202 protein-coding genes, 3 pseudogenes, 1 riboswitch and 3 other annotated features (2 of these 209 only partly in view) are annotated in these 230,686 nt (G+C 29.6%); of the genes and pseudogenes, 162 read left to right on the top strand and 43 right to left on the bottom strand.

Annotated features, from left to right (window positions below):
• The 13 genes from DQN46_RS06925 to DQN46_RS06860 form a co-directional block, all read left to right on the top strand.
• On the top strand, positions 1-3,919 hold the 3' portion of the coding sequence (locus tag DQN46_RS06925; RefSeq protein WP_111743501.1) for a PolC-type DNA polymerase III. It extends 422 nt beyond the left edge of the window; the window shows 3,919 of its 4,341 coding nt (coding positions 423-4,341); its start codon lies beyond the left edge, outside the window; its stop codon occupies positions 3,917-3,919.
• A 208-nt stretch (positions 3,920-4,127) separates the two neighbouring features.
• The gene (murA, locus tag DQN46_RS06920; RefSeq protein WP_111743500.1) at positions 4,128-5,399 is read left to right on the top strand and encodes a UDP-N-acetylglucosamine 1-carboxyvinyltransferase; all 1,272 of its coding nucleotides are present in this window, start codon (positions 4,128-4,130) and stop codon (positions 5,397-5,399) included.
• 188 nt (positions 5,400-5,587) lie between these two features.
• Positions 5,588-6,568, top strand: a complete 981-nt coding sequence (gene pta, locus DQN46_RS06910; RefSeq protein WP_004632792.1) for a phosphate acetyltransferase — start codon at positions 5,588-5,590, stop codon at positions 6,566-6,568.
• 208 nt (positions 6,569-6,776) lie between these two features.
• Positions 6,777-7,424 (top strand): O-methyltransferase, encoded by a 648-nt coding sequence (locus DQN46_RS06905; protein ID WP_111743499.1) that lies wholly within the window; start codon positions 6,777-6,779, stop codon positions 7,422-7,424.
• 14 nt (positions 7,425-7,438) lie between these two features.
• Positions 7,439-7,873: a hypothetical protein gene (locus tag DQN46_RS06900; RefSeq protein WP_111743498.1), complete on the top strand. Its 435-nt coding sequence runs from the start codon at positions 7,439-7,441 to the stop codon at positions 7,871-7,873.
• A gap of 18 nt (positions 7,874-7,891) precedes the next feature.
• Entirely contained in the window at positions 7,892-8,818 is a 927-nt protein-coding gene (locus tag DQN46_RS06895) for a peptidase U32 family protein (protein ID WP_111743497.1), read from the top strand.
• A 77-nt stretch (positions 8,819-8,895) separates the two neighbouring features.
• Complete coding sequence (locus DQN46_RS06890; protein WP_111743496.1) at positions 8,896-10,167, top strand: peptidase U32 family protein; 1,272 nt, start codon at positions 8,896-8,898, stop codon at positions 10,165-10,167.
• Positions 10,167-10,793, top strand: a complete 627-nt coding sequence (gene udk, locus DQN46_RS06885) for a uridine kinase (protein ID WP_111743495.1) — start codon at positions 10,167-10,169, stop codon at positions 10,791-10,793. The genes DQN46_RS06890 and udk overlap by 1 nt, the downstream gene beginning before the upstream one ends.
• Positions 10,794-10,841: 48 nt before the next feature.
• A complete protein-coding gene (greA, locus tag DQN46_RS06880) occupies positions 10,842-11,330 on the top strand; it encodes a transcription elongation factor GreA (protein ID WP_111743494.1) in 489 nt (162 codons plus the stop codon).
• Positions 11,331-11,334: 4 nt separating this feature from the next.
• Positions 11,335-12,018 carry a 5'-methylthioadenosine/S-adenosylhomocysteine nucleosidase gene (gene mtnN, locus DQN46_RS06875; RefSeq protein WP_111743493.1) on the top strand — a complete coding sequence of 228 codons (684 nt, stop codon included), beginning with the start codon at positions 11,335-11,337 and terminating at the stop codon, positions 12,016-12,018.
• A gap of 94 nt (positions 12,019-12,112) precedes the next feature.
• Positions 12,113-12,493 carry a hypothetical protein gene (locus tag DQN46_RS06870; RefSeq protein WP_224207411.1) on the top strand — a complete coding sequence of 127 codons (381 nt, stop codon included), beginning with the start codon at positions 12,113-12,115 and terminating at the stop codon, positions 12,491-12,493.
• Positions 12,494-12,595: 102 nt separating this feature from the next.
• Entirely contained in the window at positions 12,596-13,561 is a 966-nt protein-coding gene (locus DQN46_RS06865) for a lysylphosphatidylglycerol synthase domain-containing protein (RefSeq protein ID WP_004632782.1), read from the top strand.
• Positions 13,558-14,157, top strand: coding sequence for a glycerol-3-phosphate acyltransferase (locus DQN46_RS06860; RefSeq protein WP_111743491.1), 600 nt, complete (start codon positions 13,558-13,560; stop codon positions 14,155-14,157). The genes DQN46_RS06865 and DQN46_RS06860 overlap by 4 nt, the downstream gene beginning before the upstream one ends.
• Here the strand turns inward: DQN46_RS06860 and DQN46_RS06855 are convergent.
• Positions 14,154-14,549, bottom strand: a complete 396-nt coding sequence (locus DQN46_RS06855; protein WP_111743490.1) for a hypothetical protein — start codon at positions 14,547-14,549, stop codon at positions 14,154-14,156. The genes DQN46_RS06860 and DQN46_RS06855 overlap by 4 nt on opposite strands.
• Before the next feature lie 328 nt (positions 14,550-14,877).
• Between DQN46_RS06855 and DQN46_RS06850 the strand changes: the two genes are divergently transcribed.
• From DQN46_RS06850 to DQN46_RS06835, 4 genes are all read left to right on the top strand, one after another.
• A complete protein-coding gene (locus tag DQN46_RS06850; RefSeq protein WP_111743489.1) occupies positions 14,878-16,311 on the top strand; it encodes a PTS mannitol transporter subunit IIBC in 1,434 nt (477 codons plus the stop codon).
• 151 nt (positions 16,312-16,462) lie between these two features.
• Positions 16,463-18,445 (top strand): BglG family transcription antiterminator, encoded by a 1,983-nt coding sequence (locus DQN46_RS06845; RefSeq protein ID WP_111743488.1) that lies wholly within the window; start codon positions 16,463-16,465, stop codon positions 18,443-18,445.
• Positions 18,446-18,608: 163 nt separating this feature from the next.
• Complete coding sequence (locus DQN46_RS06840; RefSeq protein ID WP_111743487.1) at positions 18,609-19,052, top strand: PTS mannitol transporter subunit IIA; 444 nt, start codon at positions 18,609-18,611, stop codon at positions 19,050-19,052.
• A 33-nt stretch (positions 19,053-19,085) separates the two neighbouring features.
• Positions 19,086-20,234 carry a mannitol-1-phosphate 5-dehydrogenase gene (locus DQN46_RS06835; protein WP_111743486.1) on the top strand — a complete coding sequence of 383 codons (1,149 nt, stop codon included), beginning with the start codon at positions 19,086-19,088 and terminating at the stop codon, positions 20,232-20,234.
• Between the two features lie 387 nt (positions 20,235-20,621).
• Here the strand turns inward: DQN46_RS06835 and DQN46_RS06825 are convergent, their stop codons facing one another.
• Complete coding sequence (locus DQN46_RS06825; RefSeq protein WP_004632774.1) at positions 20,622-22,268, bottom strand: L-lactate permease; 1,647 nt, start codon at positions 22,266-22,268, stop codon at positions 20,622-20,624.
• 551 nt (positions 22,269-22,819) lie between these two features.
• On the opposite strand from DQN46_RS06825, the gene DQN46_RS06820 reads away from it, so the two are divergent.
• Genes DQN46_RS06820 through lpdA form a run of 4 tightly spaced genes read left to right on the top strand, consistent with a single transcriptional unit; the run spans position 22,820 to position 28,073 of the window.
• The gene (locus DQN46_RS06820) at positions 22,820-23,800 is read left to right on the top strand and encodes a thiamine pyrophosphate-dependent dehydrogenase E1 component subunit alpha (RefSeq protein WP_004632773.1); all 981 of its coding nucleotides are present in this window, start codon (positions 22,820-22,822) and stop codon (positions 23,798-23,800) included.
• Between the two features lie 55 nt (positions 23,801-23,855).
• On the top strand, positions 23,856-24,848 hold the full coding sequence (locus DQN46_RS06815; RefSeq protein ID WP_004632772.1) for an alpha-ketoacid dehydrogenase subunit beta: 993 nt from the start codon (positions 23,856-23,858) through the stop codon (positions 24,846-24,848).
• A gap of 31 nt (positions 24,849-24,879) precedes the next feature.
• Positions 24,880-26,268, top strand: coding sequence for a dihydrolipoamide acetyltransferase (locus tag DQN46_RS06810; protein ID WP_111743484.1), 1,389 nt, complete (start codon positions 24,880-24,882; stop codon positions 26,266-26,268).
• A 56-nt stretch (positions 26,269-26,324) separates the two neighbouring features.
• On the top strand, positions 26,325-28,073 hold the full coding sequence (gene lpdA, locus DQN46_RS06805; protein ID WP_111743483.1) for a dihydrolipoyl dehydrogenase: 1,749 nt from the start codon (positions 26,325-26,327) through the stop codon (positions 28,071-28,073).
• A 67-nt stretch (positions 28,074-28,140) separates the two neighbouring features.
• On the opposite strand, the gene DQN46_RS06800 is transcribed toward lpdA, so the two are convergent.
• On the bottom strand, positions 28,141-28,698 hold the full coding sequence (locus DQN46_RS06800) for a GNAT family N-acetyltransferase (RefSeq protein WP_004632769.1): 558 nt from the start codon (positions 28,696-28,698) through the stop codon (positions 28,141-28,143).
• A 147-nt stretch (positions 28,699-28,845) separates the two neighbouring features.
• Between DQN46_RS06800 and psiE the strand changes: the two genes are divergently transcribed.
• A complete protein-coding gene (gene psiE / locus DQN46_RS06795) occupies positions 28,846-29,247 on the top strand; it encodes a phosphate-starvation-inducible protein PsiE (RefSeq protein ID WP_111743482.1) in 402 nt (133 codons plus the stop codon).
• Positions 29,248-29,292: 45 nt separating this feature from the next.
• Here psiE and DQN46_RS06790 read toward each other — a convergent pair whose 3' ends face one another.
• Complete coding sequence (locus tag DQN46_RS06790) at positions 29,293-30,027, bottom strand: DNA/RNA non-specific endonuclease (protein WP_111743481.1); 735 nt, start codon at positions 30,025-30,027, stop codon at positions 29,293-29,295.
• Positions 30,028-30,113: 86 nt separating this feature from the next.
• On the bottom strand, positions 30,114-31,130 hold the full coding sequence (gene trpS, locus DQN46_RS06785) for a tryptophan--tRNA ligase (RefSeq protein ID WP_111743480.1): 1,017 nt from the start codon (positions 31,128-31,130) through the stop codon (positions 30,114-30,116).
• A 183-nt stretch (positions 31,131-31,313) separates the two neighbouring features.
• Between trpS and lplA the strand changes: the two genes are divergently transcribed.
• From lplA to srtB, 3 genes are all read left to right on the top strand, one after another.
• The gene (lplA, locus tag DQN46_RS06780) at positions 31,314-32,303 is read left to right on the top strand and encodes a lipoate--protein ligase (protein ID WP_111743479.1); all 990 of its coding nucleotides are present in this window, start codon (positions 31,314-31,316) and stop codon (positions 32,301-32,303) included.
• Between the two features lie 38 nt (positions 32,304-32,341).
• On the top strand, positions 32,342-32,665 hold the full coding sequence (locus DQN46_RS06775) for a heavy metal-binding domain-containing protein (protein WP_040461496.1): 324 nt from the start codon (positions 32,342-32,344) through the stop codon (positions 32,663-32,665).
• Positions 32,666-32,758: 93 nt separating this feature from the next.
• Positions 32,759-33,556, top strand: a complete 798-nt coding sequence (srtB, locus tag DQN46_RS06770; protein WP_111743478.1) for a class B sortase, LPKTxAVK-specific — start codon at positions 32,759-32,761, stop codon at positions 33,554-33,556.
• A gap of 48 nt (positions 33,557-33,604) precedes the next feature.
• Here the strand turns inward: srtB and DQN46_RS06765 are convergent, their stop codons facing one another.
• Positions 33,605-34,966 (bottom strand): MATE family efflux transporter, encoded by a 1,362-nt coding sequence (locus DQN46_RS06765; RefSeq protein WP_111743477.1) that lies wholly within the window; start codon positions 34,964-34,966, stop codon positions 33,605-33,607.
• Between the two features lie 45 nt (positions 34,967-35,011).
• A complete protein-coding gene (gene pcp / locus DQN46_RS06760) occupies positions 35,012-35,659 on the bottom strand; it encodes a pyroglutamyl-peptidase I (RefSeq protein WP_004632761.1) in 648 nt (215 codons plus the stop codon).
• A gap of 142 nt (positions 35,660-35,801) precedes the next feature.
• Here pcp and nrdG point away from each other — a divergent pair, with 142 nt between their 5' ends.
• The 5 genes from nrdG (at position 35,802) to DQN46_RS06735 (ending at position 42,397) form a co-directional block, all read left to right on the top strand.
• Complete coding sequence (gene nrdG / locus DQN46_RS06755; RefSeq protein ID WP_111743476.1) at positions 35,802-36,452, top strand: anaerobic ribonucleoside-triphosphate reductase activating protein; 651 nt, start codon at positions 35,802-35,804, stop codon at positions 36,450-36,452.
• 121 nt (positions 36,453-36,573) lie between these two features.
• Positions 36,574-38,724, top strand: a complete 2,151-nt coding sequence (locus DQN46_RS06750; RefSeq protein WP_111743475.1) for a YhgE/Pip domain-containing protein — start codon at positions 36,574-36,576, stop codon at positions 38,722-38,724.
• A 191-nt stretch (positions 38,725-38,915) separates the two neighbouring features.
• Entirely contained in the window at positions 38,916-39,917 is a 1,002-nt protein-coding gene (locus DQN46_RS06745) for a glycosyltransferase family 2 protein (RefSeq protein ID WP_004632758.1), read from the top strand.
• 1 nt (position 39,918) lies between these two features.
• Positions 39,919-41,943, top strand: a complete 2,025-nt coding sequence (locus DQN46_RS06740) for a glycosyltransferase family 39 protein (protein ID WP_111743474.1) — start codon at positions 39,919-39,921, stop codon at positions 41,941-41,943.
• Between the two features lie 100 nt (positions 41,944-42,043).
• Complete coding sequence (locus DQN46_RS06735; RefSeq protein ID WP_111743473.1) at positions 42,044-42,397, top strand: YlbF family regulator; 354 nt, start codon at positions 42,044-42,046, stop codon at positions 42,395-42,397.
• A 58-nt stretch (positions 42,398-42,455) separates the two neighbouring features.
• On the opposite strand, the gene DQN46_RS06730 is transcribed toward DQN46_RS06735, so the two are convergent.
• Together DQN46_RS06730 and metE are read right to left on the bottom strand one after the other, a co-directional pair.
• A complete protein-coding gene (locus DQN46_RS06730; protein ID WP_111743472.1) occupies positions 42,456-44,297 on the bottom strand; it encodes a bifunctional homocysteine S-methyltransferase/methylenetetrahydrofolate reductase in 1,842 nt (613 codons plus the stop codon).
• A 10-nt stretch (positions 44,298-44,307) separates the two neighbouring features.
• Positions 44,308-46,548 (bottom strand): 5-methyltetrahydropteroyltriglutamate--homocysteine S-methyltransferase, encoded by a 2,241-nt coding sequence (metE, locus tag DQN46_RS06725; RefSeq protein ID WP_111743471.1) that lies wholly within the window; start codon positions 46,546-46,548, stop codon positions 44,308-44,310.
• Between the two features lie 86 nt (positions 46,549-46,634).
• Positions 46,635-46,868: a binding site (T-box leader), on the bottom strand.
• Between the two features lie 57 nt (positions 46,869-46,925).
• Positions 46,926-47,143, bottom strand: a binding site (T-box leader).
• 257 nt (positions 47,144-47,400) lie between these two features.
• Here metE and DQN46_RS06720 point away from each other — a divergent pair.
• The 4 genes from DQN46_RS06720 (at position 47,401) to DQN46_RS06705 (ending at position 51,179) form a co-directional block, all read left to right on the top strand.
• A complete protein-coding gene (locus tag DQN46_RS06720; RefSeq protein WP_111743470.1) occupies positions 47,401-48,957 on the top strand; it encodes an SSURE domain-containing protein in 1,557 nt (518 codons plus the stop codon).
• An 82-nt stretch (positions 48,958-49,039) separates the two neighbouring features.
• Positions 49,040-49,729, top strand: a complete 690-nt coding sequence (locus tag DQN46_RS06715; protein WP_004632751.1) for a response regulator transcription factor — start codon at positions 49,040-49,042, stop codon at positions 49,727-49,729.
• 20 nt (positions 49,730-49,749) lie between these two features.
• Complete coding sequence (locus DQN46_RS06710) at positions 49,750-50,778, top strand: HAMP domain-containing sensor histidine kinase (protein ID WP_040461492.1); 1,029 nt, start codon at positions 49,750-49,752, stop codon at positions 50,776-50,778.
• 143 nt (positions 50,779-50,921) lie between these two features.
• On the top strand, positions 50,922-51,179 hold the full coding sequence (locus DQN46_RS06705; RefSeq protein ID WP_004632749.1) for a metal-sensitive transcriptional regulator: 258 nt from the start codon (positions 50,922-50,924) through the stop codon (positions 51,177-51,179).
• A 129-nt stretch (positions 51,180-51,308) separates the two neighbouring features.
• On the opposite strand, the gene DQN46_RS06700 is transcribed toward DQN46_RS06705, so the two are convergent.
• Together DQN46_RS06700 and DQN46_RS06695 are read right to left on the bottom strand one after the other, a co-directional pair.
• Entirely contained in the window at positions 51,309-51,605 is a 297-nt protein-coding gene (locus DQN46_RS06700; protein ID WP_004632748.1) for a rhodanese-like domain-containing protein, read from the bottom strand.
• Positions 51,606-51,699: 94 nt separating this feature from the next.
• The gene (locus DQN46_RS06695) at positions 51,700-52,005 is read right to left on the bottom strand and encodes a rhodanese-like domain-containing protein (protein ID WP_111743469.1); all 306 of its coding nucleotides are present in this window, start codon (positions 52,003-52,005) and stop codon (positions 51,700-51,702) included.
• A gap of 823 nt (positions 52,006-52,828) precedes the next feature.
• On the opposite strand from DQN46_RS06695, the gene DQN46_RS06685 reads away from it, so the two are divergent.
• Together DQN46_RS06685 and cadX are read left to right on the top strand one after the other, a co-directional pair.
• Entirely contained in the window at positions 52,829-53,443 is a 615-nt protein-coding gene (locus DQN46_RS06685; protein ID WP_197712499.1) for a CadD family cadmium resistance transporter, read from the top strand.
• Positions 53,444-53,454: 11 nt separating this feature from the next.
• The gene (cadX, locus tag DQN46_RS06680) at positions 53,455-53,793 is read left to right on the top strand and encodes a Cd(II)/Zn(II)-sensing metalloregulatory transcriptional regulator CadX (protein ID WP_004632745.1); all 339 of its coding nucleotides are present in this window, start codon (positions 53,455-53,457) and stop codon (positions 53,791-53,793) included.
• A gap of 146 nt (positions 53,794-53,939) precedes the next feature.
• On the opposite strand, the pseudogene DQN46_RS06675 reads toward cadX, so the two are convergent.
• The 7 genes and pseudogenes from DQN46_RS06675 to DQN46_RS06640 form a co-directional block, all read right to left on the bottom strand.
• Positions 53,940-54,167, bottom strand: a pseudogene (locus DQN46_RS06675) (transposase); the annotation flags it as partial.
• Positions 54,168-54,636: 469 nt separating this feature from the next.
• Positions 54,637-55,401 carry an ABC transporter ATP-binding protein gene (locus DQN46_RS06665; RefSeq protein WP_111743467.1) on the bottom strand — a complete coding sequence of 255 codons (765 nt, stop codon included), beginning with the start codon at positions 55,399-55,401 and terminating at the stop codon, positions 54,637-54,639.
• Entirely contained in the window at positions 55,401-56,375 is a 975-nt protein-coding gene (locus tag DQN46_RS06660; RefSeq protein WP_111743466.1) for a FecCD family ABC transporter permease, read from the bottom strand. Before DQN46_RS06660 ends, DQN46_RS06665 begins: the two co-directional genes overlap by 1 nt.
• A 106-nt stretch (positions 56,376-56,481) precedes the next feature.
• Positions 56,482-57,441, bottom strand: coding sequence for a heme ABC transporter substrate-binding protein IsdE (isdE, locus tag DQN46_RS06655; protein WP_111743465.1), 960 nt, complete (start codon positions 57,439-57,441; stop codon positions 56,482-56,484).
• Between the two features lie 10 nt (positions 57,442-57,451).
• On the bottom strand, positions 57,452-58,768 hold the full coding sequence (locus DQN46_RS06650) for a heme-binding Shp domain-containing protein (RefSeq protein WP_111743464.1): 1,317 nt from the start codon (positions 58,766-58,768) through the stop codon (positions 57,452-57,454).
• A 110-nt stretch (positions 58,769-58,878) separates the two neighbouring features.
• Entirely contained in the window at positions 58,879-60,288 is a 1,410-nt protein-coding gene (locus tag DQN46_RS06645) for a hypothetical protein (protein WP_111743463.1), read from the bottom strand.
• An 86-nt stretch (positions 60,289-60,374) separates the two neighbouring features.
• Positions 60,375-64,436 (bottom strand): NEAT domain-containing protein, encoded by a 4,062-nt coding sequence (locus tag DQN46_RS06640; protein ID WP_111743462.1) that lies wholly within the window; start codon positions 64,434-64,436, stop codon positions 60,375-60,377.
• Positions 64,437-64,763: 327 nt separating this feature from the next.
• A riboswitch (TPP riboswitch) is annotated at positions 64,764-64,861 on the top strand.
• Positions 64,862-64,998: 137 nt separating this feature from the next.
• Here DQN46_RS06640 and tenA point away from each other — a divergent pair.
• The 37 genes from tenA (at position 64,999) to DQN46_RS06440 (ending at position 101,197) form a co-directional block, all read left to right on the top strand.
• The gene (tenA, locus tag DQN46_RS06635) at positions 64,999-65,679 is read left to right on the top strand and encodes a thiaminase II (RefSeq protein ID WP_111743461.1); all 681 of its coding nucleotides are present in this window, start codon (positions 64,999-65,001) and stop codon (positions 65,677-65,679) included.
• Positions 65,680-65,682: 3 nt separating this feature from the next.
• Entirely contained in the window at positions 65,683-66,480 is a 798-nt protein-coding gene (gene thiD / locus DQN46_RS06630) for a bifunctional hydroxymethylpyrimidine kinase/phosphomethylpyrimidine kinase (RefSeq protein WP_004632737.1), read from the top strand.
• 2 nt (positions 66,481-66,482) lie between these two features.
• The gene (gene thiM / locus DQN46_RS06625) at positions 66,483-67,265 is read left to right on the top strand and encodes a hydroxyethylthiazole kinase (protein WP_111743460.1); all 783 of its coding nucleotides are present in this window, start codon (positions 66,483-66,485) and stop codon (positions 67,263-67,265) included.
• 1 nt (position 67,266) lies between these two features.
• Positions 67,267-67,914, top strand: coding sequence for a thiamine phosphate synthase (gene thiE, locus DQN46_RS06620; RefSeq protein WP_111743459.1), 648 nt, complete (start codon positions 67,267-67,269; stop codon positions 67,912-67,914).
• A 96-nt stretch (positions 67,915-68,010) separates the two neighbouring features.
• Entirely contained in the window at positions 68,011-68,778 is a 768-nt protein-coding gene (locus DQN46_RS06615; protein WP_111743458.1) for an alpha/beta fold hydrolase, read from the top strand.
• A gap of 575 nt (positions 68,779-69,353) precedes the next feature.
• Entirely contained in the window at positions 69,354-70,211 is an 858-nt protein-coding gene (locus DQN46_RS06610; RefSeq protein ID WP_004632733.1) for a MetQ/NlpA family ABC transporter substrate-binding protein, read from the top strand.
• 268 nt (positions 70,212-70,479) lie between these two features.
• Positions 70,480-71,208 carry a prepilin peptidase gene (locus tag DQN46_RS06605; protein ID WP_170120640.1) on the top strand — a complete coding sequence of 243 codons (729 nt, stop codon included), beginning with the start codon at positions 70,480-70,482 and terminating at the stop codon, positions 71,206-71,208.
• On the top strand, positions 71,202-71,978 hold the full coding sequence (gene radC, locus DQN46_RS06600) for a RadC family protein (RefSeq protein ID WP_111743457.1): 777 nt from the start codon (positions 71,202-71,204) through the stop codon (positions 71,976-71,978). Before DQN46_RS06605 ends, radC begins: the two co-directional genes overlap by 7 nt.
• 407 nt (positions 71,979-72,385) lie before the next feature.
• Complete coding sequence (locus DQN46_RS06595) at positions 72,386-72,715, top strand: hypothetical protein (RefSeq protein ID WP_111743456.1); 330 nt, start codon at positions 72,386-72,388, stop codon at positions 72,713-72,715.
• Between the two features lie 268 nt (positions 72,716-72,983).
• Positions 72,984-73,214: a hypothetical protein gene (locus DQN46_RS08575; protein ID WP_111743455.1), complete on the top strand. Its 231-nt coding sequence runs from the start codon at positions 72,984-72,986 to the stop codon at positions 73,212-73,214.
• Between the two features lie 694 nt (positions 73,215-73,908).
• Positions 73,909-74,247, top strand: a complete 339-nt coding sequence (locus tag DQN46_RS06585; RefSeq protein WP_111743454.1) for a DUF961 family protein — start codon at positions 73,909-73,911, stop codon at positions 74,245-74,247.
• Between the two features lie 302 nt (positions 74,248-74,549).
• The gene (locus DQN46_RS06580) at positions 74,550-75,803 is read left to right on the top strand and encodes a replication initiation factor domain-containing protein (RefSeq protein WP_111743453.1); all 1,254 of its coding nucleotides are present in this window, start codon (positions 74,550-74,552) and stop codon (positions 75,801-75,803) included.
• A 77-nt stretch (positions 75,804-75,880) separates the two neighbouring features.
• Positions 75,881-76,558, top strand: a complete 678-nt coding sequence (locus DQN46_RS06575; protein WP_111743452.1) for an LPXTG cell wall anchor domain-containing protein — start codon at positions 75,881-75,883, stop codon at positions 76,556-76,558.
• Positions 76,559-76,602: 44 nt separating this feature from the next.
• Entirely contained in the window at positions 76,603-79,014 is a 2,412-nt protein-coding gene (locus tag DQN46_RS06570) for an SEC10/PgrA surface exclusion domain-containing protein (protein ID WP_111743743.1), read from the top strand.
• 89 nt (positions 79,015-79,103) lie between these two features.
• Positions 79,104-82,088: an SspB-related isopeptide-forming adhesin gene (locus DQN46_RS06565; RefSeq protein ID WP_111743451.1), complete on the top strand. Its 2,985-nt coding sequence runs from the start codon at positions 79,104-79,106 to the stop codon at positions 82,086-82,088.
• Between the two features lie 112 nt (positions 82,089-82,200).
• Positions 82,201-82,476 (top strand): hypothetical protein, encoded by a 276-nt coding sequence (locus tag DQN46_RS06560; RefSeq protein ID WP_145961395.1) that lies wholly within the window; start codon positions 82,201-82,203, stop codon positions 82,474-82,476.
• A gap of 12 nt (positions 82,477-82,488) precedes the next feature.
• Positions 82,489-82,713, top strand: a complete 225-nt coding sequence (locus DQN46_RS06555; protein ID WP_111743449.1) for a hypothetical protein — start codon at positions 82,489-82,491, stop codon at positions 82,711-82,713.
• Between the two features lie 205 nt (positions 82,714-82,918).
• The gene (locus tag DQN46_RS06550) at positions 82,919-83,284 is read left to right on the top strand and encodes a single-stranded DNA-binding protein (protein ID WP_111743448.1); all 366 of its coding nucleotides are present in this window, start codon (positions 82,919-82,921) and stop codon (positions 83,282-83,284) included.
• Positions 83,284-84,369 carry a conjugal transfer protein gene (locus tag DQN46_RS06545; protein WP_111743447.1) on the top strand — a complete coding sequence of 362 codons (1,086 nt, stop codon included), beginning with the start codon at positions 83,284-83,286 and terminating at the stop codon, positions 84,367-84,369. The genes DQN46_RS06550 and DQN46_RS06545 overlap by 1 nt, the downstream gene beginning before the upstream one ends.
• Before the next feature lie 18 nt (positions 84,370-84,387).
• Positions 84,388-84,627, top strand: coding sequence for a hypothetical protein (locus tag DQN46_RS06540; protein WP_111743446.1), 240 nt, complete (start codon positions 84,388-84,390; stop codon positions 84,625-84,627).
• Between the two features lie 3 nt (positions 84,628-84,630).
• A complete protein-coding gene (locus DQN46_RS06535) occupies positions 84,631-84,993 on the top strand; it encodes a TcpE family conjugal transfer membrane protein (RefSeq protein WP_111743445.1) in 363 nt (120 codons plus the stop codon).
• Positions 84,994-85,115: 122 nt separating this feature from the next.
• Positions 85,116-87,605: an ATP-binding protein gene (locus DQN46_RS06530; RefSeq protein WP_111743444.1), complete on the top strand. Its 2,490-nt coding sequence runs from the start codon at positions 85,116-85,118 to the stop codon at positions 87,603-87,605.
• Between the two features lie 2 nt (positions 87,606-87,607).
• A complete protein-coding gene (locus DQN46_RS06525) occupies positions 87,608-88,996 on the top strand; it encodes an FtsK/SpoIIIE domain-containing protein (RefSeq protein WP_111743443.1) in 1,389 nt (462 codons plus the stop codon).
• A 1-nt stretch (position 88,997) separates the two neighbouring features.
• Complete coding sequence (locus DQN46_RS06520; protein ID WP_111743442.1) at positions 88,998-89,213, top strand: hypothetical protein; 216 nt, start codon at positions 88,998-89,000, stop codon at positions 89,211-89,213.
• A 256-nt stretch (positions 89,214-89,469) separates the two neighbouring features.
• Positions 89,470-89,841, top strand: a complete 372-nt coding sequence (locus tag DQN46_RS06510; protein ID WP_111743440.1) for a hypothetical protein — start codon at positions 89,470-89,472, stop codon at positions 89,839-89,841.
• Between the two features lie 59 nt (positions 89,842-89,900).
• Complete coding sequence (locus DQN46_RS06505) at positions 89,901-91,901, top strand: CD3337/EF1877 family mobilome membrane protein (RefSeq protein ID WP_111743439.1); 2,001 nt, start codon at positions 89,901-89,903, stop codon at positions 91,899-91,901.
• Between the two features lie 36 nt (positions 91,902-91,937).
• Positions 91,938-92,282, top strand: a complete 345-nt coding sequence (locus tag DQN46_RS06500) for a helix-turn-helix domain-containing protein (protein WP_111743438.1) — start codon at positions 91,938-91,940, stop codon at positions 92,280-92,282.
• 14 nt (positions 92,283-92,296) lie between these two features.
• Positions 92,297-92,656, top strand: coding sequence for a helix-turn-helix transcriptional regulator (locus tag DQN46_RS06495; RefSeq protein WP_111743437.1), 360 nt, complete (start codon positions 92,297-92,299; stop codon positions 92,654-92,656).
• A gap of 817 nt (positions 92,657-93,473) precedes the next feature.
• Positions 93,474-94,592 (top strand): phage tail tip lysozyme, encoded by a 1,119-nt coding sequence (locus tag DQN46_RS06480; protein WP_111743434.1) that lies wholly within the window; start codon positions 93,474-93,476, stop codon positions 94,590-94,592.
• A 12-nt stretch (positions 94,593-94,604) separates the two neighbouring features.
• A complete protein-coding gene (locus tag DQN46_RS06475) occupies positions 94,605-95,396 on the top strand; it encodes a hypothetical protein (protein ID WP_111743433.1) in 792 nt (263 codons plus the stop codon).
• 81 nt (positions 95,397-95,477) lie between these two features.
• Positions 95,478-97,331, top strand: a complete 1,854-nt coding sequence (locus DQN46_RS06470; protein WP_111743432.1) for an ATP-dependent helicase — start codon at positions 95,478-95,480, stop codon at positions 97,329-97,331.
• 376 nt (positions 97,332-97,707) lie between these two features.
• Positions 97,708-98,205 (top strand): hypothetical protein, encoded by a 498-nt coding sequence (locus tag DQN46_RS06465; RefSeq protein WP_111743431.1) that lies wholly within the window; start codon positions 97,708-97,710, stop codon positions 98,203-98,205.
• A gap of 13 nt (positions 98,206-98,218) precedes the next feature.
• Positions 98,219-98,515, top strand: coding sequence for a hypothetical protein (locus tag DQN46_RS06460; protein WP_111743430.1), 297 nt, complete (start codon positions 98,219-98,221; stop codon positions 98,513-98,515).
• Between the two features lie 102 nt (positions 98,516-98,617).
• Positions 98,618-99,205, top strand: coding sequence for a helix-turn-helix domain-containing protein (locus DQN46_RS06455; RefSeq protein ID WP_170120637.1), 588 nt, complete (start codon positions 98,618-98,620; stop codon positions 99,203-99,205).
• Positions 99,205-99,393, top strand: a complete 189-nt coding sequence (locus tag DQN46_RS06450) for a hypothetical protein (RefSeq protein ID WP_111743428.1) — start codon at positions 99,205-99,207, stop codon at positions 99,391-99,393. The genes DQN46_RS06455 and DQN46_RS06450 overlap by 1 nt, the downstream gene beginning before the upstream one ends.
• A gap of 116 nt (positions 99,394-99,509) precedes the next feature.
• Positions 99,510-99,815: a hypothetical protein gene (locus tag DQN46_RS06445; RefSeq protein WP_111743427.1), complete on the top strand. Its 306-nt coding sequence runs from the start codon at positions 99,510-99,512 to the stop codon at positions 99,813-99,815.
• 104 nt (positions 99,816-99,919) lie between these two features.
• Positions 99,920-101,197: an ISL3 family transposase gene (locus DQN46_RS06440; protein ID WP_111743426.1), complete on the top strand. Its 1,278-nt coding sequence runs from the start codon at positions 99,920-99,922 to the stop codon at positions 101,195-101,197.
• A gap of 1,116 nt (positions 101,198-102,313) precedes the next feature.
• Here DQN46_RS06440 and yidC read toward each other — a convergent pair.
• Positions 102,314-103,225 (bottom strand): membrane protein insertase YidC, encoded by a 912-nt coding sequence (gene yidC / locus DQN46_RS06430; RefSeq protein ID WP_111743424.1) that lies wholly within the window; start codon positions 103,223-103,225, stop codon positions 102,314-102,316.
• Positions 103,226-103,486: 261 nt separating this feature from the next.
• Here yidC and DQN46_RS06425 point away from each other — a divergent pair, with 261 nt between their 5' ends.
• The 3 genes from DQN46_RS06425 to DQN46_RS06415 are packed head-to-tail and all read left to right on the top strand — an operon-like array spanning position 103,487 to position 107,544.
• Positions 103,487-103,657, top strand: coding sequence for a lichenicidin A2 family type 2 lantibiotic (locus DQN46_RS06425; RefSeq protein WP_111743423.1), 171 nt, complete (start codon positions 103,487-103,489; stop codon positions 103,655-103,657).
• 53 nt (positions 103,658-103,710) lie between these two features.
• Entirely contained in the window at positions 103,711-106,617 is a 2,907-nt protein-coding gene (gene lanM / locus DQN46_RS06420; protein ID WP_111743422.1) for a type 2 lanthipeptide synthetase LanM, read from the top strand.
• Positions 106,618-106,629: 12 nt separating this feature from the next.
• Positions 106,630-107,544 (top strand): S8 family peptidase, encoded by a 915-nt coding sequence (locus tag DQN46_RS06415; RefSeq protein WP_111743421.1) that lies wholly within the window; start codon positions 106,630-106,632, stop codon positions 107,542-107,544.
• A 554-nt stretch (positions 107,545-108,098) separates the two neighbouring features.
• Here the strand turns inward: DQN46_RS06415 and DQN46_RS06410 are convergent.
• From DQN46_RS06410 to DQN46_RS06400, 3 genes and pseudogenes are all read right to left on the bottom strand, one after another.
• Positions 108,099-108,891: pseudogene (locus tag DQN46_RS06410) on the bottom strand (transposase family protein).
• A gap of 108 nt (positions 108,892-108,999) precedes the next feature.
• On the bottom strand, positions 109,000-109,389 hold the full coding sequence (locus tag DQN46_RS06405; RefSeq protein WP_111743420.1) for a hypothetical protein: 390 nt from the start codon (positions 109,387-109,389) through the stop codon (positions 109,000-109,002).
• A 145-nt stretch (positions 109,390-109,534) separates the two neighbouring features.
• Complete coding sequence (locus tag DQN46_RS06400) at positions 109,535-110,773, bottom strand: hypothetical protein (protein ID WP_111743419.1); 1,239 nt, start codon at positions 110,771-110,773, stop codon at positions 109,535-109,537.
• Between the two features lie 437 nt (positions 110,774-111,210).
• Between DQN46_RS06400 and DQN46_RS06395 the strand changes: the two genes are divergently transcribed.
• The 37 genes from DQN46_RS06395 to DQN46_RS06220 all read left to right on the top strand — a co-directional run bounded on the left by DQN46_RS06395 (position 111,211) and on the right by DQN46_RS06220 (position 143,604).
• A complete protein-coding gene (locus DQN46_RS06395) occupies positions 111,211-111,822 on the top strand; it encodes a sigma factor-like helix-turn-helix DNA-binding protein (protein WP_111743418.1) in 612 nt (203 codons plus the stop codon).
• A gap of 94 nt (positions 111,823-111,916) precedes the next feature.
• Positions 111,917-112,138: a hypothetical protein gene (locus DQN46_RS06390; protein ID WP_180960514.1), complete on the top strand. Its 222-nt coding sequence runs from the start codon at positions 111,917-111,919 to the stop codon at positions 112,136-112,138.
• Complete coding sequence (locus tag DQN46_RS06385) at positions 112,113-112,457, top strand: rRNA biogenesis protein rrp5 (protein ID WP_111743417.1); 345 nt, start codon at positions 112,113-112,115, stop codon at positions 112,455-112,457. The genes DQN46_RS06390 and DQN46_RS06385 overlap by 26 nt, the downstream gene beginning before the upstream one ends.
• Before the next feature lies 1 nt (position 112,458).
• On the top strand, positions 112,459-113,595 hold the full coding sequence (locus DQN46_RS06380; protein WP_111743416.1) for a DUF2800 domain-containing protein: 1,137 nt from the start codon (positions 112,459-112,461) through the stop codon (positions 113,593-113,595).
• A gap of 2 nt (positions 113,596-113,597) precedes the next feature.
• A complete protein-coding gene (locus DQN46_RS06375; protein WP_111743415.1) occupies positions 113,598-114,143 on the top strand; it encodes a DUF2815 family protein in 546 nt (181 codons plus the stop codon).
• A 12-nt stretch (positions 114,144-114,155) separates the two neighbouring features.
• Complete coding sequence (locus DQN46_RS08845) at positions 114,156-114,278, top strand: hypothetical protein (protein ID WP_263433186.1); 123 nt, start codon at positions 114,156-114,158, stop codon at positions 114,276-114,278.
• Positions 114,275-116,215, top strand: coding sequence for a DNA polymerase (locus DQN46_RS06370; RefSeq protein ID WP_111743414.1), 1,941 nt, complete (start codon positions 114,275-114,277; stop codon positions 116,213-116,215). Before DQN46_RS08845 ends, DQN46_RS06370 begins: the two co-directional genes overlap by 4 nt.
• A gap of 101 nt (positions 116,216-116,316) precedes the next feature.
• Complete coding sequence (locus tag DQN46_RS06365) at positions 116,317-116,988, top strand: Rha family transcriptional regulator (protein WP_111743413.1); 672 nt, start codon at positions 116,317-116,319, stop codon at positions 116,986-116,988.
• Complete coding sequence (locus DQN46_RS06360; protein WP_111743412.1) at positions 116,981-117,337, top strand: DUF7768 domain-containing protein; 357 nt, start codon at positions 116,981-116,983, stop codon at positions 117,335-117,337. Before DQN46_RS06365 ends, DQN46_RS06360 begins: the two co-directional genes overlap by 8 nt.
• A 1-nt stretch (position 117,338) precedes the next feature.
• Positions 117,339-119,588 (top strand): phage/plasmid primase, P4 family, encoded by a 2,250-nt coding sequence (locus DQN46_RS06355; protein WP_111743411.1) that lies wholly within the window; start codon positions 117,339-117,341, stop codon positions 119,586-119,588.
• Positions 119,589-119,817: 229 nt separating this feature from the next.
• Positions 119,818-120,099, top strand: a complete 282-nt coding sequence (locus DQN46_RS06350; RefSeq protein WP_065378388.1) for a VRR-NUC domain-containing protein — start codon at positions 119,818-119,820, stop codon at positions 120,097-120,099.
• Positions 120,080-121,426 carry a DEAD/DEAH box helicase gene (locus DQN46_RS06345; protein WP_111743410.1) on the top strand — a complete coding sequence of 449 codons (1,347 nt, stop codon included), beginning with the start codon at positions 120,080-120,082 and terminating at the stop codon, positions 121,424-121,426. The genes DQN46_RS06350 and DQN46_RS06345 overlap by 20 nt, the downstream gene beginning before the upstream one ends.
• A 3-nt stretch (positions 121,427-121,429) precedes the next feature.
• A complete protein-coding gene (locus tag DQN46_RS06340; RefSeq protein ID WP_111743409.1) occupies positions 121,430-121,855 on the top strand; it encodes a DUF1492 domain-containing protein in 426 nt (141 codons plus the stop codon).
• A 106-nt stretch (positions 121,856-121,961) separates the two neighbouring features.
• A complete protein-coding gene (locus DQN46_RS06335; protein ID WP_111743408.1) occupies positions 121,962-122,333 on the top strand; it encodes an HNH endonuclease in 372 nt (123 codons plus the stop codon).
• A gap of 171 nt (positions 122,334-122,504) precedes the next feature.
• Positions 122,505-123,056 (top strand): terminase, encoded by a 552-nt coding sequence (locus DQN46_RS06330; RefSeq protein ID WP_111743407.1) that lies wholly within the window; start codon positions 122,505-122,507, stop codon positions 123,054-123,056.
• A gap of 15 nt (positions 123,057-123,071) precedes the next feature.
• Complete coding sequence (locus DQN46_RS06325) at positions 123,072-123,854, top strand: S-adenosylmethionine synthetase N-terminal domain-containing protein (protein ID WP_111743406.1); 783 nt, start codon at positions 123,072-123,074, stop codon at positions 123,852-123,854.
• Between the two features lie 12 nt (positions 123,855-123,866).
• Positions 123,867-125,132, top strand: coding sequence for a site-specific DNA-methyltransferase (locus DQN46_RS06320; RefSeq protein ID WP_111743405.1), 1,266 nt, complete (start codon positions 123,867-123,869; stop codon positions 125,130-125,132).
• Complete coding sequence (locus tag DQN46_RS06315) at positions 125,110-126,570, top strand: DNA cytosine methyltransferase (RefSeq protein WP_111743404.1); 1,461 nt, start codon at positions 125,110-125,112, stop codon at positions 126,568-126,570. Before DQN46_RS06320 ends, DQN46_RS06315 begins: the two co-directional genes overlap by 23 nt.
• A gap of 374 nt (positions 126,571-126,944) precedes the next feature.
• The gene (locus DQN46_RS06310) at positions 126,945-127,166 is read left to right on the top strand and encodes a DUF4314 domain-containing protein (protein WP_111743403.1); all 222 of its coding nucleotides are present in this window, start codon (positions 126,945-126,947) and stop codon (positions 127,164-127,166) included.
• 71 nt (positions 127,167-127,237) lie between these two features.
• Positions 127,238-127,534 carry an Nmad4 family putative nucleotide modification protein gene (locus DQN46_RS06305; protein WP_111743402.1) on the top strand — a complete coding sequence of 99 codons (297 nt, stop codon included), beginning with the start codon at positions 127,238-127,240 and terminating at the stop codon, positions 127,532-127,534.
• Positions 127,535-127,591: 57 nt separating this feature from the next.
• Positions 127,592-129,193 (top strand): terminase large subunit, encoded by a 1,602-nt coding sequence (locus tag DQN46_RS06300; RefSeq protein ID WP_111743401.1) that lies wholly within the window; start codon positions 127,592-127,594, stop codon positions 129,191-129,193.
• Between the two features lie 49 nt (positions 129,194-129,242).
• On the top strand, positions 129,243-130,340 hold the full coding sequence (locus DQN46_RS06295; protein ID WP_111743400.1) for a hypothetical protein: 1,098 nt from the start codon (positions 129,243-129,245) through the stop codon (positions 130,338-130,340).
• 73 nt (positions 130,341-130,413) lie between these two features.
• Entirely contained in the window at positions 130,414-131,703 is a 1,290-nt protein-coding gene (locus DQN46_RS06290; RefSeq protein WP_111743399.1) for a phage portal protein, read from the top strand.
• Positions 131,666-132,388, top strand: a complete 723-nt coding sequence (locus tag DQN46_RS06285) for a head maturation protease, ClpP-related (RefSeq protein ID WP_111743398.1) — start codon at positions 131,666-131,668, stop codon at positions 132,386-132,388. The genes DQN46_RS06290 and DQN46_RS06285 overlap by 38 nt, the downstream gene beginning before the upstream one ends.
• 5 nt (positions 132,389-132,393) lie before the next feature.
• Positions 132,394-133,560: a phage major capsid protein gene (locus DQN46_RS06280; RefSeq protein WP_111743397.1), complete on the top strand. Its 1,167-nt coding sequence runs from the start codon at positions 132,394-132,396 to the stop codon at positions 133,558-133,560.
• An 8-nt stretch (positions 133,561-133,568) separates the two neighbouring features.
• Positions 133,569-133,853, top strand: a complete 285-nt coding sequence (locus DQN46_RS06275) for a head-tail connector protein (RefSeq protein WP_111743396.1) — start codon at positions 133,569-133,571, stop codon at positions 133,851-133,853.
• A 1-nt stretch (position 133,854) separates the two neighbouring features.
• Complete coding sequence (locus DQN46_RS06270; protein ID WP_111743395.1) at positions 133,855-134,187, top strand: phage head closure protein; 333 nt, start codon at positions 133,855-133,857, stop codon at positions 134,185-134,187.
• Positions 134,180-134,557, top strand: a complete 378-nt coding sequence (locus DQN46_RS06265; RefSeq protein WP_111743394.1) for an HK97 gp10 family phage protein — start codon at positions 134,180-134,182, stop codon at positions 134,555-134,557. The genes DQN46_RS06270 and DQN46_RS06265 overlap by 8 nt, the downstream gene beginning before the upstream one ends.
• Positions 134,554-134,871, top strand: coding sequence for a hypothetical protein (locus DQN46_RS06260; RefSeq protein ID WP_065378405.1), 318 nt, complete (start codon positions 134,554-134,556; stop codon positions 134,869-134,871). The genes DQN46_RS06265 and DQN46_RS06260 overlap by 4 nt, the downstream gene beginning before the upstream one ends.
• Before the next feature lie 2 nt (positions 134,872-134,873).
• The gene (locus DQN46_RS06255) at positions 134,874-135,437 is read left to right on the top strand and encodes a major tail protein (protein ID WP_065378406.1); all 564 of its coding nucleotides are present in this window, start codon (positions 134,874-134,876) and stop codon (positions 135,435-135,437) included.
• The gene (locus DQN46_RS06250; RefSeq protein WP_111743393.1) at positions 135,437-135,802 is read left to right on the top strand and encodes a hypothetical protein; all 366 of its coding nucleotides are present in this window, start codon (positions 135,437-135,439) and stop codon (positions 135,800-135,802) included. Before DQN46_RS06255 ends, DQN46_RS06250 begins: the two co-directional genes overlap by 1 nt.
• A 172-nt stretch (positions 135,803-135,974) precedes the next feature.
• The gene (locus DQN46_RS06245) at positions 135,975-138,845 is read left to right on the top strand and encodes a phage tail tape measure protein (protein ID WP_111743392.1); all 2,871 of its coding nucleotides are present in this window, start codon (positions 135,975-135,977) and stop codon (positions 138,843-138,845) included.
• A 1-nt stretch (position 138,846) separates the two neighbouring features.
• Entirely contained in the window at positions 138,847-139,206 is a 360-nt protein-coding gene (locus DQN46_RS06240; protein ID WP_111743391.1) for a hypothetical protein, read from the top strand.
• Positions 139,207-141,003 (top strand): hypothetical protein, encoded by a 1,797-nt coding sequence (locus DQN46_RS06235; protein WP_111743390.1) that lies wholly within the window; start codon positions 139,207-139,209, stop codon positions 141,001-141,003.
• Positions 140,993-142,351, top strand: a complete 1,359-nt coding sequence (locus DQN46_RS06230; protein WP_111743389.1) for a hypothetical protein — start codon at positions 140,993-140,995, stop codon at positions 142,349-142,351. Before DQN46_RS06235 ends, DQN46_RS06230 begins: the two co-directional genes overlap by 11 nt.
• A 1-nt stretch (position 142,352) precedes the next feature.
• The gene (locus tag DQN46_RS06225) at positions 142,353-142,751 is read left to right on the top strand and encodes a phage holin family protein (RefSeq protein ID WP_111743388.1); all 399 of its coding nucleotides are present in this window, start codon (positions 142,353-142,355) and stop codon (positions 142,749-142,751) included.
• Between the two features lies 1 nt (position 142,752).
• Entirely contained in the window at positions 142,753-143,604 is an 852-nt protein-coding gene (locus DQN46_RS06220) for an N-acetylmuramoyl-L-alanine amidase (RefSeq protein WP_111743387.1), read from the top strand.
• 37 nt (positions 143,605-143,641) lie between these two features.
• Here DQN46_RS06220 and DQN46_RS06215 read toward each other — a convergent pair whose 3' ends face one another.
• Positions 143,642-144,346, bottom strand: a complete 705-nt coding sequence (locus DQN46_RS06215) for a DNA/RNA non-specific endonuclease (RefSeq protein ID WP_111743386.1) — start codon at positions 144,344-144,346, stop codon at positions 143,642-143,644.
• 223 nt (positions 144,347-144,569) lie between these two features.
• Between DQN46_RS06215 and DQN46_RS06210 the strand changes: the two genes are divergently transcribed.
• From DQN46_RS06210 to DQN46_RS06150, 14 genes and pseudogenes are all read left to right on the top strand, one after another.
• Positions 144,570-144,962 carry a helix-turn-helix domain-containing protein gene (locus DQN46_RS06210; RefSeq protein WP_111743385.1) on the top strand — a complete coding sequence of 131 codons (393 nt, stop codon included), beginning with the start codon at positions 144,570-144,572 and terminating at the stop codon, positions 144,960-144,962.
• Positions 144,952-145,119, top strand: a complete 168-nt coding sequence (locus DQN46_RS08570; RefSeq protein WP_170120636.1) for an SHOCT domain-containing protein — start codon at positions 144,952-144,954, stop codon at positions 145,117-145,119. The genes DQN46_RS06210 and DQN46_RS08570 overlap by 11 nt, the downstream gene beginning before the upstream one ends.
• Positions 145,120-145,165: 46 nt before the next feature.
• Positions 145,166-146,062, top strand: a complete 897-nt coding sequence (locus DQN46_RS06205; RefSeq protein WP_111743384.1) for a recombinase family protein — start codon at positions 145,166-145,168, stop codon at positions 146,060-146,062.
• 3 nt (positions 146,063-146,065) lie between these two features.
• Positions 146,066-147,631: a recombinase family protein gene (locus DQN46_RS06200; protein WP_111743383.1), complete on the top strand. Its 1,566-nt coding sequence runs from the start codon at positions 146,066-146,068 to the stop codon at positions 147,629-147,631.
• Positions 147,632-147,746: 115 nt separating this feature from the next.
• Positions 147,747-148,607: pseudogene (locus DQN46_RS08770) on the top strand (ABC transporter transmembrane domain-containing protein); the annotation flags it as partial.
• Between the two features lie 48 nt (positions 148,608-148,655).
• Positions 148,656-149,405 (top strand): ATP-binding cassette domain-containing protein, encoded by a 750-nt coding sequence (locus DQN46_RS06190; protein WP_317988052.1) that lies wholly within the window; start codon positions 148,656-148,658, stop codon positions 149,403-149,405.
• A 2-nt stretch (positions 149,406-149,407) separates the two neighbouring features.
• Positions 149,408-150,439 carry a radical SAM protein gene (locus DQN46_RS06185; protein ID WP_111743380.1) on the top strand — a complete coding sequence of 344 codons (1,032 nt, stop codon included), beginning with the start codon at positions 149,408-149,410 and terminating at the stop codon, positions 150,437-150,439.
• Positions 150,440-150,452: 13 nt separating this feature from the next.
• Complete coding sequence (locus DQN46_RS06180) at positions 150,453-151,190, top strand: hypothetical protein (protein ID WP_111743379.1); 738 nt, start codon at positions 150,453-150,455, stop codon at positions 151,188-151,190.
• 10 nt (positions 151,191-151,200) lie between these two features.
• Complete coding sequence (locus DQN46_RS06175) at positions 151,201-151,524, top strand: hypothetical protein (protein ID WP_111743378.1); 324 nt, start codon at positions 151,201-151,203, stop codon at positions 151,522-151,524.
• A gap of 440 nt (positions 151,525-151,964) precedes the next feature.
• A complete protein-coding gene (locus tag DQN46_RS06170) occupies positions 151,965-152,777 on the top strand; it encodes a Cof-type HAD-IIB family hydrolase (protein ID WP_111743377.1) in 813 nt (270 codons plus the stop codon).
• A gap of 50 nt (positions 152,778-152,827) precedes the next feature.
• Positions 152,828-153,304: a 23S rRNA (pseudouridine(1915)-N(3))-methyltransferase RlmH gene (rlmH, locus tag DQN46_RS06165; protein ID WP_111743376.1), complete on the top strand. Its 477-nt coding sequence runs from the start codon at positions 152,828-152,830 to the stop codon at positions 153,302-153,304.
• A 122-nt stretch (positions 153,305-153,426) separates the two neighbouring features.
• Positions 153,427-154,059 (top strand): hypothetical protein, encoded by a 633-nt coding sequence (locus DQN46_RS06160; RefSeq protein WP_111743375.1) that lies wholly within the window; start codon positions 153,427-153,429, stop codon positions 154,057-154,059.
• Between the two features lie 320 nt (positions 154,060-154,379).
• Entirely contained in the window at positions 154,380-155,807 is a 1,428-nt protein-coding gene (locus DQN46_RS06155; protein WP_425250630.1) for an alanine/glycine:cation symporter family protein, read from the top strand.
• A gap of 131 nt (positions 155,808-155,938) precedes the next feature.
• Positions 155,939-156,156: a binding site (T-box leader), on the top strand.
• 107 nt (positions 156,157-156,263) lie between these two features.
• Positions 156,264-158,906, top strand: a complete 2,643-nt coding sequence (locus DQN46_RS06150) for a valine--tRNA ligase (RefSeq protein WP_111743373.1) — start codon at positions 156,264-156,266, stop codon at positions 158,904-158,906.
• A gap of 61 nt (positions 158,907-158,967) precedes the next feature.
• Here the strand turns inward: DQN46_RS06150 and DQN46_RS06145 are convergent, their stop codons facing one another.
• Positions 158,968-159,105 (bottom strand): LPXTG cell wall anchor domain-containing protein, encoded by a 138-nt coding sequence (locus DQN46_RS06145; RefSeq protein ID WP_111743372.1) that lies wholly within the window; start codon positions 159,103-159,105, stop codon positions 158,968-158,970.
• A gap of 12 nt (positions 159,106-159,117) precedes the next feature.
• The gene (locus DQN46_RS06140; protein WP_111743371.1) at positions 159,118-159,720 is read right to left on the bottom strand and encodes a hypothetical protein; all 603 of its coding nucleotides are present in this window, start codon (positions 159,718-159,720) and stop codon (positions 159,118-159,120) included.
• Between the two features lie 237 nt (positions 159,721-159,957).
• On the opposite strand from DQN46_RS06140, the gene DQN46_RS06135 reads away from it, so the two are divergent.
• The 7 genes from DQN46_RS06135 to DQN46_RS06105 all read left to right on the top strand — a co-directional run bounded on the left by DQN46_RS06135 (position 159,958) and on the right by DQN46_RS06105 (position 170,338).
• A complete protein-coding gene (locus DQN46_RS06135) occupies positions 159,958-160,575 on the top strand; it encodes a CBS domain-containing protein (protein WP_111743370.1) in 618 nt (205 codons plus the stop codon).
• Position 160,576: 1 nt separating this feature from the next.
• Positions 160,577-161,386 carry a pyruvate, water dikinase regulatory protein gene (locus DQN46_RS06130; protein WP_111743369.1) on the top strand — a complete coding sequence of 270 codons (810 nt, stop codon included), beginning with the start codon at positions 160,577-160,579 and terminating at the stop codon, positions 161,384-161,386.
• A gap of 149 nt (positions 161,387-161,535) precedes the next feature.
• Positions 161,536-164,172, top strand: a complete 2,637-nt coding sequence (ppdK, locus tag DQN46_RS06125) for a pyruvate, phosphate dikinase (RefSeq protein WP_111743368.1) — start codon at positions 161,536-161,538, stop codon at positions 164,170-164,172.
• A 337-nt stretch (positions 164,173-164,509) separates the two neighbouring features.
• Positions 164,510-166,939: a transglycosylase domain-containing protein gene (locus DQN46_RS06120; protein ID WP_111743367.1), complete on the top strand. Its 2,430-nt coding sequence runs from the start codon at positions 164,510-164,512 to the stop codon at positions 166,937-166,939.
• Positions 166,940-167,118: 179 nt separating this feature from the next.
• The gene (gene rapZ / locus DQN46_RS06115) at positions 167,119-167,979 is read left to right on the top strand and encodes an RNase adapter RapZ (RefSeq protein ID WP_004632718.1); all 861 of its coding nucleotides are present in this window, start codon (positions 167,119-167,121) and stop codon (positions 167,977-167,979) included.
• A 3-nt stretch (positions 167,980-167,982) separates the two neighbouring features.
• Positions 167,983-168,966 carry a gluconeogenesis factor YvcK family protein gene (locus tag DQN46_RS06110; RefSeq protein WP_004632717.1) on the top strand — a complete coding sequence of 328 codons (984 nt, stop codon included), beginning with the start codon at positions 167,983-167,985 and terminating at the stop codon, positions 168,964-168,966.
• A 22-nt stretch (positions 168,967-168,988) separates the two neighbouring features.
• Positions 168,989-170,338, top strand: coding sequence for a glucose-6-phosphate isomerase (locus tag DQN46_RS06105; RefSeq protein ID WP_004632716.1), 1,350 nt, complete (start codon positions 168,989-168,991; stop codon positions 170,336-170,338).
• Between the two features lie 87 nt (positions 170,339-170,425).
• On the opposite strand, the gene DQN46_RS06100 is transcribed toward DQN46_RS06105, so the two are convergent.
• Positions 170,426-171,133 (bottom strand): UTRA domain-containing protein, encoded by a 708-nt coding sequence (locus DQN46_RS06100; protein ID WP_111743366.1) that lies wholly within the window; start codon positions 171,131-171,133, stop codon positions 170,426-170,428.
• A gap of 230 nt (positions 171,134-171,363) precedes the next feature.
• Between DQN46_RS06100 and malQ the strand changes: the two genes are divergently transcribed.
• Genes malQ through DQN46_RS06080 form a run of 4 tightly spaced genes read left to right on the top strand, consistent with a single transcriptional unit; the run spans position 171,364 to position 177,531 of the window.
• A complete protein-coding gene (gene malQ / locus DQN46_RS06095) occupies positions 171,364-172,854 on the top strand; it encodes a 4-alpha-glucanotransferase (protein WP_111743365.1) in 1,491 nt (496 codons plus the stop codon).
• A 1-nt stretch (position 172,855) separates the two neighbouring features.
• Positions 172,856-175,111: a glycogen/starch/alpha-glucan family phosphorylase gene (gene glgP / locus DQN46_RS06090; protein WP_111743364.1), complete on the top strand. Its 2,256-nt coding sequence runs from the start codon at positions 172,856-172,858 to the stop codon at positions 175,109-175,111.
• Between the two features lie 22 nt (positions 175,112-175,133).
• Positions 175,134-175,928, top strand: coding sequence for an endonuclease/exonuclease/phosphatase family protein (locus DQN46_RS06085; protein ID WP_111743742.1), 795 nt, complete (start codon positions 175,134-175,136; stop codon positions 175,926-175,928).
• 19 nt (positions 175,929-175,947) lie between these two features.
• Positions 175,948-177,531 (top strand): alpha-glucoside-specific PTS transporter subunit IIBC, encoded by a 1,584-nt coding sequence (locus DQN46_RS06080; protein ID WP_111743363.1) that lies wholly within the window; start codon positions 175,948-175,950, stop codon positions 177,529-177,531.
• 136 nt (positions 177,532-177,667) lie between these two features.
• Here the strand turns inward: DQN46_RS06080 and DQN46_RS06075 are convergent, their stop codons facing one another.
• The 3 genes from DQN46_RS06075 to DQN46_RS06065 all read right to left on the bottom strand — a co-directional run bounded on the left by DQN46_RS06075 (position 177,668) and on the right by DQN46_RS06065 (position 179,966).
• Positions 177,668-178,480 carry a MetQ/NlpA family ABC transporter substrate-binding protein gene (locus DQN46_RS06075; protein ID WP_004632706.1) on the bottom strand — a complete coding sequence of 271 codons (813 nt, stop codon included), beginning with the start codon at positions 178,478-178,480 and terminating at the stop codon, positions 177,668-177,670.
• Between the two features lie 87 nt (positions 178,481-178,567).
• The gene (locus DQN46_RS06070; RefSeq protein WP_111743362.1) at positions 178,568-179,239 is read right to left on the bottom strand and encodes a methionine ABC transporter permease; all 672 of its coding nucleotides are present in this window, start codon (positions 179,237-179,239) and stop codon (positions 178,568-178,570) included.
• On the bottom strand, positions 179,232-179,966 hold the full coding sequence (locus DQN46_RS06065; protein WP_111743361.1) for an ATP-binding cassette domain-containing protein: 735 nt from the start codon (positions 179,964-179,966) through the stop codon (positions 179,232-179,234). The genes DQN46_RS06070 and DQN46_RS06065 overlap by 8 nt, the downstream gene beginning before the upstream one ends.
• Positions 179,967-180,295: 329 nt before the next feature.
• Here DQN46_RS06065 and DQN46_RS06060 point away from each other — a divergent pair, with 329 nt between their 5' ends.
• A complete protein-coding gene (locus DQN46_RS06060) occupies positions 180,296-181,294 on the top strand; it encodes a LacI family DNA-binding transcriptional regulator (protein WP_111743360.1) in 999 nt (332 codons plus the stop codon).
• 15 nt (positions 181,295-181,309) lie between these two features.
• Positions 181,310-182,107 carry a Cof-type HAD-IIB family hydrolase gene (locus DQN46_RS06055; protein ID WP_111743359.1) on the top strand — a complete coding sequence of 266 codons (798 nt, stop codon included), beginning with the start codon at positions 181,310-181,312 and terminating at the stop codon, positions 182,105-182,107.
• A 55-nt stretch (positions 182,108-182,162) separates the two neighbouring features.
• Here DQN46_RS06055 and DQN46_RS06050 read toward each other — a convergent pair whose 3' ends face one another.
• Positions 182,163-183,689: a ClC family H(+)/Cl(-) exchange transporter gene (locus DQN46_RS06050; protein ID WP_111743358.1), complete on the bottom strand. Its 1,527-nt coding sequence runs from the start codon at positions 183,687-183,689 to the stop codon at positions 182,163-182,165.
• A 154-nt stretch (positions 183,690-183,843) separates the two neighbouring features.
• On the opposite strand from DQN46_RS06050, the gene DQN46_RS06045 reads away from it, so the two are divergent.
• The 5 genes from DQN46_RS06045 to DQN46_RS06025 all read left to right on the top strand — a co-directional run bounded on the left by DQN46_RS06045 (position 183,844) and on the right by DQN46_RS06025 (position 191,696).
• Positions 183,844-184,569, top strand: coding sequence for a rhodanese-like domain-containing protein (locus tag DQN46_RS06045; RefSeq protein ID WP_040461474.1), 726 nt, complete (start codon positions 183,844-183,846; stop codon positions 184,567-184,569).
• Between the two features lie 164 nt (positions 184,570-184,733).
• The gene (locus DQN46_RS06040; RefSeq protein ID WP_111743357.1) at positions 184,734-185,936 is read left to right on the top strand and encodes a glycosyltransferase family 4 protein; all 1,203 of its coding nucleotides are present in this window, start codon (positions 184,734-184,736) and stop codon (positions 185,934-185,936) included.
• Positions 185,937-186,020: 84 nt separating this feature from the next.
• Positions 186,021-188,642 (top strand): DNA polymerase I, encoded by a 2,622-nt coding sequence (gene polA / locus DQN46_RS06035; protein ID WP_111743356.1) that lies wholly within the window; start codon positions 186,021-186,023, stop codon positions 188,640-188,642.
• Between the two features lie 243 nt (positions 188,643-188,885).
• Entirely contained in the window at positions 188,886-190,145 is a 1,260-nt protein-coding gene (locus tag DQN46_RS06030; protein ID WP_111743355.1) for a Glu/Leu/Phe/Val family dehydrogenase, read from the top strand.
• A 312-nt stretch (positions 190,146-190,457) separates the two neighbouring features.
• Entirely contained in the window at positions 190,458-191,696 is a 1,239-nt protein-coding gene (locus DQN46_RS06025; RefSeq protein WP_231120312.1) for a hemolysin family protein, read from the top strand.
• A gap of 31 nt (positions 191,697-191,727) precedes the next feature.
• On the opposite strand, the gene DQN46_RS06020 is transcribed toward DQN46_RS06025, so the two are convergent.
• The 7 genes from DQN46_RS06020 to mbhE are packed head-to-tail and all read right to left on the bottom strand — an operon-like array spanning position 191,728 to position 197,483.
• Complete coding sequence (locus DQN46_RS06020) at positions 191,728-192,099, bottom strand: cation:proton antiporter (protein WP_004632684.1); 372 nt, start codon at positions 192,097-192,099, stop codon at positions 191,728-191,730.
• Positions 192,086-192,376 carry an MrpF/PhaF family protein gene (locus DQN46_RS06015; RefSeq protein ID WP_004632682.1) on the bottom strand — a complete coding sequence of 97 codons (291 nt, stop codon included), beginning with the start codon at positions 192,374-192,376 and terminating at the stop codon, positions 192,086-192,088. The genes DQN46_RS06020 and DQN46_RS06015 overlap by 14 nt, the downstream gene beginning before the upstream one ends.
• The gene (locus tag DQN46_RS06010) at positions 192,369-192,866 is read right to left on the bottom strand and encodes a Na+/H+ antiporter subunit E (protein ID WP_111743354.1); all 498 of its coding nucleotides are present in this window, start codon (positions 192,864-192,866) and stop codon (positions 192,369-192,371) included. Before DQN46_RS06010 ends, DQN46_RS06015 begins: the two co-directional genes overlap by 8 nt.
• Before the next feature lie 2 nt (positions 192,867-192,868).
• On the bottom strand, positions 192,869-194,350 hold the full coding sequence (locus DQN46_RS06005; protein ID WP_111743353.1) for a proton-conducting transporter transmembrane domain-containing protein: 1,482 nt from the start codon (positions 194,348-194,350) through the stop codon (positions 192,869-192,871).
• Positions 194,343-194,702 (bottom strand): Na(+)/H(+) antiporter subunit C, encoded by a 360-nt coding sequence (locus DQN46_RS06000; protein WP_004632675.1) that lies wholly within the window; start codon positions 194,700-194,702, stop codon positions 194,343-194,345. Before DQN46_RS06000 ends, DQN46_RS06005 begins: the two co-directional genes overlap by 8 nt.
• A complete protein-coding gene (locus tag DQN46_RS05995; RefSeq protein WP_004632672.1) occupies positions 194,702-195,127 on the bottom strand; it encodes a Na(+)/H(+) antiporter subunit B in 426 nt (141 codons plus the stop codon). Before DQN46_RS05995 ends, DQN46_RS06000 begins: the two co-directional genes overlap by 1 nt.
• The gene (mbhE, locus tag DQN46_RS05990) at positions 195,117-197,483 is read right to left on the bottom strand and encodes a hydrogen gas-evolving membrane-bound hydrogenase subunit E (RefSeq protein ID WP_111743352.1); all 2,367 of its coding nucleotides are present in this window, start codon (positions 197,481-197,483) and stop codon (positions 195,117-195,119) included. The genes DQN46_RS05995 and mbhE overlap by 11 nt, the downstream gene beginning before the upstream one ends.
• Before the next feature lie 368 nt (positions 197,484-197,851).
• Between mbhE and deoD the strand changes: the two genes are divergently transcribed.
• Positions 197,852-198,562: a purine-nucleoside phosphorylase gene (deoD, locus tag DQN46_RS05985; RefSeq protein WP_111743351.1), complete on the top strand. Its 711-nt coding sequence runs from the start codon at positions 197,852-197,854 to the stop codon at positions 198,560-198,562.
• A gap of 24 nt (positions 198,563-198,586) precedes the next feature.
• Positions 198,587-200,308, top strand: a complete 1,722-nt coding sequence (locus tag DQN46_RS05980) for a phospho-sugar mutase (RefSeq protein ID WP_111743350.1) — start codon at positions 198,587-198,589, stop codon at positions 200,306-200,308.
• 53 nt (positions 200,309-200,361) lie between these two features.
• Here the strand turns inward: DQN46_RS05980 and DQN46_RS05975 are convergent, their stop codons facing one another.
• Complete coding sequence (locus DQN46_RS05975; protein WP_004632665.1) at positions 200,362-200,862, bottom strand: acyl-CoA thioesterase; 501 nt, start codon at positions 200,860-200,862, stop codon at positions 200,362-200,364.
• A 241-nt stretch (positions 200,863-201,103) separates the two neighbouring features.
• Between DQN46_RS05975 and pepT the strand changes: the two genes are divergently transcribed.
• Positions 201,104-202,330: a peptidase T gene (gene pepT / locus DQN46_RS05970; RefSeq protein WP_111743349.1), complete on the top strand. Its 1,227-nt coding sequence runs from the start codon at positions 201,104-201,106 to the stop codon at positions 202,328-202,330.
• Positions 202,331-202,507: 177 nt separating this feature from the next.
• Here the strand turns inward: pepT and adhE are convergent, their stop codons facing one another.
• Positions 202,508-205,153: a bifunctional acetaldehyde-CoA/alcohol dehydrogenase gene (adhE, locus tag DQN46_RS05965; RefSeq protein WP_425250634.1), complete on the bottom strand. Its 2,646-nt coding sequence runs from the start codon at positions 205,151-205,153 to the stop codon at positions 202,508-202,510.
• Between the two features lie 822 nt (positions 205,154-205,975).
• On the opposite strand from adhE, the gene metG reads away from it, so the two are divergent.
• Complete coding sequence (gene metG, locus DQN46_RS05960; protein WP_111743347.1) at positions 205,976-207,973, top strand: methionine--tRNA ligase; 1,998 nt, start codon at positions 205,976-205,978, stop codon at positions 207,971-207,973.
• 94 nt (positions 207,974-208,067) lie between these two features.
• Here metG and DQN46_RS05955 read toward each other — a convergent pair whose 3' ends face one another.
• Complete coding sequence (locus DQN46_RS05955) at positions 208,068-210,146, bottom strand: coiled-coil domain-containing protein (RefSeq protein ID WP_111743346.1); 2,079 nt, start codon at positions 210,144-210,146, stop codon at positions 208,068-208,070.
• Positions 210,147-210,325: 179 nt separating this feature from the next.
• Here DQN46_RS05955 and tpx point away from each other — a divergent pair, with 179 nt between their 5' ends.
• From tpx to gltS, 7 genes are all read left to right on the top strand, one after another.
• Positions 210,326-210,832, top strand: a complete 507-nt coding sequence (gene tpx / locus DQN46_RS05950) for a thiol peroxidase (protein ID WP_111743345.1) — start codon at positions 210,326-210,328, stop codon at positions 210,830-210,832.
• Positions 210,833-210,835: 3 nt separating this feature from the next.
• The gene (locus tag DQN46_RS05945) at positions 210,836-211,456 is read left to right on the top strand and encodes an MptD family putative ECF transporter S component (protein ID WP_111743344.1); all 621 of its coding nucleotides are present in this window, start codon (positions 210,836-210,838) and stop codon (positions 211,454-211,456) included.
• A gap of 2 nt (positions 211,457-211,458) precedes the next feature.
• The gene (locus DQN46_RS05940; RefSeq protein WP_111743343.1) at positions 211,459-212,148 is read left to right on the top strand and encodes an energy-coupling factor transporter transmembrane component T family protein; all 690 of its coding nucleotides are present in this window, start codon (positions 211,459-211,461) and stop codon (positions 212,146-212,148) included.
• Between the two features lie 4 nt (positions 212,149-212,152).
• Positions 212,153-213,583 (top strand): ABC transporter ATP-binding protein, encoded by a 1,431-nt coding sequence (locus tag DQN46_RS05935; RefSeq protein ID WP_111743342.1) that lies wholly within the window; start codon positions 212,153-212,155, stop codon positions 213,581-213,583.
• 224 nt (positions 213,584-213,807) lie between these two features.
• The gene (whiA, locus tag DQN46_RS05930) at positions 213,808-214,758 is read left to right on the top strand and encodes a DNA-binding protein WhiA (RefSeq protein WP_111743341.1); all 951 of its coding nucleotides are present in this window, start codon (positions 213,808-213,810) and stop codon (positions 214,756-214,758) included.
• A gap of 12 nt (positions 214,759-214,770) precedes the next feature.
• Positions 214,771-215,382: an NUDIX domain-containing protein gene (locus tag DQN46_RS05925; protein WP_111743340.1), complete on the top strand. Its 612-nt coding sequence runs from the start codon at positions 214,771-214,773 to the stop codon at positions 215,380-215,382.
• A gap of 197 nt (positions 215,383-215,579) precedes the next feature.
• Positions 215,580-216,785, top strand: coding sequence for a sodium/glutamate symporter (gene gltS, locus DQN46_RS05920; RefSeq protein WP_004632643.1), 1,206 nt, complete (start codon positions 215,580-215,582; stop codon positions 216,783-216,785).
• A 52-nt stretch (positions 216,786-216,837) separates the two neighbouring features.
• Here gltS and serS read toward each other — a convergent pair whose 3' ends face one another.
• A complete protein-coding gene (gene serS, locus DQN46_RS05915) occupies positions 216,838-218,118 on the bottom strand; it encodes a serine--tRNA ligase (protein ID WP_004632642.1) in 1,281 nt (426 codons plus the stop codon).
• A 304-nt stretch (positions 218,119-218,422) separates the two neighbouring features.
• Positions 218,423-220,972, bottom strand: a complete 2,550-nt coding sequence (locus tag DQN46_RS05910; protein ID WP_111743339.1) for a pneumococcal-type histidine triad protein — start codon at positions 220,970-220,972, stop codon at positions 218,423-218,425.
• A gap of 291 nt (positions 220,973-221,263) precedes the next feature.
• On the opposite strand from DQN46_RS05910, the gene DQN46_RS05905 reads away from it, so the two are divergent.
• From DQN46_RS05905 to pepF, 5 genes are all read left to right on the top strand, one after another.
• Complete coding sequence (locus DQN46_RS05905) at positions 221,264-222,103, top strand: sulfurtransferase (protein ID WP_111743338.1); 840 nt, start codon at positions 221,264-221,266, stop codon at positions 222,101-222,103.
• Between the two features lie 33 nt (positions 222,104-222,136).
• The gene (locus DQN46_RS05900; RefSeq protein ID WP_111743337.1) at positions 222,137-223,507 is read left to right on the top strand and encodes an SLC5/6 family protein; all 1,371 of its coding nucleotides are present in this window, start codon (positions 222,137-222,139) and stop codon (positions 223,505-223,507) included.
• Between the two features lie 2 nt (positions 223,508-223,509).
• A complete protein-coding gene (locus DQN46_RS05895; RefSeq protein WP_111743336.1) occupies positions 223,510-224,415 on the top strand; it encodes a calcineurin phosphoesterase in 906 nt (301 codons plus the stop codon).
• 72 nt (positions 224,416-224,487) lie between these two features.
• Positions 224,488-225,039 carry a GNAT family N-acetyltransferase gene (locus DQN46_RS05890; protein WP_111743335.1) on the top strand — a complete coding sequence of 184 codons (552 nt, stop codon included), beginning with the start codon at positions 224,488-224,490 and terminating at the stop codon, positions 225,037-225,039.
• Positions 225,040-225,172: 133 nt separating this feature from the next.
• On the top strand, positions 225,173-226,981 hold the full coding sequence (gene pepF / locus DQN46_RS05885; RefSeq protein ID WP_111743334.1) for an oligoendopeptidase F: 1,809 nt from the start codon (positions 225,173-225,175) through the stop codon (positions 226,979-226,981).
• Positions 226,982-227,013: 32 nt separating this feature from the next.
• Here the strand turns inward: pepF and DQN46_RS05880 are convergent, their stop codons facing one another.
• Complete coding sequence (locus tag DQN46_RS05880) at positions 227,014-227,853, bottom strand: metallophosphoesterase (RefSeq protein ID WP_111743333.1); 840 nt, start codon at positions 227,851-227,853, stop codon at positions 227,014-227,016.
• Between the two features lie 109 nt (positions 227,854-227,962).
• Here DQN46_RS05880 and DQN46_RS05875 point away from each other — a divergent pair, with 109 nt between their 5' ends.
• Positions 227,963-230,686, top strand: partial view of a UvrD-helicase domain-containing protein gene (locus DQN46_RS05875; RefSeq protein ID WP_111743332.1) — the 5' portion only. Its footprint extends 921 nt past the window's final position; only the first 2,724 of its 3,645 coding nucleotides appear in the window; the start codon lies at positions 227,963-227,965; the stop codon falls past the right edge of the window.

Raw genomic sequence — 230,686 nt, 5'->3', positions numbered from 1 at the left:
ATCACAGATTCTAGGTAGTTATGCTAATTTAGGAATTACTTTAAAAGATATTAGACCAATTTTTTCAAAGACAGATGTAGATGCTGTTCTTGAAAATCAGGAAGAGAAAATAAACAAAGAAATAACAAAATTAGAAGAAGCAGAAAAAGAAATTAAAAAAAATATTAAAGAAACAGAAAAAAATGTATTTAAGAATGGCGGCGGCAATCGTTATGGAAAAGAAATACAAGATGAAGATATAGTGGAAATAAAAGATGTAGTAGGATATGCTGGCGATGCTGTAATAATGGCACAAGTATTTGGAACAGAAGAAATAGTTCATAGAAACGGTTCTACTCAATATCGATTAAAACTTACAGATTATAGTGATTCTATCCTTCTTAGATTATTTGGAAATAATCCAAATCCTAAATTTCAAAATAAACGCCGTAATGAATTAATAGAACTTGTTAAAGGCCTTAAAAAAGGTCAATGGATAAAAGTTCATGGAACAGTTAGCAATGATCCGTATCTTCGTGATACAATTATTGAACCAAAAGCTATCGAGGTTGTAGCTAAAGAGGAGAAAAAGGATAATTATTCTGGAAAGAAAAGAATAGAGCTAAATACTCATACAAAAATGAGTCAATTGGAAGGGATATCTACGGCGAAAGATTATTTAGCTCGTGCTCTAGCTTGGGGGCATGAGGCGATTGCTTTTACAGATACTTATGGTGTTCAAGCATATCCAGAGATTTGTTTAGGTTCGAAAGGAAAAGATATAAAACCTATTTATGGACTTAATGCATTCATAATGGATGATAGTATTACAGCAACAACTAATCCTAAAAAATTAAAACTAAGAGAGGCTACTTATGTAGTGTTTGACGTTGAGACAACAGGATTATCAGCTGAACGCGATAGACTAATAGAGATTGCTGCTGTAAAAGTAAAAAATGGAGCAGAAATTGATAGTTTTGAAAGTTATATTAATCCCGAACGACCAATTTCAGAATTAATTACACGACTTACGAGCATCACAGATGATGATGTACGAGATGCTCCTGTTGAAAAAGAAGTAATGACCGATTTTTATAATTGGTTGGACGAAGATGATATTCTTGTTGCCCACAATGCAAAATTTGACTTAGGATTTATAGACAAGAGTTTTGAACGCTTAGGTTTAGAAAATAAAAATAATGCTAGTATTGATACGCTATTTATTTCAAGAGCGGAAAATAAAGAAGCTAAACGACATGGACTTAGTAATTTGGCAAAAATGTATAAAGTACGCTTAGTTCAACACCACAGAGCGATTTACGATACTAAAGCAACAGCTGAAATTTTTATAAAAATGCTGAATCAACTTTATGCATTAGGTATTGAACATCATAACGAGATTGATAACAAAATAGATTTGAAATTTGCACATAAAAGATCACGAACATTCCCTTGTTCTATTTTGGTGAAAAATGCCAAAGGGTTAAAAGATTTATTTAGGTTAGTTTCGTATAGTTGTACAGAATATTTATCATCAGGAAAGCCGACAATTCCGCGCAGTCTTCTTGAACAGTATCGTCAAGATTTACTAATCGGGAGTGGTAATAGCGAAAATGAAGTTTTCGAAGAATTATTAAATTCAAAAGAAGACAAGGTGGAAAGTATTATAGACTTCTACGATTATATAGAAATCCAGCCTATGAATCACTATGAAAGTTTTATTACGAATGAAAGAATAGCTGATAAGACTGAATTAGAAATTATTTTGAAGAAACTAATAAGTCTTTCAAAGAAAAAAGGTAAAATAGTAGTGGCAACAGGTGATTGTTATTATTTAGATGAATATCAACATGTTTATCGTCAAATTTTACGCCTTTCTGTTAAGAATAATCCAGGTGCGCGTGATATTAAACCGATGGCGACATTTTTAACAACAGAAGAAATGTTAGAAGAATTTTCATTTTTAGATAAAGAACTTCGTGAAGAGATTGTAATAGAAAATACTCATAAAATATCTGATAAAATAGAATTGGTTGTGCCACTTAAAGATAAACTTTATACTCCAAATATAGAAGGAGCTGCTGATGAAGTTAGAAATCTAAGTTATAGTATGGCACACAAAATATATGGAGAAGAGTTACCGGAAATCGTTGAAAAACGTCTAGAAAAAGAGTTAACTTCAATAATAGGTAATGGATTTTCGGTTGTTTATCTTATTTCACATAAACTTGTAAAAAAATCTCTTGATGATGGATATTTAGTAGGATCAAGGGGATCTGTTGGTTCTTCATTAGTAGCAACAATGATGGAAATTACGGAAGTGAATCCATTAGCCCCACACTACGTTTGTCCTAAGTGTAAACATAGCGAATTTTTCTTAAATGCAGAATACGCTTCGGGGTTTGACCTGCCTAATAAAAATTGTCCGCATTGTGATGTTAAAATGACAAAAGATGGACAAGATATTCCATTTGAAACTTTCTTAGGATTTAATGGGGACAAAGTTCCAGATATTGATCTTAACTTCTCTGGAGAATATCAAGCAACAGCACATAATTTTACAAAAGAGATTTTTGGTGAAGATTATGTATATCGTGCGGGAACAATTGCTACTGTTGCTGAAAAAACTGCATATTCATTTACGCGTGACTATTATGAAAAGAATGAGATAGAAAAAAGGAATATTGACTTGGAGCGTATTGCAGCAGGATGTGAGGGAGCTAAGAGAACTACTGGTCAGCACCCAGGGGGAATCTTAGTTGTGCCTAATGATATGGATATTTTTGATTTCACACCTTATCAATATCCTGCAGATGATGAAACAAGTTCGTGGAGAACTACTCACTTTGACTTCCATTCGATTCATGATAACATTTTGAAGTTTGATATACTTGGTCACGATGATCCGACGATGATTAGAAAGCTTCAAGATTTATCAGGTATAAACCCAAAAACAATTGACGTATCAGATCCAGAAGTTATGGGAATATTTTCTGGAGTAGAAGCGTTGGGTGTTACAAGAGAACAAGTTAACTCAGCGAGTGGAACTTTTGGTATTCCAGAATTTGGAACAAACTTTGTAATTCAAATGTTAGATGATACAAAGCCAACAACGTACTCAGAGCTAGTCCAAATTTCAGGATTATCTCATGGGACGGATGTTTGGTTAGGAAATGCCCAAGAATTAATTCGTAATGGAACATGCGAGTTAAAAGATGTTATAGGATGTCGTGATGATATTATGGTTTATTTGATTCATGCAGGCTTGGAAGAAGGACTAGCTTTTACGATAATGGAAAATGTTCGTAAAGGTAAGGGTCTTACAGAAGATTTTGAAGCGGCAATGAAGGAAAATGATGTGCCAGCCTGGTATATAGATTCTTGTAAAAAGATTAAATACATGTTCCCTAAAGCCCATGCCTGTGCTTATGTGCTTATGGCATTACGTATTGCATGGTTTAAAGTTCATCAACCACTAACTTATTATTGTGCGTACTATAGCGTAAGGGCAAGTGATTTTGATATTATCACGGTTGTAAAAGGTGAAAAGAGCTTAAAAGCTAAAATAGAAGAAATAAAAACAACAGATAAAAATGAATTAACAGCCAAAGATAAGGATGCTTTAGTCAGCTATGAGATAGCAAATGAAATGATGGAGAGAGGATTCACATTTTCTAAAGTTGATTTAGAAAAATCAGCAAGTCATGATTATATAATGGAAGGTAATACGTTGATTCCTCCATTCTCTATAGTACCAGGACTTGGTGACAACGTCGCGAAAAAAATAGTTCAAGCTCGTTTGGAAAAACCATTTTTATCTATTGAAGATTTTTCTAAACGAGGTAGTGTATCTTCAACAGTTGTTGAGTATTTAAGAGAAATGGGTACGCTAAAAGGATTACCAGAAAGAGCGCAATTATCATTTTTTGATGAATTATAATAAAAATATAGTTTTATAAATTTATAATTGCATAAGAGAGTTACCGAAAGCAAAGATTTATTTAGTAGAATTATAAATAATATTAATAAAGTATAAATATATTTTCTCTGTAACTCCACTATAAATATAAAGTAAAACTTTATTTATTTATTAATTTGTGGTACTATAATAAATGTAGAAATGTGAATAAAGATACGGAGGAAACAACTTGGAAAAGATTGTAGTTAAAGGCGGGAAACCTTTAATAGGAGAAGTACAGGTGTCTGGAGCAAAAAATGCTGCGTTGCCAATACTGGCAGCAGGATTATTAGCAACAGAAGGTACTAGTAAATTTTATAATGTTCCAAAGCTTTCTGATATAAAAACTATCAGTATGTTATTTGAGTCATTAGGAGTAAAAGTAGATTATAAACCAGAAGAAAATACATTAGAGATGGATGCAACAAAACCGTTGTTAACAGAGGCATCATTCGAATTTGTTAGCAAAATGAGAGCTTCATTTTTAGTGTTAGGACCAATGTTAGCACGCGAAGGAAGCGCTAAAGTTGCTATGCCAGGTGGTTGTTCAATAGGAAGTAGACCGATAGACCAACACTTGAAAGGTTTTGAAGCTTTAGGAGCGACAATTATTCAAGATGCTGGATTCGTTGAAGCGCGCGCTGAAAAAGAATTAGAAGGTTCAACAATATTCTTTGACTTCCCTAGTGTTGGGGGGACACAGAATGTTATAATGGCAAGCTGTTTAGCAAAAGGAAAAACAACTATAGTGAATGCAGCACAAGAACCTGAAATAGAAGATATGATTAATTTCCTAATAAAAATGGGAGCTAAAATTTTTGGGAAAGGAACATCTATTTTAGAAATAGAAGGTGTTGAAAAATTAGTAGGTGCTGAATACACAATTATGTCAGATAGAGTAGAAGCGGCTACTTACATGATTGCAGCAGCAGCAACTAAAGGAGACGTTTTGATAAAAGGAGCACCTTACAAAGATAATGTTGCTTTAGTGAGCAAAATGCGCGAAATGGGTGTAAATATCAAAATAGTAGATGAAGACACTATGCGCGTAAGTAATAAATTGGATATGTTAAAACCAGTTGATGTTAAAACATTACCACATCCAGGATTTTTAACAGATATGCAATCTATCATGAGTGTACTTACTTTACTTGCTAAAGGGACAAGTACTATTACAGAAACAGTTTTTGAAAATAGATTTATGCATGTAGAAGAATTAAGAAGAATGAATGCGAAGATAAGAATAGAAGGACGAAGTGCTTTATTAGAGGGACCAGCTCACCTTGAAGGAGCACCTGTAAGAGCAACGGATCTTCGCTCTGGAGCAGCTCTAATTATCGCAGGTTTGATGGCTACTGGAACTACTAAGGTTATCGATATTTATCATATTGATAGAGGTTATGTAGACATTGAAGAAAAAATGAGAAACTTAGGTGCAGATATTCAAAGAATAGATGAGTAGGTATTCGTATGAGGATAGAAAATAAATTTTTACGATATTTGCGTAATATAGGAATAATTATATTTGTTTTTTATATAGGAACAATATTAGGCTATGTTATTTTGGGAAAAGGAAGTTTAATTGATGCTATTAGTTTAAAGTCAATAAAACATATTAAAGATATTATATACAATTAGGAGGATATGAAGATGACAAGCAATTTATTTGTTGAACTTCAAGAAAAATTAGAAGGGAAAAAGGTTCGTATAGTATTTCCAGAAGCATACGATGAGCGTATTTTAGAAGCAGCGGTAAAACTTAGTGCTACTAGCTACGTGCAACCAGTACTTATCGGAAAAAAAGAAGAAGTTGAAAAAATAGCTCAACCATTATTCTTAAATGTTTCAGGTATTGAATTTATCGATCATGAAAACTATGAGAAATACGATGAAATGTTAGCTAAATTTATCGAACGTCGTGCAGGAAAAGTAACAGAAGAAAAAGCTCACGTTCTATTAAAAGATGTTAACTATTTCGGAACAATGTTAGTATATATGGGAGAAGTTGCTGGGTTAGTATCAGGAGCTATTCACTCAACAGGAGATACTGTTCGTCCGGCTCTTCAAATTATCAAAACAAAACCAGGTGTAAGCCGTACAAGTGGAGCATTTATTATGTCTCGTAACGCATCAAGATTTATTTTTGCTGACTGTGCGATTAATACTTCATTAGATGCTCAAGCTCTTGCAGAAATCGCCGTAGAAAGTGCTAAAACAGCTAAAGCATTCAATATTAATCCAAAAGTTGCTATGTTAAGTTTCTCAACTATGGGTTCAGCTGTAACTCCGGAAACTGAAAAAGTTGCTGAAGCAACTAAATTGGTTCGCGAAAAAGCTCCGACACTTCCAGTAGGAGGAGAATTACAATTTGATGCTGCCTTTGTACCACCAGTAGCTAAACTAAAAGCTCCTAACTCAGAAATTCAAGGGGATGCAACAGTATTTATCTTCCCAAGTCTAGAAGCAGGAAATATTGGGTACAAAATTGCTCAACGTTTAGGTGGATTTGAAGCAGTAGGACCAATCTTACAAGGATTGAACGCACCAGTTAACGATTTATCTCGTGGATGTTCAACAGAAGATGTTCTAAAACTTGCGTTAATTACAGCTACTCAATCATTAGCTGAATAAAATATAAAAAATTTATTAAAAAATCATCAAAATTTCGCACTGAAATCTTGGTGATTTTTTGTTATTTTAGATAATGGTATAAAATAATTTTATTCTTATTTTATATGATAAACTATATTGTGTGAAAGACTTTGTTTTTAGTCTTTATAATTGCATTTACAAGTTGTTATATGTTATTATATAATGATGTATAAATATGGAGGTAAACATGGTTGCGATAGAATCAAAAGACGATTTATATGTAATAGATTTATTAGAAGACTTTGATGAATTTTATTTAGAACTAGAACATTTTGCAGAAGAAAATAGAGTGCCAATAATTGACAAAATTGGAATTAGATTTTTAATTCAAATGTTGAAAATCAAAAAAGCAAAAAATTTATTAGAAATAGGGACTGCTATCGGTTATACATCAATAAAACTTGCAGAAAAAATTGGATGTAATGTTACAACTATAGAACGTGATGATAAGATGTATAATGAAGCGAAAAAAAATATAGAAAAAAGAAATCTAAATGATAAAATAACATTACTTCACGCAGATGCACTAGAACTCCAAGATGAAGTAATAAAAAATGCACCGTATGATATAGTCTTTATTGATGGCGCAAAGAGTCAAAGTAGGAAGTTTTTTGAATTATATGAACCATATTTTTCTGATGATGTTGTTGTTATTACAGATAATGTTCTTTTTAAAGGAATGGTAGCTGATCCTAGTATTATTAGACACAGTAGAGATTTAAAACAACTTTCGAGAAAAATAAATAATTATAATACATGGTTATTAAGTCATGAAAATTATGAAAGTGTAATTTTACCTTTTGGTGATGGAATAGCAATAACAACAAGAAAATAAAGGAGTATTAATATATGAGGAAGTTCAATATTTTTTTAATTATATATTTTATTATACTATTTATATTAATTGTTGTAGAGGCAATAATAGAAAGTACTACAGAATATAGTCTAATAATACTATATTTTCCATACATTTATTATTTGACGGTAGGATTAATAATTGTCAAAGGATGGGAAATACTTTTAAGGGGAATACATGTTTTTTCTAGTAATTCTTTAGCTTCAATATTTATTAAGTTTATTATTTTGGTAATTAGCACGGGTGTCACCCTTTTTATAAGTGTATTTATGTTGTTTTTTGGGGGAGATGCATCATCTGAAAAAATAGGTAACAAAGAGTATATAGTAGTTGAACATGGGATTTTGGCAGCAACTACAAAATATTATTATGAAAGATATAATTTATTTTTAATGAAGAAAAAAGAGAGTTATTCTCATAAAATTTAATTAACGAGAGGATTTAAAATGACAGTAGAGTTAGTAGTAACTCCAAAAAGTATAGAGCATATTTATGAACTTATTAATGTTGGAGCAGATAGCTTTGTAATAGGTGAAGAAAAATATGGCTTACGTCTTGCTGGAGAATTTAAAAGAGAAGAATTAAAAAAAGCAATAGAAGTTATTCATCAAGCAGGGAAAAAAGCGTACGTTAGCGTAAATGCAATTTTCCATAATGAGCATCTTGATGATTTAGTAGATTATCTTCGTTACTTAGCAACACTAGAGGTGGATGCTTTAATTTTTGGAGAACCTACTATTATTACAATATTAAGAGAAGAAGGATTAGATTTCAAACTTCAATGGGATCCACACACATTAGCGACAAACTCATTTTCATGTAACTATTGGGGAGAACGTGGCGCTTACAGAACATGTCTTTCAAAAGAACTTACAATCGATGAGATTTTAGAAATTACTGGTAAAAGTAATTACGAGATTGAGGTTCAAGTACAAGGAATGTTGTGCATGTTCCAATCTGTGAGAAAATTAGTTGATAATTACTTCATGTATAGTAATAAAGAAAATTATATAGAAGAATATAGTAATTCAAAAAAATTATTTTTATACAGTCAAGATAGAAATGAACGTTATCCGATTTTTGAAGACTCAAATGGGACACATATTATGAGTGCAAATGATATTTGTGCGATAGAAGAGTTAGATCGTCTTATAGAGGTAGGAGTAACTGCATTTAAAATCGAAGGTGTTTTAAAAGATGAAGAGTATATTACAGAAGTAACAACAATTTATCGTGATGCCATTGATCTGTATTATGAAGATAAAGAAGCATATGAAGATGAAAAGCAAGATTTTTATAATGATATAGAAAGAATTAAACCTAAATATCGTGAGGTAGATTTAGGGTTCTTCTATAAAAAAACTATGTATTAAAAAGGGTAGGTTACCTATAATAAGCCTAAATTTATATGACAAGGAGGATAGGTCATACTTGAATGTGACTTAAACTTATGGCGATACCAAATATATCAGAAATTATTGATGGGAAGAGAGTAATCACAAAAAAACCAGAATTACTTCTTCCAGCAGGAAATTTAGAAAAATTAAAAGTGGCAGTTCACTATGGAGCAGATGCAGTATTTTTAGGCGGACAGGAGTTCGGGCTTCGTAGCAATGCAGACAACTTCACAATAGAAGAAATAAAAGAAGGTTGCGAATTTGCAGCAAAATATGGTGCAGATATTTATGTGACGGCAAATATTATAGCTCATGATGAGAATTTTGAGGGTTTAGATGAATTTTTAATAGCACTACAAGACGCAGGAGTTCGTGGGATTATCGTTGCCGATCCATTTATTATCGAAAGATGTAAAACGGTTGCTCCAAATGTTGAAGTACATATTAGTACTCAGCAATCAATATCAAACTACAAAGAGGTTCGTTATTGGGAAAGTGAAGGAGTTCATCGTGTTGTTCTCGCACGTGAAACTGGATATGAAGAGATTAAAGAAATCCGTGAAAAAACTAATGTTGAAATTGAAATGTTTGTTCATGGTGCGATGTGTATAGCATATTCTGGACGTTGCACATTAAGTAACTACATGACAGCAAGGGATAGTAACCGTGGTGGTTGTTGTCAATCATGTCGTTGGAATTACGACCTTTATGAAGAAGGTGTTGAAGAAGATACAAAACTATTTGATGAGAACGCTAATCCTTATGCAATGAGTCCTAAAGACTTGACTCTTATTGAAGCTGTTCCAGAAATTATTGAACTTGGAATTGATTCGTTAAAGGTAGAAGGTCGTATGAAATCAATTCATTATGTAGCAACTGTTGCAAGTGTTTATAGAAAATTAATCGATGATTATTGTGCTGATCCAGATAACTTTAAAATGACACCAGAATATAAATTAGAACTTTATAAATGTGCTAACCGTGATACAGCAATGTCATTTTTCTACGAAATACCAAAATATTCTGAACAAATGTTTGGTAATGAAGGTGGTAAGAAAACGAATTACGACTTTGTTGGTCAAGTATTGCACTATGATGAAGAAACGCAAATTGCAACTATCCAACAACGTAACTTTTTCAAAACTGGGCAAGAAGTGGAATTCTTTGGACCAGAGATTGATACATTTAGACAGGTTATAGGAGAGATTTATGATGAAGATGGGGAACTGCTAGATGCAGCAAGGCACCCGCTTCAAATTATTAGAACAAAAATAGATTCTAGAGTATTTAAGAGTAACATGATGAGAAAGGAAATGGGACGTTAATGACAGCTAAAAGACCTAAAATTATTGGTATTGTCGGTGGTAGTGGTAGCGGAAAAACTACTGTTACAAAAAGAATTATCGATGAATTAACTATTGATAAAGTAGCGTTAATCGAACAAGATTACTATTATAAAGATCAAAGTCATATGACTATGGATGAAAGAGTTAAAACAAACTATGATCATCCGAATGCATTTGATAATGAATTGTTATATAATCATTTGTTAGAACTTATCGAAGGTAAAGCGGTAGAACTTCCAGTTTATGACTATGTCAACCACACGCGTAGCGATGAAAAAAAACATCAAGAGCCACGTGATGTAATTATTATAGAAGGTATGTTTGGTCTATACTCTGAAAAACTTAGAGAACTTATGGATATTAAAATTTTTGTTGATACACCAAGTGATTTGCGTATTTTACGAAGATTATTGCGTGACATTAATGAACGTGGAAGAACTGTTGAATCGGTTATTAATCAATATCTGATTTCTGTTAGACCGATGCATGAAAAGTATATAAAACCAACAAAGCAATACGCAGATATTATTATTCCTGATGGAGGATATAACGATATTGCGGTAGATATTTTGATAACAAAAATTAAATCCCTACTAGCAAAATAATTAAAAAAACGATATAATAAAGAGTAGACTAAAAAAAGGAGTACAGTTATGGCTTTAGAAGAAAAATTAGAATATCAAATGACCCAAGAAGGTTATGATAAACTTGTAGAAGAATTAGAACACTATAAAAAAGTAAAACGTCCAGAAGTAATTGAAAAAATTAAAGTAGCACGTAGTTTTGGGGACTTATCTGAGAACTCAGAGTACGATGCAGCAAAAGATGAGCAAGGATTTATAGAACAAAGAATTCTTGAAATGGAACAAATGATTCGTTATGCGGTAATCATTGAATTAGATGAAAAATCTAGTGCAATTCGTCTAGGAAATACAGTTACTTATCAAGAATTGCCAAATGGAGCGACAGAAACTTATAAAATTGTTGGTAGTGCAGAAGCTAATCCATTTGAATTCAAAATCTCTAATGACTCTCCAGTAGCGCAAGCACTATTAGGAAAAGAAGTAGGAGATGTGGTAAAAGTATCTCTTCCGACTGGTCCAGAGGATTCAATGGATATTAAAATCTTAGAGGTTGAATAGTTCTATGATAGCTTTGATAGGTGCAATGCCAGAAGAAGTGGCAATCATAAAAGAAAAGATAGAAAACTTGCAAGAGAAGAAGATTGCTCATGTAAGCTTTTATGAAGGTAGATATGAAGGTCGTGATATTGTTCTTATGTTGAGTCTACCTGGAAAGGTTAATGCTGCAATTGCGACTACATTATTATTAGATCATTATAAACCTGAATATGTAATTAATATAGGTACTTGTGGAGCATTGCAAGGCGATATGGAAATAGGAGATATGATTGTTGCTACAGAAGTTCGTCATTTTGATGTAGATGCAACAGAATTTGGTTATGAATTAGGCCAAGTACCTCAAATGCCTGCGGTATACAAAAGTGATGAATATTTGCAAAAATTGGCAGCCGAAATCAACTTGCCGAATCACAAAATTCATTTTGGTTTGGTTGGAACGTCAGATTCTTTTATTTCTAATAAAGAATTAAAAGAGAATATTTTATCTAACTTTCCGACTATGCAAGTAGTGGAGATGGAAGCAGCAGCAATTGCTCAAACTTGTTATCAGTTCGGAACGAAATTTATTGTTTGCCGTAGTGTAAGTGATAAAGCAGAAGAAGGAACACGTGTAACCTTTGATGAATTTCTACGAATTGCTGCAGTAAACTCGTCTATATTAACGACAGAGTTGATAAAAAAACTTTAATACAATTAATCAGCAAAGGAAAGTAGGTGCTTTTCTTTGCTGAAATATTTATTAAATGTAGGAGGATAAGTATGTCATCGCATTTTTTTTAGTTTTGAGTTCTTATACTCTTCCTAGAGGTACTTTAAAAGCTATCAGTAAAGGTCTATATAGTATAGAAGAATTGGACGAAATTTTTGAATTTGTCAAAAGTGAATATAGAAGATATAGAAAAAATTTAAGAGTTGCTATGGGAATAGTATTATTGTGTATGGCTTTTGTTTTAAGTCTAGGAGTGTTTACTGGTCATCATATGAAGATGGAGGTCTTTTTGGGAATAGTTTTAATGTATGTAATAATATTGATATTAATATTTCTTGTTATATATGTTCAAAAAGTCAATAAAATTAGGAAAACATTTTTGGTAGCGGTAGAAAAAGGTTATCCAGAACTATATAATACCTACCAAAGGGAATTATATGAATATGTTGATTAGTGTAAATAGTAATTGCTATATGGCTAAATAACTAATTGTATTGAAAAAAATATTATAAAATGTTATGATTAGTAAGAAAAATATTATTTAAGGAAAAGTAAAATGCAAAATATGAAAGATAAAAAATCTTTTAATTATTTAAAAAATATAGTTCAAATAGTTTTAGGATTGTTAATATTTTATTTGATTTTTTCTTATTTTAAAAAAGAAATTATAAGTCTTGATTTCAAAAAAATACATTATTTAACTTTACAGATAGGTAATGTAAGATTCTTGTTTATCCTGTTATTAGGTCTTTTAGGTATAAGTATTTTATGTTTATACGACTACTTTGTTTTGAAAGCGATTAATCTTACGAAGAATATGTCCTCATTGCGAATTTTTAAAATAAGTTTCATGACTAATACGCTGAACATGGTATTAGGTTTTGGAGGATTTATTGGAGCAGGCTTAAGGTATTATATGTATAAGCCGTATACAAAAAATGGAAAAACACTTGTAACTGCAATTGGAATGATTTTAGTTTCAATGCTGTCTGGAATAAGTTTACTATCAATCTTTGTAGTACTAAATGTTTTTCCCGGGCAGGCATTATATGAAGGTAATGAAATTTTCTATTATTCATTATTATTAATGTCATTGTTTTTACCGTTATATTTATTTTTTAATTTAAGAAAACCTAGAATACGTACAGATAGATATTTGAGTGTAAAACTTACAATTATTTCTTTTTTAGAATGGGTTTTTGCCGCAATAATTATTTTAGTTATTCTTTACTTTTATACAGGAGATGTAGTAGCAGATAAAGAACTTCAAGTTATGGGTGTAATTATAGTCGCCTCAATAGTAGGGTTACTCACGATGATACCTGGAGGACTTGGAACTTTTGATACATTAGTATTAATCGGTTTAAAAAATCTAGGCATTAATCCTGAAATTATCGGTGCAACAATTATCATATATCGCTTAGCATATTATGTAGTACCATTTTCAATAGGATGTTTAATGTTCCTAAGTGAAGGACTTAAAATATTAAAAGATAAACTAAAGAGAGGAGAAAAATTATGATTACAAATATTATTTATATTATTGTTGCTTATTTTCTTGGGAATATAATGGGTGGCAAGTTATTAGAAAAAATTTATAAAGAAGAATTTACAAATAAAGGCTCAGGAAATGTTGGTGCAAGAAATGCTGGACGAGTACTAGGAGCAAGATCATTTGTTTTTGTATTAGTAGTAGATTTCTTCAAAGGTTTTTTAGTAGTTATTATGCTTAAGATTTTAAATGCTAATGATTGGGTCATTTATAGTGCGATAGTTTTAGTAGTGTTAGGACATATTAAACCGATAATTTTCCGCTTCAAAGGTGGAAAAGGAGTAGCAACATTTTTTGGTTGCATGACTGCATTGTCACTTAACTTAGTTTTAGTGTTAATTTTATGCACATTAGTAATAGGAATTATTGTTAAAAGTTTAACTATAGGTTTTTATTCAAGTTTACCACTTATTACGTATTTGAATTATGTAGAAAATCCTAAATTTTTAATACTAGGATTATTTATAATAACAGTTGTATTATTAAGTGTAGTAGCGATAAAAGATATAGAAGAATCATTTGATAAGTACTTTAGTGTAAAGAAAATAAAAAAATCAGTTCGTTAATGAACTGATTTTTTTGTTTTGATTTCTTGACGTACTAAACTTGAGCGTTTATAGCGTATTGTAATATAGAGTATCAATAAGATAGCCACAATAAGATAAAGAAGAGGATAATATGGAATTCCAATAGATAGCTTAGAATTATAAACAAATAACAATAAAACGAAAATTAAAATAAAAGGCCAATAGGTAGTGCATTCAAACTTAAGTAATGTTAAAATTCTAGTTGTTTTTATTTCCAATTTCTCTTTTTCTCGAAAATAAAACCAAAAACCACCTCCAATATAAGGTGGAAGCGATAAATAATAAAATAAAGGTGTTGAGGTATAAGCATAAATCCCTAACATTGTAATAAATACAATATAAAAACCAAATAAATAGTTACTTTTTTTCATAGATAAGCGCACCTCCTATAATAAATAAAACAATAGCCAAGAAATTGAACAAAATGTCTAAAATAATTTTTTCAGTAGGTATTTTATTTTTATCAACAATTATCTAATAATAAAATTAATGATATATTAATTAATGGATTTTTCCCCTTATATTTTTCTTTATTTTATTATACCATAGTTTTTTTTTCAATTTTTTGTTGCATCAAGTAATTTTGACAAAATTTCAATTTGGCAAAATTTACTTTGCCTACTTTGATATTGTATGTACAAAAATCAAAAGGTATAATGAATTTATAAGTTAAAGAAAAAACAAAGGAGATTTATATTTATGAACGAAAATAAAAACGGGCTAAAAGTCTTAGTTCAAAAAGTTGGTACTGCACTTTCAGGTATGGTAATGCCAAATATTGGTGCTTTTATCGCTTGGGGTCTTATTACAGCTTTATTTATTCCAACAGGATGGGCGCCAAATGCTCAACTTGCAGCATTAGTTTCACCAATGATCTTTTTCTTATTACCACTATTAATTTCTTATTCAGCTGGTAAAAATGTTCATGATGAACGTGGAGGAGTGGTTGCAGCGATTGCAACTATGGGTGTAATAGTAGGGACAGTAACTATTACAGAAAAAGGCTTAGGTGGGACACCAATGTTCCTTGGAGCAATGGTTATGGGACCAATAGCGGCTTACTTGATGAAAAAATTTGACAAGGCTGTTCAACCAAAAATAAAAACTGGATTAGAGATGTTAGTTAATAACTTCTCTGCTGGTATATTAGGTTTCATTTTAGCAATTTTAGGTTATTTTGGAATTGGGCCGGTTGTTAAGGTTATTACAAATGCACTAAGTGCTGGAGTTGATGTTATAATTAACGCACACTTATTACCACTTGCTAATATCTTTATTGAACCAGCAAAAATCTTGTTCTTAAATAATGCAATTAACCATGGAATTTTAACTCCAATAGCAACAGAACAAGCATTAAATACAGGTAAATCTGTATTATACTTATTAGAAGCCAACCCAGGTGTTGGATTTGGTATTTTACTTGCATATATGTTCTTTGGAAAAGGTTCAGCAAAAGCATCAGCACCAGGAGCAGCAGTTATTCATTTTATTGGTGGAATTCACGAAATCTATTTCCCATATATTTTAATGAAACCTTCATTAATCATTGCAGCAATGGCAGGGGGAGTTAGTGGTACAGCAACCTTCCAATTACTAGATGCAGGACTTCGTGCCCCGGCGTCACCAGGTAGTATTTTAGCAGTATTTGCTCAAACAGCACAAGGAAGTTATTTTGCAGTTGCAACAGGTGTGATTGTTTCTACTCTAGTAACATTTGTTATCGCAAGTATTATTTTAAAACGTGATAAAGGTGAAGGTGATTTAGAAGCTGCACAAAGCCAAGTTAGCAGTATGAAAGCCGAAGCAAAAGGACAAGAAGTTTCAGTGGGAACTGATGGAGAAACATCTTATGCAGATGTTAAGAGAATTATCTTTGCATGTGATGCAGGAATGGGAAGCTCAGCAATGGGAGCATCTATTCTACGTAATAAAGTGAAAAAAGCAGGACTTGATTATGAAGTAACAAATGTAGCAATCAGAAACTTAACTGAAGAAAGTGGATTATTAATTGTAACTCAAAATGAATTAACTCCACGAGCAAAACAAATGAATGGAAAAGCTCTACATATTTCAGTAGATAATTTCCTAAATAGTCCAAAATATGATGAAATCGTTGAGAATTTGCAAAAATAGGTAAAAAACTATATAATATTTTGTGAATAGAAACGGTAGTGTTTATGACTTCTTCTTAGGCAAAGCAATCTGCATTACTAAGAGGGAGTCATAAATTTTATAATTATAAAGAAGATAATTTTTGGTATTTTTTAACGAACTTGGAGGCTGTATGTTTAACGAACGCGAAAAATTTATACTACAAATTTTATTGAAAAATATTGGTGAAGCATTAAGTATAAAAGAAATAGCCAAAGCAACAAAAATAAAAGAGAGAACACTATATAGAGAAATAAAAAATTTAGAAGATTCACTTCAACGATTAGGAATAGAGCTGGTTAAGGAAAAGTCTAGGTATATACTAAAGGGAAATGTATCTTCATTAGATTCATCATTATTTGAGACGAATTTTGAAGATTATGCATATTCAACAGAAACAAGATTAACTTTAATATTGTGCTTTTTAATCTTAAATGAAGACACTTCAATAAAAGATATTTCTGAAAAATTAATGCTTAGCTACAATACAGTAGCATCAACAATAACTACAATAGAAAAAATATTATTTGACTATAAATTAACTTTAATTAGAAAAAAAGGTCAAGGGATAGAAATAGAAGGTAAGGAAGTAGACCGTAGAGTATTGCTGATTTCACTATTATGCAATGAAATAAGTGATGAAGAGTTCTTCACTAGATTAAATAATCGTGATATTTTATCAAGTAATCCTTTTATAAAATTCTTGAATTTTGACCTTATAAAAAAAGTATTTTATGAAAATAAACATCTTGATGTCTTTAATTTATACACAGATTCAAGTATAAAGAAAATACTTATAAGTTTAAATGTAGTATTTCTTAGAATATCTTATACAACTGAGATTAAAGAAAACTTTACAGCTCAAGAATATAATAGTATTATATCGTTATTAAATGCCTCTAAAGAGATTGTTGATTTTGATATTACAGAAGATATTATCCAATTTCTTATTAAAATATTGAAAACTTGTCGTTTAATAGAACAACTTTCATATTTTAACGATAAGTACTCATATACATTAGTGTATAAAATAAATTTATTGATAAAATATGTATCAGAAAAAATGAATATTGATTTTACACAAGATACCAATCTTTCAAGTGGTCTTATTGCTCATGTAGAATCAGCTATCAAAAGACACCAAATGAATTTAACAGAAGAAAATGATGAATTGCTTGAGTTTGTATTGAAAAACTATAATGAACTATATTTGATAATAAAATCAGAACTACTTGTTGTTTTTGATGAAATAAATTTTAATTCAACAGAATTAAGTTACATAGTTATTCATTTTGCTTCTAGTTTTGAACAAATATATCGAAAAAACTTTATTAGAGCACTGGTAATATGTGCTAGTGGAATAGGAAGTTCCAAAATATTAGGTAGTCAAATACGAAAAAATATTCCAGAAATAAAAAATTTAGAATATACGATTCCAAGCAAAGTAACGAAGTCATTGGTGAACAATTATGATGTAGTTATCTCAACGATTGAGTTAGAGCAAGATATTGATTACTTACTAATTCCAACTATACTTAAAGAAAAAGATATAAGTTTGATACAGGAGAGAATACTAGCTAGTCGAAGTTTTAAAAGAAATGATTTTGTTAAGAGCGAGGATTCATTTAATATAGATAAGTTAGGTAGCGCATGCCAAATAATTTTAAAAAATACAGAGTATATTGTAGCTGATAATACAAAAAATAATGAAGAGATATTGGATAATATATTTGAAAACTCTGCATTAGTAATAAATAATAAAGAGGAAATAGTTGATAGTTTATTAGATAGACATAACAAAAGTTCGGTTGTAATTCCTAATACCGATATAGCTCTTTTCCATACATTAGATAAAGAGCTAGCAGAACCGTTTATAATAATATGTTCACTTAACAATGTTCTGGCTATGAAAGATGCAATGGGAGAGGAACAAAGGGTTGAATATTTTATAATTATGGTAAGTCCAAATGAACAAGAGTATACAGAACTACTTAGTCAAATAAGTATAGCTATATTGGATGATAAGATTTTTGGAGAAGCTCTAACTAGTAAGAACAAGAATTTTATATTAACAAAAGTAGAGTTAATTTTAAAAAATTATATACTCCAATTATAAGAATAGTGGTTATCGGTAAAAAATTACTGATAGCCATCATTTTTATATAACTCTATTTTGGCAAAGATTATTTTGCCGACTTTGATATTGTTTAGATAATTATGACAAGGTATAATAAATTTATAAAGATTAAGAAAGCATAAAACTAGAAGGAGAATCTAAGATGAATTTAAAAAAACAAGATATTAGGTTAGGGCAAGAAATTAGTAATAAAGAAGAAGCAATAAGAAAAGCTGGAGAAATCTTAGTAGAAAATGGATATGTTGATGCTGACTATATTCCAGCAATGTTAGAAAGGGAGGAAATAGTATCGACATATATGGGGAATTTTATCGCTATTCCGCACGGGACAGATGAGGCTAAAAAATCGATAAAAAGCACAGGAATTTCAATAATACAAATACCAGGAGGAGTTTCATTTTCTAAGCCAGAAGATACTGAAGATAAAATGGTGTTTATCGTATTTGGTATTGCTGGAAAAGATGGAGAGCACTTGGAACTTTTATCAAAAATTGCAATTTTCTGTTCTGAACAAGAAAATGTTATTAAACTAGTGAATGCAGCTACGGAAGAAGAAGTAATAACTTTATTGTCAGAAGTAGAATAATAAAATCTAAATATAAGTTAAGAAGGTATTATAATGAAAAATTTACATTTTGGAGCAGGGAATATAGGACGTGGTTTTATAGGGGAACTACTTAATAAATCGGGATATCATATAACATTTGTAGATATTAATAAAGATGTAGTCAATGGTTTAAAATGCCGTGACACATATACTATAAAAATATTAGATGAGAATATAGAAGAAATAGAGCTAAATAATTTTGATGCTTTAAATATAGCGGAGGAAAAAGAAGAACTTTACAAAGCTATAGGAGAGGTCGAACTCGTTACTACATCTATAGGACCAAATGTGCTACCTATAATAGCAAAAGATATTGCAGAAGGTTTGAAATTAAAAGTTGCAAATAATAACACAAAATTATTAGATATTATTGCTTGTGAAAATATGATAGCAGGATCAGATTTTCTAAAACAAGAAATTTATAAGCAGCTTACAGAAGAAGAACAAAAATTTGTAGAGGCATGTGTAGGTTTTCCGAATTCAGCGGTAGATAGAATAGTTCCAGCCCAAAAGCATGAGGATGTACTATTAGTAGAAGTAGAGAAGTTTTGTGAATGGGTTATAGAAGAAGATAAGATAAAAGTAGAAAAAAATAAAAATATAGAAAATGTACACTACGTAAAAGATTTAAATCCGTTTATTGAAAGAAAATTATTCACAGTAAATACGGGGCATGCCGCTCTTAGTTACATAGCTAACTATTTAGGTATAGAGTTGGTATCTGATGGAGCCAAGCATACAGAAGTTAGAAAAGACTTTATTGCTGTCTTAGAAGAAACTAGTGCATTGCTTGAGAAAAAATGGGGATTTTCTAAAGAGGAGATGACAGCGTATAGAAATAAAACTATTAAACGTTTTGAGAATCCTCGTATAGTAGACAATGTTTCTAGAATTTGTCGCACACCTATTAGAAAATTAGGTTATAATGAAAGATTTATTAAACCTATTAGGGAAACTGAGGAGTTAGGATTGCCTAATTCAGCTTTATTAAAAGCATGTTCATATATACTGACATTTAAATCAATTGAAGATGAACAATCTCTAAAGCTTGCGGAGTTAATCGTAGAAAAAGGTGTAGTTGAAACACTACGTGAAGTAACAGAATTAACTGATGAAGTATTGTTAAATAAAATAAAAGATAGTTACGAGAAGTTAATATAAAAATGGGAATCTTGAAGAAATAATTTTCTTTAAGATTCTTTACTTTACTAGTGTTTTTTGTTTATAAATCGAAATGTTTCCTTTAGACGAAAATCTATTGACTTTACTGTTATAACCGGTATAAAATTAAAATATATGAAACCGAAGGGGGATATTAAAATGAATAAATGTGAATGTGAACATCACTGCCATTGTCATGATGCTGTAGAAAATTGCGAATGCGGCAATTGCAAAGAAGGTACTTGTAAATGTCAAGATGGCTGCGAGTGCGGTTGTCATAATGCAAAAGAAGACTGCGAGTGCGGTAACTGTAAAACAGGAGATTGCCATTGTAATGAGCATGTAGCATAGAAAAAGGAGTTGACTTATTTGTCAACTCTTCTTTTTTTAATGTGTAAGTATTAAATTCAGTATACCTGCAAAAATAAGTAAGATAATACTCCATTTAATGGTTTCTTTGAAAATCTCACTATCCTTATTTACTAAACCTACAGCAGCAGCAGCAACAGCAATTGACTGAGGTGAAATCATTTTTGCGATAGCTCCTCCTGTGATATTCGCAGCTACTAATAATGTAGGATCTACACCAATCTGAGAAGCGGTAATAGATTGTAAACCTGCAAATAGTGAACCACTATTAACAACAGATCCAGTAAGAAATACTCCAATCCAACCTAGAATAGGAGAAAGTAATGGGAATATTTTTCCGGTATTTGCTAATGCTAATCCTAAAGTAGAAGACATTCCTGAGTATGTAGAAATATAAGCAAATGCTAAAACTGAACATATAGTAAGAATAGGTGACCAAAGTTCAAGGAAAGTTTCTTTTAAAACTAGTTTAATTATGCGACCACGTACTCTAAAAATTATTATAGTAAGAATAGCAGCAAGAGCTATAGCTGTAGTAGTTGACGTAAAAGGTGCAAAACTAAATATAGCTTTTATAGGTGTAGGATCCTTAGTAATAGGAGCAACTTTAGCTACAGTACCATCTATATAATAAGGAAAATTAAAGATTAAAGAATTTAAAACTCCAGGTTTTTGACCAATTTTGGGGTTACCGTTTTGAATTAATTGTTTAAAGAAACTAGTATTCAAAATAGTAACAAATAAAGTTAATAAAATAAATGGTAACCAAGCTGTAGTTACTTTTTTTAGAGAGAGTTCTTGTTTTTCTTCCAGTATATTTTGTTCTATTGATAAAATATTTTTTGGACTCCAGAATCTTAAGAATATAACTAATGAAAGTAAACTAATAATTGCAGAAACTACATCAACTAATTCTGGACCAACAAAATTTAAGAAAATAAACTGTGTGATAGCGAAAGATCCACCTGAAACTAAAATTGCAGGAAGAGTTTCTTTTATTCCTTTAAGCCCATCTACCATAAATACCAATAAGAAAGTTACGATAAGTGTTACTAGGCATAAAATAATCGAAGTAGCTTTCCCTAGAGATACTGCATCTAACTCAGTAAGACTTGCTGGAATTGTCACGGGAATACCCATTGCACCATAAGCACCACCAGCAATATTTGCAACTAAACAGATAGCAGCAGCTTGTAAAGGTTTAAAACCTAGACCGACTAAAATAGCAGCAGTAATAGCAACAGGTGCTCCAAAACCGGCTGCACCTTCTAAAAACGCATTAAAAGAAAATGCAATAAGAAGAACTTGAATTCTTTTATCAGATGATATTGATGAAATACTTTGTTTTATAATGTCAAAACATCCAATTTTGACAGTTAGTTTATATAAAAATATTGCAGATAGAACAATGCTAGCAACAGGCCATAAACCTGAGACTACTCCTTGTTCAGCTGCACCAGCAATTTTGTCGACTGGCATTTTATAAAAGGTATAAGCTATAATAGCTGAGCTCAGAATACTTAAAGCCCCTGCTGTATAACCTTTTAATTTAAAGATAACTAATGAAATAAGAAAAATAATAATAGGAAGCACAGCGATGGCGGCAGATACCCAAATATTGCCGCTTGGATTGTATTGCTGACTCCAAACAGTATTTAAAAACATTTTAATACTCCTTCTAAGTTTTTTAGTACATAGGATTATACACCCAAAAAATATATTTATGCAATAGCTTTGCTTGAATTCTGCAATATAAAGTTTACATATTTTTAAGAAAATTACTAATTAAGTGCAATTTTTATAAAATACTAAAAAATATAAATTAAGGTTGGAAAAGCTGTAAAATACAAAAATATTGTTCTTAATAATAAAAATTAAAAAAAGATATATATTATTAAAAAAAATAATTTAAAGATTAATAGAATTTATATTTATTATTCTGTATTCATAAAAAAGACGATAAATACTCATAAAAATTTATGATTTAAAAAATGATATTATATAGTAAATAAGCAAAAATTTATAATCCTGTATCATCACAGAGGTATTTTATATTGATACAAATCGCCAAATTTTATCTAGATAAATATTATTATTTTATTGAGATTGGAAATTTGACTTTTAAAAAGAAACGTTGTATATTATAAACGTAATATATGATTAAAACATAATTTATATACATTTAATAAATATATACACAAACTTTGGAGGTTATTATGGTAAAAACATCAAAAGATTTAACTAAACAAGAGCATTTAGAAATGTATGAACTAATGCACCTTATTAGAGATTTTGATATGGAGTTAAGTAAACTATACTCTCGTGGTTTAGTTCACGGTATGACTCACTATTCAGTAGGAGAGGAAGCGGCTAACGTTGGAGCTATTTATCCGTTAAGAAAAGAAGACCTAATGTTTTCTAATCACCGTGGTCACGGTCAAACTATTGCTAAAGGTATAGAAATTGATCGTATGATGGCTGAAATCCTAGGTAAAGAAACGGGTCAATGTAAAGGACGTGGTGGAAGTATGCACGTTTATGACCTTGAACAAGGAAACATGGGATGTAATGGTATCGTAGGTGGTGGACACGGATTAAGTACTGGTGCCGCTCTAGCTCAAAAAATGAAAAAAACAGGAAATATTGTTATTTGCTGTATGGGTGATGGTGCTACTAACGAAGGAAGCTTCCATGAGTGCTTAAACATGGCATCTAACTGGGATTTACCACTTATTTTCTACGTAATCAATAATAAATATGGTATCTCAATGGCGCAAGAAAGATGTATGCGTGTTGAAAAGATTACTGAGCGTGCAGCTTCATATAGAATCAAAGGAATCCATGTAGAAGATGGTAATGACGTATTAGCAGTATATGATGCAATGCAAGAAGCTATCGAACACGCTAGAAGTGGTAAAGGACCTGTTTTAGTAGAAGCAGTATCTTACAGATGGTTTGGACACTCAGCTTCTGATGCTGGTAAATATCGTAGCCGTGAAGAAGTTGCTGAATGGAAACTTAAAGATCCTAACGTAAAATATAAAAATTACTTATTAGAAAATGGAATTGCTACAGAAGCAGAATTAAAAGAAATTGAAGATAGATCAATAGCAACTATCAACGAAGCAGTAGAATTTGCTAAAGAATCACCATTTGCTGATGGTTCAATTGCGTTCCAAGATAACTACGCTGACTAATATTTTAGTTTAAAATAATTTAAATAATATTTTATATAATAGGAGATAAATAGTTATGACTAAAGAAACAAAAATTATGACAATTCGTGAAGCCATAAAAGAAGCTATGACTCACGAAATGCGTGAAGATGAAAATGTATTTTTAATGGGTGAAGATGTAGGTATTTTCGGAGGGGACTTCGGTACAACAGTAGGTATGTTGGAAGAATTTGGTTCTGAACGTGTTATCGACACACCTATTAGTGAAGCTGCAATTTGTGGAGCTGCGGCTGGAGCAGCATCAGTAGGTATGCGTCCAATCGTAGACGTAACATTTATGGACTTCGTAACAATTGGTATGGATGCTATCGTTAACCAAGCAGCACCAATGCGTTATATGTTAGGTGGAGAAGTTCAAGTGCCAGTTACTTATCGTTGTGCATCTGGTTCTGGAACTGGAGCGGCTGCTCAACACTGTAAAGCTTTAGAAGCATGGTTCTGTCACATTCCAGGTCTTAAAGTAGTAGCACCAGGTACTGCAGGAGATGTTTACTCAATCTTAAGAGCTGCAATCAGAGATAACAACCCAGTTATCTACATCGAGCCTAAAGCGTTATTTGGACGTAAAGGTGAGGTGGAATTAGGTAAAGTTGGTGTAATTGGAAAAGGTGATATCAAAGCTGAGGGTACTGACGTAACATTAGTATCTTGGGGAAGAATGTTAGAACGTAGTTTACAAGCTGCAGAAGAATTAAAACAAGAAGGAATCTCAGTAGAAGTAGTAGACCCAATTACATTAGTACCATTAGATACAGACTTAATAGTTAAATCTGTACAAAAAACAGGAAAATTAGTAGTATGTCACGACTCATTCAAAACTGGTGGATTTGGAGGAGAAATCGTTGCACGTATCGCAGAAAGTGATGCATTTGATTTCTTAGATAGCCCAATTTACCGTGTTGCAGGAGCCGACACTAACATTCCATCAGCTAAAAACTTAGAAAAATTAGTTGTACCTGATGTTGAAGACATCAAAGCAACAATTAAAAAAGCTGTAAATAAAAAATAAAAATATAGTTAGCGAAGGATGTGAATAAAACATGGCAGTAGAGGTTATAATGCCAAAAGCCGGTAGTGAAATGGAAGAGGGCGAAATCGTACAATGGTTTAAAAATGAAGGAGACCATGTCGAAGCAGGAGAAGTCCTTTTAGAGATTGTAACAGACAAAGTAAATATGGAAGTTGAAGCTGATGCTAGCGGAACATTATTAAAAATTTTAGCTCAAGCAGGAGATGTTGTACCAGTTGTTAAAACAATTGCTTGGATAGGTGAACCAGGTGAAGCTATTCCAGGTGCTAGCGAAACAGGAGAAGTTGCGCCAGCTGAAACAATAGTTGAGAAAAAAGTTGACTACACACCTGTAAAAGAAGTTGAAGTGGTAGACTATTCTGGTATTCGTGCAACACCAGCTGCAAGAGCATATGCGCGTAAAAAAGGAATTGATTTATCTAAAGTTCAAGGAACAGGATCTAAAGGTCGTATCCATAAAGATGATGTATTAGAATATAAACTTAACTCTAAAGTTAAAATTTCACCACTTGCAGCACGTATAGCGCAAATGGAAGGAATTAATGCTGAGAGTATAGTAGGAACAGGACCTAATGGTAAGGTTATGAAAGCTGATATTCTTTCAGTACTTAATGGAGCTCCAAAAGCAGCTCCAGCTAAGAAAGAAGAAATTGCAGCTCCTAGCAAAAAATCTGTTAAAGAGCCAAACGAAAATCAATGGGGTGTTGTTGAAACAGTACCAATGTCACCAATGCGTAAAGTTATTTCTAAACGTATGAGTGAATCTTACTTTAGTGCACCAACGTTTGTTGTTAATGTAGAAGTTGATATGACTGAACTATTAGCATTACGTAAAAAAGTTGTTGATGCAATTATCGAAGAAACTGGTAAAAAAGCAACAGTTACAGACTTCATTTCATTAGCAGTAATTAAATCATTAATGAAACACCCATATGTGAATGCTTCATTATCAAGTGATGAAAAAGAAATGTATCTACACCACTACGTTAACTTATCAATTGCAGTAGGTATGGATAGTGGGTTAGTAGTACCAGTAATTAAAGGTGCTGATAAGATGAGTCTAAAAGAGCTTGTAGTAGCTTCTAAAGAAATTACAACAAAAGCTCTTGCTGGTAAATTAAAACCAGATGAAATGGCAGATTCAACATTTACAATCAGTAACTTAGGTATGTATGGAGTTAAGAGCTTCGTGCCGATTATCAACCAACCTAACACAGCAATTTTAGGAGTAAGTGCTACAGTTCAAAAACCTGTAGTATTAAATGGTGAAATCACTGTAAGACCTATTATGACATTAACATTAACAGCAGATCACCGTGTAGTTGACGGATTAGAAGGAGCTAAATTCATGAAGACTCTGAAAGAAGCTATCGAAAATCCACTATCATTACTAATCTAATAATGATATAATAATAGAAGAAAACAAGATAAAGTGTATTAAGGAGTGATTATAATATGGCAGTAGAAGTTATTATGCCAAAAGCCGGAAGTGAAATGGAAGAAGGCGAAATCGTACAATGGTTTAAGCAAGAAGGTGACGAAGTAAAAGAAGGAGAAGTCCTACTAGAAATCGTAACTGACAAAGTTAATATGGAAGTTGAGGCTGAAGCTAGCGGAACTTTATTAAAAATTCTTTATCCAGCTGGGTCAACTGTACCTGTAGTTCAAACTATAGCATGGATTGGACAACCTGGAGAAGAAGTTTCTGGAGCAGATGGTGCAACTGCAGTAGCTCAAGAAGTAGTAAAAGAAGTAGCAGCAGACGTTAAAGTTCCTGAAACTAAAAAAGAAGATGTATTGCTAAAACGTGAACGTCGTGGTGAATATGACGTAGCTGTAATTGGTGGTGGACCTGCAGGATATGTAGCGGCGATTAAAGCAGCTCAATTAGGTGGAAAAGTAGCATTAGTAGAAAATCGTGAATTAGGTGGAACATGCTTAAATCGTGGATGTATTCCAACAAAAACATTCTTACACAATGCAGAAATTATTAACTACATTCGTTCTGCAAAAGACCGTGGTATTAAACTTGTAAATGATGCATTTACAGTTGACATGGAGAAAACTGTAGCAGTTAAAGATAAAGTATCTAAAACATTATCTGGTGGAGTAGCAGGATTACTTAAATCTTACGGAGTTAAAGTATTCAATGGTGTTGGACAACTTACAGCTGATAAAAAAGTTGTTGTTGACGAGCACACAACAATTGACGCTGATAGAGTAATTTTAGCTGGAGGTTCTAAAGTAAGTAGAATTAATATTCCAGGTATGGACAGTGAAAAAGTTCTTACAAGTGATGAATTCTTAGACATTAAAGAAGTACCATCAAGATTAGCTGTAATCGGTGGTGGAGTAATTGGTTCTGAATTAGGGCAAGCATTTGCTACATTTGGTTCTAAAGTTACTATCGTTGAAATGGCAGATAGACTAATCGCTAATATGGATAAAGATGCGTCTGTAGCATTAGAAAAACAATTTAGAAAACAAGGTATTAATGTACTTACTTCAACTAAATTATTAGAAATCATTGATAAAGGTCACGAAGTAGTAGTAAAAGTTGAAGGTAAAGAAGATGTAGTTGCTGATAAAGTATTACTATCTATCGGACGTGTTCCAGATAATACATGTCTAGGTGAATTAGCAGATAAATTTGAAATGGAACGTGGACGTGTTAAAGTTGACGAGTACATGGAAACATCTATTAAAGGAATCTATGCACCAGGAGATATCAATGGTACTAAGATGTTAGCTCATGCAGCATTCAAGATGGGAGAAGTTGCAGCTGAAAATGCAATGGGTCATTCTAAGAGAGTTGATCTTAAATCTACACCAGCAGCAATTTATACACACCCAGAGATTGCTATGGTTGGTTTAACTGAAGACCAAGCACGTGAAAAATATGATGTTAAAGTTGGTAGATTTAACTTTGCTGCTAACGGACGTTCATTGGCATCTAATCAAGGTGAAGGATTTGTAAAAGTAATTATGGATACTAAGTATAGAGAAATTTTAGGTATTCATATTGTAGGTCCAGTTGCTGCGGAAATCATCAACGAAGGTTCTACATTAATCCAAACTGAAATGACTATTGATGATGTAATGGATATAATTCATGGACACCCAACATACTCAGAAGCATTATACGAAGCTATGGCTGATTGCATCGATATGTGTATCCATGCACCTAAGAAAAAAACAAAATAGTATAAGTTTAAATATAAGAGAAAAGCGACTAACACAATGTTAGTCGCTTTTTGTAAGGTTAAAGTTATTATAATTTATTAGAATGCTCATTTTCAACTTGGATATTAAAAAACTCTTCACGCAGTATTCCGTATTTTACTGAATCATAATAAGTACCATTATAGTACCTAACTTTGCGAAGTCTTCCCTCAAGAATTAATCCCAATTTTTCAGCAAGACGCATCATTCCATGATTACCACTCCATGTCGTCAGACCTACTCGTTCAATCTCGGGGTATTTGATAAAACAATCTTTTATCCATTTTTTTAGGGCTTTTTGTCCAATTCCACGAGACCAGTAAGATTCATCATAAATAATAATACCGATTTCTAACCAACGTGTAGCAAAACATTCCCAATGACGTGTTACAATGCCAATTAATTTATTATTAACAAAAATTCCACAGCATCTATCGCTAAGATAAAATTCATGATGATTAGTTAAAAGAAAAACATCAAAATCTATAAATTTATATTCATTAAAATATGGTGCGTTATATTTACTCCACTCAGGATTTTCAGAGGTATAAATAACATTATATAATTCTTCTAAATTTTCTTTTTTTATATATTTTAGTTCTATCATAAAAATCTCCAATCTGTTACTATTTTACCATTAAAATAAATAAAAGATAAAAGATATGCCCAGAAAAAAAGAAGATATGAGCTGATAAAATGACATATAATTTAGTTTATGTTAAATTTATTACAGAAAATATTAAAGGAGAGTGTGATGGATAAATTTGCTAAAAACATATCAAATATATTTTTATGGGTAATGAACCTTGGATTGCTTATAATAGGGATTTTATTATCATTTGGTTTATTGATAGAAGCAAAAGAAATCTTTAATGAAGGGATGAAATTTTTAACTTCACAAGGAAGTTATCAAAACTTTATTGAAGAAATTGTAGTATTCTTTTTATATTTTGAGTTTGTAGCGTTGATAGTGAAATATTTCAAAAATAATTATCATTTTCCATTGAGGTATTTCATTTATATAGGTATAACAGCAATAGTAAGACTTATAATTGTTCAACATGATAATCCATATAGTGTCTTAATATGGTCAGGAGCAATTTTATTGCTAGTAATAAGTTTAGCTATAGCTGAAAAATTTATAAAGAAAAATTAATGAAAATAGACTTTGAAGTCATTTTTGACTCCAAAGTCTATTTTGTTATTTTGTAGTATATTTTCCAGTTTTATAATCAATTACTACCCCTTTTTGGAAGTTGTAGATAAAGACATTGTACTTTACACTTGCTCCGTTATCTTCTACAGACATAGCTTCCATAATAACGCCTTGAGCAACAAGATCGTTATCTTTAAATACAGGAGTAACACGATAACGAACATGTTTTTTTGTTTTTTTAACATAATCTGCAACTTCATTTTCAAAAGGAATCATGTTGAGATTCATAAATCTTGTTCCAGTCATTAAATTTCTATTATTATCATTTTCGCCAGCTAGTTGAAATGCAATAAGGTGACAACGATCATAGATATGACTACCTCTGTTACTTTGCCAACCACTAGGACGAATATGTGCTATTTCTCCACGACGATCAGTAGGCATAAGTTCTACACCAATAATGCCATTGGCTTGTCCGACACGTCCTAGACTATCTAGTGGACTGTAATTTTCAAAAGATGTTGTAGATAAATCCTCTTTACTAAAATATGGATTGTTATTGTTTAAAATCTTATATTTAGTATTATCATTTGCTTCATTTTCACTTGGAGCAGTTAGTGACTTAATAACATCTTGAGGAATAGTTGATGTTTCTTGGAATGACGTAGTAGAATTACCTTTATTAAAGGTATATCGACTTATGATAAGTGAGATAAGAATAATTATTAAAATTGAAATTATTGAGAATAGAGAAAACTGTTTTTTTCTTCTTTTAGCCATAGTATCTCCTTAATAATTTATTACATAAAATATTAAATAATTTACATCCTTTATTGGAGGTTGATTACCTTATAGTGTAATAAAATTTATTTTTTAAAATAATTAATTCCCATTGCATCTTTTACATCATCAAGTGTAGCAGCAGCAACTTTTTCTGCTTTTTCACTACCAGCTTTTAGCATATTATATACTTCAGCTTTATCTTTTGCGAATTCCTCGCGACGCTCTCTAATTGGGCGTAAGTACTCTTGCATAACTTCGTTAAGACGTCGTTTAAGTTTCATATCGCCAAGGCCACCACGTCTGTAGTGTTCTTTTAGTTCAGCTACTTCGTCAGTACGTGGATCAAAAATATCTAAGTATGTGAAGACAACATTTCCTTCAACTTGCCCAGGATCTTCAACACGAATGTGATTAGGATCAGTGTACATTTTCATGATTTTAGCTTTGATATTTTCTTCACTATCTCCTAGATAGATACCATTGTTAAGACTTTTGCTCATCTTACCTTGTCCGTCGATTCCTACAAGACGTGCGTGATTTTTTGGAGGAAGTACTATTTCCGGAAGGACAAGAACTTCTTTGTTATAAGTTCTATTGAAGTCTCTAACAATTTCACGTGTTTGTTCAAGCATAGGTTTTTGATCTTCTCCTACTGGCACGTGCGTAGCTTTAAATGCAGTTATGTCAGCTGCTTGACTAACTGGATAAGTGAAGAATCCAGCAGGTATGCTTTCTCCGAATTTTTTATCATTTATTTCTTGTTTAACAGTAGGGTTACGTTGAAGTCTTGATACTGTTACTAAGTTCATATAATACATATACAATTCAGCAAGCTGTGGAATTTGTGATTGAATAAAGACAGTAGACTTAGTTGGATCAATACCAACAGCTAAATAGTCTAAAGCAACTTCTGTAATGTTTTGAATAACTTTTTCAGGGTTATCAGCATTATCAGTAAGAGCTTGTTGATCGGCAATCATAATAAAAATATCGGTATCTTTTTCATTTTGTAAAGCAACTCTGTTTTTTAAAGAGCCAACATAGTGACCTAAATGAAGTTTTCCAGTTGGTCTATCACCAGTTAAAATAATTTTCGTCATAAATAGAGGAACTCCTTTAAAGTATTTTTCTAATTATCCTTTTATTATATCATAATATAAGCTAAGTTTGTTTGAAAAGTTCAATTCTTTTATGAAAAATAAAAGTATTTTTGTTTATGAAAAATGCTTTTTGTATTATAATAAATTATAAAGAAATAAGTTTTATAAACTAAGGAGAATAAAATGATATATATAGAATCAAAAAGTAATGATCCACGCTACAATACAGCGTTAGAGCTTTATGCATTTAATGAGCTTGCTAAGAAAGATGATGTTTTTATGTTATGGATAAATTCACCATGTATAGTAGTAGGTAAAAACCAAAATACAACAGAAGAAGTTAACCAAAGATTCTGTGAAGACAATGATATAAAAATAGTTCGTCGTGTAAGTGGTGGAGGAGCTGTCTATCATGATTTAAATAATTTGAATTATACTATTATTTCTAATGGACGCAGCGGAGAAGAGTTTGATTTTAAATCATTTTCACAACCAGTTATAGATGCATTGGCTTCATTAGGCGTAAAAGCTGAGTTTACAGGACGTAATGACCTTGAAATAGACGGACAAAAATTCTGTGGAAATGCACAATATGTTCGTTCAGGACGTATTATGCATCATGGATGTTTAATGTTTGATGTTGATACTTCAGTATTAGCAAATGCTTTAAAAGTATCAAAAGATAAAATTGAGTCAAAAGGTATCAAATCAGTTCGTTCAAGAGTTACAAACATTAAAAATCACTTACCTAATCAAGAAATGACAGTAGCAGATTTCGTAGTAGCACTTAAAAAATATATGAGTGAAAAATATGAAATGACTGACTTTGTTGCTACTGAAGAAGATGAAAAAGCTATTTTAGCAATACAAGAAGAAAAAAACAACTCTTGGGATTGGGTATATGGAAAAAATCCAGATTTCAATATTAAGCGTAATAGAAGGCTTAAAACAGGTAAAATTGAAGCTAACATTATGGTAGAGCAAGGTGCTATTACGAGTATTAAGTTCTTTGGAGATTTCTTTGGAGTGATGGATGTTGAAGATATTGCTAAGAAATTGGTAGGGGTAAAATACCAAAAAGAAGATATTCAGAAAGTACTAGAGCAAATAGATATCAATTCATACTTCTTAGGAGCAACACTAGAAGAGGTAATAGATATTCTAGTTGACTAATTATAAATATAAAAAATTATAAAATGGGAGGAATTAACATGATAATTACAACAACACAAGATGTTCCAGGTATGGAAATAGTGGAGTATAAAGGACTTGCTACTGGGGAAGTAGTAGCTGGAATTAACTTTATAAAAGATATTGGAGCAGGTCTTCGTAATTTTTTTGGAGGACGTTCTCAAGGATATGAAGATGAAATTATTCAAGCGCGACTTCTAGCATTAAAAGAATTAGAAGAGCGAGCAGAGGCTATGGGAGCGAATGCTGTTATTGGGATAAGAATTGATTTTGATGGTCTTGGAAATAACGGAAGTAACATGTTGCTTGTTACTGTAACAGGAACAGCAGTAGTTGTTAGATAAGAATTTAAAACTATATATACAAAATTAATAGAAAAAATAAAAAATATAGTGTATAATACAAAGAAGTAAACTAAAATATGAGGGGAAAATACAATGAAAAAAGTATTTAATTTTAAAAAGATTTTTTCTACCTTACTATTAGCAATTGCTTTGGTGGTTTCTGCTGTATCTGTATCAGGATGTAGTAAAGACGATAATTCTAATTCAAATTCATCACAAGCAACGTATAAAGTAAGCGCAGAAGAAAAAGAATATTTAACAAAACGTTTTGCTGATTTATCTAAGATTAATAATGAAGTAGTGGCGTACGTTTATGCTCCAGGAACAAAATTAGATGAGCCTGTTGTTCAAACTAATGATAACGAAACATATTTAGATAAAACTTTTGAAGGGAAAATGGTTCCTTACCTAGGTACAGTATTTATGGATGCTGATAATAATAAAAACTTTGGTGACAGATTAACTTGGTTATTTGGTCACGCGCGTGGAAGTAAGGTTGGAGACAATCGTATGTTTAATGACGTGAATTTTTATGATAAACAAGAGTTTATGGATCAGCACAAATATGTTGTGATTGAGACTCCAGAAAGAAAATATTATTATGAAGTAGCGTTCTTAACAATTGTTCCAGAAACAACATCATTTTACCGTTTAGATTTCGAAAATGATGAAGATTTCCTAAAACAATTAACAAATGTTAAGAAAGATGCTAGAACTAAAAATGATAATGTCCAATTAAAAGGAAATGATAAGTATCTTGTATTGTCAACTTGCCGTGAAGAAGATGAAACAATTCGTTCAAATCTATATCTTCGTCTAATCCCAGATAATGAAATGAATGATTTCTTGGCAAAACACAAAGATGATCTTAAATATGTAGCAACAAGATAATAAGAAAAATAGTCTATAGTTTTAAAAAACTATAGACTATTTTTGTGTTTATTTTGGCATGCGTCTGAATTCTCTAGTTAAGAAAAATAATGAAACACTAAATGCACAAATATCAGTTATAGGTGTGGCATATATTATACCATCAATCCCAAAGAAATGAGATAATGTTAATAACATAGGCAATAAAATAATCATTTGTTTAGTAAGTGCTACTGTAACACCAATTTTGGGTTTACCAATAGCAGAAAAAAATGTTGAACTAGAAATATGAATACCGTTGATAAAAGTAAATAATAAGAAAAATCTCATATATTTAACAGCGAATTCAAAATATAGTTCGTTACCATTACCAAAGGCAGCAACAATTTGTTTAGGAAATAGCTCAAATATTGAAAAGAATACTACAGAGATAATTATCGCGTATTTCATCATATAGTGCATAGTTTCACGTACACGATTGTAATCTTTTGCTCCATAGTTGAAACCAAAAATAGGTTGAGCTCCTTGGACGAGACCGATAATTATAGAAACAAATATTATATTAACTTTGGCTACAATTCCAGCTACTGCAATAGGTATATCATTACCGTAAATAGATTGTGAACCATAGGTATTAAGTAAGTTATTAGTTACAATTTGAATAATCATACTAGAACCTTGAAAAACAAATGATGTCATTCCTAAAGCTATAGATATTTTTAATAATGAAAACTTAGGTTTAAAATCTTCCTTATGGAATTTAACACTCTTAAATCTAGGAAAATAAAATAATAGTATTGCTGCTGATATAAATTGGCTAATAACAGTAGCCCAAGCAGAACCAGCAATTCCCCATCCAAATCCAAAAATAAAAATGGGATTTAGAATAATATTTAAAACGGCACCCCATACTATGGCGTACATAGAATACTTCGGACTATTATCAGAACGAACCATTGGGTTGGTACTAATTGACAGAAGTAAAAAAGGGATACCTAAAGAAGAAATACCAGCAAATGTTTTTGCATAGGGTAATATTTCATCAGTAGAACCAAAAGCGTACATAAGTGGTTCTAAAAATATATGAATTAAAATTGTTAAAATAACACCTATAATAAATAGTGATGTTACGGATGTTCCAACAACAGCTTTAGCTTTTTCTGGATTTCCTCGACCAAGTTCTAGGTTGAAATTAGCGGCTGCGCCAATACCAATCATAAGACCAAGAGCAAGGCATATAGTAGTTATAGGGAAAGCTATGTTAGTTGCTGCATTCCCCAAATAACCAACTCCTTGCCCGATAAAGATTTGATCAACAATGCTATATAATGCGTTTATTATATTTGCTGTTATTGCTGGCCAAGCAAAAGATATAAGTAATTTTTTTATTGGCTTAATACCAAGTGGATTTTCTATTGTAGAATTTTTCACAAAAGCCTCCTAGTTAGATTTCTATTTTTGGGATATATTAAAGAATTAATGTTCATATCCGCCAGTTATTTTTATATCATTTCTTTGATAAAATTCAGCAGAAGTTTCAATAATTATTTTTAGTGCATCTATTATCATTTCAAGTTCCATAAAAGGGGTATTTGGTTTATTTTTAACTTGTTCTCTAATATAGGGAATATGTATAAAACCAGCAGAAATATTATTGAATTTTGTTTTTGATAAGTAAAGAGTTTCATACATAATATGATTACAAACAAATGTGCCAGCAGTATTAGAAATAGCAGCTGGAATATTATTTTTTGTTAACTCAGCTACAAGAGCCTTAATAGGAAGAGTAGAAAAATAAGCAGTTTCCCCATCTTTACGGATAGGTTCATCTATAGGCGAATTATTTTTGTTATCTGCTATACGTGCATCATCGATATTTATAGCAACACGTTCAACTGTAATTTTATCACGTCCACCAGCCTGGCCAACACAAATAACAATATGTGGATTAAAGCTATATATATTCTCTTCAAGAATGGCTGAAGATTCTTTAAACACAGTAGGCAAAGTCACTTTTTTAATTTCTATATTTTTTAATTTATTAGGCAATTTATTAATTGCAAGATTAGAAGGATTGATATTTTCTCCACCGAAGCTATCGAATCCCGTAATAAGAATACGCATATTAAAATTCCTCGTTATTTTAGGTGATATACTTATTATAAAGCAGTTTTCTAAAATTTAAAATAGTGATTTTTAAAATACTTCATAAAAAATTGGTAATTGATTTTTAAAAGTGATATTATAATTAAACAGGGGTGATAAAATGTCAAGAGAAGAAAAATTAAGAACAATATTTAAGACAATAGATATGTCTGAATATAGTGATACTAAAAAAAATATAGATAAACCAACATGTCTTATTAAGACATATAAAGACCCTCAAGATTTTTGGATTGCGGCTAATTATTCAAAGAAAAAATATGCAGATTACAAACCGTTTCAGTTTGTAGATGGTGAAGGCATAAGGTGTTCAATATATTTAAGTGGTTGTTTGTTTGCATGCAAAGAATGTTTTAACGAAAGTATTCAAAATTTTAATGTAGGGCAAGAGTACACAAAAGAAGTGGAAGATAAAATAATAGATGACTTAAGACATACATATGTTCAAGGTTTAACTATTCTTGGAGGAGAACCCTTTTTAAATACACAAGTTGCAGTTTCTTTAGCCAAAAGAGTACGAGAAGAGTTTGGATATGAAAAAGATATCTGGGTTTATAGTGGTTATACTTATGAACAACTTTTAAACGGAAGTGAAGATAAAAAAGAATTGCTATCCTTATGTGATGTTTTGGTAGATGGACCATTTATGATTTTTTTAAAAGACTTAAGCTTGCGTTTTAGAGGTAGCAGTAATCAACGAATAATAGATTTAAAAAAATCAACTAGAGAAAATGTTGTTTTGTATTTAGAATAGCAACTTTAATTTAATTAGTGAAAGTATTTTGACAATAGATGTCTTTTTTGCTAAAATAGAGTATCACCATTTAGAGATATATAATATCTCTAATATTTTTGAATGAAAGGGGTCTTGTAGTTTGAAAAATATTATAGAAATTTTTCAAAATGATATAAGGGAGATTTTTCGAAAAACAAGGACGTGGATAGTTATAATTGGTCTAATTCTATTACCTTCAATGTATGCATGGCCAAATATACTTTCAGCATGGGATCCATATGGTCATACCAATAATATAAAAGTTGCAGTAGTTACAGAAGATAGTGGTGCTGAGGTGAGCGGACAAAAAGTCAATCTAGGAGAGAATTTGGTAGAAGGGCTAAAAAACAATAAAAACCTTGATTGGCAGTTTGTTAGCAATAAACAAGAAGCTGAAGAAGGTGTGAGAATAGGAGATTATTATGCAAGTATAGTGATTCCTAAAAATTTTAGTGAAGATTTAACATCCGTAAGTCGAGGATTTCCTAAGAAGGCTACTATTGAGTATACTGTTAATGAAAAAATAAATGCTATAAGTCCAAAAATAACAAATAGTGGAGCTTCAGCGATTGCGAATAATATCAGCAAATCTTTCGTAGAAATAGCTAATGGTGTTATTTTTGAGAAGTTACATGAGGCTGGAATTAAATTTGAACAAAATTTACCTTCAATAGAGAAGATGAAGGAAGAGATTTTTAAATTAAACGATAATTTCTCAAATTACGAAAATGTTGTATCTGAACTAATAGGTAAGACTGAACAGGGACAAAAGATTCTTAATACTATTCAACAGGCTTTGCCGGATATTGATAGATTTGCTACCAATAGTATTATGTTAGCAGATAAGGCTGATATAACAATTAATAATATACAAAGTTTTAATGAGAAATTGCTGCCTCTAATTAGCAATCATTTAAAAGTTGTAGAAGATGTTTCAGGAGAAGCAAATAGTCTTGCTCAAAAAATTCAAAGTAAACCAGATAATGTAGAAGAAATAAAAGAAAAACTGAAGTTGTTAAATACTCGACTAGAAGCGGCAGAAGAAAGACTACGTGTTGTAAAAAACATTTTTGAGTATTTAAATGAATTATCAGGAGAGAACATACTTCAAAATCAATTAAATAAGATCAATACATTGGAAAATGATTTAACTAAAGTTAAAGAAGTAAATAATAAAATTTATACTAATATAGATAACTATGATGAAATAGCAGATGATATTAAGAAAGATTTTGTTGATAGAACAAAACGTATTAACGAAATATCAACAAATATAGATAACAGGTTGAATGACGATATTGCTCCGCTAGTTGCTAAAGTGTTAACTAAAGCAGATATAAATATTAATGAAATCTCTAAGCTAATTATAGGAGCTCAAAATGAACTACCAGAAGTAGAAGCAAAGATATTAAGTACAGAGGTGAAAATTCAAAGAGCTCATGCTAAGTTAATAACTATACAAAAAGAATTACCAGAAGCAAAAGGAAAAATTAAAAAGCTAACCGAAGAGATTAAAAAGGCAGAAGCAGGAACAAATACAAATATGTTGTTTAATTTATTGAAAGTAGACTATAAACAACAAGCAGAATTTTTTGCAAATCCTGTTCAGCTTAGTGAGAATAAATTGTACCATATTAAAAATTATGGTTCTGCAATGACTCCATTTTATACAGTGTTATCAATATGGGTTGGAGCACTACTTATGTCATCGTTATTAACTACAAAAGTGGAAGATGAAGAAGGTAAATATAAACCATGTGAGAAGTATTTTGGACGTTGGATACTATTTTTAGTAATATCATTGTTTCAAACATTGGTAATTACACTAGGAGATATGTATGTCCTTGGGACACAAGCAGTGTCGCCATATAGATTTGTTTTTTATGGTTTATTAATATCGGCCTTATTTTCGTCTATCATATATACTATAGTACACCTTTTAGGAAATGTAGGAAAAGCTATTTGTATTATATTGTTGGTGCTTCAATTAGGAAGTTCAGGAGGAACCTTCCCAATTCAAATGACTTCGAGCTTTTTCCAAGCATTATATCCTAAAATACCATTTACTTATTCAATAGGATTGTTAAGAGAAGCGGTAGGTGGAGTATATATACCAGCAGCCCAACGAGATATGAAAATATTACTAATTGGTATAGTAATAACGTTGATAAGCGGTACTATTTTAGTTCATTTAAAATCTCGCTCTAAAAAATTAAGCGCTGAGCGAGAAAAATCAAAATTATTCTTGTAAAACAAAAAAACTTTTAAAGTATTATAACTATGTACTTTAAGAGTTTTTTTTATTATTAAAAATGGATTATATATTATAACTAATTAGATTTGGTCTATATAAGTATATGAACAACCAGTTAACAAATGAAAAAATATATTTTTTATGATATAATTATTAGAATATAAATCCTAATGTATAGAGGAAAAATTATGACAAAAACACTAGATAGAACTAAAGACATTTTTTTAGATACAATGCTTTTAGGAAAAGAAATATTAGTAAAAAAAATAAAAACAACCAATAAAACAAAAGTAACGGTGGTTATAGCTGCCTTTAGAAATATAACTAGATTAAAATCAATTTTGGAGAATATTCTTAAACAAAGTTTTCAAGAATTTGAAATTATTGTTGTAGATGATTCATCAAGTACAGAAGTAGAAGAATTCATTTCAACTTATGATAGCAGCAGACTAAATTATATAAAGAAACAACTTGGATCAAATTCATCAGCTAAAAATTGTGCTTTAGAATTTGCCAAAGGTGAATACGTTGTTTTTTTAGAAGAAAATATTAGACTAAAACCTGATTATATTGAAAATTTATATGGTCTTGTAATTGATAAAAGTTTAGATATAGCTATTTTGACGAGAGACAATTATAGTAATATTTTAGGTGAAGCAGTCGTAACAGGTAAAAAGTATTTAGAAGAAGAGATTAAACAATTTAAGAGTGATTTAGATTATAATTTGACATCATGTATGTTTAAGAAAAAGTTTCTTGATGTCTATAATTTAAGATTTCAAGAAGACATGTTATCTCTTGAGAATCTATATTTTAAATTAAAAACTTTTGATATAGCTGGGAAAGTATGTCAAAGTTCACGTGTAGGATATATAGAATTAAAAGAAGAAAAAACTGTTCGTAATCAAGCGATGATTGATGCTTCAACACGAAGAATAATGTTGGCAACAGAAAAAATAGAAGAATTTAAAGCAGGTAAAAGCTATGAGAATAGTTTAAACCTTTTATGTGGATATTTATTTTTTGATGTATTGCGAATGCACGATGATATGGCAGGAGAGGAAAAATTGCTTGAGCTTATAAAATCTAAAAAGAATTATTTTGAAAGCGATACTTTTATTAGTAAAGCTATGATAAATATGTCTCCAATATTATTTGCAAATTATTTAAATAGAAAGGATAGAGGATAATATGAGAAGAATATTACATAATGTATTTTCATATGCTTTTATCTCACTATTTGCGGTAGCATTAATTTGGGCATATGTAGCACCTTTTGTGTATGAACGTATATTAAATCCTTTAGCACTATTATTAGGTGTACCAGTATTTTTTATAATTTTTATTTATATTGTAAAAAAGATATTAGCAACAAATGAACAAGGATTAAAAAAATATAATAGGATTATAGTTTTAGTTTACTTGGTTTTTCAGGCAATTATATTATCGATGGATACATTGAATTTTTCTGATGGAGCAGAGATTGAAAATGAAGCACACTATATGCTGAATTATGGTAAATTTTCTGGAGAGAGATATTTTTTAGTTTATCCTAATAATATTAATCCTACTATAATTCTATATTGGCTTTATAGAATTGCTGGATACCTTCATATATCAGAAATATGGACATTACATATTTTCTGCTTTGCAATTACTTCTGCAACGATGTATTTAACATTTAAAACAGCAGGGAAACTATTGTCAAAACAAAAACAAACTATAATTTTAGGTTTAATGCTAGTATATATTCCATTCCAAATGTATAGTTTATTTTACTATTCTGATAGTTTGATGGTTATATTAGTAGCTCTTATTATTTATGTTTTGATTCCATCTGATGGAAGTTTTATTTTTAGAAGTAAACATATTATAGCTGTTGCGGTAATTGTAGCTTTTGGTTGGAACTTAAGATCAAACATAATAATTATTATCCCAGCACTGATAGTTTACTTATTATTTTTCAAATGGTATAAAAATTTGCTATTACTTATAGTTACATTTGGAATATCTTTTGTAGTTTTTGGCAAAGGTTTTGATATGTTATGGAATCATTATGGTTTCTTCCAAGATGCTGGATATAGATTCCCAATGCTTCACTGGGTTATGATGGGAATGAGTATTCAGGGAGGAAGTTATAACTGGCAAGATTTCCAATTTACGTATTTAAGTCAGAATAAAGCTGCGGATGACTTTGGTCTATTATTCAATCGACTGACGCATCGTCCTTTCTTCTTGAATTTATTAATGTTTGTTTTAAAAATTCGTGGTAATTGGAGTGATGGTACGATAAATTATACGAATGGTACGCGTGCATTACGAGATGGAGATGGATTTTTATGGCAGTTATTCTATGGTAGTAATAATAGCTTCTTCATTTATATCTCACAGATGATATATGTAGTTATTTTATTTGGGATGGTATATTATATTTATAAGAGAAGAAAAGAATATATAACATCGTGTTTCTTATTCCAAATTATTATTTTTGGAGTATTTATGTTCCATTTAATTTGGGAAGCTAAACCACGTTATGTTTATGCATGGATGCCAATTATTTTTATCTTAGGAGCAAAAGGTCTAATATTGTTTGCTGAAAGATATGAAACAACGATTTTTGATAAATATAAGAAAAAATTATATATAGCATTTGCTATAGTATTCTCACTACAAATAGGAAGTGATAGCTTCTTACGACCATCATATTCAATGAATTTAGACTATGATTCTCGTGTTATCAATGGAATAAGTATTTATGCAACAGATAATTATCTTCGAGATGGAATTGTTCGTGTGAATAGGGATACAGAAGTAGAGCAAACATTCAAAGCCACACGCAGTTTTAACTATGTTAGAGGATATATATCATCTTATGATGAAAAAAATAATTCAAAATACAAAGTTGAAATTATAGATAAAAAAGATAATAAAGTAGTGCGTGAGCATGAGTTTATATATAGAGAATTATATTGGGAAATCCCGCTTCAGACTTATACACTTCGTTGGTATTTTGATGACCTTCCAGCAGGAGATTATGGTGTGAGATTCTCGCAAATAGAAAGTGACAACAATGGAAGTATCGTAATATCAAGTGTTCCTAACGAAATGATAGATATGTATACCGCAGGGAAGCTCTATATCAATGGAGCAGATCAAAATAGAAAAGATTTATCTCTACAGATAGGCCATCGTTATCAAAAATTATGGTGGTATTAATATAAAGACAATAGGAAAAATGATAAAATCAAAATTTTAATTGTTAAAGGAGATAAAACTGTGATATAATAAATTCATACAGATAAGGAGGTATATAACTATGGTAAATATTTATGATAAAGCAAATGAATTTGAAAGAGCATTAAGGGAAAGTGACGAGTATAAAGCTTCAGTAGCGGCGTCAGAAGGATTATACGCAGATGAAGAAGCTAATTCATTGTATACAGAATTTGTAGGTAAACAAAAAGAATTAATGGAGAGTGCTCAAACAGGAGCACAACCAACAGAAGAAGAATTACAAGTATTTGAAGAAATTCAACAAAAATTAATGGAAAATGCTAAATTCTTAGAGTTTGTACATGCTCAACAAAAATTACAATTTTTAATTGAAGATTTAAACAAAATAATGTATAAACCATTAGATGAGCTTTTCGAAAAATATGGAAATAAATAATAGTAAAACCTAGATAGTGTAAAATCTATCTAGGTTTTATTTATATACATTTAATATTTTATTTAGTCTTATTTTTTTCTATATAATCTATTAATTCAATAGTAAGATCATATTTTGTAAATGGAGTTATTAAATAAATTCCATTGAAGTGTTTTAATGCGACATCAAGTAGTTTTTTACTTTCTTCTAAAGCTACTTTTTGACAAAGTGCTTTATCATCCTTTACCTTTTCTAGTTTGGCTAAAAAATCTTCTGACAATTTGATTCCTGGGACTTCATTATGTAGGAAAATAGCATTATTATAACTAGTAATAGGCATAATTCCTAAGAAGAACGGTGTATCAGGATAATCAGCGACAAACTCTGCTAATTGTACAATTTTATCTGATTCAAAAACAGGTTGAGTAATAAAGTAATCAGCACCGGACTTAATTTTTTTCTCAACTAATCGTTTTGTTTTTGATAAATCTCGAACATTTGGATTATATGCCGCAGCAACTGTAAAGTTGGTAACTTTCTTAAGTGATGCACCATTGTATCCAAGTCCATCATTAAGTTGTTTAATAAAGGGTATTAATTTAAGGCTAGTTACATCATATACGCTAGTAGCTCCAGGGAAATCTCCCAGCTTACTTGGATCACCTGTAATGGCAAGTATATTATTGATACCAAGAAGATCAAATCCCATAAGTCGAGACTGTAAGCCGATAAGGTTATGATCCCGACATGTCAAATGTAGCAAGGTAGGTGTAGTAATATGCTCTTTTAATAAAGCAGCTGTAGCTAAATTACAAATTCTAGTACTTGCTAAAGAATTATCTGCCAAAGTTATAGCTTCAATATTTTTCTTATCTATAGCTTTTGCCCCCTCAATAAACGTATCTATATTTAGATGTTTTGGTGGATCTAATTCGGCAATTATAGTGACCTGTTTTTTTGCTTTATCTACAATTGTAGGATTATTATTTGCTACTCGAATAAGCTCTTCTTCTGCAGGAAGAGGAGTGATTATTTTTCTTCTTATCGGTTTTAGATTTTTAATACCTCGTTTTATCGCACGGATATGCTCAGGGGTAGTACCACAACAACCACCAATTAATCTGACACCTTCTTCAACTAATAGCTTAGCACTTTGTTCAAAGTATGCAGAATTTTTTCTAAAACGATATTCGTTACCATGTGTGGTTTGAGTTAATTGTAATAAACTGGCGTTAGGATAAGCTGATAAATAACTTTGAGCAAACAAAGGAACTTGTTTTAGACTCTTTATCATATGATATGGACCCAAATGGCAATTTAGTCCAACAACATCAGCACCTAAATTAACAAGAGTACTTAAGGCATCTGTTACTTTTTCACCATTTTGAGTAATACCTGCTTCTAATAATGAAATATTAGTGATAATTGGTAGGTTAGTTAGCTTTCTTGCTTCAGTTAATACTGCACGAATTTCTTCTTGATCATAATATGTTTCAAACAATAATGCATCGATTTTATCGGTTGATAGAAGTACTTTTACTTGATCAAGTGTTTCCTTGACAATAGTTTCTAGCGTTAGCTCGCATTCGCGAAGACCACGAATTGCACCGATAGTACCGAAAACAATAGTGTCTTGCCCAGCAGCCTTACGTGCTATTTCAGCCGCTCTAATATTAATTTCTTCAAATTTATCTTCATAACCATAAGTTTTTAATTGACATTTTTTGGCAGCATAGGTATTTGTTTGAATAATATCAGCCCCTGCTTCAATATAAGCTCTATGGATTTTCTCTACAGAATCTGGATTAGAAATATTATTATATTCATGACAACTTTCTAAGCCGTTACCATAGAGAGCTGTACCCATAGCTCCGTCAGCTACGAGTACATCTTTTTCTAATCTCTCTAATAAATTTCTCATATAAACCCTCCTATTTAGCGGAAAGTTCATTTCTTATTTCTTTAGTTACCTCAACTAAAACTTCTAATGCTTCAATTGTTTCTTTTTCTGCACGAGTTTTTAATCCACAATCAGGGTTAATCCAGAATTGTTCTTTAGATAATTTTTGAAGAGGACGTAAGATATTAGTACGGATTTCTTCTTTAGTTGGCACGCGAGGTGAGTGGATATCATAAACTCCAAGACCGATACCTAAAGGATAAATTGCTGTTTCGAATGCAGAGATTAATTCCCCGTGGCTTCTACTAGTTTCGATAGAAATAACATCAGCATCTAAAGCTCGGATAGAATCAATTATTTCGTCGAAATTAGAATAACACATATGTGTATGAATTTGTGTCTCATCTTTTACTGATGAAGTAGCTAAACGGAATGAGAATACTGCTTCTTCAAGATATTGTTCTTTCTTATTATCTCTTAGAGGTAATCCTTCACGAATAGCAGGTTCATCAACTTGGATAATTGAAATTCCAGCTTTTTCTAGAAGATCAATTTCATTTTTAAGAGCAATAGCTATTTGATTGAAAATTTCTGCTTTAGAAATATCAGTTCTTTCAAATGACCAGTTTAGTATCGTAACTGGTCCAGTCAACATACCTTTTACAGGACGATTAGTTAGACTTTGAGCATAGGCAGTTTCTTTAACAGTTACAGCTTCAACATGTTTAACATCTCCATAAATGATTGGTGGTTTTACTCCACGAGAACCATACGATTGAACCCAACCAAATTTTGTAGAAGCAAATCCTGCAAAACGTTGACCAAAGAACTCAACCATATCTGTACGTTCAAATTCACCATGAACCAATACATCGATATCAAGATCTTCTTGAATTTTTATCCAACGTGCAATTTCATCCTCAATGAATTTTTCATACTCTTCATTAGATAATTCACCTTTTTTCCATAATGCACGTTGAAGACGTACTTGTTTAGATTGAGGGAATGATCCAATAGTAGTTGTTGGTAATAATGGTAAATTGAATTTTTTATTTTGAACTTCACGACGAACTTTATAATCAGATAGGCGAGTCGAACGAACGTTGTCGATTGATTCTAATTCAAGGTTTCTAAAATCAGCTGATTGTAACTTATTAAAATCATTAACATGTTTTTCATAGGCTGCATCTTCTTTACCGTCTAATTTATTCGCTAGCAAGTTAAGTTCTACTAGTTTTTGATCAGCAAAGGCTAAACCATTTAGTAAAGTTTCTTCTAATTCTGTTTCATTTTTTGTTGTAACTGGAACATGCAGAAGTGAACAAGAAGGTTGGATTACTAATTCAGCAACATTTGATTTAAGCTCTTCTAATAATGCAGAACTATCTACGAAGTCATTACTCCAAACATTACGTCCATCAACAACCCCAGCAAAAACTTCTTTATCTTTGAATAACCCAGCTTTTATATTAGCTAAATTTTCTTCTCTACCGTGAACAAAATCTAATCCAAATGCAACAGGTAAATCTACAAGTTCTTTAGCTTCAACTAGAGCTTCAAAATAAGTTTGGAAGATAAATTTAGCATTTACTTCATTATTGAAATGATTATAAACTTTATGAGCTAGCTCTATGTAGTTTTTTCCTTCATCAGTAACGAAAATTGGTTCATCTACTTGAATATAAGTAGCCCCAGCATCAACTAATTCTTTGAATACTTGTGTATAAAGTGGAACTAATTTATCTACAGCTTTTTCAAGTTCGCCTTCGTCTAATCCACTTGATAAAGCAACATATGTAATAGGTCCAGTAATAACCGGCTTTGCTTTATCTCCTATGATTTCTTTTGCTTCTTTATATAAGTCAAGAAGGCGAGTATTATTTAATTTAGGGTTAATATCTTTCCATTCTGGCACGATATAGTGATAATTTGTATTAAACCATTTTTTCAATGCAGATGCAACATTATCTTTGTTACCACGAGCGATATCAAAGAACAAGTCTACATCGACTTCTCTTTCTTCAAAACGTTTTGGAATAATGTTGAATTGAACTGATAAATCTAAAATATGATCATATAATGAAAAATCACCAACTGGAATTAAATCTAAGCCAGCATCAAATTGTTTTTTGATAAATTCACGACGTAACTTTCCAGCTTCCTCAAATAGTTCATTTTGGCGAACATTGCGAGCCCAATATCCTTCTATCAATTTTTTCCATTCTCTTTTTTCCCCTAAACGTGGGTAACCTAAACTTGAAATTCTTGTCATTAATCTTTCCTCCTGAAATTTAAAATTTTTGTATATGTTATAGAATTATAAAAATAAAAACGCCCTTAAACAATAATCTAATATTGTCTAAGGACGTGCGTTTTATACGTGGTACCACCTTATTTTATGGAACAGTCTAAAATTATTTAACTCTTTCCACCTCATTAAAATTTTAACGCTGTTTTGTGCGTAATTATCTAACTATCGCTCGATAATTAAAACTCAAAGACCATATTCAAAAAAATTCATTAATCTCTTTTCAGCAACTGAGACTCTCTGGTGTAAATCCTTTTTTCTACTCATCTTTTCATAGTTATTATATTAATTTGTATAAAATATTTTTTATTCAGTCTTAAATACGACAAAAGGGTAGTAACACAAGGGACGAAATGACCGTGTTACCACCCAATTTTATAATCTTAAATAAACTTTAATTTTACCTCTACGATTGTTAACGGTAATCAACCGAAACTAACTCATTACTACTCATTAGTTTAGCTCTGTGACCATTTACAATATACTCAAATCCTTTTTTTCACCAACCAAAAGGTCTCTAACAATTAAGTAATATTGCTCTTCACTTCATCGCTTTTAAAACTGTTAAAGGAATAGTAACATAAGATTTTTTTTTTGTCAATACTTTTTGGTAAAAAATTAAAACTTTTTTCGGAATTGTCAGAAATCTAAGGAAGATCATATATATTAATATATTTTAAAGATAATATTTTAATAATAACTATTTAAGAAATATTTTAACTTTTACTAATAGTTAGTTAATATCCATAAGGTATACTGTATTCATCAAACAAAAAGTTTTGATAATAAAGTATTAATAAGAGGAGAAAAATACAAATGAAAAATAACTTTATTAAATCAGAAAATTTTACAAAATGGGCAATCAGAAAAGTTAGTGTTGGTGTGGTGTCAGCTGCAATTGCTAGCGGAATTTTTATAGTTGTTGGCAGTGGAGAAGCTCATGCGAGTGATTTACAAGATAAAGCTCCTGTAGTTCAAAATGTAGAAAATAAACAAGTAGATGATGCAACTGAATCTAAAGTAATTGAAAACAAAGTAAATACTGTAGGAAAAGAAACAAAACAAGTTGAGAAAAGTACAGTTGAAGCAAAAAATGTTGTAAGTGCTGAGAAACAATCTGAAGTAAAATCAGAAAAAGAAGTAAGTATTGAATCAAAAGAAACTGATGTGAATAATTTAATAAAACAGGCAAAAGATGTAGCAGAATCACAAACAACTCCAGTTGAAGTTAAAAAAGCAGTAATGGAGAATACAAAAGATACAATCGATGTACCAGCTAAATACTTAGATAAAGCAAACTTCCCAGGACCATTCACAGCAGGAGTAAACCAAGTAATTCCTTATGAATTCTTCGGTGGAGATGGAATGTTAACTCGCTTAATCTTAAAATCATCTGATAAAGCACCATGGTCAGATAACGGATCAGCGAAAAATCCAGCATTATTACCATTAGAAAAACTAGGAAAAGGATTATACTTCTATGAAGTAGACCTAGAAGGAACAAAAGGAAAATCGGATAAAGAATTACTAGATTTATTAAAAGCTAATGGAACACAAAGCTACAAAGCAACAATCAAAGTATACGGTGAAAAAGACGGAAAAGCGGATCTAACAAACGTAGTAGCGACAAAAGATGTAAATGTAAATCTAAATGGTCTTACAAGTGTTAATGAAGTTAAAAAAGCAGTAATGGAGAATACAAAAGATACAGTAGATGTACCAGCTAAATACTTAGATAAAGCAAACTTCCCAGGACCATTCACAGCAGGAGTAAACCAAGTAATTCCTTATGAATTCTTCGGTGGAAATGGAATGTTAACAAGATTAATCTTAAAATCATCAGATAAGGCACCATGGTCAGATAATGGATCAGCGAAAAATCCAGCATTATTACCATTAGAAAAACTAGGAAAAGGATTATACTTCTATGAAGTAGACCTAGAAGGAACAAAAGGAAAATCAGATAAAGAATTACTAGATTTATTAAAAGCTAATGGAACACAAAGCTACAAAGCAACAATCAAAGTATACGGTGAAAAAGACGGAAAAGCGGATCTAACAAACGTAGTAGCAACAAAAGAAGTGACTATAAATCTACATAAAGAAACTAAGCAAATGGATATGAAACCAGGTGAAGATATGATGCCAGAAAATATGACTATGGATTCTCATATGAATAAAGATATTACGCAAGATAATATGACTATGAATACTCATATGAGTAATGGAATGATGAAAAAAGGTATGCTACCAAAAACAAGTGCGGCACCTGAAGGAACAATGAGTTCAACAAATTCATCAAATACTGGAATACTAGGATTAATCATTGCAAGCTTCTTAGGTCTATTAGGATTCAGAAGAAAAAATAATTAATAAATAAAATAAACTTGTAGATTTTATCGAAATAGTGCTATACTTTTATTGTATAGTACTATTTTGATAAGAGGAGTTAAATATGGTTAATAAAATTTTATTAGTAGATGATGAAATAGAAATAACGGAGATAAATAAACGATATTTAGAGCAAGATGGATATGATGTTGATATCGCTAATGATGGTAAAGAAGCTTTAGAGAAATACAAGAAAAATAAATATTCTTTAATAATTACAGATATAATGATGCCAAATATGGATGGCTATGATTTAATCAGCGAAGTACAGTATTTAGATGAGGAACAACCATTTTTATTCATAACAGCGAAAACAACAGAGCCAGATAAAATCTACGCTTTAAGTTTGGGAGCAGATGATTATATAGTAAAACCATTTAGTCCAAGAGAATTAGTTTTAAGAGTTAAAAATATACTACGTAGAATTGAAAAAAATAGTAGTGAAAATATTTCAACTCTAGGTGATTTAGAAATTAACTATAGTAGTAGAATTGCTATGGTAAATGATAGACAATTAGAACTAACCGTGAAATCTTTTGAATTATTATGGCTACTGGCTAATAATCCGGATCGTGTTTTTTCTAAAACAGAATTGTATGAAAAAATTTGGCAAGATGAATATGTAGAAGATGCAAACACGCTAAATGTGCATATACACTCTTTAAGAAGAATTTTAACGAAATATTCGACAAAAAAAACACCAAGTGTAAAAACTGTATGGGGTCTAGGATACAAAATGGAAAAACAAGTTTAAAAATGGAAAGGAAATATAGTATGAAATTAAGAGATTATATTATTGTTGGATATATTTTATCATTTTTAATAACTATTATGGCTGTTTTTTGGGCTTCAAATTTAATGTTAATTGAAAAAAAAGATACATATTTTATAGTTGTGATTACAATAATTGCGGGGCTAATTGGAGCTACAATTAGTATTATATTATTAAAAGGTGTATTTAAGTCATTACGTGTTCTAAAGAGACAAACGATTAGTATAAGTGAGAAAAATTTTGATATTAGTAATACTGTAGAAGGTCCTACTGAGTTTAGAGAATTATCGTTATCATTCAATGAAATGGCAAAACATTTAAAAGAAAGTTTTGAATCATTGGAAGAAAGTGAAAAAGAAAAATCCCTTATGATAGCCCAATTATCACATGATATTAAAACTCCTATAACTTCAATTCAATCAACGGCAGAAGGAATGTTAGACGGAATAATAAAAGGAGAAGAATATAAATATTATCTAGAAACAATTTGTCGTCAAACAACAAGATTGAATAAACTTGTTGAAGAATTAAATTATTTAACTTTAAGTGTAAAAGATACTAGTGAAGATGATAAAAATAAAACAATATTTTTAGACAAATTATTGATTGACTGTATGTCAGAGTTTAAGTTGCGAGCAGAAAAGGAAAATAGAGATATTTTTATTAAAGTTATTCCTGAGAATGCTAAAATAGTAAGTAATTACAATAAAATACAAAGAATTATCGTGAATTTGATAGGTAATGCATTTAAATATTCACCAAGTGGTACAAAAATAGAAATAGTTGCTGAAATACAAAATCAAGAATTATCTATTTCTATAATTGATGAAGGTTGTGGTATAAAAGAAGAAGAGATTGATAATATTTTTAAAAGATTATATCGTGTTGAAGCATCAAGAAATATGAAAACTGGTGGTTATGGATTAGGTTTGGCAATAGCGAAACAGTTAGCCTTACAAATAAATGGAGACATATTAGTAGAAAGTGAGTATGGAAAGGGTAGTAAATTTACTTTGAAAATTAATTGTTAATATACCGAGTATATAATAATGTATTTTAATTGATTTGATTTTTTGGAAATAACAAGAGAAATTAGATTTTCAGGATTTTCAAAGTTTTGACAAAATAAATTATTCAAGGTATAATTAAAAAAAATTTACTGAGGAAAATAAATATGGCAAATTCAAAGTATATTACACGTCTTAAGCGCTCAGAAGGGCAACTAAGAGGGATTCAAAAAATGATAGAAGAAGAGAGAGAGTGTATTGATATAATAACTCAATTAAGTGCAGTTCGTTCAAGCGTTGATCGTGTTATTGAGTTGCTAATAACAGAGAATCTTATGGAATGTATTAATAATCCTTTAGAAAATCCCTTTGAACAGAAAGAAAAAATAGAAAAAGCTATAAAATATATAGTAAAGAGTAAATAGTTTAAAGAAATAATAAAAAGCCTTGTTCCTAACTAATCTTAGGAACAAGTTTTTTTTGATGATGTATTAATTTTGTATTACAGAGAATTTCAATATAGTAAAATTTGGTTGTTTTTATTGTTTAATATTTTATTTTTTTTCTCCAGGCCAATTACTCATACCACCTTCGATATTTATTATATCGAATCCTTGAGCCTCTAGAAAATCATATGCCCTAGCTGAACGTCCACCTGCTTGACATATTACATAGTATTTTTGATTTTTATCTAATTTAGTGAATTCTATACCAAGACTACTTAAAGGAAAATTTTGAGCAGAAGGTATATAACCAGCTGCATATTCGTGATTTTCTCTTACATCAAGAATCGTAAGTTCCTCATTATTATACTTTTCATAAAAATCTTTCATTGAAATATTATTTTTCATAGTTGATTCCTTTCAATATTACTAAATTTAACTACTGTATTAGTCTGATAAATTGTTGTGTTTTTAACAGAGTTAAATTATTTATAGTCTGATTTTAAACTACTTTACCTCGCCATGCATGCATTCCACCTTGAACATTAATAACATCGAAACCTCTTTTTTTAAGTTTCTTTGCGGCAAGTTTACTTCTTGCTCCAGAGTGACAAATTACATATATTTTTTTGTCAGCTATTGGAGTGAAGTTGCTGATTTCATTTAGTGGAATATTTTTTGCGTTTTTTATATGGCCTCTTCTAAATTCACCAGGTGTTCTTACGTCAATTAATTGAATATTTTCCTTTAATTTATTTTCTAATTCAGTAGTAGAAATACTGTCAATTTTTGTGAATAAAAAAAACATTTTGTTTTCCTCCTATATACCCCTATAGGGTATATTAAAACATTAATTGAAATCTTTGTCAAGGATGATGATTTATTATAAAGTAATAAGATAATAATAGTCCTACAAAAAATTTTTAGAGAAAGTAAGAAGAGAATTAATTATACTTTGAAAAGATTTTGAAAAATATCATAAAAAAGATATAAATATAATTCTTTTATGTTTTATGGATAATTAGTTTTTTAAAAAATAAAACTTACCTCAGAGTTTTGATAATAATCTAAGTTGAGGTCAGCTTTTTTATATTTTATTCTTCTTCAGTCTCACGAGGGAAAATCATTGATTCACTAAAGTTCAAGTTGCGAAGAGCTGTGTAAGAATCTTCTAGAGAAATATAGTTTAATTTTCTCATAGTTAATACTCTATATTTTAAAAGTAGTGATGCTGCAGTAACTATAGACAGTACTCAACAAATTCTGAAGGAAGTTAATAATGAATATTGTAAAACATTAATTTTAATAGTTTTAGAAGAGGTGCTATTTGTTATTTTTTAGAGGTTAAGTAAGGGTTTCAGTACATGTCAATAGATGTCAAAATATTGATTTTAATTGATTTTTGATTTTTTGAAACTCATTACATCGCACTACAAATTAATAAAAACTTTACCTTTTTTAGATAAATATATCAGTTGGATATTGAAGTTAAGTCCTGCTATCATTTCGATGGCAGGACTTTTTAATATTTGGTACACTAACTCTTATCTATATTTTGGTGAAGTTGAAGTTGACATCTACAAAGTTCAATGTTATAATATATTCAAAAATATATTTGAATGAGGTGTTTTATGATTCAAAATGTTGTTACTTCAATAATCCTGTATTCTGGGACAGCCGTAGACTTACTTATTATCCTAATGTTATTTTTTGCCAAAAGAAAAAGCAGAAAAGACATCATTAACATCTATTTAGGACAATTTCTAGGCTCTGTTAGTCTAATATTGCTAAGTTTACTTTTTGCGTTTGTCTTACATTATATTCCTAGTAAAGAGATTTTAGGTTTGCTCGGTTTGATTCCAATTTTCTTAGGTCTCAAAGTTTTGCTTTTAGGAGATTCTGATGGAGAAGCTATTGCCAAAGAAGGGTTGCGCAAAGATAATAAAAACCTGATTTTTCTAGTCGCTATGATTACTTTTGCAAGTTGCGGTGCCGACAATATTGGTATCTTTGTCCCATATTTTATTACATTAAATTTAGTGGATTTGATAGTGGCTTTACTTACATTTCTAGTCATGATTTATCTCTTGGTTTTTTCTGCCCAAAAATTGGCACAAGTCCCATCTGTTGAAGAAACTTTGGAAAAATATAGCAGATGGTTTATTGCCGTTGTTTATTTAGGATTGGGGATATATATCCTGATTGAAAATAACAGTTTTGACATGCTATGGACTATGTTAGGCTAGGAGAAAATATTATGAAAAAAGATAGTATCTGCCAAGTGAATATTATAAATCAACAAAATGTTACAACCGCAATGAATTACCTTGAAAAGGAAAAAGTCCAAAAATCACTTCGCATTTTAACAAAGTTTACCGATAATAAACAGATAAATATCATCTTTTACCTCCTTGCTGTTGAAGAACTCTGTGTCTGTGATATAGCCTGTTTACTAGATCTCAGTATGGCATCTGCATCCCACCATCTTCGTAAACTAGCCAATGGAAACATCTTGGACACTAGAAGAGAGGGGAAAATTATATATTATTTTATAAAAGATGAGGAAATCAGAGATTTTTTTAATCAACTAGGATAACAACTATTTTTACTACTTTACTATGATTATATATACGACTTATCTATGAAATTTTTTGATGAAATTTACTCACAAGAAATACCTACTCGTATCATGTTGATACTGTCAATAAGTATGTGTAAACGCTCAAATAGAGTTACGGAGTATTAATCAAATAAGCTTTCGAGTGTGTCATAACGTTGGCCAAACCCTTTATGGATTCGTTGACTTTGCTTGAAATTATAATCTTCAAACAAAGTAACTAAGTAACGTTCCAGAGACTCCTCGTTAGGAAAAACCTTCTTTTTCGTTTGACGTTTGATTTCTTTATTAAGAGACTCAATGAGGTTTGTCGAATAAATGCTGTGCCAAATCTGGTAGTGAAACTGATAATATGCACTATTATAACCTATTTGTACATTTTTATTTTATCAAAACTGTACATTCTTATTTTATCATTTTCAATTAGTAAGTCTAGGATCACCAGATTATGGTTTCCATTTGTTCCGACACACTCATGATTCAATGTTGCTTAATGTAGGTACAAATTGGAAAGAACTCCAAGTCAGAATGGGGCATAAGTCAATGTTAACTACTACGGATACTTGCGCAGAGTTAGCACCTCAAAGAAAGCTAGAAGTAGTCAGCATTTATTTAGATTAGATTGCTGAATTAACTTATTAACTACTCTAGCTTTCGCTCTACCTTTTGAAGGATAAATTCTCATAAACGTTGATATAACAGTATTTAAAGATTGCTGAAATAACATTAACAACCTTTACAGATATAAAATCATCGCCATATCTAAATATTAATACTTAGACATAGCGATTGATTTAATTTTTTCATATATTGTTAGTAAAGTTACCAACTAATTACTTTTCCATCTTCTATTTTGATATCAGCATCATAAAGTTTGTTTAGAAGCTCTTCATCAAAGAAGTTCTCAGCTTTATCATTCTTTATAACTTTTCCATCAAGAAGAGCAATAATATTATCACTGTATGCCAATGCTTGATTTATATCATGTAGTACCATGATAATAGTAATTCCTAAAGATTTATTAAGATCTCTAACAAGTTGCATTATAGATTTTTGATATTTTATATCAAGGAAGGTCGTAGGTTCGTCTAATATAATAATATCAGTGCTTTGTGCTAACGCCATTGCGATGTAAACACGTTGAAGTTGACCACCAGACAATTCATCTACACGTTTATCTCTATAGGTTTTTAAATTAGTTTTTTCAAGAGCAAATTCAATTTTTTCAACATCACTAGCGTTAGGTTTATAAAAGAAAATATTTTGATAAGGAAGACGAGCGAAACTAACCATATCATAAACAGTAATTTCTCTTGGAGTTTCATTCTTTTGATAAACAATCGCAAGAATACTCGCAAGTTCTTTTAATGAATATGAATTTAATTCTTTACCTTCGATTTTCACGCTTCCAGAATTATAGTTTAAATTTTTTGCTAATATTTTTATAAGTGTACTCTTACCACATCCATTTTTACCAAGTAGGGTAGTAATTTTACCTTTTTCAATATCTACATTGAGTTTTTCGAAAAGAGTATTTTTATTATTATACTTAAATGTAAGGTTATTAATTTCTATTATGTTTTCCATTAACTTACTCCTTTCTTAACTAAAATAATAAATGCAGGTCCACCGATAATCATCATTATTAAATCAGCAGGTATTTCGATTGGCGCGAAAATAACACGACCGATTGTATCAAATAATAGTAGAATAAACGCTCCAAGTAAAGCACTAAATGGAATAGTATAGATATGATTTCTACCAATTATAATTTTAGCAATATGAGGTGTAATAAGAGCTAAAAAGACCATAACACCAGCAACAGCTGTAGATACAGAAGCAAGAGCTACCGCAATAAATGAGATTAGCAGGCGAATCATATTAATATTGATTCCTAGTGAACTAATAATATTATCATCTAAAGCGAAGATATTACATAGTTTTGCTAAGAAGAAACTGATAATTAGTAAAATAGGAATCCAACTTAATAATAATGAAACATCATCCCAGTTTTTAGTTCCTAAACCGACAGTTTTAAATGCTGATGAAGTAGTAGAGTTCGTTTGGTTCATGTATTGCATAGAATTTAATATTCCTGTGAAGAAATAGCTAATAGCAATACCTATTAAAATTATTTTAACATTGTTTTTTGTTCTACCAGCTAAGTAATAAATAATTAAGAAACCAATGACACCACCGATGATAGAAAACACTGATTTAAACAGCAAAAATTGAGGGAATAATCCTAATCCTAAGTATAAAAATAGGCTAGCTCCACTAGAAACGCCTATAATACTCGGATCAACAAGTGGGTTCTTCAATACAGTTTGTAGTAATAAACCACTTACACCAAGAGCAGCACCGACTAATATAGTTATAATAATTCTTGGGAAACGAACGTCGATAATTGCATTAACATTGGCGTATTCTCCAGTAAAGATACCAACAGCTAATTGTCCAACGCTAGCTTTTATACTACCACTATTCGCTGCAAAAAATACTGTACTTAATAAAAGTAGAATAAGAACAGAAAAAGTGATTGTTTTTTTGTTGTTAAACATCAAGAACCTCCTTATATAGTTATATGTTTAGTATAACATATGTAGTTTATAATTTAAATTATGTAAAAAACCAGAGGTAGCAATGTGCTACTTCTGGTTTTAAGTATTAGTTACTATAGAAAATACTGTATAGACTTTCTAATCCTTTTTGGTAATCGTATGTAGCTGTCATACCAAACATTGAGCTATCTAAGTCGATAACTTTATTATTTTTTACCGCATCAAAGTGTGACCAACTCTTATTGTTTTCAAATTCTTTCTTAAACATTTCAGTTACTGTCTCAGGCATAGCATGAGCAGTTCGTAATATAAAGTCTGGTTTATCGTTTAAAGCTGTTTCTAAGTTTAGGTTTTTAAACTCTTCATTACCTTTAATGATATTTTCACCACCAGCTAATTTTACTAGGTTACCCACATAAGATTTTTCAGTGGCAGCCATGTAACTTCCAGGTAATCCCATAAGAACTAAAACTTTTGGTTTCTTTTTATTTGCAATTTTTTCATTGAACTTAGTGAAAAATTCATCATGTTCTTTTTTTAATTTATTGAATTTTTCAACTTTACCAAATTCTTTTGCAAGATCTTCTGTAATAGCGTATAATCCGTTAACACTACGAATATCTACAAATTTATAAGGGATTTTATTTTTCTCGAATCCTTCTTTTATCCAGTCTTGCAAACTATCTGGAGCATATACAATAGAAGGATTAATTGACTTGATAACTTCCATATTTGGATTCATAGGAAGTCCGATTTGAACAGTGTTGTCATATCTTTTAGGCATACGACCTAATTTCGTAGTAGGCACCCCTGCTAATTTAATATCAAGCACATTTGCGACTTGAGCTAAAGCTACAGAGTCCATTATGACACGTTTACCATTTTCCTCTTCAGATTTTTTATCTTTATTTACACCTGTTAAATCTATCGTTTCATTAAAAGCTTTATCAGCTAGATTAGGATCAGTTCCAGTAGTGTTACCAGCTTTATTTTGTGATGAACAAGCAGTAAGAACTAGAATACTGGCTAATAGTAGTGTAAATAGTAGGGATAGTTTTCTTTTCATGAATTATCTCCTAATTATTTTTTCTTTTTTTAAGAGCAAAGAAAGCTCCGGCAGCTATTACAAGAACTCCGATACCTCCGCCAACATAGTAAGGTACGTAGTTTGTTTCTTTAATAACTTCCATATCTAAGCCATCATTTCCATTTTTAATAGTATCAGTATTAACTTCTACGAAATATCGAACTGGTCGATTCATAGGTTCTATATACATTTGTACCATAGCTAAGAAGTTTTCATTTGGCACTTCAAAACGATAATCAACATAGCTATCTTTATATTGTTCAATATGAACTTTAGTTTCAGTAGCAGTAACTTGTTTGAATTCTCCATCTTTTTGAAGAACTTTAATGAAAGGACCTTGTTCTTTACTACGTTGAACCCAATTCATTAGGTGAACACGTACAGTTGCGTATAATTTTCCATCTTTTGTACGTTGAAGCATAGCTTTAGACCAACGCTTTTCACCATTAGATTTTTGATTTTTAAGAGCTTCGTTTAAGTCACCACCTGCATTAATAGGAGAGATGACACCTTGAACCATACCTTCACCTATAGCAGTGTTTTTAGTCCCACCATCAGCAGTAACACCAGTAATAGGGTTTAGATATGAACCTGTAATGTCAAGGTTATAAAGACCAGGATTTTTTGTTTTTTGATCAGCTTTGAAATAGTCTTCTAATTTTTTAGCAACAAATCCTTCAGGTGCCTTATTCTCATCTTTTTTGTCTTTATTTTTTTCTTCTTTTTTCTTATCGTTTTCTTTTTTATCTTTATCTTTAGAATTATCCTCAGAACCTGATACTAAAGAAGCAGCTGACCAGTTAAATTTAATAATAGCATTTTGAGATGCATCACCACCCATAATTTGGTTCATGGCATCAACCGCAATTCTAACACCAACTTTATCAGGTTTAGCTTCTCCAAAGTTAAAGCTAAGAGTTCTTGGGTATGTACTAGTCCCTCCATTTAAATTAGTGTCATTATAAGAACTTGTTACTGAAGCAGCAGTTAGGCTTCCAGAAAAAAGTGGAGATGAATAAATACTTAGTGATAATAAGTGACCATGCATATTACTAAAATCCATCGGTGTGAATTGAACAGAAATAGTAGAGGTGTTATTATCATGAACGTTTACAGTAGCATGTGTAGCTAGTGCATTGTTCCCCATAGAAAGACGACCACTATTTTCAGCGTGCCATAGTTCCACAGGAACGCTATATACTCTGTCAGCAGCATGTACATTTTTAACGAAAGGAACATTACTAGATGTAACTATAAACGTTAATGTAGCAATAACTATCGTTAACAGTTTTAAAATTCGTTTCATTGTATAAACTCACTTTCTTTTGTATTATTTAATTTTTAATAAGAAAGACGGGAAGTTTTCCCGCCTTTTGGAGTAGATAATAGTATGCTTATTAGCGGGGTATTATCTTACTATTTTTCATTTTGTTTTCTTCTATAAACAATGAAGGCACTAATTAGAGTAAGAGCTCCTGCAAGAATTGATGATGATGTTTCTAATCCAGTATTAGATAGTCGTCCATTGTTTAGACGTCCACCTTTTGGAGTTAAAGGTCCAGCGCCATTACCAGCGGCACTTGGTCCAGGGTTACCATCTGTAACAAAAGCTTTTCCTTGTCTTTCTGTGGCGTTAGACCAGTTTAGTCTAAGAATTGCATCTTTTTTACCAGCACCCGGCATAATGCTTTCCATTGTTGGTACGAATACTGATACAGGAATATTAGTTAATTTCTCATTTGATGTGAAGTGGGTTTGAACTTGATTCATAGCGCCACCTGTGCTGGTAACAGGATATTCAGTTCCGTTAACCCAGAAGCGTTTAATACCGTCAGTTAGTGTTCCAATTTTAATATCGTGGAAACGCACGATGTAGTGATATGTGTCGCCATCTTTATAAACTGTAATACCATCTAATGCTGCATTCCCCATAGATGCACGACCTGCTTCATATGCATTTAGTAGTGAAGCAGTTACGTTATCGTAGAAAGTAACTGTACGTTCTTCACCTTGTTCTTGAGTAGCTGCAGGAGTTGTTTTTGGAGCAGGAGTAGTTACTACAGGTTTAGTTGTAGTAGAAGCGCTATTTGTAGGTTTAGTACCTTGATCTGCAGGTTTGTCAGAAGGTTGAGTATTTTTAGGTGTTTCTGCAGGCTTAGCTGGAGTTGGTTGACTATTCGTTACCGTATTTAATGCATTGCTTAAATCAAATTTTAGAATCATTCTTTGAGTTCCAAATCTTTCATCAATAGAAGCCATAACAGGAACAAACACTTCAGTATATGTTTCTAGTTTATTATTTGAATCGATTTTATTTTTATCTACATTATAGTTAACTGTTTTTGGATAAACAGTACGACCAGGGAATTCTTTTTTGTAGACATCTACGAAATTGTCAGTTTCACTGGCACTATAATTCTCAACTATAGTTGAATCTTTAAACTCGCTATCTTGAATTTCTTTACGATTTTTATGAGTTTTATCACCGTTATAGTATTTTAAATTTCCTAAGTAACCAGTAAGTCCACCAAATGTGATAGATTTGAATGAAACATTTACAGAGTATTGACCATTTTTCACGATTAATTTTGTTTTATCAATGTCGATTGCAGCAGCAGCCATAGAAGGTTTACCTTCTTCGTAGAATTTAAGAGCCTCAGCAGTGATATTATATTCTCCATCAGGAAGATTTTTTACATCTTTTGATGCAACAACATTATTTTCTATAGCAAATGTAGTATTGCCTTGTATAAAGTTTTCTACCACAGCAAAAGTAGAGATGATAGTTGCTGCGGACAGAACTTTTAATAATTTATTTGCTTTCATCTTATCTTGAATTCTCCTTATATTTCTTTATACATGACTTTATACAAAGGGATAAATTATCCCTTTGTATAAGAGTTTGTTTTATATTATTTGTTATTTTTTCTACGTAATACTAAAGCAGATAGTAGTGCTAATACACCTAATCCAGCAGTTGCTGTTGCATTTAGTCCAGTTTTAGCTAATTGTTTAAGTCCTTTAGTTACAGTTTGAGAAGTATTTTGAGAAACAGTTTTTTCTACTTCACCGAAGATATTTTGTGGAGTTGCTTCAGCTTCTTCTTTTACGTTTTGTTCTTTAGTTTCAGATTTTGTTTCTTTGTTTGTAACTTTATTATCTGGAGTATCAGGTTTTACAGGTACTGAAGTATCTTGATTAGATGCAACAGTTTTTACAATTGCATATAAACTGAAGTGGCTAGTGAAGAATGTAAGTTTTCCATCTTTATAAACACTAGGAACTTTTTCTAATTTGTCTCCATTTACGTAGTAAACTTCTAGTTTTTCACCTTCATTAGCTACCACAGCAACAGTAACTGTACGAGTTTCACCTTGTTTGTTAATTACAGCTCCATTATCATCAGTGAAGCGAAGATCGATTGTTTTAACAACGTTTAGATTTTCATCAGCTTTCTTAACTAGTTCTTCAACTTTTGCAACAGTTTTTTCATTAGCTTTTTCTACTACGAATTTAGTTGCTTTTACAGCAGTGTTATCGAATGAAACTTTAATTTCTTCAGTTGAACCATTTTCTACAACTTTGGCTACTAATGTATCTTTTAGAGATGCAGTTTTTACAATTGCTTCTAATTGTTTAGCTTCTTCTTTACTTAAAGACTTATCATTAGCAATGTCTTTTACTGCTTCATTTTTAACTTTTTCTAATTTTTCAATTTCTTTGACTTTATTTTCAAGTTTAACTGCTTTTTCAGTTTCAGTTTTTAATTCAGTTACTTTAGCTGTAAGTTCTCTTTCAGCTGCAGTTTTTTCTGTAGTTAATTTTTCTTTTTCAGATTCAGAAGTAGCTTTACTAATTGCTTCTTCTTTTTCTTTAACTAGTTTTTCTAATTGAGCTTTAGCAGCTTCTAATTTAGTTACTGTTTCTTTAGTAGTTTCAGCATCTTTTTTAGCTTGTTCTTCAATTTTTTTGTTTTCAGCTTGGATTTTTTCAACAGCTTCTTTTAGAGCTTTTTCTTTTTCAAGTCTTTCTTTTTCGGCTTTAGCGGCAGCTTCTTTTTCTAATCTTTCTTTTTCAAGACGATCAGCTTCAGCTTTTTGAGCTTTTTCTTTTTCAAGTCTTTCTTTTTCAGCTTGAGCTTTAGCAGCAGCTTCTTTTTCTAATCTTTCTTTTTCAAGACGATCAGCTTCAGCTTTTTGAGCTTTTTCTTTTTCAAGTCTTTCTTTTTCAGCTTGAACTCTAGCAGCTTCTTCTTTCTCTAATCTTTCTTTTTCAGCTTGGGCTTTAGCAGCTTCTTTTTCTAATCTTTCTTTTTCAGCTTGAGCTTTTGTAGTTTCATCTTTGTGTAATGATGTTACTTGATCAGCTGTTAGTGGAGTAGCATTACCCCAATTGAATTTAAGTGTTGCTGCAACATTTGAATGACCTCTTAATGGTTTGCCGTCTACTGATACTGAGAATGTAATAGTTTTTTCAGTTAATTTTTCAGGACTTGTGAAGTGGAATACTTTTTCATGGCTTTCACCACCAAGATCAGTTCTTTCAGCTGCAGTACCATCAACAGTTAAAGTATCTACAGTTCCTACAAGAGACCCGATATTTAAGTCTTTAAATGTTAGATAGTAGTTGTAAGTATCATTTACTTTTTCAACACGAGTTTTTTCATGTACTAATGCATCATTTGCCATTGAAGTTCTATTAGATTCATGGGCATTATTAATTATAGCTGGAACTAAGTTATTTGCAGCTTCTTCTTTTACTTTTTCTGCAGTAGGGAAGTCTAAAGAAATAGTGTTTTCTGCATTTCTTTCTTCGAATCTAGGGTTAGCTCCACCTCTAGTTTGAACACTGATTACAGTATCTACTTGAATTTTATCAAGAAGAGAATCAGTTAAGATTTTACCTTCTTTAAGTTTAGTTGCAGCATCAACTTCAGTAAAGTTAACTTCAGTTCCTTTATAAGTAAGTTTAGAAACTGTAAATGGTTTATTACGTAGTAAGTAAGTAGAAGATTTTCCTTCTTTTACTTGAATTGTGTATTGATATTTATCTCCAACTTTTTCAACTTTTACATCTTTAACAAACGCATCTTCGTAGATTGAACTTGAATCAGTTGTTCTACCATTTAATTCTCCTTTAACAGTAGCTGGGAATGTAGTAGGAACTTTATCAGCAACTACTTCACGATCAGGTACTGAAGGTTTAGCAGGTGTAACTTCTTTAGGTTTTTCAACTTTAGGGAAGTCTAAAGCTATTGTACTTTCAGCAGTTCTGTCTTCGAATCTAGGTTTAGCACCGCCTTTTGTTTGAACATTGAATACAGCATCTACTTGGATTTTGTCTAGAAGAGAATCAGTTAAGATTTTCCCTTCTTTTAGCTTAGTAGCAGCATCAACTTCAGTAAAGTTAATTTCAGTTCCTTTATAAGTAAGTTTAGAAACTGTGAATGGCTTATTACGTAATAAGAAGTTAGTAGATTTCCCTTCTTTAACTTGTATAGTATATTGATATTTATCTCCAACTTTTTCAACTTTTACATCTTTAACAAATGCATTTTCATAGATTGAAGCAGTACCAGTTGTTCTACCATTTAATTCAGCTTTAACTGTAGTAGGGAAAGTGTTAGGAACTTTATCAGCATCAACATTGTGATCAGCAGCTGTTGGTGTAGCTGGTTTTGGTTCTTCTTTTGGCGTAGTTGGTGCAGGATTAACTGGTTTAGGTTTAGCAGGTGCAACTACATCTTCTAATTTTACAGGTCTTTCCTTATAGGCGGTAGCTGTTTCATAGTATAGTTTTAATGTAACAAAGTGTGACATTAAAGCACCGTTAGGATATGGAGCAGTACCATCTAATTGAATTTTTTCTAATAGTTTATCGGTAGTGATTGATCCTTCTTTTACTGAAGTATTACCGTTTGATGCCAAAGTAGTTAATGGAATATCTTTACCTTGATATGCAACTTTGTGTAATTCGAATGGATAGAATTCTCCACCTACATCAGCAAGACCTTTTTTGAATCTTAGAGTATATTTGTATTTATCTCCAACTTTTTCAACTTTAACATAGCTATCTAATGCAGAACCGTATAATGACTCTTCATCGTTGTTGTTAGCATTTCTTAAATGTCCTTGAACGTGGATAGGGAAGTCTTTTTTAATAGTTCCTTTGTATTCAACGTCTTTGTTAGGATTTTCGTAAGTTGCAGCTTCATAGTTATTAGCTGTTACTTTTTTTCTAGCTAAAGATGATAAATCAAATTTTAAAGTCATTTTTTGAGTTCCGAAAGCTGGATTAATTGAAGCCATAACAGGAACAAACACTTCAGTATATGTTTCTAGTTTATTATTTGAATCGATTTTATTTTTATCTACATTATAGTTAACTGTTTTTGGATAAACAGTACGACCAGGAAATTCTTTTTTGTAGACATCTACGAAATTGTCAGTTTCACTGGCACTATAATTCTCAACTATAGTTGAATCTTTAAACTCGCTATCTTGAATTTCTTTACGATTTTCATGAGTTTTATCACCGTCATAGTATTTTAAATTTCCTAAGTAACCAGTAAGTCCACCAAATGTGATAGATTTGAATGAAACATTTACAGAGTATTGACCATTTTTTACAATTAATTTTGTTTTATCAATGTCGATTGCAGCTGCAGCCATAGAAGGGCGACCTTCTTCATAGAATTTTAAGGCTTCAGCAGTAATATTATATTCTCCATCTTTTAAAGCTTTAACATCTTGTGCTACAGTAGCAGGTTCTTCAGCGTTATGAGCTGGAGTAGTGCTTGTAGTAGTTGTTGCCGGCGTTGTAACTGTTGGAGCAGTTGCTGCAGCCGAATTGCTTGCAACAACAGGTGTTTCTGCTGCAAAAGTAAAGTTATCTTGATCATATGCTTCGATTGCCGCAATTGCTGAGAATATTGCAGTCGCAGACAAAACTTTTAATAATGTTGTATTTTTCATTTAAGTAAGGTTCTCCTTTATTATAAATAGATTGATTATTTTTTTAATCTACAACATTATTATATTACAAAAGATTAAAAAAATAAAGATAAAAATGATAATTAGTCTCATATAATGGCTAAAATAGGCAAAATTTACTACAAAATTTCACAGTTAGTTCACAATTTAGACACAATATTAGTGTTTTTTATTTTATAAAATATAAAAATATTATTATTAAAACTTTTTTTGTATTAAACCAATATCATTTATACTAAAGTTGTAAACCCTTAAACTAATTTGTTGACATTTATTTTTTTCTGTGCTACGATTTAAAAATAAATAGAATAAAATCACTGGGGGAGCCTGTAGGCTGAGATAACACAGTTAGACCCTTTGACCTGATCTAGATAATGCTAGCGGAGGAAATGTGAATGGATATAATTAGGATTATTCTAGAAAGAATAATCTCGTATTTGTAATATATTTTTCATAGTTCTCTTACGTTAGTAAGGGGCTTTTTTATGTATCTAAAGTGATATTATTTTATACAAAAATTAAATATACTGAGGGGGATACACCTATGAAACTTATTACTGAAATTATGGAAGAGAAGGCATTGCCGATTGTTGATAAAATATATAATGATGGTTTTATTCAAGGCTTAGTTCATGCTAATTTATCTAAGGAAGCAGTTGTGCATTACCTAAAAGCTGATGCTCTTTATTTGGATAACTTTAGTGATATTTATGCAATGCTTTTGGCAAAAAGTAATGATAAAGTTGAAAAAAACTTTTTCCTAGGTCAAATTAATTTTGTATTAAATGAAGAAATCGCAGCTCATAAAAATTTAGCTGATTATGTAGGAGAAGATTACCATGAAATTATAAAAGGAGGAGAATGGTATCCGTCTGCAGATCATTACATTAAGCATATGTACTATAATGCATTTGCATTCGGTATGGCAGAAACATTAAGTGCAATGGCACCGTGTCCTTGGATTTATAAGATGGTAGCTAGAAAAATTCTTGCAAATCATAACTTAGCTGAAGATCATCCTTTAAAATTCTGGGTAGAGTTTTATGCTGATGGTCTAGTAGATGAAGTATTAACAGAGTATTATAAAATTATTAATCGTGAAGCTGAATTTATGAGTGAAGAAGGGAAAGCCCGTCTTGTTAAAAATTTCCTAGAAAGTTGCGAACATGAACGTCGCTTCTTCAACATGGCTTATACACAAGAGCGTTGGGATTTAGAGGTGTAGATTATGACAAAACTAAATATTGCTTTAACTATCGCTGGGACTGATCCAACGGGTGGAGCTGGTATTATGGCTGATTTAAAAAGTTTTCAAGCTCGTGAAGTTTACGGTATGGCTGTAGTTACTAGTGTAGTTGCTCAAAACACTTTAGGTGTTCAAATGATAAGAAACTTAGAATTAGATGTATTAGAAGCACAATTAAAAAGTGTATTTGATGATATAATGCCTAATAGTATAAAAACTGGAATGATAGCAAATACTGATATGATGAAATTAATTAAGAGATATTTACCTAAAGATGTTCCTTATGTTGTTGATCCAGTAATGGTTGCGACAAGTGGAGATAAATTGATAGATGATGTCGCTAGAAAACATCTAAAAGAAGAGATACTACCACTTGCTACTATTATTACACCGAATGTACCAGAAGCAGAAGAAATAGTTGATTTTAAAATAGTAACTGAAGACGATGTAAATCGAGCAGGGAAGTTTATTATCGATGAAGTTGGATGTAAGTCTGTAGTTATAAAAGGTGGACATCTAACAGGTGAAGCGAAAGATTATTTGTTCTTGAATGATGGTACTAAGAAAGTATGGACTAGTGAAAGATTTAAAACTAATCATACACATGGAACAGGATGTACATTCTCAGCTGTTATTACCGCTGAATTAGCAAAGGGAAAAAGTATAGTTGAAGCTGTAGATATTGGGAAAAAATTTATTACTGCAGCGATTAAAAATACACCGGGAATAGGTCATGGTAATGGACCTGTAAATCATATTGTGTTTAAAGGAGATTTATAAATATGACCAGTTTAAAATTATTAAAAGAAAAAGCACCATTAGTGATTTGTATAACTAATGATGTAGTGAAAAATTTCACAGCAAATGGATTAGTAGCATTAGGTGCTTCACCAGCTATGAGTGAATATAAAAAAGATTTGGTAGATTTACTAAGATATGCAGGTGGACTTTTAATAAACATAGGGACGTTGACAGATGAAAATTGGAAGTTATATCAAGATGCATTAAAAATTGCAGAAGAGTATAATGTACCAGCTGTATTAGATCCAGTTGCTTGTGGAGCTGGAGAATATAGAAAAAAAGTAGCTCAAGATTTAATTACTAATTATAAATTATCAGCTATAAGAGGAAATGCAGGAGAGATTGCATCTTTAGTTGGCATAAATGTAGCCTCTAAGGGAGTAGACAGTGCTGGAGTCGATAATATTGATGAAATTGCGTTAGCAGCAAATGAGAAATTTAATATTCCTATAATAGTGACTGGAGAAGTTGATGCTATTGCTGTTAACGGTGAGGTAGTGACTATCCATAACGGAACTGCAATGATGCCGAAAGTTATTGGAACAGGGTGCTTATTAGGAGCAGTTCTAGCAAGTTTCATAGGATTAGAAAAAGGACAAGAATTAAAATCTTTAGAAACAGCAATGTTAGCATATAATATTGCCGGGGAAATGGCAGAAAAGCGTCCTAATGGACATCTACCAGGAACGTTTAAAGTTGAATTTATTAATGCGTTATATGAAGTTACTGATAAAGATATAGAAACATTTAAAAAGGTGAAATAAGATGTTTAATAAAGAACTATTAAAATTATATTTTATTTGTGGAACGACTACTTGCTTAGGTAAGGATTTATATACAGTTGTTGAAGATGCTTTAAAAGGTGGTATAACTTTATTTCAATTTCGAGAAAAAGGTAAAGGTGCTTTAGAAGGTAAAGAAAAAGTAGAACTAGCAGTAAAAATTCAGGATTTATGTAAAAAATACAATGTACCGTTTATCGTAAATGATGATATAGAGTTAGCATTAGAAATAGATGCTGATGGGGTTCACGTTGGTCAGGGAGATGGAAATATTGAAAAAATTAGAAAGTTACTTCCGGATAAAATAATAGGTTTATCAGTTGGAAATGAAGAGGAGCTAAGAGAATCTAAAATAGAATTTGTAGATTATATAGGAGTTGGGCCTGTTCATAGTACTATCTCAAAAAATGATGCGGGGGGAGATATAGGTTATAAAGGGTTAAAAAAAATGCGTAAATTAGCTCCTGAGATACCCATAGTCGCAATAGGGGGGATAAAAAAAGAAGATATTAAAAATATAGCAGCTATCGGAGTAGAAGGAGTATCTATTATTTCAGCAATTTCTTATTCAGAGAGTATAAAACAAACAGTAGAGCAGATGATTAATGAATATAAAAATTATGTGGAATAAGATAAGGTTATATAGTTTCTATTAGAATTTGCCAAACAAGGTGTTTTCAAGTATAATTAGTGTATAAATTATTTCGCTAAGTGAGGGCTAAACTTTATGAAGGATATAGTATTAATTCATGGCACATGGTGTGACGGAAATGTTTGGGGAGAGTTCAAAAATAAATTAGAAGAATTAGGACTGCGTGTTCATACACCCTCATTACGCTATCATGATTTGCCTTATGAAGAAGTAGAACAAAAAGTGGGACGTGTAAGTTTAGGAGAATACACAGATGACATTGTAAAATTAGTAGAGAGTTTAGAAGAACCGCCCTTAGTATTAGGTCATTCCTTAGGTGGATTAATAGCACAACTTGTTGCTGAAAAAACAAAGGTTTCCGGTCTTATCTTAATGGGAACAGCTCCTGCTGCGGGAATATTTGCTTTTTATCCTAGTATGGTAATTTGTTTTTATAAACATTTCTTACGATGGGGATTTTGGAAAAAACCTATGCCACCGTATAAACATGCATTTTGTGATTATTGCATGAATAATCAAGATTCAAAAGACAAGGAGCTAGAGTTTGCAAAACTAGTTCCAGAATCAGGATTCACATATTTCCAAATGGCTTTACCTTTTTTAGACAAACAAAAAGGAGCATATGTTGATTTTAATAAGATACATGAACCAGTGCTTGTAATCACAGGAACTGATGATCGCATGGTTAGTCCGAACATTGCTAAAGCAACTGCAAAAAGATATAAAAATTCTAAACTAGAAATCATACAAGGTTCAGATCATATGTACGAAGCACCGAAGTTTCGGGATGTCACAGTGAAAATTATAGATACTTGGTTAGAAGAAAATTCATTAAAAATCTAATATAAAAAAGAATACATAAAAATTAAAAGCTGTTACAAAAGAATAATTAATCATAAAAATAATTGAAATCTTTTTAACAGTTTTAATTTTATTTTCTTTTTTGTCCTCTCAGTCTACACAATTGTACTATGCAAACGATTTCCTTTGATAATAGTAAGCTAATATATTTAAAATTTTTTTTGAAAAAGTGTTGACATAAAAAAAAATAAATGTTATTATCTACTCAAGTTCAAAAATTACCAATATTCAAATAAGTATCATATACGAACTTTTACAGAGAGTGTGAGTAGGTGAAAGCACACAATGCAGATGATATGAGAAAATGGTTTGAATGGTAAAAAAAGTGAGTTTTAAAACACAAGCTTTTTTCGTAGGCGTTACGTTACAAACGCACATTATTCTGGATAATTCTAGACGTATCCATTGTAGTGAAATGAGTTCGTAATTTACGAAAAAGTAAGGTGGTACCGTGAAATTAGTTTCGCCCTTATTCTCTTAGGAGGATAAGGGCGTTTTTATTTTACTTAAGCTCGAACAATAAATTATAATCTAAACAATAAAAGGAGAAAATGATAATGAAAAAACTATTATTATTAGTAACAAGCTTTGTGCTTGGATTTGTATTAATCGGATGCTCTAGTGCATCAAAAGAAGAGAAAAAAGGAATTGATGTTGAGAAATTAGATCCGAAAAATCCTGTAACTATAAAAGTAGGAGCATCTAATGTTCCACACGCAGTATTATTAGAACATGTTGCACCGCAACTTGAAAAAGAAGGTATTAAATTAGATATCATTACATACCAAGACTACTATATTCCAAATAAAACTTTAAATGATAAAGAAATAGATATTAACTATTTCCAACACGTACCATTCTTGAAAAACGCTATAAAAGAAAATGGTTATAAAATTGAGGATGCTGGTGCAGTTCACTTAGAACCAATAGGTCTTTACTCTAAAAAAGTTAAAAATGTTAAAGATCTTAAAGATGGAGCAAAAGTATTAGTAAGTAATAACAAAGCTGAATGGGGAAGAGTTCTTAAACTTCTTTCAGCAGAAGGATTAGTAAAAATCAAAGATGGAGTAGACCCAGTTAATGCTACTTTTGATGATGTAGTAGAAAACCCTAAAAACTTAAAATTCAGTTATGAAAATGATCCAGCATTAATGACTCAATTCTATCAAAATGGAGAAGGTGATTTAGTATCAATCAATGCTAACTTTGCAGTTGATGCAGGACTAAATGCGGCAACAGAACCAATTTTAGTAGAAAAAGCTACAGATGATAATCCTTATGGAAATATTTTAGCAGTTCGCCAAGGTGATAAAGATAAACTAGTTGTTAAGAAAATTTTAGCAGCATTAAAATCAGAAGACACTCAAAAATTCATTAAAGAAAAATGGAATGGAGCAGTATTACCTGTTAAATAATGTTAGCTAGTAACACTATAAGTTCGTATAGAAAGCAAATTGCAAAAAATAAATATACCTATATTTAGATATAAGTATGTTAATATCTTAAATAAACTTTAACGAGTGACTCGGAAAAATTGATTTGAAATCATGATTTTCGAGTTGCTCTTTTTTGTTGTTTAAAAATAAGCATATAATATAGTAGAAAAAATAAAACGAGGTAGAATACTACCTAAGCATGTGATAAAATAAATATAGGGAGTTTTTTAAAATAGGGAGTGATATAATGGAAACTTATATTTATAATATTGCTATTTTGCTGATAGGTCTTATTTTTGCTAGTGCAACTAAATGTCTAGTTGATAGTGAAGAAAAAAGAAGTTTTTTAACCAGACGAAGTCAATGTTCAACTTGTAAAAAAGAATTAAATTTTCTAGATTTAATTCCAATAGTAAGCTATTTATTTAAACTTGGACGATGTAGTTACTGCAAAAGTAGGATACCTTTTGATATCTTTTTATATGAATTTTTCACGTTAATTGTTTTAATTTTTTATTTTATTTTTAATAAGTATTTTATTTTTCTAAATTTATTTTATATTAGCATTCTAATATATCTAATATTTATAGCGATAGAAGATGTTAGATGTCTAGAAGTAGTAGATGAGTTATTTTATATTTTTTTGTTATTGAATATAGGATTATTAATCTTTAATTTTCATTTTTTTGATATTTTTGAATGGTCACTATTAGTTGTAATCTATCATGTTTTATACTTTATTACACGAGGAAGTCTAGGTTATGGAGACATAAAAGTTTTTTGCGTTTTAGTACTTAATCTAAATTTTTTTGAAGGGATATATTTATTTGCTTTTACATTTTTGTATGCAGGATTTTTTGCATTAGGGATACTTGTTTTTAAGAAAGTAAAACGAGGGACGAAAATTTCATTAGTACCATTTATAGCATTGGGTTATTTTAGCGTACTTTTAATAAGGGAGGGAATACTATGGTAAAAGGATATATGATAAAAGAATTTTGTAAAGAAGATAGACCACGCGAAAAGTTGAAAAAATATGGCGCATTTTCTTTAAGTGATAAGGAAGTTTTAGCTATTTTACTTAGAACAGGAACAAAAAATAAAAATGTTATTGAGCTAGCTTCATCAATATTAGAAGATGTTGGTGGTATAACAAAATTACGAGAAACAACGTTTAATGAACTTGCAAAACACAAAGGAATAGGAGAGGAGAAGGCGATTCATATTTTGGCAAATATTGAGTTTGCACGTCGTATTTACTCAACTGATATACCGGATATAAAGTGTAATAGTCCAGAAGTTATCGCAAGGTTTTTGAAATCATCATTGGAAAATTTGACGCAAGAGTTTTTTATTGTTTTAGATATAGATACTAAGGGGAAAATCTTAGAAAAAAGAGAAGTGTTTAAAGGAAGCCTAGCAATGTCAGTAGTGCACCCTCGAGAAGTTTTTAAGAATGCAATAAAAAATAGCGCAGCCAGTATCGTTTGTGTACATAATCATCCAAGCGGCGATCCTACACCTTCAATAGAAGATTTGCTGACAACTATTAATTTAATAGAAGTTGGCGATGTAGTAGGAATAGAAATGCTAGATCATATTGTAGTGGCTAAAGAAGGTTATGTTAGTATAAGGAAGATTTTAAACTATTTTAACTTAGAGAATATTGATTATAAAAATAAAGAAGTTACGAGGGAACAACTTCAATTTATTTTGAAGAAATATAAGGTAGTCAATAACTTTTAAATATTAAGATAATTTATAAAGTGTATAGGTGTAGCAAAGAAAGATAAAAATGAATAAGAATCACCCAAAAAATAGTCAATCTGTGTAGTGTTACAATCTAATCTAAAGCAGTCAGGTGAGTTTCATAGCCGGCAAAAAGCCCTATTAATATACCTTGATGATGGTTTTTATCTGTGTTATAATACTAATAAATGTGGTGAGATAATTTAAAACTAGTTATAAAATATCTTTTAATAATCTAAGTATTTGAAATTAATAAAGAGGAAATAGAGAATATCAGTAAAAAGAGTTTTACGTATATAGGACTAGATTTACTAGTAGACTGCTTACTTATTCAATTTATTCTCATATAAATACTTTTGATTACTAGTATGTACAAAAAAATTATGAAATGAGAGGTGTAATATATGAGTAGAAAAAATTTTATTATACTTAATATAATAGAAAGTATATTGTGGATTGGGGCAATGGTTATAGGATCTATGTTGGATAGTAAATTATGGGTGACAATCAGTATGTTAATAATATTGATTAGTTTATTACATGCAGCTTATGTTACGATAGTAAAAAAAAGTATAAATCTTTTAGCTGGAATGACAGAAGAACAAGCTGTAGAAATACAAAGAGATCCAGAAAAATTAAAAAAATATGAGAGAATAACTCAAGTGATTGGAGTTACTATTTTAGTAGGTGCTTTATTTTTAATTTATCTTATTTATGAGTATAACGTGAAATAAACAAGACAAATTAATTTATTTCACTAAAACAAATGAAAAAGTAGACAATAAAGAAAAGATTAAACTTTTGGGATAATATAAAGATGTATTTTAAAGGGGCTAAATTAAAGCCATAATTAAAAGTATAATCTAAACTCTCTATATATTCTTAAGATATAATTAGTAGGTGATAACTAATGAATAAAAAAAATATATTTATTTAACAGCAACGGCAGGAGTGGTTAATTTTGTATCATATTTTTTTATAGGGGATATCAATATTTGGACGATGGTAACTTGTCTTTTATTAACTATATACTTTATATATACATCGTATCTTTTGCTATTTAAAAAAAGCTATAATTTATTAGCAGGAATGACTGAAGAGGAGTTGGAACGCATTCAAGAAAATATAGAAGTTAAGATGAAGTATGATAAAGGTTTAAAAATAATAGGATATTTAATTTTTATTGGAGGGATAGTAGTTTTATTTCTAGGTTTAAGTTATTTATTTAAGTAGAAAAGATAATAATTCATAAAGGAAAAAGTGTAGAAATTTAGGGTGTATAATAATTAGTGTGGAAAGATAAAAACCACGCTAATTATTTTTTTATTTTAATAAGAAAGTAATTAGAAACAAATAATTGTACATTTAATTATTGAAAAAAGCCTAATCAATAAAAGATTAGACTTTTAAATAAAGATTATCTGATTATTAAAATAAAATGTTTATCAGTTTAGCGATTGGATAAAAATTGATTTTAAGTTTAATAAATAGATAACTTATGTACTCTAGAATGAATACATATTATTAATATAACATTAGTAATGAGGAAAAGCAAGTATTCCTATATCAATCTTGCAGACGGAGAAAACGCTAGTTCTATAGTTTTAATTATTTGAATAGGTTGTATGACTTTAAAGTGCGTTAATCGGTCGAACGGTAGTTTATAATTAAGCGATAAAGTAATTCGCCATGATGTTAAACTAGCGACAAAAATTACTCGCAAAGATGTTATAAAATATCAAATATGTATTAATAAAAAACTCTTTTCTTTTTATCACTAATAAAATTAAGAATATCTTTTAAAATCCCTAAAATTAAAATTTTAGGCATTTTTTATTTGTGGTTAAAATAATGAAAAGAGAAATATTTTAAAAGATCAAGTTAGAAAAAATAAAATAAAATGAATAATAAAGGAGATTAAAAAATAATGAGATTTAATAAAATAGTAGTTGATGTAGAAAAGATGTTAGGTAATTTAAAATTTACAAAATCACGTTCAAAAGATAGATACGGATTTCCAGGTCAAAAAGAGTATATAGTAACTTTATATTCTGATAAAGTAGGGGAAACTTTTGACGTTGTTTTCTTAAAAGAAGTTAATTTTGAGCCTGATACACCAGTTGAATTAGTTGGTGAAGTAACATTAAAAGTATCAGCAGTAGAATTAAAACAAGGTGAATTAGAAAGAATCGACCTTTTACATAAAATTTCTGCTGAAGATATTAAGCGTAAAGGTTCAGCAGTAGTTGGAAATGATAAAAAGTAATTAATTTAAAATAAGAGGTTATATAGTTAAAACAACAATATAACTTCTTATTTAACAAATTATTATTAGTTGGTAAAAAATAAAAAAACTGCCGAAAAGTAGCTTGCGAGTAAGTACGTGAGTACGGGCGATAAGCCCGCACGCAACAAGGACGAAACAAGCAAAAGCTACTAGGCAGGCGTGCCTTTGGCACGCTTAACCCCCAACTAACTAATAAGGGGGGTTAAAATAAAAAAAGTATAAATGGTGAATGATTAAAACGTTGATATAAAGCGATTTTTACTTTAAAAGGATTATACTTTATGAAAAATTATATTACAATTTCTGAATGTGATGATTTTTGTAGTTTTATAGATTATAAAATTTCAAAAATCGGACTTAGAAAATTAATTGATAGGTCTAATCTATCAACTAAGAAAGAAAATAATATAATTTTTGTTGATAGATTAGAGTTTGTAGAATTAATACTAAAAAAAAGATATGAAAAAACTAAAAAAACAGTAAAATCTAAAGTAGTAGATATAACTGATAAAGTGAATGATAATCTTTTTATAGGTTTGGATTGGTTTCAATGTACATTTTATGCAATGAGAAAAAGTTATTTTGAAAAAAGAGATGTTATTAATATGTTTTCTACATTATTAAGAATAAGTGAAAATGACATAGTATATTCTGAAAAAAGATTTTATAATTATAAGTTTTGTTTAGAATATAAAGGAATTAATTTATTTTTTGGTGATGAAAGTTATAATCATTGTAATTTACAAATAACTGGTGAGGGTTGCAGGCTTTTAGATGAATTATTATTTGAAAAGGAAGAAGATTATTTTGATTTCTTTGATACAGTAATAGCTTATAAAGGTAAAATTACTCGGTTAGATATTGCTATTGATGATTTTTCACCTTTATTTGAACTAGAAGAGTTAGAAAAAAAAATACGTGAACATAATGAGTTAATTGTTACAAAATTTCAGAGTTTTAATTTTATGCATGAAACAAAAAATGGAGTTTCAAAAGGAATGACTATTTATTGTGGAAGTAAGAAAAGTAATTTGTTTTTACGTTTTTATAAAAAAGGAATACAATTACAACAAGAAAATGAAGAAATTGATTTAAACTTTAACAGGTTTGAAATAGTAATGAGAGATGATAAAGCAAATTCATTTTTTAAGCAAATTTCAAAGTCAAAACGATTAAAAGAAAAATCAGTATCGGTATTAAATAGTTATTTTTCAGTATTTGAAACAGAGGAAAAATTAAAATATTGGGATAAATGGGAACAGTTGATTCAAGGTTCAATGAAATTTAAGTTTGAAAATGTTAAGAAACAAAAAACAATAGAAAGAAAAAAATCATTTTTAATAACACAAGCCTCTACTTCTTTAGCGTTAGTTCTGCAAGCTGATCAAGAAGCTAAAGAAAAAGGATTGTTAAATAAAGATTATGATACGATAGGCGAAATAGTATCTTTCGCAAAAATTAATGAAAAGGAAAAGGAAAAGTTAATAGAAGATTACATAAACAAAAAACAAAAAGTTATAGAAAATTTATATTAAAAAAGCATTGGTACATTATATTAATGTTTTTTATTTTTGCAAAAATAAAAAAAAAAGAAAAAGTGAGGACAACAATTATGAATAAAACAACAAAAATTATTTTAACAACAGTTATCGCAAGTGCAGTGTTAGGTGGAACAGGAGTAGTTAAGGCTTCTGATGATGAAGTAGTAAATAAACCAGTAGAAGATGTACAACCACCAGTAGTTGATGATAAACCAGTAGTACCAGAACAACCAAAAGAAGAAGGTGAAAAGCCTAAAGATGAGGTTAAACCAACAGAACCAACTACACCAGAACAACCACCAGTAGTTGATGATAAACCAAAACCAGAAGAAAAAGACAAAGAAAAGGAAACTGAAAAACCAAAAGAAAAAGATGCAGTAGAAAAGGAAAAAGAGAAAGAAAAAGAAAATAAACCTGAATTAAAACCAGAAGAAGAAAAGAAAGCTGAAGAAGATAAGAAAGATATTCTTGAAAATAAGAAAGATAATACTAAAACATTAAAAGAATTTAATAATGTAGTAGATATTACTAAAGATAAAGATGAATTAAAAGGTGTTATTGAAAATACAGATAAATTGACACCAGAACAAAAACAAGTTTTAGGACAAAAATTGCAAAATGCTAATACATTAGCAGAAATTAAAGAAGTAAAAGAACTTGCTAAAACAGGAGAAGCAACAACAATTTTATCAAGTCTTTTAGGTGCATTAGGATTAGTATTAGCAGGATTATTAAAAAAAGTTAGATAATAAAAAATTTTATAGAAAAAAGATAGGAGTTAGAAAAGAATATTATGAGTACACAAAAATATACATTAAGAAAGAGCAAAAAATATAAAAACTTGGTATCGGTAGGATTAGGATTAGCAACAGCAGTAGCAATAGGACTAGCAACAGACAATGAAGCCTTTGCTAGTAATGAAGTAGTAAATAATTCTACAGTTGAGAGTATTAAACAAAATGTTGAAAAAACTGAATCTAAAGTAGTAACTAAAGAAGAAGTATCTACAGCAAAATCAAATTTAGATAATGTAAAAGGTCAAGTAAAAGAACAATCAGGTATAGTAGATAGTATTAATAAAGAATTATCAAAAGTAACGAAAGAAAAAACTGAATTAGAGAAACTTTCAAAAGAATCTACACCAGAAAATATCGAAAGAACAAATAAAGATATAAAAAATAAAAACGAAGAAATAGAATCAGAAAATGAAAAATTATCAGTTTTAAAAGGTCAAGAAGCAACAAAACAGCAGGAAAAACAAGAAGCATTATCGAAAGTAGAAAAAGCTAAAAAAATATTAGAACAATCTAAATTAAAAACACAAGAAGCAGAATCTAAATTACAAAATGCTAAAGATATATTATCTGGAACTAATGCAGATAAAGTAATTAAAGCATTAGAAGAAGCTAATAAAAAATTAGCTTTAGCAAAAGAAAATGTTGTAAATAAAGAAAAAGCATTAGAAGAAGCTAAAAAGCTTGATAAAGAAAGACAAGATAAAATTGATAATTTAACTTCTGAAAAAGATAAATTAGAAAATCAAGTATCAGAACAAAAACAAGATTTATTAGTAAAAACACAAGAGGCAGAAGCAACTCAAAAAGCATTAGAAGAAGCTAAAAAAGAGCTAGTTAAGGCTCAAAATGATGTAGATAGTATTAATAATATTGTTTTAAGTGATGAATATGTGCAGGCTTTAAAAACTTATATGGATTATAGTTTACCTGAATCTACAAGAGATAAAGCTAAAGAAGTATTAAAATCAGAAAATGAAAAATTATTAAAATTAAATACTTATAAGAAAAATAAAAATGATGATGATACATTGTTAGATGTAAATAATTTATCAGATGAAGTAAGAAAAGAATTATCATTATTTGCAAGTGATTTAGTTAATCAAATTAGAAAACAATTCGGTACTAAAAATACTGTAGTAACAAGTTCAGCTATAGATTTTGCTAAAAAAGTAGCTGATGAATATGTTAATAGTAATTTTGGTGTATATAAAGGTCATAATGAAGCTGGCATATCAAAAGTAGCTAGTGAGTATGGAATGAGTCAAGGTCAGTTTTATGAAAATCTTTATGGTATATCAAATACTGATAAAAAGCTTTCAAAAGGTGCATTAAAAGAGTTATTGTATAATGCTGTTTTAAAATTTATGTTAAATGGTACAGAATGGTTGCACGCTCAAAGTATTGCAGGGATTAATTATAATAATCCTCAAAAAGATTATTTAGGTGTTGATTTTTCTGTTTCACAAGGTACAGGAGTTCATTTTATTACTGTAAGTGAAGAAGAAGTTAGAAATTCAACTAAAAATAATTTTGATGTAAAAGAAATACCTCAAACTCGTACACCAGAACAATTAAGAGCAGTATTAGATACAGCAAAATCTGATTATGATATAAAAGATAATAATAATATTCAGAAACAACAAGCAAAAGAAAATGCAAAAAGTGTATTAAGTGTTACTCAAAATACTTTGAAAGAAGTTGCAAATAATTTAAATAATGTATTAGCAACAAAAGAATTAACTCAACAAGCAGAATTAAATTTAAAAGAATCACAAAAAGAATTAGAGAAAAATACTGAAATTCAGGAACAAGCACAAATAAATTATGATAATTTAAGTGCAGATATAAAAGTAAAACAACAAGCATTAGAAGTAGCAGAAAAAGAATTAAAAGAAATTAAAGAACAACAGCAGGAAAAACAAGTTGTTTATGATAATGTTGTTTTTGATTTTAATAGATTAGAAGCAGATATAAAAGTAAAACAACAAGAAATTAAAGAGCAACAGCAAGTAATAGGTAATTTAGAAAATAAATTAGAGGAAACAAAAGTTTATTTAAATAAATTACAAAATGCTCCTGCATTGTTAGAAGAAACAACAAAACAACAAGAAATGTTAGAAGCAAAATTATTAGTAGAGAAAACTAAATTAGAACAATTAAAAGTTCAAGAAAAAGAATTACAAGATAAATATACGTTGTTGTTATCAGAATATAATAAACAACAAAAATCATTAGAGTTAGAAAAATTAGCAAAAGAATTAAAAAATAAAGGTAATTTAGAAAATAATAATGTTTTAAGTTCAGGTTCTCTTGCTAAAACAGGAGAAGCAACAACAATTTTATCAAGTTTTTTAGGTGTTCTATTGTTGATTTTAATATTTGGACTATATAGAAGAAATAGAATTTAGTATTTTTTAGAACAAGGGTAAGAGAAAATTTTACCCTTTTTTTAAATTATTCACTAAAGTGATCAATTAAAAAAAAGAAAGGATATAGTATGATAAAACCAGAAGAAAAATATACATTAAGAAAGAGTAAAAAGTATAAAAATTTGGTATCAGTAGGATTAGGATTAGCAACAGCAGTAGCAATAGGATTAGCAACAGATAATGAAGCCTTTGCTAGTGATGTAGATAAAACAGATAATCCTGCAACAAATTCAGTTACTAAACAACCTGAATCTACCCCAGAAGCAAATAATTCACAAGGTAAGGTGAATCAAAGTCAAGGTTCTGTAGAAGTAAATTTAAAATCTCCAGAATTAGAAAAGGCAGTAGAAAAAGCTGTTAATGGTGGAGTAAAAGTAGAAAAATCAGAAATAGTAGATAAAGGTACAGTTAAATCTACTGAAGAATTATCAAAAGTAACAAAAGAAGTACAAGAAGAATATAAGAAGAAAGCCGAAGAAATAAGTAATAAAACTGAAACTTATTTAAAAGATAAACAAAAAAATCAAGAAGAAATTTCAAAAGTAACAAAAGAAAATGAAGATAAAAAAATAGCTTATGAAAAAGCTTTATCAGAATATAATAAAAAGTTAGAAGAAGTAAAAAATAAAAACGAAGAAATAAAATCAGAAAATGAAAAGAAAACAACTGATTATAATAATGAAGTTGATAGAATCACAAAAGAAAATTTAGATATAGTAAAACGCAATCAAGAGAAAAAAGAAAAATATGAACGTGATTTAGCAATTTATAAAAAAATGCGTGAAGAACAAGAAAAAGAAAAAGATACTTTAATTAAAGGTAAACCTTTATTATTTTCAAAAGATGGAATTTCAGTTTATGGTACATTTAATGAAGCAGGTAAAGGAAGTTTAGCATATTATAAAGATATATTAGTTGTAAATGATACAGAAAAGACTAATACAGTAACTTTAAAAAATGGTTTAGATTGGAATCCAGATACACAATTAGAGAAAATAACTGATAGTTTAGTATTGGATAAAGATTATGGTTTACCTAATACAGAATCAGGTAAATGGGTTAAATTTTCTAATGTAAAAACAGGAGATAAATTTAAAATAACTAATATGGGTGAAACTCTTGACGGAAGAAAAGTACATGCTATTGTAACTGTAGAGGTAGGTGAGCCAATGGGTACAGTTAAAAATGGTAAGCCTACAATTAATCAAGAGTTTAGTGTAAGTTATGCAACTGGTGGAGGTTTTTATTTTGATTATCAAAATATGAAAACTTTTAAATTAAAATTTGATTTTGTAGATGATAATGGAAATCCATTAAAAATAGGATATGGAACAGTAGTAGGTGATGTCGATTGGGGTCAAGGTTCAAGAGTTGATTTTGATAAAAATGTAGGAACTGTAGCACCTCATTCATCTAATTTAAGAGAAAAAAACGGTGTTATGTATTCTAATTTAAGTGCTTCATATAAGAATTTTGAATCTACCCCAGAGGGAACATTTTTAACAGTAGGAATGGGAAGTAGTCTGACTTATACACATTATTCTTATGATAAAGATAAGGAAAGTTTAGTAAGAGACCAATTAGGAAGAGATTATGATAATCAAGCTAGAAAATTTTATAACACTCATAAACAAGGTGATTTATATGCTATAGCTTTTAATTTATTTGGTAAGAGTTCAGAATTAAAAAGTTTTGTTTATAATCAACCACCTAAAGAACCAGTTTATGAAAATGAAAAACCATTACCAGATAAACCAACTTTAGAAGAATTAAAAGTAGAACCACCAAAACCAGATGACCCAGTTTATAAAGAAGTTCCAAAAACTTTAGATGTAGTTACTGTTAAATATAATTATTATAAAGTAAATGTAGTACCTAATATTGAAAAACAAGTAAAAAATGTTGAAAATCAAGATATCAATAATCAGTATGTATCAAAATTAAGCACTGTTAAATGGGAATTAAGAACAAAAGAATTACCTGCAGGAAGAAAAGAAATTGACAAGTATGTAATTAAAGATAGTTTACCTAAAGGCTATATTTTAGATGTTGAAAAAACAAAAGAAGAAAGTAAAGATTATGATTTATCTTATAATAAAGATACTCATACAGTTACTTTATCAGCGACAGCAAAATTATTAGAACAGTTGAATAAAGATTTAACAAAATCTATTTTAGCACCTATTCCAACATTGGTAGGTACAGTAATAAATGATGGTGCAACTTATAAAAATAATTTTAGTTTAACAATTAATAATGATTATGAAGTATATTCTAATATTGTTAAGGTAAGTACACCAGGTAAACCTAATGATGAAGATAATCCTAATAATAATTTGATCAAACCTGAAAAACATAATTATAATAAAGATGGAGTTTTAATTGATGGGAAACAAGTTGAAAGAGGTTCAATTAATTATTATAAATTATTATGGGATTTAGACCAATATAAAGGAATTAAAGCGACAAAAGAAGATATTAAAAAAGGATTTTATTATGTAGATGATTATCCAGAAGAAGCATTAGAATTATTAGAAAAAGATGTAAAAATTGTAGATTCTAATAATGATGAAGTAAAAGGAATTACAGTAAAATCTTATGAAAGTTTAGAAAAATCACCTAAAGAAGTACAAGAAATGCTTAAAAAAGCAGGGATAACTCCTAAAGGTGCTTATCAATTATTTACAGTTGATAATCCAGAAGAATTTTTTGAAAAATATGTAGTAAAAGGTAATAGTATTCATATAACATCACCTATGAAAGTAAAAGAAGATTTTAATTCTAATGGTGGTAAATATGAAAATAAAGCATATCAAATTGATTTTGGTAATGGTTATGAAAGTGAGGTAGTAGTTAATAATGTACCTAAAAAAGAACAGCCACCAAAACCAGAACAACCAAAAGAAAAAGAGAAGCCAAAAGAAAAAACATTACCTAAAACATCAGCAGTAAAAGAAAATTCACAAGGATATAATAATATGTTAGGTTATATTTTAATGACTTTACTAACTTTTGTATTAGGTTTCTTTGGAATAAAAAGAAAAGTGAAATAAAAATTAAATATAAATAAAGGTAGTTGGTTTAACTGACTATCTTTATTTTAGATATATTTAATTTGAGGAGTGATAAAAAGAAAAAGAAAAAGTATAAATGGAAGTGAACAATTTGAGAAAAAAAAGACCTACATTAAATGATTTTGAGCAATTTATAAAAGAATTTAAAGAATATAAAAATAAATGCAATGAAAAACATAAATATGAAGAAAGCAGTAAATATTATTTAGCAATATTAAACAATACAGTATCAATAGAAATAGAAAATAAACAAACAAATACATTTGTTTTATTAGGATATTTTAATAATTTGGGAGATTGTCAAAAAGCAAGAGAAAAGTATCAAAAGAAAATATTAGAATTAAATGAATATGGGTATTGGGACTAGGAGTTGAAAAGAATGAACATATTAGAACACGTAAAACAAATAAGTAAAAAGTTAAATTTAAAAAGTTCAGAAAAAGAATATAGATATTATATAGTAGTTCAAAGTAATAAAGTAGATATGATATTAGTAAAATCAAATAAAAATTTAGTTAGTGAGTTAGGATATTTTCATAATGAAGATGATTGTAAAATGGTAATAAATAAATATCAAAGAGAGTTATTAGAGTGTATAGGTTAGTAAATAAAATTATGATTTTTCAAGGTAATAAAAAAATACAGTTGATGATTTATTTTTTAATAATATTAAGTGTAATTTTATTAATTTATTATTTGAAAAAAAGTAATATAAGTAATATAGAACAATTTTTAAAGTTTTTAAAAACTGGTAAAAAACCATGAGTTTGATAAATATTCATTAGAAAATGAAAGGGGTAGGATAGAAGATGAATCAGGTAATTTTAATGGGAAGAGTTACAAAAGATTTAGAGTTGAATTTTACTTCTGCAGGTAAAGAGATGTTAAGATTTTCTTTAGCGGTAGAAGAAAATAAAGAAAAAACTAATTTTATAGATGTAGTTGTTTTTGGAAATAGTGCAAAGTATTTATTTAATTATTTAAAATCAAAAGGTAGAGTAATAATAACAGGTACATTACAAAATAATAACTATGAGAAAAATGGAATAAAAATATATAGTTATAATGTAGTGGCTGATAAAGTAAAAATAATTGATTTTAAAGAAAAACAAAATGAGCAGATTGAAAATCCGTTTAATCAACGATTTGCGGAAGATTATATAAGGTATGAATAATGGCAAGTTTAGAGAAGTTACAAAAGAAAATAGAAAAACAACAAGAAAAACAGCGAATAAAATTAGAAAAGCAAGCATTAAAGCAAGCTAAAAAACAAGAGAAGATTTTAGCAAAACAAAGAAAAAAACAAGAACCTAATAAAATAATGTCTACAGCAAAAGATGTAGTAATAGGTGAAAATAAAGAGTATATAAAACAAGAAGAATTTACAAGAAAATTAGAAGTAAATAAACGTAAAAATAAATTTATTGTTTTTACAGTTTGGTTTATAGTATTTTCTATATTATCTTCAAGTATTTTTCTTATAGCGACTAAGGGAATGGATAAAATAAAATTATCTAATAATATAAATGCTATAGAAAAAATTGAAAATCAGATACAGGGAATACCTATATATAATGCAAGAACAGATAATTTTGCTAAAAATTTTGCTACATTATATATAAATTATGATAGAGAAAAACAGCAAGAGAGAAAAAAAGCTTTAGAACTATTATCTTTAGAAAATTTAAAAGATAATATAGCTGATACATCAGATGTAGAGCGTTCTTTAAATTCTATAAGATTATATACAGTAGAAGATAAAGAAAAAGATGTACAGGTTTATAAATATATTGTTAGTTATACTTTAAAGAATAAAGATAATAAAAAAAATAAACAAGAAATATTAAATGTACCAGTTAAAATAATTGATAATAATTATTTAGTTTGTGATTTTCCTTATTTTTCTGATATTCCTAAAGATACAGCGACAGGATCATATCAAGAAAAAGAAGTAAAATTAGAAACAGAAAAAGATAAACGTCAGGAATTAGAAAGTTTTACAAAAGATTTCTTTAAAAAATATACAACTTATAAAAAAGAAGAAATGCAATATATAATGAAAAATCCTGAAAGTTTATCAGGAAAAGAATTTAATACTTTAGAAAATTTTGAAGTCTATAAAGATAATGATAAATATTTAGTAATAACTACAGTAGTTATTCAAGAAAAAGATTTTAAATTATCGACTAGAGAAAAATTTAAATTAACTATAATAGTAAAAGATGATAAGTATTTTGTGGAGAAATTAGAACATAATTAGAAAAGAGAGGTAAATAAAATGAATGATTTAATGTTAATGGCAATTAATGGAGATTCTGCACTATCAGAGTTTAGGAGAATTGCAGGCCCAATTTTAATAATGGTAATAATTGCATTAGCTATTGTTGCTATGTTTAAAATAGGCTTGAAAGGAATGATAGGAACAGTAGTTACTGGTGGCTTTGTATATTTAGTAGTAATAGAAACAGAATTAGTATTAAAAGGTATTTCTGGATTCTTTAAACTATTTTTCAATTAGATTATGAAAAGTTTATACAATTATACAAAGGCATTAAAAGAACCTATGAAAATTCGGCAAATAAAAGGATATACAATATCAAGGAATGGAATTAGGGTCGTAACAGTCGCTATTTTTTTTGTAATAGCTTTTCTTTTTTACATATTGGATAGAATAATTCCAATGGTAAAAGTAATGGGATATGCTTATTATGGTTTTCCTATTTTTATAACATGGGCAATAATTAATATAAATGTTGATGGTAAAAGCATGGTGATATATTTATATGATTATTTGAAATGGAAAATAGGAATTAATATGAAAAACAAAAAATATAGTTTTGATGAAGAAATTAAATATAGAAGCAAGCATATAAAATTTAATTAAATAGACCCTAGATATTTTATTTTAAATATAAGTTTAGAATAATATATCAGGGTCTTTTTTTTATGAAAATAAAATTTTTTTCGTGAGAAATATATTTTATTACAAAAGAGAGGAGAAAATAAATGTTTAAATTTCCTTTAAAAAGGACATATCAAAATATACTATTGACAAAGTCAGGTAGTATATATTCATATTATAAAATAAGTCCTGAAATAATTTCAAGGGCAAATACAAATGAAAAACAAGAATATAAAAGTAGATTTACAAGTTTGTTAGATGATGTAATAAAATTTAAGGATATTCATTTAAAAATGTTACCTAAAAATATGAATTTAGATGAAAGACTTAATATTTTGGCTAATGATTATGATGTTAGATATAAAGATGTAGCTGAATATTATGGAAAAGAAGCTATTAATCTTTTAGAAAGAGAATTAGGACAAATAACAAAATATGAATTTTATATCGGAGTAAGGATAGATAGAATATATTCAGAAATGGAAGATATAAAAGATACAGTTAAAAATGCTGTAAGTGGTGTTACTGATAAATTAGCAAGTTCATTAGGGTTTGAAATAGAAGTAACAGACGAGTATTTTTATAAATTTACACAAGCAGAAGCAAGTGTATTTAATAGTTTAAGGGTACTTGATATAAGAAGATGTACAGAAGATGAATTGAATTATTTAATAAGATATAACTTTTTAGGTAATGTGTATCATAATGTAGATGAAGAAAGTATTTTGAGAGGTAGTAATCAAATAGCAAATGCAGAATTAGATACTACAGAAAAAAGACTTATAAAAATTGATACAGAAGATACAACCATTTATAAAAGTTATTTAGTGTTAGAAAGTACAGATTATTTAATGAATAATTTACATATTTTTGAAAATTTACAATCGCAAGGTTACCCTGTAGAAGTTGATTTAAAATTTAAGCCTGTAGATAAAACTACTTTTGATATGAAATTATCACATAAAATACGTTCAAAGGCTCATGAAGTAAAAGAAGAATTTATGAGTAATGAAAAATTAAAAGATGAAAGTATGAGAAATAATTTTTTAATGGATAGGATAGATAATGAACATTCACAATCTAAAAATTTTGTTGAATGGTTATTAGTGATAACATTATCGAATACTAGAAAAGAAGAATTATTAAGACAAGTTCGACTTGTGAAAAAAGAATTAAAAAGACAAAAAATAAATGTAATAGCTCCAGTTGCGGATCAATTACAATTATTTTATCTTTTATTACAAGGTAGCGAACTTGGAATGTATAGAAATTGGATTCAAACAACTACAACAGAAGCACTATCGGAAGTATTATTTGGAGTAGGTCAAAGTTTAGGAATGGAAATAGGATTTTATCTTGGAAGAATTGATAGATTTACAAAATCGGCAAAATTATTAGAAGATAATATTCATGCTTCGAGGGATATAGTGTTATTTCACCCTATGATAGCAAATAAAGGTATTGCAGGAACAAAAACAGATTCACCACATATAGCAATTACAGGAAAAACAGGAAAAGGAAAATCATTTTTAGCGAAATTAATATATATTCAAAGTTTAATGTTAGATGTAAAAACATTGTATTTTGACCCAAAAAGTGAAATGCAAAAGTGGTTTAGTAGAATAACTGAAAGTGAAGAAAATAATAGATTATATCCGTTATTTGCAAAACTTTTAAGCAGTATAAAATATTTAACAATAGATTATACTAAAAAAGAAAATTGGGGAATTTTAGACCCAGTAACATTTTTAGATGGTGCAGAAGCAGTAGAATTAACAAAAGCAATGTTTGATGAAGTGGTAGACTTAACAAATGATAGAAAGATAGAAACAGCACTTTTAAAAGCAATTAGAAAAATAGTAGATTTAAAACAACAAGGTGAAACAGTTGGAAGTTTGCATATTATAAAAGAATTGCAAGAAAATGAAGATGTAGAAATAGTTGAAGCAGGAGACAATTTATACGAAAAAACACAAAATGGAATGTTAAAATTATTATTCTTTGATGGTAGTAATAATACATTATCATTAAATAATAAAAGTACAATATTACAAGTATATGGTTTAGATTTACCAGATGCTAAAGATAGTAAAGATACATATACGGATTCACAAGAAAAAAGTTTAGTAGTAATGCAAGTATTAGGAAAATTTATGTCTTTATTTGGAAGTAATCCAGATGAAGAAACAATAATTTATGTAGATGAGGCATGGGCATTTAATACAAGTAAAATAGGACGAGCAACTAAAAAATCGTTAGAACGTATAGGAAGAAGTATGAATAATGCTTTAGTATTTATTACTCAATCAGTATTTGATATTAAAGATGAAAATAATATAGCAGGTAACTATGGTAGTATATTTGCATTTGACGAAGAACAAGAAAGAGTACACATATTAGAACATTTAGGATTAGAAAATAACAGTGTAAATATGGATATTTTATCAAATATGGTAAAAGGTCAATGTTTATTTAAAGATATATACGGTCGAGTAGCAAAATTAAGCGTACATTCATTATTTAGTGAGTGGACACAAGCATTTAAAACTGTAGAAAAATCAGAAGTAGCTTATGCAGAAGAAAGGTATGCTTAGTTATGAATAAGAAAGAAAAATTATTTATAAAATATTTTAAAAGACCTTTAGCATATAAAATAGATAAAAATGATGAAAAGATATATCAAAGAACAGTAGGAGAATTAATAACAATAATTTTCCTGCTGGTATTATCTGTAGTGATTTATAATTACTATATAGATATATCTAATTTAAAAGAAGATTGGTTGAAAATATTGTTATTAACAATAGGAATATCAGTACCAGTAATATTAGTATCTTACATTTTGTTGAATAATTTATTAGAGCGAGTAAGAAATATTCAAAAGCTAGCTGAATTAATATTCACGTCAGGATATTTTATAAAACCTCAATTAGTGTCTAATACAAGTGTAAGCAAAGGATTAGAAGATATTTTTAATGTAAAAGGTTTGGTGAAAAGCAGGGAAAGTTACAAAGATTTATATTTTCCGAAGTTTTACATAAAGCAAAATAAAAATGAAATTCAAATATATATTAGATTAGATGGTTCAAAATTTCAAAAAGAATTTTTAGAGTTAGAAACAAAATTAGAATATACATTTAAAATAGAATTGAAAGATAAACAAGTAATAGATGAATTTATAATATATACATTATCTAAATTTTCATTAAAAGATAGATTAAATTTTAGTGATGATAATGTAGAAGATAATAAATTAAAATTAATGAAAAGTGTAATATGGGAGTTTAGAAAAAGTCCTCACGCTTTAATAGTTGGTGGAACAGGAACAGGGAAATCTTATTTAATATTTTATTTGATAAAAGAAATATTAAAAAAAGGTTATTATTTAAATATAATCGACCCTAAAATATCCGATTTAACAAAATTAGGTTATGTATCTAAAAAGAATTTAGTAGTATATGAAAAAGAAGATGTAATAAATTTATTAGATGATGTAACTTTAGAAATGGATAATAGATATAAAGAAATGTTATCTACAGGAGATAATTTTGGTGAGGATTATGTAGCTTATGGAATTAAACCATATTTTTTAATATTTGATGAATTATTAGCTTTTGTTTCTGTATTAGATAATAAAGAAAAAAAAGAAGTAATGTCAAAACTTACTAACATTGTTGTAAAAGGTCGACAAGCAGGAGTATTTGTAATTTTTGCAACACAAAGACCTGATACTGATGTTCTCGACGGAAAAGTAAGAGATCAATTAGGATTAAGGATAGCGTTAGGAAGTTTGTCAAATGACGGATATAAAATGATATTTGGCGAAACAAATACAGCATATAAAGAAATAGGATTAAAAGGAACGGGATATTATCAAATAAAAGAAATGGTTGATAGACCTAAAGTATTTTTATCACCATATATAGTAAATGGTGATTTAGTAGGTCAGGAAATAATGGAATTGATACAAGAAAGAGGGTTGTAAAGTGAGTAAAGATGGAAAAATAGCTTTGACAATAATAACTTTATTTTATATTTTATCAACAATGGTAGGAATATCAAGAATAAAAATAGTATATGATATTGCAGGAAATGGAATAGGATTATCATTATTATTTGTTTTATTATTAGTAATGTTTTTTATTTATATTTTATTAGTTTTTAGTATTTTTAAAAAATATCGAAAATATAAAGGTAGATAATATGAAAAATTTAAAATTGTATTTAGTAAGTATATGTTATTTTTTATTTTTAATATGTGCAGTATTAGAAATAAAAAGAATTAATAATATATATAATGTAGAATTAATAAATTTATTATTTTTATTAGTATTAGCTTTAACTTTAGTATTTTATATAATATGGATAAAGGAACATTTAAATAAAAATGTATAGACTTGAAAATATCATTAATAATTGATATAATGGCATTATAAAAAGATTAGGAGTGTTTTTATAATGAAAAAATTGTTAATGATATTAGCAACTATTATATTAAGTATTAGTATAGTAGGTTGTTCAAGTTCAAGTAAAAAATATGATAGTGATATAAATAAAGTTATAAGTTATGAAAATAAAGGTGTTGATGAATCTAAACAAATCAAAAGAGAAAATGTTAATATTAAGGTTTATGAAAATGTAGATGTAAATGCAGGTGCGGTTCAAGGAAAAAAGACATTATATGCTATTCAAGAAAAAAAAGGTGAGAATTATGAATTTTACTTTATAAGAGATACAGATGGTAAAGTTGATGAGTTTGGTTCTGGTTGGAATAAGCGAATTTCTGAAATTGTATCTAAACCTGTTTATGAAGAGATAAATATTAAATAAATTATTAAAGAAAGATAACAAAAAATGTTATCTTTTTTTATTTATGAAAGGAGTTAGAAATGACGAAAAAGAGGAAGATAATATATATAATGATAAGTTTATTATTATTTGTTTTTTCTACAATAAGTGTAGTATATGCTTCAAGTATTGATGATAAATATAATAGTTTAGAACAATATAAAAGTTATATGCATGATAGTAATTGGACTTGGGCAAATACTTCTGTAATGATGAATTATTTAGCTAATTTCTTTTTTAGTATAGCTAAAGTAGTTGCGAGTATTACAGATTTTTTCTTAAAAATGTTGTACGATAGTGATGCATTAAATAGTATTGTAAATTTATTAGGTGATACATCTTCAACTATATACAATAATGTATTTGGTAAATATGGAGTACTTTTATTTTTTATTGGTGCGGTAGTCGCAGGTATGCGTTATATGGTATCTGCACATCGAGGAGTAAAAGATATGTTTCAATTAGTACTTTTAATTGGGATATGTACTTTATGGATTACTAATGCAAGCAGTATAATTAATAGTGCTAATGAGTTTTCTAATGATGTTCAGTCGACTATAGCGACGAGTGGAGATAAATTATTAGGAAGTGATGAAAAATTAGATGGTAAAGATGTATTAAGGGAGAAGTTTTTTAAGCAAGCAGTAGAACAACCATTTTTACTTTTAAATTTTAATGAGTTAGATAAAGAAAAAGTAAATAGTAATCCTAATTTCAAAGGTGTAGATGGAAAAAGTAGGATTGATAGTTTGTTAGTAAAAAGAGATAATGAAAAGGAACAAGAGTATTTAGAAAAATATGAATTTGCTGATAAGAAAAAGTTAGATGATAAATTAAGTGATAAACAAAATTATTATATTTCAGATGAAGTAGTTACTCATAAACTTACAGTATCTTTTTTATCTGTAATTATGAATTTAATATTGATGTTACCTTTTAATGTAATAGCGTTTTTTAATTTTATAATTCAGATACAGATACTTTTTTATATATTAATAGTACCATTTACATTATTAGCTTCTTATTTACCATTTATGAGAATGAGTTATATAAGTGTATTTAAAAATTTATTTGGTTTATATGCAATAAAGGCAATGTTGGGGTTAGTAATATTATTGGTATCATTAGTGATGAATTTAACTAGAAAAATAATGGAGAGTTCAAATGCTTCGCCAGTAACTATATATACAACATCAACAATATTACTTGTAGTATCTTTAGTGGCAATGTGGAAGAATAGAAAACAGATTTTAGCAACTCTTTCAGCAGGTGGAGTAGGAAATATAGGAATGTCAACACTTAACGGAATGATGAAAAAACCTAGATTTAATGGTTCGATATTTAACAGCGGATCGAGTGGCGAAAATCAAGATATGAATAAACAAGGAAATTCATATCAAGAAAATAAAGCACCAGAAGAAAATCTAGATTCACTACAAGTTCGAGAACGTTATAATTATGAAGAAGTAGAACGTACACCACAAGAAGTTACAAGTAATAATCAGAATAATGTAAATGGTAATTCTTTAAATAATCAGCCTGTTTTAGATGAAGAACAAAGAATAATGAATAAAGAAGTTATAAACGATTCAGTTCGCACACCACAAACAGAATATAATCAAAGTTTAAATATGACAAGAGGAAATAATTATGATTATGATAATTATAGAACAAGTCAATCTGATTATTTAAGTAATAGTTCAAATAGTTTAGAGCGTTCAGAAAGTAATTTTATGAGAAATGATAATTTAGAAAGAAGTTCAGATAATTTTAGTCGTTATAATAATAGTTCTTTAGAAAGTAATATTAATAAAGAAAGATTTAATAATCAATTTGATTATTCAGGAAATGGTGATTTGTCTAATAGTCAAGTTGATGTAAGTAATAGACAAGTTAATAATTCATCTGAACAGATTAATCATAGAACAGAACAAAGAAATAGTATAAAAAATGAGGTTAATAATTCAGTTCGTACATCACAAGCTGAATTTAGTGAAAAATTATCAAGAGAAGCAACAGAAATAAAAAAACAGGATAGCTAGAAATAGTTATCCTGTTTTTAGAAAGTGGGTTTTAATATGGGAAAACAAGTATATAATTACACAGCTTTACTTAACAATTTTAGTGAAAATATGAAAAAAAGACGCGTAGAGTTAAGTTTATCTCAAAAAGAATTGGCTTCTATTGTTGGAGTTTCTGTCAGAACTATACAAAATTATGAAAATAAAAAAACTATACCTACCTCTGCAGTTATGGAATCAATTTCTATAGCTTTAAATATAAGTTTAAATAGAATGTTAGGTATAAATGAATTGAATAGTAGAAAAAAGTCAATAGATACATTAAATAAAATAGATTCTTTATTATTGCTTATAAATAATGCTGTAGAAGAAATAAAAGAAGAAATGAGAAGTTTAAGGTAGATAGGTGATGTATTATGTTTAAAGAAATTGATAGTCAAATGTCTCAAAATTTTAGAAGAAATTTGAGAAATAAAAGAAAAGAATTAGGCTTAACACAAAAAGAATTAGCAAAAAAAGTAGGTGTTTCATTTAGAACAATACAAAATTATGAGGGAGGTTTAACTCCACCTACTCTTAGTATAGTAGAAAAAATAACTTTAGTATTAGCTGTAGATTTTGAACAAATGTTTTTACCTATTAATGATAAATCAATAAATTATGTGAAAGATTTTGTAAAAATAGATGTTGAAAAGATAAATTATTTAGTGATGAATATAAATTGTTCTATTGAAGAATTAAATAAAGAATTAAGTAAATTGGATTTCTTAAAATAAAGCAAAATTAAAAGTGAGGTAGTATATATGTTTATTGTGATATTAATAGTGTTGTTTCCATTGTTGTATTTTTATTATATAAGGGTAAAGGATAAAGTGAATTTTAAGATAAAAGAATTAGAAAAGTTAGAAAATAAAACAATGATTAAAGTAAAAAAAGAAAGTATAATTATAAATTATTATTACTTTCCTTATTTTTTTTATGTGTTAATTGCGATAATTATATATAAGTTATTATTATTTTTTATTAGGTAAAAATATGCTGATTAGATATATACAAATATTAATTAATAAAATAGATAATCCTGTAAAAAGAAAGATACTTCCTAAATTAAAAGAAAGATTATTTAGTATTTGTATAATATCAAAATTAAAATTAAGTATTTTTACTTTATAAAGAGGATATGTAATAAAGAATATGTTTGAAGTTAAATTACTAAAGAAATAAATTAGTTCATCTATGGAATTATTGTTATGTAATGAACCTTTATAGAAAATATAGATTATAGGATATATCTTATATTTTAGTATATGAAATAAAAATAATATTCCTAGTAATTTGAGAGAAAAAAGGTAAAGTTCAATTATTTTATAATGATTTTCATTTATAAAATTTATAACATAATAATTTTTTAAATAACTTAAATCAATTTTTAGTAAATTAAAATAAAGAAATATTGAAAGTATAGCACTGAAATATATGTATTTATGAAAAATATTATTGGTTTTGGTGTTAAGAATTTCTTTTATAGTGGTTAACATAGTAATACCTCCTTGTAAGAGATATTATAACATAAATTGAAAAGGAGTTGATAAAATGGAAGATGAAAAAAAGAATAAAGCAGGAAGAAAGGTAGCGTTAGGTTGTTTACCTTTTTTTATTTTGTTCTTATTATTGCCTGTAGTTTTAATATTTGCAATAGGTGGAGCAATGACAAATAACAAAGATTGTAACGGAAGTTCAATAAATGCAGGTGGGCATATTTTCGCAGAGGATTATGTGGTATTGCAGGGATTCGGTTTGACAGCTTGGGCAAGACAAAATATAGGAACTTTATACGGAAGTATAGGGCATACAGGAATAGATGTACAGCCTACTAATTTTAGAGATTTTAGTTCTGAAAAAGTAGGTGTACATACAATATCAGATGGAACAGTAGAAGCAGTAGCCTATACTGGTATAGGTGGAAATTATGTACTAATAGATATGGGAAATGGTAAACATGCTTATTATGGACATTTAAGAGAAGCTACAGTAAAACAAGGTGATCAAGTAAAAAAAGGTGACCAGATAGGAATTTTAGGTAATACTGGAGCGACAACAGTATATCATGTTCATTTTGAGGTACAGGAAAATCCACCTAGTTTGGCTACAAAAGATAGTTCGCCATATTTAGGTAAGGAAGTATTAAATAATGGAGATATAATAAGAGTAAGTGATAAATTAGAAACTCATGTAGAAAGTTCAAGTAATAAAAATTGTAATGGAGTTAATGGAATTGATACAGAGTTAGTAGGTAGTGATAATGCAGAGAAAGTTTGGAATTTCTTTAAAAAGCAAGGTTTTAGTGCAGAAGCAACAGCTGGAATAATGGGTAATTTTCAACGTGAAAGTGGAATGAATCCTGCAATAACAGAAATAGGAAATGGAATAGGTTTTGGACTTGCACAATGGAGTTTTGAAAGAAGAACAAAATTAGAAAATTGGTCTAAAGAAAATAATTTAGACGTAGCAAGTTTAACAGCACAACTTAATTTTACTATAGAGGAAATGAAAAATATTCAGTTTGGCTCGAAGTCTTTTGAAGATTTTAAAAATATTCGTGATGTATCAGAAGCAACAGAATTATTTGAAAGATATTTTGAAAGAGCAGGAGTTGTAGCATTAGCTGAAAGGTTACGTTTTGCAGAAGCATTTTATAGACAATATAAATAGGAGTATAGAAAAATGAAAGATTTTATAAAGAAGAATAAAAAAACATTATTATTGTTGATATTATTTGTGGTATTATCAGTTTTTACTTTTTATAAATTTTATAACAAAGGAAAAGAAGAATCACAACAACAAAATAAAGTGCAATACACACCTGCACAAGAAAAATATGAAAAAGATAATAAAGGATTACAATTTTTACCATATAGGATAATTAATGATAGAGATAATAAGAAAATAATGTTAGTGTTCGCAAAAAGTGAAACAGATTATAGTAGTGATTTTAAATATTATATAATGTTTAAAAATGAAAAAAAAGAACTGAATCAATTTCAAAATGATGAACATATGTTAGTATTAGAAGCTGATTTATTAGTAGATGATAATTTCAAGGTAATAATGGAAAATAATCGAGATAGTAAAGATAAACGAGAAGTAGAATTAAATTTACAAGAAGCAAAAAAATATGATTTAACAAAAGCTACAAAAGATAAATTTAATGAACATGAAAAATTATCACATCATATTATATCTAATCAAGGTGCTATAAAATCAGCAGAAAAAACATTAAAAGAACAAGAAGAATTATTAAAATTTACAGATGAAAAAATAGAAGAATATAATAAACAAGGAAAAACTGAAAGTGTAGCGAGATATAAGAAAGCTAAAGAAGAAGTAATATCAGAAATTAGTAAACAAACAAAGATAAAAGAAGAAAAGAAAAAAGAATTAGATAAATTATTTAAAGAAAATGAACAATTAGAACAAATGTTTGATGTATTATTTGGTGGATTGCATAAACATTAAATTTTGAATATATATTAATTTAGAGTAGATTAATTCTACTCTATTTTTTATTAGTGATAAAAAGGATAAGAGGTAGGAAAAGTGTATAAATATTTGGAGAGTTTGAACAATGAGCAGTTAGAAGCAGTATTAAGTAATGATAATGAAATAATGCTTGTAGCAGGTGCAGGAACAGGTAAGACAAATACAATAGTTAAGAAAATAATATATTTGATAAAAGAACAAAGGGTAATACCATATAATATATTGGCAGTTACATTTACAAATAAAGCAGTAAGAGAAATAAGAGAACGTGTAAATAATTCATTATGTACTAATCATTCAGGAGTAGTAGTAAATACATTTCATCAGTTGGCAAAAAGTATATTAGATAAAGATGACAATTACCAATTATTAGGTTATAAAAGTTTAAAAATATTAGAAGATGAGGGCAGAGAAAAAATATTAGATAAAATAATAAAGTATAATGAAATGTATAATAGAGTTAATGAGTTTAATAAAACTATTAAAGGATTACTTATAGATTTTAATGCAAAGAAAAATAATAGATATATAGAAAGTTCAAATAAAGAATATGAAGAATTATTTAAAGAATTGTATCACGCTTATGTATTAGAAGTATTTGCCAATGGATATATAGAATTAGATGATTTAGTAAATTTAGTAATAGTATTATTAGAACGTTATCCAGAAATAAGAAAAGAAGTAAGTTCAGCATTTGATTATATATTTGTAGATGAATATCAAGATGTAAATAAAGAGCAATATAAACTAATTAAATTATTAAAAAATAAAAATAAAGTATTGATAGTAGGAGATGAAGACCAAGCAATATATGGTTGGCGAGGAAGTAACTCAAAATATTTTAGAGATTTTCAATCAGAATATCCTGATTGTAGAGTTATAAAATTAGAAAGAAATTATAGGTCGACACAACAAATATTAAATTTAGCAGATGGTTTTATTAAGCAAAATAAAAATAGGATTGATAAAACATTGAAATCTGATAAAATAGGTGTCTTGCCAGATATACAAGAAATAAGTTCTAAAGAAAATCAAATAGAATTTTTATTTGATCAAATACAAAAATTGGGTTCAAATAAAAATGATATAGCAATATTAATAAGAAATAGAGATTTTGATTATTTATCAGATTTAAAATTGAAATTTGTAAAAAATGATATAGGATATACAATGGTTGGAGAATTTCCATTATTAAAGAGAAAAATTATAAAAGATTTAATGGCAGTATTAAAATTTTTAATTACAGATACAGATAATATTTCTTTAAGTAGAATAATAAAAAATATGAAATTAGGATTAGGAGAACAGTTTTATAATAAAATTGAAGAAATTTCTGTAGAGGAAAATATAAAAAGTTATTATCATATAATGAAAAATCATGAGAAATATGCTGATTTAAAAAGGTATAGTTCTAAAATAGAAAGTTTTATAGAAAAGTTTAAAGATTATAATATGGAAAAATCATTTGTAATAATTATAGAAAAAGTTGTTGAAGAATTTTTTGACGAAGTAATATTATCAGAATATCATTACTTACAAGAATTTATAAGAGAAGCAAATAGATATTATGAAAAAAATGGTTATATGACTTTAAATGAATATTTAGATTATATTCAATATTTTAAAGATACAGGAAAAACAGATAAAGTACAAATAATGACAATGCACGCAAGCAAAGGATTAGAATATAAAAATGTATTTGTAGTGAATCTTCATGAAAAATACCCTATGTTAAATAAAGCTAATTATGAAAAATTAGATAAAAATGACCTTGCAGGAATACAAGTGATAGAAGAAGAACGAAGATTATTATATGTAGCAATGACAAGAGCGAAAGAAAGATTGTTTGTATTAGGAAGTGCAGATAATATTTTTATAAAGGAATTAAAAGAAATTCAGGAAAATGTTTAATATAATTGACAATTAAATATTTTAGTAGTAAAATAGAAAACAAATACGGTATTTTATTGTTTGATATTTATGTAAATTTTGAATCTATTACTTATAATATTATCAATAATTTATAAGGGTATTTAATAAAGAAACTTCATTTAAAAATGAGGTTTTTTTATTTTATATATAAAAAAATAGTTGACAAAACAACGTAATTACGTTATAATAGTATTAAGAGTTAAGATAAAATAAAAAGAAGAATCAGCTAAGCAACTACCAATTACAAGCTAATTCTTCTAGTTCAAAGGATTCAATTAAAAAATAATTGAATAACCTAATTTTAAATTATTTTTTCTAACTTGTCAATATTATAAAATAAATAAGGAGAAAAACAATGTTAGTATTAAAATTTAAACGTAGAGGTTATAAAAAAGAAGTAGAGATAGAGGGTGCAAATTTTAGAGGTATATATTATGATTTGAGTATGTTATTAAATCCTAGTTTATCTACATTTGAGGAAGAGCAATATATATTGTCAGATGAAGATTATGACGAAGATTTTTATATGTATTTGTTAGAAACAGCAGAAGATGAAGCATTAGATTATTACAATAGTTTTGTAGAAAAGATTACAGATAGTAAATATAAAGATTTTATAGATTCAGTTATGCAAGGTGCAAATTATAGAGATTCAGATTATGAATTTTATTATAAAGGTGTATGTTATTTTGATAGTATAATTGATTATAGTAATTTAAGTTATAAAGAACAAGAACAAATTAATCAAAACTTGTTAGCAACAGGAAAAGTAGAAATAGATTTTAATGATAGATTATATACAGAAGATTATAACTTATATAAACAATTAGAAATAGAATTAGAAGATGAATAGAGGTGTAAGTTTAATGAAATTATTTGATAAAATAAAAGATATTGATTTTATAGCGTTAGTTGTAGAAGATAAAGGAAATGTATTAGTGTTAAGTGATAGATACGGAAATTTACAGTTTGAGGGTCGATTAAAAAATACTCCATTTGATTATATTTTAGAAATAAACGATAATTATTATAAAGAAAATAAAGTGTTGAGTGTTTCAAAAGTAGATGGTGAAATAATTTATCAAGAAATTTTATATATTGAGAATAGTTTAAATAAAGTAAGAGAAGCAATAAGAGATTATAGACTTTCATTTTATGAATAAAATAATAGATATAGTAGGCTTATAAGGGATAAGGTATAAAAGCCTTATCCTTTTTTTTAATTTAAACACGAAAGTGATCAAGTGAAAAAAAGGAGAAGAATTTTGAGGAAAAAAAATATTTTATTTGAATTATACCCTAGTTTAAGTTTTAATATTAGAGAACGAAGAAAACAGTTAGGATTAACACAAAAAGAATTAGGGAAGTTGGCTAATGTATCTTTTAGGACTATACAAAATTATGAGAATGGAATAACTCCACCAAGTTCGTATATAATAGAGAAAATAGCTTTAGCTTTAGAAGTTTCTGTAGAAACACTTATTAGTCAGTATAAATTTGATAATAATTTTTCTGCACAACAAATTTTAGAGAAAGTTACTCAAGATAAGGAATATAAATCAAGAGTTGATAATTTAATTTTAACAGATATAATTTTCGATATAGCTGATTTGGAAATAAGGTATCAAAATAATAAATTAGATGAAATTGTGCTTGATAAAAGTTTAGGTGGAAGAAATAAATTTAATTATGAAAGAAAGTATTATTTATTAAAATTAATGTTAGAACAAAAATTACAAAGTATGATTGAACAAATTAAAAGTGATATGATTGAAAATTATTCAGAAGTAAAGAAACTTTATAGAGAAACAGAAAAAGATGTTTATTATATTTATAAAGAGGGGTTAAAGTAATGCAGGAAAAATATATAAGAAATTATAGAGATAGAGAGTTATATAATAATAATGAAGAAACTAAGAAAAAAAGAATATATACAAATTTAAAAAGTGGTTCAAAACGATTTTTAAAAATAGCGACAAATGAACATTTATTGGAGTTAGAAAAATTATTAAACCAGGAAAAAAAGTCGAGAAAATTATAAAATATATATAAAAATAGTTGACAAAACAACGTAATTACGTTATAATAAAGGTAAGTTAGTTAAGCAACTACCGAAAAATAAACTAACTTAAAATACAAGTTCAAAGGAGAAAAACTATGATAAATAAAGAGAGATTAGCAGTAGGAGAAATATTATCAAGTTCATGGGGGTATGAACAAACAAATTGGGATTTTTATCAAATAGTAAAAATGAGTGACAAAAGTATTTGGATACAAGAAATAGATGTAGAAAGTAAGTCAAGTAGTTATATGAGTTATGAAGTTAGACCCATAAAAGATAAATTTAAAAAAGAATCAAAAGTGATAAGAAAAACAATAAAAGATTATATTAAGTTAAATGATTTTCAGTATTTAGACCATTATAATAATGGTGATGTATTATTAGAAACAAATTATTATTAAGAGAGTGTAAAAACTCTCTTTTTTTATTTGTAATATATTTAAATAGTAATAATAAAAGTAGCTAATATGTTAAAATAAAATAAAAAAGTGTTAAGGTATTATTTATGATAGATGTATTAGAACTTTTAAATTTTAAAGATAAGAGATTGAAATTATATCATTCAGAGAAGATTAAAGAAGATGATAAACAAGTAAATTATATATATGGTAGTATAAGTTATATTCCTAGAAAATGTCCAAAATGTAAAAATCAGGAATTATTAAAAAATGGTATAGATATAGTTAAGTTGCAAATATTAAATATTTGTGGTGTAAAATCATATTTAGTATTGGAAAAACAAAGAATACTTTGTCAAAAGTGTAATTATTGTTTTAGTGTAATGTTTAAAGATTGCAAAAAACATTGTAGAAAATTAAAATCAGTATCAAATGTGGTAGATTATCAGTTAGCAAAAACAAAAAATTCATTAAATGATATAGCTAATAGTAATGAAATATCAACATCTTATGTTCAAAAGCAAGTATCAAGATATAAGAAAAATATAAAAGTAAGAAAAGATACATTGCCAAAAGTATTAGGGATAGATGAAATAAATGGAGTTAGAACATATCAAGGTAAATATAATTGTTTAATATATGATATTGAAAATAAAAGAGTGAAAGATTTTTTAGTAACTAGGAGAAAACAATATTTAGATGAATATTTTTCAGGATATACACCAGAAGCAAAGGAACAAGTAGAATATTTTGTTACTGATATGTGGGATACTTATATAAGTTTGGCTAAGAAACATTTTAAGAGGTCTAAAATAATAATAGATAGATTTCATATAATTAAATTAGCAACAGAAACATTAAATAGAATAAGAATAGAATTGATGAATAAATATAAAGTTACTGATTTTAATTATAGAGTTCTCTACAGGTTTAGGGATCTCATAAAATTAAAATCAGAAAATGTAACAACTCATTATAAAAAATATAGGGGGTATAATTTTTATTCTGATTATGATGTAATAAGGTATATATTATCATTATCAGAAGAATTAGAAGAAGCATATTATTTAATGCAAGCTGTATTTGAAATGTTTGATAAGAAAGATGTATCAAAATTAGATGAAATATTTAGTGATACAAATATTAATCATTGGAAAATAAAATCAACTGTAAGAACGTATTTAAAATATAAAGAGTATATTATTAATTCTATTATATATCCATATTCTAATGGAGTAGTAGAATCTGCAAATAGAAATATAAAGAGATTAAAAAATAATGCTTGTGGCTATAGAAATTTTCAAAATTTTAGGACAAGGGTATTTATGATATTTAATTATTTACCAAAGAATAATAAACAGCAGGAAAGAAATAGAACAGGATAATTAATAGAAAAGAAAATAGAATATAATAATAAACCTATGTAAGAATAGTAGAGATAATAAAAATCAAAATTTTCTATTTGGTAGGTTTATTTGTTGTAAAAAAATTTAAAAAAAGTGTAAAAAACATAGAAAAAACTCATAAAAAAAGTTGAATTAAGCTATTAATATCAATGTTTTATGAGTTAAATATTTTTTTATCATTTTTTTTATCAACATCTATTGACAAAGAACCGAAATTTATTTAAAAAAAGGAAAAGTCATATCAATCTGATATGATTTTTTCTTTTTTACTATGAGAGATTAAGGTTATCTGATATAATATATTGAGTAAACTAGGGATAAACAGATTTGTAGAATATGATTAAATCAAGGATAGAACAAATTGTTTGGCAGTGGCAACTAATAATCTTTTCCTCACTTTGTTCGTTAAGATTAAAGTTGCTTTTGCATACGTTGTACCTAAGTGTTTTATGATTGCTTCGCTTCTTAAAACACAAATGTGCAATGCAATGCCCCCAAGTGATAAAAAAAGGAGCTTTTGTATGATAAAATTAGTTGTTACAGAAATAACAACGTAAAGTAAAATACAATTTAACGTTATAAAAGGCTTGCTATTAAGGAGTTTCAACGAATTAGATATAGAAAAGAATAGGTAGAAATATTTTTGATGTATTATAGGATTTAAATATTCTTCATAGAAAATTTTAATCGTTTAAAAGTTTAGTAATCGTTAGAAAGTATAAAGTCAAAAAGAATCAAGGATAATATAGGTAGTTAAAACCTCCTTCTTTAAATGGGGAGTTAATAAAAAAAATGTACACTTAGTTGTTTTAGAAATAACTAAGTGTACATTTTTTTTATCTTTTTACTAATTTTGTTTTTTGGGTTCTTTGTCAAATGCGGTTGATGAAGGAATTTATTAAGGAACTATGCCTTTTGGCATAGTTTTTTTTTTCACAGTCTAGTCTCCATTTCGTTCGCTACGCTACACTTCGTTACGTAAAATCTATGACAAATTTAATGGACAAGTTTGACTTATCTTAGAATATAATAATATCAAATAAAGTGGTTTCTTGATTTACATAAAAGGATTTATAGATTTTTTCTAATACTACCTTATTTTTTCTTTTTCTTTTTCTTAGATTTATTAGTTATTAATGTTCCGGTTTGTATTTTTTTTTCATTTTTTATTATTACTTTATGAGGAGGATAAAGTTTTTTACCGAGAATAACTTGAATGGTAAAAATTATTCCACTAATAGTAAAGTAAAGTCCAATTGCAGCGACATTAGAATAAGTTATAAAAATTAGCATAATAGGAGAAATCCAAACTGTAATTTTCCCCATAAATTCTGTATTAATGGGATTATCATTAGCCATTATTTGGTTTTGATTTTTTGTTGTTAATGTTAGTGATAATTTCCCGGCAATGTAGTATATTATAAATATTAAAATTAATATAATGTATGATTTTTCTCCTAAAGGGATATTCAAAAACTTAGCATTTAATATATCTTTAGAGTAAATTGGATTATATAAAGTATAGTACAATGCTGTAACGAAAGGCGCTTGAAATAAAATAGGAGCAAAACTTCCTAGTGATAGTGGATTACAATCATATTTTTTATAAATTGCAAACATTTCTCTTTGATTTTCTATTTGTAATGTTCTGTATTCTGCTTTTTTTTCTTTAGTTATGGCGCGAGCTTCTTCTGTTTGGAGTTCTTTTATTTTTTTTTGTATTTCTTCAAGTTCCGGTTTAGCTTTTTCCATATTCATGCTCATATTTTTTTGACGTTTATAGTTTTTAAGCATAAATGGAACAACAGCTCCACGTACTATTAATGTAATAATTATAATTGAAATTCCCCAGTTTCCAGTAAATGTATACAGTTTAGCTAAAAACATATCCATGTTTTTTACAAAAGTATTGTAAAAAAAGCCGTCTGTACTGGTTGCTGAGCAACCAGATATCAATATTGAAGTAAATATAAGAGAGATAACTAAATATCTTTTATTTTTGTTCATAAGTAATGATTCCTTTTGTAGTGTTATATAAATTATTTACATGCATTATAGCATAAAAGAAATTAAAATACAATGGAATATTAAAATTTAATTTTTTTTTAAAAATTTATATTGAAAAATTTATAATGCTATGGTATTATTTAATTGTAGGTTAATAATTTTTTTGGAGGGCTATATTCTCTTACTAATTAATTCCAAAAAATATATAATCTATTCTTATAAGTAACAATAAAATATTTAGAAAAAAAGGAGAAAACAAAGATGGAAAACTTTAAAAAGTATGATGAGTTAACAGAAGAAGAAATGAGAAATTTACAAGGTACAGAAGATGTTCAAGCAGAAACAACTCCTGTTTGTGCTTTTACTGCTGCCAGCTCAATTGTATGTGCTGATGTTGTAACAGTTACAATTTCTTTTGCAACTTGTAGATAACAGATAGATATAATTAAGAGAATATAGCTTACTAATATTAAAAGGAAGAAAATATGGATTATAATAAAATAACATCATTTAGTGAAAAATTATCAAATTTAGCTAAGTTAGAAATACAAGCTAAAGATTTAAAATATTATGAAGATTGGATAAATAGAAATACTTTATTAACTAATGAAAATTTTAAAAGTATTTCAAAATTAATGTATGGAAGTATAGATAATTATAGACATATATTAAGTTCAAATTTTTTAGAAAAAGAAAAAACTGAAAATTATTATGAAGAAATTTTTAGTGTAATTATGGAATTTTATATTAATAGTAAGAAACAATATAATAGTACGTTTTATCCTATGAGAGGTTTTATAGAGTATGTAGAGACTAAAATGGAGATTAGTGTTAGAAATTTAAAAATAGAATCTATTATCAAAAGTAGGGTATTATCTTCTTATATAAATATGATTGATTCTATTTTTATAAATAGTATAGTTGATGATATAAGATGGTATAAAGAAAATAAAAAATTGAATGGGAAAAGCAAAGAAACTAAGTATTCTAATTATGTATTTGATAGATTTTCAAATAATAGTATAGAATGTTTTTTTTATAAGTATCAATATTTATTTAAAATATTAGTCGATAGGACTGCATATTTTATTGAAAATATAAATACACTTTTTTATAGATTAGATAAAGATTTTCATGATTTACAGAGTAATTTTAGTATAGAAAGTGATATTCTAACTAATATAGATTTTAATGCGGGTGATACTCATAATAAAGGTAAATCAGTAATTATATTAAGTTTTAATGATAAGAAGATAGTATATAAACCTAAAAAATATGATACAACAACTGTTATTAATAGTATATATGCATATTGTAATAGTAATTATAATACAAATTTTAAATTAATTAATATATTATCAAGAAAAAATTATAGTTATGAAAATTTTATATCAAGTAAAGAGGTTAGTGCTATGTCTGATATAAAGAAATTTTATAGAAACTATGGGGAATTATTAGGACTAGCATACATATTGAAAGCAACAGATTTACATTTTGAAAATATAATAGCACATGGTGAGTATCCAGTAGTAATTGATACTGAAACTTTTTTCCAGCAGAATATTCCTTTAAAATTTATAGATCATGCAAATATAAATATAAAATATGATTACATGAACTCTGTAATAACAACAGGTTTAATTCCGTTTAAAATTCTAACAGAAAGGAGTAAAGATAAAAGAGAGGGTATTGATATAAGTGGTTTAAGTGTAGGTGGTACCAAAATACCTTTTAAAACATTGTCTATAGTAAATAGAGGATCTGAGGATATAAAATATGAATATGTAACTAAAAATATTCATAAATCTAATAATGTACCTATTTTCAAAGGAGAAATATATTCTTATATTAATTATAAAGAGGATATTAAAGAAGGTTTCTATGATTTTTTAAAAAAAATAGAAAATAATAAAGAAGAATTTAAAAAATCTTTAAAAGAATTGGCTAATGATTTAGTAGTAAGAAATGTATTAAGAGGTACTCAACGATATTGTGATTTATTGATGTATTCATATCATCCAGAATGTTTAAAAGATATAAGAGAAAGAGAAAAGACATTAGAAAATTTGTTCAGTTATAATTTTAATAATAAGGAAATATGTGTAAGTGAGTATTATCAATTATTGTTAGGCGATGTTCCTATATTTTATAATAAAATAAATAGTAAAGATTTATTTTCTGAAGATAAATATATAAATAATGTATATTCTAGTCCAATTATAGATTTAGTTATTGAAAATATAGATAAATTAGAAGAAAAAAATATAAAGAAACAATTGCTATATATTGATTTTTCTTTTAATACGTATAAAAAATATGAAATAAAAGATAATGTGGTAAGAGAAAATTCAGATATAAGTTATGATTTTTTAGACTCTTTATTAATTAATACATATAATGAATTAGAAGAAAGTATGTATATATGTGAAAAATCTAAAACAGTTAATTGGCTTGATATTACTACGAGAGACTTTGGTGATAATATTACTGGGTTAGAAGACAATATGTACGATGGATTATCTTCAGTATATATATTTTACGTTATATATGAATATAGATTTAAAATTAATTGTAGTAAAATAAAAAATTATATAAAAAATACGATAAAATCATTGAGTGAAAATTCCAATAAAGGATATAGTGTGTTTTATGGGAATTATAGTTTAATATACCCTTTATTGCTTGATTATAAATTAAATAAAAACAAAGGTTCTTTAAAATATGCTGAAAAACTAATATTAGATTTCTATGAAAATTTATCTGAAAATCATGATTATGATTGGATTAGAGGAATTAGTAGCTATATTAAATTATGCTATGTAGTGTATGATATAACTAAAAAAGATAAATATTATACAATATATAGTAATTTATTAAAAGGGGCAATTATTAAAAATGTTAATTCAGATAATAGTTTTGCTCATGGAATAGGTAGTTTATATCATGTATATTCTTTAGATAGTAAGTATAATATATATTCTAGTCAAATCAATATGAAATTAGTAAATAATAATAGTTGGTGTAAGGGAAATATAGGAATAGTATTATCATGTATATCATCTAATAAATCTAAGAATGATATTTTAGGTTTATTATCAACATTTATGCCAGAAGAGTTTGAAAATGATAGTTTATGTCATGGTAATGCAGGATTATTAGAGTTAATTATAACTTTGGAAACTAGCTATGGAATCTTTACATATTCAGACTTAAAAAAAGCTATAATATCAAGAATGATGAATGAATATAAAGAAAATTTATATTTTAGATTACAGGGGCGAGTATACATGAAATCTAAAAGTATATTTGTAGGATATCTAGGTGTTGTGTATCAACTATTTAGAATTTTAGACAGAAATATTCCAAATATACTACTGTTAAATTATAATTAGGAATAAATATATATGAATAAAATTTATAGTAATAGTTTTATGTGGGCGTATAAAAGGGTTATGCCTAAAAGAATTACAACTAGCAAAGAAATAAAAATAGCAGTAATAGATAGTGGAGTAGATAATGAACATCCAGAGATAAAAAATAATGTATTACAAGGTAGGGATTATTTAGGGGATAATACACATGGATTAATAGATACTTTTGGACATGGAACACAAGTTTCGGGAGTGATACTGATTTTAAACAGAAATGTGAAGATAATTCCTTATAAAGTTATGAAAGAATTTAATGATGGTATATCATTGAATATAATCAAAGCAATTTATGATGCTATTGAAGATGGTGCTAAAATTATAAATATAAGTTTAGGAAGTTATAAAAATCCTAATATAAAAGAAGAAAAATATATTATAGATATGTATATTAAAGCAATCCAGTATGCTAAAGAAAATAATGTGATAATAGTTGCTTCTGCTGGTAACGAGGGAAATGATTTGAGTAAGTTTGATAAGATACATGTACCTGGAGGATTGGAAGGTGTTGTATCAGTAGGAGCTAGTACCAGAAATGGAAATTTGGCAAATTATTCAAATTATGGATTAATTAATATAGTAGCCCCAGCAGGGAATTATGAATATGATAACAATAGGAAAATTATAAATGTTGAGGAAATGGTGTTTACATATACTTCAAATACATCTCCATTTAATGTTATAGGATATATGGGGGGATTGTCAAGAGGATATACGTTTAGTTTTGGAACAAGTATTGCTACTCCATTCGTAACTGCAGCTTTATCTGTTATTATAGGAAATAATTATAATATAACAACTGGTGAGGCATTAAGAGTTCTTTATAATAATGCAGAAAGCACATGTAGTGATGAGAGATTAAATGAGTATAAGGAAGTAAGAATAAGATAATATATTAAATAATAAAATACTATTTCTGAATGGTTTTTATGTACGAAGTAAGTTTTTTGGAATCTATATAAAACAAATCACATTTCTAATACTGTTTTAGAGTTATCAGATGATTTAATACCAGCAGAAAGTAAAGTTTATCCTTTTATTAAAAAATATTCACAAAATCACACGAGTATTACTGTTACTCTGTTGAAGGAAGTCATCCTCAACAGTTAGAAAATATTTAGAAAAATTTGTATCATTAGGATTAATTGAAACATAAGGAAATAAAAAATAGAACCTATATGTCAGTAGAATAATATTTATAGTAGTAGGTAATATAAATATTTTGTACGTTTGTCAATGATGTGAGACAAAAAATAATAAAAATAAAAGAAAGATATGATATAATTTTTTTGAAAAAATTATAAATAACTTACTAGAATTAGGAGGCTTATTCGCTAGAGATAAAACAGCTTTTTGATTTAATGTAGTCAAGGGGTTTCGAAACAAACTAGCGAAGCCCTTGAATATATTAAGAAAAAAGCTAAAATACAAAAGCGAATAAGTCTTTAAGTTATATTTAACAACTGTTTTCTCTTTTCAACAGTAGACAACCAACCGAAAGTTGCATAGAAAGTCTATTAGAATAGTATAAATAACAATTCATTTGCAATTTTTAATCATCATAAGAATAAAAATTTAAAGTAGAATAGAAACGTTCATTATCATTTTTATGACTGAGTTTAACCTTACCATTATGCCTAGGTGTTCTAGGTCGAATTAATTCATGAATAATACCTAGTTCGTTACATAAAACACCAAAAAGATGACTGAGTTTAATTTCTTTAAAATAACTGAATTCAGCCCTATTGTCAGTTTGTATGGTATTGGGTTTGTATCCAAAATAGTCAATAGTCATTTTAATAAATTGAATAGTAGAGTAGGAACTTTATTCCTTAAAGTTTAGGGACATACACCTTCTTCTTCTTTTTTTTTTATATTTAAAAAAATCCAGTTTTTTAAGAACACGAAAAAGAGAGCAAGGATGCCTGTTATATTTTTTCTTTGTTTTAAGTTTATAGAATAGCTCAACTAAAGAAATCTTAGGATTACGTCTAATATAGCTTTTGATCCAAGATATTTCTACATCTGTATAAGAATTAGGGTGTTTAGATAAAGTTTTATGAGAGATTTATCAATTAATGATTCTTTAGTACCATCAAATTTTTTATTCCATCTCATAAGAGATGCTTTTGATATTTTATATCTTCTACATACAAATTTTATAGAGAGACATCTTCCGTATGTTTTTACTGCGTAAAATTCTGTTAATGTATGAGATAAATATCTTTGAGTCTGTATTGTTTTTTTGTATTAAAATAGTCATGAGAAAAAAGCTTCTTTATTATTTGTATGACTACTTATAATAATTTTACCAGCTTTCTTCTTTTTTTTTATTTTGTCTCACATCTATTGTAACACTTCAGTTTGGTTTATACCACGATAAATAGAGTTTTTAATTTCATTAGTAGAAAGTGGAAGGGGAGCTGACAATGTTCTTTCCTTTGTAGTAATTTCTAGTTTCCAACCTATAGTAAGAAATCCTTCTTTAATACGTCCTTTTCCTTTGGGATTAATAATAATTTGTTCTTCAATTTTATGTTTAATAGATAAGTTAGCTTGTTTTAGAATGTCTTTCCAGTCTTTACCAAAAATATTTAGAGCACGATTTGAGTTAATCTTGTTTTCTTGAAATTCATTTGACGGTAATTTGCAGCTGATTTTTATTTCTGAATAAGTAGTATCATTATATAAAAATTTAGATGAAGAGTTAAAAATATTTATGACATGTTGTTCCAATTTTGAATGTTTTTTTCACCCATACAAAAGTCTCCTAAAAAGTAATATTTTTATTTATAATTAATTATATACAGATAAGATTAATTACATATCATTTTTATAAAAGTTACTACTAGGGTACATAATTTTTTATTTATATATAGTCTTATCTATTAAAGATTTTTGTTAACTCTCGTTCTAAATTGACTTGTTTTACGGCCCAATGTGTATTATTAAGTTCGAATCTTTCGATTCCAAGTTCTAAGCTATTTTTGTATAGAACATCAAGTTGAAATTTACTGTGGATTTCAAAAACTACTTTTACAGAGTTGCCTGAAACATCTATTCTTTTTACGTAACCAAAGCAAACTAAATTTTCTTTATTATTTTTATTGCCCCCTTGATCTGCCACGAAAATAGTAGGTAGTAAAGTCAAAGTTTCACGTTCTTTCATGCCTAATATAGACAAAGGTTTGACTAAATCATCGCACCATGCATTTATAACCCTGTCTTTATGAATAATAAATGATCCAGTTGTTGCACTTCCATTTTTGTAGTCCGCATGTTCTATTCCCCCAACAATTAAATTATAAAATATATTATAATCAATCATGCTATTATTGGTATGAGAGAAAGATGTTTGATTGTATGTAAATACAAAGTTATTATAATTTATTTCTTTGTTTATATTATTTTTTAATATAGTATTGTTATTTTTCATTAAATGATTTGTTTTATCAAAATTATTGACATGAATACTTTGATTAATTGTTTGTCCGATAGGATGTGTTAATTTCCACTGTGTATATGCTCCATTTTGAGTAAAATACTTTTCAATTGTCGTTCTTCCTAATTTATTATTTTGTTTTTTATCTATTATATATATAAGTACACTAATTAGAAAAATTTCAATTTCAATAGTATGAGTATATTTCAATTCTTTTTTTTCTATTTTTTTCATATGTGTCGTTTTAAAATATGTATTATCTGGAATAGAGGTGTCATTAGTAATAATTTCTAAAATAGCTTTTGTAAACCATTCTAATTTTGCTTCAGATAAAAAAGTAGTAATAAATGAAGTTGTCTCATCTAGAATTTCCCAACAACTGTTTTTAACTCTATCTCTAAATATTTTTACTGTACTTGAATCTGTAAAAGTTATTATAGAGCTATTATTTATCTTACATCTTTTATAACGCGATGTATCTTTTTTTAATGTAGCTGGTGAGGCTATAACTTCCTCACCTGTAACAAGTTTAATTAATCCTTTTAATATATTTGAATCAGATACTGAACTTTTTTTACAGTTTAGTTTTTCCCTAGAATTAACCGGAGTTTTTTTTGCTTCAATTAGTAAATTTAACAATATTCCTCCACACAAATATGGATAGTGTTCATTAGACATCTTCATGCCCCCCTTTTTATATAAAAATAGTAACGTTAGTAACCGTAGTAACGCTTGGTAACTATTGCAAGTAACCAAAGTAACGTTAAGATATATAGTATAAATAATAAAAAATCTATATTTTAGAAAACGGTTGTTTATAGATATATTATATCACATTCGGAAAACCGTATAAAGATTAAATTTCAAATAATCTGTAAAATATACAGAATTTATTATTTAAATATAATTACTCAAAAAGTCATAGTGGCCACTAAGACGGTGAGATACAAATGAATTAAATAGATAAGTCCGAGATAACGATAAAGGTTATTTTGCTAACTTATTTAAAATTCTATGTGCTTTCCGTAAATTTAGTGTACCATTTTTTACACTACAGAAGTCTCATAGTAATAAAACTTCATTTGTGATCTCACCTGAGTGGAAAAGAGGTCACTATGGTGATTATTACAAAAACAAATAAAAGATTTATTACACTACGTACTAGAAAAACTTATCAAGATGATAGAATGACTTATAGTTATGAGTTTGCAGATGGTGATAAATATACTTTAGAAATTGATAAAGATGGAATCACAGAAGCGGATATAAAATTACTTCATTCGATAGATGATAGTGAGGTCTATAATAATTGTAAAAATGCTAGACCGGGAAGAACAAAAGAAGAAAAAGACATAATAAAAGCTTGGAGAGAAAACTTTATAGAAGAATTTAAGAATAATCATGGTTATGAACCTCAAAAATCAGATGTAGATTATTATGAAAATGAGGAATTTCCAAGAAATTATAATTTATCTCTAGATGCAGATTTAGTTAATTCTGATAAATCAGCTATAGAGAATATGGTTTTAAAAAATACAGAATTTGAATGGTCAGATGAAATTTTAACCGCATTTGAAATACTGACTAATAATGAGAAACTAGTTATTGAAAAAATCTATTTAGAAAACATGAAGAAAATAGATATTGCAGCTGAAATGGGAATATCTAATGCGATGGTGACAAAGTATCATAAAAAAGCATTAGAAAAACTAAGAATGAAAATTTAATTAAAAAATGTAAGAAGGGGTTAAAAATACTCCTTCTTTTTTTGACTAAGATATGTAGGGGTTAACTTACAAATTATAAATAGGAGGGATACTGATGAAACATAAGGTTATTATCAATGTATCAGATTCAAATCATAAAGAGATTCAAATTTTAAAAGCATCTCGAATAACGATACCAAGGAAAATTGTTCAGTGGTTATTTGGAGAATATACTCAAGTATACTTACTAAAACCTGGTCAGACAATTCATTCTGTAGATGTTAAAGAAATTAAGAAAGGGGTGAATCTATATGAGTCAAACAAAACAATTGCTTAGTGTTATAGAGGATATAAGACGATTAGCGGATAGTCTTCAAAGTCTTTGTGAAGTAATGACTGAGGGAAAATTAGAACAAACTTCTGTTGAAGAAAAATCAAAAGTAGTCGAAGATGTGAGTTCTGAATTAATAACTAACTCTACTAAAGAAGAGCAAACAATCTCACTTGAAGAAGTACGTGGGGTACTAGCTAAAAAAGCCCAAGAAGGTAAGCAAGCAGAGGTAAGAGAGTTAATTAAAACTTATGGTGTAAGCAAGCTATCAGAAGTTGAAGCTAAACACTACGTTGAACTAATGAAGAAAGCTGAGGAACTTTAATATGGGAAAACATGCTTTGTTGAATGCATCAAGTGCTCATAGATGGCTTACTTGTCCACCGCTACCAAGATTAGAAAACTTCTTTGAAAAAGAAGTATCTGAAGTAGCAAATGAAGGTACTGATGCTCATAGACTATCTGAATATAAGCTAAGAAAAGTATTAGGAGAAAAAGTTAGAAAACCTAAGCTAAAATATTTTGATAAGGATATGGATAGTTATACAGATGATTATGTTAATTATATAGTAGAAACAATAGAAAATATTAAGAAATCTACTAAAGATCCGATAGTTTTAATCGAACAAAGGTTGGACTTTTCAAATTATGTCCCAGACGGTTTTGGAACAGGAGATTGTATAATAATTGCGGATAAGATACTACATATTATTGACTTAAAATATGGACGTGGAGTCGAAGTAAGTGCTGAGGAAAATCCACAGATGATGCTATATGCACTTGGTGCATTAAATATTTATGATGCTTTATATGATATTGATGAAGTTGTTATGACTATTTTCCAACCGAGAAAGTATAATATTTCATCTAGCAAAAAATCAGTAGAAGAACTTAAAAATTGGGCTGATACTGTTCTTAAAGAAAAAGCAGAGTTAGCTTTTAATGGACTTGGGGTTGTAACTTATGGACCTTGGTGTCAGTTTTCTAACTGTAATGTTGTATTACGCGCTCGAAAAGATTATCATGATAAACTTATGAGGTTTCAACTTCGTTCACCTCATCTATTAAATGATGCTGAGATAGAAGAGGTACTAGAACATATTGATGATCTTGTGAAATGGGCTAGTGAAATAAAAGAATATGCAACTAAAATAACCTTAGAGAATGATAAAGAATGGTCAAATTATAAATTAGTAGAAGGTCGCTCTATTAGAAAAATTAAAGATGAAGAAAGAGTCGCAGAGATATTAGAAGAAAATGGATATAAGGATATTTATAAAACAAGTTTAATAACATTAACCGAGCTTCAGAAATTATTAGGAAAAGATAAATTTAATGAACTTCTAGGAGATTATATAATAAAACCTGAAGGTAAACCAACGCTTGTTTTAAAAAGTGATAAAAGAAAAGAAATAGTTAAACATGATGTAAATAAAGAATTTAAAGTAATGGAGGAAAAATAATCATGGCAATAAAAGATACAAAAGTAGTAACAGGAGTAAACACAAGATTTTCATATTTTAATGGTTGGGAGCCAGTTTCAATTAATGGTAGCAAGGAAAGATACAGCGTATCAGTATTGATTCCAAAATCAGATACTAAAACTATTAATGCTGTGCATAAAGCAGTAGATGCAGCAATTGAAGACGGATTAGCGAAGTTTGGAGGAAAAAAACCTAATAAAGCTACACTTAAATTACCACTACGTGATGGAGATGTCGAAAGAGAAGATGAAGCATACAAAGGACATTATTTTATTAATGCTAATTCAACTACAGCACCTCAAATTGTAGATAATAATGTGCAACCAATATTAGATCGCTCAGAAGTTTATAGCGGTTGCTATGGTAGAGTATCACTAAACTTCTATGCATTTAATTCAAATGGAAATAAGGGAATTGCTTGTGGGCTAGGAAATATTCAAAAACTTCGTGATGGTGAACCTTTAGGAGGACGCAGTAGTGCAAGTGATGATTTTACAACTGAAGAAGATGAAGAATTCTTAGCTTAGGAGGATGAAAGAATGAATATTTCAGAGATACTTAATCTATTAATTGTTTTACTTGCAGCAACTTATGTTGGTGAGTTTATAATAACAGAGCTAGTAGACTTGTATGTAAACATAAGGGAGAAACTAAGAAAATGAAGACTATAAATATTGATATTGAAACATTCTCTAGTATCAATATATCAAAGTCTGGGGTATATAAATATTTAGAGAGTGAGGACTTTGAAGTCCTCCTCTTTGCATATTCTATAGACGGAGGTAAAACTGAGATAGTTGATATAGCCAATGGAGAAGAATTATCTGAAGAGATAATACAAGCGTTATTAGATGATAATGTCATTAAGTGGGCATTTAATGCACAGTTTGAACGAATATGTTTATCGAGATTTTTAAAACTTCCTAAAGGAACATATTTAAATCCAAAAAGCTGGAGATGTACTATGATTTGGAGTGCATATATGGGATTGCCATTTTCTCTTGAAGGTGTAGGAAAAGTATTAGGACTTGAAAAGCAAAAATTAATTGAAGGTAAAGATCTGATAAAATATTTTTGTGTACCTTGTACCCCGACGAAATCAAATGGATTTAGAAATAGAAACCTTCCATATCACGATAAAATAAAATGGGAGGCTTTTAAAACCTATAATATTCGTGATGTTGATACAGAAAAAGAAATACAATGTAAACTTATGAAGTTTCCAGTACCCGATTTTATATGGGAAGAGTATAATTTAGACCAAGAAATTAATGATAGAGGAATTAAAGTAGACTTAGATTTTGTAAATAGAGTGATAGCCATAGATGACAAAGTAAGAACGAAGTTAATGAGTGAATTACAAATTTTGACTGAGTTAGAAAATCCAAACTCAGTAGTTCAGCTAAAAGGTTGGTTGAGTGAACAAGGTGTTGAAACTGAAAGTTTAGATAAAAAATCAGTTAAAGAACTTGTTAAGGTTACCAAAGGAGAAGTATCAAAAGCGTTAGCTTTGAGAATGCAGTTATCAAAATCATCTATAAAGAAATATCAAGCTATGAAAGATGTAGCTTGTGAGGATAATAGATGTAGAGGAATGTTTCAATTTTTAGGTGCTAATAGGACCGGGAGATTTTCTGGGCGTAATGTACAATTACAAAATCTACCAAGGAATACTATGAAAGAACTCTTTGAGGTTAGATCAATAATAAAAAATAGAGATGAAGATATTCTTGAATTATTATACGATAATGTACCAGATATTCTTTCACAACTTATAAGAACAGCTTTTGTTCCAAAAGAAAATATGAAGTTTTATGTAGCTGATTTTTCATCAATAGAAGCAAGAGTTATCGCATGGCTTGCGGGAGAAACTTGGCGAGAGGAATTGTTTAAAAAAGATGGGGATATTTATTGTATGTCAGCTTCACAGATGTTTGGTGTTCCTGTTGTTAAACATGGCATAAATGGTGAATTAAGACAAAAAGGTAAGATAGCGGAGTTAGCGTGTGGCTACGGCGGATCAGTAGGAGCACTAACTGCAATGGGTGCTCTTGACATGGGACTTAAAGAAGATGAATTAAAGCCACTTGTTTTATCATGGCGAGAAGCAAATCAGAATATAGTAGCACTTTGGTGGGCAGTAGATAAAGCTATAAAAGATGCGATAGTTATGAAAGGTTTGACTAGAACGCACGGAATAGAGTTTGAATGTAGGAGTGGATTACTTCGAATAACACTACCAAGTGGAAGAAAACTAACATATATTAAACCAAAAATTGAAATTAATAAATTTGGAGGTGAATCAGTCACTTATGAAGGAGTAGGTGTAGCTAAAAAGTGGGAGAGAATAGAGAGTTACGGACCTAAGTTTGTAGAGAATATAGTACAGGCCATTTCAAGAGATATACTGATGTTTTCTTTACAAAATTTAAGTGTATATAATATTGTAGCCCATGTTCATGATGAAATAATTATAGAGGCGTTCGAGAATACAAAGCTAGAAGATATTTGTGAAACTATGAGTCGAGTACCTTATTGGGCAAAGGGATTGATACTTACTGCAGATGGATATACGTGTGAGTTTTATATGAAAGATTAAAAATTTGAGTGAGAGGTTAAATTCTCACTCTTTTTTATTGCCTGTGATATGGAGGGATAGTAATATTCCTCATTAAATATAATTACAGGAGGTAGTTCAATATGAAGGAACTAATACCAAAAAATGAATATGGTTTATTCGCAGATAAAAAGGATATTGCAAGAGTTGACAGTTTGTATGTGGCAGAGTTTTTCGAGAAAAATCATAAAGAAGTTTTAAGAGATATTCGAAATATAGCAGCTCCCAATTCTGGGTTGAGTAAAGAATTTGCTGAGCGCAATTTTGCGCTGGGGTCATATAAAGATAAGCAAAATCAAAAACGACCTTGTTATTATTTAACACGTGACGGTTTTACTATCTTGGTAATGGGGTACACAGGGAAAAAAGCATTAAGATTTAAAGAATTATATATTAGACGTTTTAATGAAATGGAAGAACTTATTAAGTCTTTAGTAAAAGCAAGAACTGAGTTTCCATTATTAACTGAAAATATCAAATTACTTCATGAAAAGCCAAAACCGTATCATTTTAGTAATGAATGTGACATGATTAATCGTATTGTTTTAGGAAAGTCTGCAAAACAATTCCGTTTAGAGAATAATCTTGAAAATGGGACTAGTATTCGTCCTTATTTAACAGAGGTTCAAATTAACTTGATTGAAAAATTACAAAAGGTAGATATCGGACTTTTGGTCGCTTTTCCTAACTATGAAGATAAGAAGCGACATTTAGAGTGGTACAAACAAAAATGGGAGGAAAAAATCAATGAGTAAGAGTCAAAGGAAAATCAAATTAGAAAAGAAAGAGGCTTATAAATCTTTGGTCTATATTTGCGCTCCGTACAGAGGAGATATAGAAGCGAATATTAAAAAGGCTATAAAGCTAGGAAGACTTGCTTATATGGAGGGTAATATTCCAATAATACCTCATGTGTTATTTCCATTTATGGATGACTCAAATGAAGTAGATAGGAAAAATGCTATGTTTGCGGATATCATTCTACTTGGAAAATGCAGTGAAATCTGGGTTTTAGGTGACAATATCACAGAAGGTATGAAAGTAGAAATTGATATAGCTAAAAAACATCATAAAACTATAAAGTATTTTACGGAGGTAAAGTAATATGAGGTTAACTATTCATAGATCAAACTTTCAAGGTAACGCTAAGAATTGTACTTATGATGTTAAGCGTTTAATTGAAAATATAGAACAATTAAAAGAGGTAGTATGTTTTGATCACGTATGTGCTAATTTTAAAAATAATTATCGAAATAAAGATAATTTCTTAGAGTGTGACTGTGATGTTTTTGATTGTGATAATGAACATAGTGATAATCCAAATGATTGGATTTATCCAGAAGATTATGAGTATTTACTTGAAGGAGCAAGTCACGTTGTAGTTCCTAGTCGAAATAATAATAAAGAAAAGAATGGGAAAGTAGCTAGACCTAGACATCATGTTTATATCCCGCATAGGTTATTTTTGACATCAGATGAGTGTGAAATTTTTAAAAAACAGGTGTATGAGAAATATAACTTTTTTGATAAAAATGCATTAGATTGTTCAAGATTTATTTTTGGGAATATTACTGATGAAGTTATTTGGTTTGAAGGTGAAAAGAATCTAGATGAAATACTTGGAGTTGCAGATGCTTTTACGCTTTTAGAATCAAAGGAGCATACACCAGTAATTGAACAAGGTAGTCGTAATTCTACTATGAGTCATTTAGCTGGAAAGATTATAAAACGATACGGAGCAACCGATGAAAGTTATTCTATGTATTTAGAACAAGCCTCTAAATGCACACCACCTTTAGATGACAGCGAACTTAACTCCATCTGGTATAGTGCAACTAAGTTCGGAAAGAAAATTGCTAGTCAAGAAGGGTATATTAAACCCGAAGATTACAATCAGGAATTTAAATTTAAGCCTACAGATTATTCAGATGTAGGTCAAGCTATAGTTCTTTCTAGAGAGTTTCAAGACAGAATAAAATACTCTCCAGCAACCGATTATTTAGTTTATAACGGAAGCTACTGGGAGGAGTCTGTACCAAATGCTCAGGCTGTAGCACATGAACTAACTGAACTTCAATTAAAAGAAGCGTATGATGAGATAAATCTATGTCTTAAACAATTAACTGACGTAGGAGTTATGCCGATGATAACAAGTTTAGGTATGAAGAAAGTTAAGGAAAACTTGGATGATAACCAAAGAAGAATAGTTGAAAAGTATGAACAAGCTTTAGCTTATGAGAAGTATGCTATTAAAAGACGTGATAGTAAAAATATCTGGTCTACATTAAAAGAAGTGCGTCCTTTAATTCAAATAGAACCTACTTCACTTGATAGAGATGAGTTTTTATTAAATACACCAAGTGAAACTTATAATCTAAAAACGGGTCTTTCAAAAGAACATGACTACAATGATTTTATAAGTAAACAAACAAGTATTGATCCATCAAATAAAGGTAAAAAATTATGGGAAGAGGCGCTAAGGACATTTTTTTTAGGTGATGAGGAACTCATAAAATATGTTCAAAAAATAGTAGGCTTAGCTGTTGTTGGAAAGGTTTATGTCGAAGCGTTAATTATTGCTTATGGTGAGGGGAGTAATGGTAAAAGTACATTTTGGAATGTAGTAGCGAGGGTTCTTGGCAGTTATAGTGGGAATATATCTGCAGACATGCTAACTGTGGGATGTAGAAGAAATGTAAAACCTGAACTAGCAGAGGCAAAAGGGAAACGACTTCTTATTGCAGCTGAACTTGAAGAGGGAATGAGAATGAATACATCAAACGTAAAACAACTTTGCTCGACAGATGAAATTTTTGCTGAGAAAAAATTCAAATCACCATTTAGTTATGTTCCTTCACATACTCTTGTTCTTTATACTAATCACTTGCCAAAAGTAGGTGCGATAGATAATGGAACGTGGAGAAGACTTATTGTAATTCCTTTTAACGCACAGATTAAAGGCAAAGGTGACATCAAAAACTATGCTGATTACCTTTATGAAAATGCTGGGGGTGCAATTTTAGAGTGGATACTCACTGGATCGAAAGAAGTAATCGAAGCTAACTTTAAGCTAGAAAAACCAAAAGTAGTAAAAGATGCTATTGAAAAATACAAAGAGGACAATAACTGGCTAGGAGAATTTTTAGAAGAATGCTGTGAAATTGATATCAGTTATACTGAAAAAAGTGGGCTGCTTTACTCCGAGTACCGAGCTTTTTGCATGAGGACTGGAGCTTTTACGAGAAGTACTACAGACTTTTATAATGCACTTTTGAGTGAAGGATTTAGAAAAAGAAAAATGACTAAAGGATCTTTTATTTATGGATTAAAATTAAAATCTAATTTTTTAGAGTAGTGTAAGTTTATGATGGTCAATTTCAATACTTTTTATAAAGTGAGTGTGATTTACAAAAATAAAAAAGTTATGAAGAAGACTGTCATGGAATTTATTGAAACCCTATTATATCAACGTTATGACGACTTATGATAGTCATATATATATAACCTTTCTATAATAATAAAAAAATAATATATATATAATATAGGTAAATGGGGTTCATGGTCTTACACTTTTGGAGGAGAGTATGCTAGAAAGCTTAATAGAACAACATTTAGTAAAAGAAGTTAATAGAAGAGATGGTTTATGTTTGAAATTTAATAGTCAAAGTATGACAGGAATTCCAGACAGAATAATATTGATGAAAAATGGTACTGTTGGTTTCGTTGAGGTTAAGCAAAAAGGTAAGAAACCAAGACCACTTCAAGAATTAAGAATGAAACAATTAAGGCGGTTAGGATTTAAAGTATACACACTTGATGAAAAAGAGAAGATAGGAGAAATCTTAGATGAGATATGTAGCACATAATTATCAAAATTATGCCAAAGATTTTATTTTAGCACATAAGGTATCTGCTTTGTTCCTTGACTGTGGTTTAGGTAAAACTATAACAACACTTACAGCTATAAATGAACTTATGTATGATAGTTTTGAAATTAGTAAAGTACTAATTATAGCCCCGTTAAGAGTAGCCCAGTCAACGTGGAAAGATGAAATAGAAAAATGGGATCATCTCAATCTCTTAAGATATTCAATTGTAGTTGGAGATGAAAAAGAAAGACTAAAAGCTTTAAAACAAAACTCAGACATTTATATCATTAATCGTGAAAATGTAGATTGGCTAGTAACAAAAAGTGGAATAGACTTTAACTTTGATATGTTAATTATTGATGAGCTCAGTTCATTTAAATCGCATACTTCAAAACGATTTAAAAGTTTATTAAAAATAAGACCTTACTTTGAAAGAGTGGTAGGTCTTACTGGGACACCAAGTAGTAATGGATTAATGGATTTATGGGCAGAGTTTAGAGTGCTAGATTTAGGAGAAAGGCTTGGTCGCTATATAACGCATTATAGGAACGAGTACTTTCTACCAGATAAAAGGAATGGTGTGGTAATTTTTTCTTATAAACCACAGCCACACGCTGAGGAAAGAATATATCGTAGGCTTGCAGATATGACAATATCAATGAAATCTACAGAGTATTTGAAAATGCCAGAGTTGATACTAAATGACCTTGAAATAAATCTTGATGAAGAAGATCAGATTAAATATAAAAAGTTTAAAAAAGAAATGGTAATGACAATTCAAGAAAAAGAAATAGACGCTATAAATGCAGCAAGTCTTTCAAATAAACTTATTCAACTAGCTAATGGTTCAATCTACGATGATGATAAAAAATTCTATGAAATTCATAATAAAAAGTTAGATAAACTTGAAGAAATAATTGAGAGTGCAAATGGGAAACCTGTACTTATTGCTTACTGGTTTAAGGCAGATAAAGAAAGAATTGAAAAACGATTTAAAGTAAGAGAGATTAAAACTGCAGATGATATAAAACAATGGAATATGGGAATGATTAATCTTGCATTAATACACCCAGCAAGTACAGGACACGGATTGAATTTACAAAGTGGAGGATCCACACTAGTATGGTTTAGTCTTACATGGTCTCTTGAATTATATCAACAAACTAATGCTAGACTTTATAGACAAGGACAAAAAGACACGGTAGTGATTCATCATTTAATTACAAAAAATACTATTGACGAAGATATTATGAAAAGTTTAAAAAGAAAAGATAAAACCCAAGAAGCATTGATGAGAGCAGTAAAAGCTAGAATAGGAGGATAAAGTATGAGAACGGAAGAATATCTAAATCAAGCTAGACATTTAGATACACAGATTAATTCAAAGCTTAGTCAAATAGAATCATTGAGTGCGTTGGCTACAAAATGTACTGCAACCTTAACTGATATGCCAGGTAATAAAAATAATGGAACATCAAAAATGGAGGATACGATTTTAAAAATTATAACACTGCAAGAAGAAATTAATAGTGATATTGATGTACTTGTAGATTTAAAAAAAGAGATAATGACAATAATAAAAAAAGTTGAGAACTCAGAGTATCGTACACTTCTAGAAAATCGATATTTATCATTTTTGTCTTGGGAGAAAATTGCCGTTGAAATGAAGTATAGTATACAGCAGGTGTATAGAAAAAGAACTGAGGCGTTGAAAAAAATTGAAGAAATTTTAAAAGATGATAGGAAATGGTAGTGAATGAGAGTATACTTTTCTGATATAATTAAAATGTGGAAAATAGAAAATAAACCTTGTAGATCTTTCTACAGGGTTTTTATTATGCTAAAGAGAGGAGAAAGTAATGCCGAGAAAACCTAAGAGACCATGCTCATATCCAAACTGTCCAAGGTTAACAGATAAACAGTTTTGTGATGAACATGAAAGACTAGAGAATAGAAGATATGAGATGCAAGATAGAAATCCTGAAACAAGGAAAAGATACGGATCAACATGGAGAAGAGTTCGAGCTAGTTATGTTAGAGAACATCCTTATTGTGAACTATGTTTTTCAGATGGATTGATGAGAGAAGTACAAGAGGTTCATCATAAGATACCTTTATCCAAAGGTGGAACACATAGTAAGAGTAATTTAATATCTCTTTGTAAAAGTTGTCACGCTAAAATTCATGCGAGTGATGGAAGTAGATGGAGAAAAAAAGTTAGACAAAAATAATTTTTGTGAAAAATTTTCTGGAAGGGGGATTGAAAATCTCTGAAAAGAAAATGAAAACATAACGGGTGTGGGCAAAGATGCACAAAAAGTGCGAATTCAAAAGGGTAATAGGGAAAAGCTTGAAATAAGCGAACTTAGTGAAAAATAAAAAGAGGGAAGGAGACACTTTAAATGCCGACTAAATCGAATAATATTGGCGGACGTGGTGGCAAAAGAATAGGTGCAGGTCGAAAGAAAAAATCAGTTGTAGAAAAAGCACTAAATGGAAATCCTGGAGGAAGAACACTAGAAGTATTAGATATTCCTGATCTTGAAGGTGTAAAAATGCCTGAACCACATGAAGTATTATCATCAACACAAAAAGATGGTAGTGTATTACAAGCTAAAGAAATTTATGAAGAAACGTGGAAATGGTTGGATAGCCTTAGTATGGGAAATCATGTTCCAAAGCCACTCATTGAAAGATATGCTATGAGTAGTGCAAGATGGTTACAATGTGAAGATATGACTAGTAAGTTAGGATTTTTATCTAAACACCCTACTACTGGAAAACCAATTCCATCACCATTTATAAATATAGGAATAAATTATATGAATCAAGCTGTAAGGCTATGGAATGAAATATATCAAATCGTAAAAGAGAATTGTAAAACTGAATTTGATGGAGTAGTACCTCAAAATGATTTGATGGAAAAACTACTAAATTCAAGAAAAAATTTATAAGAATGGAGATTAAAAATGATAGAAAAAGTAAACCCAAAACATCCAGATAAAATTGCGGATAGAATCGCTGGAGCAATTGTAGATTTGGCATACAAACTGGAAAAAGAACCTAAGGTAGCTGTAGAAGTGCTGATAGGTCATGGAAAATGTCATGTCATAATAGAAACATCAGTTGATTTTGAGAAAAAAAGTATTCATAGAATAATTAGAAGAATAGCGGGAGTAGTTCATCCTGATGTTAATATTGTATCGCAGGATAAAAAATTAAATAAAAATCAAAATGACAAAATACGATGTGGAGATAATGGTATATTCAAAGGTATGCCTATTTCAAAAGAACAAAAAAAACTCTCAAGAATAGCTAGAAATATTTATTCACAGTATCCCTATGATGGGAAATACATACTTGATGGCGAAAAATTGATAATTTGTCAAAGTAATGTAAAAACGAAAGTACTAAAAAAAATGTATCCAAATGCTAAAATCAATCCTTTAGGAAATTGGACTGGAGGAACGGATGTTGATACAGGAGCTACTAATAGAAAACTTGGTAGTGATATGGCTGATTCTGTGACAGGTGGAGGTCTTCATGGTAAAGATTTAAGTAAAGCTGATGTTTCGGTAAATATATATTCGTTTTTAAGAGCACAACAACTTCAAAGCCCAGTAGAATTTAGCTGTGCAATTGGAGATGAAAATATAGGCGATATGCCTTATGAAGAAATTGTTAGAATTGCAAAAGAATATATAGACTCCGTAGGCGGATTTGAAAAATTCGCTGAGTGGGGTCTTTTTTAATGAGGTATAGAGATGAAGAATAAACTATTAGAATATGAATTAAGAAATGTTGACGAATTAATACCATATATCAATAATGCAAGGACGCACTCGGATGAGCAAATATCAAAAGTGATGGCTTCAATAAAGGAATTCGGATTCTTAAATCCTATATTAATTTCAGAAGAGAATGTAATAACTGCAGGGCATTGTAGATTAATGGCTGCAAAGAAACTGGGAATGGATAAAGTACCTTGTATAAAGGAAAACTATCTAACACCTGCACAAAGAAAAGCATACGTTATTGCGGATAACCAACTCGCACTTGGAGGAGGTTGGAATGAAGAACTTCTAGCTATCGAATTATCAGATTTACAGGGTGCTGATTTTGATCTTGACGTGCTTGGATTCGATGAAAAAGAATTATCAAAAATATTTGATGAAGACCTTGAAGGAGAAGAAGATAATTTTGATATAGAAGCAGAGTTGAAAAAACCACGCATAACAAAAGAGGGAGATATATGGCATGTAGGTAGACATAAAGTAATATGTGGAGATTCTACTAAAGAAGAAACGTATTTAAAACTATTAGGAGAAACTAAAGTAAATTTAGTATGTACTGATCCACCTTATTTAGTAAATCTTAAGAGTGCTTCTGGAAAAATTAAAAATGATGATTTAAATGATAAAGAAGGGTATGAGTTTTTACTTCTAGCATTTAGTAATTGTAAAAACTCAATGGCTAAAGATGCATCCATTTATGTCTTTTATGCGACCATGAAAGCACGTATTTTTTATGATGCATATGAAGATGCTGGATTTAAAGTTGGTGCTGGTCTGATATGGAAAAAACCAAGAGCACCGCTAATGAGAACAGATTGGAAATTCAACATGGAACCTATTATTTGGGGTTGGAGAAAAGATGGAAAACATATCTGGTACGGAGATCAAAAACAAAAAGCAGTGTTTGAATTTGATAGTATTACTAATTCAAAAGAAGATGGGCATGGACATCCATCAAGTAAACCTGTTCCGTTGATTGTATATTTAATAAAACAATGTACACAAACTAATGGATTAGTACTAGATGCATTTTTAGGATCGGCATCTACTTTAATAGCTTGCGAACAGAGTGGAAGAATATGCTATGGAATAGAATTAGAAGCTAAATTTGTTGATGTTGCTGTGAAAAGATATATTGAATTAACTGGAACTTCTAATGACATATATGTAGAAAGAAACGGAGAAAAGATTCCATATGCTGAGGTGAAAATAGATGAGTCAATTAACAGTAGGTAGTCTATTTTCAGGATCCGGGGGGTTTGAATTAGGTGCTACGATTCTAGGAATGAAAGCAGTTTGGGCGAGTGAAGTAGAACCATTTCCAATTCTTGTTACAAAGAAGAATTTTCCAGACTTAGTTCATTTAGGAGATATTAATAATGTTAAAGGTGGTAATATAAATCCAGTTGATGTAATAACATTTGGTAGTCCATGCCAAGATTTATCAATCGCAGGACAAAGAGACGGGCTAAGTGGAAGTAAATCAAATTTATTTTATGAAGCAATAAGAGTTATTAAAGAAATGAGGGAGAATACAAATGAAAAATATCCAAGAATTATCATATGGGAAAATGTCTGTGGAGCTTTCTCAAGTTCAAAAGGAGAAGACTTTAGACAAGTACTTGAACAAATCTCAAAAATCAAATGTGAAAATATATCAATTCCTAAACCTTCAAAATGGAAAAATGCAGGATGTGTTATGGGAGGAACATTTAGTATTGCGTGGAGAGTCTTCGATGCACAATATTTCGGAGTCCCCCAAAGACGTAAGAGAATCTTTCTTGTCGCAGATTTTACAGGAGAAGGTGCAAGAGAAATATTATTTAACGAAGAAAGCCTGCCAAGGTATTTTGAATCGTGCTCAGATAAGAAACAAGAAGTTACCGGAGTTATTGGAGAATGCACTGAAATATCAAAGTACTGTTTAATGGATCAAGGTGGAGAAAGGCTAGATGTTACATTAAATAAAACAGGAACTTTAAGAGCCCAAAGTAATCATCCACCACTTGTTTTTGAAAATCATAGCCAAGATAGTAGATTTAAAGGTCCACTAGATATTACACCAACTCTATCAAGTAATTTAGGAACAGGAGGAAATAATCAACCTTTTGTAGTTGAAAATATCGCAAATTATGATGTGAGATTTACAAGTTTAAATACTAAGAATAGTCGATACAAAGTTTATGAAACTGCTACATCAAGAACTTTAGATACAGGAGGAAATAATCCTAATGCAAATCAAGGTGGAGTAGTAATAGTTTCTATATATTCAACTAGCAAAAATTATCATCATACAAAAGCTATAAAGGATCAGGTATCAACATTAGTCGCAACTGATTATAAAGATCCTCCTATTATAAATGATAAATATTCTGTTCGAAGAATTACTCCTCTTGAATGTAGTAGATTGCAAGGTTTCCCAGATTATTGGTGTGAAAGGTTAGAGCTACTCAATCCTACAGATGAAGATCTAAATTTTTGGAGAGAAGTATTCGAAACAAATAGAAAGATAAAAAATGGAAAAAAACAAAAAACTGATAATAATATAAGAACATGGTTAAAAAATCCTTATTCGGATGCAGCACAATATAAGATGTGGGGGAACGGAGTAGCTCTACCATGCGTATTATATATTTTTAGTGGAGTGAAGAAATACTTAGAAAATAGCGAATAATACTTGATAAATATGATGTTTAGAGTGATATATATAGTATCAAAACAAAGGAGATTAAGTATATGAAAACAAGATTTGAAAAAGATTATAAAGAAGCAAAACATGGTAATGGAATAGAAATTCTATCAAGTAGACAGAACCAAAAAGTATATAAGTGGAGCTAGAAAATTTTTAGGAGAAGGGAAGATAGGACTTGCTATTGAACGTTATGATATTGCAGAAGATGCTCTAGAATCTGCAAATTACTATCGTGAACTACTATGGAAACTTTCAAATGATGATCCAACTCAAGAAGAATTTGAAGCGATTTGTGTAGTAGAGTCAATGAAAATAGTTTTATATAAATTAGCAAAAGACCTATCAGGTAAATAATTATGGATGATTTAAAAAGAAAAATTATAAGATTAAAGGAGAAATTCCCAAAAAACACTAGGCTTAAACTAATTTCAATGGATGATATTCAAGCACCTCCAAGTGGGACTTTTGGAACAGTATTAGGGGTTGATGATATTGGTATGATTCTTGTAAAATGGGATAATGGTTCAACTTTATCTTTAATACCCGAAGAAGATAAATTCCAAATAATTAAAAGATAATAATGAATGTCTTGACTTTATAGCCTTTTAGAGTGATATATATAGTAACGAAAACAAAGGAGATAAAGACAATGAACAACATTAAAGAACAAAATGGAATTAAATTTTTCAAAGAAACAACAATGGAGGAATTAGAGGAAAAAGGATTCTTATCAAGCAAAAGTGTATTTTTAAAATTTGGAGACAACGTTCTAATAGGAATTACAAATTGGAAAAATGAGTGTGTAGGAGCTATTTATAAAATCAAATATCAAGAAGGAGAAGTAAAAAGAAACCATACTTTTAAAAAATTAGAATTAAACAAAATTTCAAAATCAACTTTTGAAGATACAGGACATGCAATTGAATGGGCGATGAAAAACTGCTAAAAGAATAAAAAGAAAGTAGACCGAAAGGTCTATTTTTTATGCTCAGAGGAGGAGATTATGGGAAGAAAAAAGAAATATAAACCCACTAGATTTAAAGCTAAAACATCAGTATATAGTGAGGAACGTGCAGATTATGCGGTAAATTTTATTCAATGTTTAAGTCATACTAAAGGAACATGGGCAGGGAAGAAATTTGAATTATTACCATGGCAAGAAGAAATAATAAGAGATTTATTTGGAATAATAAAACCAAATGGATATAGACAATTCAATACAGCGTATATTGAAATCCCTAAAAAGATGGGTAAGAGCGAACTTGCAGCTGCGATTGCACTTCTTCTTTGTTGTGGAGATGGTGAAGAACGTGCTGAAGTTTATGGATGTGCAGCGGATAGACAACAAGCTACGATTGTATTTGATGTTGCAGCTGATATGGTTAGAATGTGTCCAGCTTTAAATCGTAGAGTAAAGATTTTAGCTTCGCAAAAAAGGATAGTGTATTTACCTACTAATAGTTTTTATCAAGTGTTATCTGCAGAAGCATATTCAAAACATGGATTCAATATACATGGAGTTGTTTTTGATGAGTTGCACACTCAGCCGAATAGAAAGTTATTTGATGTTATGACAAAAGGTAGTGGAGATGCTAGAATGCAGCCACTTTATTTTTTAATTACAACTGCTGGCACGGATACAAATAGTATTTGTTATGAAACTCATCAAAAAGCAAAAGATATACTCGAAGGTAGAAAAATAGACCCAACATTTTATCCAGTAATTTATGGTGCAGATGAAAATGATGATTGGACTGATCCTAAAGTGTGGAAAAAAGCTAACCCCTCACTAGGAGTAACTGTTGGGTTAGATAAAGTTAAAGCTGCTTGTGAATCTGCAAAACAAAATCCAGGAGAAGAAAATGCTTTTAGACAATTGAGACTTAATCAGTGGGTGAAACAATCAGTACGCTGGATGCCTATGGATAGATGGGATAGTTGTAATTTTAATGTTGATGAAGAAGAGTTATTAGGTAGGATATGTTACGGAGGTTTGGATTTATCATCTACAACAGATATAACTGCTTTTACTCTGGTATTTCCTCCCTTGGATGAAGACGACAAGTTTATAGTTCTACCATATTTTTGGATTCCAGAAGATACGTTAGAACTAAGAGTAAGACGTGACCATGTACCTTATGATCTTTGGAATAAGCAAGGTTATATACAAACTACAGAGGGTAATGTAGTCCATTACGGATATATCGAGCAATTTATTGAAAAACTAGGAGAAAAGTATAATATCCGAGAAATTGCATTTGATAGATGGGGTGCTGTTCAAATGGTTCAAAATCTAGAAGGTATGGGTTTTACCGTAGTACCCTTCGGACAAGGTTTTAAAGATATGAGTTCTCCTACTAAAGAACTTATGAAGCTAGTTCTTGAACAGAAACTAGCACACGGAGGTAATCCAGTACTCAGATGGAATATGGATAATATTTTTATAAGACGTGATCCAGCAGGAAATATTAAGGCAGATAAAGAAAAATCAACAGAGAAAATTGATGGAGCAATCTCAACAATTATGGCATTAGATCGTGCGATAAGATGTGGAAATCAAAACACAGAAAGTGTTTATGATGACAGAGGATTGTTATTTATATAGTTTTAGTTTTATGTTATACTTTATATAAAATTAATTTGGAGGAAAGATTATGTCTTTTAATAAACTAATTTCTAAGTACAAAGAAAATATCGGAGAAATTAAAGATTCTGAGGAATTGTTGAAAATAGAAAAATATAACCCATGGACTTCAGAAAATGTGGAAGATTTATCTTCGAAATTTTTAGATGCCCTAGAAAATGATTATCGAGATTTTTCATGGTTAAATATAGAGGAAGGATTGTTTGAATTAGAGTCTAATCAATATAAAAATCTTCACTATGGTATACCAAATCATGTTCAAGGTAATATTAATATATCAACATTATTTTTATGTTTAGTAAATCCCAATATCGCATTAGAGGATAAAAAAAGAGAGGTAGGTGTATATTCCTATTTTAATGAAGCAAAAGAAATTAATAGTGAAGATAGTTCGTTAAATATTCTTGGAGAAAAAGAAGAATATTTAAAAAAATATATAAAAGATCATATTATAAATATCGAAACCGAAAGTAGCATTCTATATCAAGAATTAGAGAAGATAAAGAATACTTGTTCAAAAAAAGACGCATACTACTTATCCCATTATTTTGCACATATTTGTTTTAATTACTTAGAGAAAAAGCAAATACCAATGCAAAAATTTATAAGTAATTTGAATGATGAAGAGTGGGAAAAGTTAAAGGATATGTCTAAGTTAATTGTCAATCTTGAAGCTTTTCCTTTTAGAAGTAAGAACCCAGGTTTTACGAAAAGTAAGAAATCTAGTTTTGCAAATCATATCGTTTCATCAAATACAAAGGTTGGTATGTTAAGCGCAAGAATAATTATTTGGCGTATTGTCAAATATTTAGAGAAGAAAGATAGGGAAGAAGGAAAAGGAGAAGTAAAACCTATATTTATTTTTAGAAGATTTAATACTGCATGGCTACCATCTATTCGAAATGTTTTATTATTAGATTTGAAATTCAACAAAAATGAATGTGATGAATTAATAAAAAAATTTCATCAAGAATTTTTCTTAACTATTAGAGAACAAGAGTATGATAGACAAAGTGGTTTTATTGGGAAATATATATGTAAGAATAACGATAAACTAACTGACAAAGAATTTGAAAAGATTTTCAATGAAACTTTATCTAAAAAGTAGTGTAATATCATATCGTCAGCATTAAGCATCTCATTAGAGGTGCTTTTTTAGTATTCAAATTTAGGAGGTATGTATGAATTATTTTATGAAATTATTAAAATCTAGAGATAATCCTAAAAATAGATTAAATGGAAGTTCCTATAGTTTTTTTATGGGTGGAAGTTCTAGTGGAAATAGAGTAACAGAAAGAAGTGCCATGCAGATGACAGCGGTATATAGTTGTGTAAGGATACTTTCAGAAACATTAGCTAGTCTACCTTTACATGTGTATGAAGTAACCGAGACTGGTACAAAAAAAGCAACAGAACATATGTTATATGCGTTACTTCATGATGAACCAAATAATGAAATGACAAGTTTTATTTTTAGAGAAACACTAATGACTCATTTGCTTTTATGGGGTAATGCGTATGCACAAATTATAAGAAATGGTAAAGGAGAGGTATTAGGACTTTATCCATTGATGCCAGATAGAATGAAAGTTGATAGAGATGAAACTGGTAATTTGTATTATGAATATTATATAAGTGAAGGGGATGCAAATTCTAAAACTAAAGGCGCTGTTAAGCTGTCACCAAGAGACATATTACATATACCAGGTTTAGGATTTGATGGTTTAGTTGGTTATAGTCCAATTGCTATGGCAAAAAATGCGATTGGAATGGCTATTGCAACTGAAGAATACGGAGCAGCATTTTTCGCAAATGGAGCTACACCAAGTGGTATACTTGAACATCCTGGGGTAGTAAAAAATCCAGAGGCAATGAGAGAAAGTTGGGCTAGAGGATTTTCAGGTAAGAACAACCATAAAGTTGCAATACTTGAAGAAGGTATGAAATATACTCCTATTTCAATAGCACCTAATGAAGCACAGTTTTTAGAAACGAGAAAATTTCAAATAAATGAGATAGCTAGAATTTTCAGAGTTCCTCCACATATGGTAGGGGATCTTGAAAAGTCTAGTTTTTCTAATATTGAACAACAATCTCTTGAGTTTGTTAAATACACGCTTGATCCGTGGGTCAAACGTTTTGAACAAGCTATGACTAGGAGACTACTTACAAGTGATGAGAAGAAAAAATATTATATAAAATTCAATGTTGATGGGCTACTTAGAGGAGATTATCAAAGTAGGATGAATGGATATGCAACAGCACGTCAGAATGGTTGGATGAGTGCTAATGATATAAGGAGTTTAGAAAACTTAGATTTGATATCAGATGAGGAAGGAGGAAACTTATATCTAGTCAATGGTAACATGTTACCACTTAAAAAGGCTGGTGCTTATGCAGAGAGATTAACAGATTATAAGGAGGAAAACACAGATGAAGAAATTTTGGAATTGGAAGATAGTACAAAATAATAAAGATGAACCACCAGAGAACATATTATTTTTAAATGGAACAATAGCTGAAGAATCATGGTTTGATGATGAGGTCACTCCGCAAATTTTTAAAGAAGAACTAATTAAACATAGTGGAGATATTACAGTATGGATAAATTCACCTGGTGGGGATTGTATTGCAGCCGCACAAATTTATAATCTCTTAATGGAACACAAAGGAAATGTTAAGGTAAAAATTGATGGAATAGCAGCAAGTGCTGCGAGTGTGGTTGCTATGGCAGGAACAGAAGTTATTATGAGTCCTGTTTCAATGCTTATGATTCATAATCCTATGACAATTGCATATGGTAGCACAAGTGAAATGCAAAGAGCTATAGATATGCTAAGTGAGGTGAAAGAATCAATAATTAATGCTTATGAAATAAAAACAGGATTATCACGAAATAAAATATCAAAACTTATGGATAATGAAACATGGATGGATGCAAGAAAAGCAGTTGAACTTGGTTTTGCTGATTCTATCTTAAAACGAGACGAGATTCAGGATATTGAGATTCCAAATATTAGTATGCTTTATCAAGAAGCAACAGTTCAAAATTCAATGATGAATAAAATTAAAGAAACTCTTAAAAATGTAAACGAAGAAAAAATAAAAGCTGATTCGTTAATGAATAGATTAGATTTAATAAAAAACTGGAGGTAAGAATTATGAATAAAAAAATACAAGAATTAATTGAAAAACGTGCTAAAGCGTGGGAAGGTGCAAAAGCCTTTGTTGAGAGTAAAAAAGATAGTGATGGACTATTATCAAAAGAAGATGTTGAAACTTATAACATGATGGAAGAAAAAGTTAAAAACTTTACTTTTGAAATAGAGAGACTTCAAGAGATGGAAAATATGGAAAGAGAATTATCAAAACCAGTAAATGATCCGTTAATCTCAAAACCAATGGTGTCTGATAAAGAAGATAAAATTCAAAAAAATCTTCAACACAAAAAAGCAATGATAAAAGCCCTACGATCTAATTTTAGACAAATAGAAAATATTCTACAAGAAAAAGTAGATACTGATGGAGGATATTTAGTTCCAGACGAGTATGATAGTAGATTAGTTGAAACGTTAAAAGAAGAAAATATTATTAGAAAACTATCTCACACTTTAAAAACAAATGGTAAACATAAAATCAATATAGCTGCGTCAAGTCCTGCGGCTGCATGGGTTGAAGAAGGTGGAGAATTGAAATTTGGAGAAGCAACATTTAAACAAGTTTTATTAGATGCTCACAAACTTCATGTAGCTATTAAAGTTACTGAAGAATTATTATATGATAGTGTGTTTGACTTAGAAAGCTATATCTTAGAAGAATTCGGTAAAGCACTAGCGAATGCAGAAGAAGATGCTTTCCTAAATGGTGATGGTAGTGGAAAACCAACAGGAATATTTGCACAAACTAATGGAGGAACGCACTTAACTGAGGTGGATGCACTAAAATCTGATGACATTATCAATTTAATTCATGCTTTAAAACGACCATATAGAAAAAATGCAGCATTTATTTTAAACGATAAAATAATAGCTAATATCAGAAAACTAAAAGATAACAATGGAGCATATATTTGGCAGCCATCATATCAATTAGGGGAGCCTGATAAATTAGCAGGATACCCAGTGTATACTTCGGCTTTTGCACCAGAAAATAAAATTGCTTTCGGTGATTTTAGATATTATAACATAGGTGATAGAGGTGCTCGTTCATTTAAGGAACTCCAAGAATTATTCGCTGGTAATGGTATGATTGGATTTGTAGCTAAAGAAAGAGTTGATGGTAAGCTAGTATTACCAGAAGCAGTTCAGATATTACCAATCAAAGGATAATATAAGCTATGGAATTAAAACTTGAACAAGTTAAAAACTATTTGAGAGTTGATACAACAGAAGATGATGAGTTAATCTTATCACTTCTGTTTACAGCTAAAAAATTATGCTTAGGAATACTAAGGGTGAGTAGTTTTTCAGAGTTAGGTGATGAGCATGATTTTGATGAATTTAAAATACCAATATTATATACAGTTGCTTATCTTTATGAACATAGAGAAAATGCTGATTTTAGAGAATTAACACTAATTCTTAGAGCGTTACTATTTAATCATAGGAAAGAGGAGTTTTAAGATGGATATTGTAGAACTAGATACTAGAATTACTTTTCAAAAAGTAGTTTTAGAATTTGATGAATTGCATCAACAATTAGAAACATGGAGTGATTTTTTTACTTGTTGGTCTAATTTAAAATTGGTAACTTCAAGTGAGGTAGAAAGACACGGTGTTAATAGAAGTTCAGAAGTGATTTCTTTTGTGGTTAGAAAAACGCCAGAATTAAAAGAACTCAATACGTTAGAATATAGAATAAAGTATAACAATAAATTTTTTGACATATTAGAAGTAGATGTCTTTAGTAAAGATAAAAAGTTCTTAAGGGTTAAGGGAGTTAATAGCTATGACTAAGAGGACAACTATTGACTCACTCGCTGCGGAGATAACAAAGGGTTTAAAGGAATATTCTAAGCTGACTGAGGAAAGTTTAAAAGGTGCAGTAGTTGAGGTGAGTAATGAAGTTAGAGATAAAATAAAAGAAGGATCACCTAAAAAAAGTGGAGATTATGAAAAAAGTTGGAAAGTGACAAAAGAAAGAGAAACAGCACACTCTATACAAACAGTAGTTCATTCAAAAAATAGATATCAATTAGCACATTTACTTGAATTTGGACATGCGAAGAAGAATGGAGGGCGTACTAAAGCAATTCCACATATAGAGCCAGCAACAAGAGATATTAGCGAAAAAGTATTAGAAAGAATAAAGAGGGATTTATCGTGAATAAAAATGAAGTATGTGAAATGTTATATAAACTAGAAATTCCATTTGTTTATAGTCATTTTAAAGAAGGAAGTGCTCCAAGATTACCATTTCTTATATATTATTATGACGGTGAAAATACTTTTAAAGCAGATGGTAAATTATATTATAGTGTGAAAAATTTAATTATAGAAATGTATACAGAGAAAAAAGATTTTAAATTAGAAAAAAAGATAGAAGATCTTTTACAAACTTATTCTTTAATCTATACAAAAGACGAGGTATGGATACCGAGTGAAGAAATGTATGAAACAATTTATAAAATGGAGGTTTAAGTATGGAAAATAAAGTAAAATTTAATTTGTCTCATGTTCATTATGCAAAATTAACTGAAGGTGATACGACAACTTATGAAAAGCCAGTACCAATTCCAGGTGCTGTAAAAATTAGTTTAGAACCTAATGGAGAACCAGAAAGTTTCTATGCAGATGGAGGATCATATTACACAATTAATAACAATATGGGATATGATGGAGATTTAGAGATTGCGATGATTCCAGAAAGTTTTAGAAAGGATATTCTTCAAGAAAGAGAAGATAAAAATAAAGTTCTAGTTGAAGATTCAGGATCAGAAACAAAGAACTTTGCACTACTTTTTGAATTTGATGGAGATCAGAAAAAAATACGTCATGTACTTTATAATTGTTCAGCAGGTCGACCAAAAATTGAAGGTCAAACAAACGAAGAATCAAGAGAAGTGCAAACAGAAACACTTTCAATAAAAGCAAGACCTATCAAAGAAGGACTTGTGAAGAGTAAAACTGGTAAAGAGACAACAGAAGAAACATATAAGAATTGGTATCAAACAGTGTATATGCCAACACATGAAGGAGAAATGTAATGGGAGTTATTAAAGATATAAATGTAGATGGAAAAATTGTAAGATTTAAAGCGTCAGCAGCGATACCTAGACTATACAGAATGAAGTTTAGTCGTGATATTTATAAAGACTTACTTATATTAGATAAGATTAATAAGAATAAAGGAAATATCGATATTGAGAGTTTAGAGATATTTGAAAATATCGCATATATTATGGCTTACCATGCAGATGATAAAATTTCAAATGATGTAGGTGAATGGTTAGAACAGTTTGATACTTTATCTGTATATAAACTTCTACCAGACTTAATAAAATTATGGGGTATAAATGTTAAAACTATGAGTACATCTAAAAAAAAGCAAAAGAAACTGAGCGGACGTTAAATACCGCTCTTTTTTTACTGCGTGCAGTTGAATTAGGACTTTCAATGAATGATTTATCAGAGTTAACAATAGGGCTAGTAAATGATATGTACATTGAAAAAAATAATGATAGTTATGATTATAAATTAATAGCTACACAAGAGGATATGGATAATTTTTAGGAGGTGATTGTATGGCAAGTAGAATAGCAGGTATTACTGTAGAAATCGGAGGAGATACTCTTAAATTAAAACAAGCATTAAGTGAAGTTGAAGGTAAGATTAAGCAAACTCAAAGAGAACTTAAAGATGTAGAAAGACTATTGAAACTTGATCCACATAATACTGAATTACTTACTCAAAAACAAGAACTCTTAAATACAGCCATAGAAGAGACTAAGAAAAAGTTAGAAACATTAAGGATAGCTGAGGAACAAGCTAAAACTGCACTCGCAAATGGAGATATTTCAGAAAAGCAATTTGACGCATTAAAAAGAGAAATTATTGCGACTGAACAAGAACTAGATAAATTCACTGAAAAACTAAAACACACTGATAGTTCAATGCAAGCTACACTTAAAGAAGTTGGGGGTAAGTTTAAAGAGACTGGAGAAAAAATATCTTCAGTAGGTACAACTCTATCAAAAAATGTGACAGCACCAATTGTAGCAGTTGGAGCAGCAGCAACATTAGCCTTTCGTGAAATTGATGAAGGGTACGACACTATCATCAAAAAGACTGGAGCAACTGGAGAAAGTTTCAAGGGATTAAAAAATGTTGCGGATAATATTTTTAAAAGTTTACCTGTAAGTATGAGTGATGTAGGTGTTGCGGTAGGTGAGGTTAATACTAGGTTTAAAGTTACTGGTGATGAGCTTCAAGAACTATCTACTTTATTTCTTAAGTTCGCAGAGATAAATGAAACAGACCTAAATACCGCTATAGGAATGACAAACAGAATAATGGTTCAGTGGGGGATTGACGCTAAAGAAACTGCCAATGTGTTAGGATTAATAACACAAAAAGCACAGGATACAGGAATAAGTGTTGATACTCTTATGAACGGAGTTCAGCAACACGGAGCAATTCTAAAAGAAATGGGGTTAAATCTAGGTCAGAGTATTAACTTACTTGCACAATTTGAAGCAAATGGTGTAAATGCAGATCAAGCACTAAGAGGTTTTAGAAAGGCAGTTGCAGCCTATACTAAGGATGGACTTTCTATGGACGAAGCTCTTAAGAAAACAATTGAATCGATAAAAAATGCAGGAAGTGAAACTGAAGCACTAACGATTGCGACTAAGATTTTCGGAACTAAAGGTGCTGCAGAGATGACTAGGGCTATAAGAGAAGGTAGATTTTCTATAGATGATTTATCAAAAAGTATGTCTGAGTACGGGGATGTTGTAGACAAAACATTTGAAGGAACAGAGGACGGTATAGATAAATTTAAAGTAGCTAGTAATAATGCTAAGTTAGCATTAGGTAGTTTAGGAGAAGCAATTTCTGATGTTTTAGGACCAATTTTACAAGGGGTAGCTACAGTTCTTGGGGGTATAGCAACTTGGTTGAATAGTCTAAGTCCAACTGCTAAACAGATAGTCGTAATAATTGGACTTATAGTAGCTGCGATAGGACCACTTTTAGTAATAATTGGTACAGTCATTGGTTCAATAGGAAATATAATAACGGGTGTTGCAGCAATTTCTGGTGCTTTTAGTGCGATGAGTGGTGTTATGGCTGGTTTATCTGGTGCGGTAGTACCAATACTCGCTATAATAGCTGCGGTTGTAACATTGATATCTATAGGTAGTTATTTAAAAGATCATTGGAGTGAAATAAAAGACTTTTTTATAAATCTTTGGGAAGGTATAAAAACTTACTTTTCAGAAACATGGACGGCTATAAGTACTACTATAACGGTTGTATGGGAAGTTATAAAAAACTATTTTTCAACAACACTTACAGCGATTAGTCTTATATTTACAACTGCTTGGGAGGGTGTTAAAACTTATTTCACAGAACTTTGGCAAAGTATAACCTTAGTAGTGACTACAGTTTGGGAGAATATCAAAACATATTTTACAACTACCTTTACAGCAATTCAAACTCTCTTTACAACCGTGTGGGAGAGTATAAAAAATTTCTTATCAACAACTTGGGAAACAATAAAAACAATTTTCCAAACAGTTCTTGATGTAATAAAAAATATCATTACAAGTTACTGGGATTTTGTATTTCAAACTACAAGTACAATTTGGAATAGTATAAAAGATTTCTTATCTACTATATGGCAAAATATTAATAACTCTATAAATACGATAGTACAAGCAATTAGTGATTTTATAAGCACCTCTTGGAATAATATAAAAAATGTTATAAGTAATATTTTAGATACTATTTTTAGTACAGTTTCAAATATCTGGAATAATATTTATTCAACAATCTCTAATCTTGTAAACTCAGCTTATAACTATGTTCAAAGTGCATTTAATAATATGTTATCAGCTGTGGGAAATATTATAGGAAATATTAGTTCAACAATCCAAAATGGATTTCAAAGTGCAGTAGATTATATTTGGGGACTGGTAAACTCAGCTTATTCTTGGGGGAGTGATTTAATTTCAGGAATTGTTAATGGAATTAGGGATAAGATAGGTGCGGTTGTTGATGCGGTAAAAGGTGTAGCTGAGACAATTTGGAGTTATTTACACTTTAGTGTTCCAGAGGTAGGACCACTTACAGACTATGAGGATTGGATGCCAGACTTTATAAAAGGATTGTCTAAAGGTTTAGATAGTAGTAGAAATCTTTTGAAAAACTCGGTAGCTAAATTATCAAATGATTTGGTGATAAATCCAGATTTAAAAGGATTCACACTTCCAAGAGTCAATGCAACATCAGGCATAAGTAGTGATGATTTAAACAAATTAATTCAAGCTATAAATATACCACACGAGACAACTGGCGATATAGTTATCCCGGTTTATTTAGGTGGAACATTACTTGATGAAATAATAATAAACGCACAAAACAGACAAATTATAAAATCAGGAGGAAGGTAATATGAAAAAATCATATATAAAAATTAATAATGAAACAATACCAACTCCTGATGAGATAGACTTTGAGTTTAGAGATATTGAAGGTAGCAGTAGCGGAGTTACTGAAGCAGGAATAACACATAGAGATATTGTAAGGGAAAGTGTGATATCCATATCTTTGAAACTAACTCTAACAAGTCAGTATCTTTTAAAGTTATCAAAAATGTTAAAGCAAAATACAATCCCAGTTAAATATTTCGATCCTTATTCACTAGAAGAAAAAGAAATAAATACTTATTGTACAAATTTTAAGGTTAGTCTTTTAAATAAAAACGGTAGTCTTGGAATTTGGAGTGTTAGTTTTAAATTGGAGGAATACTAGATGTATCAGACAAGTGTTAACTTCAATAAGACGATAAAAAATAAAAGTAGAAAGTATTTTTGGACAGGAGAGATAGGATTAAAAACGGGAAAAATAATTAATTTTGATGATAAACATATTCTAAAAGATAGTGGCTATATAAGTAATTCGTGTTCAGGAAGTAATGAAATAGAACTAGGTTCTGTTTACGCTGCGGAGATGGGCATTACTTTGAAACTTGATGAATTAAGAGAAATAACATTAGACGGAAGCATTATAAAACTATATTTCAACTTAGTCTTGGAAAATAATGAAACTGAAAAAATACCACTAGGAATATTTGAAACAACTGAAGCTAATAGAACGAAGAAATTTGTTGAAATTAAAGGTTATGACTTTATGGTTAAGTTTAATAAAACTCTGAGTTTTAAAGAAACATCTGGGACTATTTATGAACTTCTAGAATTTTGTTGTAAGAAGTGTAGTGTAGAACTTGGAATAAGTAAAGAAGAAATTGAAAAATTACCAAATGGTGTAGAAAGAGTTGGGATTTATGCCGAGCATGATATAGAAACGTATCGTGATTTAATTCATTATATTAGTGCAACTACTGCAAGTTTTGCGACTATAGATCGTTTTGGTAAGTTAATATTAAAAAGATTTAATACGAACTCAAATTATGAAATAAAAGAAATAGATAGGTATGAATTAAGTATTTCAGATTTCACAACTAGGTATACTGCAGTACAAAGTACAAATCTTAAAACAAAAATATCAGAGTATTATTCAAAAGAAAATGACAATGCTTTAACTATGAATATTGGTGTTAATCCTTTGATGCAGTTAGGACTTCCTGAAAAACGAGTAAGGATGTGTAAAGCAATTTTAGAAGAAGTATCTACATTTAACTATACGCCATTAGATAGTGTAGTCGTAAGTAATCCAGCATTTGAGGTTGGAGACAAGATTACTTTTAAGGTTGGTGTTGAAAGTTATCACACTATAATTACATCAATTGAGTATAAAATTCATGGGAAATATAGAATTAAGAGTGTAGGTAAAAATGCATTACTATCTAAAGGTAAGAGTAAACAAGACAAAAATATTCAAGGTATATTACAAACTATTGAGTCTGACAGAGTAAAGGTGAATGCTTACGTTAATGGAACTGAAATAAAAATAGGACAGAATTCACAAACAATAATAGATATAGAATTTGCATCAAGTAAAGAAACTGATGCTTTTTTTATTGCTACTGTGTTATTTGATGTTAAAAGTTTAAAAAAACATATTGAAGAGACTGTTACTTTAAAAGATGAAAAAGAAGAAAAGAAAATAACCTTGATTAGAGAAGTTGAAGAAGATCAAAAGCTTAATATTATTTACTCATTAAATGAACTTACAATAAAAAATCACGTACCAAAGTTTATAGCTAAAGTAGGAAGCCAAATGGTTACATTATTCTACCCACTAATAAACTTAAAAGAAAAAGTGATTAATAGATTTACTGTTGATTTTGAGTTAGAAAAAGGTAGTCTAGTTATTCCAATAGAGGGAATAAGTGCTGCGATCATAGGTAGTGCCTTAGGAGGAGATGTACCTTGGGACGGTAAAATAAAAGTAAATGAGAACTTAGGTAAGTTAATACTATCTCATAGAAAACAAGTGGATTTGAGCGAAGGTAGTATAGAGGTTGACACTTATGATGTTCCTAAATATGAATTTAGTGATGTGATTATAAAAAATGATTTAAAACGAAAATTTGTATTTGGAAATATAACTGAGAATGTAGAAGTGGAGGAGAAAAATGAAAGGTAAGACAATAGTAGAATTAACCGATGTTAAAACAAAAAAGAAAGAGGTTTTAAAAGATGATAACCTCGTAACTGATGTTTTAGAAAAGATTCTAACATTAAATCCCAATGGACTACTTACAAATATTAATAAAGATACCTTTTATCCAATAGTTGAAAAGATAGTAGGAGGAATCTTGTTATTTAAAGATAAAATAACAGAAGATAAAAATACTAGCTTTGTAAGTACAAGTAATGAATGTATTGGCTATGCAGGACAAGTAGAAGGAGTTCAGGAAAATCCACTGCAAGGTAGTTTTAATAAACAAGAATCAAAAGCAACGTCAAATGGTTATAAGTTTGTTTGGGATTTTGGAACATCAAAAGCAAATGGTAAAATATCGAGTGTTTGTTTAACTAATGCCAAAGCGGGAGGTGGTTATTTTGGAACAAAGAGTAATGGTGAAACAAATCGTATAAAACTAGGTGAAGATAAATATCTTATTAAGAATACAGATACTGAGATGAAGAAAAAATATGTCAATGTAGTAGAAGCTAACTTCGAAGAAAATTATATAGTATCAATAGTTCCTGAAAGTGATCATCTTAGAATAATAAAATCAAGAGAACCACTGCTTAACTTTAGATTAGATGATTCATTATCATTTTTAAATGAGAAGAATACAACAGAAACAAAAATAAAGTATAAGAAATCTTACGGGACATATGGAGTGTGTATTTATGTGGACGAAGAGAATTATTATTTATTGAAAACTAGTACTAGCGGAGGTAATACCAATGTAACTAAGTTGAAAATAAATAAAGCAAATAATTCTATGGAAGAAACTGAATTCACATTAGAAAATGTGAAAATAGAAAATATAGGCGCATACTCATTAGACTATGATTACTATAGAACTATTAAATCTGTATTGAGAGGAGGATATGTGTATGCAGTTAGTACAGATGAAAAATATGTTGTGAAGTTTGCGATAAATAACCCAGTAGATGTAACTAAAATAGAACCTAAGTTTACTCTAAAAACAGGATCAGTATCAAGACATACAACAGGATGTGGAATGTATATATTAGGAGATATGATAATAGGGACTAATTTTACTATTGATAAAAATGATAAAATTACAGAAATAGCACAAAGCGATTTATCAACAATAGAATGCATTCCATTAAGCTATGGACCATTTTTACTAGGGTATTTTGCGAACGGAGAAAGTTCAGGGGATAAGTATTTAAGAAAAGTTTTATACTTAATTACACCATACTCAGCAACAATAAATAATTTATCGAAGACAGTAGAAAAAACGGCGGATAAAACAATGAAAATTACATATTATTTAACGGGAGGTAAATAAAATGAATACATTATTAAATTATAAACTTATAATCTCAAGTATAGGTGGTGTTTTAGGAGCATTTTTAGGAGGTATGGATGGACTTATTTATGCACTTTTAGCATTTTCAGTAATAGACTATGTGACTGGAATAATGTGTGCAATTGATAAAAAAGAATTATCTAGTTCAGTAGGCTTTAAGGGAATAGCTAGAAAAATTATTATATTTTCACTAGTTGGGGTAGCTAACATACTAGATGTTTATATTTTAGGTCATGTAGGAGTATTAAGAGCAGCGGTAATATTTTTCTACCTATCTAATGAAGGTATTTCTATACTAGAAAATACTTCAAAATTAGGACTACCAGTACCTGAGAAACTACAAAACATTTTACAACAATTAAACAAGGAGGAAAAATAAGATGGTACAAATAATAAATGAAACACTAATGAACGCAGGTCAACTTGACAGCATAGACTTTGTAGTAATTCATAATGATGCAGGAAGTATGACACCTGAACAATATGTGGAATGGTTAAGATATCGAGATAAAGCACTGGGGATAGCTCACTATTACTGTAACCGATATAGTATCGCAAGAGTAATAGATACATACAACATTGGATATCATACTGGTGAGTGGTGGAGTAATACCCACTCGATTGGTTATGAAGTATGTGAGAGTATGAAAGTCTCAGATGAGGACTTTTTAGCCAATGAAGATATGGCATTAATGCAGGCGACAGAAGACTTGATTTATTATGGCTTGCCAATTAATAAACAAACGGTAAGACTTCATCATGAGTTTAGTCCAACTAGTTGTCCACACCGTAGTTTAGCTTTACACGGTGGAACAACTGATAGTGTTAAAACTTACTTTGTAGAACGTATGAATTATTTTGCGACTTTAGGAGAAACAGTTGATGAAATGTTAGGTAATACTAGTATCTCAGAACCAAGTACATCTACAAACTCAGTATCAACTGGAGATAAAAGCAATGAAAAAATTGCACGAGAGGTTATTTCAGGAGCATGGGGTAATGGAGAGGATAGAGTAAACAGATTAACTAACGCAGGATATAATGCAAGTGAGGTTCAAGAAGTAGTGAATAGATTACTGAATGGAAATTATACATCTAATAATTTAGATGAAATAGCCCAAGAAGTAATTCAAGGTAAGTGGGGTAATGGGCAAGACCGAGTAAACAGACTGACTAATGCTGGATATAACTACAGTGAAGTTCAGCAAAAAGTGAATGAAATATTAGGATAAAATATGAGCCTAGAGGAAAAGAAAATTTCTTCTAGGCTTATATTTTTTTATCATAAGGAAGATAATTCCCTGTTTTGTAATCTATAATATATCCATTTTGAGTGTTCCAAACAAAATAGATTTTATTGATTGAATAATCGCCTGAAACTATAATAATAACGATGAATATTGGAATTATATCTTTAGGTCTTTTATAAATGACACGACACTCATATACTATATAATTATTTTTGTTTTCACATAAATGTTTCCGGATTACTCCTTCTATACAGCGCATTCCTGACTTTCCATTTCTACCGACATTGGCATGTTCAGTACCTATAAAACCGTTGTAATATTCACCTGAAGAATGATAGATTCTTTTTCCTCCTAATTCTCTAGCTATAATGTGAGATTTGTTATAAATACTTCGATTTTGTAATTTATTCCAATTTGGTAAATTTTTCAATTGGTTTCCTTTATTTGTTTTTTTATCACATTGTAAATCGCTATTATATATTTTCTTTTTAATCACTAGGGTTTTATATCCTGATGGAAGGTGATCTAATATTTCACTTCTGTTATAGTAATTGTCTTCTCTAAGGAATTTTTTTAAAGATTTTTTATTTAATTTACCTATTTTTTTATAGTTTGAGAGGTATTTGTCATATAATTTGTTTATTGTCTTTTCAGAAGAAAAATTTATTTTTTTTGTTTCCTGGATAAGTAAATATAAATCTATAAAATCAAATTCAGTATTCATAATATACTACCTCCTTATTTATTTAAAATTTATTAAGATAAAAACGTCTATTAATTAATTATTTTTTGTTATATATATAAAGTAATTTTACCATAGATACGCTTTATTAGAAATAGAAAATATGTGAATACCTATTTTTTAATTTTTTTGTTCGTTGGTTAAATTTTCCTTAGTTTTCTTTACCTGTGATGTAGAGAATAAAAACATCATAGGAGTGAGAAGTATGGAACTGAAAGATGAAATAAAAAAACTAAGAGAAAAAGGATTAGGGTATAAGAAAATAGCTGTATATTTAAATGTATCAGCTAATACAGTTAAGTCGATTTGTAGAAGAGAAAAATTAGAAAAGTTAGATACAGAAGATTTTGATACTTGTAAGGTATGTGGAGAAAAGTTAACTCATTTAAATGGGAAAAAACAAAAGAAATATTGTAGTGATGCTTGCCGAATGAAATGGTGGAAGAATAATCAAGACAAGATGAATAGAAAGGCATTTTCTACACATCAATGTAAATATTGTGAGAGAGAATTTACATCTTATTCTAATAATAAAAGAAAGTATTGCAGTCATGAATGTTATATTAAACACAGATTTGGAGGTAGTTATGAACAATAAAAATGAAGTAACCTACCAAATCACAATTAAAATATTAAGTAGCTTGTTTAGAAAAAATCTAATCACAAAAGATGAATTTGATTCATTCAAGCATAAGATGTTAGAAAAGTATACTCCCAAAATATCTGAATTTATGGAGTTATCACTTGATAAATAGTTGCTTTAGAGTGATATATAGTAATGACGAAAAGGAGGATACAATAATGAAAATTATAAAAAAGTTAGAAGCGCTAAATGTGACTGATGCTAAAAGGCAAAAGGTCGCAGCTTATGCAAGAGTATCACATAGAGATTTACTACAATCACTATCTGAACAAATAAGCTATTATAATAAACTTATACAAGATAATCCTAGTTGGGAGTATGCTGGAGTGTATTTTGATAACTCTGTAAGTGGAAGAAATACAAAAAAACGAAAGGAGTATTTAAGATTAATAGATGACTGTAGGAAAGGAAAGATTGATATAATTCTTACAAAGTCCATATCACGATTTGGAAGAAATACTATTGAGTTGCTAGAAACAATACGAGAACTAAAGAAATTAAACATAGGGGTTCAATTTGAAAAAGAGAATATCGATACACTCACTACAGATGGAGAGTTATTACTAACGTTACTCGCTGCTGTTTCTGAAGAAGAATCAAAGGCGATAGGTAGTAATGTAAGGTGGAGTGTAAAGAAGAAGTTTGAACAAGGATTACCACATAGCCCACAACCTATATTAGGATATAGATGGATAGGAGATTCTTATAAAATTGAAGAGTCAGAAGCTGACATTATTAGAAAGATTTATAAGTTATACCTATCAGGAATAAAACCAACACAGATATCAAGGGTATTAAATGAGGAAGGTAAACGCACAAGAAGAGGAGAAAAGTTTTCAAGACTAGCTATCTATAGAATATTATCCCAAGAAACTTATACAGGGAAACTTATATTACAAAAGACTTTTAATGTAAGAGAAAAAGGTCGTTCAGTAAAAAATACTGGTGAGAAGACTATGTACATAGTAGAAAATGCACATGAAGCAATTATTTCTCAGAAAATATTCAATAAAGTTCAAGAAATAAAAAAACAAGGTAACCTAAAAAAGGAGTAAAAGATGAATAGAAAAATTACAACTATACAAGCCAATAAGGACCTTAGTCGTCAGTCAAAACTACCTAGTATAAAAAAGAAAAAGGTCGCAGGTTACGCCAGAGTATCGACAGATAATGAAGATCAAACAAGTTCTTATGAAACTCAAATGAAGTATTATGAAGAGTACATATCAAGTAGAAAAGATTGGGAGTTTGTGAAGATGTATTCAGATGAGGGAATAAGTGGAACAAATACAAAAAAACGTCTAGGGTTTCAAGAAATGGTAAATGATGCACTAGCAGGTAAGATAGACCTCATATTAACAAAAAGTGTAAGTAGGTTCGCAAGAAATACGGTGGATTCACTATCAACTGTAAGAAAACTAAAAGATGTTGGAGTAGAGATATACTTCGAAAAAGAAAACATCTGGACATTTGATTCAAAGGGTGAATTGCTTATTACAATAATGAGCTCCCTAGCACAAGAAGAAAGTAGATCAATATCAGAAAATATAACATGGTCTAAGAGAAAACAAGCTGCTGAAGGTAAGGTTACGTTTCCATACAATAATGTATTAGGGTTTAAACCAAAAGAGGATGGAGGATTTGAAGTAGATAAAGAGCAAGCCAGAATAGTAAGATACATATTTGGACAGTTCTTATCAGGAAAAAATCCTAATCAAATAGCAAAGCATCTAACTGAAAATAAAATATCGACACCAAGAGGAAAAGAAAAATGGAGTTATAGCAGTGTAAGAAGTATTTTAACAAACGAAAAATATAAAGGTGATGCCTTACTTCAAAAATACTATATAGCAGACTTCTTAAACAAGACTCAGAAAAGGAACAACGGAGAGCTACCTCAGTATTATGTAGAAAATAGCCATGAAGCAATAATTGATAAAGAAGTATTTGATGCAGTTCAAGTGCAACTAAGCGAAAATAAAAAGTGGTATACAGAGAAAAACTACTTTGGAAAAATTAGGTGTGGATGTTGCGGTAGTTCATACGTGAGACATTTATGGCACTCAACCAATAAATATAAAGAGACAATATATAGATGTAAAGATAAGTATAAAAATGAAGAAAAATGTAATACACCTCATATTAGAGATGATGAGATTCAAAGATGGATAGTATCAGCATTAAATAAGGTAATTGATAATAGAAAAGAAATTATAGGTAATATAAAACTCCTGATGAAGATGATAAAAGAAGATAGAGGGGCAGATGATGAAATCATTCAACTCGAAGAAAAATTAGAAGACATCAGAAATGATGTAGAAAAGTTGATAATAACGAATTCCAAAATAGCACAGGATCAAGAAGAGTACACTAGAAAATATAATAAACTGATAGAAGAGTATAAATTGTTAGAAAAACAATTAGAACAGAGAAACTTAGATTTACTGAGTAAAAACAAGAGAGTAAGAGAACTGAAAATATTTATCGACTCATTAGAAAAACAAGGTGAGTTACTAACAGAATACGATGCTAAGCTATTTAATTATTTGGTAGATACGATAATAATTCATGAAGGAAAAAGAATAGAAATTCATTTAAAAAACGGAGAAGTCATATCAATTTAGGACTTTTTTATATATTGAATTGGGAAAATTATTGTTGAATGAAATATGTAGATAATTGTTCATTTTATCAATGAAAAACATACTCATATTTTATTAATTAATAAATAGAATTTAAATGGTTTTATTTGTTAATAACATTAAAAACTGTTATAATAAAGGTGAAGAGTCAGGAGGTGTTATTGTGAATAGTTATATAACAGAATTCGTTGTGAAGAATAAAAGAAGTCTATTCTTTATAATAATATTTTTTATAATAAATATTATTAGTAGCCTTCCACTTCCTTATTTATCTAAGATAATTATTGATGATATAATAATACCAAAAAATTATGAAATACTATACAAAGTATTATTAATATTTTTAATTATTATTATTATACAGGTATTAGGTAATTATATTTCTAACTATCTATCAATTAAATTAATACAAAATTATATGTATTCTTTAAAAAAAATATTATACAATAAAATCTTTAATTCTAAAGTTAAATTTAATAATATTGATATAGGGAATTCTCAAACTATTTTAACTAATGATACTTCAGTGGTAGCTATATATTCTTACAGTATATTTTGGAGTATTTCAACTAATATAGTGTTGCTGATAGCTTATTCATTTATTATGTTTGCAATAAATAATATACTATTTTTAATAAATGTAATATTAATGCCGTTTGTAGTATATGTATATATGAAAATAGGAGCAAAAATTGAAGAAAAAACAACAGAATTATAATTAAATAAAGATAGTACCTCAACGGTAATATATGAAAATTTATTTAATTCTAGAGAAGTTAAAGTAAATGATATTTTTAATTTTAGAAAAAATAAAATAAATACTATATTTAATCAAAATAAACAATTATCTATAACTCAAAATAAATTAATTTTAATTATGAATACAATATTATCTTTTGTGATTTCAATAGCACCTATAATTATTTTTATTGTAGGTATAACATTTATAAAAAATGGAAAAATCTCAATAGGAGAATTAATTACATTTGTAAGTTATCAAGGATTAATGTTTTCGCCTATACAATCACTTATGCAGAGTTTTTCTAGTTACAAAATATTAGTGGTTTCTTACAATAGGTTAAAATACTTTTTAGAAGAAACCAGAGATATATGTACAACTCAAGATCAAATTGAAAAAAATAATGAAATAATTATAAATAACTTTAGTGTAAAATTTCCTTGGGGAGATTCTTTAAGTGTTCCAAAATTTTCTTGTAGAGAAGGAGATTTGGTTTATATTAGCGGCAATAACGGGGTGGGGAAAAGTTTATTTGCAAATATTTTATCAGGACTAACAGACGATTGTTTAGATTTAGTTGGAAAGTTAACAGTGCCCAAAAAATTAAGTTTATTAACTGGAGAAAGTATTATATATACTGACTCACTCATCAATAATATACTATTGGGTGAAAAATATGATATTGATAAATTAGATAAAATTATTAATATGCTTAATATTAAAACACTTATTGCTAATAAAGAACAAATAATTATGCCTGTGTCACTAAGTTCAGGAGAAAAAGAAAAAATAATTTTTGCAAGAGAATTATATAGAGAACCTAAATTTATTATTGCTGATGAAGCATTTTCTAGTATTGATAAGAAAACTAGAAATAATATAATTAAATATTGTTTAGAAAGGAAAATTTCATTAATAATTATATCACATTACGATGAAATATTAATAAACTTAAGAGAGGTGAAACAATATAAAATAGAAAAAGAAAATAAAAATATATATGTAGAGGAGGTGTAAAAATGTTAGTTGAACCTATAAACCCTAAAATGGTAACTATTCTTACAACTTACAAATGTTCAGCCGCTTGTAAAGAATGTTGTTTTCAATGTACACCTAAAATAGAAATAAGGTTATCTTATGAAGAAATAGAAAATTTTATATTGGAATCATATGATAACTTTAAAGATACTTTAGAACTTTGTGTGTTTACAGGTGGAGAATGTACACTATTAGGAGAAGATTTATTTAAAGCCATAAAATTAGTAAATAGTTTAGGATTAAAGTCTAGAATAGTTACTAATGCGTCTTGGGCAAAAACAAAAAAATTAGCTGATAGGATGATAGATAAGTTAATAGACGCAGGCTTAAATGAAATAAATTATTCTACAGGAGATAATCATCAAGAATGGGTACCTTTTGAAAGCATAATTAATGCCTGTGAGTCTTCATGTGACAGAGGATTAATAACGTTGGTAAGTATAGAAAGTTTTACGGGTTCTACTTTTAGTTACGAAGATTTTGTTAATAACGATAAGGTAAAATCTATAAAAGAAAAGACGGGATGTCTTTCAGAAGTTAAAGCTTCTTGGATTTCATTGAAAAATCCAAAAACAATTGAAAAAAGTGGAAGAAAATTGGATGAGAATTATAATTATAAGCCTTGTGATGCTATTTTAAATTTTTTAGGGATAAATCCATTAGGAAATGTCATAAATTGTTGTGGTCTTACAATGGAATATATACCATCTATGAAAGCAGGAAAATATAAAAAAGGTACATTAAAAGAAATGTATTATAATAATTTTAATGATTTTATGAAAATATGGCTAAAGGTTAGTGGAGCAGAAAAAATATTATATTTTGCTTATCAAAAAAATAATAAATTAGAGAAATATATTAAAAATATAGTTCATCCATGTCAAGCATGTGCCATAATTTATAGAAATCCTGAAGTTAGAGAAACCTTAAATAATCACTATAAAGAAATAGTAACATCAATACTTGTAAAGTATGAAAATATGAGAAATAGTAGTTATAATTTAAATATTTAAGGAGGAAACAAATATGTTTAGTAATGATACAATATTTGGAACACCAGATTATTTAGAAAAAGTAAATGAAGAAGATTTTACATTAAATATAGAAAATGTAAGTAGTAATAATATAAGTGAAATAATAGGAATATTAGAAAAAACTGATGTATATGAATTAGATAATATTCAAACTAAGTATAAATTGGATGATGGTATTATATATGAGTATAAGCTAAAAAAAGATAGAGTATTGTTAGAATATATAAAAGAAAAAAATTATAAAGAGATATATAAGAGGCTGGAAGATTTAGAAGTAATACCAAAAAGAAATTTATATAAAAATGCATATTCAAAAATATTAAAAATACAAGCAGGGGATGAAGAACCTACTCCGCAGTCAGCTGTATATGTCTTTCCGGTAGCTGGAGTATTTGTTTTTGTTGGAGCTGTATACGCAGTACTTGTTCACAGTGCAGGAGCGGCTGTTAATGTCGGAGCAGGGGCAAACCTTTGGGTAGAGGTTAGCATAAAGTTTAAAGTCTATGGATATAGTATTGAATCTAAATTACTTACTCTTATTAAAGAATTATTTCCTAAGTTTAGTTTTTCAAATGTAGATTTAGATAAATATATGAATAAAAAGGAACAAGAAAACAACTTATTTAAATTTATAATATATGAATCTTCAGAAAAAATGAAAAATGAGCTTATTAGCCAAAAATATGAATATAATCTTCCATATAAAAATTGTTTAGATTTAATAAATTAAGGTGAGTGAAATGACAAGAAAGAAATATATATGTTTAATAATAGTGATAGGGATTTCTATATTTATATCTTATTTTTTTATAAGTGATATACGTGAATGGGCTGTAATAACTAATGTATTTTTAGCTAGTTTTCTTATATATACATCGTATCTTTTATTTTATAAAAAGAGTTATAATTTATTGGCTGGTATGACGGAAGAAGAATTGAAAAAATCTGAAAGTGATATAGAAATAAGACTTAAGTATGAAAAAGGTGCGAAAATTATGGGGGTAATTTCTTTTATTGGAGGACTTTTTGTACTGTATATATTATACTCGTCTTTGAAATTATAATAATTTTTAAGATGTTTATAGAATTACTAACGAAACAAGAACACATGGTCACAGCGTTTGATGAGAAACTGTTCAATATATTAGTTGAAAAAAATGGTTATATATACGAAAGATAAAGCAGAAGTCCACTTCAAAAATGGTCAGGTCATAGAAATATGATCTGACTGTTTTTATGAATGGAATGAAACATTCATTTTATGATATAATATAAAAGATTAACAGAGATGAGAAATAATGAGGGTTGCCTAAATCGTTAAAAAGTGTGGCACAAAGTAGCGATAAACGAAAGATATCACTACGGAGTTAGTAAGGGAACTAGCTTGCTCACCAAATAGTGGCGAGCGTATGAGATTGAGATGATTTATCATCCAATCGAATTGTTCCGTTGCACCCCCTAAGAGGGTTTTGCACCCCCTAGTGATAAAAAAAGGAGCTTTTGTATGATAAAATTAGTTGTTACAGATATAGATGATACGTTAGTAAATAGTAGAAACGAAATTTCTAAAAAAAATAGAGAAGTAATAGAAAAATGTAAGGAGCAAGATATAAAAGTTATTTTAGCTTCAGGAAGACCAGATTTTGGTATGATGAAGATAGTTGAAGATTTAAAACTAGATAGTTATGATAATTATCTACTATCATATAACGGAGCAAGAATAGCTAATCTAAAAACTGGAGAAGTTGTTTATGAAAAATTCTTATCACCGGAAAGAATTAAATTTTTAATAGATAAAGCACTGGAAAACGATTGTGATATTCTAACATATCAAAATGGCGATGTGTTAACAAATCGTGATAATGAATATGCACGTGTAGAAGTAGGGTTGGTAGGAGCAAAACTTATAATTGCTGAAAACATGAAAGAGCACATAAAAGAAGGTGCAGCTAAGGTAATTATATTAAAACACCCTGGCGAAGCACAAGCTGTTAAAGAAAAACTTCAAAAAGAGTTAGGTGATGAGTACGAAGTAGCAACTTCAAAACCATTTTTTATAGAAGTTAATGACAAAGGTATTTCTAAAGGGAACTCACTAGACGCACTATGTAAAAAACTAGGCCTAACTAAAGACAATGTAATGGCTCTTGGAGATGGACTTAATGATTTAAGTATGATAGAGTTTGCTGGTATGGGTGTTGCAGTAGATAATGCTAACCCAGTTTTAAAAGAAGCGGCAGACTTTATATCAAAGAGTAACGATGAAGATGGATTTGCTTATGCAATTGAAAAATTTATTTTAAATAATGAAAATTAAGATAGACGGACGATACAAAGTATCGCCCTTTCTTTTGGAAAGAGGAAAAAATGAAAGTAACATTAATATGTGTTGGAAAAGTAAAGGAAAAATTTTATCGTGATGCGATAAAAGAATATGAAAAGCGACTAGGAGCATATATAAAATTAAATACAATAGAAATAAATGATGAGAAAGTAAAGGTGGAAAATCCATCAGAGATTGCCATTGCTATGGACAAAGAGGGGAAAAATATTCTTTCGAAAATTAAAGATAATCAATATGTTATTACGTTAGAGATTCTCGGAAAAAATCTATCAAGTGAGGATTTTGCAGAAAAAATTAATAATCTTATGTTATCAGGAAACAGTGATGTTGTTCTTGTAATTGGTGGGAGCTATGGCCTATCTGATGAAGTGAAAAAATGTAGTAATTATGCACTATCTTTTAGTAAGATGACATTCCCACACCAAATGATGAGAGTAATTTTACTTGAGCAGGTGTACCGTGCATATCGTATAATAACAGGTGCTAGTTATCATAAGTAGTGAGTCATAACATAATTAATATTAATTGTGTAGATTATCTGGTATAATAAAGATAAGGAATAATATTTGTTGATGTATTAGAGAGCTTTTATATATAGTTAGTTATAAAGGAGGATTTTATTATGTTAAATGGATTATTTGCAATAATTTTCTTTATAGTAATCTTAATTGGATATGTAATCTCTGTATATTTTTCAACGATAATGTTTGAGATGTTAGGGGTTAGAACTAGTTTAGCATTTATCCCTTTTTATAATACATATCTTATCTATAAAGAATATCAAGGTCGAGTTTGGAAGAAAAATTGGGGTGTATTATATAATATAATTTTTATAATAGTCACTCTTTGTGTTTTTTCAAAAGTTTTAACTATATTAATAATATCTTTTTTAGGACCATTAACTATTATAGTAATACTTGTAACTAGAAGTATTTTTTTAGTAATACAATATTTTCCGGTATTAAAAAATAAACTTTTTAAAGCAGTATTATTATTAAACGTACTCTTGCCTTTTATATTATATTTATTAAATTATAGTATTGAGAATTACCAATTAATTATTAGTGTAAGTTTTATGATAGTGTATTTTATTGGGGCATTTGATATGTGGTATAAAATAAGGAGTAAAAAATATGTGCTTTATGAAAAATTAGATTATGGAAAACTAAGTTATGATGAAATAAGAGTGGAGTTAAAGTCAAGAGGTAGAATGTTAATTCATCCTGTAGAAGATGGAAAAAGTTATTATTTATAATTTAACCAAGAAATGGAAGATAAAAAAGAAGATATAGAATAATTTTACTATTCTACAAAATTAATTAACTAATATACATTATGTGTAGAAATCTTTTTAGATTAAAATAGTGAAACTTTATAATCTAAAAAGATTTTTTTGTTATAGAAGATAAGATAAACTATAATATTTTAAAAAGATTCTCTATATCAGAAGATTAAGAAGTGTTAGAAAATATAACATATATTTAGATAATAAAGTATATTCAAGTATAATAATGAAGTTAATAATTATAAATTAAAATTTCTAACTTTACTTTATTATATTAAGGAGACTTTATTATGAATATAATGGATTTACTTACTAGTCTAAATGACTTTATGTGGTCATACTTTCTAATTGGATTAGTAATTGTTACAGGTATTTATTTTACATTTAGTACGAAATTTGTTCAATTTACTTATATAAAAGAAATGTTCAGATTAATTTCTGAAAAACCAAAAGTAGGAAAAGATGGAGAACAAAAAGGAGTATCAGCATTCCAAGCCTTTACTATTTCTGCTGCATCACGTGTGGGAACAGGAACTATTGCTGGTGTTGCTATTGCGATAGCATTAGGAGGTCCTGGTTCAGTATTTTGGATGTGGGTAATGGCTCTTTTTGGGGGTGCCTCGTCTTTTGCAGAATCTACGCTTGCCCAAGTATATAAAGTGCGCGATAGAAAAGGTGTTTATCGTGGGGGGCCAGCATACTATATGGAAAAAGGTCTTGGTCAAAAATGGATGGGTGTATTGTTCGCGATTGTTATTTCAATAACTTATGGTATTGCATTCAACTCAGTACAAACAAATACTATAGCTCAATCATTAGAGATTTACAATATTAATTCTAAAGTTGCAGGTATTGCACTTCTAGTGCTTACAGTTTTTGTTATTTTTGGAGGAGTGACAAAAGTTGTAAAAATTACTCAATGGTTAGTTCCTATTATGGCTGTTATTTATTTATTTATAGTTTTTATAATTATGATTATTAATTTTGATAAAATTCCAGGAGTATTTAGCCAAATTGTAAGATCTGCTTTTGGTCTTGAACAAGTTGGTGGTGGTGTAATTGGTATGGGGACTTCAATTTTACTTGGGGTAAAACGAGGAATGTTTACTAACGAAGCGGGTCTTGGTTCTACACCGAACGCAGCAGCGACAGCTGATAGTACTCATCCTGCTAAACAAGGGTTTATCCAAACACTTGGAGTATATTTTGATACTTGTTTAGTATGTACAGCGACAGCATTTTTAATTTTGTTATACCCAGGTATAGAGTATGGGAAAGGTAGCTTACAAGGTATTAGACTTACACAGGCTGCACTTACTTCTCAAATTGGAAGTATAGGTACTGTTTTCTTAATCGTAGCAATCTTTTTATTTGGATATAGTTCAGTTATTGGGAACTACTACTATGGAGAAACTAATATTCAATATTTACTACCTAAAAAATGGGCGGTAAATGTATATCGTGTTATTGTATGTATATTTGTGTATATCGGAAGCGTAATGGACCTAGACTTAGTTTGGGGTCTTGCTGATATAACAATGGGTATCATGAGTTTACTTAACTTAATCGCTATTATCGGTCTTTCTGGCGTAGTTTATGTAGTGTTAAAAGACTATGTTAAACAGCATAAGCAAGGGAAAGATCCAGAATTTTACTTAGATAATTTACCGATAAAAATAAATAACGCTACAGCATGGGAAAATAAAAAAGAAGATTAATGAGAATAACCAGTCTATTAGAAATAGTAGACTGGTTTTTTAAAAATATCTAGATATTTATCATAGAGCGATATATTCCTTGCATTCTTTTGTGAATTGTGATATTATATTAAACGTATTTTAATTATAAAATATATGCGATGAGCCGATAAGTAGAAGTTCTTGCGTACCGTAGGATACAGAAAAGAAATCAGTGGTTGAGAGATTTCTCCTAGGCAGGACTTTGAAGTAGACGGTGAGCATTTAGAGTGAAAGGTAAGTAGCTTTAAACGTGGTTAGAGCGTTAATCTTATTAAGTGCTAATTATAATTAGAATAAAGGTGGTACCACGGAAACTTTCGTCCTTATATCAGGATGAAGGTTATTTTTTTATCTAAAATTTAATATATAAGCCACAAATAAACTTAATAAATAAAGTGAGAAATTAAAAATATTTAATAATTAGGAGGAAAAGCTATGACTGAAATGTCTACAAAATATAATCCGACCGAAGTTGAACAAAATCGTTACAATTGGTGGTTAGAAAAAGAAGTTTTTAAAGCCGACAATAAAAGTAATAAAAATCCATATACAATAGTAATTCCACCACCAAACGTAACTGGGAAATTACATATTGGACACGCATGGGATACAACATTACAAGATATGTTAATACGTTACAAACGTCTAAAAGGATTTGATGTACTTTATCTTCCAGGAATGGATCATGCGGGTATTTCGACTCAAGCGAAAGTAGAAGCAAAAATGCGTGAGGAAGGAATTTCACGTTATGACTTAGGTCGTGAAAAATTCTTAGAGCGTGCGTGGGAATGGAAAGAAGAATATGCTGGTTATATTCGTGCGCAATGGGCAAAATTAGGATTGGGTCTTGATTATTCTCGTGAAAGATTTACCCTTGATGAAGGATTAAACAAAGCTGTAACAAAAATCTTTGTAGACCATTATAATAATGGAACTATTTATCGCGGAGAAAAAATTATTAACTGGGATCCAGTTCAAAGAACAGCTCTTTCTAATATTGAAGTAATTCACAAAGACGTAGAAGGTGCATTTTATCATCTTAAATATTTCTTAGCTGACGAAAGTGGAGATTATTTAGAAGTAGCAACTACACGTCCAGAAACTCTATTTGGAGATACTGCTGTTGCGGTTCATCCTGAAGATGAGAGATATCAAAAATACATTGGTAAAACAGTTCTTCTACCAGTGACAAATAAAGAAATTCCAGTTGTTGCAGATGAATATGTTGAAAAAGATTTTGGAAGTGGCGTTGTTAAGATTACTCCAGCGCACGATCCAAATGACTTTGAAGTAGGGGAACGTCATAACTTACCACGTATTATCGTTATGGATGAAGGTGCTGTAATGAACGAGCATGCAGATAAATATAATGGTATGGATCGTTTTGAATGTCGAAAAGCACTTATTGCAGACTTGCAAGAAAGTGGAGTTTGTTTCAAAATCGAAAAACATCTTCACTCAGTAGGGCATTCAGAACGTAGTGGTGCGGTTGTTGAGCCATATCTTTCTAAACAATGGTTTGTTGATATGAAACCTCTTGCTGATAAAGTTTTAGAAAATCAAAAAGATGAAGATGGAAAAGTTAATTTTTATCCACCACGTTTTGAGCATACATTAAATACATGGATGGAAAATATTCAAGACTGGTGTATTTCTCGTCAATTATGGTGGGGACATCGTATTCCAGCTTGGTATCACAAAGAAACTGGTGAAGTTTATGTGGATGTAAATCCACCTAAAGATATAGAAAACTATGTCCAAGATGAAGATGTTCTTGATACTTGGTACTCTTCAGCATTATTCCCATTCTCAACATTAGGATGGCCGGATTTAGAAAGTGAAGATTTCAAACGTTACTATCCAAACAGCTGTCTAGTAACTGGATACGATATTATCTTCTTCTGGGTTGCTCGTATGGTATTCCAGGGATTAGAATTTACAGGAACTCGTCCATTTGAAGATTGTTTAATCCACGGTTTAGTTCGTGATGAACAAGGCCGTAAGATGAGTAAGTCTCTTGGTAATGGTGTAGATCCGATGGAAGTAATTGAACAATACGGAGCCGATAGCTTACGTTACTTCTTAGCTACAAACTCAACACCAGGACAAGATTTACGTTACTCAACTGAAAAAATTGAAGCAAGTTGGAACTATATCAATAAAATCTGGAACGCTTCTCGTTTCGTAATTATGAATCTAGAAGGGTTTGAGTACAATGATATAGATTTATCAGGAGAAAAAACACTAGCTGATAAATATATCTTAACAAAACTTGCTAAAACTATTGAAGATTTCGAAAGATTATTTGAGAAATATGAGTTTGGAGAAGCAAGTCGTATTCTGTATAACTTTGTGTGGGAAGAGTTTTGTTCATGGTATATTGAAATTGCTAAGATTCCATTAAATGGAGAAGATGAAGTTGCTAAGAAAACTACTAAATCTATTTTAGTATATGTACTAGACGCTTCACTAAAAATGCTACATCCATTTATGCCGTTTGTTACAGAAGAAATTTGGCAACACATTCCTCACGTAGGAGACAGTATTGTGACTAGCCAATTAGCTGAAGTAGATTCAAACTTAGTATTTGAAAAAGAAACGGAAGATATGCAATTTATCCAAGATGTAATAACAGCAGTGCGTAATATTCGTAGTGAAGTTAATGCACCTATGTCACGTGAAATACCTATTAAGATTAAATATGCTCAAGAAAACGTAAAAGAAGTATTATTAAGTGGGAGTTCATATTTAGAAAAGTTTGCTCGTCCTAGCGAACTTATCATAGAACGTGAAGTAGAAGCGAGTGAAACTGACATCAGTCGTATTTTACCAGGTGCTGAAATCTACGTTTCATTAAGTGATTTAATCGATGTAGTTAAAGAAAAAGAACGTCTAGGAAAGGAACTAGAGAAATTACAACAAGAATTAGATAGAGTAAACAAAAAACTTTCTAATGAAAAATTTGTTGGTTCTGCTCCAGAAGCTGTTGTAGCTAAAGAAAAAGAAAAACAAGTAGCATATCAAGAACAATATGATAGTGTTAAAGAACGTATTAATGCGTTAGATAATTTAAAATAATAAAATAAAAATCCTTAAACATAAAAAATTATGTTTAAGGGTTTTTGTTTTATAAATAAGTTTATTCATCTTTGTTGTTTTTCTTTTTCCAAAAAAGGAAGATTATAACTAAGAGAATAACAGCAATACCTATATACGCTCCATAATTTTTAACTACTTCACCAGTGTTAGGTAATGTATCAATAGATAATAAATTCATAAATATACCTCACTATTGTTCGTTGTTTTCTGTTTCAGTGCTTTCTTTTAAAACTTCAGTTTCTATTTTTTCTTTAACTTCTTCTATTGTTCTTTCTGCATTATCAGAGAACGTTTGGATTTTTTCTTTAACTTTGTCTGCTTCTAAATCTTCTTTAATATCTTCTACTTTCTCTTTTATTGAATTAACTTTTTGTTTTGCAGTTTCAACAAAATTAGAAATATTCGGTTTGATTTCTTCAGCAACTTTTTTAGCAGAGCCTAGATTTTCCTTGAATTCGGCAGAATACTCACGGATATTACTAGCGTGTTCTTTTATTTCACATGCGTTGTCAGATAACTTTTTTCCATAGTCAACAGCATCATTGTATGTTTCTGTTAGTTTATCTTTTGTGCGATTGGCAACTTTAATTGCATCTTTATATAAATAATCAGCGGCTTCAGTAATTCCATTTTTTTCTGCATAACGAATCATACATCTAGTATAACCGTATGAATCTTTTGCTTTTTTCTTTATAAAGTTAAAATGTTCTTCTAGTTTTTCTGAGTTTTTAGTGTAATAGTTAGCTACTGCGATTCCAGAACCAATTATTAAAAGTTTTGATAATTTTGACATAATACACCTCATTACTTTTTTATTTTATTATATCATATATATCTTTAAATATAAATTAAGTTTTACAAATAATAATCAAGAGGGGCTGCTTTATTAAAATTTAATACAATAAAAATATTGAGTTTCACAACATTTTGTTATAAAAACAGATATATTACACATTATTTAATTTTAATCTTGAAATAATGTGTAATATATTATATAATTATAGTTGTAAAACACAATAAAGGAGGAACAATGAAATTAACAGAGAGACATAAAGCTATAATTGAAATAGTAAAAGAGTTTGAACCAATTACTAGTGATGAAATTGCAGAAAGACTCTCTTTAGGAAAATCTACACTTAGGAATGATTTAGCGGTTCTTGGCATGTTAGAAGTGCTAGAGGCAAAACCAAATGTGGGATATTATTACAATTATAACTTTTTACCAGGGGAGCAAAGAGAAGAAGTAAAAAGGAAATCTGTTAAAGAAATAATGGGGATAGCTATAACAGCTAAAAGTACAGCAAGTTATTCTGAAGTATTATCGAAGTTATTTATTTATGATGTAGGCACTATTTTTATAGTTAATGAAGAGAATCATTTAGTTGGAGTTACTTCTAGAAAAGATATGTTGAAACTAGCAAGAAATGCCGATGCTGATTCATTACCTATAGCACTTGCTATGACACGCGTTCCTAATGTAATTTATATTCATGAGGATGAATTAGTAAGTGATGCATTAAGGAAAATTATTTTGCATGAGATTGACTGTTTACCGGTTGTCAGGGAGGACAATGGTAATAAGATAATCGTAGGTAAAGTTTCAAAAACTACATTGATAAAATTATTACTAGAGATACTGGAGGGTTAAAATGTTAACTGTACACATAATTTCAGATTCCATAGGTAATACTGCGAAAGATGTAGTTGATGCTGCGTTAATTCAGTTTTCTTATGGCCAAGTAAAATATAAAGTTTTAAAAAACTCTAATGTTTGCACAAAAGAAAGAATAGCTTCAATTATAGAAAATATAGCAGAAGATGATGTAGTTGTCCAAACATTAGTAGATAAAGAACTAGCAAAATATGCAAGACAGCTTGCAGAAGAAAAAAATGTTAAAGTTATTGATCTATTAAGTGATATGCTGAATATTTTTGAAGAAAAATTAAAAGTTAAATCTGAGAATAATCCAGGTTTAATTAGAAAAATGGGAGCAGAGTATTTTAAAAGGGTAGATGCATTAGAATTTGCTGTAAAATACGATGATGGCAAAGATATAAATGGGTTTAAAGAAGCGGATGTGATAATTTTGGGAGTATCGCGTACTTCTAAGACGCCACTTAGTTTATATTTAGCAAATAGAAATATTAAAGTTATGAATGTTCCGATAGTCAAGGATCTAATTTTACCGGAAGAATTGTATGAGGCTAAACGTAAAATTGTTGGATTAACGAATTCTGTGGAGCAGCTTAATAAGTTGAGGGGAGAACGACTAAAAGCACTTGGAGTTAATCATGGGACGGATTATACGGATGAGATGCGAATCTTTGAAGAGTTGGAATATGCACTAGGTATCATGGAAAAAATTGGGTGTCCTGTAATCGATGTGCATAACAAAGCAATTGAGGAAACAGCAGAAATAATTATTGGGATTATGAGAGAAAGAGGACTTGAGGTTTAAACAAAATAATTAATTGTTTTAATTAATGGAAGATGAAAAGTTATTTATTGTGACACGGAGAATCACTTTTGTTATAAATAATTTGATAATTAAAAATTATAAAAGTTTTTTAAAAAATATATATAAATTATTTTATGGGGGAAAATGCAATGACAAAAAAATATGTTTATAATTTCAGTGAAGGAAATAAAGATATGAGATCTTTACTGGGAGGAAAAGGTGCAAATCTTGCAGAAATGAAGAGCTTAGGGATAAATGTACCTCCTGGATTTACTATTACAACAGAAAGCTGTAATAGCTATTATGAAAATGGGGAAAGAATAAAACCTGAAATTTTAAAACAAATAAATGACCAATTAGCAACACTAGAAAAAGAAATTGGGAAGAAATTAGGTAGCTTAGAAAATCCATTGTTAGTTTCAGTGCGTAGTGGTGCAGTGTTCTCAATGCCAGGGATGATGGATACAATCTTAAACTTAGGATTAAATGATGAGACTACTATAGTATTAGCGAAGAAAAATAACAATTATCGTTTTGCGTATGATAGTTATCGTCGTTTTATTCAAATGTTTTCTGATGTTGTTATGAACGTTGAAAAATACAAATTCGAAGAAGTTTTAACACGTGTTAAGGCAGAAAATGGCTATGCACAAGATAGTGATATGAATGAAAAAGACTTATTTAAAGTAGTTGAAGAATTCAAAGCTATTTACAGAAAAGAAGTAGGCCGTGATTTCCCAATGAGTGTAAAAGAGCAACTTATGCTTGCAGTTGAGGCGGTATTCAAGTCTTGGAATAATAATCGTGCTAAAGTTTACCGTAGATTACATAATATAAGCGATAAGCTGGGTACAGCTGTTAATATTCAAGCAATGGTATTTGGGAATATGGGAGATAATTGTGGTACGGGAGTATCATTCAGCAGAAATCCAGTAACAGGTGAAGATAAACTTTTTGGAGAATATTTAATAAATGCTCAAGGGGAAGACGTAGTAGCAGGTATTAGAACTCCGAAAAATATTAGTATTTTAGAAGAAGATATGCCACATCTTTATGAAGAATTTGTTGACATCTCTAAAAAACTGGAAAGACATTATAAAGATATGCAAGATATCGAGTTCACAATTGAAGATGGAAAATTATATATCCTTCAAACTCGTAATGCGAAAAGAACTCCTAATGCGGTTGTAGAAGTAGCGGTATCTTTAGTAGAAGAAGGGGTTATAACTAAAGAGGAAGCTATTTTAAGAATAGGAACTGAAGAAATTAATAAACTTTTACATGCAACATTCGAAGAGAAAAGTCTAAAAGGTGCAAAACAACTGACACAAGGGTTAGCAGCATCACCAGGTGCGGCTGTAGGTAAAATATACTTTTCAGCAGAAGATGCAGTAGAAGCTGCAAAAACAGAAGCAGTAGTTTTAGTTCGTGAAGAAACTTCTCCAGAAGATATTGAGGGGATGGTTAGTTCTGAAGCGATAGTTACTCTTAGAGGTGGAATGACATCACATGCTGCTGTAGTAGCACGCGGAATGGGTAAATGTTGTGTTTGTGGATGTCAAAACATGATTATCGATTACAAAGAGAAAACTCTAAGAATTTCTGACTTAGTTTTACGTGAAGGTGATACAATTTCTGTTGATGGAAGTAGTGGTAAAGTTTATCTTGGAGAAGTTGAGAAGGTTGAAGCAACGTTTAGTTCAAGATTTAAAAAATTATTAAGTTGGGCAGATGAAATTCGTCAAATGAGTGTTTTTGCAAATGCAGATAATGAAATTGATGCAAAAGTTGCTTTTGAGTTTGGAGCTGAGGGTATAGGACTTTGCAGAACGGAACATATGTTCTTTGAAGAAGATAGAATTAGCTTAGTAAGAAAAATGATTTTAGCAGCTGACACAACTGAAAGGGTGAAATTCTTAGATAGATTACAACCAATTCAAAGTGAAGATTTCTATAAAATATTTAAGGCTGCTAATGGTAAATCAGTTAATATTCGTCTATTAGACCCACCTCTACATGAATTTTTACCAAAAGATGATAAAACAATAGAAGTTATAGCAGAAGAGCTAAATGTAACAGCATCTCAATTGAAATCTAAAGTAGCTAGTATTGCAGAATTCAACCCGATGATGGGACACCGAGGCTGCCGTTTAGGTATTACTTATCCGGAAATTTATCTAATGCAAGCTAAAGCTATTAGTTCAGCAGCGATAAGAGCTAGAAAAGAAGGAATAGATGTTAATGTTGAAATTATGATTCCACTAGTAGGTTTAGAGAAAGAATTGTCAACACTTAGAGATCAAATAGTAGAATTAGTTGAAAAAGAGATTCATTTGTATAATGCAGAGTTTAATTATAAAGTAGGTACTATGATAGAAATACCACGCGCATGCTTAATTGCAGATAAGATTGCAAAACATGCTGATTTCTTCAGTTTTGGTACAAACGACTTAACACAACTTACTTTCGGTTATTCTAGAGATGACGCCGAGAAATTTATCGACATTTATAAAAAGAAAAATATTCTAGAATCTGATCCTTTTGTTCATTTAGATGAAAGTGGAGTGCTAGAGTTGATGCAACTTGCGGTTCAAAAAGCTCGTGAGACAAAACCAGCTATTAAACTTGGAATTTGTGGAGAGCACGGAGGAGATGAAAAATCAATTCTTCTATGTTCTAAACTAGGTTTAGGTTATGTATCTTGTTCTCCATATCGTGTAATAATTGCGCGTATAGCAGCAGCTAAAGCAGCAATAGGGGATGTAGAAGCTTCTTCAACAAAATAATTAACAATAAATTAATAAACTAGGTAAAAGCGACTTTGAATGATGATTTTCAAAGTCGCTTTTTTAAGTTTAGTATAAGGTGAAATAAATATAATTTAATAGATAAGTGCTACTTAGTAACTAATTTGCGATAAAGGCAGATGAGTTTAATCATAGGTATCGTTATATTACAAATACATTAAATAATTTCAAATATTAATAATATTTAGCTAAGTAAATTGATTTTTTTTTCAATATACATTAAAATTAGTTTAGTATATTGAACTTTTATTTTTAGAAATAAAAGTTGAAGTAAAGGAATAGGAAGTTTAAATATTAAGTAAAGAAAGGATATGTTATGGCAGAAAATAATAACGAGCGTTTATCGAGAAGAGATAAGCATTCAACAGAGAAAAAGACAGTTATGCCAGGTGGATATATATCTAGAAAAAATATTAATAGTTCAAAAACAAATGAACAACAAAGGCGAGCAATAAATGAAGAAGTGATGAGAAGACGTGCTCAAAAACTTAAAAGTAGTCAGCAAACGTCGTCAAATTCACCTCAAGGACAACATGGTTTAGGAGGGAGAGGGGGTAATCCTAACGGAAGAAGACCCCTACCACCAGGAAGAATAAGTAAGCCAAATTTCAATAATGGGAAAAAAGGACTATGGCTGAAAATTTTGAGATATGGTCTATATGCCGCAAGTATTGCTATCATTTCAATATTTTTACTATGTGTATTTTGGATTTATCAAGCACCAGCTTTTGATTCGAAAATATTAGATAACAATAGTAGGACAGTTGTTTATGATGTAAATAATAATGAGGTAGCTAAACTTGGTAATCAAGTTGGTGAAAATTTAGAAGCATCTGATATTCCTGAAAAAATGCAGGAGGCAATATTAGCAACGGAGGATAATAGATTCTTTGAACATGGAGCAGTAGACTATCGCCGATTAGTAAAAGCTGTCTTTTCTAATCTTACGAGTGGTTTTGGTTCTCAAGGGGGATCTACAATTTCACAGCAGCTTATTAAAAGAACGTTTCTAGATGATAATAAGAGTGTAAAACGTAAAGTTCAGGAAGCATACTTAGCTTATAAATTAGAACAAAATTATGATAAAGAGTCTATTTTTACTATGTATGTAAATAGAATTTATTATTCAGATGGTGTTTATGGATTGAAAACAGCAGCGAAGTATTACTATGGTAAAGAATTAAGTCAATTAACATTGCCGCAAATGGCACTACTTGCTGGATTACCTCAACATCCTAATACTTATAATCCATATGATAATGCAGAAGCGGCTAAAACACGTCGTGATACAGTACTTTATTTAATGCAATATCACGGGAAAATTACTGAACAAGAAGCAACTGCTGCTAAAAACACAGATGTACTTGCAGGTATAGTGAAAAGAAATGAAAATGAACGTGTTATTCTTTCTAGTGAGTTTGATAGTAAATACACTTCATATATGAATGAAATAGTTAGAGAACTTAAGAATAGTAAAGAATATAAGGATTATGAAGGAGACGTGCTAAACTTAGGACTTAAGATTTACACTAATTTCGATCCGAAAATCCAAGATTCATTAAGTACAAGTATGAGTAGTAATTTAGTAGGTATAAAACAGGCAAGTAATGTATCGATGGTTGTTTTAAATAATGAAAATAGTGGAATTGCGGCTTTATATGGTGGGAAAAATCAGACTTTCCATGGATATAATATAGCAACGCAAGCGAAGTTACAAGCTGGATCATCAATTAAACCAATTTTGGCTTATGGACCAGCTATTGAGTACTTAAATTGGGGATCAGGGCAAACAATAGAAGATAAAGCAATACCTGGCACTCAAATTCAAAACTGGGATAGACAATACCATGGTAATATTACGATGAATAATGCATTAACATGGTCATATAATATACCAGCGATTAAAGCATATCAGCAAGTTGGATTTGAAAGAGTTAAGCAATATGCAGCTAATGTAGGCATGGAAGTAAAAGATGATTCTATAACAACGCCGATAGGAGGAAGTAGTGATGGTTATTCACCACTTCAAATGGCTGCAGCCTATGTACCATTCAGCAATGGAGGATATTATGCGACGCCAAAAGCTATTAAAAAAGTTTATGACAGTGAAGGTACAGAGATAAAGAGTTTTAGTACTGATGACAGAAAGAGAGTTATCAAAGAGTCTACAGCGTATATAATAACATCAATGTTACGTAACGTAGTTAATGGGACAGCAGCTTATGCACGTATAAGTGGAGCAGATATGGCGGTTAAAACAGGAACTACAACTTTTGGTGAAGCTGAAGCACAAAAATATGGCTTTGATATAAATAACTATTCAAAAGATTCTTGGACAATAGGATACACGAGTAATTATACTTTAGCTGTATGGCAAGGGTTTGATGCTATTGATGGACCAACTAAATTTATGACACAACAAGATACACAAAGAACACAAATGTTATATAGATTGAATATGCAAAATATAGTTCGTATTCATCCGCCTAAAGGATTTAATGTTCCAGGAAATGTTGGTTCAATAGATGGTGGTGTAAGGGTTATTTCAGATAGTGAACGCCGTCAAATAGAAGAGCAGCAAAGAAGAGCGCAAGAAGAAAGAAATCGTTCTGAGAATAATAATTCAGATAACGATGATAAAGATTCTAACACGACGAACAATAGAAATAACAACTCAAATAATAGTGGAAATACCGCTTCTAATAATAGATCAAACAGAAATAACAATAATTCAAATAATGGATAAAGGATAAGAGATTAGCTCTATTATATATAATATGTGATAGAGTTAATCTTTTTTAATTTTGAAAATACTACACAAAAGTTTTTTTTTAGTGTACAATAGAAATTAGAATTTGATGATTATCTAGAAAATACATCAAATTGTTGAATGATGCAGATATATTATAAGATGGATGTGAAGCTATGAAAAAAAAATTAGTAATAATTACGGGAATAAGTGGAGCAGGTAAGAATACAGCGTTAAGTATTTTTGAAAGTCAAGGATATTTTTGTACAGATAATCTACCTGGACTTTTAGTTGAGGATTTTTTACGTATAATTGAAGAAAAAGAGATAGACAAAACGGCTATTAGTATAGATATTCGAAGTAAGCATCTTCATGTTGATTTAAAAGAATTATTTAAAAAAATTCAGCATAATGAATATTTTGACTTAAAGATTATCTTTTTAGATAGTGAAGATCAAGTTTTGGTTAATCGTTATAAAGAAACGAGAAAAAATCATCCATTATCGACAGAATATAGTCTTCTCGAAGGTATAAAACAAGAGCGTCGCGCTATGGATGGAGTTAAAGGTATTGCAAACTACATTTATGATACTACTAATTTAAAGGTAAAAGATTTGCAACAAAAAATATTGGCAGATTTTGGAATAGAAAAGAAAGATAGTTATCATATAACGGTCTCTAGTTTCGGTTATAAATATGGGTTACCCATTGATGCTGATAACATAGTGGATGTTAGATTTTTAAAAAATCCATTTTATATAAATGAGCTTCGTGAAAAAACTGGACAAGATGCAGAAGTGTTCGATTATGTTTTTTCAGATAGTATGACACAGGAATTTTATGAGAAATATAAAGATTTAATAGTTTATATGATTGATAAGTATCAGTATGAAGGGCGAGATAAAGTAGCGATTGCAATAGGTTGTACTGGAGGGAAGCATCGCTCAGTAAGTATTGCTCGAAAAATACATGAAGATATTTCGAAATTAGGATATAAAGTTTATCTTGAACATCGAGATATAGACAAGGGTAGGTAGGAAATGAGAACAAAAGTAAAAGTAGTAACTATAGGTGGAGGAACAGGCTTATCTGTTCTTCTTAGAGGATTAAAGAAGTATCCTCTGGATATAACAGCAATAGTTACTGTAGCAGATGATGGGGGAAGTTCTGGAAAAATTAGAAGTGATATGAATATTCCATCTCCTGGAGATATAAGGAATGTTATAGCGGCTTTATCAGATGTTGAGCCGTACTTGGAGAAGATGTTTCAATATAGATTTGACTCTGGAGAAGTAAAAGGCCATCCAGTAGGAAACTTAATGTTAGCTGCAATGACGGATATTCATGGTGATTTTACAACAGCGGTAAAAGTAATGAGTAAAATACTAAATGTACGTGGTAAGGTATTACCAACAACAAATGATATTGCAACACTTAATGCGGTGTTGTCTACTGGAGAAATTATTCGTGGTGAGTCATCGATAACTGAAGCCGGTGGGATTATTGATCATGTTTATATAACCCCGTCTAGAGTCAGACCTAATGAGGATGTGTTAAAAGCAATTGAAGAGGCGGATTACATTATCATGGGGCCAGGTAGTCTATATACATCTATAATTCCAAATTTAGTAATTTCTAATGTATCAGAAAGAATACGCGAGAGTGAAGCTAAAAAGATATATGTTTGCAACGTCATGACACAACATGGTGAAACGGATAATTATACTGTTTCAGATCATATAAAGGCTATAAATAAACATGTTGAAGAAAATATTTTCGATATAGTTATTGCTAATTCACGTGAGTTCGATTCGAAAGTTTTAGAAAAATATCACAAAGAAAAACAAGAAGCTGTTCGAATTGACTATGAAGAAATAAATAAATTGGGAATTGAATTAATAGAAAATAGAGATGTTGGAATCGTTGAAAATAATGTGATTAGACACAATGCAGAAAAAGTTTCTGAATTAATTTATGATTATATTATAGACGACAAGCCAACAATGATTTATAATAAGAGATAAAGTCAAACAAAGGAGAACAAAAATGCACTTAAATTTTGATTATTCGAAAGCGTTAAATTTCTTTAATGAACAAGAAGTGAAAAATATGGAGGATTATGTGAAAGTTGCACATAATCAGCTGCATAACAAAACAGGGATCGGAAATGATTTCTTAGGTTGGTTGGAATTACCGACTAATTATGATAAAGAGGAATTTGCACGTATTAAAGAAGCTAGTAAAAAAATTCAAAACAATTCTGATGTGCTTGTTGTTATCGGAATAGGTGGATCTTATTTAGGAGCTCGTGCAGCTATAGAAATGTTAAATGATAGTTTTTACAACTTCTATGAAAAAGATCGCAAAACTCCTCAAGTATTTTTTGTAGGTCACACAATTTCTTCAACTTATACGCAAGAATTAGTGAATTACCTGAAAACTACTGGAAAAGATTTTTCAGTAAATGTAATTTCAAAATCAGGGACAACTACTGAACCAGCAATAGCTTTTCGTATTTTTAAAGAATTACTTGAAGAAAAATATGGAAAAGAAGGAGCTCGCGAAAGAATTTATGCAACAACAGATAAAGCACGTGGGGCATTAAAATCACTTGCTGATGATGAAGGATATGAAACTTTTGTAGTACCTGACGATGTTGGAGGACGTTTTACAGTTCTTACAGCTGTTGGATTATTACCAATCGCGGTTAGTGGTGTTGATATTGATAAAATGATGGCAGGTGCTAAGTTAGCACAGGATGAACTTTCTATACCAGATTTAAGCAAAAACATTGCATACCAATATGCAGTAATGCGTAACATTTTACAACAAAAAGGAAAATTAATTGAAATCTTAGTTTCTTATGAGCCGTCAATGGTTTACTTTAATGAATGGTGGAAACAACTTTATGGAGAGTCTGAAGGTAAAGATGGAAAAGCATTATATCCATCAAGTGTATGCTTTTCAACAGACTTACACTCAATGGGACAATATGTTCAAGAAGGACGTCGTATTCTTTTAGAAACAATCTTAAAAGTTAAAACTCCAAACAAAGATATAGAACTTAAAGAAGCTGAAAATAATCTTGATGGGCTTAATTACCTGGCAGGAAAAACTATGGATTTTGTCAATACAAAAGCATTTGAAGGTACATTACTTGCGCATACAGATGGAGGAGTACCTAACTTTGTAGTTGAACTTCCAGATATGAGTGAGTTTACATTCGGATACTTAGTATACTTCTTTGAAAAAGCAGTAGGTATCTCTGGATATATGCAAGGATTAAATCCATTTGACCAACCAGGAGTAGAAGCATATAAGAAAAATATGTTTGCACTTCTAGGAAAACCAGGATTCGAAGAATTAAAAGCAGAATTAGAAGAAAGATTAAAATAGAAGCTAATAAATAAATTTAAAACACACCTCGAAGATTGGACTTGAGAAAAGTCTAATATTTGAGGTGTGTTTGATTAGTTTTTTGTGTTATCTTTTTGCCATTGTAACAAAGGTGAATTTATCTGGACGGTAACTTAAAACACCGTATTGAAGAATATTACCATTCGATAAGTAAGTAATACTTTCAACAACAGCAACCATATCATAGATTCCAAGATCCATATGTTGTTTTTCTTCATCAGTAGCATATCTGAATGAAATTTCACGACGTGAATGTGTGATATTAAGACCAAGTTCAGTTTCTAAATATTTATAAATTGAATTTTCTGCTATATCTTTATTTAAAAAAGGGACTAATGAACGATCAAAATATGAAACTTCATACTCAAGTCGTTCTCCATTAATTGTTCTGCTTCGACTGACGCGATAAAAATCATTGCTTTCATTTGCGCCAAAGATATCCATAATTCTTTTATCACCTTGAATTATATATAGGCTTTCAAGGTTTGTTTTTATTTCGTATTTTCCATCTATATTTAATTCTGCTGAAGTTTTAATATTTCCTAAATAATTGTTTTTAATACGTCCATGTCCTAGAATTAAAGAATTTTTTCCTTTTATTTTTTGTATATATCCATCTAATTCTAAAAGTGATAATGCTTTTCTTATTGTATCTTTTGAATAACCATATTCTCTTACTAAGTCATTTTCACTAGGCAATTCAGTATTACGTTTATAGAAACGTGTATCAATTTTTCCTTTGATATCATTATAGACTTGCTTATATTTACTCATACTCCCTAAACCTTTCTAAAATTTCATCTTACTATTATAAACGTATAGTCATAAAAAATCAAGAGTAACATAAATCTCTTTATAAAAATCTAACATTTACGGATATGTCAGAAGAAAAAAATAAAAGAATTACCTAAATGTATTGACAAGATGAAACGGTTTTATTATAATAATTATTGTTAAGTAGTTAAAGTAATTATAAGTTGTAAAATTTTACGGAGGAGACGAAAATGAGAAGACGTTCAAGTGGGGTATTGATGCATATTACATCACTACCTGGGAAACAAGGTATTGGAACATTTGGGAAAAGCGCTTATGATTTTGTTGATTTTTTAGAAGAGACTCAACAAACATATTGGCAACTTTTACCACTAACAACAACGAGTTACGGAGATTCTCCTTATCAAAGTTTTTCTGCAGTGGCAGGGAATTTAAATCTAATTGACTTCGACTTATTAGAAGAAGAAGGTCTTTTAGAAAAAGTAGACTATGAAGGAGTTAACTTTGGAGATAATCCAGAAAAAGTAGACTATGGATTACTGTTTGATGCGAGAAGACCAATTTTAGAAAAAGCGGTCGCTAATGTTGTTAAAAGCGATAAAGTTTTAGCCGAAATTGAGAAATTTGAAAAAGAAAATGCAAGCTGGTTAGTTGATTATGCTGAATATATGGCAATTAAAGAAAGTTTTGGTTATCAAAGCTTCATTCATTGGGATGAGGATATAAAACGTGCTGAAATAAGTGCCCGCGAAAAATATCGTATAGAGCTACAAGATAGTATTCGTTATTACACAATAACGCAGTACTTTTTCTTCAAACAATGGTTAGCTCTTAAGAATTACGCAAACTCAAAAGGAATTAAAATTATTGGAGATATGCCAATATATGTTAGTGCTGATAGTGTAGAAATGTGGACAATGCCAGAACTATTCAAGGTGAATGAAGATAATGAACCTCTTTATGTAGCAGGATGCCCTGCTGATGATTTTAGCCCTACTGGTCAACTTTGGGGGAATCCAATCTATAATTGGGAAAAACATAGAGAACAAAATTATTCTTGGTGGGTATATCGAGTTCAAGAAAGTTTCAAAATGTATGATGTGCTTCGTATAGATCACTTCAAAGGATTTTCTGATTACTGGCAAATAGACAGTAATGCTGAAATAGCAGCTATAGGAACTTGGGAAGCAGGACCTGGTATTGAACTATTTGAAAAAATAAAAGCAGAATTAGGAGATTTACCAATTATTGCAGAAAATCTTGGATTTATCGATGCTAAAGCCGAAAAACTTCTAGAAGATTCTACTTATCCAGGTATGAAGATTCTTCAATTTGCGTTTCCTGGAGAAGACAACTTAGACCGTCCACATCATTATACGCAAAATAGTGTAGCATACACTGGGACACATGATAATGATGTAGTTAACGGTTGGTATGCTGAATTGGATGAAAAAGGAAAAGAGTTTGTTGATACTTATTTAAACCGTCGAGATGGTGAAAAAATTACAGAAGCAATGATTCGAGGAATTTATTCATCAGTAAGTGACTATGCGATTGTAACAATGCAAGATTTACTAGATAAAGATACTACTAGTAGAATGAACATTCCATCTACAGTTGGAGGAAACTGGGAATGGAGAATGTTAGAAGAGGACCTAACTTCAGAACGAAAAGAGTTCTTGAAAAATATTACAAAACTATATGCAAGAGAGAGAGGATAATATGACTTTTAGTAATTATGTACGAGAAAAAACAACAAAAAATCTAAGTGATTTGAATAATAAAGAACTTTATATTCAATTGTTGAACTATGTAAAAGAAGAAGCTGAGAAAAAAGAATTAAACAGCGATAAGAAAAAAGTTTATTATATTTCTGCAGAATTTTTAATTGGTAAATTATTATCAAATAATTTAATAAATCTTGGAATATATGACGAAGTTGAAAAAGAATTAGCAGCAGCAAATAAACGTCTAAGTGAAGTTGAAGAAGTAGAATTAGAGCCATCATTAGGTAATGGAGGGTTAGGACGTTTAGCATCATGTTTTATTGATTCTATCTCTTCTTTAGGAATTAACGGAGATGGTGTAGGATTAAATTACCACTGTGGTTTATTTAAACAAGTATTTTCTAAAAATGAACAACATGCAGAACCAAACTTCTGGATTGAAGATAATTCTTGGTTAATAGATACTGATGTAAAATATACAGTACCATTTAAAAACTTTAGTCTAACATCATCATTAAAACGAATTGATGTCCTTGGTTATAAAAAAGAGACTAAAAACTATCTAAACTTATTTGATATTGATTCAATCGATAGTTCGATTATTAACGAAGGAATTAGTTTTGATAAAACAGATATCAAGAAAAATTTAACATTGTTCTTATATCCAGATGATAGTGATAGAAATGGTGAACTTTTACGTATTTATCAACAATACTTCATGGTATCAAATGCGGCACAATTAATTATTGATGAAGCTCGTGCTAAAGGAAGCAATATTCATGATTTATATGAATACGCGTATGTTCAAATTAATGATACGCATCCAAGTATGGTAATTCCAGAACTTATTCGTCTTATGATAGAAAATTATGGAATTGAGTTTGAAGAAGCATACTCAATCGTCCAAAAAATGACAGGATATACAAACCATACTATCTTGGCTGAAGCATTAGAAAAATGGCCATTAGAATTTTTAGAAGAAGTAGTGCCGCATTTAGTAACAATTATTAAGAAATTAGATGCAGTAATACGTTCTAAATATGAAGGTGAAGACATTCAAATCATTGATAAATATAATCGTGTACATATGGCAAACATGGATATTCACTTCTCAAATAGTGTAAACGGAGTTGCTTACTTACACACAGAAATTCTTAAGAACTCTGAATTAAAACATTTCTATGAGTTATATCCAGAGAAATTCAACAACAAAACTAATGGTATCACATTTAGACGTTGGTTAGAGTTTTCTAATAGACCATTAGCAGCGTACTTAAAAGAACTAATTGGTGATGAGTATTTAACAGATGCAACTAAATTAGAAAAACTATTAGCTTTTGTTGATAGTAAAGAAGTAGCAGCTAAATTAGAAGAAATTAAACACGAAAATAAACTTATTCTAAAAGAATACTTGAAAGAAACACAAGGAATTGAGTTAGATGAAAATAGTATTATCGATACTCAAATCAAGAGATTCCATGAATATAAACGTCAACAAATGAACGCTTTATATGTAATAAAAAAATATCTTGATATTAAAAATGGAAAATTACCAAAACGTAAAATTACAGTATTTTTCGGTGGTAAAGCTGCTCCAGCATATGTCATAGCACAAGATATCATTCATTTAATTTTATGTCTATCAGAGTTAATTAATAATGATCCAGAAGTAAATAAATACTTAAATGTATACTTAGTTGAAAACTACAACGTAAGTGTTGCAGAAAAATTAATTCCAGCGACAGATATTTCTGAACAAATCTCACTAGCATCAAAAGAAGCTAGTGGAACAGGTAATATGAAATTTATGCTAAATGGAGCATTAACACTTGGAACATTAGATGGTGCTAATGTAGAGATTGATGAGCTTGTTGGACGTGAGAATATCTATATTTTCGGTAAAGAAAGTGATGAGATTATCAAACTATATGAAACTGCTGGGTATGTTTCAAAAGATTACTACAATAAAGATGGAGTAAAAGAAGTAGTTGACTTTATTATTTCAGAAGATTTAGTAAAACTTGGAAATAAAGAAAGATTAGAAAGATTGTACAATGAACTATTAAACAAAGACTGGTTCATGACACTTATTGATTTTGAAGAGTATTATGCGAAAAAAGAAGAGATGTTAGCAGATTATGAAGATCGTGACTTATGGTTAAGAAAAGTAATTGTTAATATAGCTAAAGCAGGATTCTTCTCATCAGACCGTACAATTACTCAGTACAATGAAGAAATTTGGAATAAATAGAAAAAATAGTGAGGATGTAACTATGAAACTACTAACAATAAATGTTCATAGTTGGTTAGAAGAAAATCAACTAGAAAAATTGAATATTTTAGCGAAAACTATCGTAGAAAAAAAATATGACGTGATAGCGATGCAAGAAGTAAACCAATTGATTAGTAGTGAACTTATAGAACTAGGGATTAGAGAAGACAATTTCGGAAAATTATTATTAGATAAAATAAATGAATATGGAGAGCAAGGATATAAATATTATTGGACTTACTCACATATTGGTTTTGATAAATTTGAAGAGGGCTTAGCAATCTTAGCTAAAGGTGACGTTGTTGCCGTAGAGGATTTTTACTGTACGGCACAACAAACCGTGACCTCTATAGAATCAAGAAAAATTTTAAAAGTAGATTTAAAAATAAATGATGAAATTGTAGAATTTTACAGTTGTCATATGAACTTGCCAACTTGTAAAGGAGAAGACATAGAACAAAATCTTTACAACTTAGTAAATTATACAGATAATACAAATCTTAAAATTTTTATGGGAGATTTCAATACAGATTACTTTAATCAAGTAGATGAATATAAAGCTATACTTGAACAAGGTTTATTTGATACTTATGAAATGGCTCTAAAAAAAGATAAAGGAGTTACCGTGTATAAAAATATCAGTGGTTGGGAAGATTCTATGTGTCAGAAGAAATTGGATTATATATTTTCTAACAAAAAATTAAATGTTGAAGAAAGTTATGTTATCTTTAATAATGTAAATTATCCAATAATTTCTGACCATAATGGCTTAGAAGTAACATTAGCAGAAAAATAAATAAAAGGAGGAAAATGTTATGTTACAAAAAATTCAGCGTTTTGGAGGCGCTATGTTAATGCCATCTATTATATTCGCATTCTTCGGATTAGTAGTAGGATTAACTTCAATCTTTAAAAACCCTAACTTAGTAGGGAGCATTGCGACAGAAGGGACACTTTGGTACAACTTCTGGTTCGTAATAGAACAAGGTGGATGGACAATCTTTAACCAAATGCCAGTAGTTTTCGCTCTTGGTATTCCGATTGGTCTTGCTAAAAAAGCAAATGGGCGTGCAGCATTAGAAGCGTTCTTAATTTATATGATTTTTAACTACTTCATCAATGGGTTCTTAACAGTATTCCCATTCTTCGGAGTGGATGTAACGCCAGCTTTAAAATTACCAACAGGTTTAACTAGAATCGCTGGAGCAATCACACTAGATACTTCAATTATCGGTTCTATCATTATTGCATCAATTTCAGTTTGGATTCACAACAAATACTTTGATAAAAAACTTCCTGAGTTATTAGGAATTTTCCAAGGTTCAACATTTGTTATTTTAATAGGATTTATTTTAATGATTCCAGCTGCATTTTTAACAGCTCTTTTATGGCCAAAAGTTCAATTAGGAATTGCTGCTTTACAAGGATTCTTAAAAGTATCTGGAATTGCTGGAGTATTTACTTATACTTTCTTAGAAAGAATTTTAATCCCAACAGGATTACACCACTTCATCTATGGACCATTTATGTTTGGACCAGCAGCAGTAGAAAATGGAATTACAGCGTACTGGGTGCAACATATTAAAGAGTTCTCTCAAAGCACAACTCCATTAAAAGAGTTATTCCCACAAGGTGGATTCTCATTACACGGTAACTCAAAAGTATTTGGTTTACCAGCAGCAGCTTTAGCTATGTATGTTACAGCTAAAGATAAAAAGAAAAAGGTTGTAGCAGGGTTATTAATCCCAGCAGCTCTTACTGGTTTCTTAACAGGAATTACTGAACCAATCGAGTTTACATTCTTATTCGCAGCTCCAATGTTATTCGCTACTCACGCAGTATTAGGAGCAGCAATGTCAGCAACTATGTATCAATTTGGAGTTGTAGGTAACTTCGGAAGTGGATTAATCGACTTCTTAGCACTTAACTGGCTACCAATGTTCAAAAATCACTCTGGACAAATGTTTGTTCAAATTATAATAGGATTAATATTCTCAGTAATTTACTTCTTCGTGTTTAGATTTATGATTCTTAAATTCAACTTAAACACACCAGGTCGTGAAGAAGATGATGCTGAAACTAAACTTTACTCTAAACAAGAATACCGTGAAAGAGGTAAAGAAGCAGCTAAAACAGAAGTTGTTGATGATGCTACAGCTTATGCGGATCAAGCAGCAATTATTTTAGAAGGTTTAGGTGGAAAAGATAACGTCGTTGATGTAACTAACTGTGTAACAAGATTACGTGTTAATGTACAAGATGAAAGCTTAGTAAAAGATGATAACTTTATTAAACAATCTGGAGCTCTTGGAGTTGCGCGTAATGGTAAAGCTATTCAAGTAATTATTGGATTCTCTGTAGGACAAGTAAGAGAAGCATTTGAAAAATTATTAAAATAGAAAAGTAATAAGAAAACGAGTCGAAAGACTCGTTTTTTCTATGTTTATTTAGAGTGAAAAAAAATCCTTAAAGCTAGACTTCTAATCTAACTTTAAGGAAATAGTGGTAAAAAATCTTTATGAGTAAGAGTTAAAATTAAAATGCAGGAGTTGCGTGTCCTTTTAGTTTTTCATTAATGAAGTTTTTAATTTTTTCACTAGCAAGAGCTTTTTTAAGAGCTTTTACTGCATCAGAGTCTTTATTATCTTCACGTGCAACTAAACTTACTGCAAAAGTAGAATCTTTTTCATCTTCAACTAGAAGTCCATCTTTACCAGGTGTAAGGTTTAATTTAGCAATATAAGTAGGGTAGTTGAATACTAGGTCTTTTTCTTTATATGCTTCATTTAAGTTAAGTAAACTAATAGGTGAGAATTTAAGATTTTTTGGATTTTCTTTAATATCATCTACAGTTACAGTATAACTATTTGGATCTTTAAGTGTGATAACTTTACCATGATCTAATAGGCGTAAAGCACGTGCCATATTTGTTGGATCAGATGGAATAGCTACATCAGCTCCGTTTTTAAGATCTTTAATGTCTTTAATATCTTTTGAATAGAAAGCAACAGTTGCATTGTAAATAGGTTGAACCGCAACTAAATTACCTTTGTTTTTTGCGTTAAATTGCTCCATAAATGGTTTGTGTTGGAAGAAGTTTGCATCTACTTCTTTATTATTTAATGCAACGTTAGCTTGAACATTATCAGATACTTTAACTAATTCAAGGTTATATCCTTCTTTTTTCAAATCGTCTTTAATCATCTCTAGCATATCTGTCATAGGTGCAGTATGAGAAGCTACTTTGATAGTAACATTTTCTTTTTTAGTTTCAGTTTTGCTTGAACAAGCGGTTAATACTAATACAAGCGCTAATAAACTTGCGCAAATTGATAGTAATTTTTTCATTTTTTGTCTCCTTAGATTGTTTATAAGTTTAGAGGTGTTTGAATACTTATTTATAGGAATATATGTTTATAAAATAGTTCAATAAAATTATTTTTCTTTTTTACCTGTGAATTTTTTGGCTAATCCATAACCAATTGTTTGAATAATAAATACATATATAATAAATATAAGTACAATTAAATACATAAGATTATAATCGTATTCTTGATAGCCATACCTGAAGGCAAATTCACCTAATCCGCCAGCCCCAATAACACCCATTACAGTGGTATATGCTAACAAGCTAATGGTTGTATAGGTAAAGGATAAAATTAAATTTCCGACTGTTGCTGGTAAGAGAAAGTATCTAATAATTTGGAATTTCGTAGCTCCCATACTAATAGCTCTATCAATAATTTTTTGAGGAACATTCAGCAATGCTTGCTCTACAAAACGAGCATATAAGCTAACTCCAACGAGTGTTAAAGGTAAAATAGCTGCAATATTACCAAATGACGTTTTAAATAAAAATCTATTGACAGGTATTAATATAAATACAAATATTAAGAAGGGGACACTGCGAAGAGCATTTAAGAAAATACTAAGCCCTTCATATAATGCTTTATTTTTCAGTAAATAATCTTTATTAAGTGAAAATAATAGAATACCTAGTGGCATAGAGATTACAAAAACTGTAACCATAGAAATTCCCATCATATAATTTGTTTCCCAAAAAGCTTTTACTATACCATCATAATTTTTTAAGAATAAATCAATCATCCAATAAAAACTCCTTTACATACTTATAATAATTGCTGTCGTAATCATCTTTAATATCTTTGTTAGGTATAATAATATCTTTAATTGTAGAATCATCGATGATAATTACTTTATCGCAGAAGTTTTTAAGTAAAGATAAACTGTGAGAAATCATTACTATAGAGATATCTGATGTTTCTCGTAGTTTGTTTAACAGTGTAAAAATTTCTTTTTCACTATTGGTGTCGAGTGCTGAACTAATCTCATCGCAAAGTAATACTTCAGGTTCTTGAAGAAGTGCCATAGCAATAGCTACTTTTTGCTGTTCGCCACCGCTAAGACTACCACAAAGACTGTCTTTTAGACGGGATATATTCATAAACTCAAGGATATAATTTACCTTCTTTTTATCAACAGGGACTTTATTTAATTTATATACCAGGCTTAAATGATAATATACACTTTTGTTATCAATAAGATTAGAATGTTGAAATATATAAGCAAGATTTTTTCTAGTTTGTCTAAGAGTAGCTGGAGTCAGTTCACTAAGAGATTGATTCTTATAAAGAATATCACCGCTATCATAGTTGACAATGCCATTAATCATTTTCAAAATAGTGCTTTTTCCAGTACCATTACGCCCAATAATTCCAATAACTTCTTTCTTATTTATATCAAAAGAAATATTTTGAAGTTTAAACTTAGCATCTTTATATTGTTTGGATATGTTTTTTAATTGAACTATCATAATAACCTCCAAGGAAGAATATACCACTTTTTGAAAAGGAGTTCAAGAAAAAGATACTATATGTATTAATTTTTTCATTCTTCACTGAATACACTTTAAAATAATTATTATAAGGTTTTATTAAAGCTGTATTATTCAAACGTAGAACGTAGACTAATACAACTTACCGGAAAATTTGATAAAATAATTGCAGTCGTAAAACTTTATTAAAGACTTTATTTATTTTTATGTATAGTTTATAATAAGATATGTGTTTATATAAAGTAAAAAATTTTTTAGAAAAAGTGAAAGATATTGATATAAGATAGCTAAGGGGGTTATAGTATTTTATGAAAAAATTGACTATAGTAGATATAGCCAAAATGGCAGGAGTAGGTTCTACTACTGTATCTAGATACTTTAACGGTGGAAATTTAAAAAAAGAAACTAGAGAAAAAATAAAAAAAATAGTAGAGGAGTATAATTACACGCCTAATACATTTGCTAAGGCCTTAAAAGGGACAGATAGCAAAATTATTGGAGTGATTGTTCCATGTTTACACTCTTATGTAAGTTCAAATACTTTGAAGTACATAGATCAAAATTTAAAAGAAAATAATTATGAAACATTAATTATGAATGCAAATTTTGATGAGGAAAAGCAACTTGATTATATAAGAAAACTTGCTAGAATGAATGTTGATGGAATAATTTTACTTCCTACAACAATGAGCAAAAGTTATGAGAGCACTATTAAATCAATAGATGTTCCAGTTGTTCTTTTAGGTCAAGAAGGGGAGTATACATATAGTGTTGAATATAATGATTTTAATGCAGCTAGAGATTTAGCTAATTTTGTTTTAGCGTGTGGTCACAGAAAGATAGCTTACCTTGGTGTGGGTGAGGAAGATATTGCGGTAGGTTATTATAGAAAATTAGGATTTATGACTACCCTTGAAAAGTATAATCTTTCACCAATAGAGGTTCTTGTAACGAATTTTGGCATGGAAGATAGTTATCGCTTAATTAATGAAAATATAGATAAGCTAAGAAAAGCTACGTGTTTGATATGTGCTACTGATAATTTAGCTTATGGTGCTATAAAAGCTCTTGAGGAAAATGGATTAAATATAGGTACAGATTATTCTGTGGCAGCTTTTGGGGATTATGCTTCATCAGCATTATTAAAGTCACCATTAACAACGATAAAATTTGATTTAGAAGATGCAGCTAAAAAGACGGTGGAAATGCTACTTAATGTTATTAAGAAAAAAGAAACTGAGATGAAAATACTAATAGGTTACGACTTGAAAACTAGAAGTAGTGTTGTAGATTTAAATAATTTATAGAAAGTAGAGAAAGAAATGACTAAAATAAAAGCGATATTTTTTGACATAGATGGGACATTAAGGAGTTTTAAAACAAAAACAATACCGGAAAATACAAAAGAAACATTACGAGCATTAAGAGAAAAAGGAATTAAACTATTTATAGCTACAGGACGAGCACCTTTTCATATCACATTAAAAGATTTAATAGATTTTGAGTTTGATGGTTATGTAACTATTAATGGTCAATATTGCTATTTATCTACTGGAGAAGTTCTTAATAACCAAGTACTACCAAAAGAGGATATAGAAAATGTTTTACCATACTTTAAAGAAAATAATATTGCTTGTGACTTTGCTTTATTAGAGGGAGCATTTATGAATTTGAAAAATAGTCGTGTAAAATGGCTTGAAGATGAGCTAGGAGATCATGAGCGTTTTATTGTTTTAGAAGATGCATATGAAAAAGCACTAAATGAAAAAATTTATCAACTAAATGTCTTTGTTACTGAAGAAGAGGAGGTAGCATTCTTAGAATATATGCCAAATTCAAAGTCGGCTCGTTGGACATCAGCATTTACCGATGTTATTCCAAGCGATGGTGGAAAAGACAAAGGAATAGATGCTATAGCTAATCATTTAGACATTAAAGTAGAAGAAATCATGGCTTTTGGTGATGGTGGAAACGACATAGATATGTTGAAACATGTAGGTGTTGGTGTTGCTATGGGGAATGCAAGGGATGATGTAAAAGAAATAGCGGATTTTGTTACAGCAGATGTTGATGATGATGGAATTACTTATGCTTTAAAACATTTTAGAGTATTAGAATAAAAAATCTTTGAGGATCTTCCTCAAAGATTTTTTCTATTTCTTTAAAATTATATTATTACACATCATTAAATTTTTTTAGAAATTCATCAACCGCTCTTTTTGGCATGATTACTGTAAGTCTATCATTAGCTTCAAGGATAGTAGTTCCTTTAGGGACAATTTCTCTCCCAGAGCGTTCGATATTTGATACTAATGTATTTTTAGTCCACTGGATTTCACTAATAGCCTTTCCAATCAATGTACTATCGTTTGTTATAGTTGTTGTGATTTCCACTTCCATATCAACTTCATTATCTTTTATTTTATTACTAGTTAGAATTCTATCTAATAAATATTCATAGACGGGTTTTGTACCAAGGATATTTGCAGTAAAATATGCAAATAAGCAGCACAATGCGATAGGAAGAAAGTAATTTAATTTTTGAGTCATTTCAAATAATAGAATAACAGATGTAATTGGGCTACGTACGATGGCTGTTAAATAGCCGGACATAGCTAAAATAATGAATAGACCAGTATATTTGCTATCAAAAAAATTACTGAATAAAGTACCTAGTATAGCACCTTGAATTAATATCGGTAAAAATATTCCACCTGCTACACCAGATGTGAATGAAATAATTGAGAATAAGGTTTTTACAAAGTACAAAGTTATTAAAAATAAAATACTAAGTTTATGCTCTAATAAGAAACTAACCAAACCATGCCCACTACCTAACACGATAGGACATAAAATAAAAAGAATAAAAGATGTTAGGAACGCTACCTGTGGTCTAAATACTATATTTAAGTTCAGTTTTTCATAAAACTTATATAAAATTTTTATCGTATTATTATAAAATGTTCCAAAAATCCCAAGTAAAATTCCAAGGATAACAATCCAAGGATAGATACTAGGAGTTACGTAATCAATATCTGGAAAAGAGAATACAGGTTTTAAGCTAAAAATGTATTGTCCAATAATATTAGCAACTACAGCTGCACTGAAGCAACCTATAATTATTTTTTTAGTAACATTTTTATGAACTTCTTCTATCGAAAATAAAACACCAGCAAGAGGAGCACCAAATGCGATTGAAAGGCCAGCACTGGCTCCAGATGTAATTAGGTATTTTTCATCAACACTATTTCTTCGCAAAAGCTTAGATACTAACTTACCGCTCATGGCACCAAGTTGAATAGATGGTCCTTCTCGTCCAAGTGATAAACCTCCAAGACTAGCGACTAAACCACCGGTTATTTTATAAATTAAGACTTTCAAAGGATTTGAATTAAGACGACCTGTTATTTCAGCAGAAACTTGTGGGATACCACTGCCGCTAGCCATAGGTTCACGTTTTAGAAGAAATCCAGAAATAAGGGCAAGAATAATCAGTATTATTAAAAGAATAAATTTATAAAAAATTCCTGATTTGATATACTCAGCAGTGAAGTGAACTAGTTTTTCACTATAACCTATAAGAAGTCTGTAGATAGCGCCAACGACACCGGCGAAAATACCAACTAATATACCATTAAGCAGGAGTGAAGATTCAATTTTCATATTTTTATTTTCAATATTATTAATATTATTGATTTTCACATTTAACTCCTTTCTTTTTTTATTTATTGTTAATATATACCTAATTTATATTTTACTCCTAATAGCAAAAAAATCAAAGTAATTTTAAAATAATTTATTGTAAAAATTAAAGAAAATATGATAAAATTAGAAGGTAATGGAAAGGGGTATAACAATGAATATTTTATCAATAATTGCAATAATTTTCTTAATTATTGTTTTGGGACTATATGCTTTTTGGTTGAAATTGAAAAAAGGAAAGCCAGGACGTATTCAAGGTCATGATGTAGAGAAGAAAACTTATGAAGAGGCATTAGTTGTGGATGTACGTTGGCGTAAAGAATATGCCAGAGGACATGCTATAAACGCTGTAAACTTACCGATAAAGCTATTTAAAGATGGTAGTGACGTTCTAGATGATTATAAAGATAAAGATATTATTCTTTACTGTGTTGTGGATGTAACATCACGTGCTACTGAGAAATTATTGCTAGAACGTGGATTCACTAAACTTCATATTGGAGACGGAGTAAAACAATATGATTATGGTAAAGCTATTTACACAAATGCTTTGCTGTCAGAATTTAAATATCGACTTACTAAGAGTAAAAATAAACAATTGTTAAATTTAGGTACTGAAATCTTAAACGATGATGAGATTAAAATTTCACCAACAGACATTGATTCAGTAAAAGACAAATTAGATAAAAATGCGGATATTTTTGTTTATAGTGATACTCCAGAGGAAAGTAAACCAGTTTGTAAAAAATTAGGAGAAGAAGGGTATACTATTATTAATTTAATAGAACCATTCTATACTAAGCGGTACCGAAATGCTTTTTATAATCCGAAAGATTATGATGAAAATCCAGCAGAACAACAAGCAACTTGTAGCGCTTGAGGGTAGAATTTAATAAAACGATAAGGTTATCGTTATAGTAAAAACTTTGAAGATACTTTTATCTTCAAAGTTTTTTATATGATTTTAAGTACTTAGTAGGGTATATTTTTATTGTGTGGTATAATATAAAGATAGATAAAATTTTAAAAAAGAGGATTCATACTATGAAAATTTTACATGTTCTTGCTCAATTACCAGTAAAAACGGGAAGTGGGGTATATTTTACTAACGTTATAGATGGTTTGAAAAATTATGAAGTAGAACAAGCTGCAATTTATGGGACAACACCAGAATATGATTTTAATATTTTAGATACAGTGTATGAAGTGGAGTTTGAAGGTGAAGATATTGACTTTCCTATTGTGGGAATGAGTGATGTTATGCCTTATAATAATACTCTTTATAAAAATATGAGTGAGAATATGATGACTACATGGCAAAATGCTTTTCGAAAAAAATTATTAAAAGCTAAAGAAGAGTTTAAACCAGATGTTGTTATTACGCATCACTTATGGATATTAAGTTCAATTGTCTGTGAAATTTTTACTGATGAAAAAGTTCTGGCGATTTGCCATAATACTGATTTACGTCAGGCAGAGAAAAATCCAAGTATAAAAGAAAGGTATGTAACAAATTTACATAAATTGGATAAAATATTAGCACTTAGCAGTAGTCAAATTGATGAGATAGTAACTGTATATAACTATTCAAAAGAAAATATTATTAATATAGGAGCTGGCTATAATGAGAAGGTATTTTTTCCACTAAATAACTATGAACCAAAAGAAAAATCAGAAATATTATATGCAGGTAAGTTTGATGAGTCAAAAGGTTTTTATGAGCTTATAAAAGCTTTTAGAATATTAGAGACAAAAGTAAAAGATGTTGAGCTAGATTTAATAGGAAATTTAAAAGAAGAAGATAAAGAACGTGTTTACAGTTTGGTAGGAGATTCAAAAAATATTAAAATTTATAATACAATGGATCAAGCGCATCTCGGAGAAATTATGCGTCAAAAAGATATTTTTATTTTGCCATCTTATTTTGAAGGGTTAGGTCTTATAGCTGTAGAGGCTCTAGGAAGCGGGTTGCGAGTGGTTGCTACTGAAATAGAGGGGCTTATTGAGTTTTTAGGAGATAAAATAAATAACTCAGATATTATAGAATATATTGCTATGCCGACTATTTATGATACTGATAAAGCAGTAGAAGAAGAAAAACCTGCTTTTATTGAAAGAATAGTAGCTGCATTGGAACTTATGATAGAAAGAACAAGAAAAGAAAGAAAACTACCACAAGAATTATTAGAAGAAGTAGAAAGACATTCTTGGAAGAAAAAAATAGAAACTATCTATAATTTGTTATAAAATATTAAGGTTAATTAAAGATATAAATTAAATATAAAACTAGTTTTCTTTTAGTTATAAATATTTAATTATTAGGAGAGGTAAATGGATAAAATAATTTTATTAGATGGGAATAGCTTGAGTTATCGTGCTTTTTATGCTATGCCTGCTCTACAAAACAAAAGTGGCTTATATACCAATAGTGTATATGGTTTTACTTTGATGTTAGAAAGAATGTTAGAAGATATAAAGCCAAAGTACGCATTAGTAGCTTTTGACAAAGGGAAACAAACTTTCCGTCATAAAACTTATAAAGATTATAAAGGTACACGAGATAAAACACCAAGTGAACTTGTTGAACAATTTGGCTATGTAAGAGAATTGCTAGACTCTTATGGAATAAAATATGAAGAGCACTTTGATTATGAAGCTGATGACATTATAGGAAGCTATGCTAAGCTAGCAGAGAAAGCAGGTCTTGAAGTAATAATTATTTCCGGAGATAAAGACTTAACACAATTAGCTAGTGATAATATTACAATCTACTATACCAGACGAGGAGTTACTGAAGTTGATCACTATACTCCAGAATTTATCAATGAAAAATATGGTTTGAGTCCAGAACAAATCATTGATATGAAGGGCTTAATGGGAGATAAAAGTGATAATATACCAGGGGTAGCTGGTATAGGAGAAAAAACGGCGATAAAATTGCTAGCTGAATACAAAACTGTAGAAAATGTTTTAGATAATATTGATAATATTAGCGGGAAAAAACTAAAAGAACGTTTAGCAGAAGGTAAAGAAGATGCTTTACTTAGTAAAGAACTTGCTACAATTTTTACAGAAGTTCCAGTAGAAAACAAGTTAGAGGATTTAACTTTTAGTGAGAATAGAAGCAAGAAAAAAGAATTATTTGAAAAATTAGAGTTTGTTTCTTTCTTAAAAAAATTAGCTGAAAATAACGATGTAGATGTTGATGGAAAAGAAGAAAAAGAACTAGAAATAATAAATGCTGATGAAAAAACAGAACTATCTTTTGAAAATAGTTCACTACATATTGAATGTTTTACAGAAGATTATCATAATTCAGATGTTGTTAATATAGCAGTATACAAAGATGAAAATGTCTATATTTTTAGTGAAGATAACTTCTTTGAAAATAAATTTGTGCGTAACTATTTGGAAAGTGATGCAGAAAAAGTAGTTTATGATTACAAGAAAATCTTGTATATTGCGAAAAGAAATGGTATTTCCGACATAGCTGGTAATGTTTTTGATGTAAAAATTGCTTCATATCTTTTAGACGTTACGGTAAAAACAGAACTTGATAAAATAGTATTTAATACCTTAGGTAATATTATAAAAAGTGAAGAAGAAATCTATGGAAAAGGTGTAAAACGTACATTGCCAACCAATGAAATTCTTTATCCGTACTTAGCACAAGTAGTAAAAAGTATTTTTGATTTAAAAGAAATTCAAAGTGCGAGATTAAAAGAAGAAAATATGGATTCTCTTTATAAAAATATCGAAGTAAAAGTAGCGCGTGTTTTGGCTAATATGGAGTATGAAGGAATACATGTTAGTAAGAAAGCATTAGAGGATATGAGTGATGAGTTAGATGAGCGAATAAAAATACTTGAAGCAAGTATTCATACGCTAGCGGGTTCAGAGTTTAATATTGCCTCACCAAAACAATTGGGAATAGTATTATTTGAAGATTTAGGATTACCCCCTGTAAAGAAAACAAAAACAGGTTATTCTACGTCGGTGGAAGTATTAGAACAACTTCAACATAGCCATGAAATCATACCTTTAATAATGGAGTATAGAGTATTAACAAAATTGAACTCAACTTATGCCAAAGGTTTGGTTAAAGATATTACTCGTAAAGGGAAAATTCATACACGTTATGAACAAACATTAACACAAACGGGGCGATTGTCATCTGTTAATCCAAACTTGCAAAATATTCCTACGAGAATAGAAGAGGGTAAAAAAATTCGCAAGGCGTTTATTCCTGCTTCGGATGATAGAGTAATATTATCTATCGACTATTCTCAAATTGAACTACGTGTATTAGCCCATATGGCACAGGATAAGGGAATGATTGATGCATTTACTCATGATTTAGATATTCATACTAAGACAGCTAGTGAAGTAAATGGAGTAAGTTTAGATGAGGTAACTTCAACTATGCGTAGAGAGGCTAAAGCCGTAAACTTTGGTATAGTTTATGGAATTTCTGACTTTGGGTTATCAAATAACTTAGGAATAACACGCAAGAGAGCTAAAGAATTTATTGACAAATATTTAGAAACATTTAGTGGTGTTAACAAATATATGACAGATATAGTTGAGTTTGCTAAGGAACATGGATATGTAGAAACTTTATATAATCGCCGTCGTGCTTTACCAGAAATTAATGCTAAAAATAAAATAGTAGCAAGTCTCAATGCGAGGTTAGCTATGAATACGCCAATTCAAGGTACTGCAGCTGATATAATAAAACTTGCTATGATAAATGCTTTTGACTATATTGAAAAAACAAAAGTTGATGCAAAATTATTACTTCAGGTACATGATGAACTTATTTTTGATGTAAATAAAGATGTGGTAGATGAGTTTGCTATCGAAATGGTAAAAATTATGGAAGAAGCGGTCGAACTAGATGTTAAGCTTAAAGCAGAAGCTAGTAGCGGAAGCTCGTGGTATGACACTAAATAATTACGCTATGTTAAATAATTTAACAAAAAATATTTAATGGATAAAATAAGGTATATAATAAACTCTAGGTAACTGAAAAGTTACTTAGAGTTTTTTAGTTGTGAAAGTATAGATAGCACCCTTACTTTTCAGAAAAATAATGAAAAATATCAAAAAATAATTTACAAAATGTTTCGGAGTCTGTTATAATAAAAAAAGAGACAGTTATAAAATATAATTTAAAAGTTTAAGGAGAATTAATCTATGAATAACAATCCATTAATGAATGCAAGAGAACAAATAAAAAATGCTTGTGATATATTAGGTTATAAAGAAGAAGTATATGAAGCACTAAAAGATCCTCAACGTTTTATAGAAATTTCTATCCCGGTAAGAATGGATAATGGTGAAGTTAAGTATTTCAAAGGTTTCCGCTCACAACACAATGATGCTATTGGCCCAACAAAAGGTGGACTTCGTTTCCATCCACAGGTTACAGGAGATGAAGTAAAAGCATTGTCAATTTGGATGACATTCAAATGTGCTGTTGCTAATCTTCCATATGGTGGAGGAAAAGGTGGAGTTATAGTAGATCCTAATGAATTATCTAAAGGAGAATTAGAAAGATTATCGCGTGGATATATTCGAGGACTATATAAATATCTTGGAGAAAAACAAGATATTCCAGCACCTGATGTAAACACAAATGGTCAAATTATGTCTTGGATGATAGATGAGTCCAATATTCTTACAGGTGAGCAAGGAATAGGGACTTTAACAGGAAAACCTTTAGAACTTGGAGGATCATTAGGTAGAACACAAGCGACTGGGCATGGAGTTGCATTAGCTGCTAAGCTTGCTTTAGAAAAATTAGGGAAATCTGTTGAGGGAGCAAAATTTGCGGTCCAAGGATTTGGTAATGTTGGTAGTTATACGGTGAGTACTGCAATTGAATATGGTGCTACAGTAGTAGCAGCTACTGAACGTGATGATGACGGTATTCAATATGCTGTTTATCGAGCAGAAGGATTAACTTATGATGAACTTCAAGAATGCAAAGATAAAAAAGTTAGATTCCATACATTGCCAAATACTAAACGTTTAACATTAGATGAATTTTGGGCGTTAGATGTAGATGTGCTTTGTCCATGTGCATTAGAAAATGCCATTGATGAGCAAGAAGCTAAACTTATTAAAGCACCAGTCATCTCTGAAGGGGCAAATGGACCAGCAACATTAGCAGGGGATAATATGCTTCAAGAAAAAGGGATTGTAGTAATTCCTGATATCCTAGCCAACAGTGGAGGAGTTACGGTTTCTTATTTCGAATGGGTTCAAAACTTACAAGGTTATTATTGGACTGAAGAAGAAGTAGTAGAGAAACAAGACAGAGTTATGACAAAAGCATTTAATGATATCTGGGAAGTCAAAGAAAGATTTACTATTCCGATGAGAAAAGCTGCATATGTCAATTCAATAGAGAAGATTGTTAAAAACATGGAATTAAAAGGAAAAATTAGTTAAAAATAAAAAGACAACCAGTCTGTAAAAAATACAGACTGGTTAAATTATATTAAAAAATTCTTTGATACTTAGTATTTTACTTAATACAATAAAAATTTATAGTATATTATTTATTGAGAGAAAGTAGCTATAATATAATTAGAAAAATTATTATAATAAAACTTTTAATATTTGAAAAATTTGTTTTTATATAGTAAAATTATATATTAATACATAAAAAGAAAGAGGATAAATTAGAACCATATGGATCTCAGTATCTTAATTAAAATATTAATAATTATATTATTACTTATTGCTTCAGCAATATTTGTAATGTTTGAGTTTGCACTAGTGAAGTTAAGGCCAACACGCGTTAATGAAATGGCAGAATCAGGGAATAAGACTGCTAAAATTTTAGTAATGATGGTGGAACAATTAGATCATTATTTATCAGCAACACAGCTTGGAATTACCATTGTATCTTTAGGGTTAGGGTGGTTAGGAGAATCAACATTCCATACTCTTTTCACACCAATGTTTGAACTTTTAGACCTGAATTCAACACTTACACATACAATTTCGTTGGTAGTTGCGTTTGGATTTATGACATTATTACATGTAGTATTAGGAGAATTAGTTCCTAAGACAATTGCTATACAATCGGCTGAAAAGACGTGTTTGAGAGTTGCATGGCCAATGTACATGTTTGATAAAATTATGCGTCCACTAGTATGGTTGTTAAATTCATTGGCAAACCTTATTGCTAAATTATTTGGATTTGAACCAGCATCTGAACATGATGAGATACATAGTGAGCAAGAACTACGTACGATTATGAAATCTTCACGAGAACATGGTCAGATAAACGATGTTGAATATAGATATGTGGAGAAAATTTTCGAATTTGATAACAAAATTGCAAAAGAAATTATGACTCCAAGGACTGAAGTCGAAGCGATTGACATGAGTGATTCTTTAGGAATTATTATGCGTCAATTAAAACAAGAAGAATATACAAGGTATCCAGTAATTGAAGATGGAGACAAGGATGAAATATTAGGTATTCTGAATGTAAAAAAATTATTGTTTACAGATAAACCGCTAGAAAAAACAGAGGATTTAGAAAAGTATATAACGCCAGCTATAAAGGTTTTCGAGCATACACCTATTTCTCAAGTGTTAGCGACTATAAAACAAAGTCGAGAGCATATGATAGTCATTACAGACGAATATGGTGGGACTAGTGGAGTAGTTACATTAGAAGATATTGTAGAAGAGATTACTGGTGAAATTAGAGATGAATTTGATGATGATGAGCAAAGTTTAATTAAGAAATTAAAAAATGGTCATTACTTATTAGATGGTTGGGTTCCTATTCAAGATGTTAATGCACTTTTCCATGTTCAACTACCACATGAAGAGGTAGATACGATAGGAGCATATATTTATTTAGAAAAATATGAGGCAAAAGTAGGAGCAACATACATAGTTGATAAACTAACTTTTGTGGTTAGAAAAGTAGAAGAAAATCAAATAAGAACTTTAGAAGTTTGGGAAACGGAAGAAAATTAAAAAAGACGATTGCAGATGCAATCGTCTTTTTCTATTGTTTATTTAATTTCTGTATGTCATCTAAAACTTTTTTAGCTTCATCTTTTTGATTTTTAGAGTAAACCTTTTTGTTAAAAATTATCGCACTTATCGAAATCATATGTGCAGATACAGGTGCTACTAGAAATAAGAAAGCAATTGCTAATAAAAATTTAAACTCAAATATTTGGAGATATCTATAGAAATAGATAAAGCCAGTTATTAAAATTAATTCAACTGCAAATGATCCTGTAACTCCAGCTGCATGTATTTTTGTTAATTCATCAGGAAGTCTTATAAATCCAATTACTGTTGCAGCCATAGCTACTACAGAAATAAGGATAAGGATAATCATTATAATATCTAAAATACTATTTAGTATCATCACTGAAAACCTCCTTTTTTGCTAAGAATTTTGCTGTGACAATTGTTCCAACTAAGCAAATAATTGCAATAATTAAGATAAGTGAAACATAAGAGAATGTTTTGTAATACATACTTACCAAAACTATTAAACAAATAAGAGGCATAGCAAGTAAATCACTGGCTATTAGTTTATCAAAGATACTTGGTTTTTTAACAATATATACTAATAGGAAGAATATCATAGCTATACTTGCAAAAATACCTATTATAATAGTGTAATCTAAGATTTTATCCATCTAAATCAACCTCCAGTATTGCTTTTTCAAAACTATTTTTAATTCCTTCAATTTCACCTGCAATATTATTAGTATCAAGACAATGGATAAACAATTGTTTATTTTCATGTCCTACATTAACAGTCAATGTTCCTGGTGTTAATGTAATCATATTGGCAAGTAGTGTTATTTGCCAATTTTTCTTAACTGTTAAAGGATATTCAAAAATTACAGGATTAATATCCAAATCTTTTTTTAACATCATTTTTAATACGTTGATATCAGCTTTTAATAATTCTATAAGAAACATTACTATTAGTTTTAGCCATTTGTAGAGATAAACATAATATAGTTGTTTCCCTAAAAAATTCTTAGCGAAGGTATTTCTAAAGATAAATAGAAGTACCATACCCCAAAAGAAACCTACAGCAAAATATTCTGAGTTATAGTTTGCTGAAAAGAACATCCATATAACTCCAACAAGTATATTTATTAAAAATTGTAGTGCCATACTTATGCTCCTTTCTTAAGTACTAAATCAATGTATTGTTCAGGTTTTAAAATCATTTGGACTGCTTGCTCAAAGAAAGAATCCAGTTGATTAGAATATATTCCTATAATAAAAGCAATAGCAACTAATGATACAAGAGGTATTAATATACCTTTTGGTAAAGCTGTTAATATAAGGCTTTTATTAATATTATCATAGAAAATATTAAGGAATATTTTAATTAGAGAATAAAATACTACTAAACCTGAACCTGCAACTAGAACAGCAATAAATATATTATTATCCAGAACTAATCCACGAATAATAAGTGCTTTACCATAAAAACCACTGAATGGTGGTACACCAGCAAGAGACAATACTATAATGAAGTAAGTCCATGCTAAGAGTGGATATTTATTTATTAAGCCACATTTTTTAAGAGCTTTAACTCCGCTAACATATATTATTAATCCAACAACTATAAAGAGAGCTGCTTTTAGAAGTATATCATTCACAACATAGAATAATGCACCTTTAACACCAAAAATATTAAGAGTAGCAGTTCCACAAACCATAACTCCAAGAGAAATAACTATATTGAAAATTACGATTTGTTTTAGATTTTTTTGGTAGATAGCTCCAATGCACCCTGCAATAATAGAAATAGCCCCAAGAATTAATAAATATGATTTAATAAAACTTGATCCGTAATAGAATAATCCATAAGTTCTAATAATAGAGTACAAACCAACCTTTGTTAGTAGTGCAGCAAAAATTACTGATACAGCAATAGGTGGAGCTGCATATGATCTATTCATCCATGTAAATAATGGGAACAATGCCCCCTTCATACAGAAAACAAAAATCATAACTGCACCAACAAGATAAATACTACGGCGGTCATTCATATTAGCAATAGTTTGAGAAATATATGCCATATTTAAACTACCAACAATCGTATATAAATAACCAATACTAATAACAAATAAACTTCCAGCAAAAACATTCATTAATACATAACTTATTGAAGATTTAAGCTGTTCTTTGTTAATACCTACTAAAAGCAGTAAGTATGAAGCCATAAGAAGTATTTCATAGAAAACAAAAAGGTTAAATATATCTCCAGTTGTAAATGCTCCGTTAACTCCAACCATGATTAATAAAAATCCAGGATAAAAGAAGCTAAGTTCACGTATTTTATCAATAGTTTTAAATGAATAAAATAGTGTAGCTAGAAATACTACGCTAGATGTCGTCACTAGAATACTATTTAAACCATCAAGTGTTAGTGTTATACCAAATGGACTCATCCAATTACCCATTTCTAAGATTAAAATTTTGTGTTTATTTACTAAATAAATATTGTAAATTGAAAATCCAAAGGTAAGGATAGTAGCCACAAACGTTAAAAAGCGTTGCATACCTATTCTTTTTCTAAACAATATAGTAATTGCCGCGAATAAAAGAGGTATAAAAATAGGAATAACAGGTAAATTACTATGCATTTTTATTAACCTCCTTTATGTGTTCTACATCTTCTAACTCAATAACATTATCGCTACCTTTTAGCTTATAGTTTGCGATATAAATTGAAATTAAAAGACAGGTAACTGCAAATCCGATAACAATTGCAGTAAGTATTAAAGCTGCCGGCACGGGATCAATATAGTTTTTCCCAAGTTCTGAGATAATAGGGATATCTCCATCATACAAACCACCAGCAATTAGAATAATTAAGTTTGCAGCATGCCCAAAAAGACCGACTCCAATGATAATACGCATCATACTTTTAGAAAGCATAAGGTAAACGCCAAATCCAACTAGAATACCACATAAGATAATCATATAAAATTCCATTATTTACCATCCTTTCCAAAAGCTAAGATTACAGACATCAATACACCAACAACAATTAAATATACACCAAGGTCAAAAATTGCAGCTGTATGCAACTCCATCTCCCCCATAAGTGGTACATGGATGTGTGTAAAGTGATGTTTGAAGAAATTTTTTCCTGCTACTATACCACTAAACGCAGTTCCGATTGAAAATAGTAATCCTAGTGCAGTGACATAAACATAATTAATAGGTAGCAATTTATTTACTTTGTCAATTCCATAAGTGAACATTGCAAGAGCCAAAGCCATAGTACACAAAAGTCCTCCTACGAATCCACCACCAGGGAGGAAATGGCCGCCAAAATATAAACTAAGTGATAGTAAAAATATACAACCTGAGATTATAATAGATAGTGATTTTAAAATAACATCATTAGTTTTCATCTTTAGGACCTCCTCGTTTGATAATTTTAAACATTGCATAAATAATTAGTGCTACCATTGTCATAACTGTAACTTCAAATAATGTATCAAATCCCCTGAAGTCAACAATAATAACATTAACTATATTTCCTCCACCAGAGGCAACAACATTATCAAAATAAAACTGGCTAATTTCTGATGGATGTTTATAAGCATATGCAACTAAACCAATAATGATAAAGCTGATTCCGCTAAGTGTAGCTATAATAGCATTAGTTAGTTTAAATGGTTGTTTTTCAACATGTTTTGTTTTGTCAGTTAATAGAATAAAGGCAACTAAGAAAATAATAGTTGAAATAGATTCTATAACAAATTGTGTCATTGCAAGGTCCGGTGCTCTGAAAGTAACATAAAGTGCAGTCATCATAAAGCCAATTCCAGATGAAAGGATAATAAGCACAAGGCGATTATATGTTTTAGCTAAAGCAATACAACACACAGCGATGCAAAGCCCGATAAAAATATTCATGATATGTACGGTAGAAAATTTATTTATAACAATTGGCGAACCAACTGTGAAGTATCCACCAATAATAGTTATAGATAAAACACCAAAGATATAACTCATATTTCTTCTAAGTTCGTTTGTAACAAAAGCATCATGAAGAAGTGCACTTCCTTTGTGAAGCGTATTTCCTAGACTATTGTACGTACCATGAACTGAAAAGATAGTTGGGTTATATTTATATATATTGTTAGTACTAGCGTATAATTTATAAAGAACACCAGCAACTATTATAATAAAAATAGAAGTAATTAATTCTATTGAAAAGAAACTTCCATGATTAACGTGATTAATAACTTCATTATTCGTAACATTAACAGCAAGTGCTGCTTTTTGTGCAGGTATTACAATATAGTCTTTTATAAAAGTATTAATAATTACAAAAAATACTAAAATAGTAGGTGCTATAAAAATACTGTTATTTGGAAGATGAATTCTTTTTCCTTCGAGTTTATTTTTATCAAGAGTCCCCATAAAAGGTTTGAATGATAAAATAAATGAATAAATTGCAGTTCCTATTGCTGCGATAACTACTAAAATGGCAACTACAATGTAAAGAATACTAGAACTAGTTAAACTATAAACAGCAGTTAAGAAGTACTCTTTTGAATAGAATCCACTTAAAGGAGGAATACCAGCCATTGAGAATCCAGCGATAATACTAAGAATAAAACTAATTGGCATAAATTTACGAATACCGCGTAATTTATCTATGTCACGCGTGTGAAATGTATGATCGATAACGCCAGTAATCATAAATAAGCCAGCCTTAAATGCAGCATGATTAATGATATGGAAGCAAACAGCATAAAATGCAAAGGTATAAACATAGTTATTGTCATTATATAGACCTAAATTCGCTATACCTATCATTAAAGTCATCATACCGAGTTGACTTATAGTAGAGTAAGCTAAAATTCCTTTTAAATCTTTAAGGAAAATAGCAGAAATTGAACCAATAACCATTGTTACAGTTCCAACAATGATTAATATATTTCCAAAGATAGGAGTAAATGAAAAAACTATACCTATTCTAAGAAGTAAATAAATACCTGCCTTAACCATTGTTGCGGAATGTAAATAACTACTAATTGGAGTAGGCGCAGCCATAGCATCAGGTAACCAAATGTGGAATGGGAACTGTGCAGATTTAGTGAATGCCCCAAATAGTATTAATATCATAGCGATAAAGTATGTAGTATTAAAACCATGATTATTACTATATTCTATAATTTCACTTATATTAAAACTTCCAGTGATTCTATGAAGGACGAATATTCCTCCAAGCATTAAAACACCACCAAAAACAGTAATAATTAATGACTTTAAAGCTCCTTTTCTTGAAGCATCATTTTCATGCCAATAACTAATTAGTAGGAAAGAAGACACTGAAGTCATTTCCCAGAACATATACATACTTAGTAAATTGTCTGATAGGACAATCCCCAACATTGCAGACATGAAAATTAATAAAAATATATAGAACTTATGTAATTTTTCATCTGCTATACTCATGTAATAACAAGAATATAATATTACTAATGTACCAATTCCTGTAATAAGAAGAGCAAATAATAGTGATAATCCATCAAGTTTTAGGTTTATATCTAATCCTACGTTAGAAGCAAATGCCCAAGTTTTATAGATAGTACCACCTAAATAGATATTTTTAGTATTAAATACAAAATATCCAAATAAGATTAAAGGTACAATTATAACAAATTTACCAGTATGAATTTTGTTAAATGTTTTTCTAAAGAATGGAACGAAGAACATAGCAATTACTGGTAAAAAGACGGCTAATTGTAACATAAAAAAACCTCTTTCTAATAAATTTTCTTCATAACACTTATTATATAACAAAATAGCTTAAAATACCATTAAAATTCACTTTTTAGAAAATTACTTTGTGACTTTAATAAAGTTATTTCTTTAGTAAATGTTAATTTTTATCAATAAAGTAACAAATTTTAATATTAAATACTTTCTACAAGAGTATAAATATTATTATAAAAACGATTTCAAAAATACATATATTAAAGTATAAATAAAAAAGGCTATACAGAAGACTAACGCTTTTCCTTAGAATAAAATATAGATAATTATTTTTTTAATAACTCTTGTTTAAGAAAAAGAAAAAAGGTATAATAGAGTTATTAAATATAAACAGGGGGACCAAGATGTCACATAAACAAACACCACATATTAAACCAAATGGAGTAGAAATTGCCGAAACTATTTTATTACCTGGAGATCCACTTAGAGCTAAGTTTATTGCTGAAACATTTTTAGAAGATGCGGTTTGTTTTAACGAAGTTCGTGGAATGCTTGGATATACTGGAACATACAAAGGTAAAAAGATTTCTGTAATGGGAACTGGAATGGGGCCAGCAAGTATAGGTATTTATTCTTATGAATTAATTCATGTTTTTGGAGTTAAAAATTTAATAAGAATAGGAACTTGTGGAGCTTTACAACCAGAGGTTAAGTTATATGACGTAATTTTAGGAATGGGTTCATCAACTAACTCAAACTATATGCACCAATATAATATACCAGGGAATTATAGTTTAACAGCATCATTTGATTTACTACTAAAAGCTTACAACAAAGCTCAAGAAATGGGACAACCGGTACATGTAGGAAATATCTTATGTAGTGAGATTTTTTATAATGCTGATAAAGAAGCTATGAATAACTGGATAAAAATGGGTGTACTAGCAGTTGAAATGGAAAGTACAGCATTGTATGCGAATGCAACAGCAGCAGGAGTAAATGCATTAACAATTTTAACAGTAAGTGATTCATTAGTTACTGGAGAAGAAACAACACCAGAAGAAAGGCAAACAGCATTTACTAAAATGATGGAAATCGCATTAAACTTAGCGTAAAAATATGTAAAAGGAGCAGAAATTATGATTAATTATCAAGAGTTATATGAAAAATGGCTTAATAGTCCAGCTTTGACAGAAGAAGAAAAGCTTCAACTAAAAGCTGTAGAGAATGATGAAACAGAAAAAGAAGACAGATTTTATAAAGAATTAGAATTTGGAACTGCAGGACTTCGTGGTAAAGTAGGAATGGGTTCAAATAGAATGAACCGTTTTATTATTGCACGTGCAACTAAAGCCTTAGCGCAAACTATTATTGACAATGGATTACAAGAAAAAGGTATAGCTATTGCACATGACCCACGTCTATTTTCAAAAGAATTTGCAAAATTGGCAGCATTAGTAATGGCTAGTAATGGAGTTAAAGCATATTTATTTGAAGATTTACGTCCAACTCCAGAATTGTCATTTGCAGTTCGTTATTTAGGAACTGCTAGTGGAATTAATATTACCGCAAGCCACAATCCAAAAGAATATAATGGATATAAAGTATATTGGCAAGAAGGTTCTCAAATTAAATCTGATATAAGTGATAAAGTTCTTGAGTATATTAATTCAATGGATATTTTCGAAGAATATGTTACATTAACAGAAGAAGAAGCATTAGAAAAAGGATTATTAGTTTATATTGGAGAAGAAGTTGACGAGGAATTTTATAAAGAATCTCTAAACTGTACAATAAATGATGAGAATATAGATAAAAATATTTCAGTAGTTTACACACCGCTTAATGGTGCTGGGTACAAGGCTGTAACTACAGTTCTTGCACGTCGTGGCTTTGAAAATGTTCATGTCGTTGCAGAACAAAAAGATCCAGATGGAACGTTCCCAACTATCGAATATCCAAACCCAGAAGATACTGCAGCATTTGAATATAGTGAAAGATTAGCCAAAAAAGTTAATGCAGAAATTCTTATTGCAACTGACCCTGACTGTGACCGTTTAGCGGTGGAAGCTATTCACAACGGAGAAGTGGTATCATTTAATGGTAACCAAGTTGGAGCTATTTTAGTTCAATATGTAATTGAAAACTTAGCTAAGCAAGGGAAGTTACCAGAAAATCCTGTTTTAGTAAAATCTATCGTTACTTCTAAGATGGTAGAACCGTTATGTAGAGAATATGGAGTAGAAGTAATTGATGTTCTTACAGGATTTAAAAATATTTGTGCATTGCCTAATGAATGGGATAATACAGGTGAGAAAAACTATGTTATGGGATACGAAGAAAGTATTGGATATAATGTAGGAACGTTCTTAAGAGATAAAGATGGTGTTACTATTGCTATGTTATTAGTAGAAGCAGCAGCGTTCTATAAAAAACAAGGTAAAACATTAGTGGATGTATTAGATGCATTTTATGAAAAATACGGATATTACATGGATAAAACTATCTCAATCGTGTTAGAAGGAGCTGCAGGAGCCCAAAGAATCAAACGTATGATGGAACAATATCGTGAAATTTTTGCACGTGAGATTGCAGGAAGCGAGGTAGTTTCAGTAACTGATTACCTAACTCAAAAAGAAAAAACAGTAGCTACTGGAGAAGAAAAAGCTATTGATATTGAAAAAACAGACGCTGTTAAATTCAGTTATGCAGATGAATCTTGGTATACATTACGTCCAAGTGGAACAGAACCAAAAGTTAAGCTTTACATTTATGTAAAAGACGAAAATAAAGATATAGCAGAAGAGAAATTAGTTAAATTTGAAGAAAAAGTTTTAGAATTACTTTATTCTATCGACTAATTAATATAAAAGAAGTAAAGTACTTATATGTTAGAAAGTACTTTACTTTTTTGTTATTTATTATAGTATTTTAAATATTCTTTACAAAAAGCACGAGCAGTTAATTTTCCACTTTGTCTATCGGCATATGTTCCACTTACAAATTTTGAAATTTCATCTGTATATTCTACTTTTGGTAGTGGATTTTCAAGAACAGTTTCTTTGTTAAGGGCGAAAGTAGAAAAACAAATTCCTACTAAACGAGTCTGTCTTGTTTCGTGATTGAATGCACTTAGTTCAGCAAAAATTTCAACACTTCGGGTCCCAACTCTCGAAATATAACTATCTATTATAAGTGCCTCATGGCGATGTACAACATCTAAGAATTGATAAGTATCAATACTTGCAGTAAAAAATGGTAAGTGAGTATATCTTCTTATAACTAATCCTTGAACATCATCTAGCCAATAAAGTGTCTGGCCACCAAATAATGTATCATGCCTATTCATATGATTAGGATAGATTGTATGGAAATTTTCTACTCTAGTGTCTTTATAGTTAATAACCTCTTGCATAGGTATTCTCCTTGTTATTTATTTTAATTTTATTTCAAATAGTTTTTACTATAATATAATAATGGTATATTAGATAATAAATTTATTATTATCAATTTGATTTTTGAAATACATGATTAATTGTATCACATAAAAGTAAATATATTAAGAGAAAAATATAAATTAGAAAATTATAATCTTTACATTTTGTAAAAAAGTATATTATAATAGAATAAAGAACAAATAAATGAGGTGTAGAATAATGAAATATGAAACTATGTTAGAGAGATTTTTAGGTTATGTTAATTTCAAGTCTAGGTCTGATGCCAATAGTAAGACTCTTCCATCGACACCAGAACAAAAAGATTTTTTAAGAATGTTAAAAGGACAATTAGAAGAACTTAAACTAAGCGATATAGTTCTTAATGAAGAAAATTGGTTTTTAACAGCTACATTACCAGCTAATACGGACAAACCTTATGATAGAATCGGTTTTATTTCTCATGTTGATACAGCTGATTTTAATGTAGAAGGAATCAGTCCACAGGTAGTAGAAAATTATGATGGAGAAGATATAGTTCTTAATAAAGAAAAAAATATTATTATGACAACAAAAGAGTTTCCAAATCTTAAGAATTACAAAGGTTTGACATTAGTTACAACAGATGGAACAACTTTATTAGGTGCTGATGATAAAGCAGGGATTGTAGAAATTGTTGAAGCTGTAAAATATTTAAGTGAACATCCTGAGATTGAACATGGAGACATAAGAATTGCTTTTGGACCAGATGAAGAAATTGGGAGAGGTGCTGATCATTTTGATGCTAAAGGATTTGGGACAGAGTATGCTTACACTATGGATGGAAGTGTGCTTGGAGAACTTCAATATGAAAGTTTTAATGCTGCGCAAATTACATATAAAATCACGGGTGTGAGTGTACATCCAGGAACAGCTAAAGGAAAAATGAAAAATGCTAATATGATTGCAGCTGAGTTAGCAATGCTATTCCCTGAAAAAGAAGTACCAGAACATACAGAAGATTATGAAGGATTTTTCCTGCTTCACAATATGGAAGCTCGTATTGAATATGCAGAAATGGTTTATATTATCCGTGATCATGATAAAGAGAAATTCTTAGCTTGTAAAAAATTCGCAGAAGAAGTAGCTGCAAAAATAAATGATAAGTATGGCAATGTTGTAGAGTATGAAATGTACGATCAATATTACAATATGGGAGACGTTATTAAAGAAGATAAACGTTGTGTAGATATAGCAGAACAAGCTATGAAAAATGCTGATGTTGTTCCTATAATTATTCCAATTCGTGGAGGAACAGATGGATCAAAAATTTCATATATGGGCATTCCAACACCAAATATCTTTGTTGGTGGAGAAAATTTCCATGGACAATATGAATTTAGTTGTTTAGAACACATGAAAAAAGCATCAGATGTAATTGTGGAGATTGCCAAATTAGCAAAAAAGTAGAAAAGATTACACCTTGGTGTGATCGATAATTAGCAGATAAGATTGTAAAATTATGGATAATCCTAATTAGATCATCCTTAAATTTTACAATCTTATTTTAATGTATATTAAATTGAAATGAAGAAACCCTATTAACTTGAAAGTGCTAATAGGGTTTCTCTATTATATTGATTTTAATTATTTATTTTCTTCGTATTTTTTCTTATCATATCCGAACCATGCAGCTTCCATAATACCTTCTAAATCTTTTAATAGTGCAAGACGAGGGTTTGCTGGAGTACATTGATCTTCATATGCATCTAGAGAAAGTTGACGAAGTTCCGCTTTGAATGCTTCGTAATCAACTCCATGGTCTTTGAAGCTCATAGGACAACCAACACGTTTACCAAGCTCGAATACTGCTTGTGCGTATGATTCAACAGCTTCTTCAGGTGTGTCAGCTTTTAATCCTAACATACGTGCAATATCTTGGAATCTTTCAGCTGCTTGATAATGTTCATATTTTGGCCAAATAGATACTTTACCAGGACGTGTACCATTGTAACGGATAACATATGGAAGTAAAGTAGCATTTGTTTCACCGTGAATAGTATGGAATTTACCACCAATTTTGTGAGCCATAGAGTGGCAAATACCTAGGAAAGCATTTGCGAATGCCATACCAGCTAAACATGAAGCGTTATGCATTTTCTCACGAGCCGTCTTGTCAAACTCTTTTACAGATTTTTCAAGATTTTCAAATACTATTTTTATTGCCTGTAGAGCGATACCATCAGTATAATCGTTTGCTAAGATAGAAGTGTATGCCTCTGTAGCGTGAGTAAGAACGTCCATACCAGTAGAAGCTGTAGGACGAGCTGGTACAGTCATAACCATATTTGGATCAACGATAGCAACATGTGGAGTAAGTGCATAGTCTGCTAGTGGATATTTTTTACCATGTTCTTTATCAGAAATAACTGCAAATGGTGTAACTTCACTACCAGTACCTGAAGTAGTTGCTACACAGATAAACTTAGCTTTATTACCTAAATGAGGATATTTTACAGTACGTTTTCTGATATCCATGAATTTTTGAACTAACTCTTTAAAGTCTGCATCAGGTCTTTCATAGAATAACCACATAATCTTACCTGCGTCCATAGCAGAACCACCACCAAGTGCAACAATAGCATTTGGTTTAAATGCATTCATTATTTCTAAACCACGACGAACAGTTGTGATATCTGGGTTAGGTTCAACACCAGCAAATACCTCATATTGAACTTTATTTGTACGACGGTTTAGTTGATCGATAATACGTGCTGCGAATCCAAGTTTAACCATAGATTCATCAGTTACTATCATTACCCTCTCTAAACCCTCCATTTCACTTAAATATCTAATAGCATTTGGTTCGAAATATATTTTAGGTGGAATTTTATACCATTGTAAATTATTATTTCTTCGACCGATTAACTTTATATTTAGAAGGTTTACAGCACTAACGTTTCCAGAAACTGAGTTTCCTCCGAAGCTACCACATCCTAATGTAAGTGATGGAATGAATGCATTATATACATCTCCAATACCACCGAATGAAGATGGAGAATTCCAGATAATACGACAAGCTCTAACCACTTTACCGAATTCTTCAGCAACATCTGCATCTTGTGTATGAATAGCCGCACTGTGCCCTAATCCGTTAAATTCTACCATTTGACGAGATTTTTCAATACCATCTTCTGTACTAGTAGATTTAAGAACAGCTAATACTGGTGAAAGTTTTTCACGAGTAAGAGGTTCATTAACCCCTACTTCTTTACATTCTGCAGCTAGAATAACAGTACCTTTTGGAACTTCAAATCCTGCCATTTTTGCAATATCTTCAGCATATTTACCAACTATCACAGAATTTAGTTTTGCAGTTTCAACATCTTGTGAGTAAGCTTGCACACCGAATAATAATTTTTCTAATTTAGCTTTTTCTTCAGCGTTAACGAAGTAAACGTGATGTGATTTTATAAGTTTGATAAATTCATCGTAAATTTCTCTATCCACGATTGCAGCTTGTTCACTCGCGCAAATCATTCCATTATCAAATGCTTTACCTAAAACTATGTCATTAACAGCTTGTTTTAATTTAGCTTCTTTATGTACATAAGCTGGTACGTTACCAGGTCCAACCCCAAGAGCAGGTTTACCACATGAGTAAGCCGCTTTAACCATAGCGCCACCACCAGTAGCAAGGATAGTAGAAACGCCAGGGTGTTTCATTAAAGCATTAGTTCCATCTAAAGTAGGTTTTTCAATGAATTGAATACAGTTTTCAGGAGCACCAGCTTTAATAGCAGCGTCTCTCACTATGCGTGCAGCTTTTTTAGAACATTCATTAGCAGATGGATGGAAGCTAAAAATAATAGGGTTACGAGTTTTTAAAGCAATAAGTGATTTAAAAACTGTAGTTGATGTAGGGTTTGTAGTAGGCACTACCCCACAGATAACTCCGACAGGCTCAGCAATCGCTATAAGACCGTCTGATTCGTCTCTATCAACAATACCAACTGTTTTTAAGCCGCGAAGGTTATTTGTAATATATTCAGCAGCGTATAGATTTTTAATAGCTTTATCTTCTATATTACCACGCCCTGTTTCTTCTACAGCGGCAATAGCTAAAGGTCCATGTTCTTCTACAGCAGCCACAGCCGCTGCTTGAACAATAGCATCAATTTTTTCTTGATCGTCTATTTTTCTAAATTCATCTAAAGCAGTTAGAGCTTTATTTACTAGTATATCTACTTCTTGTACAGCATCATTATTTACTACTTTTTCTTTTACCATAATAATTTCCTCCCAGAAAAAATCATTTAATTTTTGTTATACACTAATATTTTATTGTTATATACTAAATATATTTTACGTTTAACTAGTTTAAAATTTAAGATATAAATTTTAGTGATTTTCTAATATTACAGAAGGGATTTAGAATTACTTATTTCTTAAATTTATAATTGATAATTATGAAATATTTAGTGCAATCTTTTGCAGTGGTGTCGACTACCTTGCAACTACAGTATAACATGAAATAGTATTTAAAAGAAGTAGAATAAGAAAAAAAGTAAAAGTGAAAAAATGAAAACTAAAAGAAAAAAATTTCAGGGTTTTTAACAGAATAATTATACAAGTAGGTGCGAAAACAGTTTAAAAGTAATCCGGCAGCATAGGCGGCTAAGTATTTAACACTTTGAAATTATTAAATAACATTAATTCCTGTTATATAATAATATAATTGTATAACAGAGAGAAGCGGGGGGAGAGATTTAAAAGTTAACAAATATATCTAAAAGCGAATAAAAAATATTACCTTTGTAAATGATATTCTTTATCGTTTACAAAAATGTAGTTTCAGATCTGGAAAGTGTAAATGGATGATTAAGATAATATATTGTAAATTAGCGTTACTTTCATTAAAACATAAATTACGGATAGAGATTTTAAATTTGAGATACTTTATGAATTATAATTTTTTAACACGTAATATAACTAAAAATTATAAAGTTTTAAAATTTTTAAAAAATATAAATAAAAGCTATACAATTAAACAGAATATATGATAAAATGATTAAGTATATATTAATGAAAAAACTGATGAGAGGAGAATGTAGAATGATGAAAAAAACATTTTACGTTACAACACCGATTTATTACCCAAGTGGTAATTTACATATCGGCCATGCATACACAACTGTGGCATGCGATGCATTAACTAGATATAAAAAATTAAGCGGTTTTGATACTTATTTTTTAACAGGAACTGATGAACATGGTCAAAAAATTCAACAAAAAGCACAAGAAAAAGGTGTTAGCGAGCAGCAGTATGTTGATGATATGATAAAAGATATAAAAAAGTTATGGTCTGCAATGGATATAGATTACAGTAAATTTATTCGTACAACAGATGGATATCACGAAAGAGCAGTTGCTGAAATCTTTGAACGACTTGTAGAAAAAGGTGATATTTATCTAGGGGAATATAAAGGTTGGTATTCGATTAGTGATGAGGAGTACTTCACAGAGACACAACTTCAAGAGGTATTTCGTGATGAAGATGGGAATATGATTGGTGGTATTGCTCCAAGCGGTAATGAAGTAAAGCTTGTGAGTGAAGAATGTTACTTCTTTAAAATGAGCAAGTATGCAGACCGTTTAGTTAAGTATTACGATGAACACCCAGAGTTTATCTTACCTGAAAGTCGTAAAAATGAAATGTTAAACAACTTTATTAAACCTGGATTAGAGGATTTGGCGGTAACACGTACTACTTTTAATTGGGGAGTTAAAGTTAAATCAAACCCGAAACATGTTGTTTATGTGTGGATTGATGCACTTGTTAACTATATTACAGCATTAGGATATGCAACTGGAGAAAGTGAAGAGTTATTTAATAAATATTGGCCTGCTGATGTTCAAGTAGTAGGTAAAGAAATCGTTCGTTTCCACGTTATTTACTGGCCGATATTGCTTATGGCATTGGATTTACCTCTTCCTAAAAAAATATTTGCTCATGGTTGGCTATTGATGAAAGATGGTAAAATGAGTAAGTCAAAAGGTAATGTAGTAGATCCATATATGTTAATTGAGCGTTATGGTTTGGATGCGGCTAGATACTATCTGCTTAGAGAAGTTCCATTTGGACAAGATGGTATTTTCACACCGGAAAGCTTTATTGATAGAATAAACTCAGATCTTTCTAATGATCTAGGAAACCTGCTTAATAGAACAATTTCGATGATAAATAAATATTGTAATGGGGTAATACCAAAATTTGTTGAACCAACAACTGAATTTGATACTGAACTTATTGAATTATCAAAAGAAGTTATAGATGAATATGATGGTTATATGGAAAATATGCAATTTTCTAAAGCATTAGAATCAGTATGGAAATTTATTTCTCGAACTAATAAATATATTGATCAAACAACACCTTGGATCTTAGCTAAAGATGAAGCTAGTAAGGGTGAATTAGATAAGGTAATGAATTACTTAGCGGAAAGTTTGAGAATTGCTACTATTTTAATAAGTCCAGCATTAACTAACGCACCAAAAGAAATTAAAGTTCAACTAGGACTTTCAGACGATTTATTGACATTTGAAACTGCAAAAACTTTCGGTGTATTTGATGGAACTACTAAGGTAGTAGAAAAACCAACTCCAATATTCCCTCGTTTTGATAAGGAAGTGGAAGTTGAATATATCAAAGAGCAAATGTCTCCCAAGGCACTGGCTAATTTAGAAACTGAAGATAAAGTAGAAGAGGGTACTTATGTGGAGTTGGCGGAAGAAATAACAATAGATAAATTCTTTGAAACTTCTTTAAGAGTGGCACAAGTACTAGAATGTGAAAAAGTTAAGAAAAGCTCAAAATTACTTAAATTCAAATTAGATTTAGGAAATCATCAAAGACAGATTGTTTCAGGTATTGCAAAATATTATAAACCAGAAGATTTAATAGGGAAAAAAGTAGCGGTAGTTGCTAACTTAAAACCTGTTAAACTTTGCGGGGAACTAAGTGAAGGTATGATACTTTCAGCAGAAAAAGATGGTATTTTACGTGTTGTAGAAATTAACGTTGATATACCTAATGGGGCAGAAATAAGATAAAAAAAGCTGTTCAAGTAAATTCACTTGAACAGCTTTTGATATACTCTATGTAAAAGGAGTTGATTAATTTACTGTAATCAACTCCTTTTTACTATTATCTATTTCTTTGTGTTGTATTTTGTGTAGTACTATTTCTTTGACTATTTGAACTATTCTTATCTTCTTTATTTATGTTTTTAGAATTTGCAGATTCTCGATTAACTTCTGTTAAACGAATAGGATTAACAGGAATGAATGAACCGTCTGTGATATGGTAGATTAATCTATTATTTTTTGATATGCCATAACCACTAATATTAAGAACAGCTCCATTACTCATTGTTACTCTTATATCATTAATTTCTTGGTCTTTATAGACATTTTGTGATGCTAAGAATTTAATAGCAACTGGACGTGATACAAAATTAGAGAAATTATCATTTTTCTTATCGACGCTAACGAATTTCTCATTAGCAGTAACAAATTGTCCAGCATGATCTCCTGATGAAATACGATACATCATATAACCAGCTGGTGAAACTAATTTATCAACGGTAAACTTAGTCCCAGCTTCGATAACATCTCCAGTATCTGCCCAATTTGCAGATTTAAACGTATGTAATTTTTTATTAACAGTAATTTCACGCTTAACATCAAATGAATAAGAAACAAATGTTCCAGCTAGTTTTGCTGTTATTTCTTCGTCTTGGGCTTCTGAATCAATTCTAGCAGCATTAGCTTTTTCTTGAGCTTCTAATATTTTTGCTTTTTCCTCTGCTTCTTTTTGTTTTTTCATTTCATCGGTTGTATCTACGGCAGTAGTTTGAAGATCATCGAAACTAACGTAATGTTCTTTAGCAGACGAAATAAACTTAAGCGTAATTAAGAAACATAGAGATAATAGTATTGCTAGTATAAATGAAGTAGCTATTTTTACTTTAATATTTTTAGAGGTTTTTCTTATACCGTTATAATCTTTAACATCTTTTCTAAAAATATATTTAAGTGTAAATGCTTTGATTCCTACAAATGCAGCAATAAATATGTTTTCCAATTTATTTTTGTGATTTTTAACTTTAAAGACAGTTTCGTCTTCATTTACAACTTCTTTTCTAATACTATAAATTTCTTTTTTGAAGCCATCTATTTTGTGTTCGAGTTCAAGATTTTTTTGAATTCTTTCAATTAATTTCTTCTCAGCTGCAATATCTTTTTGGAGTATTTGCTTTTGAGTAAGGAGGGTACTTAGACGCTTTTCCTCTAGAAGTATTTCGTCTTTTTCAGCCTTTCTATTTTTTAATTTATTTATAGAAAGTGCTTTTTCACCAATTTTATCTTCCAAAGCTATTAAAGAAGTTTCAAGGGCAAGAAGATTATTTTCGTGTTCTTTCTTCTCGTTTTCTTTCTCAAGAAATTCTATTTTTTTCAAATCTTCAGCTAGTTTAAATTCTTTGTCTTTTTTTTGGAATAATTTTCTTCTTTCTTCAGCTTGTTCTTTTTCAATACGTTCACGTTCTAGACGATCTTCTTCACGTTTACGAGCTTTTTCCTCTTCAATACGCTGACGTTCAAGTTCTTTTTCACGAGCGATACGTTCGCGTTCTAGACGATCTTCTTCACGTTTACGAGCTTTTTCCTCTTCAATACGCTGACGTTCAAGCTCTTTTTCATGAGCAATACGTTCGCGTTCTAAGCGTTCTTCCTCTCGTTTACGAGCTTTTTCTTCTTCGATACGTTGTCGTTCAAGCTCTTTTTCATGAGCAATACGTTCACGTTCTAAACGTTCTTCTTCACGTTTGCGAGCTTTTTCCTCTTCAATGCGCTGACGTTCAAGCTCTTTTTCACGAGCAATACGTTCAGCTTCTAGTCGCTCCTGCTCTGCTCGTTGGGCCATATTTTTTTTATGTTCTTCTTCTATACGTTTTTGCTCTTTTTCGAATTTTTTTCTCGCACTTTCTAATCTAAAAGCACGTTCTTTTGCTTCTTTTTCTTTTCTTTTTAATTCTTCTTCTAAAACAATTTCATTATCAACTTGAGTTATATTTTCATCAGCAATCTCTTGCTTCTCATTCTTAAAGTTTAAAGTTTTTACTTGCTGTTTTAGACGATTAAAAAAAGATATGTTGTTTTTTTGCGTGTCTGTATTAGCTGAATTATCATCATTTAACTTATCTTTTTCTTCTTCTTTTGTCATGCTTACTATCCTTTCATATAACTCTAATATTAACATTATACCACAAAATCATATCATAACTACATAAAAAACAATTAAAATAGAAGAAAAAACTTTGAACTCTAATTGAAATATGTTATCATTAAGGTATATGTTTTTTGTGAAAAGTTTTTTAATAAATTTAAATAGAGGTATTAGTAATGAAAAAGACAATTAGTTTTAAAGGTAAAGCTGTAACAATAGAAGATAAATTAAATATAGGTGATATTTTTCCGAATTTTACCGCTGTAAAAAAAGATTTGTCAGATTTTAGATTAGATGAATTTAAAGGGAATATTATTGTGATAAATACATTTCCGTCAATTGATACAGGGATATGTGCTTTGCAAACTATAAGATTTAATAAAGAAGTAAGTGGTTTTAAGGATGTTGTGGCTGTAACAGTTTCAAAGGACTTACCGTTTGCTTTAGGGCGTTTTTGTGCTGCTGAAGGAATAGAAAATGCAATAACTGTTTCGGATTATAAATATAGAGATATTGAAAATCTTAGTGGTCTTTTAATTAAAGAACTTGGATTACTTACTCGTGCTGTTTTTATTGTTGATGCAGATGGAATTATACGATATAAAGAAGTGCTAGAAGAAGTAGGAAGTGAACCTAATTATGAAGCAGCATTATTACAAATAAAAAAATTACAAGAGAGGTAGTAGATGACAGAGTTAAAATATATAAACAAGGAACAGAACAAAAATCTTCAAATAAAAGATTTAATAACACTAGGGCTATATACTATACTTTTAGTTCTTTTAATGGGTGTAGGAGTAGGTTTAGGGACGCTGTTTACTTCGGTTGTTTTTGGAGGAAAAGTTTATTTTGCAACATATACATCAGTTGCTGCCGCATTAGTTTGCGGAAGTGCGTATAGCTTAATCTTTAATAAAATAAATAAAAACATGGCTATATTCATTATGACAGCTATAATTGCATTATTTATGGGGATTTCAGGACATGCGATAGTTGGATCAATAACATTATTCATAGCTGCGGTACTTGCAGAATTTTTCTATAGAAAGGGAAATGAGTATTTTTCGTATTTATGCTTTAATCTAGGAAATATCGGTATTATTTTACCAATGTTTTTCATGAAAGAAAGTTACATAAAGCACCTTCAAGGAAGAAATTATTCACAAGAAAAAATAGATTTGGTGATGGGAAGTGCGGATATTAATACATTTGTATTTATCGTTATCTTTACTGTGCTAGCATCATTTGTTGGAATATACTTAGGACGTAAGTTGTATTTTAAAAACTTTAATAAAGCAGGATTATAATAATGATAAAATTAGACATAAGAGTTAAGATATTAATATTAGTTATAGCTAATATTCTTATGTTCAAAATGATGAGTTTAAATTTACATTTAATAGTTGCAGTAGTATTTACACTATATTTAGGGGCGACTTCTAATATTAGAAGAATGATGAATTTCTTTTTAATATATATGTTTTTTACTATTTATGAAATGTATTTTTCTCACACGATTACTGTTAAAGTAATTGATAGCTTTTTATTGCTAACAACATTAATGTATAAAACATTATATTTTCCACTTTGTGCAGGAATAGGACTAGTTAGCAGTTCAAAAGTATCAGAACTAATTTGTTTTTTAAGAAAATTGAGATTACCTAAGAAGGTAATTATCGTCTTAGCTGTCTTATATAGATTTTTCCCCGTTTTAATGACGGATTATAAACTTATTAGGAATTCGTTGGGAATGAAAGGAATTGGAGTAAGTAGAGGGTACTACTTGCTCCATCCATTTAAATTTTTTGAGTATGTTTTTGTGCCGTACGTTATTACTAGTACAAATATAGCAAATGAACTTTCGGTATCGTGCTTATGTCGAGGTTTGGATAATGAAGAAATACCAACTTCGTACATAAAGTTAAAATTTAGAACACAAGATTATATTTTAATGGTATTAGCAATTATAGGATTTAGTTATATTATGTTTATGAGGTGATAAATTGATTACATTTAAAAATTTTAATTATAAATATATTGAATCAGAAAAATTAAATATAGAAAATTTATCACTTCATATAAAAAAAGGGGAGTGTATTCTTTTTACAGGACCTAGTGGATGTGGTAAGACAACAATACTAAGAGTATTAAATGGTCTTGCGCCAGAATTTTTTTATGGAGGATATAACGGAGAGTTAAAAGTTGCTCATTTGAAAATAGGAGATAAGTTAAAAGAATTTTCTAAAATAGTAGGAAGTGTCTTTCAAAATCCGAAAAATCAATTTTTTAATTTAGATTCAACAAGTGAATTAGCCTTTAGTATGGAAAACTATGGTTATCCAAGAGAAGATATTGCTAAAAGAATTAAAGAGGTAAGTGTTGAGTTTTCTGCAGAACATTTACTAGAACGTGACATTTTGGAGCTTAGTGGTGGAGAAAAACAAAAGCTTGCCTTTATGGCTAGCATAATGTTAGATGCAGATATCTATGTACTTGATGAAATAACTAGTAACCTAGATTTAAAAGCAATAAAACTTATATCCGAAATTATAGAAAGTCTAAAAAAACAAGGTAAAACTATTGTTGTGGCAGAACATAGAATTTATTACCTTAGAGATTTGGTTGATCGTATGTACGTAATTAAAGGTGGTCAACTAATTCACGAAGTGAGTAAAGAACAGTTAGCTGATTTTGATGGTAGAGCTTGTAGGACTAGACAAATAGACTTAAAAAAAGTTGAATTAGGAGAAAAAATAACTAGAGTACACAAAGATAATTACCTTCAAATAAAGAATCTGGAATATGAGGTAAATAATAGAACTGTAAAAATAGAAAATCATACTTTTTCAACTTCAAAGATATATGCGGTAATAGGAGATAACGGTTGTGGGAAAACTACCTTTGCCAATGCTTTAACAGGATTGTCTAAGATTAAACAGGATATAACTTTAAATGGGAAAATCTTATCTAAAAAAGATTTGTTAAAAAATACGTTCCAAGTTATGCAAGATGTTAACTATCAATTATTTACTAATTCAGTTGAAAAGGAAATTCGACTAGGAAGTAAAAATTTAGAATTATTTGATACAGTTGTAGATAAACTAAATATTAGAAAATTTCTAAATAGGCATCCTAATACACTTAGTGGTGGAGAAAAACAACGTGTAGCTATAGCTTCTGCGTTACTTTCTAACAAAAAAATATTAATCTTTGACGAACCTACAAGTGGCTTGGACTATATTAATATGATAGAATTAAGTAAATTGATTGAAGAGATAGCTAAAGATGATGTTATAATTTTTGTAATTACTCATGATTATGAATTTTTATGCACTATAGCTGATGAAGTGCTACATTTTGGTGCAGAAGGTATTAAAGAACGCATTGAAGTAGATGGTGATACAAAAGAAAAAATATTAGATATAATGAGCTGATGTTATTTTAATATCAGTTCATTAGTGTTATAGACAGATTTAATTGATAATTTGTTAATAAAGAATTAATTTTTCTCTTATTAGAAATATAGAAGTTAGATAAATTACACAAGATAGTTTGTTATTATGAAATATGAAAATAACTTCACCAAATAATTTGTCTAATGGCTGTTAACATGATAAAATAAATGAGTTGTATAAATATTGAAGATAGGAGGGAATATATGTCTTACGCCTCGGATATGAAAAAAGAATTAACTATGATAGAAATAACAAAAGATAGAGAATTTTTATCAGAGTTGTCAGCACTTATAAAGATGAATGGGATGTTAAACATAGCGAATGGTAGATTAAGTCTTAGTTTTCAAACAGAAAATGCTTCAATAGCGCGTCGTATGTATTTATTAATAAAATTTTTCTATAATGTACACATAAATATTTCAGTTAGAAAAAAATTGAAGTTAAAAAAAAATAACGTTTATATTTGTCGTTTGGATCAAAATGTAAAAGAAATATTAACGGAATTATATATTTTGGATGATAATTATACTATGAGAATTGATATAGCGGACGAATTAATAAATAGCGAGGAAAAGAAAAGAGCATATTTGCGTGGGGCATTTTTAGCTGGTGGCTCGGTAAATAATCCTCGTACGTCCAGTTATCATATGGAAATATTCTCTCACTACAAAGAACATAATAAAGAATTAAATGATTTACTTAACTCATTTAATTTGAATTCTAGAACTCTTGAAAGAAAAAAAGGTTTTATAGTATATATAAAAGAATCCGAAAAGATAGCTGAATTTATTAATCTTGTTGGAGCATATCAAGCCTTATTCCAATTTGAAGATGAGAGAATAGTCCGCGATATAAACAACTCTGTTAACAGAATGCAAAATTGTGATATGGCCAATATGAACAAAACAGTTAATGCATCAGCAAAACAGGTTGAGGATATTAATGTTATAGAAGAACGCTTAGGATTAGATAATATTGATGACAAACTTCGAATAGTAGCGGAAGCTAGGTTGAAATATCCAGAATATCCTCTAAAAGAAATTGCTGAAATGATAGAAGATGGGAAATTATCTAAGTCTGGGCTTAATCATAGGTTTAGAAAAATAGCTAAAATAGCAAAAGAATTAAGAGATGGTACTTACCAAGCGAAATAAAGGAGAAAGAACATGAGCAAATGGGATGAACAAATTTTAGTAGTAAATAGAAAAGATTTATTTAATGATGAAGAGAATCATTTTTATGGTTTTTTACCAAAAGAAGATGAAAAGGTAAAAAAAATAGTTGATACGTTTGTGACGTATGAAGTAAAACGCCGTGGAGATATGGAAGAAGATCCAAGCTATAAACAATTAATAGGATATGCGTTATTAAAAGACTCTAAAACAAAAGAAGTTTTAGTTTATAGACGACTAACAGGCGGAGGAGAAGCTCGACTTCATGGTAAAGCCTCAGTAGGTATAGGCGGACATATGAATGAAGAAGTAGGGAAAACTATTTATGAAATGTTAAAAGTTAATGCAGCTCGTGAGCTTAATGAAGAAGTAGGAGTATCAGAGGAGTATGCGTTAGAAAATCTTCATTTTATTGGTTTAATTAATGATGATAAAACAGAAGTAGGTCAAGTTCATATAGGAGTAGTTTATGAATGTGAAGTTGATAAAGATAAAGTAGAAGTAAAAGAAGATGATACATTAGTTATAAAATGGGAAACAAGAGAAGAAGCGCAAAGAGAAGATAATTATGAAAGTTGGTCAGAATTTTTAAAACCAGTTATGTAATTCTTGGTAAATCTATAACTTGTTAAATTTTCTAACGTAATATTGTAAGATTAGAAAGAATATTGTAATATATAAATATGAAAAAATAGAACCTCGATTTGAGAAGAACTTATTATAAGCTCTATAATAATCAAATCGAAGTTTTATTTTATTAAAGGAAAGATTGTAAGAAAATTTAACAAAGAAAGGATGATTACATGTTTAATATTAAAATGGACATGATACAAACAGTAGGTCTCGCTGTTGTTATTTTAATAATTGGTAGATTTTTAAGAACGAGAGTAAAAATATTTGAGACTTATTGTATTCCATCACCTGTAATTGGAGGATTTTTATTCGCAATACTTAATTTAGTACTAAGACAAACTAATTTAGTTATATTTGAGTTTGATAATACACTACAAAGTTTCTTTATGACGTTATTTTTTACAAGTATAGGTTTTAATGCGAGTTGGAGATTACTAAAGGTTGGTGGAAGAAAAGTAGTTTTATTCTTATTATCTGCAATTATGTTAGTAGTACTACAAAATATAGTAGCGGTTAGTATAGGGTATGCTACTGGAATTAATCCACTTATAGCATTACTTACGGGTTCAACAGCTATGACAGGAGGACATGGGACGGCGGCAGCTATGGCACCTATTGTAGAAGAGATGGGGTATTCAGGAGCAAAAAGTGTAGCAATAGCAGCAGCAACTTTTGGACTTATAGCAGGATCAAGTTTAGGAGGCCCGCTTGCGAATAGATTAATTAGAAGGAAAAATCTAGAAGTAAAAGCTGAAGAAATAGAGGAAAAACATAAAAACGATGAATTTCTATTTAATAATAGTATTAAAAAACTAGATGGAGAAAATTTTGCAAAAGCATTTTTTATAATTTTACTAGCGATGTTTATAGGAAGTTACCTATCTATTTATATAAATCAGTTCCTAAAGTTTCCAAGTTATATAGGACCAATGCTTATAGCGGCTGTATTTAGAAATATTTCGGATGCAACTACTAAAGTTGACCTTCATTATGAAGAAATTCACGTCCTTGAAAGCGTCTCTTTAAATTTGTTTTTAGGAATGGCAATGATAAGTTTACGCCTTTGGGAATTAGCTAGTCTTGCAGGGCAATTAACATTGTTATTATTAGCTCAGGCGTTACTTGCTTATGTGTTTATTTATTTTATAACATTTAGAGTAATGGGAAGTAATTATGACTCGGCTGTGCTTTCAGCTGGACATGTAGGATTTGGACTAGGTGCGACACCAAATGGTATTGCGAATATGCAAAGTGTAACAGATAAATATAAATATTCTCATATTGCATTTTTTGTTATGCCGATAGTAGGTGCATTGTTTATTGACTTCTTTAATGTAGCCATAATTAGTGGATTTTTATCATTTTTAGCAAGATAATAAAAAATAAGAGTTTGATAGTTAATATCAAACTCTTATTTTTTATATTTAATTAGTCTCTTTCGATTTTTTCAAGACCACGCATATATGGACGAAGCACTTCTGGTATAGTAATAGAGCCATCTTCATTTTGATAGTTTTCTATTATAGCTGCTAAACAACGTCCAACAGCAAGACCAGAACCGTTTAGTGTGTGAATAAATTCAACTTTTCCAGTATCTTCACGTTTGAAGCGCATATTAGCACGGCGAGCTTGGAAATCAGTACAGTTAGAACAAGAACTAATTTCTTTATATGCATCGTAACTTGGTAACCAAACTTCAATATCATAAGTTTTTGCACTTGAGAATCCAGTATCACCTGAACATAAAGTGATAACACGGTATGGTAGGTTTAATTTTTTCAGAATGTTTTCAGCGTGTTCTGTCATAATTTCTAGTTGTTCATATGAGTTTTCTGGTTTAGCAAAACGAACCATTTCTACTTTGTTAAATTGGTGAAGACGAATCAAGCCACGAGTATCACGTCCTGCACTTCCTGCCTCAGATCTAAAGCAGATACTAAATGCAGTTACTCCTTTTGGAAGCATGTCTTCACTTAAAATTTCGTTGTTGTAGTAGTTTGTTAATGGTACTTCAGCAGTAGGAATAAGTGTTAGTCCTTCTGATTCTACAGTATAAACATCCTCTACAAACTTAGGAAATTGACCTGTTCCAAATAGTGCTGTTTTATTAACGAGTTGAGGAACCATGTATTCTTCATAACCATGCTCAATAACGTGAGTATCTATCATAAAGTTAATTAAAGCACGTTCTAATAAAGCTCCAGCTTTTTTATAGAATACAAATCTACTTCCTGATATTTTAGCAGCACGTTCAAAATCTGCAATATCTAATTCTTCTACTAAATCCCAGTGAGCTTTTGGTTCAAAATCAAACTCACGAACTTTTCCTATACGACGAACTTCAATGTTTTCATCTTCTGTTTCTCCAAAAGGAGTTTCATCAGATATTAAGTTAGGAATACGAATGATTTTTTCGTTAATTTCTTCAGAAATTTGTTTAACTTCGATATCACGTGTTGTTATTTCATCAGATACTTTTTTCATATCGTTGATAACATCAGTAGCATCTTCACGCTTACGCTTTAATACCGCAATTTCTTCACTACGTTTGTTGCGAAGAGCTTTTAAGTCTTCTACCTCAACAAGAAGACTACGACGTTTTTTATCAAGATCGATTAGTAGATCAACAACATCAGTATCAAGATTTCTTGCTGCCAATTTTTCTTTTACCATTTCAGGATTTGCTCTAAATAATTTAATATCTAACATATATATTTCTCCTTTATTTATAATATTATAGAAAGAGTGGTTAAAATAAAAGTCCCTTACGTTTAAGTTAAACGTAAGGGACGACTAAATTATCGTGGTTCCACCCAAATTCAATCCATAGGATTCTTTAAAAATAATTTGATATAAGTTATAGTAGAATTTTAAAATGAATTTTAAGTATTTTCACCAACCACACCTTCTCTAAAAAATTCTTAGATTAAAACATGTCTATAATCAAATTTTATATTTATTTAAATCAATTGTACTTTATCTTTAAGTATTTTGTCAAGCTGTTTAACCAATATTACTTACTTTTTTTCAAAAATTCTTGGGCCTGTTTGATTTGAAGAGCTGTAAGATTTTTCTTGTCAACATAATGCTTATGGTCTCCGTGCTTTACGATAAAACCATCTGTAGTTTCTTCTAGTACATCATTAGTATTAAAACTAAAGTCATGCTCATCATCCCTATGGTCATCCGTTAAACTTTCTTCTGAATTGGCTTCTTTTTCTTCAATTTTTTTATCTGAAGATATAGTGTCACTTTTATCTATATTAGTATTATTTGTTGCCTTTTCAGCAGAGTTACTATTATTTTTTATAACACTATTTTCTGAATTTTTATTTTTAATTTTTGTTGTTAGTTCGTTTGAGTTGTTAATTTTTGAAAATTCTAAAGTAGGTAAGAAATCCTCTAATTCTTTTATAAAGCTTTTTGCAGAATCTAGAATGGACATTTCATCATCGTTATTATATTTTCTACTTAATTTTGCATAGTTTTCTCCGTATTTAACTTCTTGAACATTATTGTGTTGAAGTTGATAATAAAGTTTGTTTTTAGCATTTATAAGTCTTGCAATGAGTTCATTGGTACGAGATTCAATGATTTTTGCTTCACTTAGGTAAGAATATTCTATTAAATATGCAAGTTCTTCTCTAAGTTCATTATCAATTTTATTGCTATTTATATTTTCTAAGAAGTACTTAGTATAACTTAAGATTGTAGGGCCAGTTTGCAGGTCAAATTTTTCTAATTCATTTAGGATATGTTCTATCTTTGTGAATGCATCAGTATTGTGTTCTGATGATGCCGCATTCAATTCTTCAATTAAACTTTCTTTGTCATATCCTAAGTGTTCAATATTTGCATTTTTCACCCGATTAAGTAACGTATCATATTGTTTAATAAATTTCTCATCTTTTTTATCAGTGGCAGATGAATTTATATGAATATATTTTTTATCAAAACTATCTAACATAGCTAAGTAGCCAGCAGTCGAGTTAGTAGGTAGTTCTTCAATACTATTCTTTAGTTGATATAATGCGCGATTAATACGATTAACCTGTTTTTTATCTTTATTTAGTTGGTTGTTATCAGCGATTAGAGAATTAATTCTATTAATAACTGTATTCTTATCAAATTCTCCTTTAATATATGTTCCTATGATATTAGGAATTTTATTTTTTAAATAAGCTTCAGCTCCTCCAGATTTTATTTTCACATAGTGATTATGAGAACCATGAGGAATAACGAATTTGTCTCCGTCTATTTGAATTTTATCAGGGGCAATACCAGTACGCTCTGATAACGCTAGTAACTCTTGTTCAAAATCTAATTCTTTATCTCCTGTTACTTCTGGAATTCTGAATTTACTTCTTGGAATTAAATATGGATGTATATGAGTTGGATCATATTCTTGGGTTGGTTCGTTAAAAATAAAGAAGTCTTTTGTAACTTTTATTGCTTTTTTTGGAACTCCATAGACATCGGCAATATACTCAATTTGTTTTTCTATTTCATCATTTAAAAGATTAGAATCATCACCAATATGAATTTCATCTAAAAAGACAGTATGAGTATGATCACCATGTGGATAAGTAAGAGCTAGCCCTTTAGTTGTTTCAATTATTTTAATTTTAGATTTATCAATATTTAATATTTTTGATAGATAGTCTATTTTATCTTGAACGTCTTTAGTTATTTTAGTTGATTTTTCAGGAGATGTAGTATTGCTATGTGAGTTACTATGATTATTAGATGAAGTATATTTATTTATTAAATACTCCCATTTAGTACCGCGTAGACTATCAAACGAAATAATATGATTATGGCTACCATGTTTAACAATAAAACCAAAACTATTATGACCTATAATATCACTTTCTCCTTTGAAAATATAACCATCGCTAGTGGCGTGAGTTATACCAGCTGTATTGCTAGGTGTTTCATTATTTATACCTGCTTGTTTTATAGAATTTAATTGAGCAGCACTTAAATCAGATTTTTTAATAAAGTGATAATGATCTCCGTGACGAACCACATAACCGTCAGCAGTTTCTTTAACAATGTCTTTTGGATTGAATTGATAATTATCCTCATGAGTTGAAGTTTTCTCATGATGATGACTATGAGAAGAAGCTGAAATAGTTTTAGCAGTTTCTTCGTCCACGATATTACTTTGCTTAATACCTTCTTTAGGGTAGTAATAATATTTTCCGTTGACTTTTATAATATAACCTTGAGCTACTTCGTATTGGATATCTTCGTCTTTTAATTTATAGTTTTTATCATTATAAACAAGTTTGTCTAAAAATTTAGCGTTATACGGAACAAGACCTTTTTCATAATGGCTATGATCACCATGTAGAGTTACATAACCATCTTCTGTAATTTCTGTAACAACTATATCACTTACCTTATCAGCGTAAGCGATGTGTTTAGATTGTTTACTTTGAACAAGGCTAGAGGAAGTAGAATCAGTATTTTTTCCAAATTCATAACCAGCGTAGCCAATTCCAGCAAGTGCAAGAATACTGCAGGGAATTATAAGTGCAGTTTTTCTATTTTTATTCATATAAAAAGTTCTCCTTAATTTCTATTTTTCAAAATGATTACGATTTATTCTAACATAATATTAACGGCTTGTAAATAGAAATAATTACGATTTGTAAAAAATATTAATTTGAAATTTTTTTCAAGTAAAATATAGCATGATTAATATGCTTTAAAAAATTGCCTATACAAAAATAAAAAAATTACTTAATAAAAAAAATCTTTAATTAATGCTATTTAATAATAAAAAATATGTTTTTTTCTATCTTGTATGGTATAATAATTCATATATTTAAAGAAAGTGAGATTTGCTATGACAAATTTTGATTTTAAAAAATTAGTTGATGCTGATTATTTATTAAAAACTCGTGATAATGAAAATGTCGTTGTAATTGATGCACGTGGTGGTATGCTTGAAGAAGGTTCTTTGATGTATGATAAAGCTACTGTAGTTGATTGGACTGATATAAGTCTATTAGGCGAGTTTGGAGGAGAAGAACTTGGAAAACTTCTATCAAAAGATAATTACCAAGAAATTTTTAATATTCTAGGTATAAAAGAAGACACAGAGGTACTAGTTTATGGTTTTACTATGCCAAATCAAGGATTTGGTGATGAAGCTCGAGTTGTTTATACTTTTAATTATGCAGGTTTTGATAATGTAAAAATCATTGATGGTGGATTTGATAAAGTAGAACAACTAGGACTTAATAAAAACTATAATCTGGAAAATGATAGAATAAATGTTTCAAGCGTAGTTCGTGAAGAAGCTCAAGATAATGAAAAAGCAATATTTACTGATGAGTTATTATCTTTCGTGAATAGTGCAGATGTTCAAATTATTGATACTAGATTAGAAGCAGAGTACAACGGGCGAGTTATCTATGGTGAAAATAAAGCAGGACACATCCCAGGTTCTATTTCTGTTCCGTTTAATTCATTAGTAGACGAAGATGGATTTATAAAATCAAGAGAAGCGTTAAAAGAATATTTTGTAAGTAAAGGACTTGATAAAAATAAACTTCAAATTACGTACTGCACTACAGGAGTACGTGCTTCTTATGTTGCAGTGATTTTAGAAGAGCTAGGTTATAAAGTAAGAAACTATGAACCTTCATTTGCAAGATATGCTAATGTTGGAGAAGTTGAGTAAGACAGAGAAAATTTAATGGAGATATATTAGAAAATGACAGGTATGACAGGATATTTGTTTTGGGGATTCTTAATAGTTTATGGATTTATTATGTTCCTATTATCCCCAAAGAAAGTTACAGAAGCAGGATTTTTTAGAGGAGATAGTAATAAAGGTGAACGACCAACTGAAATGATGCTTATGTTAAGTATTTTCATAAGTTGGATTTTTGCGAAATCAGTTACTAATGCTGCAAACTTAGGTGCTCAGTATGGTTTTGTTGGCGGTTTGGCATATGCTACATATTGGCTATGTATTCCAATAGCAGGTTTTGCAATTTATCGTTTAAGAAGAAAGTATCAAGCCACAGGATTAGTTAGTTTTTTAAACTCTAACTACGGAAAAGCAGCTTCGGTTGCATTTTCAGCAGCAATTCTTATTCGTTTATTTAATGAAGTTTGGAGTAATACTTCTGTTGTTGGTGGATATTATGGAAAATCAGGAAGTCGTGAGTTTATTATTTCGGCTATTCTATTTACAGTAATTACATTAGGGTATACCGTATTAGGTGGACTTCGTAGTTCGATTGTCACAGATGTAATTCAAGCGATTATTTTTGTATTTTTTGTTGGGTGGGTAATAACTTTAATTTTACCACAACATAATATTAGTGAATTTGTTACGTCTGGTTCTTGGACAATGCAAGCAGGGGTCGATATGTTACTTGTAACAATTCTTCAATTGTTTAGTTATCCATTCCATGATCCGGTACTTACAGATAGAGGATTTATAGCAGAAGAAAAAACAATGCTACGTTCTTTTATCGTATCAGGAATCTTAGGATTTATTTCTATCTTAATATTTAGTTTTATAGGTATTCATGCAAAACTTATCGGTATGGAAGTCAGTAGTAACGTTCCAGCTGCTTTAGGTAAAACATTAGGAGTTGCCGGATATTTTGCGATGATTGTTGTTATGATTTCTGCGGCAGGGTCTACTCTTGACTCTACATTCGCAAGTCTTGGAAAATTAACAGGTAAAGATTTGCCAGAAATGGCAGGTAAACCATTAAAAAATCCAAAACTAGTAGCAATTATCTTTATGGTAGCATTTGCGTTTATAGGTAATTTGCCAATGATTATGGGAACTGATATTCTTAAAGCAACTACTATTAGTGGTACAATGGTTATAGGATTAGCGCCTATATTCCTACTTCATGGTTTTGTTAAACCAACAAAAATAGGATTCCATCTAAGTTTTTGGATTGGAATTATTCTTGGAGTATTATTAACAGTTAAGATGATACCAGCATCTTGGGCAATAGGTAGTGGTAAGAGTGCCTTACTTCTAGGGGTAAACTTCTATGGATTAATTTTATGCACTCTAGGATATGTCATACCAGGATTATTTGCTAAAAGGAAATAGTTATGACTAAAGGAAGAAACTGCTCCCTTGATTATATGTTAAACAAGGATTGGGCGAAGAATACTTTAAGAATAGATAAAGATGTACTTTATGTAGTAGGTGGATTATACGGTAATAATTTTGCATTAGAGTTGATTAATAGCAAAGCTGAAAAAGAAAATGCTCAAATCATTTTTAATGGAGATATGCATTGGTTTGATATAAATAAAGATGATTTTTTGACTGTAGAAAATAATTCTATTAAAGGGATTAAGCTATTAGGAAATGTTGAATATGAACTAATAAATTCAAAAGATAATCTTGGCTGTGGATGCAATTATCCCGAAGATGTAAGTGAGGGAATTGTTGAAAGGTCTAATGCTATTCATCAAATGATGAAAGATAACCTAGGAAATGATGATATTTTAGAAGAAATACAACTTCGTGATAAGACGCTGTCTGTTGAGTTTTTAAACAAAAAAATTGCCATTACTCATGGTGATGAGAAAAGTATGTCGGGCTGGCAGTGTTCACGTAGCAACTTACAGAAAAAAGATCGTCAAGACGAATTGGGTACTTGGTTAGATGATAATAAAGTAACTATACTTGCAACAACGCATACTTGCTTGCCAGCATTATACAATAATGATAAACATATTGTTGTGAATAACGGAGCGGCAGGTATGGCCAATGTAAAAGATTCTACTTATGGATTAATAACAAGGATTGCCAAAACACCATCAGAAGATGCGATTGTTTCAGAAAAAATAGATAATATTTATGTAGAGTTGGTGAAAATAGACTTTTCTATTGAGAAATTTTTAGAATGGTTTGAGAGTGTTTGGGATGATAATTCACCTGCTAGCATTTCGTATAAAGAGCGTATTATACATGGTACATCACTTGAAATTAGTAATATAAAAGTATAAGATAAAGGTATGTTTAATGAATAATAAAAGATATGTTCTTAAACATATCTTTTTCTATTTATGGAGGTAGTAATGTTAAGAAAAGCAACAAGGGATGATAAAAGAGTTTTAGATGGATTAGGGGAGTTTGTTGAATCGCTAGAGCTTGATATATTAAAAGAAGTATCACAAGAAAAATTTTATGAAATTTTAACATATATTTTTGAATCAACAGAAGATAGATTTAGTTATAAATACTGTACGGTATATGAAGAAAACGATGAAATTCTAGGTTTTTCTTTTGGGTATAATTATGAAAAATTAGAAGAAATGCGTAATTTTTGGTTTGATAAAGTAGTTACTATGTTTAAACTTAAAAATGATACTGTAATCTTTGATTATGATGAAATGTTGCCTGGGGAGTATTACCTGGATACACTTTACGTTTTTGAAGAAAATCGAGGACAAGGAATAGGTAATAAATTATTGTCTAAATTTACGATAGAAGAGCATCCTTTAAAAAGTTTAAATGTTGCTCAGAGTAATCATGGAGCGAGAAGACTCTATGAAAGTTATGGTTTTAAAAAAGAATGTGAAATATTTATTGGGCATGAAAATTATGACCATTTGGTTATAAGAAAATAAAGTATTTTATTTAATATAAAGAACCAGCAAATATCTTAAAATTTTATGTTTAGCATAATTAAGCTATGTTATAATAGAAAAGAAGTGAAATACATTTTTAAAATTTTAAAGTTATAGGAAAAAGGAGATTAATATGGCAGAATTACTAAGAAAAGATCAAAAAGTAGAAAATACTTGGGATTTAGAATCTATATATGCAACTAAAGAAGATTTTTGGAGAGAATTTAAAGAAGTAGAAGAGTTCCTTCCAGAAATTAAAAGTTATCAAGGAAAAGTTAAAGAAGGTGCTAAAGCATTACTAGATGTGTTAAAAACATCAGAAAAATGGGAACAAAAATTAGAACAGTTATTTATCTATGCTCATTGTAAAAATGATCAAGATAGTACGGACGCTGAGTTTAAAGAATTATATTCTAAAACTTATGGATTATATTCTAACTATGTTGCAGAATGGTCATTTTTCACACCAGAATTATTAGCTGTTGATGAAAGCCTAATTAATGGTTATTTAAAAGAATTAGAAGAACTTAGAGAATATGAGTTTTTCCTAGAAAAAATCAATAAAAAACGTCCGCATACATTAGATCCAGAACAAGAAAGAATAATTGCGATGGCAGGTGAAGCACTACATGCTAGTGATGAAACTTTTGGAGCGTTAAATAATACAGATGTAGTGTTTGAAGATGTAGAAGATAAAGATGGAAATAAACATACATTAACACACGGAACATATGGAACATATATGGAAAATCCAGATAGGGTGCTTAGAAAGAATACATTTTTCTCTTTATATAGCTATTTTGAAAGACATATCAATACATTAGCGTCTACATTAGCAGGAAATCTAAAAGCTAAAAAATTCTATGCTGACACTCATAAGTATCCCTCAACAAGAAATCATGCTTTATCATCAAATTTAATCCCTGAGGAAGTATATGATAATCTAGTAGAAACAGTTAATAAAAAAATACCAGTTCTTCATAAATATTATAAACTTCATAAAAAAATAAAAGGTCTTGATGAGTTAAGACTTTATGATAGAGCTGTATCTGTTGTTGAAGGGGAACCGATTAAGTTTACATTTGAAGAAGCTCGAGACATAGTTTTAGAAGCTGTTAAACCTATGGGTGAAGATTATGTCAATAGTATGAGAAAAGCATTTACAGAACGTTGGATTGATATTTATCCAAATAAAGGAAAACGTTCTGGTGCATACTCAACAGGTGCATACACTACTAAGCCATTTATTTTATTGAATTTTGATGGTACATTAAATGATGTTTATACGTTAATTCACGAACTTGGACACTCAATGCATTCTTATTATACACGCAAAAATCAACCTGCAGTTTATGGAAGTTATTCTATCTTTGTTGCAGAGGTAGCTTCTACATGTAATGAAGCATTATTAACAGAGCATCTTTATAACAAATTTGAAAAAGAAGGTAATAAAGAGGGAATGTTAAGAGTTCTTAATGAAGCACTACATGGTTTTGTGGGAACAGTATATCGTCAAACACAATTTGCTGAGTTTGAGCACTTAATGAATCAGCATGTCCAAAACGGTGGAGCAATTACTGCAGAATTTTTAAATACAGAATATTTTAATTTAGTAAAAAAATATTATGGTGACGCTTTTGAATATGATGAAGAAATTAAGTATGAATGGGCAAGAGTTCCTCATTTCTACTATAATTACTATGTATACCAATATGCAACAGGATATTCAGCAGCACAAGTATTATCACGTTTGATTTTAGCGGATAGCAAAAACGCAAAAATCTATATTGATGAGTTTTTATCAAAAGGAAACTCAGACTATCCGATTAATGTTTTAAGAAATGCAGGAGTAGATATGTCTAAACCAGAGGCAATTGAGCTTGCACTAAATGATTTTGAAGTAAAAATCGAAAAATTTGAAAAGTTATATTTTTCTAAGTAATTAGAACGTAATTAAAAAAAGAAGCGATTATATTAAATCGCTTCTTTTTTTAATGTAACTAAAACTAACTCTATTTGATTGTTTATTCTAATTGGAAAAGAACTATTTCCAAGGCCTTGAGAAACGACAAGTTTTGTGTTTTCTTTTTCATACACACCATGTATGTATTTAGGGAAGAAGCCTTGACTTGGAGAAAAAATTCCACCAACAAAAGGAATCTGCCATTGACCACCATGTGCATGTCCAGAAAAGACTAAGTTATATTTTTCTTTAACATAGAAGTCAAATTTTTCCGGTCTATGTGATAGTAAAATGTTGAATTCATTTTTATCAGATAATTTACTAAGAATATCTTGGAAATTTTCACGATGATTAAGTTCATCTTTTGCTTTAAAATAATTATAATCTTCAATTCCAATAAGATTTATTTTATCATTAGTTTTATAGATACTTCTAACTTCGTTATGAAGATAAGAGATATTTAGTCTTTCAAACATATTTTTTAGTTCTTCAAATTCTTTTGGCAGGCGTAGTTCGTGATTACCTGTAACAAAATAACATGGAGCAACAGCCGATAATTGGCTTAGGATATTATAGACAATATCCATATCATTTCTATAGCTGTCTAAAATATCACCAGTAATAACGATAATATCCGGAGAAAATTTACGTAGTTTTTCTAAAAAGAATAAGTCACTTATACCAACTTTATCACAGTGAATATCACTAACTTGTGCTATTTTGAAATTATGAAATTCTTCTGGTAAATTTTTAAATTCTAGATTATAGTTTGTTACTTTTAATTGTTTATTATTTTTTATTAAAGCACCTGCAGCTACTATAGGAACAAGTGCAAGAAGTTTATAATTCATTTTCTCACCTTTACTATATAGTCTAATAAACTGATAAAAATATTATAACATATAGCTTAAATTATGTTAAAATAAAAGGTGAGTAATTTAATTAAGAGGACTATAACTTATGATTAAGATTGAGAAAATGGATGATTTCACAAAAAAGAAAAAATATCCTCCAACACCTGCACAGTGGCAAGCTATAGCGTTAACAGGAGCAGATGTGTTAGTTGCGGCAGCGGCAGGAAGTGGTAAGACAGAGGTTTTATCAGAAAGAATAGCTCGCAAAGTAGCTTTAGATAGATGGGATATTGACAAACTATTAGTGCTTACATTTACAACGGCGGCAGCTAAAAATATGCTTGTGCGCGTTGAAAACAAAATTACTGAGCGTTTATTAGCTTCTGGTTTGGAAGAAGATAGGTTATTTCTTCGAAAACAAAGTATGCTCATGAATGATGCGTACGTTAGTACTATTGATAGTTTTTGTTTAAATATTTTAAGAAAGTTTTATTATTTAGTAGAAGAAGAAATTGCAGGATCGAAGAAATATTTATCTCCTAATTTTAACATTTTGCCTAATAGCAAAAATATGCTTATTAATTCAGCTAATGAAGTTTTAGAACGCTTTGCACGAGAAAATAAGATTATCACTGATGAGTTATTTACTATTTTTGGTGACAAGAAAAATATTATAGATTCACTAATCGATACATATTATAAATTGCTAACTATACCAAATTTTGAACAATATTTGCAAGATGATTTCTTAAAAAATAACAATATTTTGTTGCATGATTTTCTACTTAATAACGGGATTGTAATTGATGACTTTAGTGAATTAATAGAACTAACTACAAAAGAATCTTTAAATACTGCAAGAAAGTTTGCAATTCATGTAAAAAATTTTCTTGTTAAAAAAGATAACGGAAACATTGTAGAAAGATATCTTAGCAAAAGTCTACTTGACGATAATAAAAAAGAAAAAATTAGAAAATACTTTATAGAAAATGATGTAAATATTTCTACAAGTATACTTGAGCAAGAGCAATGTTTAGACAATATTATTAATTCTTTGGGCAATGAATTAAACAAAAATGATAATATATATGATGCAACATTATTAAATAATATATTTAATGATTTAAATAATTACTACAGTATGTTCCAAACAGCTAAAAAATTAGATACTTTTTCAACAGCCTATCAAACAACTCTATTAGAATTACACAATGAGTTTTTAAAAAGAAAAAGAGAACTTAACTTTTTAGATTTTTCAGATTTGAACCATCTTGCAATAAAGGCATTAACTAAAATAGAAAATGGGAAAATAGTGCTTAGCGAAGCGGCAGAGTATTATCGAAATCATTTTTTAGAAATTTATGTTGACGAATATCAAGATAATAATAATCTTCAAGAATATATCCTTAACTTAATAAAAGGAGAAAATACCAAATTCTTTAGAGTAGGGGATGTGAAGCAAGCTATCTATGGTTTTAGGGGATCTAATCCAGACCTTTTTGAAGAAAAATATAATAGTTATAAACAACTGGATATAAAAAATTATGATGCTAATATAGACTACGCTATTTCTGATGAAGCGGAAGGTGTTTGTGTAGTGTTAAAAGAAAATTTCCGAAGCGATGAAAATATTTTAAAAAGTAGTAACTATGTATTTAATCGTCTAATGGGAGACAAAAATGCTGGAGTAAGTTATGATGAACAAAGTGCACTTTATTATCCAAGTGTTAAAGAAAAGCAAGTAAATGTAATACCAACACAACTGATAAATGGTAAAATAGATTATTTTACAAAAGAAAAGTTAGATGATAAAAAAGAGTATAGAGTGCAATCAATAGAAAATATAGCTTATGAGATATTAAATGGAGTAAAAAACGGGAAAAACTATAGTGACTATGCCATCTTAGTTCGTAATAGTACAAAAATGACGACATATAAACAAATTTTTTCTAAATATAATATACCATTATTTTTTAAAGAAAAAGTAGGGTTTACGACATCAAATTGTTTTAATATATTGTATAATTTGTTTAGATTTTTAGATAATACAACGCGTGATGCAAGTCTAATTGCTTTGTTGCATAGTGAGATTTTTGATTATAGCAACGACGAATTATTAAATCTATCGTTAAATAATGGTAAAACATTATTTGAAAAACTAGCATTAAGCAATTCTGTTAAAAGCAAAAATACGGTAAACTTGTTGAATAAGTGGCTGGATTTTAGTTTAAATAATTCGTTATCGGATATTTTAGAAAGAATTGTATCAGATATTGATTTTGTAAACTATTTAGTAACAATCGATATTAATGATGATGAAGTAGATTATTATGAGAATTTTATAGATCTTGTGCAAGAGTATGAAAATACAGACAATAAGTTAAGTGGTTTTGTACAATATTTGAAAAATATAAAAGATGATGAAGTTTTTGAAACAAAGAAAAGAACACCAAATAATAGTGTAACATTATCTACGATTCATATTTCTAAAGGGTTAGAATATAAAGAAGTTTTTGTTGCTGATCTTGATACTTCTTTTAATAAAAAAGGTTACAGTGGGGAAGTATTATTTACTGAGAATTTTGGCTTTAGCATTAATATTGATAACTTTATTCAAAAGTACAATATTTTACTTCAGGATAAGGATTATTTTGAGAGTTTATATAAACTTAATAGTATTTTAATAAAATTGCGAGAAAGAGAAGAAGAAGTTCGTAATTTATATGTAGCCTTAACACGTACAGAAAAGATACTTTATTTAGTTAGCCCGAATGGTATAGAACTTCAAAATGAAAAAGCTGCGGATAAAAGTATATATCAAGCATTATTG

The organism is Gemella morbillorum (genome assembly GCF_900476045.1).
GTDB lineage: Bacteria > Bacillota > Bacilli > Staphylococcales > Gemellaceae > Gemella > Gemella morbillorum.
The sequence above is the reverse complement of the archived record's forward strand: the minus strand, read 5'-3'. Positions and strand labels throughout refer to the sequence as shown.

Coding starts and splice junctions, on each gene's coding strand:
- pta (WP_004632792.1), top strand. CDS start 5,588: ATGACAAGCAATTTATTTGTTGAACTTCAAGAAAAATTAGAAGGGAAA.
- DQN46_RS06905 (WP_111743499.1), top strand. CDS start 6,777: ATGGTTGCGATAGAATCAAAAGACGATTTATATGTAATAGATTTATTA.
- DQN46_RS06900 (WP_111743498.1), top strand. CDS start 7,439: ATGAGGAAGTTCAATATTTTTTTAATTATATATTTTATTATACTATTT.
- DQN46_RS06895 (WP_111743497.1), top strand. CDS start 7,892: ATGACAGTAGAGTTAGTAGTAACTCCAAAAAGTATAGAGCATATTTAT.
- DQN46_RS06890 (WP_111743496.1), top strand. CDS start 8,896: ATGGCGATACCAAATATATCAGAAATTATTGATGGGAAGAGAGTAATC.
- udk (WP_111743495.1), top strand. CDS start 10,167: ATGACAGCTAAAAGACCTAAAATTATTGGTATTGTCGGTGGTAGTGGT.
- greA (WP_111743494.1), top strand. CDS start 10,842: ATGGCTTTAGAAGAAAAATTAGAATATCAAATGACCCAAGAAGGTTAT.
- mtnN (WP_111743493.1), top strand. CDS start 11,335: ATGATAGCTTTGATAGGTGCAATGCCAGAAGAAGTGGCAATCATAAAA.
- DQN46_RS06865 (WP_004632782.1), top strand. CDS start 12,596: ATGCAAAATATGAAAGATAAAAAATCTTTTAATTATTTAAAAAATATA.
- DQN46_RS06860 (WP_111743491.1), top strand. CDS start 13,558: ATGATTACAAATATTATTTATATTATTGTTGCTTATTTTCTTGGGAAT.
- DQN46_RS06855 (WP_111743490.1), bottom strand. CDS start 14,549: ATGAAAAAAAGTAACTATTTATTTGGTTTTTATATTGTATTTATTACA.
- DQN46_RS06850 (WP_111743489.1), top strand. CDS start 14,878: ATGAACGAAAATAAAAACGGGCTAAAAGTCTTAGTTCAAAAAGTTGGT.
- DQN46_RS06845 (WP_111743488.1), top strand. CDS start 16,463: ATGTTTAACGAACGCGAAAAATTTATACTACAAATTTTATTGAAAAAT.
- DQN46_RS06840 (WP_111743487.1), top strand. CDS start 18,609: ATGAATTTAAAAAAACAAGATATTAGGTTAGGGCAAGAAATTAGTAAT.
- DQN46_RS06835 (WP_111743486.1), top strand. CDS start 19,086: ATGAAAAATTTACATTTTGGAGCAGGGAATATAGGACGTGGTTTTATA.
- DQN46_RS06825 (WP_004632774.1), bottom strand. CDS start 22,268: ATGTTTTTAAATACTGTTTGGAGTCAGCAATACAATCCAAGCGGCAAT.
- DQN46_RS06820 (WP_004632773.1), top strand. CDS start 22,820: ATGGTAAAAACATCAAAAGATTTAACTAAACAAGAGCATTTAGAAATG.
- DQN46_RS06815 (WP_004632772.1), top strand. CDS start 23,856: ATGACTAAAGAAACAAAAATTATGACAATTCGTGAAGCCATAAAAGAA.
- DQN46_RS06810 (WP_111743484.1), top strand. CDS start 24,880: ATGGCAGTAGAGGTTATAATGCCAAAAGCCGGTAGTGAAATGGAAGAG.
- lpdA (WP_111743483.1), top strand. CDS start 26,325: ATGGCAGTAGAAGTTATTATGCCAAAAGCCGGAAGTGAAATGGAAGAA.
- DQN46_RS06800 (WP_004632769.1), bottom strand. CDS start 28,698: ATGATAGAACTAAAATATATAAAAAAAGAAAATTTAGAAGAATTATAT.
- psiE (WP_111743482.1), top strand. CDS start 28,846: ATGGATAAATTTGCTAAAAACATATCAAATATATTTTTATGGGTAATG.
- DQN46_RS06790 (WP_111743481.1), bottom strand. CDS start 30,027: ATGGCTAAAAGAAGAAAAAAACAGTTTTCTCTATTCTCAATAATTTCA.
- trpS (WP_111743480.1), bottom strand. CDS start 31,130: ATGACGAAAATTATTTTAACTGGTGATAGACCAACTGGAAAACTTCAT.
- lplA (WP_111743479.1), top strand. CDS start 31,314: ATGATATATATAGAATCAAAAAGTAATGATCCACGCTACAATACAGCG.
- DQN46_RS06775 (WP_040461496.1), top strand. CDS start 32,342: ATGATAATTACAACAACACAAGATGTTCCAGGTATGGAAATAGTGGAG.
- srtB (WP_111743478.1), top strand. CDS start 32,759: ATGAAAAAAGTATTTAATTTTAAAAAGATTTTTTCTACCTTACTATTA.
- pcp (WP_004632761.1), bottom strand. CDS start 35,659: ATGCGTATTCTTATTACGGGATTCGATAGCTTCGGTGGAGAAAATATC.
- nrdG (WP_111743476.1), top strand. CDS start 35,802: ATGTCAAGAGAAGAAAAATTAAGAACAATATTTAAGACAATAGATATG.
- DQN46_RS06745 (WP_004632758.1), top strand. CDS start 38,916: ATGACAAAAACACTAGATAGAACTAAAGACATTTTTTTAGATACAATG.
- DQN46_RS06740 (WP_111743474.1), top strand. CDS start 39,919: ATGAGAAGAATATTACATAATGTATTTTCATATGCTTTTATCTCACTA.
- DQN46_RS06735 (WP_111743473.1), top strand. CDS start 42,044: ATGGTAAATATTTATGATAAAGCAAATGAATTTGAAAGAGCATTAAGG.
- DQN46_RS06730 (WP_111743472.1), bottom strand. CDS start 44,297: ATGAGAAATTTATTAGAGAGATTAGAAAAAGATGTACTCGTAGCTGAC.
- metE (WP_111743471.1), bottom strand. CDS start 46,548: ATGACAAGAATTTCAAGTTTAGGTTACCCACGTTTAGGGGAAAAAAGA.
- DQN46_RS06720 (WP_111743470.1), top strand. CDS start 47,401: ATGAAAAATAACTTTATTAAATCAGAAAATTTTACAAAATGGGCAATC.
- DQN46_RS06715 (WP_004632751.1), top strand. CDS start 49,040: ATGGTTAATAAAATTTTATTAGTAGATGATGAAATAGAAATAACGGAG.
- DQN46_RS06710 (WP_040461492.1), top strand. CDS start 49,750: ATGAAATTAAGAGATTATATTATTGTTGGATATATTTTATCATTTTTA.
- DQN46_RS06705 (WP_004632749.1), top strand. CDS start 50,922: ATGGCAAATTCAAAGTATATTACACGTCTTAAGCGCTCAGAAGGGCAA.
- DQN46_RS06700 (WP_004632748.1), bottom strand. CDS start 51,605: ATGAAAAATAATATTTCAATGAAAGATTTTTATGAAAAGTATAATAAT.
- DQN46_RS06695 (WP_111743469.1), bottom strand. CDS start 52,005: ATGTTTTTTTTATTCACAAAAATTGACAGTATTTCTACTACTGAATTA.
- DQN46_RS06685 (WP_197712499.1), top strand. CDS start 52,829: ATGATTCAAAATGTTGTTACTTCAATAATCCTGTATTCTGGGACAGCC.
- cadX (WP_004632745.1), top strand. CDS start 53,455: ATGAAAAAAGATAGTATCTGCCAAGTGAATATTATAAATCAACAAAAT.
- DQN46_RS06665 (WP_111743467.1), bottom strand. CDS start 55,401: ATGGAAAACATAATAGAAATTAATAACCTTACATTTAAGTATAATAAT.
- DQN46_RS06660 (WP_111743466.1), bottom strand. CDS start 56,375: ATGTTTAACAACAAAAAAACAATCACTTTTTCTGTTCTTATTCTACTT.
- isdE (WP_111743465.1), bottom strand. CDS start 57,441: ATGAAAAGAAAACTATCCCTACTATTTACACTACTATTAGCCAGTATT.
- DQN46_RS06650 (WP_111743464.1), bottom strand. CDS start 58,768: ATGAAACGAATTTTAAAACTGTTAACGATAGTTATTGCTACATTAACG.
- DQN46_RS06645 (WP_111743463.1), bottom strand. CDS start 60,288: ATGAAAGCAAATAAATTATTAAAAGTTCTGTCCGCAGCAACTATCATC.
- DQN46_RS06640 (WP_111743462.1), bottom strand. CDS start 64,436: ATGAAAAATACAACATTATTAAAAGTTTTGTCTGCGACTGCAATATTC.
- tenA (WP_111743461.1), top strand. CDS start 64,999: ATGAAACTTATTACTGAAATTATGGAAGAGAAGGCATTGCCGATTGTT.
- thiD (WP_004632737.1), top strand. CDS start 65,683: ATGACAAAACTAAATATTGCTTTAACTATCGCTGGGACTGATCCAACG.
- thiM (WP_111743460.1), top strand. CDS start 66,483: ATGACCAGTTTAAAATTATTAAAAGAAAAAGCACCATTAGTGATTTGT.
- thiE (WP_111743459.1), top strand. CDS start 67,267: ATGTTTAATAAAGAACTATTAAAATTATATTTTATTTGTGGAACGACT.
- DQN46_RS06615 (WP_111743458.1), top strand. CDS start 68,011: ATGAAGGATATAGTATTAATTCATGGCACATGGTGTGACGGAAATGTT.
- DQN46_RS06610 (WP_004632733.1), top strand. CDS start 69,354: ATGAAAAAACTATTATTATTAGTAACAAGCTTTGTGCTTGGATTTGTA.
- DQN46_RS06605 (WP_170120640.1), top strand. CDS start 70,480: ATGGAAACTTATATTTATAATATTGCTATTTTGCTGATAGGTCTTATT.
- radC (WP_111743457.1), top strand. CDS start 71,202: ATGGTAAAAGGATATATGATAAAAGAATTTTGTAAAGAAGATAGACCA.
- DQN46_RS06595 (WP_111743456.1), top strand. CDS start 72,386: ATGAGTAGAAAAAATTTTATTATACTTAATATAATAGAAAGTATATTG.
- DQN46_RS08575 (WP_111743455.1), top strand. CDS start 72,984: ATGGTAACTTGTCTTTTATTAACTATATACTTTATATATACATCGTAT.
- DQN46_RS06585 (WP_111743454.1), top strand. CDS start 73,909: ATGAGATTTAATAAAATAGTAGTTGATGTAGAAAAGATGTTAGGTAAT.
- DQN46_RS06580 (WP_111743453.1), top strand. CDS start 74,550: ATGAAAAATTATATTACAATTTCTGAATGTGATGATTTTTGTAGTTTT.
- DQN46_RS06575 (WP_111743452.1), top strand. CDS start 75,881: ATGAATAAAACAACAAAAATTATTTTAACAACAGTTATCGCAAGTGCA.
- DQN46_RS06570 (WP_111743743.1), top strand. CDS start 76,603: ATGAGTACACAAAAATATACATTAAGAAAGAGCAAAAAATATAAAAAC.
- DQN46_RS06565 (WP_111743451.1), top strand. CDS start 79,104: ATGATAAAACCAGAAGAAAAATATACATTAAGAAAGAGTAAAAAGTAT.
- DQN46_RS06555 (WP_111743449.1), top strand. CDS start 82,489: ATGAACATATTAGAACACGTAAAACAAATAAGTAAAAAGTTAAATTTA.
- DQN46_RS06550 (WP_111743448.1), top strand. CDS start 82,919: ATGAATCAGGTAATTTTAATGGGAAGAGTTACAAAAGATTTAGAGTTG.
- DQN46_RS06545 (WP_111743447.1), top strand. CDS start 83,284: ATGGCAAGTTTAGAGAAGTTACAAAAGAAAATAGAAAAACAACAAGAA.
- DQN46_RS06540 (WP_111743446.1), top strand. CDS start 84,388: ATGAATGATTTAATGTTAATGGCAATTAATGGAGATTCTGCACTATCA.
- DQN46_RS06535 (WP_111743445.1), top strand. CDS start 84,631: ATGAAAAGTTTATACAATTATACAAAGGCATTAAAAGAACCTATGAAA.
- DQN46_RS06530 (WP_111743444.1), top strand. CDS start 85,116: ATGTTTAAATTTCCTTTAAAAAGGACATATCAAAATATACTATTGACA.
- DQN46_RS06525 (WP_111743443.1), top strand. CDS start 87,608: ATGAATAAGAAAGAAAAATTATTTATAAAATATTTTAAAAGACCTTTA.
- DQN46_RS06510 (WP_111743440.1), top strand. CDS start 89,470: ATGAAAAAATTGTTAATGATATTAGCAACTATTATATTAAGTATTAGT.
- DQN46_RS06505 (WP_111743439.1), top strand. CDS start 89,901: ATGACGAAAAAGAGGAAGATAATATATATAATGATAAGTTTATTATTA.
- DQN46_RS06500 (WP_111743438.1), top strand. CDS start 91,938: ATGGGAAAACAAGTATATAATTACACAGCTTTACTTAACAATTTTAGT.
- DQN46_RS06495 (WP_111743437.1), top strand. CDS start 92,297: ATGTTTAAAGAAATTGATAGTCAAATGTCTCAAAATTTTAGAAGAAAT.
- DQN46_RS06480 (WP_111743434.1), top strand. CDS start 93,474: ATGGAAGATGAAAAAAAGAATAAAGCAGGAAGAAAGGTAGCGTTAGGT.
- DQN46_RS06475 (WP_111743433.1), top strand. CDS start 94,605: ATGAAAGATTTTATAAAGAAGAATAAAAAAACATTATTATTGTTGATA.
- DQN46_RS06465 (WP_111743431.1), top strand. CDS start 97,708: ATGTTAGTATTAAAATTTAAACGTAGAGGTTATAAAAAAGAAGTAGAG.
- DQN46_RS06460 (WP_111743430.1), top strand. CDS start 98,219: ATGAAATTATTTGATAAAATAAAAGATATTGATTTTATAGCGTTAGTT.
- DQN46_RS06450 (WP_111743428.1), top strand. CDS start 99,205: ATGCAGGAAAAATATATAAGAAATTATAGAGATAGAGAGTTATATAAT.
- DQN46_RS06445 (WP_111743427.1), top strand. CDS start 99,510: ATGATAAATAAAGAGAGATTAGCAGTAGGAGAAATATTATCAAGTTCA.
- DQN46_RS06440 (WP_111743426.1), top strand. CDS start 99,920: ATGATAGATGTATTAGAACTTTTAAATTTTAAAGATAAGAGATTGAAA.
- yidC (WP_111743424.1), bottom strand. CDS start 103,225: ATGAACAAAAATAAAAGATATTTAGTTATCTCTCTTATATTTACTTCA.
- DQN46_RS06425 (WP_111743423.1), top strand. CDS start 103,487: ATGGAAAACTTTAAAAAGTATGATGAGTTAACAGAAGAAGAAATGAGA.
- lanM (WP_111743422.1), top strand. CDS start 103,711: ATGGATTATAATAAAATAACATCATTTAGTGAAAAATTATCAAATTTA.
- DQN46_RS06415 (WP_111743421.1), top strand. CDS start 106,630: ATGAATAAAATTTATAGTAATAGTTTTATGTGGGCGTATAAAAGGGTT.
- DQN46_RS06400 (WP_111743419.1), bottom strand. CDS start 110,773: ATGTCTAATGAACACTATCCATATTTGTGTGGAGGAATATTGTTAAAT.
- DQN46_RS06395 (WP_111743418.1), top strand. CDS start 111,211: ATGGTGATTATTACAAAAACAAATAAAAGATTTATTACACTACGTACT.
- DQN46_RS06390 (WP_180960514.1), top strand. CDS start 111,917: ATGAAACATAAGGTTATTATCAATGTATCAGATTCAAATCATAAAGAG.
- DQN46_RS06385 (WP_111743417.1), top strand. CDS start 112,113: ATGAGTCAAACAAAACAATTGCTTAGTGTTATAGAGGATATAAGACGA.
- DQN46_RS06380 (WP_111743416.1), top strand. CDS start 112,459: ATGGGAAAACATGCTTTGTTGAATGCATCAAGTGCTCATAGATGGCTT.
- DQN46_RS06375 (WP_111743415.1), top strand. CDS start 113,598: ATGGCAATAAAAGATACAAAAGTAGTAACAGGAGTAAACACAAGATTT.
- DQN46_RS08845 (WP_263433186.1), top strand. CDS start 114,156: ATGAATATTTCAGAGATACTTAATCTATTAATTGTTTTACTTGCAGCA.
- DQN46_RS06370 (WP_111743414.1), top strand. CDS start 114,275: ATGAAGACTATAAATATTGATATTGAAACATTCTCTAGTATCAATATA.
- DQN46_RS06365 (WP_111743413.1), top strand. CDS start 116,317: ATGAAGGAACTAATACCAAAAAATGAATATGGTTTATTCGCAGATAAA.
- DQN46_RS06360 (WP_111743412.1), top strand. CDS start 116,981: ATGAGTAAGAGTCAAAGGAAAATCAAATTAGAAAAGAAAGAGGCTTAT.
- DQN46_RS06355 (WP_111743411.1), top strand. CDS start 117,339: ATGAGGTTAACTATTCATAGATCAAACTTTCAAGGTAACGCTAAGAAT.
- DQN46_RS06350 (WP_065378388.1), top strand. CDS start 119,818: ATGCTAGAAAGCTTAATAGAACAACATTTAGTAAAAGAAGTTAATAGA.
- DQN46_RS06345 (WP_111743410.1), top strand. CDS start 120,080: ATGAGATATGTAGCACATAATTATCAAAATTATGCCAAAGATTTTATT.
- DQN46_RS06340 (WP_111743409.1), top strand. CDS start 121,430: ATGAGAACGGAAGAATATCTAAATCAAGCTAGACATTTAGATACACAG.
- DQN46_RS06335 (WP_111743408.1), top strand. CDS start 121,962: ATGCCGAGAAAACCTAAGAGACCATGCTCATATCCAAACTGTCCAAGG.
- DQN46_RS06330 (WP_111743407.1), top strand. CDS start 122,505: ATGCCGACTAAATCGAATAATATTGGCGGACGTGGTGGCAAAAGAATA.
- DQN46_RS06325 (WP_111743406.1), top strand. CDS start 123,072: ATGATAGAAAAAGTAAACCCAAAACATCCAGATAAAATTGCGGATAGA.
- DQN46_RS06320 (WP_111743405.1), top strand. CDS start 123,867: ATGAAGAATAAACTATTAGAATATGAATTAAGAAATGTTGACGAATTA.
- DQN46_RS06315 (WP_111743404.1), top strand. CDS start 125,110: ATGAGTCAATTAACAGTAGGTAGTCTATTTTCAGGATCCGGGGGGTTT.
- DQN46_RS06310 (WP_111743403.1), top strand. CDS start 126,945: ATGGATGATTTAAAAAGAAAAATTATAAGATTAAAGGAGAAATTCCCA.
- DQN46_RS06305 (WP_111743402.1), top strand. CDS start 127,238: ATGAACAACATTAAAGAACAAAATGGAATTAAATTTTTCAAAGAAACA.
- DQN46_RS06300 (WP_111743401.1), top strand. CDS start 127,592: ATGGGAAGAAAAAAGAAATATAAACCCACTAGATTTAAAGCTAAAACA.
- DQN46_RS06295 (WP_111743400.1), top strand. CDS start 129,243: ATGTCTTTTAATAAACTAATTTCTAAGTACAAAGAAAATATCGGAGAA.
- DQN46_RS06290 (WP_111743399.1), top strand. CDS start 130,414: ATGAATTATTTTATGAAATTATTAAAATCTAGAGATAATCCTAAAAAT.
- DQN46_RS06285 (WP_111743398.1), top strand. CDS start 131,666: ATGAAGAAATTTTGGAATTGGAAGATAGTACAAAATAATAAAGATGAA.
- DQN46_RS06280 (WP_111743397.1), top strand. CDS start 132,394: ATGAATAAAAAAATACAAGAATTAATTGAAAAACGTGCTAAAGCGTGG.
- DQN46_RS06275 (WP_111743396.1), top strand. CDS start 133,569: ATGGAATTAAAACTTGAACAAGTTAAAAACTATTTGAGAGTTGATACA.
- DQN46_RS06270 (WP_111743395.1), top strand. CDS start 133,855: ATGGATATTGTAGAACTAGATACTAGAATTACTTTTCAAAAAGTAGTT.
- DQN46_RS06265 (WP_111743394.1), top strand. CDS start 134,180: ATGACTAAGAGGACAACTATTGACTCACTCGCTGCGGAGATAACAAAG.
- DQN46_RS06255 (WP_065378406.1), top strand. CDS start 134,874: ATGGAAAATAAAGTAAAATTTAATTTGTCTCATGTTCATTATGCAAAA.
- DQN46_RS06250 (WP_111743393.1), top strand. CDS start 135,437: ATGGGAGTTATTAAAGATATAAATGTAGATGGAAAAATTGTAAGATTT.
- DQN46_RS06245 (WP_111743392.1), top strand. CDS start 135,975: ATGGCAAGTAGAATAGCAGGTATTACTGTAGAAATCGGAGGAGATACT.
- DQN46_RS06240 (WP_111743391.1), top strand. CDS start 138,847: ATGAAAAAATCATATATAAAAATTAATAATGAAACAATACCAACTCCT.
- DQN46_RS06235 (WP_111743390.1), top strand. CDS start 139,207: ATGTATCAGACAAGTGTTAACTTCAATAAGACGATAAAAAATAAAAGT.
- DQN46_RS06230 (WP_111743389.1), top strand. CDS start 140,993: ATGAAAGGTAAGACAATAGTAGAATTAACCGATGTTAAAACAAAAAAG.
- DQN46_RS06225 (WP_111743388.1), top strand. CDS start 142,353: ATGAATACATTATTAAATTATAAACTTATAATCTCAAGTATAGGTGGT.
- DQN46_RS06220 (WP_111743387.1), top strand. CDS start 142,753: ATGGTACAAATAATAAATGAAACACTAATGAACGCAGGTCAACTTGAC.
- DQN46_RS06215 (WP_111743386.1), bottom strand. CDS start 144,346: ATGAATACTGAATTTGATTTTATAGATTTATATTTACTTATCCAGGAA.
- DQN46_RS06210 (WP_111743385.1), top strand. CDS start 144,570: ATGGAACTGAAAGATGAAATAAAAAAACTAAGAGAAAAAGGATTAGGG.
- DQN46_RS08570 (WP_170120636.1), top strand. CDS start 144,952: ATGAACAATAAAAATGAAGTAACCTACCAAATCACAATTAAAATATTA.
- DQN46_RS06205 (WP_111743384.1), top strand. CDS start 145,166: ATGAAAATTATAAAAAAGTTAGAAGCGCTAAATGTGACTGATGCTAAA.
- DQN46_RS06200 (WP_111743383.1), top strand. CDS start 146,066: ATGAATAGAAAAATTACAACTATACAAGCCAATAAGGACCTTAGTCGT.
- DQN46_RS06190 (WP_317988052.1), top strand. CDS start 148,656: ATGTTTTCGCCTATACAATCACTTATGCAGAGTTTTTCTAGTTACAAA.
- DQN46_RS06185 (WP_111743380.1), top strand. CDS start 149,408: ATGTTAGTTGAACCTATAAACCCTAAAATGGTAACTATTCTTACAACT.
- DQN46_RS06180 (WP_111743379.1), top strand. CDS start 150,453: ATGTTTAGTAATGATACAATATTTGGAACACCAGATTATTTAGAAAAA.
- DQN46_RS06175 (WP_111743378.1), top strand. CDS start 151,201: ATGACAAGAAAGAAATATATATGTTTAATAATAGTGATAGGGATTTCT.
- DQN46_RS06170 (WP_111743377.1), top strand. CDS start 151,965: ATGATAAAATTAGTTGTTACAGATATAGATGATACGTTAGTAAATAGT.
- rlmH (WP_111743376.1), top strand. CDS start 152,828: ATGAAAGTAACATTAATATGTGTTGGAAAAGTAAAGGAAAAATTTTAT.
- DQN46_RS06160 (WP_111743375.1), top strand. CDS start 153,427: ATGTTAAATGGATTATTTGCAATAATTTTCTTTATAGTAATCTTAATT.
- DQN46_RS06155 (WP_425250630.1), top strand. CDS start 154,380: ATGAATATAATGGATTTACTTACTAGTCTAAATGACTTTATGTGGTCA.
- DQN46_RS06150 (WP_111743373.1), top strand. CDS start 156,264: ATGACTGAAATGTCTACAAAATATAATCCGACCGAAGTTGAACAAAAT.
- DQN46_RS06145 (WP_111743372.1), bottom strand. CDS start 159,105: ATGAATTTATTATCTATTGATACATTACCTAACACTGGTGAAGTAGTT.
- DQN46_RS06140 (WP_111743371.1), bottom strand. CDS start 159,720: ATGTCAAAATTATCAAAACTTTTAATAATTGGTTCTGGAATCGCAGTA.
- DQN46_RS06135 (WP_111743370.1), top strand. CDS start 159,958: ATGAAATTAACAGAGAGACATAAAGCTATAATTGAAATAGTAAAAGAG.
- DQN46_RS06130 (WP_111743369.1), top strand. CDS start 160,577: ATGTTAACTGTACACATAATTTCAGATTCCATAGGTAATACTGCGAAA.
- ppdK (WP_111743368.1), top strand. CDS start 161,536: ATGACAAAAAAATATGTTTATAATTTCAGTGAAGGAAATAAAGATATG.
- DQN46_RS06120 (WP_111743367.1), top strand. CDS start 164,510: ATGGCAGAAAATAATAACGAGCGTTTATCGAGAAGAGATAAGCATTCA.
- rapZ (WP_004632718.1), top strand. CDS start 167,119: ATGAAAAAAAAATTAGTAATAATTACGGGAATAAGTGGAGCAGGTAAG.
- DQN46_RS06110 (WP_004632717.1), top strand. CDS start 167,983: ATGAGAACAAAAGTAAAAGTAGTAACTATAGGTGGAGGAACAGGCTTA.
- DQN46_RS06105 (WP_004632716.1), top strand. CDS start 168,989: ATGCACTTAAATTTTGATTATTCGAAAGCGTTAAATTTCTTTAATGAA.
- DQN46_RS06100 (WP_111743366.1), bottom strand. CDS start 171,133: ATGAGTAAATATAAGCAAGTCTATAATGATATCAAAGGAAAAATTGAT.
- malQ (WP_111743365.1), top strand. CDS start 171,364: ATGAGAAGACGTTCAAGTGGGGTATTGATGCATATTACATCACTACCT.
- glgP (WP_111743364.1), top strand. CDS start 172,856: ATGACTTTTAGTAATTATGTACGAGAAAAAACAACAAAAAATCTAAGT.
- DQN46_RS06085 (WP_111743742.1), top strand. CDS start 175,134: ATGAAACTACTAACAATAAATGTTCATAGTTGGTTAGAAGAAAATCAA.
- DQN46_RS06080 (WP_111743363.1), top strand. CDS start 175,948: ATGTTACAAAAAATTCAGCGTTTTGGAGGCGCTATGTTAATGCCATCT.
- DQN46_RS06075 (WP_004632706.1), bottom strand. CDS start 178,480: ATGAAAAAATTACTATCAATTTGCGCAAGTTTATTAGCGCTTGTATTA.
- DQN46_RS06070 (WP_111743362.1), bottom strand. CDS start 179,239: ATGATTGATTTATTCTTAAAAAATTATGATGGTATAGTAAAAGCTTTT.
- DQN46_RS06065 (WP_111743361.1), bottom strand. CDS start 179,966: ATGATAGTTCAATTAAAAAACATATCCAAACAATATAAAGATGCTAAG.
- DQN46_RS06060 (WP_111743360.1), top strand. CDS start 180,296: ATGAAAAAATTGACTATAGTAGATATAGCCAAAATGGCAGGAGTAGGT.
- DQN46_RS06055 (WP_111743359.1), top strand. CDS start 181,310: ATGACTAAAATAAAAGCGATATTTTTTGACATAGATGGGACATTAAGG.
- DQN46_RS06045 (WP_040461474.1), top strand. CDS start 183,844: ATGAATATTTTATCAATAATTGCAATAATTTTCTTAATTATTGTTTTG.
- DQN46_RS06040 (WP_111743357.1), top strand. CDS start 184,734: ATGAAAATTTTACATGTTCTTGCTCAATTACCAGTAAAAACGGGAAGT.
- polA (WP_111743356.1), top strand. CDS start 186,021: ATGGATAAAATAATTTTATTAGATGGGAATAGCTTGAGTTATCGTGCT.
- DQN46_RS06030 (WP_111743355.1), top strand. CDS start 188,886: ATGAATAACAATCCATTAATGAATGCAAGAGAACAAATAAAAAATGCT.
- DQN46_RS06025 (WP_231120312.1), top strand. CDS start 190,458: ATGTTTGAGTTTGCACTAGTGAAGTTAAGGCCAACACGCGTTAATGAA.
- DQN46_RS06020 (WP_004632684.1), bottom strand. CDS start 192,099: ATGATACTAAATAGTATTTTAGATATTATAATGATTATCCTTATCCTT.
- DQN46_RS06015 (WP_004632682.1), bottom strand. CDS start 192,376: ATGGATAAAATCTTAGATTACACTATTATAATAGGTATTTTTGCAAGT.
- DQN46_RS06010 (WP_111743354.1), bottom strand. CDS start 192,866: ATGGCACTACAATTTTTAATAAATATACTTGTTGGAGTTATATGGATG.
- DQN46_RS06005 (WP_111743353.1), bottom strand. CDS start 194,350: ATGCATAGTAATTTACCTGTTATTCCTATTTTTATACCTCTTTTATTC.
- DQN46_RS06000 (WP_004632675.1), bottom strand. CDS start 194,702: ATGGAATTTTATATGATTATCTTATGTGGTATTCTAGTTGGATTTGGC.
- DQN46_RS05995 (WP_004632672.1), bottom strand. CDS start 195,127: ATGAAAACTAATGATGTTATTTTAAAATCACTATCTATTATAATCTCA.
- mbhE (WP_111743352.1), bottom strand. CDS start 197,483: ATGTTACAATTAGCCGTCTTTTTACCAGTAATTGCTATGTTCTTCGTT.
- deoD (WP_111743351.1), top strand. CDS start 197,852: ATGTCACATAAACAAACACCACATATTAAACCAAATGGAGTAGAAATT.
- DQN46_RS05980 (WP_111743350.1), top strand. CDS start 198,587: ATGATTAATTATCAAGAGTTATATGAAAAATGGCTTAATAGTCCAGCT.
- DQN46_RS05975 (WP_004632665.1), bottom strand. CDS start 200,862: ATGCAAGAGGTTATTAACTATAAAGACACTAGAGTAGAAAATTTCCAT.
- pepT (WP_111743349.1), top strand. CDS start 201,104: ATGAAATATGAAACTATGTTAGAGAGATTTTTAGGTTATGTTAATTTC.
- metG (WP_111743347.1), top strand. CDS start 205,976: ATGATGAAAAAAACATTTTACGTTACAACACCGATTTATTACCCAAGT.
- DQN46_RS05955 (WP_111743346.1), bottom strand. CDS start 210,146: ATGACAAAAGAAGAAGAAAAAGATAAGTTAAATGATGATAATTCAGCT.
- tpx (WP_111743345.1), top strand. CDS start 210,326: ATGAAAAAGACAATTAGTTTTAAAGGTAAAGCTGTAACAATAGAAGAT.
- DQN46_RS05945 (WP_111743344.1), top strand. CDS start 210,836: ATGACAGAGTTAAAATATATAAACAAGGAACAGAACAAAAATCTTCAA.
- DQN46_RS05940 (WP_111743343.1), top strand. CDS start 211,459: ATGATAAAATTAGACATAAGAGTTAAGATATTAATATTAGTTATAGCT.
- whiA (WP_111743341.1), top strand. CDS start 213,808: ATGTCTTACGCCTCGGATATGAAAAAAGAATTAACTATGATAGAAATA.
- DQN46_RS05925 (WP_111743340.1), top strand. CDS start 214,771: ATGAGCAAATGGGATGAACAAATTTTAGTAGTAAATAGAAAAGATTTA.
- gltS (WP_004632643.1), top strand. CDS start 215,580: ATGTTTAATATTAAAATGGACATGATACAAACAGTAGGTCTCGCTGTT.
- serS (WP_004632642.1), bottom strand. CDS start 218,118: ATGTTAGATATTAAATTATTTAGAGCAAATCCTGAAATGGTAAAAGAA.
- DQN46_RS05910 (WP_111743339.1), bottom strand. CDS start 220,972: ATGAATAAAAATAGAAAAACTGCACTTATAATTCCCTGCAGTATTCTT.
- DQN46_RS05905 (WP_111743338.1), top strand. CDS start 221,264: ATGACAAATTTTGATTTTAAAAAATTAGTTGATGCTGATTATTTATTA.
- DQN46_RS05900 (WP_111743337.1), top strand. CDS start 222,137: ATGACAGGTATGACAGGATATTTGTTTTGGGGATTCTTAATAGTTTAT.
- DQN46_RS05895 (WP_111743336.1), top strand. CDS start 223,510: ATGACTAAAGGAAGAAACTGCTCCCTTGATTATATGTTAAACAAGGAT.
- DQN46_RS05890 (WP_111743335.1), top strand. CDS start 224,488: ATGTTAAGAAAAGCAACAAGGGATGATAAAAGAGTTTTAGATGGATTA.
- pepF (WP_111743334.1), top strand. CDS start 225,173: ATGGCAGAATTACTAAGAAAAGATCAAAAAGTAGAAAATACTTGGGAT.
- DQN46_RS05880 (WP_111743333.1), bottom strand. CDS start 227,853: ATGAATTATAAACTTCTTGCACTTGTTCCTATAGTAGCTGCAGGTGCT.